This window comes from Pandoraea aquatica, from assembly GCF_902459565.1.
In the GTDB taxonomy this organism is placed as follows: Bacteria; Pseudomonadota; Gammaproteobacteria; order Burkholderiales; family Burkholderiaceae; genus Pandoraea; species Pandoraea aquatica.
Genome location: NZ_CABPSN010000003.1, coordinates 345,486 through 573,122, shown reverse-complemented (window position 1 = coordinate 573,122; position 227,637 = coordinate 345,486). Strand labels below are relative to the sequence as shown.

At 63.3% G+C, this 227,637-nt stretch carries 209 protein-coding genes, 4 tRNA genes and 1 pseudogene (2 of these 214 running past the window's edge); 105 read left to right on the top strand and 109 right to left on the bottom strand.

The window, feature by feature from the left end; genetic code table 11:
- Positions 1-245 carry the 5' end (the start) of an RsmB/NOP family class I SAM-dependent RNA methyltransferase gene (locus tag PAQ31011_RS13410; RefSeq protein ID WP_150576470.1) on the bottom strand. It extends 1,066 nt beyond the left edge of the window, so 245 of the gene's 1,311 nt are visible here — the first part of the coding sequence; its start codon is at positions 243-245; its stop codon lies beyond the left edge, outside the window.
- 197 nt (positions 246-442) lie between these two features.
- Positions 443-1,102, bottom strand: coding sequence for a phosphoribosylglycinamide formyltransferase (purN, locus tag PAQ31011_RS13405; protein WP_150576262.1), 660 nt, complete (start codon positions 1,100-1,102; stop codon positions 443-445).
- Between the two features lie 214 nt (positions 1,103-1,316).
- Here purN and PAQ31011_RS13400 point away from each other — a divergent pair, with 214 nt between their 5' ends.
- The 7 genes from PAQ31011_RS13400 to dut all read left to right on the top strand — a co-directional run bounded on the left by PAQ31011_RS13400 (position 1,317) and on the right by dut (position 10,215).
- Positions 1,317-2,309, top strand: a complete 993-nt coding sequence (locus PAQ31011_RS13400; protein ID WP_150576261.1) for a bifunctional riboflavin kinase/FAD synthetase — start codon at positions 1,317-1,319, stop codon at positions 2,307-2,309.
- Positions 2,310-2,465: 156 nt separating this feature from the next.
- Entirely contained in the window at positions 2,466-5,303 is a 2,838-nt protein-coding gene (ileS, locus tag PAQ31011_RS13395) for an isoleucine--tRNA ligase (RefSeq protein ID WP_150576260.1), read from the top strand.
- Positions 5,303-5,845: a signal peptidase II gene (lspA, locus tag PAQ31011_RS13390; protein ID WP_150576259.1), complete on the top strand. Its 543-nt coding sequence runs from the start codon at positions 5,303-5,305 to the stop codon at positions 5,843-5,845. Before ileS ends, lspA begins: the two co-directional genes overlap by 1 nt.
- A gap of 131 nt (positions 5,846-5,976) precedes the next feature.
- The gene (gene coaBC, locus PAQ31011_RS13385) at positions 5,977-7,188 is read left to right on the top strand and encodes a bifunctional phosphopantothenoylcysteine decarboxylase/phosphopantothenate--cysteine ligase CoaBC (RefSeq protein WP_150576258.1); all 1,212 of its coding nucleotides are present in this window, start codon (positions 5,977-5,979) and stop codon (positions 7,186-7,188) included.
- Positions 7,189-7,425: 237 nt separating this feature from the next.
- Positions 7,426-8,646 carry an MFS transporter gene (locus PAQ31011_RS13380; protein WP_150576257.1) on the top strand — a complete coding sequence of 407 codons (1,221 nt, stop codon included), beginning with the start codon at positions 7,426-7,428 and terminating at the stop codon, positions 8,644-8,646.
- A 16-nt stretch (positions 8,647-8,662) separates the two neighbouring features.
- On the top strand, positions 8,663-9,694 hold the full coding sequence (locus PAQ31011_RS13375) for an LLM class flavin-dependent oxidoreductase (protein WP_150576256.1): 1,032 nt from the start codon (positions 8,663-8,665) through the stop codon (positions 9,692-9,694).
- Positions 9,695-9,768: 74 nt separating this feature from the next.
- A complete protein-coding gene (gene dut / locus PAQ31011_RS13370) occupies positions 9,769-10,215 on the top strand; it encodes a dUTP diphosphatase (RefSeq protein ID WP_150576255.1) in 447 nt (148 codons plus the stop codon).
- A gap of 95 nt (positions 10,216-10,310) precedes the next feature.
- Here the strand turns inward: dut and clpA are convergent, their stop codons facing one another.
- Together clpA and clpS are read right to left on the bottom strand one after the other, a co-directional pair.
- On the bottom strand, positions 10,311-12,608 hold the full coding sequence (clpA, locus tag PAQ31011_RS13365) for an ATP-dependent Clp protease ATP-binding subunit ClpA (protein ID WP_039400867.1): 2,298 nt from the start codon (positions 12,606-12,608) through the stop codon (positions 10,311-10,313).
- The gene (clpS, locus tag PAQ31011_RS13360; protein WP_010807118.1) at positions 12,605-12,919 is read right to left on the bottom strand and encodes an ATP-dependent Clp protease adapter ClpS; all 315 of its coding nucleotides are present in this window, start codon (positions 12,917-12,919) and stop codon (positions 12,605-12,607) included. The genes clpA and clpS overlap by 4 nt, the downstream gene beginning before the upstream one ends.
- Before the next feature lie 440 nt (positions 12,920-13,359).
- Between clpS and cspD the strand changes: the two genes are divergently transcribed.
- Positions 13,360-13,566, top strand: a complete 207-nt coding sequence (cspD, locus tag PAQ31011_RS13355; RefSeq protein ID WP_039400870.1) for a cold shock domain-containing protein CspD — start codon at positions 13,360-13,362, stop codon at positions 13,564-13,566.
- A gap of 612 nt (positions 13,567-14,178) precedes the next feature.
- Here the strand turns inward: cspD and PAQ31011_RS13350 are convergent.
- The 4 genes from PAQ31011_RS13350 to PAQ31011_RS13335 all read right to left on the bottom strand — a co-directional run bounded on the left by PAQ31011_RS13350 (position 14,179) and on the right by PAQ31011_RS13335 (position 17,412).
- Positions 14,179-14,493: a non-heme iron oxygenase ferredoxin subunit gene (locus PAQ31011_RS13350; RefSeq protein ID WP_150576254.1), complete on the bottom strand. Its 315-nt coding sequence runs from the start codon at positions 14,491-14,493 to the stop codon at positions 14,179-14,181.
- A 48-nt stretch (positions 14,494-14,541) separates the two neighbouring features.
- Entirely contained in the window at positions 14,542-15,015 is a 474-nt protein-coding gene (locus PAQ31011_RS13345) for an aromatic-ring-hydroxylating dioxygenase subunit beta (protein WP_150576253.1), read from the bottom strand.
- A 23-nt stretch (positions 15,016-15,038) separates the two neighbouring features.
- Complete coding sequence (locus tag PAQ31011_RS13340) at positions 15,039-16,271, bottom strand: aromatic ring-hydroxylating dioxygenase subunit alpha (protein WP_150576469.1); 1,233 nt, start codon at positions 16,269-16,271, stop codon at positions 15,039-15,041.
- Positions 16,272-16,380: 109 nt separating this feature from the next.
- Positions 16,381-17,412, bottom strand: coding sequence for a 2Fe-2S iron-sulfur cluster-binding protein (locus PAQ31011_RS13335; RefSeq protein ID WP_150576252.1), 1,032 nt, complete (start codon positions 17,410-17,412; stop codon positions 16,381-16,383).
- Positions 17,413-17,611: 199 nt separating this feature from the next.
- Here PAQ31011_RS13335 and PAQ31011_RS13330 point away from each other — a divergent pair, with 199 nt between their 5' ends.
- Positions 17,612-18,550, top strand: a complete 939-nt coding sequence (locus tag PAQ31011_RS13330; RefSeq protein ID WP_150576251.1) for a LysR family transcriptional regulator — start codon at positions 17,612-17,614, stop codon at positions 18,548-18,550.
- A 75-nt stretch (positions 18,551-18,625) separates the two neighbouring features.
- Here the strand turns inward: PAQ31011_RS13330 and PAQ31011_RS13325 are convergent, their stop codons facing one another.
- Both PAQ31011_RS13325 and PAQ31011_RS13320 read right to left on the bottom strand, forming a co-directional pair.
- A complete protein-coding gene (locus PAQ31011_RS13325; RefSeq protein WP_150576250.1) occupies positions 18,626-19,741 on the bottom strand; it encodes a glycosyltransferase family protein in 1,116 nt (371 codons plus the stop codon).
- A gap of 347 nt (positions 19,742-20,088) precedes the next feature.
- Positions 20,089-20,832, bottom strand: a complete 744-nt coding sequence (locus tag PAQ31011_RS13320; protein WP_150576249.1) for an SDR family oxidoreductase — start codon at positions 20,830-20,832, stop codon at positions 20,089-20,091.
- Between the two features lie 108 nt (positions 20,833-20,940).
- On the opposite strand from PAQ31011_RS13320, the gene PAQ31011_RS13315 reads away from it, so the two are divergent.
- Complete coding sequence (locus PAQ31011_RS13315; RefSeq protein WP_150576248.1) at positions 20,941-21,891, top strand: LysR family transcriptional regulator; 951 nt, start codon at positions 20,941-20,943, stop codon at positions 21,889-21,891.
- A gap of 72 nt (positions 21,892-21,963) precedes the next feature.
- On the opposite strand, the gene PAQ31011_RS13310 is transcribed toward PAQ31011_RS13315, so the two are convergent.
- Positions 21,964-22,323, bottom strand: coding sequence for a VOC family protein (locus tag PAQ31011_RS13310; protein ID WP_150576247.1), 360 nt, complete (start codon positions 22,321-22,323; stop codon positions 21,964-21,966).
- A 176-nt stretch (positions 22,324-22,499) separates the two neighbouring features.
- Here PAQ31011_RS13310 and PAQ31011_RS13305 point away from each other — a divergent pair, with 176 nt between their 5' ends.
- Positions 22,500-22,982: a hypothetical protein gene (locus PAQ31011_RS13305; RefSeq protein ID WP_150576246.1), complete on the top strand. Its 483-nt coding sequence runs from the start codon at positions 22,500-22,502 to the stop codon at positions 22,980-22,982.
- A gap of 741 nt (positions 22,983-23,723) precedes the next feature.
- On the opposite strand, the gene icd is transcribed toward PAQ31011_RS13305, so the two are convergent.
- On the bottom strand, positions 23,724-24,977 hold the full coding sequence (gene icd / locus PAQ31011_RS13300) for an NADP-dependent isocitrate dehydrogenase (protein WP_150576245.1): 1,254 nt from the start codon (positions 24,975-24,977) through the stop codon (positions 23,724-23,726).
- 282 nt (positions 24,978-25,259) lie between these two features.
- Here icd and PAQ31011_RS13295 point away from each other — a divergent pair, with 282 nt between their 5' ends.
- The 4 genes from PAQ31011_RS13295 (at position 25,260) to PAQ31011_RS13280 (ending at position 27,163) form a co-directional block, all read left to right on the top strand.
- Positions 25,260-25,850, top strand: coding sequence for a pseudouridine synthase (locus tag PAQ31011_RS13295; protein WP_150576244.1), 591 nt, complete (start codon positions 25,260-25,262; stop codon positions 25,848-25,850).
- A 51-nt stretch (positions 25,851-25,901) separates the two neighbouring features.
- Positions 25,902-26,147: a hypothetical protein gene (locus tag PAQ31011_RS13290; RefSeq protein ID WP_150576243.1), complete on the top strand. Its 246-nt coding sequence runs from the start codon at positions 25,902-25,904 to the stop codon at positions 26,145-26,147.
- A gap of 127 nt (positions 26,148-26,274) precedes the next feature.
- On the top strand, positions 26,275-26,481 hold the full coding sequence (locus PAQ31011_RS13285; RefSeq protein WP_150576242.1) for a hypothetical protein: 207 nt from the start codon (positions 26,275-26,277) through the stop codon (positions 26,479-26,481).
- Between the two features lie 202 nt (positions 26,482-26,683).
- On the top strand, positions 26,684-27,163 hold the full coding sequence (locus PAQ31011_RS13280; protein WP_425495103.1) for a DUF192 domain-containing protein: 480 nt from the start codon (positions 26,684-26,686) through the stop codon (positions 27,161-27,163).
- A 73-nt stretch (positions 27,164-27,236) separates the two neighbouring features.
- On the opposite strand, the gene PAQ31011_RS13275 is transcribed toward PAQ31011_RS13280, so the two are convergent.
- From PAQ31011_RS13275 to xseA, 3 genes are all read right to left on the bottom strand, one after another.
- On the bottom strand, positions 27,237-27,953 hold the full coding sequence (locus PAQ31011_RS13275) for an HD-GYP domain-containing protein (RefSeq protein ID WP_150576241.1): 717 nt from the start codon (positions 27,951-27,953) through the stop codon (positions 27,237-27,239).
- A gap of 371 nt (positions 27,954-28,324) precedes the next feature.
- On the bottom strand, positions 28,325-28,903 hold the full coding sequence (gene sodB, locus PAQ31011_RS13270) for a superoxide dismutase [Fe] (protein ID WP_150576240.1): 579 nt from the start codon (positions 28,901-28,903) through the stop codon (positions 28,325-28,327).
- Between the two features lie 202 nt (positions 28,904-29,105).
- Positions 29,106-30,479 carry an exodeoxyribonuclease VII large subunit gene (xseA, locus tag PAQ31011_RS13265; RefSeq protein ID WP_150576239.1) on the bottom strand — a complete coding sequence of 458 codons (1,374 nt, stop codon included), beginning with the start codon at positions 30,477-30,479 and terminating at the stop codon, positions 29,106-29,108.
- A gap of 447 nt (positions 30,480-30,926) precedes the next feature.
- Here xseA and PAQ31011_RS13260 point away from each other — a divergent pair, with 447 nt between their 5' ends.
- The 8 genes from PAQ31011_RS13260 (at position 30,927) to PAQ31011_RS13225 (ending at position 36,668) form a co-directional block, all read left to right on the top strand.
- Positions 30,927-31,541 (top strand): MotA/TolQ/ExbB proton channel family protein, encoded by a 615-nt coding sequence (locus tag PAQ31011_RS13260; RefSeq protein WP_150576238.1) that lies wholly within the window; start codon positions 30,927-30,929, stop codon positions 31,539-31,541.
- A gap of 15 nt (positions 31,542-31,556) precedes the next feature.
- Positions 31,557-32,018, top strand: a complete 462-nt coding sequence (locus PAQ31011_RS13255) for an ExbD/TolR family protein (protein ID WP_150576237.1) — start codon at positions 31,557-31,559, stop codon at positions 32,016-32,018.
- Entirely contained in the window at positions 32,015-33,091 is a 1,077-nt protein-coding gene (lpxK, locus tag PAQ31011_RS13250) for a tetraacyldisaccharide 4'-kinase (protein WP_246179542.1), read from the top strand. Before PAQ31011_RS13255 ends, lpxK begins: the two co-directional genes overlap by 4 nt.
- The gene (locus PAQ31011_RS13245; protein WP_039400921.1) at positions 33,072-33,278 is read left to right on the top strand and encodes a Trm112 family protein; all 207 of its coding nucleotides are present in this window, start codon (positions 33,072-33,074) and stop codon (positions 33,276-33,278) included. The genes lpxK and PAQ31011_RS13245 overlap by 20 nt, the downstream gene beginning before the upstream one ends.
- A gap of 11 nt (positions 33,279-33,289) precedes the next feature.
- Positions 33,290-34,102 (top strand): 3-deoxy-manno-octulosonate cytidylyltransferase, encoded by an 813-nt coding sequence (gene kdsB, locus PAQ31011_RS13240; protein WP_150576466.1) that lies wholly within the window; start codon positions 33,290-33,292, stop codon positions 34,100-34,102.
- Between the two features lie 262 nt (positions 34,103-34,364).
- Positions 34,365-35,030, top strand: a complete 666-nt coding sequence (gene adk, locus PAQ31011_RS13235; protein WP_150576236.1) for an adenylate kinase — start codon at positions 34,365-34,367, stop codon at positions 35,028-35,030.
- A gap of 183 nt (positions 35,031-35,213) precedes the next feature.
- Entirely contained in the window at positions 35,214-35,972 is a 759-nt protein-coding gene (locus PAQ31011_RS13230; protein WP_150576235.1) for an SDR family NAD(P)-dependent oxidoreductase, read from the top strand.
- A 201-nt stretch (positions 35,973-36,173) separates the two neighbouring features.
- Positions 36,174-36,668 (top strand): Mpo1 family 2-hydroxy fatty acid dioxygenase, encoded by a 495-nt coding sequence (locus PAQ31011_RS13225; protein ID WP_174990102.1) that lies wholly within the window; start codon positions 36,174-36,176, stop codon positions 36,666-36,668.
- Between the two features lie 96 nt (positions 36,669-36,764).
- Here PAQ31011_RS13225 and PAQ31011_RS13220 read toward each other — a convergent pair whose 3' ends face one another.
- Both PAQ31011_RS13220 and murJ read right to left on the bottom strand, forming a co-directional pair.
- On the bottom strand, positions 36,765-37,631 hold the full coding sequence (locus PAQ31011_RS13220) for a SirB1 family protein (protein ID WP_047905754.1): 867 nt from the start codon (positions 37,629-37,631) through the stop codon (positions 36,765-36,767).
- A 41-nt stretch (positions 37,632-37,672) separates the two neighbouring features.
- Complete coding sequence (gene murJ, locus PAQ31011_RS13215; RefSeq protein ID WP_425495107.1) at positions 37,673-39,271, bottom strand: murein biosynthesis integral membrane protein MurJ; 1,599 nt, start codon at positions 39,269-39,271, stop codon at positions 37,673-37,675.
- A 134-nt stretch (positions 39,272-39,405) separates the two neighbouring features.
- On the opposite strand from murJ, the gene rpsT reads away from it, so the two are divergent.
- Positions 39,406-39,678, top strand: a complete 273-nt coding sequence (gene rpsT / locus PAQ31011_RS13210) for a 30S ribosomal protein S20 (RefSeq protein ID WP_010807144.1) — start codon at positions 39,406-39,408, stop codon at positions 39,676-39,678.
- A 307-nt stretch (positions 39,679-39,985) separates the two neighbouring features.
- Here the strand turns inward: rpsT and PAQ31011_RS13205 are convergent, their stop codons facing one another.
- A complete protein-coding gene (locus PAQ31011_RS13205; protein WP_039400937.1) occupies positions 39,986-40,300 on the bottom strand; it encodes a DUF3579 domain-containing protein in 315 nt (104 codons plus the stop codon).
- A 363-nt stretch (positions 40,301-40,663) separates the two neighbouring features.
- Between PAQ31011_RS13205 and argF the strand changes: the two genes are divergently transcribed.
- From argF to PAQ31011_RS13190, 3 genes are all read left to right on the top strand, one after another.
- Positions 40,664-41,590, top strand: a complete 927-nt coding sequence (argF, locus tag PAQ31011_RS13200; protein WP_150576232.1) for an ornithine carbamoyltransferase — start codon at positions 40,664-40,666, stop codon at positions 41,588-41,590.
- A 387-nt stretch (positions 41,591-41,977) separates the two neighbouring features.
- The gene (gene ppnP / locus PAQ31011_RS13195) at positions 41,978-42,301 is read left to right on the top strand and encodes a pyrimidine/purine nucleoside phosphorylase (protein ID WP_039400939.1); all 324 of its coding nucleotides are present in this window, start codon (positions 41,978-41,980) and stop codon (positions 42,299-42,301) included.
- 87 nt (positions 42,302-42,388) lie between these two features.
- On the top strand, positions 42,389-43,753 hold the full coding sequence (locus PAQ31011_RS13190; RefSeq protein ID WP_150576231.1) for a patatin-like phospholipase family protein: 1,365 nt from the start codon (positions 42,389-42,391) through the stop codon (positions 43,751-43,753).
- Here the strand turns inward: PAQ31011_RS13190 and murB are convergent.
- Positions 43,743-44,768, bottom strand: a complete 1,026-nt coding sequence (murB, locus tag PAQ31011_RS13185; RefSeq protein ID WP_150576230.1) for a UDP-N-acetylmuramate dehydrogenase — start codon at positions 44,766-44,768, stop codon at positions 43,743-43,745. The two genes, PAQ31011_RS13190 and murB, sit on opposite strands and share 11 nt — an antisense overlap.
- 201 nt (positions 44,769-44,969) lie before the next feature.
- On the opposite strand from murB, the gene PAQ31011_RS13180 reads away from it, so the two are divergent.
- A complete protein-coding gene (locus tag PAQ31011_RS13180) occupies positions 44,970-45,455 on the top strand; it encodes a YajQ family cyclic di-GMP-binding protein (RefSeq protein WP_150576229.1) in 486 nt (161 codons plus the stop codon).
- A 103-nt stretch (positions 45,456-45,558) separates the two neighbouring features.
- Here PAQ31011_RS13180 and plsY read toward each other — a convergent pair whose 3' ends face one another.
- Positions 45,559-46,167, bottom strand: coding sequence for a glycerol-3-phosphate 1-O-acyltransferase PlsY (gene plsY, locus PAQ31011_RS13175; protein WP_150576228.1), 609 nt, complete (start codon positions 46,165-46,167; stop codon positions 45,559-45,561).
- A gap of 221 nt (positions 46,168-46,388) precedes the next feature.
- Here plsY and PAQ31011_RS13170 point away from each other — a divergent pair, with 221 nt between their 5' ends.
- A complete protein-coding gene (locus tag PAQ31011_RS13170) occupies positions 46,389-47,231 on the top strand; it encodes a LuxR C-terminal-related transcriptional regulator (RefSeq protein WP_217424864.1) in 843 nt (280 codons plus the stop codon).
- A 3-nt stretch (positions 47,232-47,234) separates the two neighbouring features.
- Here the strand turns inward: PAQ31011_RS13170 and PAQ31011_RS13165 are convergent, their stop codons facing one another.
- The 5 genes from PAQ31011_RS13165 to ybaK form a co-directional block, all read right to left on the bottom strand.
- Positions 47,235-48,404, bottom strand: a complete 1,170-nt coding sequence (locus tag PAQ31011_RS13165) for a CfaE/CblD family pilus tip adhesin (protein ID WP_150576227.1) — start codon at positions 48,402-48,404, stop codon at positions 47,235-47,237.
- Complete coding sequence (locus PAQ31011_RS13160) at positions 48,391-51,267, bottom strand: TcfC E-set like domain-containing protein (RefSeq protein WP_150576226.1); 2,877 nt, start codon at positions 51,265-51,267, stop codon at positions 48,391-48,393. Before PAQ31011_RS13160 ends, PAQ31011_RS13165 begins: the two co-directional genes overlap by 14 nt.
- Positions 51,268-51,353: 86 nt before the next feature.
- Positions 51,354-51,863: a CS1 type fimbrial major subunit gene (locus PAQ31011_RS13155; protein ID WP_174990101.1), complete on the bottom strand. Its 510-nt coding sequence runs from the start codon at positions 51,861-51,863 to the stop codon at positions 51,354-51,356.
- A 90-nt stretch (positions 51,864-51,953) separates the two neighbouring features.
- Complete coding sequence (locus tag PAQ31011_RS13150; protein WP_150576224.1) at positions 51,954-52,751, bottom strand: fimbrial protein TcfA; 798 nt, start codon at positions 52,749-52,751, stop codon at positions 51,954-51,956.
- Between the two features lie 162 nt (positions 52,752-52,913).
- Entirely contained in the window at positions 52,914-53,402 is a 489-nt protein-coding gene (ybaK, locus tag PAQ31011_RS13145; RefSeq protein ID WP_150576223.1) for a Cys-tRNA(Pro) deacylase, read from the bottom strand.
- Positions 53,403-53,528: 126 nt separating this feature from the next.
- On the opposite strand from ybaK, the gene PAQ31011_RS13140 reads away from it, so the two are divergent.
- A complete protein-coding gene (locus tag PAQ31011_RS13140; protein ID WP_150576222.1) occupies positions 53,529-55,145 on the top strand; it encodes a class I adenylate-forming enzyme family protein in 1,617 nt (538 codons plus the stop codon).
- A 51-nt stretch (positions 55,146-55,196) separates the two neighbouring features.
- Here PAQ31011_RS13140 and xerD read toward each other — a convergent pair whose 3' ends face one another.
- Positions 55,197-56,192, bottom strand: a complete 996-nt coding sequence (xerD, locus tag PAQ31011_RS13135; protein ID WP_150576221.1) for a site-specific tyrosine recombinase XerD — start codon at positions 56,190-56,192, stop codon at positions 55,197-55,199.
- Positions 56,193-56,194: 2 nt separating this feature from the next.
- Entirely contained in the window at positions 56,195-57,478 is a 1,284-nt protein-coding gene (gene queG, locus PAQ31011_RS13130; RefSeq protein WP_150576220.1) for a tRNA epoxyqueuosine(34) reductase QueG, read from the bottom strand.
- Positions 57,479-57,486: 8 nt separating this feature from the next.
- On the opposite strand from queG, the gene tsaE reads away from it, so the two are divergent.
- The gene (gene tsaE / locus PAQ31011_RS13125; protein WP_150576219.1) at positions 57,487-58,020 is read left to right on the top strand and encodes a tRNA (adenosine(37)-N6)-threonylcarbamoyltransferase complex ATPase subunit type 1 TsaE; all 534 of its coding nucleotides are present in this window, start codon (positions 57,487-57,489) and stop codon (positions 58,018-58,020) included.
- The gene (locus tag PAQ31011_RS13120) at positions 58,002-59,486 is read left to right on the top strand and encodes an N-acetylmuramoyl-L-alanine amidase (protein WP_150576218.1); all 1,485 of its coding nucleotides are present in this window, start codon (positions 58,002-58,004) and stop codon (positions 59,484-59,486) included. Before tsaE ends, PAQ31011_RS13120 begins: the two co-directional genes overlap by 19 nt.
- A 127-nt stretch (positions 59,487-59,613) precedes the next feature.
- Here the strand turns inward: PAQ31011_RS13120 and PAQ31011_RS13115 are convergent, their stop codons facing one another.
- On the bottom strand, positions 59,614-60,285 hold the full coding sequence (locus PAQ31011_RS13115; protein ID WP_150576217.1) for a VTT domain-containing protein: 672 nt from the start codon (positions 60,283-60,285) through the stop codon (positions 59,614-59,616).
- 217 nt (positions 60,286-60,502) lie between these two features.
- Here PAQ31011_RS13115 and mutL point away from each other — a divergent pair, with 217 nt between their 5' ends.
- From mutL to PAQ31011_RS13070, 9 genes are all read left to right on the top strand, one after another.
- Positions 60,503-62,593, top strand: a complete 2,091-nt coding sequence (gene mutL / locus PAQ31011_RS13110) for a DNA mismatch repair endonuclease MutL (protein ID WP_174990100.1) — start codon at positions 60,503-60,505, stop codon at positions 62,591-62,593.
- A gap of 7 nt (positions 62,594-62,600) precedes the next feature.
- Positions 62,601-63,542 carry a tRNA (adenosine(37)-N6)-dimethylallyltransferase MiaA gene (miaA, locus tag PAQ31011_RS13105; RefSeq protein ID WP_150576216.1) on the top strand — a complete coding sequence of 314 codons (942 nt, stop codon included), beginning with the start codon at positions 62,601-62,603 and terminating at the stop codon, positions 63,540-63,542.
- Positions 63,543-63,793: 251 nt separating this feature from the next.
- Positions 63,794-64,654: an ABC transporter permease gene (locus PAQ31011_RS13100; protein ID WP_425495106.1), complete on the top strand. Its 861-nt coding sequence runs from the start codon at positions 63,794-63,796 to the stop codon at positions 64,652-64,654.
- A 1-nt stretch (position 64,655) separates the two neighbouring features.
- Entirely contained in the window at positions 64,656-65,708 is a 1,053-nt protein-coding gene (locus tag PAQ31011_RS13095) for an ABC transporter ATP-binding protein (RefSeq protein WP_150576214.1), read from the top strand.
- Positions 65,709-65,801: 93 nt separating this feature from the next.
- A complete protein-coding gene (locus tag PAQ31011_RS13090) occupies positions 65,802-66,866 on the top strand; it encodes an extracellular solute-binding protein (protein ID WP_150576213.1) in 1,065 nt (354 codons plus the stop codon).
- Positions 66,863-67,813, top strand: a complete 951-nt coding sequence (locus tag PAQ31011_RS13085) for an ABC transporter permease (RefSeq protein WP_246179541.1) — start codon at positions 66,863-66,865, stop codon at positions 67,811-67,813. The genes PAQ31011_RS13090 and PAQ31011_RS13085 overlap by 4 nt, the downstream gene beginning before the upstream one ends.
- Positions 67,814-67,901: 88 nt before the next feature.
- Positions 67,902-69,098: a M24 family metallopeptidase gene (locus PAQ31011_RS13080; protein WP_150576212.1), complete on the top strand. Its 1,197-nt coding sequence runs from the start codon at positions 67,902-67,904 to the stop codon at positions 69,096-69,098.
- 62 nt (positions 69,099-69,160) lie between these two features.
- Positions 69,161-70,402, top strand: a complete 1,242-nt coding sequence (locus tag PAQ31011_RS13075; RefSeq protein WP_150576211.1) for a metal-dependent hydrolase family protein — start codon at positions 69,161-69,163, stop codon at positions 70,400-70,402.
- A gap of 117 nt (positions 70,403-70,519) precedes the next feature.
- Positions 70,520-71,434, top strand: coding sequence for a LysR substrate-binding domain-containing protein (locus PAQ31011_RS13070; protein WP_150576210.1), 915 nt, complete (start codon positions 70,520-70,522; stop codon positions 71,432-71,434).
- A 24-nt stretch (positions 71,435-71,458) separates the two neighbouring features.
- Here PAQ31011_RS13070 and PAQ31011_RS13065 read toward each other — a convergent pair whose 3' ends face one another.
- Positions 71,459-72,340 (bottom strand): LysR family transcriptional regulator, encoded by an 882-nt coding sequence (locus tag PAQ31011_RS13065; protein WP_150576209.1) that lies wholly within the window; start codon positions 72,338-72,340, stop codon positions 71,459-71,461.
- Positions 72,341-72,536: 196 nt separating this feature from the next.
- On the opposite strand from PAQ31011_RS13065, the gene PAQ31011_RS13060 reads away from it, so the two are divergent.
- The gene (locus tag PAQ31011_RS13060; protein ID WP_246179539.1) at positions 72,537-74,126 is read left to right on the top strand and encodes an MFS transporter; all 1,590 of its coding nucleotides are present in this window, start codon (positions 72,537-72,539) and stop codon (positions 74,124-74,126) included.
- A 119-nt stretch (positions 74,127-74,245) separates the two neighbouring features.
- On the opposite strand, the gene purM is transcribed toward PAQ31011_RS13060, so the two are convergent.
- Positions 74,246-75,292 (bottom strand): phosphoribosylformylglycinamidine cyclo-ligase, encoded by a 1,047-nt coding sequence (gene purM / locus PAQ31011_RS13055; protein ID WP_150576208.1) that lies wholly within the window; start codon positions 75,290-75,292, stop codon positions 74,246-74,248.
- A gap of 146 nt (positions 75,293-75,438) precedes the next feature.
- Here purM and hda point away from each other — a divergent pair, with 146 nt between their 5' ends.
- The 6 genes from hda to panB all read left to right on the top strand — a co-directional run bounded on the left by hda (position 75,439) and on the right by panB (position 80,549).
- Positions 75,439-76,149 carry a DnaA regulatory inactivator Hda gene (gene hda / locus PAQ31011_RS13050; RefSeq protein ID WP_046292998.1) on the top strand — a complete coding sequence of 237 codons (711 nt, stop codon included), beginning with the start codon at positions 75,439-75,441 and terminating at the stop codon, positions 76,147-76,149.
- 142 nt (positions 76,150-76,291) lie between these two features.
- On the top strand, positions 76,292-76,972 hold the full coding sequence (locus PAQ31011_RS13045) for a histidinol-phosphatase (protein ID WP_150576207.1): 681 nt from the start codon (positions 76,292-76,294) through the stop codon (positions 76,970-76,972).
- Positions 76,969-78,480 carry a polynucleotide adenylyltransferase PcnB gene (pcnB, locus tag PAQ31011_RS13040; RefSeq protein ID WP_150576206.1) on the top strand — a complete coding sequence of 504 codons (1,512 nt, stop codon included), beginning with the start codon at positions 76,969-76,971 and terminating at the stop codon, positions 78,478-78,480. The genes PAQ31011_RS13045 and pcnB overlap by 4 nt, the downstream gene beginning before the upstream one ends.
- Positions 78,480-78,992, top strand: coding sequence for a 2-amino-4-hydroxy-6-hydroxymethyldihydropteridine diphosphokinase (folK, locus tag PAQ31011_RS13035; RefSeq protein WP_150576205.1), 513 nt, complete (start codon positions 78,480-78,482; stop codon positions 78,990-78,992). Before pcnB ends, folK begins: the two co-directional genes overlap by 1 nt.
- Entirely contained in the window at positions 78,989-79,645 is a 657-nt protein-coding gene (locus tag PAQ31011_RS13030) for a deoxynucleoside kinase (protein WP_174990099.1), read from the top strand. The genes folK and PAQ31011_RS13030 overlap by 4 nt, the downstream gene beginning before the upstream one ends.
- An 85-nt stretch (positions 79,646-79,730) precedes the next feature.
- Positions 79,731-80,549 (top strand): 3-methyl-2-oxobutanoate hydroxymethyltransferase, encoded by an 819-nt coding sequence (gene panB / locus PAQ31011_RS13025; protein ID WP_150576204.1) that lies wholly within the window; start codon positions 79,731-79,733, stop codon positions 80,547-80,549.
- A gap of 62 nt (positions 80,550-80,611) precedes the next feature.
- Here panB and PAQ31011_RS13020 read toward each other — a convergent pair whose 3' ends face one another.
- Together PAQ31011_RS13020 and PAQ31011_RS13015 are read right to left on the bottom strand one after the other, a co-directional pair.
- Entirely contained in the window at positions 80,612-81,979 is a 1,368-nt protein-coding gene (locus tag PAQ31011_RS13020; RefSeq protein WP_150576203.1) for a sensor histidine kinase, read from the bottom strand.
- Positions 81,976-82,638, bottom strand: coding sequence for a response regulator transcription factor (locus PAQ31011_RS13015; protein WP_150576202.1), 663 nt, complete (start codon positions 82,636-82,638; stop codon positions 81,976-81,978). The genes PAQ31011_RS13020 and PAQ31011_RS13015 overlap by 4 nt, the downstream gene beginning before the upstream one ends.
- A gap of 194 nt (positions 82,639-82,832) precedes the next feature.
- Here PAQ31011_RS13015 and PAQ31011_RS13010 point away from each other — a divergent pair, with 194 nt between their 5' ends.
- From PAQ31011_RS13010 to PAQ31011_RS13000, 3 genes are all read left to right on the top strand, one after another.
- On the top strand, positions 82,833-83,633 hold the full coding sequence (locus tag PAQ31011_RS13010) for an ABC transporter ATP-binding protein (protein WP_150576201.1): 801 nt from the start codon (positions 82,833-82,835) through the stop codon (positions 83,631-83,633).
- An 11-nt stretch (positions 83,634-83,644) separates the two neighbouring features.
- Positions 83,645-84,553 carry an ABC transporter permease gene (locus PAQ31011_RS13005; RefSeq protein ID WP_150576200.1) on the top strand — a complete coding sequence of 303 codons (909 nt, stop codon included), beginning with the start codon at positions 83,645-83,647 and terminating at the stop codon, positions 84,551-84,553.
- Between the two features lie 88 nt (positions 84,554-84,641).
- Entirely contained in the window at positions 84,642-85,670 is a 1,029-nt protein-coding gene (locus tag PAQ31011_RS13000) for an ABC transporter substrate-binding protein (RefSeq protein ID WP_150576199.1), read from the top strand.
- Between the two features lie 47 nt (positions 85,671-85,717).
- Here the strand turns inward: PAQ31011_RS13000 and PAQ31011_RS12995 are convergent, their stop codons facing one another.
- The 5 genes from PAQ31011_RS12995 to grpE all read right to left on the bottom strand — a co-directional run bounded on the left by PAQ31011_RS12995 (position 85,718) and on the right by grpE (position 92,068).
- The gene (locus PAQ31011_RS12995; protein WP_174990098.1) at positions 85,718-87,646 is read right to left on the bottom strand and encodes a chorismate-binding protein; all 1,929 of its coding nucleotides are present in this window, start codon (positions 87,644-87,646) and stop codon (positions 85,718-85,720) included.
- A 4-nt stretch (positions 87,647-87,650) separates the two neighbouring features.
- Positions 87,651-88,793, bottom strand: coding sequence for a molecular chaperone DnaJ (dnaJ, locus tag PAQ31011_RS12990; protein WP_039401022.1), 1,143 nt, complete (start codon positions 88,791-88,793; stop codon positions 87,651-87,653).
- Between the two features lie 127 nt (positions 88,794-88,920).
- Entirely contained in the window at positions 88,921-90,846 is a 1,926-nt protein-coding gene (dnaK, locus tag PAQ31011_RS12985) for a molecular chaperone DnaK (protein ID WP_150576198.1), read from the bottom strand.
- Positions 90,847-90,942: 96 nt separating this feature from the next.
- Positions 90,943-91,371, bottom strand: coding sequence for a thioredoxin family protein (locus tag PAQ31011_RS12980; protein ID WP_150576197.1), 429 nt, complete (start codon positions 91,369-91,371; stop codon positions 90,943-90,945).
- A gap of 151 nt (positions 91,372-91,522) precedes the next feature.
- A complete protein-coding gene (gene grpE, locus PAQ31011_RS12975; RefSeq protein WP_150576196.1) occupies positions 91,523-92,068 on the bottom strand; it encodes a nucleotide exchange factor GrpE in 546 nt (181 codons plus the stop codon).
- Positions 92,069-92,380: 312 nt separating this feature from the next.
- Between grpE and PAQ31011_RS12970 the strand changes: the two genes are divergently transcribed.
- Positions 92,381-92,575 (top strand): hypothetical protein, encoded by a 195-nt coding sequence (locus PAQ31011_RS12970; RefSeq protein ID WP_267919884.1) that lies wholly within the window; start codon positions 92,381-92,383, stop codon positions 92,573-92,575.
- A 190-nt stretch (positions 92,576-92,765) separates the two neighbouring features.
- On the opposite strand, the gene PAQ31011_RS12965 is transcribed toward PAQ31011_RS12970, so the two are convergent.
- The 4 genes and pseudogenes from PAQ31011_RS12965 to hrcA all read right to left on the bottom strand — a co-directional run bounded on the left by PAQ31011_RS12965 (position 92,766) and on the right by hrcA (position 98,360).
- The gene (locus PAQ31011_RS12965) at positions 92,766-93,167 is read right to left on the bottom strand and encodes an RNA-binding S4 domain-containing protein (RefSeq protein WP_150576195.1); all 402 of its coding nucleotides are present in this window, start codon (positions 93,165-93,167) and stop codon (positions 92,766-92,768) included.
- 167 nt (positions 93,168-93,334) lie between these two features.
- Positions 93,335-94,384: pseudogene (hemH, locus tag PAQ31011_RS12960) on the bottom strand (ferrochelatase); the annotation flags it as partial.
- A 145-nt stretch (positions 94,385-94,529) separates the two neighbouring features.
- Positions 94,530-97,073, bottom strand: coding sequence for a collagen-like triple helix repeat-containing protein (locus PAQ31011_RS12955; protein ID WP_174990097.1), 2,544 nt, complete (start codon positions 97,071-97,073; stop codon positions 94,530-94,532).
- 258 nt (positions 97,074-97,331) lie between these two features.
- A complete protein-coding gene (hrcA, locus tag PAQ31011_RS12950) occupies positions 97,332-98,360 on the bottom strand; it encodes a heat-inducible transcriptional repressor HrcA (RefSeq protein ID WP_150576193.1) in 1,029 nt (342 codons plus the stop codon).
- Positions 98,361-98,455: 95 nt separating this feature from the next.
- Here hrcA and PAQ31011_RS12945 point away from each other — a divergent pair, with 95 nt between their 5' ends.
- Positions 98,456-99,400 carry an NAD kinase gene (locus PAQ31011_RS12945; RefSeq protein ID WP_052652600.1) on the top strand — a complete coding sequence of 315 codons (945 nt, stop codon included), beginning with the start codon at positions 98,456-98,458 and terminating at the stop codon, positions 99,398-99,400.
- A 23-nt stretch (positions 99,401-99,423) separates the two neighbouring features.
- Positions 99,424-101,088 carry a DNA repair protein RecN gene (gene recN, locus PAQ31011_RS12940; protein WP_150576192.1) on the top strand — a complete coding sequence of 555 codons (1,665 nt, stop codon included), beginning with the start codon at positions 99,424-99,426 and terminating at the stop codon, positions 101,086-101,088.
- Between the two features lie 123 nt (positions 101,089-101,211).
- On the opposite strand, the gene glnE is transcribed toward recN, so the two are convergent.
- Positions 101,212-104,076 carry a bifunctional [glutamate--ammonia ligase]-adenylyl-L-tyrosine phosphorylase/[glutamate--ammonia-ligase] adenylyltransferase gene (gene glnE / locus PAQ31011_RS12935; protein WP_150576191.1) on the bottom strand — a complete coding sequence of 955 codons (2,865 nt, stop codon included), beginning with the start codon at positions 104,074-104,076 and terminating at the stop codon, positions 101,212-101,214.
- A gap of 173 nt (positions 104,077-104,249) precedes the next feature.
- On the opposite strand from glnE, the gene PAQ31011_RS12930 reads away from it, so the two are divergent.
- From PAQ31011_RS12930 to aroG, 4 genes are all read left to right on the top strand, one after another.
- Positions 104,250-108,728: a YhdP family phospholipid transporter gene (locus tag PAQ31011_RS12930; protein ID WP_150576190.1), complete on the top strand. Its 4,479-nt coding sequence runs from the start codon at positions 104,250-104,252 to the stop codon at positions 108,726-108,728.
- 62 nt (positions 108,729-108,790) lie between these two features.
- Complete coding sequence (locus PAQ31011_RS12925) at positions 108,791-109,657, top strand: carbon-nitrogen hydrolase family protein (RefSeq protein WP_150576189.1); 867 nt, start codon at positions 108,791-108,793, stop codon at positions 109,655-109,657.
- Between the two features lie 104 nt (positions 109,658-109,761).
- Positions 109,762-111,222 carry a metalloprotease TldD gene (tldD, locus tag PAQ31011_RS12920; RefSeq protein WP_150576188.1) on the top strand — a complete coding sequence of 487 codons (1,461 nt, stop codon included), beginning with the start codon at positions 109,762-109,764 and terminating at the stop codon, positions 111,220-111,222.
- 432 nt (positions 111,223-111,654) lie between these two features.
- On the top strand, positions 111,655-112,728 hold the full coding sequence (aroG, locus tag PAQ31011_RS12915; protein ID WP_150576187.1) for a 3-deoxy-7-phosphoheptulonate synthase AroG: 1,074 nt from the start codon (positions 111,655-111,657) through the stop codon (positions 112,726-112,728).
- A 108-nt stretch (positions 112,729-112,836) separates the two neighbouring features.
- On the opposite strand, the gene PAQ31011_RS12910 is transcribed toward aroG, so the two are convergent.
- Positions 112,837-113,400 (bottom strand): cob(I)yrinic acid a,c-diamide adenosyltransferase, encoded by a 564-nt coding sequence (locus PAQ31011_RS12910; protein WP_150576186.1) that lies wholly within the window; start codon positions 113,398-113,400, stop codon positions 112,837-112,839.
- A gap of 307 nt (positions 113,401-113,707) precedes the next feature.
- Here PAQ31011_RS12910 and PAQ31011_RS12905 point away from each other — a divergent pair, with 307 nt between their 5' ends.
- The 4 genes from PAQ31011_RS12905 to glcE are packed head-to-tail and all read left to right on the top strand — an operon-like array spanning position 113,708 to position 118,634.
- On the top strand, positions 113,708-115,129 hold the full coding sequence (locus PAQ31011_RS12905; RefSeq protein ID WP_150576185.1) for an FAD-binding oxidoreductase: 1,422 nt from the start codon (positions 113,708-113,710) through the stop codon (positions 115,127-115,129).
- Between the two features lie 7 nt (positions 115,130-115,136).
- On the top strand, positions 115,137-116,681 hold the full coding sequence (locus PAQ31011_RS12900; protein WP_246179538.1) for an FAD-linked oxidase C-terminal domain-containing protein: 1,545 nt from the start codon (positions 115,137-115,139) through the stop codon (positions 116,679-116,681).
- A 1-nt stretch (position 116,682) separates the two neighbouring features.
- Positions 116,683-117,552: an ion transporter gene (locus tag PAQ31011_RS12895; RefSeq protein WP_150576184.1), complete on the top strand. Its 870-nt coding sequence runs from the start codon at positions 116,683-116,685 to the stop codon at positions 117,550-117,552.
- Complete coding sequence (glcE, locus tag PAQ31011_RS12890; protein ID WP_150576183.1) at positions 117,552-118,634, top strand: glycolate oxidase subunit GlcE; 1,083 nt, start codon at positions 117,552-117,554, stop codon at positions 118,632-118,634. The genes PAQ31011_RS12895 and glcE overlap by 1 nt, the downstream gene beginning before the upstream one ends.
- Before the next feature lie 22 nt (positions 118,635-118,656).
- Here glcE and PAQ31011_RS12885 read toward each other — a convergent pair whose 3' ends face one another.
- Positions 118,657-120,147 carry an aminotransferase-like domain-containing protein gene (locus PAQ31011_RS12885; protein ID WP_150576458.1) on the bottom strand — a complete coding sequence of 497 codons (1,491 nt, stop codon included), beginning with the start codon at positions 120,145-120,147 and terminating at the stop codon, positions 118,657-118,659.
- A gap of 269 nt (positions 120,148-120,416) precedes the next feature.
- On the opposite strand from PAQ31011_RS12885, the gene PAQ31011_RS12880 reads away from it, so the two are divergent.
- Positions 120,417-120,779 (top strand): hypothetical protein, encoded by a 363-nt coding sequence (locus PAQ31011_RS12880; RefSeq protein WP_150576182.1) that lies wholly within the window; start codon positions 120,417-120,419, stop codon positions 120,777-120,779.
- A gap of 101 nt (positions 120,780-120,880) precedes the next feature.
- On the opposite strand, the gene PAQ31011_RS12875 is transcribed toward PAQ31011_RS12880, so the two are convergent.
- A complete protein-coding gene (locus tag PAQ31011_RS12875; RefSeq protein WP_150576181.1) occupies positions 120,881-121,378 on the bottom strand; it encodes a glutathione peroxidase in 498 nt (165 codons plus the stop codon).
- A gap of 209 nt (positions 121,379-121,587) precedes the next feature.
- Here PAQ31011_RS12875 and PAQ31011_RS12870 point away from each other — a divergent pair, with 209 nt between their 5' ends.
- Together PAQ31011_RS12870 and proC are read left to right on the top strand one after the other, a co-directional pair.
- Entirely contained in the window at positions 121,588-122,301 is a 714-nt protein-coding gene (locus PAQ31011_RS12870) for a YggS family pyridoxal phosphate-dependent enzyme (protein ID WP_150576180.1), read from the top strand.
- Between the two features lie 63 nt (positions 122,302-122,364).
- Entirely contained in the window at positions 122,365-123,177 is an 813-nt protein-coding gene (gene proC / locus PAQ31011_RS12865) for a pyrroline-5-carboxylate reductase (RefSeq protein ID WP_046293025.1), read from the top strand.
- A gap of 117 nt (positions 123,178-123,294) precedes the next feature.
- Here the strand turns inward: proC and ubiA are convergent, their stop codons facing one another.
- From ubiA to PAQ31011_RS12835, 6 genes are all read right to left on the bottom strand, one after another.
- Positions 123,295-124,167 carry a 4-hydroxybenzoate octaprenyltransferase gene (gene ubiA / locus PAQ31011_RS12860; protein WP_150576179.1) on the bottom strand — a complete coding sequence of 291 codons (873 nt, stop codon included), beginning with the start codon at positions 124,165-124,167 and terminating at the stop codon, positions 123,295-123,297.
- Positions 124,168-124,262: 95 nt separating this feature from the next.
- Complete coding sequence (locus PAQ31011_RS12855; RefSeq protein ID WP_174990096.1) at positions 124,263-125,657, bottom strand: 4Fe-4S binding protein; 1,395 nt, start codon at positions 125,655-125,657, stop codon at positions 124,263-124,265.
- A 155-nt stretch (positions 125,658-125,812) separates the two neighbouring features.
- Positions 125,813-126,652 carry an FTR1 family iron permease gene (locus PAQ31011_RS12850; protein WP_150576178.1) on the bottom strand — a complete coding sequence of 280 codons (840 nt, stop codon included), beginning with the start codon at positions 126,650-126,652 and terminating at the stop codon, positions 125,813-125,815.
- A gap of 66 nt (positions 126,653-126,718) precedes the next feature.
- Complete coding sequence (locus PAQ31011_RS12845; RefSeq protein WP_150576456.1) at positions 126,719-127,042, bottom strand: cupredoxin domain-containing protein; 324 nt, start codon at positions 127,040-127,042, stop codon at positions 126,719-126,721.
- Between the two features lie 96 nt (positions 127,043-127,138).
- Positions 127,139-127,762, bottom strand: a complete 624-nt coding sequence (locus tag PAQ31011_RS12840) for an iron transporter (RefSeq protein WP_046293028.1) — start codon at positions 127,760-127,762, stop codon at positions 127,139-127,141.
- A 277-nt stretch (positions 127,763-128,039) separates the two neighbouring features.
- Positions 128,040-128,501 carry an Lrp/AsnC family transcriptional regulator gene (locus PAQ31011_RS12835; protein ID WP_039401071.1) on the bottom strand — a complete coding sequence of 154 codons (462 nt, stop codon included), beginning with the start codon at positions 128,499-128,501 and terminating at the stop codon, positions 128,040-128,042.
- A 470-nt stretch (positions 128,502-128,971) separates the two neighbouring features.
- On the opposite strand from PAQ31011_RS12835, the gene PAQ31011_RS12830 reads away from it, so the two are divergent.
- The 5 genes from PAQ31011_RS12830 to PAQ31011_RS12810 all read left to right on the top strand — a co-directional run bounded on the left by PAQ31011_RS12830 (position 128,972) and on the right by PAQ31011_RS12810 (position 132,695).
- Positions 128,972-129,775, top strand: a complete 804-nt coding sequence (locus PAQ31011_RS12830; RefSeq protein ID WP_150576177.1) for an amino acid ABC transporter permease — start codon at positions 128,972-128,974, stop codon at positions 129,773-129,775.
- Positions 129,772-130,425 carry an amino acid ABC transporter permease gene (locus tag PAQ31011_RS12825; protein WP_046293029.1) on the top strand — a complete coding sequence of 218 codons (654 nt, stop codon included), beginning with the start codon at positions 129,772-129,774 and terminating at the stop codon, positions 130,423-130,425. Before PAQ31011_RS12830 ends, PAQ31011_RS12825 begins: the two co-directional genes overlap by 4 nt.
- The gene (locus PAQ31011_RS12820) at positions 130,409-131,137 is read left to right on the top strand and encodes an amino acid ABC transporter ATP-binding protein (protein WP_039401080.1); all 729 of its coding nucleotides are present in this window, start codon (positions 130,409-130,411) and stop codon (positions 131,135-131,137) included. The genes PAQ31011_RS12825 and PAQ31011_RS12820 overlap by 17 nt, the downstream gene beginning before the upstream one ends.
- A gap of 64 nt (positions 131,138-131,201) precedes the next feature.
- Positions 131,202-131,999 (top strand): transporter substrate-binding domain-containing protein, encoded by a 798-nt coding sequence (locus tag PAQ31011_RS12815; RefSeq protein WP_150576176.1) that lies wholly within the window; start codon positions 131,202-131,204, stop codon positions 131,997-131,999.
- 276 nt (positions 132,000-132,275) lie between these two features.
- Complete coding sequence (locus PAQ31011_RS12810; protein WP_343031672.1) at positions 132,276-132,695, top strand: c-type cytochrome; 420 nt, start codon at positions 132,276-132,278, stop codon at positions 132,693-132,695.
- Between the two features lie 20 nt (positions 132,696-132,715).
- Here the strand turns inward: PAQ31011_RS12810 and PAQ31011_RS12805 are convergent, their stop codons facing one another.
- Together PAQ31011_RS12805 and PAQ31011_RS12800 are read right to left on the bottom strand one after the other, a co-directional pair.
- Positions 132,716-134,218 carry a SulP family inorganic anion transporter gene (locus PAQ31011_RS12805; RefSeq protein ID WP_150576175.1) on the bottom strand — a complete coding sequence of 501 codons (1,503 nt, stop codon included), beginning with the start codon at positions 134,216-134,218 and terminating at the stop codon, positions 132,716-132,718.
- 528 nt (positions 134,219-134,746) lie between these two features.
- Positions 134,747-135,334, bottom strand: coding sequence for a superoxide dismutase (locus tag PAQ31011_RS12800; protein ID WP_425495105.1), 588 nt, complete (start codon positions 135,332-135,334; stop codon positions 134,747-134,749).
- 426 nt (positions 135,335-135,760) lie between these two features.
- Here PAQ31011_RS12800 and PAQ31011_RS12795 point away from each other — a divergent pair, with 426 nt between their 5' ends.
- Positions 135,761-136,672, top strand: a complete 912-nt coding sequence (locus PAQ31011_RS12795) for an alpha/beta fold hydrolase (RefSeq protein ID WP_150576173.1) — start codon at positions 135,761-135,763, stop codon at positions 136,670-136,672.
- Positions 136,673-136,835: 163 nt separating this feature from the next.
- Complete coding sequence (locus PAQ31011_RS12790; protein WP_150576172.1) at positions 136,836-137,690, top strand: EamA family transporter; 855 nt, start codon at positions 136,836-136,838, stop codon at positions 137,688-137,690.
- Positions 137,691-137,706: 16 nt separating this feature from the next.
- Here PAQ31011_RS12790 and PAQ31011_RS12785 read toward each other — a convergent pair whose 3' ends face one another.
- The gene (locus PAQ31011_RS12785; protein WP_217424863.1) at positions 137,707-138,261 is read right to left on the bottom strand and encodes an Lrp/AsnC family transcriptional regulator; all 555 of its coding nucleotides are present in this window, start codon (positions 138,259-138,261) and stop codon (positions 137,707-137,709) included.
- Positions 138,262-138,609: 348 nt separating this feature from the next.
- On the opposite strand from PAQ31011_RS12785, the gene PAQ31011_RS12780 reads away from it, so the two are divergent.
- The gene (locus PAQ31011_RS12780) at positions 138,610-139,245 is read left to right on the top strand and encodes a hypothetical protein (RefSeq protein WP_246179537.1); all 636 of its coding nucleotides are present in this window, start codon (positions 138,610-138,612) and stop codon (positions 139,243-139,245) included.
- An 84-nt stretch (positions 139,246-139,329) separates the two neighbouring features.
- Here the strand turns inward: PAQ31011_RS12780 and PAQ31011_RS12775 are convergent, their stop codons facing one another.
- The 3 genes from PAQ31011_RS12775 to PAQ31011_RS12760 all read right to left on the bottom strand — a co-directional run bounded on the left by PAQ31011_RS12775 (position 139,330) and on the right by PAQ31011_RS12760 (position 142,575).
- The gene (locus PAQ31011_RS12775) at positions 139,330-140,394 is read right to left on the bottom strand and encodes a cation diffusion facilitator family transporter (protein WP_150576170.1); all 1,065 of its coding nucleotides are present in this window, start codon (positions 140,392-140,394) and stop codon (positions 139,330-139,332) included.
- A 710-nt stretch (positions 140,395-141,104) separates the two neighbouring features.
- Positions 141,105-141,506: a hypothetical protein gene (locus PAQ31011_RS12765; RefSeq protein WP_246179536.1), complete on the bottom strand. Its 402-nt coding sequence runs from the start codon at positions 141,504-141,506 to the stop codon at positions 141,105-141,107.
- A 148-nt stretch (positions 141,507-141,654) separates the two neighbouring features.
- Positions 141,655-142,575 carry a LysR family transcriptional regulator gene (locus tag PAQ31011_RS12760; protein ID WP_150576168.1) on the bottom strand — a complete coding sequence of 307 codons (921 nt, stop codon included), beginning with the start codon at positions 142,573-142,575 and terminating at the stop codon, positions 141,655-141,657.
- A 159-nt stretch (positions 142,576-142,734) separates the two neighbouring features.
- On the opposite strand from PAQ31011_RS12760, the gene PAQ31011_RS12755 reads away from it, so the two are divergent.
- Positions 142,735-143,499 carry an SDR family NAD(P)-dependent oxidoreductase gene (locus PAQ31011_RS12755; protein WP_150576167.1) on the top strand — a complete coding sequence of 255 codons (765 nt, stop codon included), beginning with the start codon at positions 142,735-142,737 and terminating at the stop codon, positions 143,497-143,499.
- A 103-nt stretch (positions 143,500-143,602) separates the two neighbouring features.
- Here PAQ31011_RS12755 and PAQ31011_RS12750 read toward each other — a convergent pair.
- Positions 143,603-143,687: transfer RNA gene (locus PAQ31011_RS12750), tRNA-Leu, on the bottom strand.
- A gap of 92 nt (positions 143,688-143,779) precedes the next feature.
- Between PAQ31011_RS12750 and PAQ31011_RS12745 the strand changes: the two genes are divergently transcribed.
- The 6 genes from PAQ31011_RS12745 to PAQ31011_RS12720 all read left to right on the top strand — a co-directional run bounded on the left by PAQ31011_RS12745 (position 143,780) and on the right by PAQ31011_RS12720 (position 148,892).
- Complete coding sequence (locus PAQ31011_RS12745; RefSeq protein WP_150576166.1) at positions 143,780-144,004, top strand: hypothetical protein; 225 nt, start codon at positions 143,780-143,782, stop codon at positions 144,002-144,004.
- On the top strand, positions 144,001-144,648 hold the full coding sequence (locus tag PAQ31011_RS12740; protein ID WP_246179535.1) for a chromate transporter: 648 nt from the start codon (positions 144,001-144,003) through the stop codon (positions 144,646-144,648). Before PAQ31011_RS12745 ends, PAQ31011_RS12740 begins: the two co-directional genes overlap by 4 nt.
- A 5-nt stretch (positions 144,649-144,653) precedes the next feature.
- The gene (locus PAQ31011_RS12735) at positions 144,654-145,178 is read left to right on the top strand and encodes a chromate transporter (protein WP_246179534.1); all 525 of its coding nucleotides are present in this window, start codon (positions 144,654-144,656) and stop codon (positions 145,176-145,178) included.
- Between the two features lie 180 nt (positions 145,179-145,358).
- Positions 145,359-146,723, top strand: coding sequence for an ergothioneine biosynthesis protein EgtB (egtB, locus tag PAQ31011_RS12730; RefSeq protein WP_150576164.1), 1,365 nt, complete (start codon positions 145,359-145,361; stop codon positions 146,721-146,723).
- Entirely contained in the window at positions 146,723-147,871 is a 1,149-nt protein-coding gene (gene egtD / locus PAQ31011_RS12725) for an L-histidine N(alpha)-methyltransferase (protein ID WP_246179533.1), read from the top strand. The genes egtB and egtD overlap by 1 nt, the downstream gene beginning before the upstream one ends.
- Positions 147,872-148,064: 193 nt before the next feature.
- Positions 148,065-148,892, top strand: coding sequence for a DUF4088 family protein (locus PAQ31011_RS12720; RefSeq protein WP_150576163.1), 828 nt, complete (start codon positions 148,065-148,067; stop codon positions 148,890-148,892).
- Positions 148,893-148,927: 35 nt separating this feature from the next.
- On the opposite strand, the gene PAQ31011_RS12715 is transcribed toward PAQ31011_RS12720, so the two are convergent.
- The 3 genes from PAQ31011_RS12715 to PAQ31011_RS12705 all read right to left on the bottom strand — a co-directional run bounded on the left by PAQ31011_RS12715 (position 148,928) and on the right by PAQ31011_RS12705 (position 151,201).
- On the bottom strand, positions 148,928-149,842 hold the full coding sequence (locus tag PAQ31011_RS12715) for a DMT family transporter (RefSeq protein ID WP_246179532.1): 915 nt from the start codon (positions 149,840-149,842) through the stop codon (positions 148,928-148,930).
- Between the two features lie 106 nt (positions 149,843-149,948).
- On the bottom strand, positions 149,949-150,941 hold the full coding sequence (locus tag PAQ31011_RS12710) for a hypothetical protein (protein ID WP_150576162.1): 993 nt from the start codon (positions 150,939-150,941) through the stop codon (positions 149,949-149,951).
- Positions 150,938-151,201 carry a hypothetical protein gene (locus PAQ31011_RS12705; protein ID WP_150576161.1) on the bottom strand — a complete coding sequence of 88 codons (264 nt, stop codon included), beginning with the start codon at positions 151,199-151,201 and terminating at the stop codon, positions 150,938-150,940. Before PAQ31011_RS12705 ends, PAQ31011_RS12710 begins: the two co-directional genes overlap by 4 nt.
- Before the next feature lie 454 nt (positions 151,202-151,655).
- Between PAQ31011_RS12705 and PAQ31011_RS12700 the strand changes: the two genes are divergently transcribed.
- Entirely contained in the window at positions 151,656-152,132 is a 477-nt protein-coding gene (locus tag PAQ31011_RS12700; protein WP_150576160.1) for a nitrate reductase associated protein, read from the top strand.
- A gap of 46 nt (positions 152,133-152,178) precedes the next feature.
- Here the strand turns inward: PAQ31011_RS12700 and garD are convergent, their stop codons facing one another.
- Positions 152,179-153,765, bottom strand: a complete 1,587-nt coding sequence (gene garD, locus PAQ31011_RS12695) for a galactarate dehydratase (protein ID WP_150576159.1) — start codon at positions 153,763-153,765, stop codon at positions 152,179-152,181.
- A 379-nt stretch (positions 153,766-154,144) separates the two neighbouring features.
- Between garD and kdgD the strand changes: the two genes are divergently transcribed.
- Together kdgD and PAQ31011_RS12685 are read left to right on the top strand one after the other, a co-directional pair.
- Positions 154,145-155,056 (top strand): 5-dehydro-4-deoxyglucarate dehydratase, encoded by a 912-nt coding sequence (gene kdgD / locus PAQ31011_RS12690; RefSeq protein WP_150576158.1) that lies wholly within the window; start codon positions 154,145-154,147, stop codon positions 155,054-155,056.
- A gap of 10 nt (positions 155,057-155,066) precedes the next feature.
- Positions 155,067-156,641 carry an aldehyde dehydrogenase (NADP(+)) gene (locus PAQ31011_RS12685; protein WP_150576157.1) on the top strand — a complete coding sequence of 525 codons (1,575 nt, stop codon included), beginning with the start codon at positions 155,067-155,069 and terminating at the stop codon, positions 156,639-156,641.
- Positions 156,642-156,734: 93 nt separating this feature from the next.
- On the opposite strand, the gene PAQ31011_RS12680 is transcribed toward PAQ31011_RS12685, so the two are convergent.
- The 3 genes from PAQ31011_RS12680 to PAQ31011_RS12670 all read right to left on the bottom strand — a co-directional run bounded on the left by PAQ31011_RS12680 (position 156,735) and on the right by PAQ31011_RS12670 (position 158,884).
- Complete coding sequence (locus PAQ31011_RS12680) at positions 156,735-157,733, bottom strand: anti-sigma factor family protein (RefSeq protein ID WP_150576156.1); 999 nt, start codon at positions 157,731-157,733, stop codon at positions 156,735-156,737.
- Positions 157,733-158,305, bottom strand: a complete 573-nt coding sequence (locus PAQ31011_RS12675) for an RNA polymerase sigma factor (RefSeq protein ID WP_150576155.1) — start codon at positions 158,303-158,305, stop codon at positions 157,733-157,735. Before PAQ31011_RS12675 ends, PAQ31011_RS12680 begins: the two co-directional genes overlap by 1 nt.
- 186 nt (positions 158,306-158,491) lie before the next feature.
- Positions 158,492-158,884 carry a COG4315 family predicted lipoprotein gene (locus PAQ31011_RS12670; RefSeq protein ID WP_150576154.1) on the bottom strand — a complete coding sequence of 131 codons (393 nt, stop codon included), beginning with the start codon at positions 158,882-158,884 and terminating at the stop codon, positions 158,492-158,494.
- A gap of 414 nt (positions 158,885-159,298) precedes the next feature.
- Between PAQ31011_RS12670 and PAQ31011_RS12665 the strand changes: the two genes are divergently transcribed.
- Entirely contained in the window at positions 159,299-160,969 is a 1,671-nt protein-coding gene (locus tag PAQ31011_RS12665) for a methyl-accepting chemotaxis protein (RefSeq protein ID WP_246179530.1), read from the top strand.
- Here the strand turns inward: PAQ31011_RS12665 and PAQ31011_RS12660 are convergent.
- The 4 genes from PAQ31011_RS12660 to PAQ31011_RS12645 are packed head-to-tail and all read right to left on the bottom strand — an operon-like array spanning position 160,944 to position 165,058.
- Complete coding sequence (locus PAQ31011_RS12660) at positions 160,944-161,843, bottom strand: ABC transporter permease (protein WP_150576450.1); 900 nt, start codon at positions 161,841-161,843, stop codon at positions 160,944-160,946. The two genes, PAQ31011_RS12665 and PAQ31011_RS12660, sit on opposite strands and share 26 nt — an antisense overlap.
- A 53-nt stretch (positions 161,844-161,896) precedes the next feature.
- The gene (locus tag PAQ31011_RS12655) at positions 161,897-162,781 is read right to left on the bottom strand and encodes an ABC transporter permease (RefSeq protein ID WP_150576152.1); all 885 of its coding nucleotides are present in this window, start codon (positions 162,779-162,781) and stop codon (positions 161,897-161,899) included.
- A complete protein-coding gene (locus tag PAQ31011_RS12650; RefSeq protein ID WP_150576151.1) occupies positions 162,778-163,872 on the bottom strand; it encodes an ABC transporter ATP-binding protein in 1,095 nt (364 codons plus the stop codon). The genes PAQ31011_RS12655 and PAQ31011_RS12650 overlap by 4 nt, the downstream gene beginning before the upstream one ends.
- Positions 163,873-163,882: 10 nt before the next feature.
- On the bottom strand, positions 163,883-165,058 hold the full coding sequence (locus PAQ31011_RS12645) for an ABC transporter substrate-binding protein (RefSeq protein ID WP_150576150.1): 1,176 nt from the start codon (positions 165,056-165,058) through the stop codon (positions 163,883-163,885).
- A 307-nt stretch (positions 165,059-165,365) separates the two neighbouring features.
- Here PAQ31011_RS12645 and PAQ31011_RS12640 point away from each other — a divergent pair, with 307 nt between their 5' ends.
- The 3 genes from PAQ31011_RS12640 (at position 165,366) to PAQ31011_RS12630 (ending at position 168,949) form a co-directional block, all read left to right on the top strand.
- Positions 165,366-166,640 carry a glucarate dehydratase family protein gene (locus PAQ31011_RS12640; protein ID WP_150576149.1) on the top strand — a complete coding sequence of 425 codons (1,275 nt, stop codon included), beginning with the start codon at positions 165,366-165,368 and terminating at the stop codon, positions 166,638-166,640.
- Positions 166,641-166,774: 134 nt separating this feature from the next.
- Complete coding sequence (locus PAQ31011_RS12635; RefSeq protein ID WP_281350003.1) at positions 166,775-167,947, top strand: porin; 1,173 nt, start codon at positions 166,775-166,777, stop codon at positions 167,945-167,947.
- Positions 167,948-168,202: 255 nt separating this feature from the next.
- On the top strand, positions 168,203-168,949 hold the full coding sequence (locus PAQ31011_RS12630) for a FadR/GntR family transcriptional regulator (protein WP_039404139.1): 747 nt from the start codon (positions 168,203-168,205) through the stop codon (positions 168,947-168,949).
- Between the two features lie 31 nt (positions 168,950-168,980).
- Here PAQ31011_RS12630 and PAQ31011_RS12625 read toward each other — a convergent pair whose 3' ends face one another.
- Positions 168,981-169,655, bottom strand: coding sequence for a pyridoxamine 5'-phosphate oxidase family protein (locus PAQ31011_RS12625; protein ID WP_150576148.1), 675 nt, complete (start codon positions 169,653-169,655; stop codon positions 168,981-168,983).
- A gap of 92 nt (positions 169,656-169,747) precedes the next feature.
- Here PAQ31011_RS12625 and PAQ31011_RS12620 point away from each other — a divergent pair, with 92 nt between their 5' ends.
- Complete coding sequence (locus PAQ31011_RS12620; protein WP_343031671.1) at positions 169,748-170,593, top strand: AraC family transcriptional regulator; 846 nt, start codon at positions 169,748-169,750, stop codon at positions 170,591-170,593.
- A 130-nt stretch (positions 170,594-170,723) separates the two neighbouring features.
- A complete protein-coding gene (locus PAQ31011_RS12615) occupies positions 170,724-171,680 on the top strand; it encodes an alpha/beta hydrolase family protein (protein WP_246179529.1) in 957 nt (318 codons plus the stop codon).
- Positions 171,681-171,683: 3 nt separating this feature from the next.
- Here PAQ31011_RS12615 and PAQ31011_RS12610 read toward each other — a convergent pair whose 3' ends face one another.
- The gene (locus tag PAQ31011_RS12610) at positions 171,684-172,652 is read right to left on the bottom strand and encodes a GlxA family transcriptional regulator (RefSeq protein WP_150576147.1); all 969 of its coding nucleotides are present in this window, start codon (positions 172,650-172,652) and stop codon (positions 171,684-171,686) included.
- Positions 172,653-172,752: 100 nt separating this feature from the next.
- Here PAQ31011_RS12610 and PAQ31011_RS12605 point away from each other — a divergent pair, with 100 nt between their 5' ends.
- Positions 172,753-173,178, top strand: a complete 426-nt coding sequence (locus tag PAQ31011_RS12605; RefSeq protein ID WP_150576146.1) for an MAPEG family protein — start codon at positions 172,753-172,755, stop codon at positions 173,176-173,178.
- Positions 173,179-173,211: 33 nt separating this feature from the next.
- Complete coding sequence (locus PAQ31011_RS12600) at positions 173,212-173,901, top strand: GNAT family N-acetyltransferase (RefSeq protein ID WP_150576145.1); 690 nt, start codon at positions 173,212-173,214, stop codon at positions 173,899-173,901.
- Between the two features lie 63 nt (positions 173,902-173,964).
- Here PAQ31011_RS12600 and PAQ31011_RS12595 read toward each other — a convergent pair whose 3' ends face one another.
- A complete protein-coding gene (locus tag PAQ31011_RS12595; protein ID WP_150576144.1) occupies positions 173,965-174,537 on the bottom strand; it encodes an HD domain-containing protein in 573 nt (190 codons plus the stop codon).
- Between the two features lie 131 nt (positions 174,538-174,668).
- Positions 174,669-175,544 carry a LysR substrate-binding domain-containing protein gene (locus PAQ31011_RS12590; RefSeq protein WP_150576143.1) on the bottom strand — a complete coding sequence of 292 codons (876 nt, stop codon included), beginning with the start codon at positions 175,542-175,544 and terminating at the stop codon, positions 174,669-174,671.
- A gap of 166 nt (positions 175,545-175,710) precedes the next feature.
- Here PAQ31011_RS12590 and PAQ31011_RS12585 point away from each other — a divergent pair, with 166 nt between their 5' ends.
- A complete protein-coding gene (locus PAQ31011_RS12585; protein WP_150576142.1) occupies positions 175,711-176,229 on the top strand; it encodes a lipocalin-like domain-containing protein in 519 nt (172 codons plus the stop codon).
- A 20-nt stretch (positions 176,230-176,249) separates the two neighbouring features.
- Here the strand turns inward: PAQ31011_RS12585 and PAQ31011_RS12580 are convergent, their stop codons facing one another.
- The 3 genes from PAQ31011_RS12580 to PAQ31011_RS12570 form a co-directional block, all read right to left on the bottom strand.
- On the bottom strand, positions 176,250-180,674 hold the full coding sequence (locus tag PAQ31011_RS12580; protein WP_150576141.1) for a type I polyketide synthase: 4,425 nt from the start codon (positions 180,672-180,674) through the stop codon (positions 176,250-176,252).
- Positions 180,675-180,974: 300 nt separating this feature from the next.
- Positions 180,975-181,628 carry a glutathione S-transferase family protein gene (locus PAQ31011_RS12575; protein ID WP_150576140.1) on the bottom strand — a complete coding sequence of 218 codons (654 nt, stop codon included), beginning with the start codon at positions 181,626-181,628 and terminating at the stop codon, positions 180,975-180,977.
- Between the two features lie 111 nt (positions 181,629-181,739).
- Positions 181,740-182,117 (bottom strand): hypothetical protein, encoded by a 378-nt coding sequence (locus PAQ31011_RS12570; RefSeq protein ID WP_150576446.1) that lies wholly within the window; start codon positions 182,115-182,117, stop codon positions 181,740-181,742.
- 252 nt (positions 182,118-182,369) lie between these two features.
- On the opposite strand from PAQ31011_RS12570, the gene PAQ31011_RS12565 reads away from it, so the two are divergent.
- Positions 182,370-183,155 carry a helix-turn-helix domain-containing protein gene (locus PAQ31011_RS12565; protein ID WP_150576139.1) on the top strand — a complete coding sequence of 262 codons (786 nt, stop codon included), beginning with the start codon at positions 182,370-182,372 and terminating at the stop codon, positions 183,153-183,155.
- Positions 183,156-183,209: 54 nt separating this feature from the next.
- On the opposite strand, the gene PAQ31011_RS12560 is transcribed toward PAQ31011_RS12565, so the two are convergent.
- The 4 genes from PAQ31011_RS12560 to pgsA form a co-directional block, all read right to left on the bottom strand.
- A tRNA-Cys gene (locus tag PAQ31011_RS12560) sits at positions 183,210-183,283 on the bottom strand.
- A gap of 116 nt (positions 183,284-183,399) precedes the next feature.
- Positions 183,400-183,475, bottom strand: a tRNA-Gly gene (locus PAQ31011_RS12555).
- Positions 183,476-183,523: 48 nt separating this feature from the next.
- Positions 183,524-183,599, bottom strand: a tRNA-Gly gene (locus PAQ31011_RS12550).
- A 188-nt stretch (positions 183,600-183,787) separates the two neighbouring features.
- Positions 183,788-184,381, bottom strand: a complete 594-nt coding sequence (pgsA, locus tag PAQ31011_RS12545; RefSeq protein ID WP_046289661.1) for a CDP-diacylglycerol--glycerol-3-phosphate 3-phosphatidyltransferase — start codon at positions 184,379-184,381, stop codon at positions 183,788-183,790.
- A gap of 172 nt (positions 184,382-184,553) precedes the next feature.
- Between pgsA and kch the strand changes: the two genes are divergently transcribed.
- A complete protein-coding gene (gene kch / locus PAQ31011_RS12540) occupies positions 184,554-185,804 on the top strand; it encodes a voltage-gated potassium channel protein (protein WP_246179528.1) in 1,251 nt (416 codons plus the stop codon).
- Positions 185,805-185,879: 75 nt separating this feature from the next.
- On the opposite strand, the gene uvrC is transcribed toward kch, so the two are convergent.
- Positions 185,880-188,051: an excinuclease ABC subunit UvrC gene (uvrC, locus tag PAQ31011_RS12535; RefSeq protein WP_150576444.1), complete on the bottom strand. Its 2,172-nt coding sequence runs from the start codon at positions 188,049-188,051 to the stop codon at positions 185,880-185,882.
- Between the two features lie 368 nt (positions 188,052-188,419).
- On the opposite strand from uvrC, the gene earP reads away from it, so the two are divergent.
- Both earP and efp read left to right on the top strand, forming a co-directional pair.
- On the top strand, positions 188,420-189,682 hold the full coding sequence (earP, locus tag PAQ31011_RS12530; RefSeq protein WP_150576138.1) for an elongation factor P maturation arginine rhamnosyltransferase EarP: 1,263 nt from the start codon (positions 188,420-188,422) through the stop codon (positions 189,680-189,682).
- A 138-nt stretch (positions 189,683-189,820) separates the two neighbouring features.
- Positions 189,821-190,378, top strand: a complete 558-nt coding sequence (efp, locus tag PAQ31011_RS12525; protein WP_150576137.1) for an elongation factor P — start codon at positions 189,821-189,823, stop codon at positions 190,376-190,378.
- Between the two features lie 196 nt (positions 190,379-190,574).
- Here efp and nagZ read toward each other — a convergent pair whose 3' ends face one another.
- The 21 genes from nagZ to PAQ31011_RS12420 all read right to left on the bottom strand — a co-directional run bounded on the left by nagZ (position 190,575) and on the right by PAQ31011_RS12420 (position 210,367).
- Positions 190,575-191,609, bottom strand: a complete 1,035-nt coding sequence (gene nagZ, locus PAQ31011_RS12520) for a beta-N-acetylhexosaminidase (protein ID WP_150576136.1) — start codon at positions 191,607-191,609, stop codon at positions 190,575-190,577.
- Positions 191,606-192,133, bottom strand: a complete 528-nt coding sequence (gene acpS, locus PAQ31011_RS12515; RefSeq protein WP_281350002.1) for a holo-ACP synthase — start codon at positions 192,131-192,133, stop codon at positions 191,606-191,608. The genes nagZ and acpS overlap by 4 nt, the downstream gene beginning before the upstream one ends.
- Before the next feature lie 73 nt (positions 192,134-192,206).
- The gene (gene pdxJ, locus PAQ31011_RS12510; protein ID WP_150576135.1) at positions 192,207-192,968 is read right to left on the bottom strand and encodes a pyridoxine 5'-phosphate synthase; all 762 of its coding nucleotides are present in this window, start codon (positions 192,966-192,968) and stop codon (positions 192,207-192,209) included.
- Positions 192,965-193,975, bottom strand: a complete 1,011-nt coding sequence (recO, locus tag PAQ31011_RS12505; protein ID WP_246179527.1) for a DNA repair protein RecO — start codon at positions 193,973-193,975, stop codon at positions 192,965-192,967. Before recO ends, pdxJ begins: the two co-directional genes overlap by 4 nt.
- Positions 193,962-194,855, bottom strand: coding sequence for a GTPase Era (era, locus tag PAQ31011_RS12500; protein ID WP_039401209.1), 894 nt, complete (start codon positions 194,853-194,855; stop codon positions 193,962-193,964). The genes recO and era overlap by 14 nt, the downstream gene beginning before the upstream one ends.
- A 57-nt stretch (positions 194,856-194,912) precedes the next feature.
- Positions 194,913-195,986, bottom strand: a complete 1,074-nt coding sequence (gene rnc, locus PAQ31011_RS12495) for a ribonuclease III (RefSeq protein WP_150576134.1) — start codon at positions 195,984-195,986, stop codon at positions 194,913-194,915.
- A 275-nt stretch (positions 195,987-196,261) separates the two neighbouring features.
- The gene (lepB, locus tag PAQ31011_RS12490; protein WP_150576133.1) at positions 196,262-197,176 is read right to left on the bottom strand and encodes a signal peptidase I; all 915 of its coding nucleotides are present in this window, start codon (positions 197,174-197,176) and stop codon (positions 196,262-196,264) included.
- Positions 197,177-197,194: 18 nt separating this feature from the next.
- On the bottom strand, positions 197,195-199,000 hold the full coding sequence (lepA, locus tag PAQ31011_RS12485; RefSeq protein WP_150576132.1) for a translation elongation factor 4: 1,806 nt from the start codon (positions 198,998-199,000) through the stop codon (positions 197,195-197,197).
- 209 nt (positions 199,001-199,209) lie between these two features.
- Positions 199,210-199,455, bottom strand: coding sequence for a glutaredoxin family protein (locus PAQ31011_RS12480; protein ID WP_150576131.1), 246 nt, complete (start codon positions 199,453-199,455; stop codon positions 199,210-199,212).
- A gap of 8 nt (positions 199,456-199,463) precedes the next feature.
- A complete protein-coding gene (locus tag PAQ31011_RS12475) occupies positions 199,464-200,975 on the bottom strand; it encodes a DegQ family serine endoprotease (protein ID WP_150576130.1) in 1,512 nt (503 codons plus the stop codon).
- Positions 200,976-201,103: 128 nt separating this feature from the next.
- A complete protein-coding gene (locus PAQ31011_RS12470; RefSeq protein ID WP_039401223.1) occupies positions 201,104-202,159 on the bottom strand; it encodes a MucB/RseB C-terminal domain-containing protein in 1,056 nt (351 codons plus the stop codon).
- Positions 202,160-202,849 (bottom strand): sigma-E factor negative regulatory protein, encoded by a 690-nt coding sequence (locus PAQ31011_RS12465; protein ID WP_150576129.1) that lies wholly within the window; start codon positions 202,847-202,849, stop codon positions 202,160-202,162.
- Positions 202,850-202,887: 38 nt separating this feature from the next.
- The gene (gene rpoE / locus PAQ31011_RS12460) at positions 202,888-203,487 is read right to left on the bottom strand and encodes an RNA polymerase sigma factor RpoE (protein ID WP_010805230.1); all 600 of its coding nucleotides are present in this window, start codon (positions 203,485-203,487) and stop codon (positions 202,888-202,890) included.
- Positions 203,488-203,653: 166 nt separating this feature from the next.
- A complete protein-coding gene (gene fabF / locus PAQ31011_RS12455; RefSeq protein WP_150576128.1) occupies positions 203,654-204,892 on the bottom strand; it encodes a beta-ketoacyl-ACP synthase II in 1,239 nt (412 codons plus the stop codon).
- Between the two features lie 142 nt (positions 204,893-205,034).
- Positions 205,035-205,274 carry an acyl carrier protein gene (gene acpP, locus PAQ31011_RS12450; protein ID WP_150576127.1) on the bottom strand — a complete coding sequence of 80 codons (240 nt, stop codon included), beginning with the start codon at positions 205,272-205,274 and terminating at the stop codon, positions 205,035-205,037.
- 136 nt (positions 205,275-205,410) lie between these two features.
- The gene (gene fabG / locus PAQ31011_RS12445) at positions 205,411-206,160 is read right to left on the bottom strand and encodes a 3-oxoacyl-ACP reductase FabG (protein WP_039401231.1); all 750 of its coding nucleotides are present in this window, start codon (positions 206,158-206,160) and stop codon (positions 205,411-205,413) included.
- A 24-nt stretch (positions 206,161-206,184) separates the two neighbouring features.
- Positions 206,185-207,114, bottom strand: a complete 930-nt coding sequence (gene fabD / locus PAQ31011_RS12440) for an ACP S-malonyltransferase (protein WP_150576126.1) — start codon at positions 207,112-207,114, stop codon at positions 206,185-206,187.
- Between the two features lie 148 nt (positions 207,115-207,262).
- On the bottom strand, positions 207,263-208,249 hold the full coding sequence (locus PAQ31011_RS12435) for a beta-ketoacyl-ACP synthase III (protein WP_150576125.1): 987 nt from the start codon (positions 208,247-208,249) through the stop codon (positions 207,263-207,265).
- A gap of 36 nt (positions 208,250-208,285) precedes the next feature.
- Positions 208,286-209,338 (bottom strand): phosphate acyltransferase PlsX, encoded by a 1,053-nt coding sequence (gene plsX, locus PAQ31011_RS12430; RefSeq protein WP_052253356.1) that lies wholly within the window; start codon positions 209,336-209,338, stop codon positions 208,286-208,288.
- Positions 209,339-209,456: 118 nt separating this feature from the next.
- On the bottom strand, positions 209,457-209,636 hold the full coding sequence (gene rpmF, locus PAQ31011_RS12425) for a 50S ribosomal protein L32 (protein ID WP_023594409.1): 180 nt from the start codon (positions 209,634-209,636) through the stop codon (positions 209,457-209,459).
- Positions 209,637-209,764: 128 nt separating this feature from the next.
- Positions 209,765-210,367 carry a YceD family protein gene (locus PAQ31011_RS12420; RefSeq protein ID WP_150576124.1) on the bottom strand — a complete coding sequence of 201 codons (603 nt, stop codon included), beginning with the start codon at positions 210,365-210,367 and terminating at the stop codon, positions 209,765-209,767.
- A 176-nt stretch (positions 210,368-210,543) separates the two neighbouring features.
- On the opposite strand from PAQ31011_RS12420, the gene PAQ31011_RS12415 reads away from it, so the two are divergent.
- Positions 210,544-211,170: a Maf-like protein gene (locus PAQ31011_RS12415; protein ID WP_150576123.1), complete on the top strand. Its 627-nt coding sequence runs from the start codon at positions 210,544-210,546 to the stop codon at positions 211,168-211,170.
- Entirely contained in the window at positions 211,167-211,883 is a 717-nt protein-coding gene (locus tag PAQ31011_RS12410; RefSeq protein WP_150576122.1) for an SAM-dependent methyltransferase, read from the top strand. Before PAQ31011_RS12415 ends, PAQ31011_RS12410 begins: the two co-directional genes overlap by 4 nt.
- A 116-nt stretch (positions 211,884-211,999) precedes the next feature.
- Here PAQ31011_RS12410 and PAQ31011_RS12405 read toward each other — a convergent pair whose 3' ends face one another.
- The 4 genes from PAQ31011_RS12405 to PAQ31011_RS12390 all read right to left on the bottom strand — a co-directional run bounded on the left by PAQ31011_RS12405 (position 212,000) and on the right by PAQ31011_RS12390 (position 215,225).
- A complete protein-coding gene (locus PAQ31011_RS12405) occupies positions 212,000-213,052 on the bottom strand; it encodes a S49 family peptidase (RefSeq protein ID WP_150576121.1) in 1,053 nt (350 codons plus the stop codon).
- Positions 213,053-213,152: 100 nt separating this feature from the next.
- Positions 213,153-213,551 carry a Rieske (2Fe-2S) protein gene (locus tag PAQ31011_RS12400; protein ID WP_150576441.1) on the bottom strand — a complete coding sequence of 133 codons (399 nt, stop codon included), beginning with the start codon at positions 213,549-213,551 and terminating at the stop codon, positions 213,153-213,155.
- A gap of 20 nt (positions 213,552-213,571) precedes the next feature.
- The gene (locus PAQ31011_RS12395; RefSeq protein ID WP_150576120.1) at positions 213,572-214,234 is read right to left on the bottom strand and encodes an HAD-IA family hydrolase; all 663 of its coding nucleotides are present in this window, start codon (positions 214,232-214,234) and stop codon (positions 213,572-213,574) included.
- Positions 214,221-215,225, bottom strand: coding sequence for an RluA family pseudouridine synthase (locus PAQ31011_RS12390; RefSeq protein ID WP_150576440.1), 1,005 nt, complete (start codon positions 215,223-215,225; stop codon positions 214,221-214,223). The genes PAQ31011_RS12395 and PAQ31011_RS12390 overlap by 14 nt, the downstream gene beginning before the upstream one ends.
- Before the next feature lie 619 nt (positions 215,226-215,844).
- On the opposite strand from PAQ31011_RS12390, the gene PAQ31011_RS12385 reads away from it, so the two are divergent.
- The 7 genes from PAQ31011_RS12385 (at position 215,845) to PAQ31011_RS12355 (ending at position 224,595) form a co-directional block, all read left to right on the top strand.
- On the top strand, positions 215,845-219,153 hold the full coding sequence (locus PAQ31011_RS12385; RefSeq protein WP_150576119.1) for an Rne/Rng family ribonuclease: 3,309 nt from the start codon (positions 215,845-215,847) through the stop codon (positions 219,151-219,153).
- 363 nt (positions 219,154-219,516) lie between these two features.
- Positions 219,517-220,644 (top strand): GTP 3',8-cyclase MoaA, encoded by a 1,128-nt coding sequence (moaA, locus tag PAQ31011_RS12380; protein ID WP_150576118.1) that lies wholly within the window; start codon positions 219,517-219,519, stop codon positions 220,642-220,644.
- A 234-nt stretch (positions 220,645-220,878) separates the two neighbouring features.
- Positions 220,879-221,637, top strand: coding sequence for a hypothetical protein (locus PAQ31011_RS12375; RefSeq protein ID WP_150576117.1), 759 nt, complete (start codon positions 220,879-220,881; stop codon positions 221,635-221,637).
- Between the two features lie 22 nt (positions 221,638-221,659).
- Complete coding sequence (gene mobA, locus PAQ31011_RS12370) at positions 221,660-222,310, top strand: molybdenum cofactor guanylyltransferase MobA (RefSeq protein WP_150576116.1); 651 nt, start codon at positions 221,660-221,662, stop codon at positions 222,308-222,310.
- An 87-nt stretch (positions 222,311-222,397) separates the two neighbouring features.
- Positions 222,398-223,681, top strand: coding sequence for a molybdopterin molybdotransferase MoeA (moeA, locus tag PAQ31011_RS12365; RefSeq protein ID WP_150576115.1), 1,284 nt, complete (start codon positions 222,398-222,400; stop codon positions 223,679-223,681).
- A 134-nt stretch (positions 223,682-223,815) separates the two neighbouring features.
- Positions 223,816-224,100, top strand: coding sequence for a hypothetical protein (locus PAQ31011_RS12360; RefSeq protein ID WP_039401268.1), 285 nt, complete (start codon positions 223,816-223,818; stop codon positions 224,098-224,100).
- 3 nt (positions 224,101-224,103) lie between these two features.
- A complete protein-coding gene (locus PAQ31011_RS12355) occupies positions 224,104-224,595 on the top strand; it encodes a GNAT family N-acetyltransferase (protein ID WP_150576114.1) in 492 nt (163 codons plus the stop codon).
- Between the two features lie 88 nt (positions 224,596-224,683).
- On the opposite strand, the gene PAQ31011_RS12350 is transcribed toward PAQ31011_RS12355, so the two are convergent.
- The 3 genes in view from PAQ31011_RS12350 to PAQ31011_RS12340 are tightly spaced (at most 59 nt apart) and all read right to left on the bottom strand, a layout consistent with a single transcriptional unit that may run on beyond the window.
- Positions 224,684-226,147 carry a DNA recombination protein RmuC gene (locus PAQ31011_RS12350; protein ID WP_150576113.1) on the bottom strand — a complete coding sequence of 488 codons (1,464 nt, stop codon included), beginning with the start codon at positions 226,145-226,147 and terminating at the stop codon, positions 224,684-224,686.
- Positions 226,148-226,205: 58 nt separating this feature from the next.
- A complete protein-coding gene (locus PAQ31011_RS12345) occupies positions 226,206-227,198 on the bottom strand; it encodes a 2-hydroxyacid dehydrogenase (protein WP_174990117.1) in 993 nt (330 codons plus the stop codon).
- A 59-nt stretch (positions 227,199-227,257) separates the two neighbouring features.
- Positions 227,258-227,637: the 3' end of a sodium:proton antiporter gene (locus PAQ31011_RS12340; protein WP_150576111.1), read on the bottom strand. It continues 1,039 nt past the right edge of the window; only the last 380 of its 1,419 coding nucleotides appear in the window; its start codon lies beyond the right edge, outside the window; its stop codon occupies positions 227,258-227,260.

Here is a 227,637-nt window from a genome sequence, read left to right as displayed (position 1 = left end):
AGCAGCGCCAGACGGCGCTCCTGCGAGCCCGTGCCGCTCACGGCGTGCTGACCGAATTCGAGCTTGCGGCGCAGGATGGCGAAGACCGTCTCCGCCAGCACACCGCGCTCGCGGTGGCCCAGCTTGTCGTTGGCACGGAAGTAGGTGCTGACCAACGTGTCGGCCGGGCCGGTGAACGTCAGCACGCTGCCAAGCAGGCGCTGCGTGTGTTCGAACAGTGCCGGGGGCAGACGCTCGCCGCGCATGCCGGTGCCACCGACCGGGGCGTCCGGACGGCGCTCGTAGCGCGTGCGGTCGTACTTGTCGGGACGGACGTAGCGCTCCTGGCGCTCGCCATGGCCACCACTGCCGCCCTTGGACGACTGACGGTTATCGGAGGAACGGCCGCCAGAGCGGTGACCGGATGAATTGGCGCCATCGCGGCGCTGGGTCGGGCGGGTGCTCATGCGTCCTCACCAAAAAGCCATTGCGAATCTTGCGAATCGGGGGTGCCGTCGGCACGTGGAGTCAGCGTCACGCGGCCATCCGCGATGACCAGACGGTCCTCCACGAACCAGCGCACGGCGCGCGGGTAAATGATGTGCTCTAGGGGCAGAATGCGCTCTGCCAGTGTCTCGGGCGTGTCGCCGTCGCGCACAGGCAAGGCGGTTTGCAGCACGTACGGGCCGTGATCCAGCTCGGCCGTCACGAAATGCACCGTTGCGCCGACGATCTTGCAACCGGCTTCCAGTGCACGGGCGTGCGTTTGCAGCCCCGGGAACGCCGGCAGCAGCGACGGATGGATGTTGAGGAGGCGCCCGGCGTAGTGGCCGGTGAATGCCGGCGTGAGAATGCGCATGAACCCGGCGAGCACGACCAGATCGGGCTGGTGACGGTCGATCTCGGCGGCCAGCTCGGCGTCGAAATCTTCACGGGTCTTGCCGAGACTCGGGACCACGGCCGTGGGAATGCCGTTTTCCTGGGCAAATGCCAGGCCTTCGGCGTCGGGACGATTGGCGATGATGGCGGCCACGCGGGCCGGCCAGCCTTCTGCGGTACAGGCCCGGACGATGGCCTGCATGTTGCTGCCTCGTCCGGAAATCAGGATGACAATGTTCTTCATCGCCGGATTTTATCATTGGCGCGGCGCACCAGACAGCGCGATCCGCGCCGCGATGGCCCCGAAGCGTTTATAATTCAACGTTCTGCGGCGCCGCAATGTCGGTTCGAGCGCCCTGTGTCGACCGGTTGTCCCCGGGCGCGACAGGCCGCCAGACCTTCCCAGCCACGCCGCGCGGCTATTTCATCACTCAACGTCCTGTAGACGCTTCTTTATCGTGCGAGTCTTCCGGGGTCTACCCAACGCGCAAAGCAAAGCGCCCTGCGTGCTGACGATCGGCAATTTCGACGGCGTGCATCTGGGCCACCAGGCACTGCTCGCGCGCGTGCGCGCGGCGGCGGCTGCGCGCGGCTTGCCGGTGTGCGTGATGACGTTCGAGCCGCATCCTCGCGAATACTTCATGCCCGACCGGGCACCGGCCCGCATCTCCAATCTGCGCGACAAGTTCGAAGCGCTGCGCTCGCACGGCGTCGACCGTCTCGTGGTGGAACACTTCAACGCGCATTTCGCCGGACAGTCGCCCGAAGACTTCGTGCGCAACATCATCGTCGACGGCCTGCACACGCGCTGGCTGCTGGTGGGCGACGATTTCCGCTTCGGCGCGAAGCGCGCGGGCGACATCGAATATCTGCGTGACGCCGGCCGCCGCTTCGACTTCGTCGTCCAGCAAATGCCGACCATCGCACACGACGGCGTGCGCATTTCCAGCTCGGAAGTGCGTGCGGCGCTCGCCGACGGCAACTTCGAGCGCGCGCACGCGCTGCTAGGCCGTCCGTATGCGATCACCGGTCACGTCGTGCACGGCATGAAGCTCGGCCGCAAACTCGGCTTCCCGACGCTCAATCTGCGCATCGCGCACAAGCACCCGGCCCTCTCGGGCATCTTCGTCGTTCAGGTGCACGGTCTGGCGGACAAACCGCTGCCCGCCGTGGCAAGCCTGGGCCTGCGCCCGACCGTGGACGATTCCGGTCGCGTGCTGCTCGAAGTGCATCTGCTCGACTTCGTGGGCGATTGCTACGGCAAGCTGGTGCGCGTGGAATTTTTGCAGAAACTGCGTGACGAAGCGAAATTCGACGGACTGGCCGAACTCGAAGCCGCCATCGCGCAGGACACGCGCGAGGCCCGTGCCTATTTCGCCCATGCACTCGACGCCAATGGCCCGAGCGCACGACGCGACTTCGCCACCACGGCGACCGACCGAATTAGTTGATCTTCGCCCGCGTGCGCCGGCGCTCAGCGTCTCGCGCGCGGCCCGCTGCCGCCTCTGGCATTTGCCCGGGCGTTGCCCTTCTGGCCCACAAGGCCTCCGCAACGCCACCGGCGCGAGCGCCCCACACCGATTCCAAAATTCGATAGCGTTGCATCCATGAGCGAAAAGAAAGCCCCGAGCAAATACCCCGTCAACCTGCTGGACACGCCGTTCCCGATGCGTGGCGACCTGCCCAAGCGCGAGCCGCTGTGGGTCAAGCAATGGCAGGAAAAGAAGATCTACGACAAGATCCGCAAAGCCAGCAAAGGCCGCCCGAAGTTCATCCTGCACGACGGCCCGCCGTATGCGAACGGCGACATCCACATCGGTCACGCGGTCAACAAGATCCTCAAGGACATGATCGTCAAGGCGCGCAGCCTCGCAGGCTTCGACGCCGCCTACGTGCCGGGCTGGGACTGCCACGGCATGCCCATCGAAATCCAGATCGAAAAGCAGTTCGGCAAGCATCTGCCGGTGCGCGAAGTGCAGGAAAAGGCGCGCGCCTACGCTGCGGTGCAGATTGAGCGCCAGAAGGCCGACTTCGAGCGTCTGGGTGTGCTGGGCGACTGGGACAATCCGTACAAGACCATGAACTTCTCGAACGAAGCCGGTGAGCTTCGTGCGCTCGCGAAGATCCTGGAGAACGGCTATGTGTATCGCGGCCTGAAGCCGGTGAACTGGTGCTTCGATTGCGGCTCGGCGCTGGCCGAAGCGGAAGTCGAGTACAAGGACAAGACCGATCTGGCCATCGACGTCGGCTTCGCCTTCGCCGAACCGGAAAAGGTCGCCAAGGCCTTCGGTCTGCCGAAGCTGCCGCGCGAAGACGGGTTCATCGTCATCTGGACGACGACCCCGTGGACCATCCCGTCGAACCAGGCGCTCAACGTTCATCCGGAAGTCGAGTACGCGCTCGTCTCGACCGAACGCGGCCTGCTGATCCTCGCGACCGATCGCGTGGAAGACTGCCTGAAGACGTACGGCCTGCATGGCGAGATCATCGCCCGCACGAAGGGTGAAGCGCTCTCGCTGATCCGCTTCCGTCACCCGCTCTCCACGGCCGACGAAGGCTACGACCGCACCTCGCCGATCTACCTCGGCGACTACGTGACGACCGACACCGGTACCGGTATCGTCCACTCGGCCCCGGCCTACGGCGTGGAAGACTTCGTGTCGTGCAAGGCGCACGACATGCCGGACTCGGAAATCCGTATGCCGGTGCTGGGCGACGGCCGCTATCAGGACAGCCTGCCGCTGTTCGGCGGTCAGTCGATCTGGGACGCCAACCCGCAGATCGTCGACGCGCTACGCGACGCGGGCACGCTGTTCCACTCGTTCAAGTACACGCACAGCTACATGCACTGCTGGCGTCACAAGTCGCCGATCATCTATCGCGCGACGAACCAGTGGTTTGCCGGTATGGACGTGAAGCCGGTCGACGGCGCACCGGGCAACGGCCGGACGCTGCGCGAGATCGCGCTCGCCGGGATCGAAGCGACGGAGTTCTTCCCGTCGTGGGGCAAGCAACGCCTGCACAACATGATCGCGCACCGCCCGGACTGGACGCTCTCGCGTCAGCGCCAATGGGGCGTGCCGATGGCGTTCTTCGTCCACAAGGAAACCGGTGCGCTGCACCCGCGCACGCCCGAGCTGCTCGAAGCTGTGGCCAAGCGTGTGGAAACCGAAGGCATCGAAGCCTGGCAGACGCTCGACCCGGTCGAACTGCTCGGCGACGAGGCCAACGATTACGTGAAGAACCGCGACACGCTCGACGTGTGGTTCGACTCGGGCACCACGCACTGGCACGTGCTGCGCGGCTCGCATGCGCATGAACTGGGCTTCCCGGCCGACCTGTATCTGGAAGGCTCGGACCAGCACCGCGGCTGGTTCCACTCGTCGCTGCTGACCGCCTCGATGCTCGACGGCCGCCCACCCTACAAGGCGCTGCTCACGCACGGCTTCACCGTCGACGGTCAGGGCCGCAAGATGTCGAAGTCGATCGGCAACACCATCGTGCCGCAGGAAGTGGCCGACAAGCTCGGCGCGGAAATCATCCGTCTGTGGGTGGCCTCGACCGATTACTCGGGCGAGCTGTCGATCTCCGACGAGATCCTTAAGCGCGTGACCGAAGGCTATCGTCGCATCCGCAACACGCTGCGCTTCCTGCTCGCGAACCTGGCCGACTACGACCACGCGAAGCACACGATGCCGGCGGATCAGTGGCTGGAAATCGACCGTTACGCCGTGGCGCTGGCGCAATCGCTGCAAACCGAAGTGCTCGGCCACTACGATCGTTACGAGTTCCACCCGGTCGTGTCCAAGCTCCAGACGTTCTGTTCCGAAGACCTCGGCGGCTTCTACCTCGACATCCTCAAGGATCGTCTGTACACGAGCGCACCGGACGCCCCGGCACGCCGCGCCGCGCAGAACGCGCTGTATCACATCACGCACGGTCTGCTGAAGCTGATGGCCCCGTTCCTGTCGTTCACGGCGGAAGAAGCGTGGCAGGTGTTCCAGCCGGGCAACGACACGATCTTCACGGAGACGTACTACGCCTATCCGGAAGTCGCGGAAGGCACGCGTCTGCTCGAGAAGTGGCATCTGCTGCGCACGGTGCGCGGCGACGTCACCAAGGCACTCGAAGAAGCCCGTGCCGCCGAGCAGATCGGCTCGTCGCTGCAAGCCGAAGTGGACGTGCGCGTCTCGGGCCGCAAGTACGACGTGCTGGCCAGCCTCGGCGACGACCTGCGTTTCGTGCTGATCACGTCGGCCGCGAAGGTCTCGCAAGTCGCCTCCGAAGCGGAGGAAGGCGTGGTCGTCACGCCGTCGACGCATCAGAAGTGCGAGCGCTGCTGGCACTATCGTGAAGACGTGGGCGCAGATGCGGCTCACCCGACCCTTTGCGGACGTTGCGTGTCGAATCTCTTCGGCAGCGGCGAACACCGGAGCGCGGCATAATGGCAAGCAAAGCAGGCGCCCGTACGGGCGCGAAGCGTGGCGGTAGCAGCAATGCACGTAGCGGCGCGTCCCTCGGACTGGCGCCGTGGCTGGGCATCGCGGTCATTGCGATCCTGATCGATCAGGTCACCAAGCTCACGATTCTGAAGACGTTCCAGTACGGCGAATTCCGCCCGCTGACCTCGTTCTTCAATCTCGTGCTGGTGTACAACAAGGGCGCAGCGTTCAACTTCCTGGCGGCTGCCGGTGGCTGGCAACGCTGGTTCTTCACGCTGCTCGGCATCGTGGCGGCCACGGTGATCGTGGTGTTGCTCAAGCGTCATAACGGTCAGAAGATGTTCTGCCTGTCGCTGTCGCTGATTCTCGGCGGTGCGCTCGGCAACGTGATCGATCGGGTGGTCTATGGCCATGTGATCGACTTTCTGGACTTTCACGTCGGCGGCTGGCACTGGCCGGCGTTCAACGTGGCCGATTCGGCCATTTGCGTGGGCGCAGTGCTGCTGGTGATCGACGAGTTGCGACGCGTGCGGCGCGGCAAATAACGCAACGCAGCCGCAGCGATCTGCGGCACGATGCGTCCACGGCGTGTAGCCGTTGCGACGAATCGGTAAGCAGCAAACACCGTCGCGGCGCCCTGGAGGCGCCGCGCGGCACTTTGGAGGAGGCATTTCCTATGAAACGTGGTGAACTGGCTGGCAAGACCATCGTGCTCGGCCTGACGGGCGGCATCGCCTGCTACAAGTCGGCAGAACTCACGCGGCTGCTCATCAAGGCAGGTGCCACGGTACAGGTCGTGATGACCGAAGCCGCCACGCAATTCATCACCCCGCTCACGATGCAGGCGCTCTCGGGCCGCCCGGTGTTCACCAGTCAGTGGGACAACCGCGTCGACAACAACATGGCGCACATCGACCTCTCGCGTGAGGCCGACGCCATTCTCATCGCCCCCGCCTCCACCGACTTCCTCGCCAAGCTCGCGCACGGCATGGCCGACGATCTGCTCTCCACGTTGTGTGTGGCGCGCGATTGCCCGCTGCTGGTCGCACCCGCGATGAACCGTCAGATGTGGGCCAATCCGGCCACGCAACGCAACGCGGCGACGCTACGCGGCGACGGCATCGAGATTCTCGGCCCGGGCAGCGGCGATCAGGCCTGCGGCGAAATCGGCGACGGGCGCATGCTCGAACCGGAAGACCTGTATGAAGCGCTTGCAGGCTTCTTCCAGCCGAAGCGTCTGGCGGGACGTCGCGTACTCATCACCGCCGGTCCGACCTTCGAGCCGATCGATCCGGTGCGCGGACTCACGAACCGCTCCAGCGGCAAGATGGGTTTCGCCCTCGCGCGCGCCGCCGCACAGGCGGGTGCCGACGTGCATCTCGTGGCCGGGCCGACCGCGCTCGCGACGCCCTACGGCGTGACCCGCAGCAACGTCCAGACCGCGCAACAGATGTACGACGCCGTGATGGCCGACGTTTCGCGTAACGACATCTTCATCGCGGTCGCCGCCGTGGCCGACTGGCGCGTTCGCGACGTAGCGCACGACAAGATCAAGAAGACAGGCGACGCCGACGTCCCGACGCTCGAATTCGTCCAGAACCCGGACATTCTCGCCGCCGTGGCGCAACTGCCGAAGCCGCCGTTTTGTGTGGGCTTCGCCGCCGAGTCCGGCGATCTCGAAAAGCACGGTGCGCAAAAGCGTCAGCGCAAACAGGTGCCGCTGCTTGTGGGCAATCTCGGCCCGGCCACGTTCGGGCAGGACGACAACGAAGTCATTCTGTTCGACGAAGCGGGCCAGAAGCGTCTGCCGCGCGCCGACAAACAAGCGCTCGCGCGCAGCCTGATCATCGAAATCGCCGCACGGCTGCCGTCGCGCACGCCCGGCTGACGGGCTGAACGGCCTGATGGCCATGGCGATCCGCTCGCGCGCCGACGCCCGTCGCCGCAGCGGCCCTCGCCGCAATACCCCTACCGCCAGTCCGTCTGTCATTGTCGTTGTCCGGCGACGCTGACAGACTGGCAGGCGCGGTGGCAGTCGGCGACGACCAGCAAACGCATCACACGCCCCACGACCTGCCGCCATCAGTACCCGGGCCTTCGGCCCATCGCAGAAGATATCAACCAGATGACGCAACCTCCTACGCCCTCGCGGCCAGCCGTCAGTGTCTACGGGACATTGAGCATGCTCGCCGCGATCATGTTCTTCGGCTTCATGACCATCGGCATGCCGCTGCCCGTGCTGCCGGTGTACGTCCACGAAACGCTGGGCTTCGGCTCGTTCGTGGTCGGGGTGACGATCGGTATCCAGTCGGTCGTCACGCTACTGCTGCGCTCCTATGCCGGACGCACCGTCGACACGCGCGGTCCGCGCAACGCCGTGCTGACCGGCCTGTGCGGCTGCGCGGCGGCCGGTGTGCTGTACCTCGTCGCCTCGATGGTGCCGAACCCGTCGCTGGCGCTCGGCGTGCTGCTGGCGGGACGCGTCGTGCTCGGCTTCGGCGAAAGTCTGCTGCTCACGGGCGGCATGTCGTGGGGCATCGGCCTGCTCGGCGCGACGCACGCGAGCAAGGCGATTTCGTGGCAAGGCGTGTCGATGTACACCGCGCTCGCCGTGGGGGCACCGTTCGGTGCGTATTTGCTGCAAGCCGCAGGCTTCACCGTCGTTTCGCTGGTCAACATCGGCCTGCCGGCCGTGGCGTTCGCTATCGCGCTGCGTCTGCCTGCGGCGGCGCCGGTCGGTGGTACCCGTCTGTCGTTCTTCAAGGTGGTCGGGCTGGTGTGGCGTCCGGGTCTCGCGATGACGCTGGGCAGCATCGGCTACGCCGTCATCGCTGCCTTCATCACCCTGTTCTACGCGAGCCACGGCTGGTCGGGTGCGGCGTTCGCGCTCACGCTCTACAGCGGCACGTTCATCGCGATGCGGATTCTGCTCTCGCATGCAGTCGACCGCTTTGGCGGACGCCGCGTCGCCATGTGCTCGCTCGTCTTCAGCGCCATCGGTCAGTTCCTGCTGTGGGGCGCAGTCAATCCGCATATGGCGCTCGCCGGCGCAGCGCTCACCGGAATGGGTTTCTCGCTGGTGTTTCCGGCGCTGGGCGTGGAGGCATTGCGTTCCGTGCCGCCGCAGAACCGGGGCGCGGCACTGGCCGCGTACTCGGCGTTCTTCGATCTCGCGCTCGGTCTGATCGGACCGATGGCCGGTCTCGTCGCCAACTTCTTTGGCTACGCCTCGATCTTCCTTTGCGGTGCCGTTGGCGGCATCGTCGCGATTGTGATGATTGCGCGCCTGCCGCATGCAGGCCTCGGGGCCGCCCCGGTGGATTCGTCCGCCAGCAGCGGTCACTGATCGGAGCGACCCACCCATGACGCAACCCGCTGCACGTATCAAACTCTCGGTGCTCGATCAGACACCGGTCATTCACGGCCATAGCGTGGTGGACGCCATCGCCGCGACCGTCGAACTGGCGCAAGCCGCCGACGACCTCGGCTACACGCGCTACTGGTGCGCAGAACACCACGGACTGCGCGGTGTGGCCAACCCCGCGCCGGAAGTCATGATCGCCCGGCTGGCGAGCGTGACGAAGCGTCTGCGCGTGGGCTCGGGCGGCGTGATGCTGCCCTACTACAGCCCGTTCAAGCTGGCCGAGCAATTTCTGATGCTCGAAGCGCTGTTTCCGAATCGCATCGACCTGGGCGTCGGCCGCGCCCCCGGCGGCGACATGCGCACCGCACGCGCCGTCGCCAAGGGGCCGTACGACGCGGGCGAGCATTTCCCGCAACAAGTCGCCGAACTGGCGGGACTCTTCGGTGACACGCTCGCCGACGACCATCCGTACCGTGGCGTGCTCCTGCAACCGGCGGTGGAAACACGCCCTGAGTTGTGGGTGCTAGGCTCCAGCGAATTCGGCGGACTGCTCGCTGCGCAACTCGGCCTGCGCTACTGCTTCGCACACTTCATCAATGCGCATTACGGCCATCGTGTGACGCAGGCTTATCGCGAGCGGTTTACACCGGGGCAACTCGACAAACCCTACTGCTCAGTCGCGTTGTTCGTCATCTGCGCCGACACGGATGCAGAAGCCGAGGCGCTCGAAGCGGGCGTGGATCTGCGTCGGGTGCAGATGGCGTACGGCATGAACGAGCCGATCCCCAGCCTCGATCAGGGTGCGCAGGCCAAGCCGCAATACCGGGAGCGGGAACTGTCCGTGATCGCCCGGGAGAAGCCGCGTAGTATCATCGGCACCCCGGAGCGCGTGACCGAACGTGTGCTGGAATTGCAAGAGCAGTTCGAAGCGGACGAAATCACCGTACTGACGGTCGCCGGCAGCTACCGCGCCCGTCTGCGTTCGCATGAACTGCTGGCGCAGGCGTTTTCGCTGCGTGCCGACGACTGATGTGGCCTGACGAGCTGCACCATCCACATCCTGAAAATTTTTGATTCACTCGCCTTAACTCAACGCCATACGCCATGAAACTCGACGTCAAGATCCTCGACGAACGCCTGCGCACGCAGTTGCCCGCTTATGCCACACCGGGCAGCGCCGGCCTCGATTTGCGTGCGTGCCTCGACGCACCGATGACCATCGCGCCGGGACAGACGGTGCTCGTGCCGACGGGTCTGGCCGTCCACCTCGCCGATCCGGGCTACGCCGCCCTGATTCTGCCGCGCTCCGGCCTCGGCCATAAGCACGGCATCGTGCTGGGCAATCTGGTCGGTCTGATCGACTCGGACTATCAGGGCCAGTTGATGGTCTCGACGTGGAATCGCGGCAACGAGCCGTTCGTGCTGAACCCGTTCGAGCGTCTGGCACAACTGGTGATCGTGCCGGTCGTGCAGGCCGAGTTCAACATCGTCGACGAATTCCCGGAAAGCGATCGCGGCGCCGGCGGCTTCGGCAGTACCGGCAAGCAGTAACGACGCTGTAACTCGCTCGCTCCTCACACGGGCGACGCATAAAAGAAAAGCGCCGCATTTCGCGGCGCTTTTTCTTTGCAACAGTATCGAATCGATTACTCGACTTCGGCCGCTTCCGGCTGAGCCTTGGTGTTGCCGTCTTCCGGGAAAGACAGTTGCACCTGATCGTTCTCGTCGAGATCGACGGTCACGCGGCCCCCGCTGGTCAGACGCCCGAACAGCAGTTCGTCCGCCAGCGCACGACGGATCGTGTCCTGAATCAGACGCTGCATCGGCCGTGCGCCCATGAGCGGATCGAAGCCCTTCTTCGACAGATACGCACGCAGCTTGTCGGTAAAGACAACCTCGACCTTCTTCTCATGCAGCTGGTCTTCGAGCTGGATGAGGAACTTGTCGACCACGCGCAGGATGATCTGCTCGTCGAGCGGCTTGAAGCTGATGATCGAGTCGAGGCGGTTGCGGAACTCCGGCGTGAACATGCGCTTGATGTCGGCCATCTCGTCGCCGGCCTGACGCTCGTTCGTAAAGCCGATGCTCGCACGGTTGATCGTCTCGGCCCCCGCGTTCGTCGTCATGATGATGATGACGTTGCGGAAGTCGGCCTTGCGACCGTTGTTGTCCGTCAGCGTGCCGTGGTCCATGACCTGAAGCAGCACGTTGAAGATGTCCGGATGCGCCTTCTCGATTTCGTCGAGCAACAGCACGCAATGCGGCTTCTTCGTGACGGCTTCCGTCAGCAAACCACCCTGATCGAAGCCCACGTATCCCGGCGGCGCGCCAATCAGACGGCTCACCGCATGGCGCTCCATGTACTCCGACATATCGAAGCGGATCAACTCGATGCCCAGCGTGAACGCGAGTTGCTTGGCGACTTCGGTCTTGCCGACACCGGTCGGGCCCGAGAACAGGAACGCGCCGATCGGCTTGTCCGTCTTGCCCAGCCCGGCGCGCGACATCTTGATCGCTGCCGACAGCGCATCGATGGCCGGGTCTTGCCCGAACACCACGCTCTTCAGATCACGATCGAGCGTCTGAAGCTTGCCACGGTCGTCTGCCGACACGCTTTGCGCCGGAATCCGTGCAATCTTCGAGACGATTTCCTCGATCTCGCCCTTGCCGATGGTCTTCTTCTGCTTCGACTTCGGCAGGATCCGCTGCGCAGCGCCCGCTTCGTCGATCACGTCGATGGCCTTGTCCGGCAGGTGACGGTCGGTAATGAATTTGGCCGACAACTCAGCCGCGGCCGACAGTGCGCTCGACGAATACTTCACGCCGTGGTGCTCTTCGAAACGCGACTTCAGGCCGCGCAGAATCTGCACCGTCTGCTCGACGGTCGGCTCGTTCACGTCGATCTTCTGGAAGCGACGCGACAGTGCTGCGTCCTTTTCGAAGATGCCGCGATACTCGGTAAAGGTCGTCGCACCGATGCACTTGAGCTGGCCCGAGGAGAGCGCCGGCTTGAGCAGGTTCGAAGCGTCCAGCGTGCCGCCCGACGCAGCACCTGCGCCGATCAGCGTATGAATTTCGTCGATGAACAGGATCGCGTTGTTGCGCTCCTTGAGTTCCTTGAGCACCGCCTTCAGACGTTGCTCGAAGTCGCCGCGATATTTGGTGCCGGCGAGCAGCGCGCCCATGTCCAGCGAGTAGACGGTGGCGTCCTGCAGAATCTCGGGCACTTCGCCGCGCGTGACGCGCCAGGCGAGGCCTTCGGCAATCGCCGTCTTGCCCACACCGGCCTCACCCACGAGCAGCGGATTGTTCTTGCGACGGCGGCACAGCACCTGCACCACGCGCTCGACTTCCGATTCCCGGCCGATGAGCGGATCGATCTTTCCGTCGCGCGCCATCTGGTTCAGGTTCTGGGTGTACTGAGCGAGCGGGCTTTCCTTGGCGTTGGCGCCTTCTTCCCCTTCGGCACTCCCTTCGCCGGCCTTGGCCGACTCGCCGGACGCGCCGGTCTTGGTAATGCCGTGAGAGATAAAGTTGACGACGTCCAGACGCGTTACGCCCTGCTGTTGCAGGTAGTAGACCGCGTGGGAGTCCTTCTCACCGAAGATGGCGACCAGCACATTCGCGCCCGTGACTTCCTTCTTGCCATTGGAAGTGGACTGAACGTGCATGATGGCGCGTTGAATCACGCGCTGAAAACCGAGCGTGGGCTGTGTGTCGACCTCGTCGCTGCCCGGCACCGTCGGCGTGTTATCTGCGATGAAGTTGCGCAGGTTCTGTCGCAAATCATCGAGATTGGCCGCGCAGGCGCGCAACACTTCGGCTGCAGTCGGGTTATCCAACAGGGCGAGCAACAGGTGCTCGACCGTGATGAATTCGTGTCGTGCCTGGCGCGCTTCCATAAACGCCATGTGCAGGCTGACTTCCAATTCCTGGGCAATCATGCTTCCTCCATCACGCACTGCAGCGGGTGCCCGGACTGCCTTGCATGGCTAACAACTTGCTCAACTTTGGTCGCCGCGACGTCGCGCGTAAAGACCCCACAAACTCCCCTGCCCTCGCGATGAACCTTGAGCATGATCTGCGTGGCAGATTCCCGGTCCTTATTAAAATATTCCTGAATGACCATCACCACGAACTCCATCGGGGTGAAATCGTCGTTCAACAGTACCACCTTGTACATGGACGGCGGCTTGAGCTGTTGCTCTTGCCGCTCCTGTACGGTGTCGTCATGCGTTGTCGGTAAGGTTGCCATACGTGGATTCTAAACAACTCTCGGGTGCAGGAAGCCATCGGAGCCCCAATGCCGCCTGCCGTCCGGTCGTCCACCGGCATGCCAACACTCGTCGATCAGCGCGTGCGTTGTCCAGCAAGGCGCTGCAGCCCCGACCACCGGGGGTGCCACACCCATATGAGTCAGCTTAACCCAAATTTCAAGGGCGTGTCTCCGCACGCCTTATACCCTCCGAGATATAAGGGTAAAACCTGATCGAACGTAACTTCTATCGTTCAAAAAGGGCTTGACACTATTGGTAGTTAGCGAAAACAATCGAACTGGCGCTTTTCCTCTATAAGTGGTTTAAAAGAAAAGATGCCTGGGTGAGCCTAAGAAGCCGCCGCCAGCCGGCGGGTTTTTCAGATGTGCTCGTTGTTGCGGTGATATGTAGTAGTCGTAATTGTTTAGGGGAAGTTTGTATGGCAACCGGTACGGTCAAATGGTTTAACGATGCCAAGGGTTTTGGTTTCATCACGCCGGACGAAGGTGGCGAAGATCTGTTCGCTCACTTCTCGGCGATCCAGATGAATGGATTCAAGACCCTGAAGGAAGGTCAGAAGGTTCAGTTCGAGGTCGTCCAAGGCCCGAAGGGCAAGCAGGCTTCGAACATCACGGCTCCGAACTGAGCCAGGCAGTTCGCAGCATTAGAAACCCGGCTTCGGCCGGGTTTTTTATTGCACCGCACCAATGCATGAGAAACGTTCATATATTTTGGATCCGTTTTTGCATGCAAATCACGCGCAACTTTCCGCTCCACCGATGAATCTTTACGGTATTAAGCTGCGTTTAATCCCTTATAAAACTATATTCATCGCAACATTCCACTCCGTTATTAAAATACTCCTTACCGATCCCGAGTTGCGGAAATCAATTACGCAATTACCTGAATTGACTAAGTAATCCTACGCAGTCACCCGCGCCGTCGATGCACAGAAATGACGCACGTTAAGCGTCGGAAACAAATAGTCTTTTAACGAATTCCAAAGCCCCGCTTGCGCCTAAAGGGCGGTTCATCCGATGGGTCGCCGGGCACATCGTTGAGTTTTTCGAATCGACCGGTTCGCTTCATTGGCACCTCTTGTTCGTGCCTCCGTCTGGGGCCGACAGATGCCCGCCAGCGCCCGCCAACCAAGGCGGTACGCGTCCCGCAAATGCCACGGGCCGCCCGGTAGGCAGCCCGTTTGGACACTTTCCCCTAAAGTCGCCCCGTCCCGCGAAGCGACCGGGTATCGGGGAGGTCACCCCAGATCGACGAAGACCTTTCCGGCCTCTATGCGGATCGGGTAGGTTCTGACCGCTTCGGTCAGCGGCGCGCACATCGCGGCGCCCGTACGTACGTCGAATTTTCCCTGATGCAACGGGCACTCGATCTCATGCCCTTCGAGGAAACCGTCGCACAGCCGCGCATTGCCGTGTGTGCACACGTTGTCCGTGGCGAACACGTCGCCGTCCACGCCATACAGCGCGATGTCCCGTCCGCCGACGACCACGCCGACGACATCGTCCTCGGGAATCGCGTCGCGCGACGCCGCCTCAATCCAGTTGCCGCTCATGATGTCCTCTTGTCTGTCTTGTCAGTCCTACCAGTCCTGCCCGTCGCGTCAGATCGGGTAAATGAGCGAGTTGGGAATCATCTCGCTGTCGAAAATGCATTGCCGCGACGCGAACTTCCAGCCGTCGTCCGTGCGTTTCACAATGTCCAGATACCGCCCGACCGACAGGATGTCCGTGAGCTGGTCGGGCTTGGTGCGAAACACGGCATAGTTCGCCTCGACGTGCAGCGTGTTGGCGTCCTGCGCACGAATCGAGGGCAGCCCGATCACGTGACGCTGGTAGTACGGGTCGTGAAACAGCGTGTCGCGAATGCCGTAGATGCGGTCGCGCAGCATGCCCTTGCTCTCGAACGAGAGCGTGGCGAGCGGCAGGCCCATGTCGAAGTTCTCGCGCGGCTGAATGCGATAGACGCATTCGTCCAGAAAGAACTCGGGCCAGGCGTCCCACTGCTGTGCATCGAGCGCCGCCGCGTAGGCCGCGTTGAGTTCGACCACGGCCTGAAACGTTGCAAAATCCACCATCGAATCGTCTCCCCAGATATCGTTCAGACGCCCATCACGCGACGCCAGTAGGCGTACATGCCGCGAATCAGCGTTTCCGTGACCATGTGCTCGGTGTTTTCCACGCCCGTGCCGCCCAACTCGGCCAGCACGCGGTGCCACGGCTTTTGTGCGAACCCCTCCTGCGAGCACTCGATGGCCTCGCCGTCGTCGGCGGACACGAAGCCCGCCGGGCCGAACAGATTGGCCTGACGCAAACGCCGCTGGGTCATTTCCTCGGTGTCGTCTTCAAACCCGAAGTGCGTCCACACAAAGTCGAACGCGTTGTGGCCACGCGGCTGGATATGGCGCGTGGATACCGAATTGACCTGTTGCTGAAGGATGACGCTGGGAAACAGCGTCATGAGGACCGCTGTCGGCCCCTTCCACCAGTCTTCCTGAACGATGTCGAGAAAGCGCATGTCGTTGAGTGCCATCGATTCCTTGAAGCTCGACACCCCCGACGTCACCTCGCCGCCCCCGCCCTGTCCGCGCGTGGAAACCATCGCTGCGTGGCGTCCATGCGCATCCATCACCAGCCGCGACTTGTTGTCGGCGCGCCAGAGACCGAACGTGACGAACCACGTATGCAGCAACCCCGGGTGATACGGATCCTTGATGTTCTCCTGCATCAGCTTCCAGTTACCCGGGATGCGTTGCTTGTTGTAGCCGAGAATTTTGAGCTTGCGTCCGTCGAACAACCGGTCGAAGTACGCGCAGATGTCCGGCCCCAGGAAGTCCTCGAGCGATTCGACGTCGTGATCGAACGACGCGAAGATCACCCCGCCGCGCGTGGCGACCTTCAGTTTCGTGAGTCCGTGATCCTCCGGCCGGAAATCCTTCGGCATACCGCCGTTGACCTTGCCGTCCTGCTTCACGCCACGCCGGAACGGCACACCTTGCAGGTTGCCCTTCAGGTCGTAGTTCCACTGGTGGTACGGGCAGTGGAAGTCGGTGCGGTTGCCGCGCTTCTCCCGGCAGAACTTCATGCCTCGATGCGCACATACGTTTTCAACCACATTGATTTCGCCGCTGGCGTCGCGCGTCACGATGACGGAGCGCTCACCGATCGCCGTGCGCTTGAAGTCGCCCGGATTCGGCACCTCGGCTTCCAGTCCGACGTAGTTCCAGTGCTGGCGGTAAAAACACTGCTCCAGTTCTCGACGGTGCAGTTGCTCGTCCGTGTAGACACGAAACGGGATGCGGCTGGAGCCCTCGGCAGGCCAGATATTCGGGATTTCCGACGTGTGCCCGGCGGCATCATGATCGGCACAGGGCGCCGGATCGAATCCGGTCTGGGGTGTTGTCGTCACGTTCGTCTCCTGAGGGATGCGGGGAAAGCGGTAATCACGCGGCCTTCGCGTAAAACGCGTCGGCGTAGATGTGTGCGCTGTCGATGCCACGCTGGCGAAGCAGACGCGTCGCGGCGTCGACCATCGGCGGAGCACCGCACAGATAGGCGCGCCAGCCGACAAGGGATTCGGGGGCGGCGAAATCGACGGCAAGGGCGTCGGTCACGTGGCCGGTGCGGTATTGCGGCTCGGCCCTCTCGTGCTCGCCAGGCACAGACGAGGCGGCCACCGTCGTCACGACGTGCAAGCGGATGCCGTCGTGATGCGCGGCAAGTTCGCGCAACCACGCGAGCCCATAAACGTCCTCGGCAGAACGCGCGCCGACATAGATCTCGATGGGGTTGGTCATGCCTCTGGCCAACGCACCGCGCACGATCGACAGCACGGGCGCAAGACCGGTGCCACCCGCGACACAGAGCATCGGGCCATCGTGGCGCGTCCGCAGATACGACGTGCCCAATGGGCCAGACACGCGCACGGCGTCGCCCACTTTCAGTTGCTCGTCGACGTAACCGGTGACAGCGCCGCCGGGCACACGGCGGATGTGGAATTCGAGCGTGTCGTCTGCGTCGAGCCCGGCCATCGAATACGGACGGATGTGCGCCGGCGTGAATTGCAGCGTGGCGTATTGTCCCGGCGAGAAACTGAGCGGCTTGGATGGCTTGAGCACCAGCCGCTTGATGTCGTGAGTCAGCGACTCGATGGCCAGCACGGTCGCCTTAAGGATTTTCGCGGGATGCACCACGACCTCGTCCAGCGCCGGTAACTCAATCTCGCAATCGCCGTGGAGGGTCGACTGGCAGGCGAGTACGTAGCGCTCGTCTGGTTGCCCTTCGTCGTGATGACGATACTCAACGCCCTGCGCTTCACGCACGTCCCCCGACACCACACGGCAACGGCATGTCCCGCAACGGCCTGACAGGCAGCTGTACGACACAGGAATGTTGCGATCGGTCAGGACTTTGAGAAGGTTGTCGCCCGGGGCGACGTCGAGTCGCTCGCCGAGCGGCTGCACGTGAACTTGCATGGGGATTGTCTCCGTTCTGACGGTGCCTTCCGGGCATCGCCGATGGCGTTAAAACGCCGTTTGCAAGAAGCATCGCGCAACGAACGATATAAACCAATAGAATCTCGTTTATATGCCCTATAAATTTCAGTGATTTTGCTTGCGTCGGCGTCTCGCGCCTGAAGAGGCCGATGGACTGCGGACTCGCTATGGATTCGCTATGGACTTGCATGCCGTCGATCTGAACCTGCTGGTCGTCTTCCAGCACCTCTACAACGCACGACGCGTATCTCGCGTCGCCGAAGCCCTCGGCGTGACGCAACCGGCCGTCAGCAATTCGCTCGCGCGCCTGCGCAAGTTGTTCAACGACGAGCTTTTCATCCGTACATCGCGCGGCATGTTGCCCACGCCGATGGCCACCGAGCTGGCCGAACCCGTGGCGGCGGCCCTCGACGCACTGCACGGCGTGTTCAACCGACAACTGGCGTTCGATCCGGCCACGAGCCAACGCGCGTTTCAGATTGCAATGACGGATATCGGCGAGGTGCATTTCCTGCCGAAGCTGATGCACGCATTAGGCGAGCGCGCGCCGGGCATTACGATCAGCACCGTGCGCAATACAGCGGTGAACCTGCGCGAGGAGATGGCGGCGGGTCAGGTGGACCTTGCCGTCGGGCATCTGCCGGATCTGTCGGCGGAGTTCTTTCAGCGGCGTCTGTTCCGGCAGAAGTACGTGTGCATGTTTCGCCCCGGGCATCCGCTCGATCGCGTGACGACGTCTGCACGTTCGAAGAAGACGCCGATGGCACGCATGACGCGCGAAGACTTCGAACGCGCCGAGCAAGTGATGGTGGTAGCAGCAGGCACCGGCCACGGTCAGGTCGACGAGTTCATGGCGCGCGCGCACGTACAACGCAACATACGGTTGCGCGTACCCCACTTCGTCGCACTGGCCGACATCCTCCATGCCACGGATCTCATCGCCACCGTGACCGAGAAGTTCGCACAACGCAGCGCCCAGCATTTCGGATTGCGTTACGTCGACCATCCCCTCGACATTCCCGACGTGCAGATCAATCTGTTCTGGCACGCCCGGTATCACCGCGAGCCGGCGAGTCAGTGGATGCGCACGCTGCTGTTCGAATTGTTCTCGGAGTGATGGCGGGATTCAGGGGAAAGGCGACGGCGCATCAGGGCGAAGCCACGTCGCGTCGAAGTCGTCGAGCGCCGCCGCTCAGCGCCCGTGCCACGTCTCCCATAGGCCGCGCCAGAACGCATTGGCATTTCGACGTGCCCGCCAGCGCAGGTTCGGCAATGCGACGCCGAGCCATTGATCCGCGTCGTCGATACGGCGCTCGCCGAAGCGCCCGGGGGCTTCGAACAGGTCTAGATAGGCCTGACGGTAGTGCCTGACCAGGGTGGCGTCGTGATAATACGTTTCCATCCATTTGCGCGACGCCGCGCCGATCTCCGCGCGCAATGCCGCGTTCGTCAGCAACTCCACCAGCGGGGCTTCGGCCGCTTCGAGCGGCACGTCGACCCAGGGCAAATCGCACGCGCCCGTGAGACGCCGCAGTTGCGATTGCACGCGATTATCGAGATGCCCCAGCGTGGGTTTGCCTTGCGATAGCGCTTCGAGCCCGGAGAGGTGATAGTTGCCCGTCACGCATTCGTCGAGCGCGATCGCGGCACGCTGCTTGAGCCGCAGACACTCGTCGTGCGGCGTGCCGGTGATCAGCCGGACCTCACACAACCCGCGGCGTTCGAGCTTTCGCAACAGACGCAACGTCTGCGGCGCACCTTTCGTCTCCCAGCGCTTGCGCCAGCCGGACGAGCGTCCGCTTGGCGAGAACACAACCACCGGACGTCCCGTCTCGCCCGCACACTCGGGATGTGGCAGATAGCGGGCGTCGTCGAGCGGCACGATGTTGGGTACGACGCGAGCGAAGGGATAGAAGCGCTCCGGCCCCTGTGCGATCACGAGTTGGGGAAGCGGGTCGTTGACGATACGCTCGCGCATCGCGGCGTCGTCGCGAGACCAGAGTTCGGGCGCGGAGTGAAACTGACGGATCAGTTTCTTCTGGCCGAAACGCGTGAGCAGATCCGGGCCGAACGTCGCATCCATCGGAAAAATCTGATGGATGTGAATGACGTCCGCCTCGGCAATGACATCGAGCGCCTCCTCCCGCTGACACTGCCAGTCGAGATCGACCGCGAACGTGCGCGACGCATACGCCGCAGCGTTGTAGACAACATGCCGCGCTGCGATGTCGGTGTGACGGTTCAGTGCCGCGACGATATTGCCCGGACTGCCCGCCACCGGCGTGTGGGAGAGGTGAACGACCTTCATGCGCGCAGTCTAGATCGACGTCCTGCGCGTGAGTTTACGGGGGACGGCGCGCCAGCTTACGCGGCGTTACGGCGGTAATACGTCGAGGTCGACACTCCAACGATGTCCGACCTCCGAGTGACATTCGCCGAAGCCCGCGGTGACGCGGGGTTCGGTGCGGTTCGCCCTCGGGACATCAGCTCACCGACGCCCCTGCGACCACCTCCGAAGCCCCGAAGTCCGTTGCATTTCTTACGCTTACAAAGCCACACCGGGAGACGTGAAAATCCGACGTCTCCCAGTTGGCGTGCCTCACGTGCGCCGATCTTCAGGCACCCTCAAGCACACTCAAGCACCTTCAAGCACCTTCAAGCATTAAAGCCGCCATCGATGGTCAGGCTCGCGCCCGTCACGAAACCGGCGTCTTCGCTGGCGACATATGCCACCATCGCCGCGATTTCCGCCGGGTGCGCGTGACGCTTGATCGCCATCACGTCGTGCATGCTGCCGGCATGATCGCCAGCGGCCGGGTTCATGTCAGTGTTCGTCGGTCCCGGCTGTACGTTGTTGACGGTAATCCCACGCGGACCGAGGTCACGCGCCATACCCTTCACGAGACCGACGAGTGCCGACTTGCTCATCGCGTACGTGGCGAAACCAGGGAACGGAATGCGCTCGGCATTGCACGAGCCGATGTTGATGATGCGGCCGCCGTCACCCATGTGCGCGAGTGCTGCCTTCGACGCGACGAAAACGGCACGCACGTTGATGTTGAGCATGCGATCGAACTCGTCGAGCGCCAAGTCGGCAATGTTGCCCGTCGAGAAGACACCGGCGTTATTCACCAGAATGTCGATCTTGCCGAGTTGTCGCGCCGCCTCGTTCACCGCACGCGTGAGCGCTTCGGGGTTAGCGACGTCTGCCTGCAAGGCAATCGCCCGGCCGCCGGCTGCCTGGATACGGGCGGCCAGCACTTCGGCAGCCTCCTTCGAGCCGTGATACGTAAAGGCGACCGCAGCGCCGTCGTCGGCGAGTCGCTGCACCACGGCCGCGCCGATACCACGCGAGCCACCCGTCACAAATGCCACTTTGCCTTGAAAGTTTGTTGCCATGATGTTGCTCCACTGGGTTAGGAAGTGAACGCAGTATCGGCTTCGAATTACCTTCAAACTAGACCATAATGCCTATCATCACTTTCAACTCGATGGAACAGGTGAGAGATGGATGCGCTGCATCTGATCGAATCGTTTGTACTGAGCGCCCGCGCGGGCAGCTTTTCGGCGGCCGCCCGTCGGCTGGGCATAACGCCCGCCGCCGTCAGCAAAAACGTGGCGCGACTTGAGGCGCAACTTGGCCTGCGACTGTTTCATCGCAGCACCCGCAGTCTGACGCTGACAGCGGGCGGCGAACGATTCCTGCTCGATGTCGACAGCCCGTTCGCCGCCCTGACCGACGCGTTTTCACGTGCGGCCGAGCGCGAGAGTGCACCGTCGGGAACGCTCAAAGTGAGCGTGGCGCACTCGTTCGGGCGTGAGTATCTCGTGCCGATGCTCGGCGACTTTCTCGCCCGCTATCCGGACATCGTGCCCGACTGGCGCTTCGACAATCGCAGCGTGGACGTTGTCGGCGAAGGATTCGATGCCGCTATCGGCGGTGGCATCGAACTGACGCCGGGCGTCATCGCGCGGCGTCTCGCGCCGACCTATGCCGTGATGTGTGCGTCGGCCACCTATATGGCGGGACGCAAGGCGCCGACGCACCCGTCCGAGCTGAGCGCATTCGACGCGGTGATCCGGCGCTCCGGCATGACGGGACGTTTGCGCGCGTGGGACTTGCGCAATGTCGAGGGTGAGCGCGTCACCGTCGAAGCCCGAACGCGGATGATCTTCGACGATCCCGAGGCGATGGCGCATGCCGTTGCGCTGGGCTATGGCGTGGCGCTATTGCCCATGCCGCACGCCGCGCCGATGCTCGCGGACGGCCGTCTTCAGCGTTTGCTGCCCGGATGGTTCGACGAGTACGGCGGCGTGTCCATCTACTACTCGAACAAGAAGCTGCTGCCGTTGCGCACACGCGTGTTTGTCGATCACGTCGCGCAAGCGTTCGAAGCACAACAACTCGCAGCGCGCTTCGACTGGCGATGGACCGGGATGGCGGGAAAGTCAAAGTGAAGCGGTGATGACGTGCGCCGTGAGCGACATCAACGCGCTATGCGTCCGGCCCCCTCGTGATGCGAGCGCCAATCAGCGATGCGCGAGGATGTTGAGCAGACGACCGAGCGGATCGCGAACATAGAAACGTCGCACGCCCCAGGGTTCGTCGGCAGGGCCGTATTCGACGGCGACGTCTGCCGCGCGCATACGGGCAAGCGCCTCGTCGACGTCATCCACTTCGATGGAAAGGTCCGGCACCGGCGTGCCGTTGCCGCCTTCGGTAGCGACGCTCATCTGCACGGACATCTTCGACGCATTGCCGTACGTCGCAATCCAGCCGTGGTCCATCAGCAAATCGAGCCCCAGCAGTTCGCCGTAAAAGCGCTGCGCCGCTTGCAGCGCCTGTGGCGACGGTGCGGCGAGATTCGCAACAATGCGGTTGACCTTCATCTTCGTCCTCTCGGGGATAGTGCGGATAACAACGTTAAAAGCGTAGCACGCGACCTAGGATTGACCGCACCTTGCGTTGTCGTCTTTCGTGCACTGTAATGAAAGCGTCTGCCGACGCGGTTTTCGGGGAGGAGAACACCCCTGCGCCGGCTGCCACGGGGGGTGGGAGATCCGTCATGGACACCACCGGAAGGGCATTGGGTGCGTCGTATGCGCGGCCTATGGTGCACTTACCGCACTGGCTGTGGAAAGCCGTGTGGGTGACGTGCGCACTCGGCGCGAGCGCGGCGAGCGCCGAACCACCGGATTCGACATTTCCGCCGCCGACGCAGGAAGTGGAAGCCGCGGTCGGTCAGAAGATCATGATTTGGGAGCAGACGAACCACAGCGTACTGTGCCGCGACCTTGGCTCGCCGACCTTCGAACTCGATTCACGCCCCACGCTCGGCGAGGTTGCCCCTGAGTGGATCAGCTATACGGTCCCGAAAGGTCAGCGATGCGAGGACATGAAGTTCTCGGGCATGATCGTCTGGTATCAGGCCGGTGGCGTGCCAGGCACCGACGTCGTGACATGGCGCGTCGGTTTCCCGCGAGAGTTCGGCAGCCACACCCCCAACACAGGCGACCACCTCGTCACGACGCGCATCGTCATACGGTGACGCGGCGGCCCTCTTCGGGATTATTCGGATTTCCCAGGCGATTTGCGACGAACCGCTTGCGCTCGACGTATTGGGACGAAATAGAATTTCTTCCGTGCCCCCCGCGCTGTACTCGTCCACAAAACTCGATGATCCGACTCCCTTCCGAAACCCGAAAGAAACTCCGGCACGTTACCAACTTTGCGCTAATCGGTGCCACGCTGACAGGCGTCGTCATTGGCCGTACGAATCTTCCCTACGATCCGCGCGACATCGTCGGTCTCGTGACCGCGGCACTCGCCGCGATCTGGATCTTCCGCCGACGGTGACACGATATGTGGCAGGACTTTCAATTCGATGCCAATTGGGTCGATTGCGGTGCCGCGATCAGTGGGGTTTCGTACGTCGCATGGCAAATGTGGCGAACCCGGCAAAAGCGCGGTCGCAGGCCCCTCGCGATATCCCATGACTTCGCCTTTGGCGTTGCATTCTTCCCTCAATGGCTACTGCTGATCTGCGTGACGTCGTCGACGATCGTTGATGGGCTCGCAAACGCGAGCCGCATCAGTCTGTGCGTCGCCGGAAGCTACGCGCTGGGGGCGATGTGGGACGCACAATTTACGGGCCGGCATGATCACGATAGAAGCCGCCGTTAGCTGCGTGTCCTACCCCAGCCCTCATTACGCAAAAAACCCCGACGCGAGTCACTTTGTCGGGGTTTGTGTGAGGCAATGTGGCGCAACGTGCGCCACGATGGCGTCGTCACATGTTCTCGATCATCACGTCGCCGAAACCGGAGCACGACACCTGCGTCGCACCCTCCATCAGACGCGCAAAGTCGTACGTCACCTTCTTCGACAGAATCGATTTTTCCATCGACGCGATGATGCGATCCGCAGCCTCCGTCCAGCCCATATGACGCAGCATCATCTCCGCCGACAGAATCTCCGAGCCCGGATTCACGTAGTCCTTGCCCGCGTACTTCGGCGCAGTGCCGTGCGTCGCTTCGAACATCGCCACCGAATCGGACAGGTTTGCACCCGGCGCGATACCGATGCCACCGACCTGTGCGGCGAGCGCATCGGAAACGTAATCGCCATTCAGGTTCAGCGTCGCAATCACGTCGTACTCGGCGGGACGCAGCAGAATCTGTTGCAGGAAGGCGTCAGCAATCGAATCCTTGATGGTGATCTCCTTGCCCGTCTTCGGATTCTTCACCTTGCACCACGGACCACCGTCAATCTCCGTCGCCGCAAACTCCTTCTTCGCCAGTTCGTAGCCCCAGTCGCGGAACGCGCCTTCGGTGAACTTCATGATGTTGCCCTTGTGCACGAGCGTCACCGTGTCGCGGTTATTGTCGATGGCGTACTGAATCGCCTTGCGCACAAGACGCTCGGTGCCTTCGCGCGACACCGGTTTCACGCCAATACCCGACGTCTCCGGAAAGCGAATCTTGCTCACGCCCATCTCGTTCTGCAAGAACGCGATCAACTTCTTCGCGCCCGCCGATTCGGCTTCCCACTCGATGCCCGCATAGATGTCTTCCGAGTTCTCGCGGAAGATCACCATGTTGATCTTCTCCGGTTGACGCACCGGCGACGGCACACCCTTGAAGTACTGCACCGGACGCAAACACACGTACAGATCGAGTTGCTGGCGCAGCGCCACGTTGAGCGAGCGAATGCCGCCACCGACCGGCGTCGTCAACGGCCCCTTGATCGACACGACGTAGTCCTTCACAACCTGAAGCGTTTCGTCGGGCAGCCACACGTCCGGACCATAGATACGCGTCGACTTCTCGCCCGCGTAGATCTCCATCCAGCTGATCTTGCGCTTGCCGCCATAGGCCTTTTCCACCGCGGCGTCGACGACCTTGAGCATCACCGGCGTAATGTCCACGCCCGTGCCGTCACCTTCGATGTACGGGATGATCGGATTGTCCGGCACGTTCAGGGAGAAATCCTTGTTGACCGTGATCTTCTCGCCTGCGGGGACCTTGATGTGCTGATACGACATGGTGGGGCTCCAATTGGATGGATCGGAATGCATGCATCAGATGGCTTGCGTCGGACCGCATGAGCAGCCGATGAGCGGCCGGTACGTGCGCACCACGAAACTGCATTGTGGTGGATACGTGGTCGCCCCTGCGCAGCGCTGCCTTATTTTAGTCATAGCGCTTCGAAATGCGTGTGACACAAATCAAGTCTTATATAAGACATAAGAGTGACGTTTTCGATTATGCATTAACATGTCGCCGCTGACCAGCTTCCTCGGCCATCCCCCTCGCCATCACCCGGTATGACACTTCTCGCACTCAATAAGCCCTTCGGTACGATCTGCCAGTTTTCGCCGCATCCGACACGCCCGACGCTCGCCGAGTGCATCGATCTCCCGGACGTTTATCCGGCAGGTCGTCTCGACGCCGACAGCGAAGGCTTGCTGCTACTTACCGACGACGGCCGCTTGCAGGCGCGCATTGCCGAGCCGGAGCGAAAGCTGCCCAAGACGTATTGGGCACAGGTCGAAGGGGCGTACGACGAAGCGGCCGTAGCCCGTCTTCGTGGCGGACTCGACCTGGGCGACTTCGTCACGCTACCGTGCGAGGCGCGCGAAATCCCCGAGCCTGCGCATCTCTGGGCGCGCAATCCGCCGATCCGCTACCGCGCCAGCATTCCGACGCACTGGCTCGAAATCAAACTCGTCGAAGGCAAGAATCGTCAGGTCAGACGCATGACGGCGGCCGTCGGCAAACCGACGCTTCGGCTCGTGCGCGTCGCCATCGGCCCCGTCGACGTCTTTTCGTTGAACCTCGCACCTGGTCAGTGGTGCGAACTGCCGCAACAAATACTTACACTTTCCGGTCAACGCAGCCGTCGTCCATCTCGTTGAGGGAACAGGTGCGCAACATACGCACCACTACCGAAACGAGGAAACCACATCATGAACAAACTGCTGCTCGCACTGACCGCCGGCCTGATCGTGTCCGGTGCCGCGATGGCCCAACAATCGGCGCCTGCGACGGCGCCTGTCGCTCCGGCGGCACCCGCAGCAGCAGCGCCTGCTACGGCCGCTCCGATGGCGGACCACGCCACGCCAGCGAAGAAGACCACCAAGCACAAAAAGCATCACCACAAGAAGCACGCCAAGAAGCCGATGAGCCAACCGCCGGTCGGTAACAAGCCGTAATACTTGTCGTCGAAAAAATCCGCGTGCGGGTTGTCAACCGATGTTCCGACGGGACGTTAAAGGAGATGACTCACTTCGCGGGTCAACGAGTACACCACCCAAACATCGAGCTCCAACGAGGAATCTCATGAAAAAACTGATCGCTGCCCTGGTCGCTGGCCTGTTCGCAACGGGCGTGTTCGCCCAAGCTGCTGCTCCGGCTGCTGCCGACACGGCTGCTCCGGCTGCTGCTAGCAAGCCGGCTGCCAAGAAGAAGGCACACAAGAAGTCGTCGCACAAGAAGTCGGCCAAGAAGGCTGCTGCTGCTGAAGCTCCGGCCGCTGCAAGCAAGTAAGTACCGCGTCGCGCAGCACGCCTGCGCAACGGACGGTAACAAGCAGGTTGCTCGTGCAACCTGCTTTTTTTTCGTCCGGCAGATACAATGATCCGCTATTCTTCCCAGGCAAATTCGCTGCATTCCGACGAAATTGCTGCGGAAAATCGACTGTCGTCCGACCGTATTCTTGACGTCCCCCCGATCTTCTCAGGAGTCTTTTGTGATCCGGATTTCGCGTCAACTGGCCGCGCTCGCCGCCAGCGCCACGTTCACCAGCATCGCAGCCGTCATGGCACTCGCGCCGGCCAGCGCCGCTGCACAAATCAAGCAGCCCGGCGATTTCCCGACCGTGCAACTCTCAGCCGGCATGTATCTCATCAAGGCCGAAGTTGCCGCGAACGAGCAGGACCGCGAACAAGGTCTGATGTATCGCAAAGCCATGGCCGACAATGCTGGCATGCTCTTCGTGTTCGAACAGAGCGCCGGGCACTGCTTCTGGATGAAGAACACCGACCTGCCGCTGTCCATCGCGTTTCTTGCTGATGACGGCACGATCGTGAACATCGAAGACATGGCACCGCAAACGGAAGACAACCATTGCCCCCGTGCTGCTGTGCGATACGCACTTGAGATGAACAAGGGCTGGTTCGCCAAGAAGAACATCAAGGCAGGTTCGAAGATCTCCGGCTTGCCGCGCTGATCGTTATACGACCTCCCTCTCCTGCTGCGCCGTCGTCCACCGGCGCATCCTTCCTGCGGCACGCGAGCGGTAGCTAATGCGCGCCGCTCGATATTTCCAGCGCCGCGCTGAGCGATTGCTCGAGAAATCGATCCAGCAACCACGGATCGAAGTGACGTCCACGCTCGGCGAGCATCGCGCCGACGATCTGCGCCGGACTTAACGCCGCGCGATACGGACGATGGCTGGCGAGTGCATCGAAAACGTCGACCAGTGCCACAATGCGTCCGGCCAACGGAATGCGGTTGCCGGAAAGCCCGTAGGGATAGCCGGTGCCGTCATAACGTTCGTGATGCGTGCGTGCCACCGTGGCCGCCAACTCGCATGCCGCACCGCCGATGGCAGTCAGCATCTCGGCCCCCAACTGCGGATGCATACGCATCGTCAAGATCTCATCGGGCGACAACCTGCCCGGCTTCTCCAGTATCGAATTCGGAATGCAAAGCTTGCCGGTGTCGTGCAGCGCCGCCGCGAGCCCCAGCGCCTGTGCCTTGATGGCGGACATCCCTAACGATTGTGCGAATCGCCATGCCAGCGCGCCAACGCGCCACATGTGTGTGGCCGTCCCACCGCGCTTGTACTCGGCCAGCCGAAAGAGCGTCCAGGCGGCGGGGGGCAGGCTGCGCATCAGTTGCGGGTCGGCAAGCCAGAACCGCGGCAGTGTGTCTTCGGAGGCGTCGACACGTCGGGTGTCGAACGAGAGATGCGCAATGGCCGTGGTGGCCTCGCGCGATGGCGCAGGGTCTGGCATACGTTGTCCGTTCGGATTGAAGGATTCACTCTAACGAGGTGCCCGCGTACGAACGTTGACGTCGATCAAACACAGCGCGAAAGCTTGCAATCCGGCGACTGTTGAAAACGAAGGGCGTCATCCGCGAGGAAACGGAATTCACCGGCACAGCATCGCAAAAAGCGCGATAGCGACGTGAGATGTTTTGAGGCGGGAAGGTATTGCAGCAGCGATGCGGCAAACGATGGGCCGAAATCGTGCGTTGATGTCGCGAGTAGCGTGTTGAGTTTTGCCGGCGACGCCAGACGCTCGGGTTGGGCGTCTGACGTGCCCTTCAGTGAAGGCTCACTGAAGTCGACTCTATGTCGGCCGGCAAATTCCGGGAGCGTCGATTACGCGAAGTTCTTCGCGGCGAATTCCCAGTTGACGAGGTTCCAGAATGCCTCGACGAACTTCGGACGGGCATTGCGGTAGTCGATGTAGTAGGCGTGTTCCCACACGTCGATCGTGATCAGCGGCTTGTCGGCGCCGGTCAGCGGCGTGGCAGCGTTGCTGGTGTTCACGATGTCGACCGAACCGTCGGCCTTCTTCACGAGCCACGTCCAGCCCGAACCGAAGTTGCCCACGGCCGACTTCGAGAACGTTTCCTTGAAGGCGTCGAACGAGCCGAACTTGGCGTTGATGGCGTCAGCCAGCGCGCCGGTCGGAGCACCACCGCCCTTCGGCGACAGCGTGTTCCAGAAGAAGGTGTGGTTCCACACCTGTGCTGCGTTGTTGAACACGCCGCCCGACGACTTCTTGATGATGTCTTCGAGGCTGGCGTTTTCGAATTCGGTGCCCTTGATCAGGTTGTTCAAGTTGGTCACATAGGCTTGATGGTGCTTGCCGTAGTGATACTCCATCGTTTCCTTGGAGATGGTCGGCGCCAGTGCATCGATGGCGTACGGCAGTTCAGGGAGCTTGTGTTCCATGGCAATTGTCCTTTGTGCTCTGAGGGGAACCCGATTTTGCGTTATCCGGAGCCATCGATTCTAGGGCAGATGCGAAAACCCCGCAAACCCAACGGGTACTTGGTTTGCCGCACTCTGCCTTATCAATGTGACGATTGTTTGCCGATCCCGGCTAATCGACGCACGATGCCTGCGATTCGCCAGCTTTGCCGAACCGTGCCGACTAAAAAGTATCGTCTAGCCTGACCTGTACGTCACCAATGCCCACGTCCGCCGCCCCGTCCGCCAGATGCATGGTCACTTGCTGGCCACGCTGAAGTTTCCTGGGGTCCCGCAGCGGCTGCCCCTTCGCATCCAGCACTGCGGCATAACCGCGTTGCAGCGTGCGGCGCGGGTTGAGCAGTTCAAGTTGCGCGGTGGCATCGGTCAGACGTTGTGCAGAACGCTCGGCACGGCGCGACATGGCCGTCTGAAGACGTTGTTCGAGCAATGCCACGCGCTCATGTTGCGACGCGACATCCGGCACCGCCCGCGCGTGACGCAGCCGCAGCATCTCGAATCGGCTGCGACGTTGGGCCAGCGGGCGTTCGAGCGCGTGTCGCATGCGATCGGCCAGGTGCGCCAGTTCCCCGCGCTGGCGCGCCAGACGCTCGCGCGGTGAGACCATTGAGCGCGACAGGCTGTCGAGTTGCTGGGCGCGCTGCTCCAGTGTGCGGCGCATGGCACGGCTCAGACGCTGACGCTCCCGGTCGACCTCGCGCAGGCACTCGTCTCGCGCCGCCGAGATCAACTCGGCCGCCGCCGTCGGCGTGGGCGCACGCACGTCCGCCACGAAGTCGGCAATCGTGAAATCGGTTTCGTGCCCGACGCCGGAGACCACCGGCAGTTCGCTGCGCGCGATCGCGTGCGCCAGCACTTCTTCGTTGAATGCCCAGAGATCCTCGATAGACCCGCCGCCCCGGCACAACAGCAGGGTATCGACTTCGCGCCGCGCATTGGCCGTGTCGAGCGCTGCCGCGAGCTTTGTGGCGGCGTCCGCGCCCTGTACCGGCGCGGGATAGATGACAACGCTCACATGCGGGGCGCGACGCGCGAGCGTTGTGAGCACGTCACGTAACGCGGCCGCCTGCAACGACGTCACAACGCCCACGCGACGGGCATAACGCGGCAATTCACGCTTGCGCCCGGCATCGAACAGCCCGGCAGCAGCGAGTTTTTCCTTCAGCCGCAGGAAGGCCTCATAGAGATTGCCCTGCCCCGCGCGCCGGATCGCCTCGACGTTGAGTTGCACCTCGCCGCGCGGCACATACATGGAGAGCAAGGCGCGAACCTCGACGCGATCGCCCTCTTTCGGTGAGAAATCCGCGTGCTGCGCGCGACCGCGGAACATCACGCAACGCATTTGCGCCTGTGCGTCCTTGATCGAGAAATACCAATGGCCGCTGGCGGCGCGCGTGAAGTTCGAAATCTCGCCGCTGACCCATGCCAGCGGGAAACTCCGCTCCAGCACGCCGGCAACGGCTTTGTTCAAATCCGAAACACTAAGTACGCGATCCGCACCACCAGTGGGCCGGGCGTCATCGAAAGATAGGTTCATGCGTGTGCGCTGACGAAAAACTGTCCACAGGCCCGCTAATTTAAGGGTTTTCGCGCCGGTATGCCCGACAATTCCTACACGCCGGGTGCAAACCCTTGATTTACCGGGCTTTCCGGGGGGCTTCCACGGCGTAAAAAGGCATGTTTGCGTGGCACACAGCAAGATATATCTTCAGAGGCCGACATGTACACATAGTTATCCACAGGCTGACGGTGAAATCTTGGGATTTGCGAGATTGCGGAGGTGTTCATTTCTGAAACAGCTCATTGCCCACTTTTTCATCACGAACTAAAAAGTTCCACCGCGTCAAAGAGTTGCTGAGAGTATCCAAAGGTTGTCCACATCCTTGTGCTCGTCAGGTGTGGAAAACGGTGCTTGCCCATCCCCCCCCTGCACGCTACAGTTCGGACTCGTTTGCCCATCCCCCGCAACAAGCAAGAGGTCTCTTTGTTCGCCGTCATCCAGGCCGCCGGCTGGCCCATCTGGCCACTTCTCATCGCTTCCGTCATTGCCCTCGCCCTGATCGTCGAGCGCGCCCTGTCGCTTCGCCGCACACGCGTGCTGCCGACCGGTGTGCTCGAAAACGCGATCACGCTCGCGCGCCGCGGCGCGGCCAAGCAGGACGCCACCGAAGCACTGGCGCGCGGCTCCATGCTGGGTCGCGTGCTCGCAACCGGCGTGCGCTACGTCGCCCACAATCCGCAGGGCCCGCGCGAAGGCGCGAAAGAGGCACTGGAGGAAACGGGGCGTGCCGTCGCTCATGAACTGGAGCGCTTTCTGCCCGCGCTGGGCACCATCGCCTCGGTCGCACCGCTCATGGGCCTGTTCGGCACGGTGGTCGGCATGATCGAAATCTTCGGTGCGCAGGACGCAACGGGCACCGATCCGGCCCAACTGGCGCACGGCATCTCCGTCGCGCTTTACAACACCGGCTTCGGGCTGATGATCGCGATTCCGGCGATGATTTTCTATCGCTACTACCGCACCCGCGTCGACGCCTTTCTCGTCGAACTCGAAACGCAAGCGGTCCATTTTCTCGATGCCACGCTGCCGCGGCACTGATTCGAGAGACATGCGATGAATTTCCGTCGAGGTCTCTCCACGCGCGACGAACCGGAGATCAATCTGATCCCGCTCATCGACGTGCTGCTCGTCATTTTGATCTTTCTGATGGTCACGACGACCTACACGCGCTACACCGCGCTGAAGGTCAATCTGCCCACGGCGGACGCGGAAAAGGCGGTCGTGCCGCCGCGTCAGATCGTCGTTTCGGTCGGTGCCGACGGCAGTTATGCGATCGACCGGCATGCGCTGGCGCAACGTGACGTTGCCGGCCTGACGGCCGCGCTGCGTCAGGCGGCCGGCCCTGCCAATACCGGTGCCGAGCCACCGGTCATCATCATCAACGCCGACGCAAAGAGCGCGCATCAATCCGTCATCAATGTGATGGAAGCGGCACGCGAAGCAGGGTTGTCGCGTCTGACCTTCGCCGCCCGTTCGACGACGGCGCACGGCGCGCCTGCGCAACCGTCCCGATGACACGACAAACACCGCGACAGCCGGACACCGCGCAGGGTGCGCGCGCTCGCGCCATCGTACCGCGCCTGTCGGGCTCGCTGGTCCATTGGGTCACGGCGCAGTGGCAACGCCGGGGGCTCGCCGCCTGGCTGCTGTGGCCGCTTTCGTGGGTCTTCGGCGGCATTGCCGCATGGCGACGCATGCGTTTTCGCCGTGGCTGGAAAACATCGACGCGGCTGCCGGTCCCGGTGGTGGTCGTCGGCAATCTTACGGTGGGCGGCACGGGCAAGACCCCGACCGTCATCGCGTTGGTCGGCGCGTTGCGTGAACACGGCTATACGCCCGGTGTGCTTTCGCGCGGCTACGGGGCGAAGCTGACACGGCCGACGGCAGTCGTGCAGACGGCACGTCCGGAAGACGTTGGCGACGAACCGCTGCTGATCGCGAAACGGACCGGCGCGCCCGTGTGGGTCTGGCCATCGCGCGTGGAAGGCGGTCGGGCGCTGCTTGCGGCGCATCCTGAATGCGACGTCATCGTCTGTGACGACGGTCTTCAGCATTACGCCCTGGCACGCGACGTCGAAATCGCGGTCTTCGATCACCGCCTCGGTGGCAACGGTTTTCTGCTACCGGCGGGGCCGCTGCGCGAACCGTTGTCGCGCCAACGGGACGCGAACCTCATCAACGATCCGTATGGTCGAACGCTGCCGGAGTGGCCCCACACGTGGCGTCTGACGCTGACGTTGGGCAATGCGTGGTGCGTCAGCCAGCCGTCGCTCACGCGCGCGTTGTCCCACTTCGCGGGTAAGCGCGTGCTGGCCGCCGCCGGCATCGGTGCGCCGGAGCGGTTCTTCGCGGCATTGCGCGCAGCGGGGTTGCAGATCGAGACGCTGGCGTTGCCCGATCATTACGACTTTGCGACGAATCCGTTCGACGGCGTGGCCGCGGACGCCATCCTGATCACCGAAAAGGATGCAGTAAAATGCGTCACCTGGTCCGACCCGCGTGTGTGGGCCGTACCTGCCGAGGCAGCGCTCGATGCGCGCCTCGTATCACTGGTAGTGGAGAAATTGCGTGGACAACCGACTGTTTGAGATTCTCGTCTGCCCGTTGTGCAAGGGCCCGCTGGAGCTGGATAAAAAAGCCCAGGAGCTGATTTGCCATGCAGACAAGCTCGCTTATCCGATTCGTGACGGCATTCCCGTCATGCTGGCCGACGAAGCGCGTCAGTCCGTCGAAGGCACGCCCGTTCCGATGAACGACGACAAGTCTGCATCGTGAGCGAAACGACATTGCGTACCGGCGCACCGAGCGGCACTGCCGCCACGGTCACCACCGACTTCGTCGCCGTGGTGCCTGCGCGCCTGGCGTCGACGCGCCTGCCCAACAAGCCGCTCGCCGATATCGGTGGCAAACCGATGGTCGTGCGTGTCGCCGAACGAGCACGCGAATCGGGGGCACGTCAGATTGTCGTGGCGACCGACGCACAGAGCGTTGTCGATGCGGTATCCGCCCACGGATTCGACGTCGTGCTGACGCGCGCAGATCATCCGACGGGCACCGACCGTCTGGCCGAGGTCGCCGTAGCGCAGGGCTGGCCGGACGACACCATTGTCGTCAATGTTCAGGGCGACGAGCCGCTGATCGATCCGCGTCTGGTGCACGCCGTCGCCGCCCATCTGGCCGAACACCCCGAATGTGCGCTGTCGACAGCAGCACATCCGATTACCGACAACGCAGAGATCTTTTCGCCGAACGTCGTCAAGGTCGTGCTCGATGCACACGGCCGCGCGCTCTATTTCTCACGTGCGCCGATTCCGTGGTCGCGTGACGCCTGGTCCGCCGGACTCGCGAGCGTCGCCACGCTGCCCGCCGCCACCACGCCGGTGTTTCGTCACATTGGCCTGTACGCCTATCGCGCCAAGTTCCTGCGCAGCTACCCGAGTTTGCCGCAGGCACCCATCGAGACGGCTGAATCGCTCGAGCAATTGCGTGCGCTTTGGCATGGCGAGCGCATTGCCGTACTCGTGACGGACGATGCCCCGCTGCCGGGCGTCGACACGGCCGAAGACCTCGAACGCGTGCGCGCATTGCTGAAAAACTGACGTCGAAGCGCGTCCCGGAAATCGCATCGGCGCGACACCGGGCCGTCTGCAAAACGCCGCCGGGCGGGCATGACGTGGCATAATCGCTCTGATTCTCGCGAGCAGACCTCCCGGTCGCGCGCGTCGCGCACTGCCGGGCGCGACGTCTGCGCGCAGCGCGGTTCGCCGGTCCACAGGACCCGCAACCGCCGCAGAGCACCGGAGACGCACCTGCCTGCCGCACGCACAGCATTCACAAATCACAAACTTTCAGGAGTCATCGATGCGTCTGATTTTGTTGGGGGCACCCGGGGCCGGCAAAGGCACCCAAGCCACTTTCATCAAAGAAAAATTCGGCATCCCGCAAATCTCGACCGGCGACATGCTGCGCGCCGCGATCAAGGAAGGCACGCAACTCGGCCTCGAAGCCAAGCGCTTCATGGATGCAGGCGATCTGGTGCCGGACGGCGTCATCATCGGCATGGTCAAGGAACGTCTGACGGCCGACGATTGCAAGAACGGTTATCTGTTCGACGGTTTCCCGCGCACCATCGCGCAAGCGGAAGCCATGAAGGAAGCCGGTGTCGCCATCGACTTCGTCCTCGAAATCGACGTGCCGTTCGATGAAATCATCACCCGCATGAGCGGTCGTCGTACGCACCCGGCATCGGGCCGTACGTACCACGTCAAGTTCAATCCGCCGAAGGTCGAAGGCGTCGACGACGTGACCGGCGAACCGCTCGTCCAACGCGACGACGACAAGGAAGAAACGGTCAAGAAGCGCCTCGCAGTGTATGAGTCGCAAACCAAGCCGCTGGTCGCCTACTATTCGGACTGGGCCAAGCACGGCAGCCCGGGCGCGATCGTCGAAGCACCGCAGTACCGCAAGATCTCGGGCCAGGGCAGCGTGGATGAAATCCGCGCGCGCGCGTTCGACGCACTGAAGTAAGGCGACCGGGACAATCGGTCGATGCCGCCCCGCGATTCCGTGTTGTTCACAACGCGCGCGGTCCGGCAGACGGTAGTACCGGGGGTTACGGGGGCTGTGGAGGTTGTGCCCCGTCAGTGACGCCACAAAAAGAAGGCGGCCAGTTCATACTGCGCCGCCTTTTTTGCCAATGGAGGATGACGCATGGAAATTCAGGGCAATGTGTTTCTGATCACCGGTGGCGCCTCAGGGCTCGGCGCGGCAGCTGCGCGTTGGCTGGCAGGTCTTGGCGCGAAGGTCGTACTCGCCGATGTGAATGTCGACGAAGGCGAAGCGCTCGCCGAGAAGCTCGGGGGCAAGTTCGTGAAATGCGACGTCACCCGGGAAGACGACGGCAAGGCCGCCGTAGCCGCCGCACAGGTCCTCGGCACGTTGCGCGGGCTCGTCAACTGCGCGGGCATCGCCATCGGCAGCAAAACCGTCGGACGTGACGGCCCCCATCCCCTCGACGCCTTTGCGCGCGTCATTCAGATCAATCTGATCGGTACTTTCAACATGATTCGGCTCGCGGCCACCGCCATGAGTCAGGGCGAACCGAACGGCGAAGGCGAGCGCGGCGTGATCGTCAATACGGCGTCGGTCGCCGCTTACGACGGCCAGATGGGACAAGCCGCCTACGCAGCGTCGAAAGGCGGCGTAGCCAGCCTGACGCTGCCGGTAGCACGAGATCTCTCGCGCAGCGGCATTCGCGTGATGACCATCGCGCCAGGCATTTTCGAAACGCCGATGATGCTCGCCATGCCCGCCGAAGTGCAGGCGTCGCTCGGTCAGATGGTGCCGTTTCCGCCGCGACTGGGCCGACCTGCCGAATACGCGATGCTGGTCGAACAGATCGTGCGCAACCCGATGCTGAACGGCGAAGTGATTCGTCTGGACGGCGCGATTCGCATGCAGCCGAAATAACGCGTCAGCGGTCGAACAAACGTAGGAAATGGTACGAACGGCGCGCTGCGGACACTTTGTCGCAGCGCACAAAAATGTGGTTCGAACTGTGACTACAATGGAATGCCGGACGCAGATTGCGGTCGGCTCAAGACGCCGGTTCTCATGCTCCAGCCGGTGCTCAGATGTTCTCCCCGTCGTCCCCCGAGGCAGGAGGCTGGCATGAAATCACTGGCGCAACAGATGTCGTTCTATCAGCGCTATCACCGCAGTCCCAAGAACCGTCTCACGCATTTCTTCGGCGTTCCCATGATCATCCTCGCGGTGATGCAGGCGTTCTCGTGGGTGCCGCTCGGCCCCAGCGGCCTGAACGCGACGCACGTGATCGTGCTGGTCCTGCTGATGTATTACTTCCTGCTCGATGTCCCGCTCGCGCTTGCCATGACGGCATTCTTCGCCGTACTGCTGGCGGTTACGCAACATCTGGCGAAACTGCCATGGCCGTGGGCGCTGGCCGTCTTCGGCGTGCTGTTCATCGGTGGCTGGATCGTGCAACTGATCGGCCACCATTACGAAGGCCGCAAGCCCGCCTTGCTCGATAACGTCTTCCAGATCTTTATCGCCCCGATGTTCCTCATGGCCGAAGTGTTCTTCCATTTCGGGTACAAACCGGGGCTCAAGCGCGAAGTGCAGGAATTATCGATGCAGTCTGTGTAGCAAGAGGACTTGCACGGGGCGACGCCCGACGTCAAAACGCCAGCCGGTGAATGCGGCTGGCGTTTTTTATGGGTGACGAACGCTATGGCGCGAAGCTTACCCGTGACTGCCCGGACGGCGGCTCAGATCATCGAGCACCTGGCGAATCGCATCGGCGTCGTCCGCCTCGGGACGCTTGCTCAGATACAACTCAAGGTCGTCCTGTGCAGGACGCACCAGCCCCAGACGCGCATACGCCAGTCCGCGATCCCGCTTCTCGATGGGCTGGTCGGGTAGCACGAGCACCATACGCTCCTGCACCGCCAGCAGCCGCTCCCACCGCTCGTTCTGCGTATAGATAGCCCGCAGATTGCGAAGCATGCGCGCCAGAATCTCACGCGGCGTCGCCGGCTCCAGGAACGGGTGCAGCAACGCCCACAACGCCAATTCCTGAATCGGCTCGGCGCTTTCGTCGCGATAGTGCTTCAGATACGGCTCGACCATTTCGAGCAGACGTTGCGGCGAAAGGGAATTGCCCGAAATGGGATCGATGACGACATCGCCGGCGGGCACCGCGAGGCGCAACAGGAAGTGCCCCGGGAACGAGAGCCCCCGCAACGGCAGCCCGATTTGATGACCGATCTCCATGCACAGCACGGCGAGCGAAATCGGAATGCCGCGACGTCGATCCAGCACCACATGCAGGTGGCTGTTATCCGGATCGTAATAGTCGTTCTGATTGACGGTGAAACCGAGTTCGCGGAAGAAGAAATGATCGAGCAGTTGCAGCTTTTGCAACGGCCCCGCGTCCGGCGGCAGACGCTTGGCCAGACGTGCGGCCAGCGCATCGATCTGCGTGAGCGTGTCCTGCACGTCGAGATCGGGATAGACGTCCTGCGCGATGGCAATGGCCGCTTCGGTCAACGGCAGGCCGTCGTCGGACGCAACCAGCGCAGCAAAATACTCCAGAATTCGATTCGCCATGCGGTATCCGTGAGTTCCGCCACGCACCGCCCGTCAGTGGATCAGGAACGGGTGCGCCGACGGAAGAACGAGAAGTTGAAACCCATGAGGAATAATGCCCCGAAATACACCACGGCGCATAGCACCAAACTCGCGCCAAGCAAGGCAATGCGCGCCAGCGGCCGCGCCCCCAGGGCCACCCAGTCGAAGCTCTGCGTGAACCACAGCAGCACGCCCGCCAGGATCAGACACGCCGCCAGCAACTGGACGAAGAACAGACGCCACCCTGCCGCCGGCCGGTAGATCCCGCGCTTATAGAGTCCGGCGAAAAGCAACGCGGCGTTCATGCACGCGCCGACGCCGATCGACAGCGACAGCCCGGCGTGGGCGAACCAGCGCACAAAAAGGATGTTCGAGAGCTGCGTGGCAATCAGTACCACGATGGCAATCTTCACCGGCGTCTTGATGTCCTGCTTGGCGTAGAAGCCCGGCGCGAGAATCTTGATGAGGATCAGTCCGACCAGGCCGACACCGTAGGCGGTGAGCGCATGCGCCGTCATCACGACGTCGGTCGCGTCGAAGCGCCCGTACTGATACAGGGTCGCCGTGAGCGGCTCGGCGTAGACGAACAGGCCGACCGCGCTGGGCATTGCCAGCAGGAATGTCAGACGCAGCCCCCAGTCCAGCAACGCGGAATACTCGGCGGGGTCGTCGTCCGCATGCGCGCGCGCCAGACTCGGCAGCAAGATCGTGCCCAGCGCCACCCCCAGCAGTGCTGTCGGAAACTCCATCAAACGGTCCGCGTAGGCCAGCCACGACACACTGCCCTGCGCCAGTCGCGACGCAATGTTCGTATTGATGATCAGGCTGACCTGCGCGACCGACACGGCGAGCGTTGCCGGCACCATCTTCGCGAGCACCCGCTTGACGCCGGCGTTACGAAGCGCCGCCGCGATATTGAGCGTGATCCGGGGCAGCATGCCGATGCGGGCGAGCGCCGGGAGCTGGATGACCAGTTGCAACACACCGCCCACGATCACGGCGTAGGCAAGTGCATAGACGGGGGTCTCCAGATGCGGTGCCACCCACAGCGAGGCCACGATCGAGCTGACGTTGAGCAGCACCGGTGCAAACGCGGGCATCGAGAACTGACGCCATGTATTGAGCACCCCTGCGGCGAGCGTCGTGATCGAGATCAGGGTGATATAGGGGAACATCACGCGCGTCATGAAGACGGCGGCGTCGAACGTGCCGTTTTCTCGCGACAGGCCCGTCGCCACGGCGTAGACAACGCCGGACGCACCGAGCACCCCGGCAATCGTGATGGACAGGAGCACCCAGAAAAGCACCGTCGTGACGGAATCGACGAGCGTTTTCGTCTCTTCTTCGCTACGTTGCGATTTGAATTCGGCCAGAATTGGGACGAATGCCTGCGAAAACGCCCCTTCAGCAGACAGGCGGCGCAGCAGATTGGGAATACGGAACGCCACGTTGTAGGCATCGGTCATGGGACCAGCGCCAAACATGCGGGCGATAAGAATTTCACGAATCAGGCCGGTGATGCGCGAAAGCATCGTAAAACCGCTGACCGTAGCGAGAGCTTTGAGCAAATTCATGTTGCGCGTATTATACGCACAGCATTGCAGCAAAGAAGTTGCAATTTCCGTTGGGCTTCGGCTATAATCGTCGGTTTCGAAGTCAATGGATTGCTTCCTGGCCACCGTGTCTCCCAGGGAGCGGAGCCAAACTGCACAGAAGCCGCATTAGGCGGAGCAATTCAAGGAATTCACTGAACATGGCAAATACCGCACAAGCACGCAAGCGCGCGCGTCAAACCGTTAAGATCAACGCCCACAACTCGGCGCTGCGTTCGCGTCTGCGCACGGCTGTGAAGGCTGTTCGCAAGGCAATCGCCACCGGCGACCAAGCTGCTGCCAAGGAAGTGCTGCGCACTTCGGCAAAGACGATCGACATCATCGCTGACAAGAAGATCGTTCACAAGAACACCGCTGCTCGCCAAAAGAGCCGCCTGTCGGCCGCCATCAAGGCGATGTCGGCTGCTGCCTAAGCTGGGTATCCCGCTTAGCTGCAAAGCACTACAAGTTGCTTGCCGGTTCCGACTACGGTCGGGACACTAAAAAGCCCGCTTCATGCGGGCTTTTTTCTATTCCGCATCCCCCTCCCCCCCTCTCATCCCCCGCCTTCATTTCCGCCTCGTTACGTCATACAAAACGCGCAATGCTGCCGAGCGCTTTGAGCGCCACGGGAACGACCGGAAAGGGGAATGTGCCGGAACGGCGGAGATGTGACGAAGCGACGGTGAGTAGGGCCGAAGGCCCGGCACTCACGTCTGGCCGACAACGGCCAAGGGGGATTTATTTGACGTCGGGAACGAAGCAGGCTTCCGTCATTTGCAACCCGTTGTCACGCGCAAAACTCATCACGAAATCGAACATTCTCGGCTCGATATCGCGCAGTCGCTCATCGACAACGACGCACTTGACGTCGCCCACCATCGTCGGACGCACATAGGGGGAGTACTGCATGTATGCGTTCGGGCCAGAATTGCTTCGGCCGCAGAACGACACGGCGCCGCACAGACGCTCCGCCCAGTCACTCGGACGAAACTTCTTGCCATCCAGAGTCAGCCCCTGAATGAAATACTCGCGCGCGGAAACCTGGTCGGTCATATCGCTCAATCACCTCAAAAAACACCTGGCCAGCCGTACGCGGGTAGCGTGGCCGACAGAGCCAGTATTATATCTTATATAAGACTGGAACCTGTCCCCCACCATTGCTGCGGATGTTTTTTTCGGTCTTGCCAGCCGTTTTTGGCTGTGCAGCAGCGGGCTCGATCATACGCTTTTCGTGTGACGGCTAGACGATTTGGTAGACTAGGGTCTGTTCCCCCAAAAGCAAGCAACCGGTAGAACACCTTCACGAGCCTGACCGGGGGACAGGCCTCAAGGCTTGTTCGTCGTGCCGAACGCGTTCGAGTTCCCAGCAAATCTGCGATGAACGCACGCGGGATCGGCCTCCAGCAGAACATCCAAATGACCACCGCCAAACCCATCAAGCATTACCTTCAGTTTTCGGATCTGACGCTCGACGAGTATGACTACGTGCTCGAGCGCACCCGCATCCTCAAGAAGAAATTCAAAAACTACGAGACTTACCACCCGCTGCACGACCGCACGCTGGCGATGATCTTCGAGAAGAGCTCGACCCGCACGCGTCTGTCGTTCGAAGCCGGTATTCACCAGTTGGGCGGTCACGCCGTGTTCCTGAACACGCGCGACACGCAGCTCGGTCGCGGCGAGCCGATCGAAGACGCCGCCCAGGTGATCTCGCGCATGACCGACATCATCATGATCCGCACGTTCGGTCAGGAGATCATCGAACGCTTCGCCCAGCATTCGCGTGTGCCGGTCATCAACGGCCTGACCAACGAATACCACCCGTGTCAGGTGCTGGCGGACATCTTCACGTACTACGAGCATCGCGGCCCGATCAAGGGCAAGACGGTCACGTGGATCGGCGACGCCAACAACATGTCCTACACGTGGATTCAGGCCGCCGAGATCTTCGGCTTCCAGTTCAATATCTCGACACCGCCGGGCTACCGCCTCGATCAGGCCATGGTCGCCGAGTCGAGCCGCCCGTTCGTGCGTGAGTTCGACGATCCGCGCGCCGCCTGCGAAGGCGCCGACCTGGTGTCGACGGACGTCTGGACGAGCATGGGTTACGAAGCGGAAAACGAGGCTCGCAAGGCCGCGTTCGCTCAATGGTGCGTGAACGCCGATCTGATGCAGCGCGCCAAGCCCGACGCCCTCTTCATGCACTGCCTGCCCGCCCACCGTGGCGAAGAAGTGTCGGCGGATGTCATCGACGGTGCACAGAGCGTCGTGTGGGACGAAGCCGAGAACCGTCTGCACGTGCAGAAGGCGCTCATGGAGTTCCTGATGCTCGGCCGCGTCTGACGCCTCCCGCGTACACAACGCATCGAATGCAGGTCAGCCGGGGCACCCTGCCCGGCCACACCGCCCGGACTGGCGCAATGCCGTCCGGGCGGTTTTCGTTACCCCACCGCGATTAACGTTCCGCTATCATCGCTGACGCGCGCCGTCAGCCATTCCTGTGACGTCGCGCGCTTCATCCCGGTACGACACCGTGTGACCCGCCCATCAGCGCCTTTCGGAATTTGCACCGACGCGCACCATATCAGTGCAAATTCGTTGTGCATTGCACAAATTGCAGCCGGGTGGACGCTCGAAACGTGCTAGCATGAATTCACGCCTGGCCCTGACCGGCCCGGCATATTGACTCCCCATCGCGGCATTCGCTCGCATTCGACACAGCATTCGGTCATGACGCAAATTGCAACTCAGTTCGACAACGTTTCCGTAATCAAGCGCGCCAACACGTACTTCGACGGCAAGTGCGTTTCGCACACCGTCCTGTTCCCGGACGGCACGCGCAAGACGCTGGGTGTGATTTTCCCGGCCACGCTCCAGTTCGGTACCGATGCGCCTGAGATCATGGAAGTCACGGGCGGCCGCTGCCGCATCCGTCTGGCAGGTCAGACCGAGTGGCAAGAGTACGCTGCCGGTCAGGAGTTCTCCGTGCCGGGCAATAGCAAGTTCGATATCGAGGTCGTGGAGACACTCGATTACGTTTGCCATTACGGCTAACCGTCCGGCCAGCATCGCGACGGCGCGGGATCTCCCGCGTCATCGCCCTCTCGGCCGGTTCAGCGCGGCCCGGCGCCGCTTCCCACTATGTCGCGACTGCCTCCCGAATCGGCCGACCACGCTGCCGGCCAAGCGTCCGATGTGCCTGAATCGTCTGACGCGCACGCTCCCCTCACCCTCGCTTCGCGTCTCTCGACGTCCGATACGTCCGATACCTCCGATACGTCTCCTGTGATGTCGGCAGATGCCGCAGACGCATTACACACGCCGCCCGACACCTCGGACCACAACCCGGATCTCGAGCCGACCGACGTCCCGCTGCTGCCTCCTGACGGCCACCGCGCCAGCGCGAAAGCGAAGGCCTCCCGCGCACGACGCAATAACGGCGGGCGCAAAGGCATCGACCTCGGCCTGCAAGGTGGCGGCGCGCACGGCGCGTACACGTGGGGCGTGCTCGACAAGCTGCTGGAAGACGGACGTCTGGAATTCGAAGGCATCAGCGGCGCGTCCGCAGGCACCATGAACGCCGTGGTGCTGGCGCATGGCCTGCTCGATCGCCCCAACGTCGATCCGCGCGAGAAGGCCCGTGAGGCGCTGCACAGCTTCTGGTTGGGCGTTTCGCAAGCCGGCTCGTCGGCCACCGCGTGGGCACAAACGGTCTTTAGCTGGCTCAACGGGCGTCCGACCGAGTATCCCGTCTGGCACGACTGGATGCAGAGCATGCAGCAATGGATGATGCCGTTCGCGCAACCACCGGCCGAGATCAATCCGTTGCGCACCGTGCTCGAAGCGCAGGTCGATTTCGAGCGTCTGCGCGAGAGCACCGCAACGCATCTGTTCGTCTCCGCGACGAACATCCGCACCGGCAACATCCGCATCTTCCGAACGCACGAGATCACGCTCGATGTGGCGATGGCGTCCGCCTGTCTGCCGTGGCTGTTCAAACCAGTGAAGATCGACGAGGACTTTTACTGGGACGGCGGCTATCTCGGCAACCCGCCGCTCTACCCCTTCTATTACGAGACGCTCACGAGCGACATCCTGATCGTGCACATCAACCCGATCGAGCGCAAAGAGAAGCCGGTGCTGCCGGGACAGATCATGAACCGCGTGAACGAGATCACGTTCAACGCGTCGCTACAACGCGAATTCCGGGCGATCTCGTTTGTGCACAAGCTACTCGACGAAGGATGGCTGAAGCCGGAGTTTCGCGATCGGCTGAAGTACCCGCTGATCCACTCGATTCGCGCCGACAAGGAGCTTTACGACTTGTCCTCATCGACGAAATTCGTCACGGACTGGCACTTCCTCACGACGCTGCGGGACCGGGGCCGCGAAGCTGCGGAGCGCTGGCTGGCAGCGCATTTCGACGACGTCGGCGTGCGCTCCACGGTGGATCTGAAGCGCGATTATCTGCAACGTCTGCCGGACGCCACCGCCATCAAAGCATGAGCGGTTCGGGGTCGAGCGCGATGCCGAAGCGTTCCTGAACGCTGGCCTGCACGGCGCGGGCGAGCGCCACGATATCGGCCCCCGTGGCACCTCCGCGATTGACGAGCACCAGCGCCTGACGCTCGTGCACGCCCGCGTTTCCAAGCGTCTTGCCGCGCCAGCCGCACTGGTCGATCAGCCAGCCGGCCGCGACCTTCCACGTGCCGTCGGGCTGCGCATAACCCACCGCCTGCGGGAAACGCGCACGAAGCGTCTCGAACGTGGTCGCGTTCACGACCGGATTCTTGAAGAAGCTTCCGGCGTTGCCGAGTTGCGCGGGATCGGGCAGCTTGCGACGTCGAATGTCGACGACCGCATCGAAGATCTGGCGCGCGTCGGGTTGGACGATGCCGGCGTCGGCGAGCGTGCGTGACACATCGGCGTACCCCGTCACCGCTTGCCAGGGCTGCGGCAGGCGCAGCGTCACGGCCACGATGATGTAGCGGCCCGGTTCGCGCTTGAACAACGAATCCCGATAGCCGAAAGCGCAATCGTCGCGCGAGAGCGTGACGAACGCCCCGGTCGTCGTATCGAGCGCACGCACTTCATGGAAGCGCTCGGCGAGTTCCAGCCCGTAGGCCCCGATGTTCTGGATCGGCGCTGCGCCCAGTGTGCCGGGAATCAGCGCCAGGTTCTCCAGGCCAGGACAGTCTTGCGAGAGCGTCCAGTCGACGAAATCGTGCCAGACTTCGCCTGCGCCGCCGCGCACATAGCGAGCGGACGGATCTGCGGGATTGTCCGGGAGACGTTCGCGCCCGCGAATCGCCATGCGCAGCACCACGCCGTCGAAGTCGCGCGTGAGCACGAGGTTGCTGCCGCCGCCGAGCACGAGACGCGGCAGTCCGGCCAGTTCGGGCAGGGCGAGCGCGTCGAGCAGCGCCGCTTCGCTGTCGATGGTCACGACGTAGCGGGCGGTGGCGGGCAGACCGAAGGTGTTGAATTCGCGCAGGCTGACGTCGCGTTGCAACTGAAGCATGGAATATGGGCAGGCCAGTGGGTGTCGCCGTGCCGGACAGCGTCCTGAGGAGGACGCGGGACCGGCGGCTGAATTACAATGTCGGGCGAAAGAATTTTGCGCATCATTATACCGACGGTGCCGTCCGCACCGAGCGCGCCGGACTTACACGGCACGCCCTGCGTGCCATTTCACGAACCCTTAGGAATTCAGGAGAGCCAGATGCCATCGTTTGACGTGGTTAGCGAAGCCAACATGGTAGAGGTCAAGAACGCCATCGAGCAGGCCAACAAGGAAATCTCGACGCGCTTCGACTTCAAGGGATCGGACTCGCGCGTCGAGCACAAAGAGCAGGAACTCACGCTCTTCGCCGACGACAACTTCAAGCTCGATCAGGTCACGCAGGTGCTCATCGCCAAGATGGCCAAGCGTAACGTCGACGTGCGTTTTCTCGACTACGGCAAGGTCGATAAAGTCAGCGGCGACAAGGTCAAGCAGGTGGTGAAGGTCAAGAAGGGCGTCGAAGGCGACCTGGCCAAGAAGATCGTGCGCATCATCAAGGACAGCAAGATGAAGGTGCAGGCGAGCATTCAGGGCGACAGCGTTCGCATTGCCGGTGCCAAGCGCGACGACCTGCAAAGCGCCATGGCGCTGCTGCGCAAGGATGTCACCGACACGCCGCTCGACTTCAACAACTTCCGCGACTAAGCATCACCGCGTTGGTTGCAGACACAAAAAACCCGCAGACTCGCTGCGGGTTTTTTATTGGGCGGACGGAGGACGATGAACGGTAGATTCGTCGCCCTGAGCCTCACTTCGGCTTCTTCTGCCCGATACGGCTTTCCTTGCCTGCGATCAGCTTGCCGATGTTCGCGCGATGGCGATAGATCAGCAGGATCGCCATGACGATCACCGCCGGCGAGTACGGCCCGAAGCCGAACATGAAGACGTAGTAGAGCGGCGCAAACACGGCCGCCACCAGCGCGGCAAGCGACGAATAGCGGAAGAAGATCGCGATGATGAGCCACGTCGCCATCACGGCCAGCCCCAGAATCGGGCTGATGGCGAAAAGCACCCCCGCAGCCGTCGCCACGCCCTTGCCACCGGCGAAGCGCAGGAAAATCGGGTACAGATGGCCCAGGAACACGGCGAGCGCCACGGCCGCAAGTCCGAAGTCGCCCACGCCCCACGCATCCGCAAAGCGTTCCGCCAGATAAACCGCCAGCCAGCCCTTGAGCGCGTCGCCGATCAACGTCAGCACGGCGGCCTTCTTATTGCCCGAACGCAGCACGTTCGTGGCGCCCGGATTACCCGAGCCGTAACTGCGCGGGTCCGCGAGGCCCATCGTGCGGCTGACGATCACCGCAAACGGCACCGAGCCGATCAGATACGCGAGAACGATAAAAACCAGTGTGGCCATGAACTTCTGACGTGAGGAAGATTTGTAATGGCCGCCATTCTACTTGAGACGCCGGGCCTCCCCATTCTGGCAAACACGGGGTTGCGCACTCGCCGCGACGCTTTGGGAATTTACGTCAAGTGCGTACCGACAACGCAGATTGAGGAACCGTGATCGACGTGTACCGGTCTTTTGGGCGTGCGCCTCTTGCGATGTGGCGCGTCAGGAGAACGATTTGAACAATGACAAGCATCCGCGTCGTCATCGCTGATCATCAACCGGCCGTCGTTGCCGGACTGGTCTGCGAACTGGGAAAACACCCCTCATTGGAAGTCCTCGGCACCGCGCGCAGCGTCGCGGGCGTCATCGACATGCTGACGACGACGCCGTGCGACGTGCTCGTGACCGACGCCACCCTGTCCGGCGACCGTCATGGCGAGGATGCATGGCTCATCGAGTCGCTGCACCGGTCCTTCCCCGATGTCCGGATTCTCGCGCTCACGGCCATGAACAGCCCACTGGTGATCCGGCGGATGACCGATCTCGGCATCGCCTCGACCCTTTGCAAGTCGCGCGATATCGACGAGGTCGTGGCCGCCATCCATTCCCTTCATCACGGACCGCCTCACATGCCTTATTTCCCCGTCTACGCGACCGGCGCAACGCACGCCGACGAAGCCCCACAGCGCGACGCCCAGGTGCCGCGTCTGGCGGCAATTCGCACTGCCTTGCTCGCCCCCGCCACCGCACCGCAAACCACATCGACGGCGGTCTCGACGAAGCCCCGAGCGACCTTGCTGAGTCAACGCGAGTCGCAAGTGCTTCGGCTCTATGTATCGGGGATGTCGATCACCGCCATCGCAGCTCAACTGCATCGTACGAAGCAGACGGTGAGCGCACAGAAGCACAATGCCATGCGAAAACTGGGCATCGAAAGCGACGCGCAACTGTATCTGTTTGCGCTGCAAACCGGCCTGCCTGACGACCCGACGCCGCGCGCACCACGGTCGTCCGCGACGAACACACGCGCTATCCCGACGCACCTGCCATCGTCTCTCTCGGCTGCCAGCAACGGCAAAGCCTGAGGCTCACACCTTCGCCGCATCGACAAACATCTCGATCCTGAGCTGGCCCTCGTAACCTCCGGCATCCTTGTCGCGTTCGATGAACGGCACGACTTCGAAGGTGAGCGTGGCGGGCGAACAGGCAACCGGCATCGGAATGCCAGGCAAGCGAACGATTCGGATCGGCGACTGTGCCACCGGCGGGAACACGCTGGCACCCGCGTCGCCAACCGTCAGCCACTGGTGTGTCCCCCCGTGCACCAGCCCCACTCGATAATGAATCCGGTGCTCCGGCAAATTGCCGAGCGTGCCTCGCAACACCATCAGCCCGTATCCCGGTGGCCTTTCCGGGAACGTATCGCGCAGGTCGGTCGCCCGTACGCGCAGCGCGCCTGCCGAGTTGGACCCGAAACCGTCGTAGAAGCACATATCGACGGATCGTCCGCCATAAACAATCGGCTGAAATCCGGGACCGGGGCGCTTGCGCAGATCCATCGAAACGCGCGGGGCCGTGTTCGATAGCGTCGGGAAGTAGATCTGCGCGTTCCCGTTGTCCGTCACATTGAGTTCGATGTCGTAGCTGTGGACGGCACTGGACGTACCCATATTCAGCTCGCGAACGTCGAATTCGAAACGACCACGCCAGATACCGCCGACGGGGATCTTCTGTAACTCCGCGCGTGGGATCGTCAATGTGTATCGCGCAACGTCGTAAGGCTGCCCGCCACAGTTGCCAAAATTCCGGTTGGAATTGAAAGCCATCATCCGGTGAGTACAACCCGAGCCCGTGACCGTGATGACCTTAACCGCCGTGACTCGCAAGTCCGTGGTGAGTTTCGATCGTTGCTCGGTAAAGCGCAGTGAGACCTGCGTACCCTGCGACCCACCGAGATCGGCCGGTACTGTCGGGCATGCACCCAACGTCGTATCGACAGTGGAACGACACAAGAACGACGTGCGTGATGCGCGAACCTCGCCTGGTGAGAAATGCGCCGACAACTGCGGACGAAACAGCCAGCCGTTCGGGGCAGACGCTCGATCGAAGCGCAGCGATACATTCTCGTGATGGTCCACGGGCACCCGCTGTGCCATCGCGGACGGCACCAGACAGACCGCACCGATCCACCCGACCACGCATCTCGCCCACGCCATGACACCGATACGGCCAGTCTTGCACTGCTCAACGTCCCTCATCGCCCCACCTCCCTATGTCCCTTGCCGTTGCCGCGTGCTGATCCGCCTGCTCCTTCGCGTCGCTCAGCAGTCGCTGTACGTGTGCCTGCGCCTGAAGCGATGCGGGCAGCGCGTGTTGCGTGACGATGTTGCAGGGCGTCACACCGTTCAGATGAATGACGTCGCGCCGCTCTACTACGGTGAGGTTGCAGCGCATCGGTTGGCCGCGATCGAGTAGGTAGAGTTCCGTCAGCGGACGCGGCGACTCGATCAGGAATTCACCCCGGTCGTCGAGCGGTGGGGCAGACACGCTGAGTACCCGTGCGTTGGCGAGTGACAGACCGTCCGGACCCCGTGCCTGGCCGACGTAGGTGTAGCTGCGACCGGCCGTCACGCGATGCACCTTCATGCGCCCCGGCGTCAGAAAGTAGTCGCGCACGCCGGCACCTCGCAGCAACCCCACCGAATAATCCGTGACGTCCTGACGGGCCTCGAAGACCTCTCCTTGCTGCGCCCGATATCCGCCGATGGGGGAGAGCGCCGCCGCACCGAAATCGACCGTCAGCGGACGCCCGCCCACTTGCAACGTCGCCGCCGCACCGTGCATTGCCCTCTCATGGTCGTCATGGTCGTCGTGGGCGTCATGTGCCTCATGTGCGTTGTCGGCCTCGACAATCAGTCCGACCCCTGCTGGCGGGTCGCCCGCGAGCATCGCCGGGCCGAACCACAGCCGGTCGCGCGTTGCGGCGATGCTCGACGCATAACCGCCAGTGAACGAGCCACGGTCACTCCCCGCATCAGCGCCCCGGAAGCTTCGCGACAGCATCGCGTGAACATCGCCGTAGCGCCCCTCTATCGCGCCCCGCACGTGAGCCGACGCCATGCTCGCCTCGTCCCCCGTCAGACCGACGGTCAGCTCACGCCGGGAGGTGTCGTCCCACATCCATGAGTGCTGCGCGTGAATCGCAGCGCGCATGCGACGGTCGTCGTAACGATCGGAGCGCACGTCAACGCTCACGCTGGAGAACGTCGCCCCATTGCGTCCCGGTGCGGCAGGCCGCTGTGCACTCAACGACACATTGACGAACGTGCCGGTATCGGGACGCCCCTCGTTGGCGTGGCGTCGGTGATATCCGCCCACGCGCGAATTGATCGCGAGCTTTTTCCACCGGAACGAGCGGCTCAGTGTGACCTGAAGCGTTCTCGACACGCCGCTTCGGGTTGTATTGCGCGGCCAGACGTCGTCGTACTGCGGCGAAGAAAAATCTACATGACGACGCCCGTAGTTCTGGCTTTGGCTATAGCCCGCACTGCCCTGCCATCGCCCCAGTGGCATAGACACGTAAGCGTTGATCGAGTCATAGCAGCCGATCTGTATATCGCTGCGCGTTGCGGCATGCACGCCGCCGCGACAACTCGCGTCGCGCATCTGATAGCGATACAAGCTCAGGCCGATGCCGTTGGACAACGAGATCGATTGGGTCGTACCCCGCGCCCCGTCTGTGCCGAACAGCACCGACGTCGCCGCCGTCAATTGGCCGAAAGAGAACGCGCGTTGCCAGTTGATCTGCGATTCGTTGTATAGCCGGGACGGCAACCAGACCAGCCCCGAGGTGAACGTCATCCCGAACGGGAGCGACTTCCGCACGCCTGACTGCACGGTAGGTCGCGCCCGGCCTTCGTCGACGTCGGATTGGCGACGATTCACCGTACGTCCCGTTTGCAAAAACCATTGCACGTCGTCACCGGTGCCTTCGCCGCCCACCTTCGTGAACGGTTCGGTTTCGGTACGCACCAGCGTGTCACCCTCGAAGATGCGCAGCGACACCAGATACGCGCCCTCGGGGAAGTAGCGCGTATCGAACGACTGCACGCCTGCCTGAAAGTAGGCGCTGCCGAGTAATTCGTTGCCGCGATAGGCATCCACACGCGCATCGCGGGTGAGCAGCACCGTCAGCGGCGATCCCTGCGCTCGGCTCGCGTCGTTGACATACGCCTGAGACGTACCCACGCGCACCCCGTCGAAGCGACCGACCGGCAGCAGCGTAAATCCGAAGCTACCGCCCTGCGCGCTGTACAGATTGCGCTGATCCATACGCCCTGCCTGCACGTAATGCGCCGCCCCGACATCGTGCCGGTAGTAAAGGCTGTCGATAAGCGCCTGCGTGCTGCCCGACGGCTCTGCGCTCGACGCCACTGCAGGCTCACGGCGGCCGCTGTGACTCGTATGCACAAGTGACCAGGTGAAGCCCGCGTAGCTCGCCGGTGAGACGCCCAGCGCCCCGTTCCCCAATACGGTCAAATTGCGATAGCGGTCCGTCGTCGACACATTCACGATCTGCGTGTGTATCAGCGCCGGTTCGCTGCCCGGCGAATTCGTATGATGCGAAGGTCCGGCCGCGCTCTGTGAAGGCAGCCAAGCCTTCGCGAGAAAGAGTTCGAGCGCGCCCTGACTCTCATCGAAGATGACGTCGACCGACTCGGTTTCGAGATACCGGCAACGGGCATCGACGCCAGGGCTCTCGCCCGTGCTACCGCTCATGTTCCCGCTTGTGCAGGCAAGATGACCGTTACGCACCATGGGACGGGCCAGTGCGTCGACCAGCGGGATCGGCGTCCCGGTGTTCGCCTCCGTCCCGAGGCGGTCATGGATGGCGCGCGCCACCGCTTCGGGGGTCTCGAGACGCACATCGTCCGGTCGCACGAACACGGGGAACACGCCCAGTGAGGTACCTAACAGTCGGATGTCGAGATGCTCGACCTGACCGGCGGCAATGTCCTCGAATCCGGGCGGGACTTTCGGCAGCGTACTGGCCATCGCGGGACTGCCTGCGGCCAATAACCACGGTAAGCCCGCGAGATAGCGAATACGCCCCTTAGGCATGATGAACAGCGAACGGCGAAGACTCGCCCGCTGGCGGTCCTCGCGCGTTGTGCTTGGCGCGGAAGTTTGATTAACGGAGCGCGAACTCACTCAGCCGCAGAAGCGACGATCAGCATTTCCAGACGTCCCACGTAACGGCCGGCCGTCGGCGGGTTTGCGCCTGCTGCGCGTCCCGCGACGGAAAGCGGAAGCGTCCTCGATTCACCGGTCGCACTGCCCGTCCAGGTCTCTGCAGCCGTCAGTCGTGTATTCGTCGTGGTGATCGTGCGGCCGTCGAGCCGCACCGTCAGCGGGATGGGGGCCACGGAGGCATTCGTGACATGGACCAGTGTCGACGCGGCGCCCAGGCGGACGTCAACGTTCTGCGTCGGGTCGTTCGTGTAGAGACGCGTCTGAATCGTCTCGGACATGACATCGCCCGTCGCCGCGTTATAGGCCATATCGAGACTCTGCGGCATCGGGCTGCCGTTCGCCTGCTGCACCGACAGCGTCGGGTCGATGGTCGCCGTCAGATCGATCACGACTTCTGCGGCATTGGCGGCGGCCATCGGGACGATCACCGCGCTCAGGGCGACAAAATGCTTCAACATATTCATTGCTGAAATTTCCTTGCTTGGAGGGGGGAGGAAAATCACTTCCGGGTGGCCCCGGAGTTTGCTGAGGCTCTGCGGCCTCATGGCATCGGTCTACGGCGCGAGAGGCAAGTCCACGACCTGCGCATCCGCTTCGCCATCGACCAGATACTGGATACGCACCGGCGCGTGGCGCAGGGCGTCGGGAATCGGCTGTGTCTGCCCGGGATAGACGCTACGTCCAACGTCCAGCCAGTCGCACTCGCGCCCGGCCTCACCTTCGCAACGTCCGATGGCGCGCACGTGCGCCCGGACGTTGCCGGTATTTCGCACGCTCAGGTTGTCTTCGCTGCGCGCCAGTCCCGGCGCAGCCTTCTCGGGTGCCACGCGAACCAGCGCGCCCCAGACGAAGCTCACCTGCACGTCGTGCGTGAGGTCGCTGTCGCTCGCCGCATCGGCGTCCCGTACACCCTCGGGTGCGGCAACGGGCCGGAAGTAGACGCGATACGCGGTCTCGACAGTGGGCCGTCCGAGCGAGACCACGCGCACGAGTCTTGTCGCGCCGCCTGCCAGCACGAATTTCGCGGGCGACGCGACAAGGCCGGTGCCCTCCAGGAGGCTGACCGGGACTTCGTGTTCGGCATCGGTGGCTGGATCGACGATGCGCTTGACGCTCACGTCGACGTATTGGGTTTGTGGCGACTGAGACGTGACGCGAATGACGCTGACTTGCCCCTTGCCGCCTGCGACGCCTGTGATAACGCTGGCAATCGGTGAAATGGTGACGTTGGCATGCACCGGCATCGACGCCGACAACGCGAGCGCGAATGCGGCGATCAGCGCTGCGCCAGCACTACACCGACTAGGCTGAGCGTCGATTTCCCGTCTTGCATCACCGCTTGTCTCGTCCATCGCCTCGTCTCCGTCCGATTCATGACGTCATCGTAGGGACGAGCGCAAACGAGCAAAATCTGACAAGTCAGATTTTGCTCAATGGTGTGGTTATGGTTGATTTCTTAAAACCGCGGCCTGCGTAGTGATGTAACGCGCGCGACCGCGAGGCAGACGCAATGCTTAGTCGACGAGCGCCGCGTTGACGAGCGTGGGTGCGAGCACGCGCACGATTTCGGAGGGCGCCATCGAGACGAGATAGCCGCGACGTCCGCCATTGATGTAAATCTCCGGCAGTTCGAGAATCGACGCTTCCATGAAGATCGGCATGCGCTTGCGTGTGCCGAACGGACTCGTGCCACCTACCAGAAAACCGGAGTGACGGTTGGCGACTTCCGGCTTGCAGGTCTCGATGCGCTTGCGCCCGGCCTGACGGGCCAGCGCCTTGGTCGACACCTGACGGTCGCCATGCATGAGCACGACCAGCGGGTTGGCGTCTTCGTCTTCCATGATCAGCGTCTTGACGACGGCGTGCTCAGGCACCCCCAACGCTTCCGACGAAACACGCGTGCCGCCGTGCTCCTGGTACTCGTAGAAGTGGTTCTGAAACGCGACCTTGGCTTCGCGGAGCTGTTTGGTCGCAGGAGTTTCAGCGGTGGCCTTGGATTTCATATCGTAGAAGTTGCAGTCGGTTCTCGGATCGCGTCGCAGGCGTTCGGGCACGCGCGCAGCGGGACCTCTAGGGTTCGTTAATTACGGATTGTAAGCAATCGCTTCATCGGGCATTACAATGCCGCCATGCCTGCCTCACATTTATCGCCCTTGCTTTCCTTGCCGACCGACGCCGACGTGACGTCTTCGGCCTCGTCCTTGACTTCGTTCCTTGCCGGCCTGCCGGCGCGCATCGACAGCCTGCCGGCGCGAATCGCCGCGCAAACGCCGTCACGCATCGCGCTGATCGACGACTTCGGCCGGATGACGTACGGCGAACTGACGCACGCCGTGAGCACGTGTGCAACGCGCTTGCGCGAGCATGGTGTCCGGGGTGGCGATCGCGTGATGATCGTCGGCGAGAACGGCATTGCGTATGTGGTGCTGCTGCTCGCGGCCGCCTCGCTCGATGCGTGGCCGCTGCTCTGCAACGCCCGCCTTTCCCCGGCGGAGCTGCGAGTGATCCGCGACCACGCCCAGCCGCGCTGCGCGATCTATACCGTCGACGCCTCTCCCGACGCCGCCGCGCACGCGCGCACCGATGCGGCGAAAGTGGTCTGGACCGAACTGGCGCTGGGCGCACTGGCGGTGTCGGACGTCGATCCCGCGAGCATGGCCGAGCCGGTGCAAAGCGATCCGTCCGACCAATGCGCGGCGCTGATTTACACGACGGGCACGACCGGTGCGCCCAAGGGCGTGCGGTTGTCGCATCGCAATCTGATGTTCATTGCGGCCGTGTCGAGCACATTGCGACGCGTCGGCGCGGACGACATCGCCTATGGCGTGCTGCCGCTCTCGCACGTCTACGGATTGACTTCCGTGTGTCTCGGCACGTTGTACGCCGGCGGCACGTTGCGTCTCGCCGCGCGCTTCACGCCCGAGGCGGTGCTGGACTCGCTCGCGCACGACGGGCTGACGATTCTGCAAGGCGTGCCCGCCATGCATGCACGTCTGATGGCGTATGTCGCGACGCAAGGTGCGACGCTGGTTGCGCCGCGTCTGCGCTTCGTCTATTCCGGTGGGTCGCCGCTCGACGCCGCGCTCAAGGCGCGCGTCGAAGCGTTCTACGGTCTGCCCATCCACAACGGCTACGGCCTGACCGAAAGCAGCCCGACCGTCTCCCAGACATTGCTGGATGCGCCGCGCGAGGACTGCTCCGTCGGCCCCGTCATTCCGGGCGTCGCGGTGCGTATCGTGGGGCTCGACGGCAAGGATGTGACCGAGGGCGACGTCGGCGAACTGTGGGTGCACGGACCGAACGTGATGCTCGGCTACTATCGCGCGCCGGAACTGACGGCCGCGACCGTCACGGAAGACGGCTGGCTGCGCACCGGCGACCTCGCGCGTCGCGCGGCAGACGGAGCGTTGTTCCTCGCCGGACGCGCCAAAGAACTCATCATCCACTCGGGCTTCAACGTCTACCCGATCGAAGTCGAGCAAGCACTGGCGAGCCATCCCGACGTACTTCAGGTCGCCGTACTCGGGCGACCAGCTGGCGCGGACGATGCGGACGATGGCAACGAGCAGGTCGTCGCGTTTGTGGAGGCGCGTCCGGGGCACGAGATCGACGTCGAAGCGCTCGCCGGCTGGGCCGCACAGCGGCTCGCGCCGTACAAACGTCCCGGGCAGATTCGGGTGCTCGACGCCCTGCCCGCCGCATCGACCGGCAAGGTGCTCAAGCACAAGCTCAAGGCGATGCTCTGATGCTGTACGTCCCGATTCGCGACAGTAAGGTCGACAGTAAGGTCGCGACCGTCAGCCGCGCGGGTGATGCTGCGCGTGCAGCGACTTGAGACGCTCGCGCGCGACGTGCGTGTAGATCTGTGTGGTAGAGATGTCGGCGTGCCCGAGCAGCAACTGCACCACGCGCAGATCTGCGCCGTGATTGATCAGGTGCGTGGCGAACGCATGGCGCAGCGTGTGCGGTGAGAGCGGCGCGCGAATGTCGGCTTGCAGCGCGTATCGCTTGATCAGATACCAGAACGCCTGACGCGTCATGCCCTCGCCGCGTTGCGTCACGAACAGCGTGTCGCATGCGCGTCCGGCGAGCAACACACCGCGACTCTCTGCAAGATACCGAGTGAGCCAGCCGTTGGCCTCTTCGCCGAACGGCACCAGCCGCTCCTTTGCGCCCTTACCGAAAATCCGCAGCACCCCTTCGTTCAGTCCCACTTCGATGGTCTTGAGCGCGACCAGCTCCGACACGCGCAAGCCGCTCGCATACATCAGCTCCAGCATGGCGCGGTCGCGCAAACCGAGCGGCTGCGTGAGATCCGGCGCGCCGAGCAGCGCTTCGACCTGCGCTTCCGACAAGGTCGACGGCAGACGCTGCGCCCGCTTGGCCGATGCAATGCGCAAGCACGGATCCTGCTGCACGAGGTGCTCGCGCAGCGCCCACTGATAAAAACGCTTGAAGACGGACAGACGTCGGTTCACGCTACTCGCCAGGCTCTCGCGACGCCACGCGAGATAGGCCGAGAGCGCCGCCTCGTCCACGGTGTCGAGGGACATTGCGGGCAGGTTGTCGTGCGGGGGGGCGTGCGATTCTTCCGCGCCGTCTGCATGCGCGGTTTTCGCTTCGTCCGCGAGCCACTCTGCGAACAGCCGTAGATCGCGACGATAGGCGTCGAGCGTGTTGCGCGACAGGCCGTCTTCGAGCCAGATCGTGTCGCAGAACTGGTCGATCAGAGACGTGCTGCGCGTGAGCATCGGCTCGGAAATCGGCTCGGAAACTTGCGTGCGCTCGGACATACTCAAACCGAAACTCCTTCCTGGGCAAGCGCCCACTCGACGTGTTCGCGCACCAGCGCGGAGGGGTGATCGCGACGCGCGAGCAAGGCGTCGCGCATGGGGATGCGGGCGTCGGCATCGAGAGTCTCACGCAGCGCATTGCCGAGGCCGACGGCGAGATTGCGCAGCCATCGCTCGTGCCCGATGCGACGAATCGGACTCCCCGCGAGCCGGTCCATGAATTCCGTTTCGGTCCATGCAAACAGCTCGACGAGCGAGGCGCTGTCGAGCTTGTTGCGCGGTGCGAAATCGGGCAGCGGCGACGGCTGCGCGAACTTGTTCCACGGACAGTAGAGCTGGCAGTCGTCGCAGCCGTAAATGCGGTTGCCCATCTTGGCGCGCAACGGCTCGGGGATCGCGCCCTTGTGTTCGATCGTCAGATACGACACGCACAGACGTGCATCGACGCGAAACGCTTCGGTGATCGCGCCCGTCGGGCAAACGTCGAGGCAGCGGCGGCATTGGCCGCAGTGCTCGCCGCGATCCATGCCGGGATTTGCGCTTGCGCTGTCGTCCTCATGCGCATTGTCTGCATCCTCGACGTCGACCGGCAACGGGACGTCGACGAAAATTTCACCGAGGAAGAACAGCGAGCCCGCGTCGCGCGAGAGCAACAACGTGTGTTTGCCGCGCCAGCCGAGCCCCGCCTTCTGCGCGAGCTCGACTTCCAGCACCGGCGCGGAATCGGTGAACGCGCGATAACCGAACGGCCCGATGGCCTGCGTGATGCGATCCGCCAGTTGTTGCAAACGATTGCGCACCACCTTGTGATAGTCGCGCCCTCGGGCATAGAGCGACACGACAGCCTCGCCGGGCATCTCAGTGCGCGCCATTTCGCGCTTGCGCCACTGCGCGAGGTCGGTGTCGCTGGGAAGGTAATTCATCCGGGCGCTGATCACACGCACCGTGCCGGGGACCAGCTCGGCGGGCCGTGCACGCTTCATGCCGTGGGCGGCCATGTAGTCCATATCGCCATGACAGCCGTCGTCGAGCCACTGCTGCAGACCCGCCTCGGCATGCGAGAGGTCGATGTCCGTGATGCCCACGTGACCGAAGCCCAGCTCACGCGCCCACCCTCTGATTTGCACCGCAAGCGCAGCCAACCCTTTCGAATCGAGGGTCGAAGCGGGGGCCAACGGCGTCGCAATGTCGCGCGAGGGCGACACTTCCTTTGCATTCGGAGGTGCCGATGGCTCGACTTGTGCGGCGGTAGCGGGGAAAATCACGGAAGCTTTCATCGACTCCATTTTACGCAATGCCCGCCATGCCCGACTCCTCTGCGCCGCCTCCGCTGGGCGAACGCATCTTCGCGCTGCCGGACGAAGCCGCCACCGAGGCCTTCGCCGCGGCATTCGCACGCGCGGTGGTTGCGCGCATGGCGCATACCGACGCCGCGCACGCGGGCCTGCATGTGCAGCTCTCGGGCGACCTCGGCGCGGGAAAAACCACCTTCGTGCGAGCGCTGTTGCGCGCGCTGGGCCACACCGGACGCGTCAAAAGTCCCACCTACGCGCTGTGTGAACCATACAACATCGACACACCACAAGGCGTGTTGCCGGTCTATCATTTCGATCTGTACCGCTTTGCCGATCCGGCCGAATGGCATGACACGGGCTTTCGCGAGCATTTTGCAGGCGATGCCCTTTGCCTGGTCGAGTGGCCGGAAAAAGCCGAAGGACTCCTTGGCACCCCTGATTTGCGCCTTTGGCTGGAACCAGTTGGCGACGCCCGCCGTCTCACGACGAGCGCCTATACGCCGGCCGGTCTTGCTTGCCTGAACTCATGCTGATCAAACGCTTCGCCCGTACCGACGACGCCTCATCGCCCAACGCCGGCCGCCGCCGCGCCTTGCGCGCAGGCGCTTCGACCCTGATTCTCGCCCTCACCGGCCCCCGCTTCGCGTTCGCTAACGCCATCGTGGCGGTGCGCGTCTGGCCGGCGAGAGACTACACACGTGTCACGCTGGAGACCGACAACCCGGTCAAATTCCAGCAGCAGCTGATGGAAAGTCCGAACCGCTTCGTCATCGATCTCGACGAAGTGGATCTGAGTCCGGCGCTGCGCGACCTCGTTGCCAAAATCCAGCCGAACGATCCGCAGATCGCCCAGGTGCGCGTGGGGCAGTTCAAGCCCGGCGTCGTGCGCATGGTGTTCGATCTGAAGGCGGGCGTGAAGCCACAGTCGTTCACGCTGCCGCCGGTGGCGGGGTACAAATACCGCACCGTGTTCGATCTGTACCCGGCCGTCGAGCCCGATCCGCTCATGGAACTGCTCGCGCAAACCGCCAACAAGGCGCAGGCGCTCGCGCAGAATTCGCATCCACCGCAGTCCTCGGGCAACGCCAACACGCCGAGCACGGAAGAGAGCGAAGCGTTCTTCCAGAAGTACGCCCAGCAAGGTCAGTCGCCGCGTCCGGCGCGCCCCGGCCCCACGCCTTCTACGCCATCCACGCCTGCCGCCCCGGACAAGACACCGCCGCTCGCCCAGCGCAACGACGACGACACCGACGATCTGCCTCCGCCGCCGCGCGGTCAGAAGACGGCGCGTCTGCTCACCATCGCCCTCGATCCCGGCCACGGCGGGGAAGACCCGGGCGCGATCGGCAGCAGCGGCACGTATGAAAAGGTCGTGGTGTTGCAGATCGCCAAACGCTTGCGCGACAAGATCAACGCCCAACCGAACATGCGCGCCATGATGACGCGCGACGCCGACTTCTTCGTCCCGCTCGGTGTGCGGGTGCAGAAAGCGCGTCGTGTGGATGCCGATCTCTTCATGTCGATTCACGCCGACGCCTTCACGTCGCCCTCCGCCAACGGCGCTTCCGTGTTCGCACTGTCCGAACGCGGTGCGACGAGTGCGACCGCCCGGCTGCTTGAGAAGACGCAGAACGCTTCGGACCTGATCGGCGGCGTCAACATCAAGACCAACGATCGGACGGTGGCGCACGCGCTGCTCGATATGTCGACCACGGCGCAGATTCGCGACAGCAAGGTGTTCGGCACCGCACTGCTCGCCGAGATCGGCACGGTAGCGGATCGTCTGCACAGCAAAAACGTCGAACAGGCGTCGTTTGCCGTGCTCAAGGCACCGGATATTCCGTCGGTGCTGGTCGAGACGGCCTTCATCAGCAACCCCAAGGAAGAGCAGTATCTGAACGATCCGGCCTATCAGGAACGGCTCGCAAATGCACTGCTCAAGGGGATCCGGACTTACTTCTCGAAGAATCCGCCCATCGCGAAGAACCGCACCGCCTGAGCACGCGAAGCCTCTGCGTCCCAACAAAAAATGGCGCGTCCGAAACCGGACGCGCCATTTTTTTGTACTGACTTTTACTGCATCAGGGAGCAACGGACGCCCGCCCCTCCCCCTCAAATCGACTGGCTTACTTGCTCTGCCCTTGCGCCGTATTGCTACGACGACCGCGCGTGAACAACTTCCACACTGCGCCGAGAGCAATCGGCACGACCGCAGCCGAGATACCGACCAGCACGATCACGTTGAGGTACTGCTTGACCAGCGGCAAGTTGCCGAACAGGTAACCGCCCCCCACGAGCAACACCACCCAGATCGCCGCACCCAGCACGTTATAGAGCTGGAAGCGCGCCCACGGCATGGCCGAGACACCGGCCACGAACGGAGCGAACGTGCGCACGACCGGCACAAAACGCGCCATCACGATGGTCTTGCCGCCGTGGTGTTCGTAGAAGTCGTGCGTCTTGCGCAGCGCGTCGCGATCGAGAAAACGCCAGTTCTTCTCGTATACACGCGGCCCGATCTTCGAGCCGATCCAGTAGTTGAGCGTGTTGCCCGTCACCGCAGCGATGAACAGCAGCACGCCGAGCAGCCACGGATCCATGGCCCCGGTGGCCGCGAAAGCGCCGCCGATGAACAGCAGGGAATCGCCCGGCAGGAACGGGAACAGCACCAGCCCCGTTTCCACGAATACGATCATGAACAGGAACAGGTACACCCAATTTCCGTATTGATCGATAAACACCCCAAGATGTTTGTCGATGTGGAGCACCATCTCCAGCAATTGCACCAAAGTATCCAAGTCGATTCCTCAAGATAAAGGACGCCGGCCCGTCCCTGCGGGCGCGCGACGAGTCGCATCATACCAGCATCCCACAGTCGAATTAGTTGCCAATTAAAGACGAAAAAATGACAAAAATCGGCCCCATGGGTGTGCACCAGAACGCATTACATCACGTGTCACAGACCGAAACGCCGCCCGGCCTATGTCTTTGAGGGCAGCCTTTATAATGGTTCCCATGTCTGCCACCCCGACCCCCGCCCGTGACGCGCACGACCCGGCCGCCGAAGCGTCCGGCAGCGCCGCCCCCGACACGCCCGAACGCCGTCCCGGCCCAATGCCGGCGGGCCTCGCGCCTGCGCGCGCCATTCGCGTGCTACCCGATCAGCTCATCAGCCAGATCGCCGCAGGCGAGGTGGTCGAACGCCCGGCATCCGTCGTCAAGGAACTGCTTGAGAACGCTCTCGACGCCGGTGCCCGTGCGCTCCAGGTCAAGCTCGAAGAAGGCGGCGTGCGCCGCATCGCCATTACCGACGACGGCGGCGGCATGTCCGCTGAACAACTCCCGCTGGCGCTGACCCGCCACGCGACGAGCAAGATTCGCACGCTAGACGAGCTAGAGTCGGTCCTGACGCTCGGATTCCGGGGAGAAGCACTGGCTTCCATCGCCTCGGTCGCGCAGCTCACACTCTCCAGCCGTCAGATCGATGCCCCGCACGCGACCGCCATCGACGGCAACACCGGAGCACTCACCCCGGCGGCAGGTCCGGTCGGCACGACGGTCGACGTGCGCGACCTGTACTTCAACACCCCCGCGCGTCGCAAATTCCTGAAGACCGAGCAAACCGAGTTCGGTCATTGCATGGACGTGATCCGCCGCAGCGCCCTCGCGCGCCCGGACGTCGGTTTCTCGATCCTGCACAACAACCGGGCCGTGGAGCACTGGAACGCCTCGGACGCCGCCACGCGCGTCTCGCGCGTGCTGGGCAACGACTTCGCCGACGCGCATCTCGCGCTGGACGAAGGCGCGGCGGAACTGCGTCTCTCAGGCTTCGTCGGCCTGCCCACCGCCAGCCGTGGTCGCGCCGACCAGCAATTCTTCTTCGTGAACGGCCGCTTCGTGCGCGACAAGCTACTCACGCACGCCGTGCGCGCCGCCTATGAAGACGTGCTGCACGGCGACCGCTACCCGGCGTATGTGCTGTACTTCGAACTGCCGCCGCAGCTGGTGGACGTCAACGTTCACCCGTCGAAGATCGAAGTGCGTTTTCGCGATGCACGCAGCGTCCACCAGTTCGTGTTCCACGCGGTACAACGTGCGCTCGCGCGCGCAGCCGGCAGTGGCGGCGCGACGCATTCGGCACATCTGACGGAAGGTGGCGGTCTTGCTGCCGGTCCGGGTACGGCAGGTGGCTTGAGCGGTGGCCTCGGCGGCGGATTCGGCGCACGTCCGGCCGGCGGTTTCGGCACACCGGGCGGTAGCAGCTGGAACGCGCGGGCGCAGCAAGGCTCGCTCGCAGTCCCTCAACCGATGTCCGTCTACGACAATCTTTTCGGGCGCACAGCGCCGCCGGCGGCGCGTCCGTACGGTCAGCCGGGGGTGACGGATGCACCGTCGCCCGCTTACGGGACTTCAGGTGGCTGGGGGACGACGGACGGTGCAGCACTCACCGGTGGCCTTGCCGACGCGCTGTCGGCCTCCGGCGGCAACACGTCCGCCGACGCCGCGGCCGCCATGCAACTCGAACAGCCGCTGGGCTTCGCACTCGGCCAGTTGCACGGCATCTACATCCTCGCGCAAAACGCCTACGGTCTCGTGCTGGTCGATATGCACGCTGCCCACGAGCGCATTCTGTACGAGCGCTTCAAGCAGGCGCTGGTCGAGCGCAGCGTGCCCGTGCAGCCGCTTCTGATCCCGGTGACGTTCTTCGCCGACCCAGTGGAAATCGGCACGACGGAAGAGCATCAGGAGACGCTGACGGCGCTGGGCTTCGACCTCGCCGCCATGTCCCCGACGACGCTCGCTGTGCGCGCCATCCCCGCCCTGCTCGACGGTGCCGACGCACAGGCACTCGCCCGTGCGGTGCTGGCCGATCTGCGTCAGTACGGCGGTTCGCGCGTGCTCACCGAGCGTCAGCACGAGTTGCTGGGCACGCTCGCCTGCCACACGGCGGTGCGCGCGAACCGGCGTCTCACGCACGAAGAAATGAACGCGTTGCTGCGTCAGATGGAAGCGACCGAGCGTGCCGACCAGTGCAATCACGGACGTCCCACCTGGTACCAGCTCACGCTCGGCGACCTCGACAAATTGTTCATGCGCGGACGTTGAGCGGTTCATGAAGGCAAACACCCCGATCGTCTGCTTGCTGGGCCCGACGGCTTCCGGCAAAACCGCCGCCGCACTTGCGCTCGCGCAGGACACTCCGCTGGAAATCATCAGCGTCGATTCCGCACTCGTCTATCGCGAGATGGACATCGGCACGGCCAAGCCCAGCGCCGACGAACTCGCGGCCGTGCCGCATCACCTGATCGACATCATCGATCCGCGCGATGCTTACTCGGCCGCGCAATTCCGCGAAGACACGCTGCGTCTCGTCGACGAGATCGCCGCACGCGGACGTCGCCCGTTGCTCGTCGGCGGCACGATGCTGTACTACAAAGCGCTCACGCAAGGCCTCTCGCCGTTGCCGTCGGCAGATGCCGATGTGCGCGCCAAACTCGATGAAGACGCCGCGCGCGACGGCTGGCCTGCGATGCATGCACGGCTCGCGAGCGTCGACCCGGTGACGGCCGCACGTCTCGCGCCGAACGACGCGCAACGCGTGCAACGCGCGCTGGAAATCTTCGAGTTGTCCGGCAAACCGATGTCGCAGTGGCTCGCAGAGCAGACACCCGACACGACCTCGCCGCACACGTTCATGCCGGTGGCGTTGGAGCCGAGCGACCGCTCGGTGCTACACGCGCGCATCGCGGAGCGTTTCCGGTTGATGCTCGCGGCAGGCTTCGTCGAAGAAGTCGAGCGCTTGCGCGCGCGCGGCGACCTCGATCCGGGTCTGCCGTCGATGCGTTGCGTCGGCTACCGTCAGGTGTGGGAATACCTCGACGGCGAGACCGACTACGACACCATGCGCGACAAGGGCGTCTTCGCCACGCGTCAGTTGTGCAAACGTCAGCTCACGTGGCTGCGCTCGATGCCCGAGCGTCACATCGTCGACTGCACCGCTGCCGACGCACCGAAACGCGCCCTCGCTACCGTACGCACCCTCTGGGGCGACTGAACGCCGCCTCCCTGACGCTTCGCTGGCCGTCGCCGCGAAGCGTATCTCCCGCCTGCTCAGCCCCCGCGTTCCGCCGTCCGAACCTCGCCTCCCTCGCCCGTCGAATCGCTCCGCCGTATCCGTTGAAACCCTGACAGCTTTCCGGTTTGCATGTCGATTTTGATATGCTAATTTGCATATCAACGTTTCGAGCAATGCAAATTTGCATCGAATCCACGATACCGGGAAGGGTGCCAATGACGCAGACTTCGATGGAGCCGAGTGGGGTGACAGGCGATGTGCTGAGACTGCCGGCAGGCAGCCCGAGGCGCGTGCCGATCGCCAAATGGGCGGTGCGTGCAGGGATCGCGTTGATCTACCTGTTCATGTTGAGCCCGCTGATTTTCGTCGTCTGGCTGAGCTTCTTCAAAGACGCGATCATCACGTTTCCGCCGAGCGGCTATACCTTGTCGTGGTACGTCAATGCGTGGCGCAACGCCGCGTTCGCCAACGGTTTCCTGCTCTCCCTGCAACTCGCTGCGTGCGCGGCCATCGGCGGCGTCATCCTCGGCGTGGCCGCCTCACTCGCCCTCGCCCGCTATCGCTTCCCCGGGCGTCGCACGCTCGGCAACGTGCTGCTGCTGCCGCTCGTCGTGCCGGGCATCGTCGCGGGCATCGCCACTTATCTGTTCTACCTGCGCGCTGAAAATGCGCTCGACATGGACATCGTCGGCACGTTCGGCGGTCTCGTGATCGCCCACATCTGTCTGACCATTCCGTGGACGATGCGCCTCGTGGGTGCCAGCCTCGCGCAGATCGACGGCACCATCGAAGAAGCCGCGCGCAACCTCGGCGCAGGCCCGTGGCGCACGCTCTGGCGCGTGACGCTACCGATGCTGCGCCCCGCCATCGTCGCGGCCGTGCTGTTCAGCTTCATCGTGTCGTTCGAGAACCTCGAACTCACCTTGCCGCTCGTGGGGCCGGGCAAGACCACGCTGCCCATCGCGATCATGCAGTACCTCGAATTCAACCTCGATCCGACGATTGCCGCCGTGTCTGCGGCGCAGATCGTGCTGCTCGGCATCGTCATGCTGATCACCGATCGCTTCGTCAAACTCAGCCAGGTGATCTGACATGGCCAACGTTTCGCTTCGCTCGCTGCGCAAGCAGTACGGTAACGCCGCTGCCGTAGCAGACTTCTCACTCGACATCGAAGAAGGCGAACTCGTCGCCTTCCTCGGCCCCAGCGGCTGCGGCAAGACCACCACGCTGCGCATGGTGGCGGGCTTCGTCGAGCCGACGGCCGGCGAAATATGGATAGGCGGGAAAGAGGTGTCGCGTCTGCCACCACACCGTCGCAATACCGGCATGGTGTTTCAGCGCTACGCCCTGTTCCCGCACATGACGGTCGCCGAGAACGTGGCGTTCGGGCTGGAGATGCGACGTGTCTCCGCCGCCGAGCGCGCCACACGCATTCGCGAGGCGCTCGACATGGTGCGTCTCACGTCGCTCGCCGACCGCTATCCGCGTCAGCTCTCCGGCGGTCAGCAGCAGCGTGTGGCCATCGCCCGCGCGCTCGCGATTCGCCCCGACGTCTTCCTGCTCGACGAACCGCTCTCGAACCTCGACGCGAAGCTGCGCACCGAAGTGCGCGAAGAAATCCGCGCGCTGCAACGTCGCCTCGGCCTCACGACGATCTTCGTCACCCACGATCAGGAAGAAGCGCTTGCGATTGCCGACCGTCTGGCCGTGATGCACGACGGCTGCGTGCAGCAGATCGGCACGGCCGACGCGCTCTACGAACGCCCCGCGAATCCTTTCGTCGCCAACTTCCTCGGCAAGATGAACTTCCTCGCCGGACAGATGGATGCAGGCCAGTTCGTCACCGCAAAAGGCGAGCGTCTTGCGCTCGCAGGCGCGACACCCGACGCGAAGACGCTGGGCATCCGCCCCGAACGCCTGCGCCTGACCGACGCCCCGGCGCAACACGAAACGGCCCTGCCCGTCACCGTCGACCAGACGATCTATCTCGGCTCGACGCTGGAGCTGCGGCTGAAGAGCCCGCAAGGCGAAATGCTCGTAGCGCATGTGCCGAACACGGCGCGCGACGACGCCCGTCTTTACGCTCCCGGCAGCACGCTCAAGGCGTGCTTCGCGAGCACCGACTGCCTGTTTTTCAACGCCTGATTTTCGATAACGAAAGCCCTCGTTCCACACACTCCACGCACGCTTCGACCCATGCCAAGGCCCTCGATGGCCGACGTTTAGAAGGATGACGACATGACGCACGCCCTGAACCGCCGCACGTTCCTGAAGACCGCTTCCGGTCTGGTGATCGCCCCCGCGCTCGGACTCGATGCCCTCTCGGCGCACGCCGCCGAGGCGTGTCCGAACGTGGTCGTCGGCACCTGGGGCGGCGACTATCTGAACCTGCTCGAACAGAACATCGGCAAGCCGATCATCGAAGCCGCCGGCGGCAAGGTGACGTACGACTCCGCCGATCAGGTCGGACGCATGACGAAGCTGCGCGCCGAGAAGGCGTCGCGTCGCGGCTCGCTCGACGTTGCGTGTCTCGCCGACCTCGACATGTACGACATCAATCGCTCGGGCATCCTCGAGACCGTCGACGCGAAGCTCGTGCCGAATCTGGCGAACACCCTCGAAGCACTGCGTCGTCCGTACTCGATCCCGCACATCTTCAGCGCGATGGTGATCGTCTACAACCCGGAAAAGCTCGGCACGAAGCCCGATTCGTTCACCGCCGCGCTCGATCCGAAGCTCAAGGGCAAGGTCGGCTTCTCCGACATTCTCTACAACTTCAACGTGGTGAGCAGTTCGCTCGCGGCCGGTCACAAAGACGGCGATATGGCCGGTGGCGTGCAGTTCCTGCGCGAGTTACGCAAGACCCAGCAGCCCAAGGTCTACCCGTCGAACGAAGCGGTAGCCTCCGCGCTCAAGAGCGGCGACATCTGGTTCACGTGTATGTGGAAGGCGCGCGCGCTTCAGTGGAAGAAGGCAGGTGTGCCCATCGAGTACGTGGTGCCGAAGGAAGGTGCGGTGCCGGTGACGTTCGAAGCCGCCGTGCCGAAGAACTCGCAATCCAAGCCGTGCGGCTTCAACTATCTGAACGCGATGCTCGACCCGCGTGCGCAGATCGGTTTTGCCGAAACGATGGGCTACGCGCCGACCGTGAAGAACGCGAACCTGCCGCCCTCGCTGCAACAAAGCGTGGGCTTCACGAGCGCCGAACTCGACCGCATGGTGAAGCTCGACTATGCCCGCTTCACCGCCGACAAGCCCGCACTGCTCGACTTCTGGAACAAGGAATTCAAGGTGGGGCTGTGAACGTCGCCAACACGCCAGACGCACAGAACGCCACCATGACGTCGCCCCGCTCGTCCACCGAAGCCTCTCGGGCCGCCACCGCACGCGCGGTGCGCGGCGCGTTCACCGGCGGCTCGCTCGCGGCACCGGCCACGCTCGTCGTGCTGCTGGTGATCGTGCTGCCGGGCCTGCAACTGGTGCGCTACAGCTTTAACCGGTTCGACCCCGTCGACATGATGCAGGCCGCGCTCACCGGCGCGAACTACATCAAGTTCTTCACCGATCCGTACTACCTGTCGGTGTTGTGGACGACGATCAAGGTCGCGTCGCTGTGCACGGTGCTCGCGCTCGTCTTCGGCTTCCCCGTCGCGTATGTGCTCGCGCGCACGCAAAGCCGGTTCAAGAGCCTGCTCGTCATGTTGCTGGTGTTCCCGTTGCTGGTGGGTAATGTGGTGCGCGCAGCGGGCTGGATGGTGATGCTCGGCAACGCCGGTTTCGTCAACTCGCTGCTCGTGTCGCTGGGCATCGTGCCGCAGCCGATTCGTCTGCTGTACACGCCGTTCGCGGTCGTCATCGGCACCACGGCGGTCGTGCTGCCCTACATGATTCTCACGTTGCAGAGTGTGCTCGAAGGCATGGACTTCTCCGTCGAAGAGGCCGCGCGTAATCTCGGCGCGACCTTCCGGCAGACGCTCACTCGCGTGATCCTCCCGATGGCCGCACCGGGCATCGCGGCAGGCACGATGCTCGTTTTCATTCTGTGCATGAACGCCTACGCCACGCCTGTACTGCTGGGCGGCACCGGCATCACGATGATGACGCCGTCGATCTACGACCAGATCGCCAAGGCGAACAACTGGCCGTTCGGCGCGGTGCTGTCCATCGTCTCGATGGTCGTCACATTCGCACTCGCCATCGCCTCTCACTGGGTCATTCAGCGCCGTTACGCGAAGACGATGATGACCTGACTTCTCGCATGCGCGCCGGCACCGCTTGCCCTGCCTCGCGCGCATGTCTCTGACACTTCGCCTCTCGTTTGCAGACAAGGATTTCCCCATGCCGACTCTCTCCGATGCCACACGTCAGTACCGTCGCGGGCTGATGAACGATCTGATGGACCGTACGCGTGTCGATGCGCTCGTGTTCACCGCCGCCGACTTCTTCCAGTGGGCCACCAACTTTCACGTCGACGTGCAAACGTGGGAGCGCCCCATCGCCGTCTGCGTGCCACGTAACGGCGAACCGTTTGCCGTGATGAACGAACTGTCCACGCATCATCTGATGATGGCGCGTGAGCGTCATCACCTGTGGCTCGATCTGGAACGTGTCACGCTCTACGCCGAGCATCCGCGCGTCACGCAACGTCAGCCGCTGCTCGCCGAAGTGCCTGCGCTCATCGCGGACACGCTGCGCGCCGCAGGGCTCGCCGGGTCGCGCATCGGGGTGGATGCCGCGGGCGGGCCGCTCGCACGTGCCGGGGCGATGCTGCCCGACGCGAAGTTCGTGCCGATGCTCGCGGAAATGCGCGGTCTGCGCTGGGTCAAGCACGACGAGGAAATCGCCATCATGCGCGCAGCCTCCGAGTTGGCGGACTGGGTGCAGGACCGGTATCGCGAGAACATTCGTCCCGGGCGTCTGGTGCAGGAACTCGACTACTCGATGGCCGCGCTGATGGTCACGGAAGGTGCGAAGCGCTTCCCTGGCGAGAACCTCGAAGTGATGCGTTGCTGGACGCTCTCCGGCCCCGCGTCTGCTTCGCCACACGGCGACGGCGCTTCTTGCGGCGCACGCATCAGCGAAGGCGACGGCATGGTGAACATCGTGATCCCGCGTCTGAACGGCCTCGTCATCGAAAACGAACGCACGTGGTTCTGCGGCAAACCGTCGAGCGAACAGGCGCGCTTCTACGAAGTCGCGCGTGCAGCGAACGAAGCGGCGGTCGGGGCGGCTATCACCGGCAAGCCGGTGTCCGGCATCGATGCGGCTGCGCAGGCCGTCATCGAGAAAGCCGGTTGCGGCGAGTACATCCGCCATCGCACCGGTCACGGCATGGGCATCATCGGTCACGAATATCCGGACGACATGGCGTTCAACCACCGCCCCCTGCTCGCGAACGAAGTGTATTCGGCTGAGCCAGGCATCTACGTCTACGGACTGGGCGGGTTCCGTCTGGACGACTCGGTTGTCACCGGCGACACGCCAATCATGCTCACCCAGACACCGCGCACGCTCGCACACGCGACCATCGATTGAAAGCGGAACGCGGGCGCGGCTTACGAGCCGTCCGCATAAAACAACATCCCGGAGGAGAAGTCATGGAGTCGATTCTGCTGTCGAACTGCGCGCTGCTGGACCCCGTCAAGGGCGAGCTTCGCGAAGATCACGCTGTGCTGATTGAAAACGGACGCATCAAGGAAGTCTCGGACAAACCGATTCGGGCGACGTCGGCGCGCGAGATCGACGCGCACGGCCGCACCGTCATGCCGGGTCTCATCGATCTGCACGTGCACGTACACGCCACGCAACTCAATCTCTCGGCGCAGGCGCATCTGCCGAACGTGCTCGTCACGCTCAAATCGGTACCGATTCTGCAAGGCATGTTGCGACGGGGTTTCACCACCGTGCGCGATGCGGGTGGTGCAGGTCACGCCATCAAGCATGCAGTCGAGAGTGGGTTGGCCGAAGGTCCGCGCCTGTTCGTATCGGGTCGCGCCATCAGCCAGACCGGCGGACACGGTGACGGACGTCCGCGCACGGATTACATCGGCACTGATGGCCCTTGCCCGTGCTGCGTGCGCGTCGGCGCGCTCTCACGTGTGGCCGACGGCGTGGACGAAGTGCGCCGCGCCGTGCGCGAAGAACTGCAAATGGGTGCCGACCAGATCAAGATCATGGCGTCGGGCGGCGTGGCGTCGCCGACCGATCCCGTCGGGGCATGGGGCTATTCGGAAGACGAAATCCGCGCCATTGTCGCGGAGGCACGCGGGCGCGGCACCTATGTGCTCGCGCATGCCTACACGGCGGCGGCCATCGAACGTGCCGTGCGTTGCGGTGTGCGCACCATCGAGCACGGCAACCTTGTCGATACCCCGACCGCACGCTTCATGGCAGAGCAAGGCGCGTTTGCCGTACCTACGCTCGTGACCTACGACGCGCTCGCCAACGAAGGCAAGTCGCTCGGCCTGCCGGACGACAGCGTCGCGAAGATTGCCGACGTGCACGCGGCCGGTCTGCGCTCGCTGGAGATCTTCCGCGAAGCCGGTGTGAAGATGGGTTACGGCTCGGACCTGCTCGGCGAGTCGCAGCGTTTGCAAAGCGACGAGTTCCGTCTGCGCGCCGAAGTGCTGTCGCCGGCGGAGATTCTGCGCAGTGCGACGGTCGTCGGCGCGGAGGTGCTCGGACAGTCGGGACAACTGGGCGAGATCGTGCCCGGTGCGCATGCCGATGTGCTGATCGTCGACGGTAACCCGCTCGCGTCGCTCGACTGCCTGCTCGGTCAGGGGGAGCGAATTCCGATGGTGATGAAGGGCGGTAAAATCCACGCTTTCGCGCTGTAAGGCAGGGGCTGCACCGGATGGGGAGGCGACGCGCTTCAGGGGTTCGCGCGTCGTCGCTCACGCCTGAGTCTGCGGCCTGACACGTCTGCCCACACGCCAACCTTCCGTGGAGAATCGATGGATTTCCGGCACATCGACGCCTTTCGGGCGCTGATGCTCACGCGCACGACCACCAAAGCGGCACAGGTGCTCGGCACGTCGCAGTCTGCGGTGAGCCGTCTCGTCGCCGATCTCGAACGCTCGACACGTCTGACGCTGTTCGACCGTGCGCGGGGCCGTCTCGAGCCGACGGCGGAAGCGTTCGCCCTGTTCGAAGAAGTCGAGCGCCGTTATGCGGGTCTCGACAACATCCGCGAGTTCGCGCTGAATCTGCGCAACCCCGACCGGGCCGTGATTCGTGTCGGGTCGGTCGTCTCGTTCGGGCTAGGATTCTCCGCGCGTGTGATGGCGGGCTACCGCGCGTTGTATCCGAGCGTGCAACTGGCGTTGACGACGGGGGCGTCAGACCTGATTCGCGATCAGGTCGTCACACATCAACTGGCGCTGGGACTGGTGACCGACACCATCGACGTGGCCGCGACCGACGCCGTCTCCTTTGCCAAACTCGACGCGATTTGCGCGTTGCCTGCGGGTCATGCGCTCGCACGCAAGAAGGTGATTCGTCTGGCCGATCTGAAGGGCCAGCCGATTCTCTCGTACGAGCCGACGGACATGATTCGCTGGGGCATGGATCAACTCTTCGCCGACGGCCATCTGCACGAGCAGGTCGTGGCCACGGCGCGCTATTCGATCAACATCGGCACGATGGTCAAGGAGAACGTCGGTATCGGATTGCTGCACCCGGTGTCGGCCTACGACTTCCTCGATTCCGATCTCGTATTGCGACGCTTCGAGCCGTCGATGCCCTTTCACACCCTGCGCATTACGCCGCGCGCCGCCGCGCCGAGCGCTCAGCTGGACGATCTTGTGCGAGTGATGGAAACGACACTGGATGATGTGATGGCGGCGGTGGAAGCGCGGATGAAGCGGTGATGCTTCGCCGCCCGCGAGCGATGCTCACAGCATCCGGTCGCACATGAAGTCGACGAACACGCGCAGCTTCGGCGAGAGATGCCGGCTCGACGGCCAGAGCATCCAGAACTGCCCTGGGTTCGCCAGGTGCTCACCAAGGAACGACTGAAGTTGTCCGGTAGCAAGCGCGTCGCGCGCAAGGAAGTCGGGCACGTACGCAATGCCTAGCCCGTGCGTCGTCGCGCTTAGCAACGCCTCCATGTTGTTGCATGTGAGGCTCGTGGGTAGCTTCGGTTCGTTCGTCACCTCTGCCGCAAAGGCCCACGGTTGTAATTTCCCCGACGTCGGAAAGCGAAAGCGGATGCATGCGTGCGTCGCCAGATCGGCGGGCGATTGCGGCGTGCCCCGCTTCGCGAGATAGCGTGGCGATGCGCACAACAAGAACCGAAACGGTCCGACCTTTCGCGACATGAGCGTTGAGTCGGGCAGGTCGCCGCTGCGAATCACCACATCCAGGCCGCTTTCGATCAGGTCGACGATACGGTCGTCGAAATTCAGATCAAGTTCGATGTCCGGATACTTTTCGGCGAAGGCAGGTAACAGCGGCATTACGAAGCGATATGCCGTGACCGGCAGCCCGATGCGCAATTTGCCTCGCGGCGTTTGCGACACCCGCGAGAGCATGGCGCGCGCGTCGGCCAGCTCATCGAGTACGCGACGGCAGCGCTCAAAGTACATCTGACCGGCCTCGGTGAGATTCACGCGTCGCGTGCTGCGCTGAAAGAGCCGTACGCCGAGCGTCGTTTCGAGTCTCGCGATTTGCTTGCCGATGGCCGATGCCGACACGCCCGTTGCGCGCCCCGCTGCCACGAAACTCAAGGTCTCGGCCGCCCGTACGAAAGCCGTAATTTCCGCCAGATTGTCCATCGTCGCTTACCTCTCACTCGCGGACCGCGCGCCGTCGGTCGTCCGGCAGTGTCACGTGTCACTGCCCCATCAATTACGGAATTTTATTCCTTAATCTTTGAACTCATCGCCTGTTTATTCTCGATTGACGATTCCCTAGCATGTATGACGTGACGTCGGCCGACGTTCCTCTTTCGTCTGCGACGCGTCGATTCGTATGGATTCGCGTCTTCTTCAGGATCTGTTCATGTCGATCACGACTTCTCGAGGCTCACCGCAAACGGACGCCTCGCTGCGCCGCCGGTTGCTGGGTTTGTTTTCCGTCTGCATCGCGGCGTTGTTGCTGCCGATGAGTTTTTCCGGCGGCGCCGTCGCCACCCCCGCCATCGGTGCGGCGCTGCACGGCAGTGCGGTGGAGATGCGCTGGATCACCAGTGCATTCATGCTGGCGTTCGGCGGCTGCCTGATGGCCGCCGGGGCATGCGCCGACGCGTTCGGCCGCAAACGTGTTTTCTTGCTGGGCGTGGGCGCATTGCTGCTGATCTCGCTTGGGCTAATGCTGGCGCGCTCCGCGCTTGCCGTCGACTGGCTTCGTGCGCTGCAAGGCATGGCGGGTGCGGCGACGCTCGCCGGTGGAGGAGCGTCGCTCGCGCAAGACTTCGACGGTCACGCCCGCGCCCGCGCTTACGGCCTCTTGGGGACGACCTTCGGTGTCGGCCTGGCGTTTGGCCCCCTACTTGCCGGCGCGTTGATTGCGCGCTTCGGATGGCAAGGCGTATTCGGTGCGACGGCCGCCGTCTCCGCGCTGGCGCTCGTCGTCGGTGCGCAGTGCGTGCGTGAGTCGCGAGATCCGGCGGCCACCGGCCTCGACTGGCCCGGCACGCTGACGTTCACCGGTGCCCTCGCCTGCTTCACTTACGGTGTGATTCAGGCACCGGCGCTCGGGGCAACGGCACCGGAGGTCATCGGTACGCTCGTGTTGGCGTTGTTGCTGGCGATCGCGTTCGTCATCGTCGAACGACGTGTCGCGCATCCGATGCTCGACCTGACATTGTTTCGTTACGTACGCTTCATCGGCGTGCAGATGCTGCCGATTGCCACGTGCCTTTGCTACATCGTGCTGCTCGTATTGCTGCCACTGCGCTTCATCGGCGTGCACGGCGACAGTGAGATCGTGGCGGGGCTGAAGATGGTGGCGCTGTCGTTGCCGATGCTTGTCGTGCCGTTCGTCGCGACGCAACTCGCCCGACGTATTCCTGCTGGCGTGCTGTGCAGTGCCGGACTCGTGATCGCAGCGGCGGGCTTGCTCTGGCTTGCGCGTTGCAACGGCATGCAGGACACAAGCGTATTGAGTCCATCGCTTTGGCCCATGCTCGTGATCGGCACCGGCAGCGCGATACCGTGGGGACTGATGGATGGCTTGTCGGTCAGTGTCGTGCCGACGGAACGTGCAGGCATGGCCATGGGCATCTTCAACACGACGCGTGTGGCGAGCGAAGGTCTTGCGCTCGCGCTCGTGGGCGGGGTGCTAATCGCGCTGATTGGCACGCACTTGCCTGACGTGCACGGCGCTGTGGTGCCCAACATCGCCCGTGAGGCGGTCAACCGCATCGTGGCGGGCGATCTTCATGGTGCGGCGGCAAGCGTCCCTGTGTGGAGCGAAGCGGTATTGCGTGACGCCTACGAACAAGCGTTGTCCGCCTTGCTCGACCGCCTCGCCATGGCGACGATCTTGTGTGCAATCGTTGTGTTTTTCTGTCTCGGAGAAACGCGCAGACGGGTGGCGGCGCAAGAGACAGCGTGCTGACATCGTCGAAGCGGCGACGGCGAACACTGCCCGAGCGCAGTCGATGACAACCCGCTGCCCAAAAACAAAAAGCCCGCCGTATCTCCGGCGGGCTTTGTGCATTCCTGACGACGAATGTCTTACGACACGATCGTTTGCGCTTCGCCTTCCTTGCGCTCGCGGATCGTGCCCAGACGGTAGACCGTCTCGCCCGAGGCTTCGAGGTGCTTGACCGCAGCGTCCGCGTCGGCCGCCGACACGATCACCGCCATGCCGATACCGCAGTTGAACACGCGGTGCATTTCGGCATCGGCCACCTTGCCGTGCTCCTGCAGCCACTGGAACAGCGGCGGGAGCGTCCAGGCGTCCTGCTTGATGTCGGCCGTGAGGTGATCCTGCAACACGCGCGGGATGTTCTCGACGATGCCACCACCCGTGATGTGGGCCATACCCTTGACCGTCAGCGTTTCCATCAGCGCCAGCAGCGGCTTGACGTAAATACGCGTCGGCGCCATCAGCACGTCGCGCAGCGGCTGGCCGTGGAAGTCTGCGTCCAGATCCGGCTTGGCGACTTCGATGATCTTGCGAACCAGCGAGTAACCGTTCGAATGCGCACCCGACGAGGCCAGACCCAACACCACGTCGCCCGGGACGATCGACTTGCCGTCGATGATCTTGCTCTTTTCGACCGCACCGACCGCGAAACCGGCCAGATCGTACTCGCCGTCCGGGTACATGCTCGGCATTTCCGCCGTCTCACCGCCGATCAGCGCGCAACCGGACAGCTCGCAACCCTGGGCGATGCCCTTGACGACCGTCGCGGCTGTAGCCACGTCCAGCTTGCCGCAGGCGAAGTAGTCCAGGAAGAACAGCGGCTCGGCACCCTGCACCAGAATGTCGTTCACGCTCATGGCGACCAGATCCTGGCCGACCGTGTCGTGCTTGTTCAGCGTGAAGGCCAGCTTGAGCTTGGTGCCCACGCCGTCGGTCCCCGAAACGAGCACCGGCTCCTTGTAGCGCTTGGGCACTTCGAACAGTGCGCCAAAGCCGCCGATGCCGCCCAGCACGCCGTCGCGCAGGGTTTTCTTGGCAAACGGCTTGATCGCTTCGACCAATGCGTCGCCCGCTTCGATGTCGACGCCAGCGTCGCGATAGGAAAGGCCGGAAGTTTCGTTAGGGTGTGACATGACGGGAATGCATCAAGGTTCGGTAAAATGCGATTTTACCCGATGCGCGTGACCTTTCGGCACGCAAAGCGGATATCGGACGCCAGGAATACCCGGCGTGCCCCGTAAACCGTACTCTGCCGGCCTTTAGCCGGCTTTCTTCGTTCGTGATTCAGCAACTGTATCTCGACCTCGGCACCCCGCCGCCCGCGACGTTCGACAATTTTATTGTCGGGCCCAACCGCGAGGCGGCGCAGACGCTTGCCGACCTTCCCGCCGAACTCTCGTCGGGCACGGCGCGCGACCGCGGCATCTACCTCTGGGGAGCTGTCGGGTCCGGCCGCACCCATCTGATGGAAGCCCTGTGCCACGCCATGGGGCCGAGCGCGCGCTATCTGCGCCCCAACAGCCCACTGGCCGCCTTCACGTTCGACGACGCCAGCACGGTCTACTGCGTGGACGACAGCGACAATCTCTCGCCCACACAACAAATCGCCGCCTTCAATCTGTTCAACGAAACTCGCGCCCGTCCGCATTGCGCGTTCGTGGCCGCCGGCTCGCAGCCGCCGGTCGACATGCCGCTGCGCGAAGACCTGCGCACCCGCCTCGGCTGGGGCCTCGTATTTCACATTGTGGGATTGGATGACGACGGCAAGAAGCAGGCGCTGCAAAACGCTGCACGCGAGCGGGGTTTACAACTGGCGGCCGACGTCCCGGCCTATCTGCTCACCCACTTCGAGCGCGATATGTCGAGCCTGATGGCCCTGCTCGACCGGCTCGACCGGTTTTCGATGGAGCAAAAACGGGCGGTGACGCTGCCGTTGCTGCGCCAGATGCTCACCCATACCGACCCGGCACCGCCGGACGGCAAACCCTGAGCGGTGGCCGATCGGACACATCACCGGATACATCACATGAGGTACCTCTCGGTAACATTCGACACGCGTTCCACGCAGGTGCCAGCCCCCTCAATCACCGAACGACATTAGACGGCCCTTCGCTTCAGGTAAAATTCGCGCAATGACCAATTTAGCTCTCTTCGATCTCGATCACACCCTGCTGCCGACCGACAGCGACAAGGAATGGGGCCGTTTCCTCGTGCGCCAGGGCGCGGTCGAGCGCGACTCGTACGCGCAGGCCAACGAGGCCTTCTATCAAGACTACCGTGCAGGCCGGCTCGACATGCCGGCCTATCTGCGTTTCTGCCTCGCGCCGCTCGCACGCTATCCGCGTGACCAGCTCGACGCCTGGCATGCGCAATACATGGAAGAGTCGATCCTGCCGCATGTGCGTCCCGAAGCGCTCGAACTGCTCGACATGCACCGCAAGGCGGGCGACCTGTGCGCCATCGTGACGGCGACGAACACGTTCGTCACCCGTCCCATCGCCAAGGCTTTCGGTGTCGACCACCTGATCGGTACCGAACCGGCGACCGTCTGCGATGACCCGAACGCGCGTTACACCGGCGAGTACGTGGGCACGCCGAGCTTCCGCGAAGGCAAGATCACCCGCACCGAAGCGTGGCTCGCCAGCCTCGGCAAGACCTGGGGCGACTTCAACCACGCCTTTTTCTATAGCGATTCCGCCAACGACGTCCCCCTGATGGAGAAGGTGAACCATCCGGTGGCAACGAACCCCGATGAGGCGCTGCGCGAAATCGCACTGGCGCGTCGCTGGCCCATTCTCGAGTTGTTCCAGTGATCCGCAAATTCATCAAGAAGCTGCTCGGTAAAGACGGCCAGACCGAAGGCGGCGCAAATAGTCTGCCGCCCGGCACGCCGGTCGTCATTCCCGTCTCCGTGCACGGCATCGATCCGACCCTGCTGTCGAAGAACGCCGTGCGCGTGACCGACACACTGCAACAAGCCGGATTCAAGGCCTTTGTCGTCGGCGGCGCGGTGCGCGATCTGCTGCTCGGCATCGCCCCCAAGGACTTCGACGTCGCCACGAGCGCCACGCCCGAACAGGTCCAGCGCCTGTTCCGCCGCGCGCGCATCATCGGCCGCCGCTTCCAGATCGTTCACGTGCAATTCGGACAGGAGATCATCGAGACCTCTACGTTCCGGGCGTTGGTCGAGGCGGTGGATAGCGAGCAGATCGGTGCGCGTCGTCCGAAAAAAGGCGAACTCGACCGCAAGACGCACGTCACCGACGAATCGGGTCGCGTGCTGCGTGACAACGTGTGGGGCGAGCAGGACGAAGACGCCGCCCGGCGCGATTTCACCGTCAACGCCATGTACTACGACCCGGCGACGCAGACGGTGCACGACTATCACCGCGGTTTCGAAGACATTCAGAAGCGCGTACTGCGCATGATCGGCGATCCGGCCACGCGTTATCGCGAAGACCCGGTGCGTATGCTGCGCGTGGTGCGCTTCGCGGCCAAGCTCGGTTTCAAGATCGACGCAGCCACCGCCGAACCGATTCCGCACCTCGCGCCGCTGATCGACAACGTGCCTGCGGCGCGTCTGTTCGACGAAATGCTCAAGCTGCTGCTCTCGGGTCACGCGTGGGCGTGTGTGCAGCAACTGCGCTCGCAGGGCCTGCATCACGGTCTGCTGCCGTTGCTCGACGTGGTACTCGAACAGCCGCTCGGCGAGAAGTTCGTCACGCTCGCGCTCGCCAATACCGATGCACGCATTCGTGCAGGCAAGCCGGTGTCGCCGGGCTTCCTGTTCGCGGCGCTGCTGTGGCATCTGGTGCTTGAGAAGTGGCAGGCCTATCAAAGCGCCGGAGAGTATCCGATTCCGGCGCTGCATCTCGCCATGGACGACGTGCTCGACGCGCAAACCGGCAAGCTGGCTATCCAGCGCCGTTTCGTCGCCGACATGAAGGAAATCTGGGGCTTGCAGGTGCGTCTGGACAAGCGCGTTGGCCGTACGCCGTTGCGTCTGCTCGAACATCCGCGCCTGCGTGCCGGTTACGACTTTCTGTTGCTGCGTTGCGAGTCGGGTGAAGTCCCGGCCGAAGCGGGTCAATGGTGGACGGACTTCCTCGAAGGCGACTCGGTCAAGCGTGACGAACTGCTGTCGCAAGGTAGCGGTTCCTCGGGTTCGACACCGGCCGCGAAGCGTCGCCGTCGTCGTCGCAAGCCCTCGGGCGGACGTGGCGGTGAAGGCGGCGAAGGGGGTGGCGGTAGTGAGAACGCTACCAGCGAGAATCATGGCAAGCGGGTATCATCGCGACAGCATGGTTCCGAAGGTGCTTAATGACTGTTGCCTATATCGGGCTCGGCGCGAATCTCGGCGACGCCCGCCAAGCGATTAAGGACGCCATCGTCTGCCTGGCGCAGCAGATCGGCGTCACGATCATCGGCAAATCCGACCTGTATCGCACCGCCCCCATCGAGTCGAGCGGCGACGACTATCTCAACTGCGCTGTCGCCGTCGAGACGAGTCTGAGCGCCCGCCAGCTCCTCGCCCTGTGCCTGAAGATCGAGTTGCATTTTGGACGTGAGCGGCCGTACAAAAACGCGCCGCGCACGCTCGATCTCGATCTGCTGGTCTACGGCGACGAACGCATTACTGAGCCCGATCTGATCGTGCCGCACCCGCGTCTCGCGTTGCGTGCCTTTGTGTTGCATCCGCTCGCGGATATCGCCCCCGAACTCGACATTCCCGGCGTGGGACGCGTGAGCGCCCTGTTGCCCGACGTTGCCGATCAGCGCATCGAACGCGTGGCCCAAGGCTGCTGCCCGACCAAGCGGGTTTGCACATCATGAGATCGCCGGTGCTCGGGCGATTTCGCTATCTCGCCGTCGAAGGTCCGATCGGGGTTGGCAAGACGTCGCTCGCGCAGCGTCTGGCCGACGCAGCCGGTGCGGACCTGATGCTCGAACAACCGGCGCTCAACCCCTTTCTCGAACGTTTCTATCGCGACAGCGCGCGTTATGCGTTGCCCGCGCAGTTGTCGTTCTGTCTGCAACGTGTGGATGAAGCGACGGAGATTGCACGTCGCGAGATCGACGGCAAGCCGATCTTCACCGACTTCCTGCCGGAGAAGGACGGCCTGTTCGCGCGTCTCACGCTGTCTGCCGACGAGCTGGAGCTGTACCGCAAGCTCGTTGCGCACATCGAGCATCCGCACCGTGCACCGGACCTCGTGATCCATCTGCAAGCCAGTCCTGAAACGCTGTTCTCGCGCATTCAGAAGCGTGCGATTCCGATGGAACAGCAGATTCCGGACACCTATCTGCGCGCGCTGTGCGACATCTACGGCGAATTCTTCTATCATTACGCCGCTGCGCCGGTGTTGACAGTCGACACAGAACAATTCGACCCGGCGCACGACGACAGCGACTTCGCCCTGCTGGTCGAACGTATCGATCAGATGCGCGGGCGCAAGGAAGTCTTCGTCAAGGGCGCTCGCCTCTGACGGCGGACCCTCCCGCCTGCCGCTGCCTCCATGGCGCACCTGTCGCATCGGTGCTGCCCGCGAACCCTCCTGAACCGAGGCTGACATGAGTTATCTGCAAGAATCCAACCGCAAGGCCGTGACCGTTCCCGGACTTGCCCAGATGCGCGCACGTGGCGAGAAGATCGCCATGCTCACCGCTTATGACGCAAGCTTCGCCGCGCTGCTGGACCGCGTGGGCGTGGACGCCATTCTGATCGGCGACTCGCTGGGCAACGTGATTCAGGGCCAGCGCACGACGCTGCCCGTCACGCTGCGCGACATCTGCTATCACACGGAATGTGTGGCGCGTAGCGTCGAGAAGGCGCTCGTGCTGGCCGATCTGCCCTTCGGCACGTTCGGTACGAAGGAGCAGGCGTATCAGAGCGCCGTCGCCGTCATGCAAGCGGGCGCGCAGATGGTGAAGATCGAAGGCGGTGCGTGGCTCGCGGAGACGGTGCGTTTTCTGGTCGAGCGCAGCATTCCGGTGTGCGCCCACCTGGGCCTGACGCCGCAGTCGGTGCACGCGTTCGGCGGCTTCAAGGTGCAAGGTCGCGAAGACGCGGCGCAGGTGCAATTGCTTGAAGACGCACGCGCGTTGCAAGCGGCCGGCGCTCAACTCGTCGTGCTCGAAGCGATTCCCGCAGCGCTTGCCTCGCGCGTAACGCCGGAAGTACCGACGATGCCCACCATCGGCATTGGAGCCGGTGTCGACTGCGACGGTCAGGTGCTCGTGCTTCAGGACATGCTCGGCGTGTTCCCCGGCAAGTCGCCGAAGTTCTCGAAGAACTTCATGGACGGCCAGCCGAGCATCGCGGCAGCGATCGAAGCTTACGTGCAAGCCGTGAAGCACAGCACGTTCCCGACGTTGGAACATAGCTTCTGAGATCGGACGCAGGCAACGTCCGCGAGGACGAGAAAAAGCGGCTCAGCGATGAGCCGCTTTTTTTATGCTGCGACCGGCAAGGTCAGCACAACAGCAAAGCCTTCACCCTCCACACGTTCGAAGCTCATGTGCCCGCCGTGGGCATGCACGACCTCCGAGACCATCGCTAGCCCGAGGCTCGCGCCTTCGCGTCCGTCGGCGCGCGAGGAGAACGGGGTACGTACGCGTTGCCATTCCTGCTCGGGGATGCCCGCCCCGTCGTCGAAGAATCGCAAGCGCCACTGATCGCCGACACGTGTCACGTCCACATGAAGACGATGCGGTGCACCGTAAGCCACTGCATTGACCAGCACGTTCTTGATCGCTTCGCGCAAGCTCAACTCGTCGCCGACGATCATGCACGGCTCGTCCGGCGCATTCAGTGCCACGTCGATATCGCGTGTGGCGTACGACAGCGTCTCGCGCATCCCCGTCTGCAAAAGCTCATTCAGATCGACAGGGGTCGGTGCAACGCTCTCCGCCCGATGCTGCACCATCGCGTGATTAATCAGTTGATGGATGAGTCCTCCTAGCCCGCGCGCCTGCTTCTGAATGCGTGCGATGTGCGTCTGACGCGCAGTCTCATCCTGCGTCTGCGTCAACATTTCCGCTTGCGCCGTGAGCGCAGTCACCGGTGTTCGCAGTTGATGCGCAGCGTCGCCGATCACGCGTCGCATCAACGCACGCGACGTCGCCAGCCGCTGCATGAAGTCGTTGATCGCGCCGACGAGCGCCAGCGTCTCCGCAGGCACCGTCACGGCGAGTGGTGCGAGGTCGTTCGGATCGCGCACGCGTATCGCCCCTTCGATTTGCTTGAGCGGTGCGAGCGCCTGACGCAGCGTCCACAACGCGGCGAGCATCGTCAGCACGCCGGTCGCAATCGTGATGAGCAACGTGTTGTCGGCCAGCCCGCGCGTGAAGCGTTCGCGCGCATTCTGCGTGTGCGCGAGCGCGACCACCGCCCACGGATGGGGTGACGTCACGGGCATGCGCCGTCCCACGATGGCAATGCGAATCGGCATTTCCTGATACGTGCCGTCGACCACGATGGGACCGTCGGCCAGCTTGTCCCACGGAATCGGCGGACGGAATTCGGAATCGCCCGCCACAGAGCGGCCGTTCGGGTCGAGCACGGTGTAGAAGATCTGATCGCCGGGGGCGAGCGCGGAAAAGGCCGCAAGCGGCACATCGACGTTCACTTCGCCGTTCTGGTACCAGGTGTTCTCCGCGACCTGCAAAGCACTGCCGAGCAACCAGCGGTCGTAGGCCCGGTCGACGGCGGAGCGCGTCGAGAACCAGATGCCCAGCAGCACCGCGACGACGGCGAACGCCAGCACCGCGCCCATGCGGATGACAAGGCGCAGATAAAGAGACCGGCCGGGAACGATCATGACAGCACGAGTTGGTAGCCCAGCCCGCGCAATGTGCGAATCTGGAATTGCGCGCTCGCCAGCTTCTTGCGCAAACGGGCGACGTATTGCTCGATGGCGTTCGCGTTCGGCGCGGGCTCGTCGCCATACAGACGGTCCATCAATTCGTCCTTGCCGAAAATACGCCCCGGTCGTCCGGCAAGGATTTCCAGCAGCGTGACTTCACGACGTGTGAGTTCGATGGGCTGGCCGTCTACTTCGACGCCACGACTCTTGCGATCGAGCGTGAGATTGGCGCAGGTCAGGCGATTGGTTGCGTCCTGCCCGGTACGACGCATCAACGCGCGCACACGCGCTTCCAGCTCGCGAAAATCGAAGGGCTTGGTGAGGTAATCGTCGGCACCGAGATCGAGCGCACGCACGCGCTCTTCGATTTCGGCACATGCGGTCAGCATCAGCACGCGCGTGGACAAACCGCGCTCGCGCACCCGCTTGAGCAATTCGAATCCGTCGACGTGCGGCAGCATGACGTCGAGGATCAGCAGGTCGTAATCGTCGCCGATGCGGCCGGCGGCAACCGCCCCGTCCGTCTCGCAATCGAGCGCGTGGCCGAGCCGGCGCAATTGCGTGGCGATCGCTTCGGCGACATCGGCGGTGTCTTCCACCAGCATGATGCGCATGGTCTTCTCGTCTCCTTCCTTCTTGAGGCTTTTGTCTTCTGAGCGCGATTGTCTCGGAAATCCCGGTGGGCGACCTCAGTGTTTCCCCTGAATTCGGGCCGTGGCACGGCGCAATGTCAGGTTCGCTACAGCTTCGCTACTTAGTATCGAGCCGACTACAAAAAAGCACTATCGCATTCTTCAGGAGACACGCAATGCACAACGCCCCCCATGCGGGCGCTGCGGGAACGACTTCGCCCGCAGTGCCGCCATTGCTCGAAATCGACGGCGTCACCCTTCAGTACAAGACCGACGACTATCTCGTCACCGCCGCTCAGCAAGTGAGCTTCAACGTGTACCCGGGCGACCGCTTCGTGCTGCTCGGCCCGTCCGGCTGCGGTAAATCGACGTTGCTCAAGGCCATCGGCGGTTACCTGCCGCCGGTCCATGGCGAAATCCGCCTCAAGGGGCGCACGATCACCGAACCCGGCCCGGACCGCATGATGGTCTTTCAGGAGTTCGATCAGTTGCTGCCGTGGAAGACCGTGCGCCAGAACGTGGAGTTTGCGCTCACGGCCAGCGGCCGTCTCAAAGGACGTGACGCCGCCGAGCGCGCTGCGCACTACATCGAGAAAGTCGGTCTGGCGAAGTTTATCGACAGCTATCCGCACACGCTCTCCGGCGGCATGAAGCAGCGTGTGTCCATCGCGCGCGGCATGGCAATGGAGCCGGACGTCCTGCTCATGGACGAGCCGTTCGCCGCCCTCGACGCCCTCACCCGTCGCAAGATGCAGGACGAACTGCTGCGCCTGTGGGATGACACGCGCTTCACCGTGCTGTTCGTCACGCACGGCATCGACGAAGCGATTCGCATCGGCACGCGCATTTTGCTGCTCTCGCCGCATCCGGGTCAGGTCAAGGCAGAACTCAACAGCATTGCGCCCGAACAACTCGGCACGGCGCACCAGAGCGAGCTTGAGACCCGCATCGATCAACTGCTGTTCGCGACCCATTGAGGATGACGGCCATGAATGCTATCCCTTCGCAATCCGCCACGTCGGCATCCCCTACCCCGATCGAACCCGTCTATCGTCCGGAGTTCGTGCTCGAACCCGTACAGGCCGAACTGTCGTCGATCCAGCGACCGCTCTCCACCTTCGAGACGCTCTATCGCCTGAGCTGGCTGCGCAAGACCGTGATTCTGTGCGTGCTCGCCATCATCTGGGAAATCTACGGACGCTGGCTCGACAACGCCCTGCTGTTCCCGAGCTTCACCGACACGGTCGCCGCGTTCGCGAGCGGTTTGACGAGCGGCGTGTTGCTGCTGCGCGCCGTCGTCTCGCTCAAGACGCTGCTGATCGGCTACGGCATCGGGATCGCACTCGCTGCCGTGCTCACCACCGTCGCCATCAGCTCGAAGATCGGTAACGATCTGCTGGAAACGCTCACCGCGATGTTCAACCCGCTACCCGCCATCGCCTTGCTGCCGCTGGCGCTGATCTGGTTCGGACTCGGCAATGGCAGCGTGATCTTCGTGCTCGTGCACTCGGTGCTGTGGGCCGTGGCGCTCAACACGCACAGTGGGTTCCGGGGCGTGTCGAAAACGCTGCGCATGGTGGGCCAGAACTACGGTCTGAAGCGCTTCGCGCTGGTGCAGCACGTGCTGATCCCGGCGGCATTCCCGAGCATTCTCACGGGCCTGAAAGTGGGCTGGGCGTTCGCATGGCGCACGCTGATCGCCGCCGAACTCGTGTTCGGCGTGTCGTCGGGCTCGGGTGGCCTCGGCTGGTACATCTTCGAGAACCGCAACTCGCTGGAGACGGCCAACGTCTTCGCCGGGCTGTTCTTCGTGATCCTGATCGGGCTGGCCGTCGAGAACCTGCTGTTCGCCCGTATCGAGAAGCGCACGTTGCATCGCTGGGGTATGCAGCACTGACACTCGGAGCGGACCGGATTTTCGGCCTGCTCCGATTGACGCCCTTTTTCATGGGCATGAATAATTCGAACAACACGGAGACAACATCATGAACCGACGCAATTTCGCCCGCTGGGCGAGCGCACTCACGCTCGCCGCGACGACCGCCCTATCCACCCTCGGCAACGTGGCGCACGCCGAAGCGAGCACCGTCCGTCTGTCGCATGGTTACGGCATTCTGTATCTGCCGCTGATGGTCATGCGCGATCAGCATCTCGTGGAGAAACACGCGAAGGCGCTGGGGCTGGGCGACGTGAAGACGACCTGGACCATTCTCGACGGCGGCAACGTGATCAACGACGCGATGCTCGCGGGCAATCTCGATGTCGCAGGCACGGGCGCACCGGGTTTCGTCACGCTCTGGTCGAAGGCGCACGGCATTCCGCGCTCGGAGGTGATCGGTCTGTCCGCGCTGTCGACCGGGCCGCTGTGGCTCAATACGAACAATCCGAACATCAAGTCGCTCAAGGACTTCACGTCGAAGGACAAGATCGCGATTCCGGGGATCAAGACGTCGCTGTCTGCCGTGTTGCTGCAAATGGCCGTGGCCAAGACGTTCGGTATCGAGAACTACGCGAAGCTCGACCCGCAGACGGTCAGCCTGAGTCATCCGGAAGCCGTGAGCGCCTTGCTCTCGGGCAAGACGGAGATCACGGCGCACTTCACCTCGCCGCCGTTCTCGTATCAGGAACTGAAGGATCCGCGCATCAAGCGCGTGCTGAATTCGACGGACGTGCTGGGTAACATCACCATCGACGTCGTGTTCGCGCCGAAGCAGTTCACTGTCCAGAATCCGAAGCTGGTACAGGCCATTCTGGCGGCACAGGAAGAAGCTGCGGCGTACATCGCCAAGGATCACGTGGGCGCGGCGCAGACGTTCCTTCGCGTGTCCAAGATCAACCTGCCGCAAGCGGAGATCGAGCAGATGCTGGCTGACCCCGGTCTGCAATTCACGACCACGCCGAACGGGCTGATGCAGTACGTCGAGTTCATGAGCCGCGCGGGCACGATCAAGACGCGTCCGGCGAAGTGGAGCGATCTGTTCGTGCCGCAGATGGCAGCGCGTCAGGGAAGCTGAGGAAGTGAGGTGTAGCGGCGCGTCGTTGGCGCTGACGCGCCGCTACATCAGGCAGCGGTCGTGGCCACGATCGTCGCCGGCAGTGCACCGCGTAGTGCATTGCATACGACGACGGCCTGCGCCGAGCGCAGGTCGTCACGCGTAATGACAGCTTCGACAGCGGCCCACGACGGGTCGTCCAGCAGCACGCTGCGCATCACGCCGGGTAGCACACCGGAGGACAACGGCGGCGTCATCCAGATGCCGTTGCGCTTGACGAACACCGTGCTGCGCCCGCCTTCCGTCAACTCACCCCGGTCGTTGAAGAACAGCACGTCGAACGCGCCTTGCGCTTCAGCCGCTTTCCAGGCCGCGTCGTAGCGCGCGCGCACCGTGGTCTTGTGACGTAGGAACAGGTCGTCCGCGCGCGTCGCCTGAGAGGCATCGGCCAACAGCACTTTCACCGCATCGCCGAGCAGCGGTGTGAGCACACCGTGCGTGATCGCCGCCGTGCCGTTATGCGACAACGCGAGGCGTACGCGATGGATGTCGTCTTCGGTCAGAGTTGCGACCACCGCATCGAGTTGCCCACGCAACGCCGCTTCGTCGAACGTGAAGCCGAAGTAGTGGGCCGACTTCTGCAAGCGCGACAGATGCCGCGCGAGATGGGCGACACCGGAGGCGCGCGTCGCCTGCATCGTCTCGAAGAGTTCGAAGCCGGGATCGAGCGCGCTCAGGAAGCGCGCCTTCAGGCGGCACTCGTCACGCTCTTCCTCCGCCTTGCTGTCCAGCACGATACCCGCGCCGACGCCCAGACGACCGCGACGCATGCCGTTCGCGCCCGGTGCATCGAGTTCGAGCGTGCGAATCGTGACCGACATACAGAAGTCGCCCAGCGCCTGCGGATCGTCGCTGCGCGCGTCGAGCCAGCCAATGGCACCGGTGTAAAGACCGCGCGGCGACGTCTCGAGCTCACCGATCAGCTGCATCGTCCGGTGCTTCGGCGCGCCCGTGATCGAGCCGCAGGGGAACAAGGCACGCAGCACGTCGGCCATCGAAGTGGTGTCCGGCAACGTTGCGGTGACGGTCGACGTCATTTGCAGAACGCTGGCGAAGCGCGTCACTTCGAACAGCTTCGGGACTTTGACCGAACCGGGCGTCGCGAGACGCCCGAGATCGTTGCGCAGCAAGTCCACGATCATCAGGTTCTCGGCGCGGTTCTTTTCGTCGGCGGCGAGCGCGGCGCTGCGTTGTGCGTCGAGGGCCGCATCGCCACACGCGGGTGCCGTCCCCTTCATCGGACGCGCCTCCACCTGACCGCGCGAATGACGCAGGAACAACTCCGGTGACAACGAAAGGATCGCGCGACCGGCAACGCCTCGCGCGCCGGGCAGCATCACGAGTGCGCCGTACGGTACCGGCTGACGCGCGCGCAAGCGGCGATACAACGCGACCGGCGAGCCGAACGCGTCGAAATTCAGACGGTACGTGTAGTTGATCTGATAGCACTCGCCTTGTGCGAGCCATTCGTGGATACGGGCGATGGCGTCGTCGAAGGCGGCGTCGCTCACGTCGTTCTGCAACGCGGCGATGCCTGCCACGCCGGGGGTGGCGGGCGCGCTTTCCGTGTTGTCGTGCGGTGCGTCGGGATCGCCGCCGGCGTCCACCCACTCCTGACGCGCCAGCCACGCCTGCGTCTGCGCGGCGTCAAGGCGCTGCAACTCGGAGAACAACAGGGCACGGAACTGACCCGGCGCACGGCGCGTCGCGACCGTATGTACGCCACCGAGGCGCACACCGAATTCGTAGTCGGCCAGCAGCACGGCGTGCAGACCTTGACGCGTGGCGTCTTCCACTTCGCGGAGCGCGTCGGAAAGCACAACGGGCTCGTCGCAAGTTACCTCGCGTACGAGCCCGGTGTACAGACGCGCCCCACCGGCCGGATCCGCACTGTCGTCCAACAGCGCGAACGCGGCCAAAGGCGCTTCCTTTTGCATAGAATTACTCGAAGAACTGCTTGACGCGGTCGAACCAGCCCTTCGACTGCGGGCTGTGGCGTGCACCGCCTTCCTTGAGCGAAGCATCGAAGTCGCGCAGCATCTGCTTCTGCGCATCGTTGAGCTTGACCGGCGTTTCCACCTGCACGTGAACGTACAGATCGCCCGGATAGCTCGCGCGCAGTCCCTTGATGCCCTTGCCGCGCAGTCGGAACGTCTTGCCCGTCTGCGTGCCTTCGGGCACTTCGAAGGTGGCCTTGCCGTGCAACGTCGGTGCGTCGATATCGCCGCCGAGCGCCGCCGTCGCGAATGAAATCGGCATCTGGCAGTGCAGATCGTCGCCATCGCGCTCGAACACGTTGTGCGCCTTGATGTGGATTTCCACATACAGGTCGCCCGCCGGCCCGCCATTCACACCCGGTTCGCCGTTGCCGGACGAACGAATGCGCATGCCGTCTTCGATACCCGCCGGGATCTTGATCTCCAGCGTCTTGGTCTTCTTGATCTTGCCCGAGCCGTGGCAGTTGGTGCAGGGCTCAGGAATGTACGAGCCCGTGCCGTGGCACTTCGGGCAGGTCTGCTGAACGCTGAAGAAACCCTGCGACATGCGCACCGAACCCGCCCCGTTACACGTCGGGCAGGTCTCGGGCTTCGTGCCCGGCTTCGCGCCGTTGCCGTGGCAGATCTCGCACTCGTCCCAGCTCGGCACGCGAATCTGCGTGTCGAAACCGTTTGCGGCCTGCTCCAGCGTGATCTCCATGTTGTAGCGCAGATCGGCACCGCGATACACCTGCGGACCGCCACGGCCACCGCGACCACCGGGGCCGCCCTGACCGAAGATGTCGCCGAAGATGTCGCCGAACGCGTCTGCGAAACCGCCGAAGCCCTGCCCGCCTGCACCACCGAAGCCGCCCATGCTCGGGTCGACGCCCGCGTGACCGTACTGGTCATACGCCGCGCGCTTCTCCGGCTCGGAGAGCATTTCGTAGGCCTCTTTGACCTCTTTGAACTTGTCTTCGGCGTCCTTGCTGTCCGGATTGCGGTCCGGGTGGTACTTCATCGCCAGCTTGCGATACGCCTTCTTGATCTCTTCGTCCGAGGCGTTCTTGGCGACGCCAAGGACTTCGTAGTAATCACGTTTGGCCATAACTCTTTCCAATGTTGGCGCATGTCGCCATCAGGCAAAAAGCCGGGTCGACATTCCCCTTGCGGAGAACCTCGATACCCGGCCCACACGCGGCGCACCTGTCGATGCCCCGCGCGCCATGCACGCTTTACTTCTTGTCGTTGACTTCCTTCACTTCGGCGTCGACGACGTTGTCGTCATGCGGCTTGCCCTGCTCGGCACCTGCGGCACCCGCAGCACCGGCTTGCGCCTGCATGTCGGCATACATCTTCTCGCCGAGCTTCTGGCTTGCCGTACCCAGCGCTTCGACCTTGGCATCGATGTCGGCCTTGTCCGAACCGCGCAGCGATTCTTCCAGTGCCGTGATCGCCGATTCGATGGCTTCCTTCTCCGAAGCTTCGATCTTGTCGCCGTACTCGGTCAGCGCCTTGCGGGTGCTGTGCACCAGCGCGTCGCCCTGGTTACGGGAATCGGCCAGCTCGCGTGCCTTCTTGTCTTCTTCGGCGTTGAGCTCGGCGTCCTTCACCATTTGCTCGATCTCAGCGTCCGACAGGCCCGAGTTCGCCTTGATGACGATCTTGTTTTCCTTGCCGGTGGCCTTGTCCTTCGCGCCGACGTGCAGAATACCGTTGGCATCGATGTCGAAGGTCACTTCGATCTGCGGCGTGCCGCGTGCTGCCGGCGGAATGCCTTCGAGGTTGAACTCGCCCAGCGACTTGTTGCCGGCGGCCATCTCGCGCTCACCCTGATACACCTTGATCGTCACGGCCGGCTGGTTGTCGTCCGCCGTCGAGAACACTTGCGAGTGCTTCGTCGGGATCGTGGTGTTCTTCGTGATCATCTTCGTCATCACGCCGCCCAGCGTTTCGATACCGAGCGAGAGCGGGGTGACGTCGAGCAGCAGCACGTCCTTACGGTCGCCCGACAGCACCGAGCCCTGAATCGAGGCACCTGCGGCCACGGCTTCGTCCGGGTTCACGTCCTTGCGCGGGTCCTTGCCGAAGAACTCCTTCACCTTCTCCTGCACCTTCGGCATACGCGTCATACCGCCGACCAGAATCACGTCGTCGATGTCGCTGACCTTGACGCCGGCATCCTTGATCGCCGTGCGGCACGGTTCGATCGTACGCGTGATCAGCTCTTCGACCAGTGCTTCGAGCTTGGCGCGCGTGATCTTCAGGTTCAAGTGCTTCGGACCCGAGGCATCGGCCGTGATGTACGGCAGGTTGATTTCGGTCTGCTGGCTCGACGACAGTTCGATCTTGGCCTTTTCAGCCGCTTCCTTCAGGCGTTGCAGCGCGAGCACGTCCTTCGACAGATCGACGCCTTGTTCCTTCTTGAACTCGCCGATGATGTAGTCGATGATGCGCTGGTCGAAGTCTTCGCCACCCAGGAACGTGTCGCCGTTGGTCGACAGCACTTCGAACTGGTGTTCACCGTCCACATCCGCGATTTCGATGATCGAGATGTCGAACGTGCCGCCACCCAGGTCATACACCGCGATCTTGCGGTCGCCGCCTTCCTTCTTGTCCAGACCGAAAGCCAGTGCGGCAGCGGTCGGCTCGTTGATGATGCGCTTGACTTCCAGACCGGCGATGCGGCCTGCGTCCTTGGTGGCCTGGCGCTGGCTGTCGTTGAAGTAGGCCGGCACCGTGATCACGGCTTCCGTGACCGGCTCGCCCAGGTAGTCCTCGGCGGTCTTCTTCATCTTGCGCAGCACTTCGGCGGAAATCTGCGGCGGGGCCAGCTTTTCGTTGCGTGCCTCAACCCAGGCGTCGCCGTTGTCGGCCTTGACGATCTTGTAGGGCATCAGCGCGATGTCCTTCTGCACTTCTTTTTCTTCGAAGCGGCGGCCGATCAGGCGCTTGACCGCGTACAGCGTGTTCTTCGGGTTGGTCACAGCCTGGCGCTTGGCCGGCGCACCGACCAGGATCTCGCCATCGTCCATGTAGGCGATGATCGACGGCGTGGTGCGAGCACCTTCCGCGTTTTCGATGATCTTGACCTGATTTCCTTCCATGACGGCCACGCACGAGTTCGTGGTGCCCAAGTCGATACCGATGATTTTGCCCATTTAAATTTCTCCTAGCGTCCTTTGCGTCTTTCCGTCGGGCGTGTCGCCCATTCAATTCATTCATCTGCACGGGATATGGGTGCAGCCGGGAACATTTCAAGACCCTTCTTGCAGCCCGGTTTTGCCCCCCGCCGCCGCGATTTTCTCGCGTGCGGCGGCCACCGCCAGCCGGAACTGGGGCAGGCCCTGCCAGCCGGTCGCCCGGCCCAGCTTCTTCCCTTGATGGAAGAAGAAAAACGTCGGCACCCCATGCAGCGCGAAACGGCGGCCCAGCGCCATATCGGCGTACACGTTGGCGTGAAACCAGCGCAGCCCGAGGGCTTCGATGGCCTCGCGCTGCGCGAGCATGGTCTTCTTGGCGACTTCGCAGTTGAAACAATCGACGCCCCAGAAGAACACCACGGCGAGGTCGTCCCCCGCCGTGCGTAACCCTTCGTCGAACGTCGCGGCGCTCAGCTCGTGCATCGAGAACGCCTCGAACGCCGTGCCGTCCACCCCTTTCATGCCCGGAAGATCGCCTGCCATGATGGTAAGCCTATGAATCGGTGCCTTGGCACCGGCAGCGCCGCCACACCCGGCGTCGTTGCCCGCGCCCGATCATTCAGGCCGACAGCCTGCGACAAACCTTCCCATGATGGAAGCATTTTGTTGCCTACCGTGGCCGGATGACCTGGAATTACTTGCCTGCTGCGACCGTCACCAATGCCGGACGCAGCACGCGGTCGGCAATCAGGTAACCCTTTTGCAGCACGGCCACGACCGTGTTCGGCTCTTGCTCGGCCGGCACCATCGAGATGGCCTGATGCTGATGCGGATCGAACTTCGCGCCGGCCGGGTCGATGACCGACACCTTGCTGCGCTCCAGCGCCGACACGAGTTGACGCAGCGTCAGGGCCACGCCCTCTTGCAGCTTGGCGACGTCGCCGCTCTTGTCGGCGGCAGCGGCTTCCAGGCTGTCGATGACCGGCAGGAGGTTCTCGGCGAAGCTTTCGACGGCGAACTTACGTGCCTTCGACACTTCTTCTTCCGCACGGCGGCGAATGTTTTCCATCTCGGCGCGGGCGCGCAGCGCCTCGTCGCGCATGGCCGCCGCTTCTGCCTGAGCCGCCTGCAGTTGCGCCTCGACCGAGGGCAGCGCGTCGTTCGCGCCCGCAGCGTCGGTCGGGGCCGCTTCGGCCTGGGACGGAATCGGCTGGTCGGGGGTGTTTTGCTGTTCAGTCATGAGTTGAGTCGTCAAAAGGTTCTTGCAGCGCACCACGACGATGCGCCGCCGGTTCAAATCCCTTTGGATAGTAGGGGCGTTCACACCGATTTCAAGAGCGGGCGGGCATTCTGTGCGCCAGATCGGTGCGCGCCGCGTGCCGGCAAATATCCGGTTACACGCGTTACGAGTCCTCTATTGTATCGGCCGTTGCTGCGACCTAACATGAATAACGGTCCGACGAATGGATGTGCCTATCCGATTGACCATTCGGCGGACCCGGCCGCTCACCGGACACCCCCCGTCCGGTGAAGTGTTCTCAAGGAGCGCATCATGAAGCTGCCACTGGCTGTTGTCTTCATCCTTGCGTTGGTGACGACGGTAACGATTACGATTTGCCTGTCCGGCGCAGTCACCCGGCGCGACACCGAGTACGGTGGCGTGCGGGCGGTGCTGCATCACTATGTGGAAGTGCCGGGCCTGACGGGGCATTCGTCGAACTCGAATACCGGAATCCCAACACGCTGATCGCCCCCGGGGTGCACGATCCTTTGCAGTCGTGCGCGGTGCCGTTCCCCGGGCGGTTCCGTCCGAGTCGCCAGAGTCGACCAAGGCGGAACACCTGATTCACGCTCCACCCCCTGCCCGCCGCTGCGCACTTTGCCAGCGGCGGCGTTCATTCAGGCGTTGAAATGGTTGCGAGACGGGGTGGACGACCCTACTCGCCAACGCCACCGAGACGGCGGCGGTCGCGCTTGGTCGGACGTCCGTGCATCTGCGCCGCCGGTTCCTGGAACAGACGCCGGCGCTCGCTCTCGTCGGCACGCGCCTGAACGCTCGCTTCGGTCTCTTCGTACAGCGACTGGGCGACCGGTGCCGAGCCGCGCACCTCGGCAATCGCTTTGACCCTCACTTCCCAGCGCGTACTGCCGTTGTCGACCGACACGACATCGCCGGGACGCACATCGCGCGCCGGTTTCACGCGAGCTTCGTTGCACAGCACGCGACCACGGTCGACCGCCTGCGTGGCGAGCGAGCGCGTCTTGAAGAAGCGCGCGGCCCACAGCCATTTGTCGATCCGCGTGGCGGCGTGCGGGGAATCGTCTACCTTGACCGTCACGACCGTGCTCCCGCTTCTCCGTGTGCGCCTTCGGACGACGAAGCGGCCTGCGTCTGCATCTGCGCCTGCGCTGCGGCGGCCGCCGCGGCACTGGCTTCCTCGAACGCGGCCACGGCCGCCACCTGACGCTGACGCGTCGACGCCACCGCAGCCGCCGATGCATCGGCTTCGCCCTGCGGCGAGAGCACCGGCCAGCCTTGCAGATGACGCGCCGCGATCTCGCCCAGCGCCGTAATCCAGGCGCTCGCCCCATTCAGGCAGGGAATGAAGTGGAACGACTTGCCGCCCGCCGTCAGGTAAGCGTGACGTCCTTCCATATTGATTTCTTCGAGCGTCTCGAGACAGTCGGACGTGAACCCCGGGCAGAACACGTCGACGCGCGGCGTGCCGCCACGGCCGAGTTCTTCCAGCGTCGGCGCAGTGTACGGCTGGAGCCATTCCGCCTTGCCGAAACGCGACTGGAACGTGAGGCGGCACGTCGTTTCGTCCAGACCGAGGGCCGCGGCGAGCAGACGCGCCGTCTTCACACACTGATCGTGATACGGGTCGCCGAGGTCGAGCGTGCGGCGCGGCACGCCGTGGAAGCTCAACAGCAGCCGCTCGCCAGCGGCGAAGTCAGGGCGGCCGTGTAGCTGCCAATACCCTTCGACTTGCTGACGCAGTGCCTCGATGTAGGCAGGATGATCGTGATAGTCGCGCACCGTGCGCACGTCGGGCTGATTGCGCAGACGGCCGAGCACGCGGAACACGGCGTCGCTCGCGGTGGCGGTGGTGCTGCTCGAATACTGCGGATAGAGCGGCAGCACGAGAATCCGCTCGACGCCGTTCTGGCGCAACGCACGAATGCGCTCGGGGATCGACGGATTGCCGTAACGCATCGCGTAATCGACCACGACGTCATAGTCGTTCGCGTGCAGCAGCGCGCGCAGGGCGTTCGTCTGATGCTCGGTGTTGACCTTGAGCGGCGAGCCGTCACGGGTCCAGACCGTCGCATATTTTTGCGCCGACTGACGTGAGCGGAAGGGCAAAATCACCAGCCGCAGCAACGGTTGCCACACCAGCGACGGGATTTCCACGACGCGCGGGTCCGACAGGAACTCGCGCAGGTATCGGCGTACGGCCGCAGGACGCGGCTCGTCGGGCGTACCGAGGTTGATCAGCAGTACGGCGGTCTTGCCGGACTGGCCATGCGAAATAGGTTCGGGATCGAAGCGCATGGAACGTACTTTACCGCAAACACGGCGCGCATCCGGCGTCCGTTATGCCTGTCGATACTGACGGAATGCGCCCTCCGTCGGCCAGTCCACGGCCAGACGGAGGGCGATCAGCGTCATCTGTGCAAGCAAGCCATCAGGCGAACGATCAACCGTGCCGATGCTCGTCGTCGTGAGCCGGACGATGCGCGGCACTCGGATGTTCCTCATGCGCCGGGGCCCGTGCGCCCTCCGGTTTGCCCTCACGCTGCGTGGGCTGCGGGTGCGGCTGCGCCTGAGGACGCTCCGGCTGGGGCTGCGGACGCGGCGCGGGCTGCGCATGCTCGACTTGCGGTTGCGGACGCGGCGGCACGCGCTCGACTTGCGGCTGAGGCTGCGGACGTTGCTGCGGCTGGGCCTGCTGCGGCTCCGGACGGGGCTGCGCGCGCTCCACCTGTGGCTGCGGCCTCGGCTGCTGGAACTGCTGCTGCTCAGGACGCGGCTGCGTCTGCCATTGCTGCGGACGGCGGGCTGGCTCGGCCGCCTCCGGTTGTTGCTGTTGACGTTGCGGTGCGGGCGTCGCTTGTCCGCCCCGCGCTTCCGGCTGTGCGGTGGGGGTCTGCGGCGCTTGCGGTGATTGGCGACGCATTTGCATCTCGCGCTGCGCGGCGTCATGTCCCGGCTGTGGGACCGCTTGCGGCGCTTCGCCGCGTGCCGACGGCTGCCCCTGCCCCGCGCCACCGCCATTCACACCCGGCGGATGCGGCACCCCGGAGGGCGTAGGCTGACGCTCGCCCGGTTGGGATTGCACCGTCGATTGCCCCGGACGATTCTGATAAACGCCGTGCCCCGGATAGCCAGGATTGCCCGGCTCACCCGGAACGCCAGGTGTCCCCGGCACGCCCGGCTGACCTGGCACGCCCGCATGACCCGGTGCCCCCGGCGCGCCGTGCATCGGCGGGACTGCGCCGGTCGCAGGCAAGCCGCCATGGCCCGCCGTCGCCCCTGCGGCACCGGTCGCACCCAGCGCAGGCTGCGCGGGCATCGCACCGTTCGCCCCAATCGGCGCACCGACCGGCCCGTGTGTACTGACGACCGTCACACGGGGCGCGATGCGCGGCTGGCCGTTCGCTCCATTAGGACCGTTAGGACCGTTAGGACCATTCGGACCGCCCGCGCCAAGATTGCGCACCTGCTGCCCGTTCTGACCGAACACCAGCGGCGCACCGCCCGCGTTCGGCACGGCGTGCAACTGGCTCGTCAGCTCACGCGACGGCATGCCACGGGCGACCGGCGCACGGGTTGCCAGCACCTGCCGGTTGAACACGCCCGCAGGCGGCGCACCCGCTGCCGGACGGCTGTTGCCGAACACGCTTTGCTGCACCGGGGCCACGCCCGGCGTATTACCGACGCGCCACGTCTGCGCACCGCGCGGTGCGGCCAGCGCGGTCGGTGCGCCCACGGGGCGCCCCTGCACGAAGGCTTGCGCGGGCATCGTCGACACAGCGCCCCGCACATTGCGGTTCACGTAGACGTTGTTGACGTTGATGTTGTTGGTGACGTTATTGGTGATGTTGGTCGTACGAATGTTCGTCGAACGATTGATGTTCGTGATGTACGACGAACTGGCGTGGTACGCAGGCCGGTACGGGTCATGGGGCCCAAGCGCAAACCACGCGAGCCCCACGCCCCCGGCGGCAAACGACACCCCCCACTGATTGCCACCGCTGCTGCCACTGACCCAGCCGACCAGCGCCGGCGCATACACCGGACGCACCGCCACCGGCCCCGGCACCCAGCACCAGCGGGCATCCACGTAAGCCCAGCGTCCGTAGTGATACGGCGCGAAGCCCCACGGTGCGTCGTCCACCCATGTCCAGCCCCACGGGTCGACCCAGACCCAATGCCCCGTGCGATAAGGTGCCCAGCCCGAGGGCATGTTGGACGGCACCCACACCGCGCCGTAGCTCGGCGTTTCCTGCCACGAGCCGTAGTCGTCCAGACTCTCGAAGCCGGTCATGTCGCGCGGCACGTAACGCGCGGAGACGGAGGCGTCTTCACGCGCGTCGCGCTCGCGCATCCACTGATCGAAGGCGTCGGCCGTGAGCGGGCCGGTCTGCTGCTGCGTCAGGTTCTGACCGACGAAGGCGACCCGCTGCCCTTGCTGAAGCGGGACCGACGCCCCCTGTCCGTACGCCGTGCCCGCGCCGCGCGAGACGCTCACCGTCGTGACGCCGTTCGGATCGACGTCCACACGATACTCACCGGCCTGTTGCGGGACGAACGCCAGATTGGGCGTGTCGATCTCGTACGGTTGATTCGGATCGACGCTGCGCAGGCGCACACCGACGGTGCCCTGCGTTACGTTCAGTTGCACATTCTGGTCGGTGACGGCGGAGAGCGTCAGGCTGGTCGACGCGCCCATGCGCACCGCCGTGCCGCCCACGTGCATCTCTGCACGGCTGTTGCGGTCGACCCAAATGGCGTCGCCCGTGGTGAGCGGACGGTTGCGGTCCGCGTAGCGCCACTCGCTCGTGCCCGCTGGGGCGTAGGTGACGGTGCCGTCGAACTCGGAGAGCCGCGCGACGCGCCCCGGCGGATCGGCGCTCTGCGCCTGTGCCAGTGCCGGCACACCCGCGGCACCCAGAAGCCCAAGCGCCAGCCCGACGCCGAGGGAGCGGACCGTCGTCCGCCAGGAAATCAGGGATTTCATAAACACTCCGGGCCCTTTCGGTGGGCATGCCGTGCGCAGCTTGCAGGCGTTAGCGCTTGACCAGATCAGCCACCTTGTTGTTCTGTCCGAATCCTCCGGCGAGCCCGATGACAACCTCGGACGACCTCGCCGCAAGTGACGCTTCAAGCCTAAGCCTGCCGTGTGTGACAGCGTGTAAAGGAATGCTACGGGGTTGTAACTGGGAGCGGGCGAATGCGCGAACGCGCAGACATGCGGACGTCTGCCGCTCAGTGATGACTAGTGATGACTTAGCGCGTTGGAGAGCAGCTTGGCCGTGATGTCGACGATGGGGATGACGCGCTCGTACGCCATGCGCGTCGGCCCGATCACGCCGAGCGTACCGACGACCTCGCCGTCGACTTCGTACGGGGCCGTGACGACCGTCATCTCCTCGATCGGCACGAGGCTCGATTCGCCACCGATGAAGATCTGCACGCCTTGCGCGCGGCTCGACACGTCGAGCAGTTGCAGCAGACCGGTCTTGGACTCGAACACGTCGAACAGCTTGCGCAGACGCTCCATGTTCGAGGACAGATCCTCCACGCCCAGCAGGTTGCGCTCGCCCGTGATCAGCACGCTCTCACGCGTGGTGTCGGCCATGGCGTCGCTGCCCGCCTGCACGGCGGCTTGCATCAGCGCGCTCATGTCCGAGCGCAGCGCATCGAGTTCGCCACGCAAGTAAGTGCGCACGTCGTCGAAGCTGTGACCGCCGAAGTTGGCGTTCAGGTAGTTCGCCGCTTCAACGAGCTGTGCCGGGGAATAGTCCTTTTCCGTCAGGATGATGCGGTTCTGCACGTCGCCGTCGGGCGTGACGATGATCAGCAGCACGCGCTTATCCGACAGGCGCAGGAATTCGATGTGACGGAAAGTCTGGCTGCGGCGTGGCGTGAGTACCACGCCCGCGAACTGCGACAGATGCGAGAGCACCTGTGCGGCGGAGGCGATCAGTTGTTGCGGGCCGGCCGGTTGCAGACTGGTCTGCACCTGCGTCGCCAACTGGTGCACGGCCTCTTCGAGCGGGCGCACCGACAGCATCGTGTCGACGAACAGACGGTACGCGCGCGGCGTCGGGACACGACCGGCCGACGTATGCGGGCTGGCCACGAAGCCCATCGCCTCGAGATCGGACATCACGTTGCGGATGGTCGCGGGTGACAGGTCCAGGCCCGAGAACCGCGAGAGCGTGCGCGAGCCGACCGGCTGGCCATCTGCGATGTACCGTTCGATCAGGGTTTTGAGAAGCGTTTGCGCACGTTGATCTAGCATGGCAAAAATTGTAACGCGAAACGCGGGGCCTGGTCCCCCTAATTCCGGATGCGTGTTGCCAGGCCAGAGGAACCGTTGCAGGCCGTGCGTTGGCGATGGTTGCTGTCATCGACTTATGGTGTAATGGCGGCATGAAAACTGGGAGCCCCTTCAAGACCGTGGCGCTCGTCGGGAAGTACCATGCCGACGGCGTCGCTGAACCATTGCTCACGCTCGCGGCATGCATCGCCCAGCGTGGGCATCACGTCGTCTTCGAGCGCGACACGGCGCATAACATCGGCGCAGGTGCCGATCCGTACCGCACCCTCGACATCCAGGAAATCGGCACGCAGGCCGACGTGGCCGTCGTGGTCGGCGGCGACGGCACGATGCTCGGCGTCGGACGTCAACTGGCCGCCTCGAAGGTACCGCTCATCGGCGTGAACCACGGCCGCGTCGGATTCATCACCGACATTCCGCTCGACGAAATGCGTCAGGTCGTGCCGGCCATGCTCGAAGGGCACTTCGAAGCCGAACAACGCACCCTGCTGGCCGCCCGCATCGAGCGCGACGGCCAGACGCTCTTCGAGACGCTGGCGTTCAACGACGTGGTCGTGAACCGCTCGGGGATTTCGGGGATGGTGGAGCTGCGCGTCGATGTCGACGGACGCTTCATGTACAAGCAGCGCTCCGACGGCCTGATCGTCGCGACGCCCACGGGTTCGACGGCCTACGCCCTCTCGGCGAGCGGCCCGATCCTGCATCCGCGCCTCGGTGGCGTGGTGCTGGTGCCGATCGCACCGCATGCGTTGTCGAACCGTCCGATCGTGTTGCCGGATTCGAGCGACATCGTCATCACGATCACCGGCGGTCGCGAAGTGGGTGCCAATTTCGATATGCAGTCGTTTGCCGAATTGCGTCAGGGCGACCAGATTCTGGTCGGCCGCTCCCAGCATCAGGTGACATTTCTGCACCCGGTCGGCTACAACTACTACGCGACGTTGCGCCGCAAGCTGCACTGGAACGAGCATATCTCCGACGAAGATACGCCGCAGAACTGACTCCACGCCTCACCCGACATCCCATGCTACGCAGTCTCTCGATTCGCGATTTCGTGATCGTCGATCGTCTCGATCTGGAATTCTCCGCCGGCTTCACCGTGTTTTCGGGGGAGACCGGCGCGGGCAAATCGATTCTGATCGATGCGCTGGCGCTCGCGATGGGCGAGCGCGGCGACACCAGCATGGTGCGCAACGGACAAACGCGCGCCGACATCACGGCTGAATTCGCCGCCGACGCCGAAGCACGCCCCGATCTCGAAGCCTGGTTGCAAGCGCAGGCGCTTACGCTCGAAGAACACGGCGGTGTGCTGCTACGCCGCGTGCTCGACGCCGGTGGTCGCTCACGCGCCTTCATCAACGGCACCCCCGCTACGCTCACGCAAATGCGAGAACTCGGCGAAATGCTCGTCGACATTCACGGCCAGCACGCGCACCAGCAGTTGCTGCGCCCCGACGCGCAACGCCGCCTGCTCGACTCGCATGCCAGCGCAACCGCCCTCGCCGCCGATACCGCCGCCGCCCACAAGGAGTGGCGACGTCTCGTCAAGCGCTGCGAGGAAGCGCACGGGCGCGACCGCGAACTGCAACTGGAGCGCGAACGTCTCGAATGGCAGACGTCCGAACTCGACAAGCTAGGGCCGCAGGAAGGGGAATGGGATGACGTGAGCGCCGAGCATCGCCGGCTCTCGCACGCGGCAAGTCTCATCAACGGTGTGCAAGGCGCGCTCGATGCGCTCGCGGAAGCCGACGGTGCCATCGTCCCGTCGCTCGGTCACGTCGTGCATCAAGTCCGCGAACTCGCGGAGATCGACGCCGCACTGGCCGACACGCTCGCCGCACTGGAACCCGCCGAGATTCAGCTTCGCGAAGCGGTCCATTCGCTCACGCATTACGCGCAACGTATCGATCTCGATCCGGAGCGTCTCGCAGTCGTCGAGCAACGACTCGACGCCCTGCATTCGGCCGCGCGAAAATTCCGTGTGACACCCGAGCAATTGCCCGCCGAGCTGGCGGAGCGTCGCGCGCAGCTGGAAGAGCTGACGGCGTCTGCCGACACGGCCGCGATGCAGGCCGCCGCCGACGCCGCGCAGGCCGAATTTCTCAAGCTCGCGAAAGACCTGTCGAAGGCGCGCGCCCAGGCGGCGGCCTCACTCTCGCGAGAAGTCACCCGGGCGATGCAAGACCTCTCGATGCCTGGCGGACGCTTCGAAGTCGCGCTCACGGCAACGCCCGAGCCGCAGTCGTTCGGGCTGGAGACGGTCGAATTTCTCGTCGCCGGACACCCGGGCGTGCCGACGCGTCCGCTCGCCAAAGTCGCCTCCGGCGGCGAACTCGCGCGCATCAGCCTCGCATTGCAGGTGATCGCCAGCAGCGCGAGTCTCACGCCGACCCTGATCTTCGACGAAGTGGATTCCGGGATTGGCGGCGCAGTGGCCGAAGTGGTCGGTCGCCTGCTGCGGGAATTGGGTCAGGGACGGCAGGTGCTGTGCGTAACCCACCTGCCGCAAGTCGCCGCACTCGGCCATCAGCATCTGCGCGTGAGCAAACGCAGCGACGGCGACACGACGATGAGCGAGATCGAACCTCTGGGACGCACCGAACGCGTCGAGGAAATCGCGCGGATGCTCGGCGGCGTGGAGATTACGGCCACGACGCGCAAGCACGCGCGGGAGATGCTGGCGCTCTGAGCGTCACGGGCTGATCGTCTTCCTCACCCTCGCGAAGCATCAAACAACAACGGGCGGCCAATCATCGGCCGCCCGTTGTCATTTAAGCGTCTTGCGTTAAGTCATGCCCATGATGCCCTTGCGTCAGACCGGTCCCGCGTCCGCGAACACCGAATCCCACAACGCGATCACCGCCTGACGCTCCACTTCGACGTCCGCGCCCGGCACGCGTGCCGCTTCCACGCCGTCCAGCCGCAACTTGTGCTGACGCTTGCGATACAACCGGTACGCGGCGGCCGCGTCGTCCGCGAGCTTGCTATCGATCAGCTCCAGTTGCGCGGCTTCGCGCAGCAAGGCGATGTTGCCCGCATTACGCAGCAGCGCCGGATGTGCGCCCGAGTGCAGCAGCACCAGGTACTGCACGGTGAATTCGATATCCACCATGCCGCCCCGGTCGTGCTTCAGATCGAACAGCTTCGTTGCGTTCGGGTGCCCTTCGAGCACCTTGCGACGCATCGCCACGATCTCCTGCGCCAGCGCCAACGCTTCGCGCGGCGTAGCCAGCACCTGCGCACGGATGTTCTCGAACGTCGCGCCGATGGTCTCGTCGCCCGCACAGAAACGCGCGCGCGTGAGCGCCTGATGCTCCCAGACCCATGCCGTGTTGGCATTGCCTTCGCGGAACTGGTACTGACGGAAACTCTCGATGTTCGTGACCAGCAGGCCCGACAAGCCGTTCGGGCGCAGTCGCAGATCGACGTCGAACAGCATGCCCGCCCCCGTGTGCGTGGTCAGCCACGTCACGAACCGGCGGGCGAGCGCGGCATAAGCGTCCGGCGCGCGGTCGTCGTCATCGTCGTAAAGGAAGATGAGATCGAGGTCCGACGCATAGCCCAGCTCCTTGCCACCCAGCTTGCCGTAGGCGATGACCGAGAAGCGCGGCACTTCGCGATGACGCGTCGCCACGTGCGGCCAGACCGTCGAGATCGTCACGTCGACGATGATGTCCGCCAGTTCCGAGAGACGGTCGCCGATGGCCTCCACCGACAACGTCCCCTGCAAATCGAGCAGCAAAATGCGGAAGACTTCGGCGTGGTGTGCGCGACGCAGAATGTCCATCTGCACTTCGACGTTACCCGCCGCCCCCGCCGCGTTCAGGCTCAGCAGCAGTTGTGTCTTGAACGACGGCCAGTCGAACGGCGCGGCAAGTGCTTCGTCGTCGAGCAGTTCATCGAGCAGTTGCGGATGGCTGATCAGGTAGCCCGCTGCCCAGCGTGACCCGGCGAGTACCTTGACCACACGCTCCAGCGCGCGCGGATATTCGGTCAGCAGCGCGAGATATGAACTGCGACGGCTGATGGTCGAGAGCAGGTCGAGCATGCGGCCGAGCACGGCATCGGGCTCACCGGTACCCGCCGCGCCTTCCACAGCACGTTGCACGAGCTGGTCGAAGCGCCGCCGGCTGGTCTCGCCCAGCGCCTTGTAGCGCGAGGACGTCCACACGGCGCGCAACCGGTCGAGCGCGCCCTCGGCATCGTTGAAACCCAGACGCGTGAGCTGATTGCCGAGGTCGCCCGTCTGCGCTTCGTCGGCCAGACATTCGCTCCACAGTTCCGGCGGGCATTCGCAGTCGCCCGTGCCCGATCCTGAGCCCTTCTGTCCGCCGCCGTTGGCCTTGTCCGCGAAAATCTCGTCGAACTGACCGGCGACGAATTCGCGATGCTCGTCGAGCACCGTCATGAACGTCGCTTCGTCCGGGAAGCCCATGGCGCGCGCCACGGCAAGGCGGTCTTCGCCTGGAGACGGCAGGATATGGGTCTGCGCGTCATCCAGATACTGAATGCGGTGTTCGAGCTTGCGCAGGAAGACGTACGCGTTAGAGAGCTCTTCCGCCACGTTCTGCGCCAGCCACCCGCGTCGGGCGGCCACGCCCAGCACCGCGAGCGTCGGCCGCACGCGCAGCTCCGGCTCCTGTCCGCCGCGAATCAGTTGGAAGACCTGCGCCGAGAATTCCACTTCGCGAATGCCGCCGCGGCCGAGCTTGATGTCGTTGATGCGCGCTGGCTTGGCGCGCGCGCGACGCTCCGCTTCATGGCGAATCTGCTCGTGCAACGCGCGAATCGCGCCGATCACGCCGTAGTCGAGGTAGCGACGGAACACGAACGGCTGCACGAGCGACGTCAGCAATCGCTCGATCCGCTTGCCGGGTTCGCTCGCGACTTCGGACACGAGGCGTCCCTTGATCCACGCATAGCGCTCCCACTCGCGGCCCTGCACGTAGAAATACTCTTCGAGCATCGGCAGACTGCACACCAGCGGACCGGAATCGCCGTTGGGGCGCAGGCGCATGTCCACCCGGAACACGTAGCCGTCCGGGGTGAGTTCCGAAATCAGCCCGATCAGCTTGCGGCCGAGCTTCGTGAAGAACTCGTGATTGGACAGCAGACGCAGGCGACCGGCGGCAGCCGCATCGGCACCGTCCGGCGCGGTGGTGTCGCCATCGTCTTCATAAAGGAAGATGAGATCGATGTCGGACGAGACGTTCAGTTCGCGGCCGCCGAGCTTGCCCATGCCGACGACGCCGAGCGTCTGACGCTCCCCTTCCGCGTTACGCGGCACACCGTGAATGGCTTCGAGCTCGCGCGACAGCACGACAATGCCCGCCTGCACGGCGAACTCGGCGAGCGCCGACATGGCCTCCGTCACTTCGGACAACTCGGCACGGCCATCCAGATCGCGCTGCATCACGGCGCAAAGTGCTTCGACCCGCAGGATGCGCAAGGCGCGTGCCAGCGCGGCTTCGTCTATGCCAGAGACACCGGACGGCTGGTCCGGCGGCGTCAGCAGCGTGCCGGTGATGGCTTCGAAGCGGCGGGCGAGCCAGCGCGCGTCGACAGGGTGCTCGGCGAGCGCCGGCAATGCTTCGGCCAGCGCCGGGCGGGACGCCAGCATGCGCGCGGCATATCGCGAGTAGGACTGAATATCGATCGGGATTTCGGATGAACTCACTGGCGGGGTTCCGGTCTGCAATGAGAATGAAGAGACTTTCGCATGCTTACCCGGGCGCGATGAAACGCCAGATCACACGCGTGTTTCTCCTACGGCCGGGCCATCGGAGGGCCTTGGGCTTGTGTTACAGTCTTTGCCACAGAAACTACCACATTCCCTCGTAGACGCGCAGCATGACCGACCGTAAGCCGCCCGCCTCGCCCACCGCGACCCGGTCCTGGTTCTCGTCACTGCCGCGTGGCTTGCGACTGGGTCTGGAATGGCTGCTGGCGCTCGTCGTCATCGTCTATTTCGGCCTCGGCGCCGTCATCCTCGCGACCCGGTACGTCATCCTTCCCCGAGTGTCCGACTATCGCCCCCAAATCGAGGCCGCGGCTACGCGCGCCATCGGTTTGCCGGTCACGATCGGACGCATCGACGCCGTCTGGCGCGGCTGGCACCCCTACCTCACGCTGGAAGACGTACGGATCACGCCCCCGGCGCAAGCCACCCCGCCCAAGGCGTCGACGATTGCCCGCGTGGTCGCGCCGCTGCATCGGAACAAGGCCGCCAGCGCGCCGGTAGCCTCGGCCGCATCTGGCGCATCTGCCGCATCTGCTGGTGCCGCTTCTGCGGCCACCGCCTCCACGGAAAACCCGCCGGAGAGCTACGCGCCTCCCGGCGCGCCGCCGCCCGTGGAGCCGAGCCTCACCCTGCACCGCCTCGACGCCGTCCTGTCCTGGACCAGCCTGATCCACTTCGACCTGCGTCTGTCGAATCTCACGCTGCACGAACCGGATCTGACCATCGAGCGCCGCGCCGACGGCTCCATCTTCGTCGCTGGCATGCCGGTCACCGGCAGCGGCAAGACGAGCGACACGCAGGGGGCCGACTGGATCATGCGGCAGGCGCGCGTTGTGATCCGCAACGGCACCGTGCGCTGGCGCGACGCCACGCGCGACGTGCCCGAGGTGGTCGTCACGCAGGTCAACGCCATGCTGCGCAATCGCGGCTTCGAACATCGCTTCGGAATGCAGGCCAACCCGCCGCAGGGGATCGTCGCGCCGCTGGATATTCGGGCGCGCTTCACCAATCCGCTGTTCGCCCGCCCCGGCGAAGTCAAGCGCTGGCGCGGCCAGATCTATAGCGAGGTCGGCACGCTCGACCTGTCCGAACTGGCGCGTTACGTCGAACTGCCGGGCAAAGACTCGCGCGGTCGTGTCGCGGGCCGCGCGTGGGTCGAGTTCGACAATGGCGCGATCACCGGCGCGACGCTGCGCGCGGCCGGCGCCAATACGTCGGTGCAACTGGCGGACAACCTCCCGCCGCTGACCTTCGACGCCACGCAAGGCCGTATCGACATCACGCGTATCGGTGCGCAGGCCGACGCAGGCTGGAACCTGCGCGCGCGTGAGCTCACCTTGCAGGCGGCCGGACGTCCGACGCTCGACGTCCCCGACCTGAGCGCCAAATACATCCCCAGCAGCGACGATCAGGGCTTGCAAGTCGCAGTCACCGGTCAGCGCTTCGACATCGGCGCAGCCGTGGCGCTCGTGCCGTCGCTGCCGATCGACGCGCAAACGCGCGACACGCTCGCCAGTTTCCGCCCGCGCGGACGGCTCGCCCGTTTCGACGTCAGCTATCAGGCACCCAAGCCGCACGGGCCGGGCAACTGGCGCGATCTGCCGGGCATCAAGCAACTCCCGCCCGAGCGCGACCGTTACCGTGTCGTCGCCGATTTCGAGAATCTCGGCATCGACAGTGCGCCGAGCCAGCATCCCCCCGCACGGCCGAATTCGCCCAACGCTGGACGTCCCGGCTTTGCGAATCTGAGCGGTCATATCGACGCCGATCAGTCGCGCGGCAGCCTCACGCTCAATTCGAAGAGCGCCACGCTGGACTTCCCCGGCCGCTTCGACCAGCCGCGCCTCGACCTCGATACGCTCACGGCCCGCACGTCGTGGCGCGTGTCGCACTCGGCGACCAAGCGCGACGCCCCGGCGAACGTGCAGGTGCGTGTCGACGCCGTGCATCTGCAAAACGCCGAACTCACGGGCGACGTGAGCGGTACGTGGCAAAACGGCGGCAAGGGCAACGGCATCGTCGATCTGAAGGGCAATATCGTGCGCGCGAACGCCAACGCCGTGCCGCGCTACCTGCCCACCGATATCGGCGCGGGCGTGCGCGACTATCTGCAACGCGCGCTGCTGGCAGGCACCGTGCAGAACGCGCCGTTCGCGGTGCAGGGCGATCTCGAAGACTTCCCTTACGGCAAGGGGGGTGGCAAGTTCCGCATCGACATCCCGCTCGTGGACGTGACGTTCAACCCGTCGCCGCTGCGCCCGGGGCATACGGAAGTCTGGCCCGCGTTCGAGAAGGTGCGCGGCAATCTTCGTTTCGACGCCGATAAGCTCCACATCGCCATCGACAGCGGCTCGGTGTACGGCGTGACACTCACGCAAGTGCAGGGCGACATCAACGATATCGGGCAGGACGACTCCACGCTCACGCTCAAGGGCGATGCGCGCGGACCGGCGGCAGACTTCGTCAAATATCTGAACACCAGCCCTGTGGGCCACTGGATCGGCGACTTCACCGACGAGACGCGCGCGAGCGGCAACACGCAGCTCGCCATGCAGTTGTCGATGCCGCTCGATCACACCGACCGCTCGAAAGTCACCGGCCGCGCCCGCTTCCTGCGCAACGACGTCACGCTCCTGAATGGACTGCCGATGTTCGGTGCCGTCGACGGCGAACTGGCATTCACCGAGCGCGGCATCTCGCTCGACAACCTGCGCGGCACCTTCCTCGGCGGCGATGTGCGCGCGTCGGGCGGCAGCCGCGACGACGGCACCATCGTCCTGAACGTGGGCGGTCAGATGAGCGCACAAGGCCTGCGCGAGAATCGCGAGAACGCCACGCTGGCGCAACTGGCCAAGCGCATGACGGGCAGCACGCCTTATACGGCGACGGTGACGGTGCGTCAGGGCATGACGGATCTGGCGGTGCAGTCCACGCTGGCCGGTCTCGCCGTGAACCTGCCCGCGCCGTTGGGCAAGAGCGCCGAGACGTCGCTGCCGGCGCGCTTCACGATGCGTCCGCAGATGAGTCCAGGCGGACGCCGCACCGACACGCTCGACTTTGCCGTGGGCAGCGTGCAGGGCAACTACGTCCAGCAACGTAGCGGCACGAATGGTACTAATGGTACGAATGGCGCGAATGGCGGACGCGTCGAAGTGCTGCGCGGCGGTATCGGCATCAACCAGCCCGTGCCCGCGCCGCGTGAAGGCGTGCAGGCGAGCGCCCAGTTCGATACGCTCGACGTGGATGCGTGGCGCAGCGTGATCGCGTCGCTCGGCAGCACCGCGGTCACCCCCGGCACACAGGGCACACCGCCCGCCCCTGCGACGACGGCCGCCGCCGCGCGCGACGAATTCGGGGCACTCACGCCGTATCTCCCGACGCGTCTCGCTCTGCATGCGAAGCAGGTTCGCCTGTTGTCGCGTCAGTGGCCCGAACTGGTGGTCGGCGCGCAACGCAACGACCGCGACTGGCAGGTGAGCCTCGCGTCGGAACTCGTCTCCGGATTTGCCGAGTGGCACGCGCCGGACGAGAAGAACCCGTCGGGCGCGATCCGCGCACGTCTGGCGAAACTCGTGATTCCGCGCGAAGACCACGGCAGCGACGTGCTCACGCAAGTGCTCGACGAACCGAGCGACGAATTCCCCGCCATCGACGTCGTCGCCAACGATTTCGTGCTGCGCGACAAGCCGCTCGGCCGTCTGCAACTCAACGCGCACAACGACATCGAAGATGGCGTGCCCGTGTGGCAACTCACCAAGCTGGAGCTGAGCAATAGCGCCGCTACGCTGGACGTGAAGGGCAACTGGCGGACGTCGCGCCGCCGCGCCGCCGTGGCAGCCGCAGCAGGCAAGGACGACGACGACGTGCCGCGCCGCACGGTGCTCGACTTCAATCTCGATGTGAAGGACGCTGGCGGCCTGCTCGACCGTCTGGGCTTGCCCAAGACGCTCAAGGACGGCTCGGGCACCGTCTCCGGTCGCTTCGGCTGGCGCGGCGGCCCCGACGCCATCGACTACCCGACACTGGGCGGGCGTGTGGCGATCGAACTCAAGCGCGGGCAGATCCTGAAGGCCGATCCGGGGCTGGCGAAGCTGCTGGGCATTCTGTCGGTTCAGACGCTCGCCAAGATCCTGACTTTCGACTTCAACAGCGTGATCGGCAGCGGTCTGCCGTTCGACAGCATCAACGGCAACGTCGCGATGCAGGGCGGCGTGGCGAACACCAGCGATCTGACGATCAACGCCAACGCGGCGACCATCAAGATCGACGGCCACACCGACCTCGCACGCGAGACGCAGGACCTGAACGTGCTGGTGCTGCCGAAGATCAACGCGGCGTCGGCGTCGCTGGCGTGGGCGATCATCAACCCGGCGCTGGGCATCGGCTCGTTCTTTGCACAACTGGCGCTGGGCGATCAGCTCTCGCGGACGCTCTCGACGACGTATCACGTCACCGGCTCCTGGGACAATCCGGTCATCGGACAGGCCACCGGCAATAAGAGTAAGATCGATGCATCCCCGGAAACCCGGCCGGAAGCCCGCAACAACGCCTCAGGCGTCGCTTCCCCGGCCGGCATGCGCGGCAACTAAGCCCACCGGGAAGACCGACAGCCACCGAACGACAAAGATCACCGCCCCGACATCAGCGATCCATGACGAGTCCCGATACGAAGTCAACCGCCCAGCCCGCTCCCACTGTCACGTCCACCGCGCCCGTTCGTGTGGCTGCCGCGCAGATGGTGAGCGCGCCCGACGTCGACCGAAACCTGCGTGAAGCGGCCCGTCTGGTGGCCGAGGCCGCAGACGCCGGGGCCGAGCTGGTGCTGCTGCCGGAGTACTTCTGCTACATGGGACAGCGCGACACCGACAAGCTCGCGCTACGCGAAACGCCCGGCAGCGGTCCGATTCAGGACTTTCTGGCGGAAACGGCGCGCCGCTATGGTGTCTGGCTGATCGGTGGCACCCTGCCGCTGGCCGCACCGGAGCCCGAGCGCGTGCTCAACACGACGCTGGTCTTCGCACCGGACGGCGCACCCGCCGCGCGCTACGACAAGATCCACCTGTTCAACTTCGTCAAAGGCGAGGAAGCCTATGACGAAGCCCGCACCATTCGCCCCGGCGACGCCGTACGCACGTTTGAAGCACCGTTTGGGCGTGTGGGCCTGTCGGTCTGCTACGACCTGCGTTTTCCCGAGTTGTACCGGGCGATGGGCGACTGTACGCTCATGGTCGTACCCGCCGCCTTTACCTACACCACGGGCCGCGCGCACTGGGAATTGCTGCTGCGCGCGCGGGCCGTCGAGAACCAGTGCTACGTGCTGGCGTCCGCACAGGGCGGGCACCACGAGAACGGGCGGCGCACCTGGGGGCATTCCATGCTGATCGACCCGTGGGGCGAAATCGTCGCCCAACGCGAAGCGGAAGGCGCTGGCGTGGTCGTGGGCGAGATCGATCCGGCCCGGCTGGCCGGCGTTCGCCAGAGTCTGCCCGCCTGGCGTCACCGCGTGCTGCAGGGCTGACCGATATGTCCCGCACCTGCGCCCCGCGCCGCGTTGATTTCGCCATGTTGACTTCGACGAATTCGCCCTCATCTACCGAATACATTTCCTTGGCCTGACACCGCATGAAAATCATCGACACCGGCATCCAGAACCTGGCCACGGCCCGCGAGCTGCTGCTCACGCCGTACGGCCTCGACGAAAGCCATCTGCAACGCGCGCTCGGCGACATCTTCACGCATCGCGTGGACTACGCCGATCTGTACTTCCAGTACACCCGCAGCGAGGCGTGGAGCCTGGAGGAAGGCATCGTCAAATCGGGTTCGTTCTCGATCGATCAGGGCGTGGGCGTGCGCGCCATCGTGGGCGACCGCACCGCGTTCGCCTACTCGGACGACATCTCCGAGATCGCGCTCAAGGACGCCGCAGCGGCCACGCGCAGCATCGCCACGGCCGGACGCGGGCGCGTGAAGGTCGGCAGCAAGCTGGCCAGCGCCACCGGCCACGGGCTGTATCTGCCGTCCGATCCGCTCGCCTCACTCGACGCCAATGGCAAGGTCGCGCTGCTCGAACGTATCGAGAAGCTCGCCCGTGCGCGCGATCCGCGTGTGTCGCAGGTCATGGCCGGTCTGGCCGGTGAGTACGACGTCGTGCTCGTGGCCCGCAGCGACGGCGTGATCGCCGCCGACGTGCGCCCGCTCGTGCGCGTGTCCGTCACCGTCATCGTCGAATCCAACGGTCGTCGCGAAATCGGTAACAGCGGCGGCGGTGCGCGTCTCGACTACGCCTACTTCACCGACGATCTGCTCGAAAAGTACGTCAAGGAAGCGGTGGACGGCGCCATCGTCAAGCTCGACGCGCGCCCGGCACCGGCCGGCGCGATGACCGTCGTGCTCGGCCCGGGCTGGCCCGGCGTGCTGCTGCACGAAGCCGTCGGCCACGGCCTGGAAGGCGACTTCAACCGTAAGGGCTCGTCGGCGTTTTCAGGCCGTCTGGGCGAGCGCGTGGCGGCCAAGGGCGTCACCGTGGTGGATGACGGCACGCTGTCGAACCGCCGCGGCTCGCTGAACATCGACGACGAAGGCAACCCGACGCAGTGCACCACCCTCATCGAAGACGGCATTCTGAAGGGCTACATGCAGGACAGCCTGAATGCGCGCCTGATGAAGATGCCGGTCACGGGCAACGGCCGTCGCGAGTCGTACGCGGCGCTGCCGATGCCGCGCATGACCAACACGTACATGCTCGGCGGTGACAAAGACCCCGAGGAGATCATCAAGTCGGTCAAGCGCGGGCTGTATGCCGTGAACTTCGGCGGCGGTCAGGTCGACATCACCAACGGCAAGTTCGTGTTCTCGATGTCCGAGGCGTACATGATCGAAGACGGCAAGATCACGTACCCGGTCAAGGGCGCGACGCTCATCGGCAACGGCCCGGAATCGCTCAAGGACGTGACGATGATCGGCAACGACATGGCGCTGGACTCGGGCGTGGGCGTGTGCGGCAAGGAAGGCCAGAGCGTGCCGGTGGGCGTGGGTCAGCCGACGCTGCGCATGGAAAACATGACGGTCGGCGGTACGGCCTGATCGACACAGTTTGCGCACCGCAAAAAATGCGTAAAGCTTAGCAAAGCGCCCGGGTCAAACCGGGCGTTTTCGCATGTTTTCAGAAAAACACGATTTATTGACGCAAATCGCATCACGAAAACACGGAAATTCCGCGCGTTTTCCCGTCGATCAGCGGCTCCATGCGGTTGCAGCGTCATTCGATTAGGCGTATAAAGTTGTTTCTGTGCACGGCAAACCGCCTGCAAAGCAATGTCCAAGACATCCTTCATGACCGCCAATAAGTTTTACTTTTACTTTTTTGCGTATCTCACACCGCTGGCGGATGGAGAGGGACAGTTGCAGCAGTAAGCACCGAACGAATCCTGAAAAACCGCCAGCGAGTCTGGCGGTTTTTTTTTGACCCGAATCCCGAGAAACGAACCGCAGTCCGAACTGCCCAGGAGAAAAAACATGCCTCCCCACAACACCGATGATGTCCGTATTCGCGAACTCAAGGAACTGACGCCCCCGGCGCACCTGATCCGCGAATACCCGTGCTCGGAAAAGAGCGCGGATCTCATCCATCGCTCGCGTGGTGCCATTCATCGCGTGCTGCACGGCATGGAAGACCGTCTGGTCGTCATCATCGGACCGTGTTCGATTCACGACCCGAAGGCTGCGCTGGAATACGCGGCGCGTCTGGTCGAGCAGCGCGAACGTCTGAAGGGCGAGCTGGAAATCGTGATGCGCGTGTACTTCGAGAAGCCGCGCACGACGGTGGGCTGGAAGGGTCTGATCAACGACCCGCACATGGACAACAGCTTCAAGATCAACGACGGTCTGCGTCTGGCGCGCGAACTGCTCGCCCAGATCAACGAGATGGGCCTGCCTGCCGGCACGGAATACCTCGACATGATCAGCCCGCAGTACATCGCCGATCTCGTGTCGTGGGGTGCCATCGGCGCACGCACCACGGAATCGCAGGTGCACCGCGAACTCGCGTCGGGCCTGTCGTGCCCGGTCGGCTTCAAGAACGGCACCGACGGTAACGTGAAGATCGCCGTGGACGCCATCAAGGCTGCATCGCAGCCGCACCATTTCCTGTCGGTGACGAAGGGCGGCCACTCTGCCATCGTATCGACCGCAGGCAATGAAGACTGCCACCTGATTCTGCGCGGCGGCAAAACGCCGAACTACGACGCCGCCAGCGTGCAGACCGCCTGCGACGACATTGCCAAGCAGGGTCTGGCCGCGCGCGTGATGATCGACGCATCGCACGCCAACAGCCAGAAGAACCACGCGAACCAGATCCCGGTGTGCGACGACATCGCCCGTCAGATCGCCGGTGGCGACGACCGCATCATCGGCGTGATGGTCGAGTCGCACCTCGTGGCTGGCCGTCAGGACCATGTGCCGGGCAAGGAACTGACCTACGGTCAGAGCATTACCGACGCCTGCATCAACTGGGAAGACAGCCTGAAGGTGCTCGACACGCTGGCCGACGCCGTGCGCGCCCGCCGCGTGGCACGCGGCGCGGGTAACTGATCGACATCAGTTAGCGACGACGTAAGCAAGCAAAGGGCGGCCGACGCAACATCGGCCGCCCTTTTTGCATCCTGCGCGTGTCGGCAAAGACGCGATTGCCCTACGCTCTTACTCTGCTTCGCCCATCGTGCGGTCGCGCTGCCAGAGCACGTCGCTGCCACCGCCTGCGCGATTGAGCACACGGGCGAGCACGAACATCAGGTCCGACAAGCGATTGACGTATTGACGCGGCGCGGGGGCGACCGTCTCGTCTGCGCCCAGCGCCACCATCGCCCGCTCGGCACGACGCGCCACCGCACGCACCACATGCGCGAGCGCTGCGGCACGCGTGCCGCCCGGCAGAATGAATTCCTTCAGGCTCGGCAGATCGGCGTTGTAATGCGCGAGCCACTCGTCGAGCTTCGCCACCTGAGCGTCCGTCAGCAACGTGTGACGGGGCATGCTCAGTTCGCCGCCGAGATCGAACAGATCGTGCTGAATATCGAGCAGCATGGCCCGCACGTCCTGCGGCAGGTCCTCGCACAGCAACACGCCGATGTGCGAATTGGTCTCATCGATCTCGCCAATGGCGACGATGCGCAGGCTGAACTTGTCGACGCGTGCGCCGTCGCCCAGCCCGGTCTTGCCACCGTCACCGGTACGCGTGACGATCTTGCTCAAACGATTCCCCATCTTCTGACACCTACCCCTTGCGGCACATCTTGCCCGCCGGCCCCTGTTCGGGCACCGGACGACCTGCCTTTTTGATTGAAATTGACCGTCCTGCCATCGCCTGCCTATTTTTCAGGCAATTCCGATGGCGCTGATACACGGCAAGTCCGTATGATATGACGCAAAGTGTGGGGAAAAACGCCGTCACAGCGTAAAATCCCCGCTCATGAGGTGTCAGGGTGTGCACCGCGCGCCCGAGACCCCGCCCGATATGGTGTCCGCCAACGCCCACCGGCGACGGCGGCCCGGAGACCCGAAGGAGAAAGCCGTGAATCATCCCCATCTGCCGTTCGCCGCGAAGCGTCCGTTCCCCGACGCCCTGCTCACCGAGTTGCAAGCCCTGCTGGGCGAGCGCGTGAGCACCAAGGAAGCGCTGCGCGAACATCACGGCCGGGACGAATCGCCGTTTGACCCCATGTTGCCCGATGCCGTCGCCTTCGCACACAGCACGGAAGAGGTCTCGCAGATCGTCAAACTCTGCGCGAAGCACAACGTCCCCATCATCCCCTACGGCGCGGGTTCGTCGCTCGAAGGTCATCTGCTCGCGGTCGAAGGCGGTTTGTCGCTCGATCTGTCGGAGATGAACCAGATCGTCTCGATCAACGCCGAAGACCTGACCGTCACCACGCAGCCCGGCATTTCGCGCAAGGCTTTGAACGAAGCGCTGCGCGACACGGGCCTGTTCTTCCCGATCGATCCGGGCGCAGACGCCAGCATCGGCGGCATGTGTGCCACGCGTGCCTCGGGCACCAACGCTGTGCGCTACGGCACGATGCGCGAGAACGTGCTGGCCCTGACCGTGGTGCTCGCCGACGGCCGCATCATCCACACCGGCACGCGCGCACGCAAGTCGTCGGCCGGCTACGACCTCACGCGCCTGTTCGTCGGCAGCGAAGGCACGCTGGGCATCATCACCGAGGCGACGGTGCGACTGTATCCGCAGCCCGAAGCGGTCTCGGCGGCGATCTGCTCGTTCCCGAGCATGACGGACGCCGTGAACTGCACCATCCAAACGATTCAGTTGGGGGTGCCGGTCGCACGCGTCGAATTCGTCGATGCGCTGGCTGTGCGTGCCATCAACAAGCACTCCAAGCTGGAGCTGCCGGAAACGCAGACGCTCTTCTTCGAATTCCACGGCAGCGAAGCCGGCGTGCAGGAACAGGCGCAGACGGTCGAGGAACTGGCCAAGGACAACGGCGGCACCGGTTTCGAATGGGCCACGCGCACCGAAGACCGTAACCGTCTGTGGAGTGCGCGTCACAGCGCCTACTTCGCGATGCTCCAGCTTCAGCCGGGTAGCCGCGCGGTCACGACCGACGTCTGCGTGCCGATCTCGCGTCTGGCCGAGTGCGTGGGCGAAACGGAAGAAGACCTGAAAGGCTCCTACCTGACGTGCCCGATCGTGGGCCACGTGGGCGACGGTAATTTCCACGTCGCAATTCTCATCGATCCGGACAAACCGGCAGACATCGAAGAAGCCGAGCGCCTGAATCAACGCATTGTCGAGCGCGCCATTCGCATGGGCGGCACCTGCACCGGCGAACATGGCGTCGGCCTGCACAAGATGGGCTTCCTCGTGACGGAACATGGCGAAGACGCCATCGATGTCATGCGCGCGATCAAGACCTCGCTCGATCCGCAGAATCTACTGAATCCGGGCAAGATTTTCCGGTTGCGTGCTGCGGGCTGAGCGCCGCATGAACGCGCCCGTGACCCCGCAAGGCCAGCCCAACCCGTCCGGTGAAACGCCGGCGGGCATCGCGCCTGTCGACGCCGAAGCGCTGGCAGCACGCCAGCGTCAGTTGCTCGACGCGCTCGCCAGAATCCTGCCGCCACATTGCATCCTCCATCGCCGCGAGGACACCACGCCTTACGAGTGCGACGGCCTCGCCGCGTATCGCCGCGTGCCGCTCGCGGTCGTGTTGCCGGAGTCCGAATCGCAGGTGCAGCGCATTTTGCAGGCGTGCCATCAGCTCGGTATTCCGGTGGTGCCGCGCGGCGCAGGCACCAGTCTGTCCGGCGGTGCGATGCCGATCTCTGACGGCCTGGTGCTCTCGCTCGCGAAGTTCAAGAAAATCGTCGAAGTCGATCCGTATGCCCGCACGGCAACGGTGCAGCCGGGCGTTCGTAATCTCGCGATCTCGGAAGCCGCTGCGCCCTACGGGCTGTATTACGCGCCCGATCCGTCGTCGCAGATCGCCTGCACCATCGGCGGCAACGTGGCGGAAAACTCCGGCGGCGTGCACTGCCTGAAGTACGGTCTGACGGTGCATAACGTGCTGCGGGTGCGCGCCATCACCATGTCGGGAGAAGCCATCGAATTCGGCTCGCTCGGCCCCGACGCGCCCGGACTCGATCTGCTCTCGGTCTTCATCGGCAGCGAAGGCATGTTCGGCGTCGTGACCGAGATCACCGTGAAGCTGATACCCAAAGCCCAAACGGCGCAGGTCATCATGGCAAGCTTCGACGACGTGGAAACCGGTGGCAACGCCGTCGCCGCGATCATCGCTGCGGGCATCATTCCTGCTGGCCTGGAGATGATGGACAAGCCGGCCACGCAGGCCGTCGAGGAATTCGTCCACGCGGGGTACGACCTGGATGCCGCCGCGATCCTGCTTTGCGAATCGGACGGCACGCCGGAAGAAGTCACCGAAGAGATCCTGCGCATCTCGCACGTGCTGCGCACTTCGGGCGCGACACGTTTGCAGATTTCGCGCAGCGAGGAAGAACGTCTGCGTTTCTGGTCGGGGCGCAAGAACGCCTTCCCCGCCGCCGGACGCATCTCGCCGGACTATTACTGCATGGACGGCACGATTCCACGCCGCGCGATTGGGACATTACTCAAACGCATCGAAGGTTTGGAACAACAATATGGGTTGCGCTGTATTAACGTCTTTCACGCGGGAGACGGCAATATGCATCCACTCATTCTTTTCAACGGCAACGATCTGGACGAATGGCATCGCGCCGAAGCGTTCGGCTGCGACATTCTCGAGGCGTGCGTCGAACTCGGCGGCACGATCACGGGCGAACACGGCGTGGGCATCGAGAAGATCAACTCGATGTGCGTGCAATTCTCGGCGCAGGAACGCGACGCGTTCTTCGGCGTGAAGCGTGCGTTCGATCCGGTCGGGCTGCTCAATCCGGACAAAGGGATTCCCACGCGCGCGCGCTGTGCCGAATATGGCAAGCAGCACGTGCGCGGTGGTCTGCTGCCGCACCCCGATCTGCCGAGGTTCTGACATGCGTGCGCTGTCGGAGTGGCTGCCGCACGATTGGCGGCAGCGTCTTTACATCATCATTTTCGAAGCCGACACGCGCGAAGGCCGGCTGTTCGACATCGCCCTGCTGATCGCCATCGTGCTGTCGGTGCTTACGGTGGTGGTGTCCAGCGTACCGGCGGTGCAGGCCACGATGCCGCTGCCGATGGCCATTCTCGAATGGTTCTTCACGCTGCTCTTCACGGCCGAATACATTGCGCGACTGCTCAGCGCGCACCGGCCGATGCGCTATGCGCTGTCGTTCTACGGTCTTATCGATCTGCTCGCCATCCTGCCGACCTATCTCGCGATTCTGGTGCCGGAGCTGCATGGGCTGATCGATGTGCGTCTGCTGCGGCTGATGCGCGCCTTCCGGATTCTGAAGCTCACGGCCTACGTGAACGAGGCGGGCGTGCTGAGCATTGCGCTGTACAACGCGCGTCGCAAGATTCTCGTGTTTCTCGGGTTCATCTCGATCATCGTGGTGATCTTCGGCACGCTCATGCACATCATCGAAGGGCCTGAGCACGGCTTTACCAGCATCCCGGTCGGCATCTACTGGGCCATCGTGACATTGACGACGACCGGCTACGGCGACGTCGTGCCCGTCACCGGGCTGGGCAAGGCGATCACCGGCTTCGTGATGCTGCTCGGCTACAGCGTGATCGCGATTCCCACCGGCATTATGGGCGCCGAGATTCACTCGGCCATGCGCCGCAAGACCGTGACCACACGCACCTGCGGTCAGTGCCAGACCGAAGGACACGACCCCGACGCGCGCTTCTGCAAGCATTGCGGCAGCAAACTCGGGCCCTACCAGACCGACTCCACCCCGCCGCCCGAACCGAGCTGATGACCGACACGACCGACACCATCGAGCAATTCCGCGCCGTCATCGAACACGCCACCGCACGCCGCGCACCGCTCCAGCTGCGCGGCGGCGGCACCAAAGCCTGGTACGGCCAGCAGCGCGTGGGGGAAGTGCTCGACACGCGTGCTTACACCGGTATCGTCGCGTACGACCCGGCCGAGCTGGTCATCACCGCACGGTGCGGCACCTCGCTGGCCGAGATCGAGACCGCGCTTGCCGAGCGGAATCAGTTGCTGCCGTTCGAGCCGCCCTACTTCGGACCCGGCGCGACCATTGGCGGGGCGGTCGCCGCCGGACTTGCGGGGCCGCGCCGCAGCGCTGTCGGGTCGGTGCGCGATTTCGTGCTCGGTGCCAAGCTGATGGACGGTCGCGGACACGTGCTGAATTTCGGCGGACAGGTCATGAAGAACGTCGCCGGTTACGACGTCTCACGCATGCTCGCCGGCTCCCTCGGCACACTGGGCCTGATTCTGGAAGTGTCGCTGAAGGTGTTGCCGCAGCCGTTCGCGGAACTCACGCTGCAATTCGAGATGAACGCCATCGACGCAGTGCGCAAGCTCAACGAATGGGGCGGCCAGCCGCTGCCGATTACGGGCAGCGCGTGGCGCAGCGATCTGCTGGTGATTCGTCTGGCGGGGGCATCGGCCGCGATCAAGGCGGCGCGCGTGAAGATGGGGGGTGAGCTGGTCGACGCCATTCACGCCGCCAAGTTCTGGCACGCCATTCGCGAGCAGACCGACAACTTCTTTGCCGATGCCGGGCCGGGACAGGCGTTGTGGCGTCTGGCGGTGCCGTCGACAGCGGAACCGCACCGTCTGCCGGGCAAGCAACTCATCGAGTGGGGCGGCGCGCAGCGCTGGTGGATTACGGACGCCGACGCGCAAATCGTGCGCTCGGCCGCGCGTCAGGATGGCGGACACGCCACGCTGTTCCGCTACGGCGAGCCGGGGGTGAGTGTCTTCACGCCGCTGCCCGCGCCGGTCATGCGTATCCATCGGAATCTGAAAGCCGTGTTCGATCCCGCTGGCATCTTCAATCCGGGACGGATGTACCCGGAGTTCTGACAGGCTCAGTCGTTCGGTCGCATCAGCCGGTGGCGTCCAGCAGTCGAATGACTTCGGACGCCAGCGTACGCACGGCGCGGTCGACGTCGCGCGTGAAGGGTTGTCCGCCGTTGATGCGCAGGAAGTTGTCGTAGCGCGACGAGTTGGAAAAGAGGCTGCCCGGTGCGACGCGAATGCCTTTCGCCAGCGCCGCGTCGAACAACTTTTCGGAACTCACGCTCCCCGGCATTTCCACCCACAGACTCAGGCCGCCGGCGGGTTGCGTCAAACGCGTACCCGCCGGGAAATACGTGGCAATCGCTTCCGCCATCGCCCCGCGGTGCTCGCGCAACTGCACACGCAGGCGTCGCAAATGCCGGTCGAAGCGCGGCGAATCCATGAACTCGCCCATCGCGATCTGTGCCAGCGCTTCGTTCGGACGCGTCTGCGCGTACTTCAGCATCTCCACCCGCCCCTGCCATTTACCGCCCGCGATCCAGCCCAGACGCATGCCGGGCGCGAGCGTCTTGTGCAGCGACGCGCAGTGAATCACGTTGCCCGTCGTGTCCCATGACCGAATCGCGGCGGGAATGTTGCCGTCGTCACCCAGCGACGAGTAAGTGTCGTCTTCGATGATGGCGATACTGTGCGACTCAGCCCACTTCACCAGTTGCGCCTTGTTCGCGTCCGGCATCACGGAACCGAGCGGGTTCTGGAAATGCGGCACGACAATCACGGCTTTGATGTTGTCGTAGGTCTGACTGGCCAGCTCCAGCGCATCGAGCGAAATCCCGGTTTGCGGACTCGTCGGAATTTCCAGCACCCGGATGCCCATGCTCTCCAGCGTCTGCAACAGCGCGTAGTACGTGGGCGATTCGACCGCCACGACGTCACCGGCACTCGCCACGGCACGCAGTGCGAGGTTGATCGCCTCGATACAACCGTGCGTGACGACGATTTCCTCCGGATTGATGTTCATGCGCGCTTCGAGCGCACGACGGGCAATCGCCGAGCGGAAACGCGCTTCGCCGCCGCCTGGCGGCGGGGTGCCGTAGAGCAGCGGGTGATCGCGCAGCGCCCGCATGGTCGCCTGCCGCAGTTCGTTGACCGGATACAGAGACGGCGAGCCGTGCGCAACGGCGAGATTCACTTTGACGTCCGCCTGAAGCCCCCGCGCGAGGATCGACGACACACGCTGATTGATCCCCACGTACTGCATCAGGTCTGGCACCCACGGACGCGGTTCGGCCACCGGCACGACACTGGCTCGCGCGGGCGTGCGCACGAAGTAGCCCGAGCGCGGACGCGCTTCGAGCAGGCCCTGCGCTTCGAGGTGACGACACGTCTGCAACGCCGTCGACAGGCTGATCTGATGACGCTCCATGAGCGCGCGTACGCTGGGCATGCGCGCGCCCGGGGCGAGCGTGCCCGCTTCGATGGCGTGACGATAGTGATCGGCCAACTGGCGGTAGAGCGGCGTGCGCTCTTCGGCGGCGGCAGAAGGCGTCGTCGATTCAGGTGCCGACGCGGGCATCAGGCCGGATTTCGGGGCGACTGACGTCAAAGACATGGCGGGTGTCTCGTCTGAGACAGAGGGGTCGGCGGTGTTTGAGAGGGCGGCGTCCATGCGCAGATGATCCGGCATCGGGCATCACCAGAACAGATACAGATTTGCTGATTTCGGATCGTAACAGATTGCCGCGCGCCCATCTGTTACGGGCGAAACAGCGTGACTGTGTGCCTACCGGGGCCGACGCGTGGCCGATACGCTGTAGTCATCAGATCACTGCACCGGAGTCCATCATGGCCAAGCCCGCTGTTACGCATCAGCCTACCCTGCTCACCGACGTCTCGCTCGCACCCGGCCAGTCGTTTCACGGGTACGTCAGCCAGGGCACGGTGCTCCACGTCGGGCAAGGGCGCGTGGTGCTTACGCCCGCGTCGCGCTGGCTGGCCGCCAGTGCCTGGCGCACCGACATCGCGCTGACGGCCGGTCACGTCTACGTCACGGAAACGGGGGGTTGGATCACGCTCGCGAGCGACGCTGGCGCGCGTATCGCGTGCCGGGAGGAAGTGGCGGCTTCACCGTCCGGCGTTGTGCCGGGACGGCAATCGCCAGGACGTCTCGAACGCCTGTTCTGGCGGTTCGGGCTCCATTTCCGGTAAATCCACGGGAAGCGCGCGGCCATTCGCCAACGAAGGCAGCATCGGCGACCAAACTCCACCCGAGTCGGCGCAACGTCAGCGAAAGTCAGTCGAACGTCGGCTCAGGCCGGCAGCAGTTTCTCGATGTCGGCACGAATCGCTTCGGGCTTTGCGGTCGGTGCATAGCGCGCGATCACGTTGCCCGACGCGTCCACGAGAAACTTGGTGAAATTCCACTTGATCGCCTTCGTCCCGAGCACGCCGCGCTTTTCCTGCGTCAGAAAGTCGTAGAGCGGCGCAGCCTCGGGGCCTTTGACGTCGATCTTGGCAAACATCGGAAAGCTCACATGAAAGCGCAGATCGCAGAAGCTACGGATCGCTTGCGCGTCGCCGGGCTCCTGTTTGCCGAACTGGTTGCACGGGAACGCCAGCACCTCGAAGCCACGCGGGCCGAGTTGCTCGTAGAGCGTCTGAAGGCCCGCGTACTGCGGCGTAAAGCCGCATTCGCTGGCCGTATTCACGATCAGCAGGACCTTGCCGCGATATTGCGACAGGCTCACGGACTCGCCGGCGAGCGTCTGGACGGAAAAATCGTACACGCGCTGCGGTTGGGCGCTCATCGGCGTCTCCCTTTGAATATTGGCACCGCGCAGTCTGCCACAACGCCGGTCCGGCGGGCGTACGGCCCGCCTGCCTCGCGCTTTTGTCGGACGCACGCCACGGGTAGCACCTAGTTATTTGCCCGGTAGCACCTCGGGTGCGTGCACGGCTATAATCGTTCGCTCAACGCCGAATTTGCTGAATCTGCCGAACCCGCCGAACCTGCCTTATGTCGACCATCGCTGCACATCTCGACGACGTCCTTTCCCGGATTTCCCGCGCGACCGCCGATGCCGGACGACCGGCAGGCAGCGTGTGTCTGCTCGCTGTCTCCAAGACGTTCGGCGCGGATGCCGTGCGCGAAGCGGTCATCGCCGGCCAGCGGGCGTTCGGTGAGAACTACGTGCAGGAGGCGCTCGACAAGATCGCGGCGACCGCCAGCGAGCGTGTCGACGGCGAACCGCTGGAATGGCATTTCATCGGGCCGCTGCAAAGCAACAAGACGCGTCCGGTGGCGGAGCATTTCGATTGGGTTCACTCCGTCGACCGGCTTAAGATTGCCGAGCGCCTGAGCGCACAACGCCCGGCGGATCTGCCGCCATTGCAGATCTGTCTTCAGGTCAACATCAGCGGCGAAGCCAGCAAGAGCGGCGTGACGCCCGACGAGGTGCCCGCTGTCGCGCGCGCCATCGCGGCACTGCCGAATCTGACGCTGCGCGGCCTGATGGCGATTCCGGAACCGGAAGACGATCCGTCGCGTCAGCGCGAGCCATTCAAGGCCGTGCGCGAACTCTTCGACGCCCTGCGCGCAGACGGTCTGGCGCTCGACACGCTCTCGATGGGCATGTCAGGCGACCTCGAAGCGGCCGTGGCCGAGGGTGCGACAATGGTGCGCATCGGCACCGCGATTTTCGGCGCACGCGATTACGGCTCACGGGCCTGATCGCGCAGCGCGAACGCAGCAGCAACGTAATACGCAACAACACACGCAACGCAAAGGATGGTTATGAGAATTGCATTCATCGGCGGCGGCAACATGGCCAACGCCCTGATCGGCGGACTCGTCAAGCGCGGCACGGCACCGCGCGACATTCTCGCGATCGACGTCAACGAATCGACTCGCGAGGGTCTCGTCAAGCAACACGGCATCGACACCGCCAGCGCGCCGAACGACCGCCTGCGCGACTTCGACACGCTCGTGCTCGCCGTCAAGCCGCAGGTACTCAAGGATGTCGCACAAGCCCTTCAGCCGCATCTGAACGGTCAGTTAGTCATCAGCATCGCAGCGGGCATCCGCGCGTCCGATCTGGCTCGCTGGCTCGGCGGCCACAACCAGATCGTGCGCTGCATGCCGAACACGCCGGCGCTGATCGGCAAGGGCATCACCGGTCTGATTGCGCTCTCGGGCGTGGATTCGGATCAGCGCAAGCGCGCGGAAAGCGTGCTGAGCGCCGCCGGTGAAATCGTGTGGGTCGACAAGGAAAGCCAGCTCGACGCCGTCACGGCCATCTCCGGCAGCGGCCCGGCCTACGTGTTCTATTTCATCGAAGCACTGGAACAAGCGGCGCACGAACTGGGCTTCACGCCCGAACAGGGCCGTCAGCTCGCCATCGCGACGTTTACGGGTGCGTCGCAACTCGCCGCCGATTCGACCGAGCCGGCGAGCGTGTTGCGTGAGCGCGTGACGTCCAAGGGCGGCACGACCTTCGCGGCACTCACCTCGTTCGAAAACGACGCGATCAAGGCCGCCATCGTGCGCGGCGTGAAGGCCGCCAACGCCCGCGCCAAGGAACTTGGCGACGAACTGGGCGATGCCTGAAGTCAGTTGATCTCGCGCGGGGGACGTTGAGCGCTCTCCCGCGCGAAGATGAAAAAAAGGCGGCGCATCGAGCGCCGCCTTTTTTTGATTGCCTTCGCGTTCTGCGCGTCGGGGGGCTTACCCCTGCGCCGTCAGCAAATAGTGCCCGGCGATACCGGCGAAGACCGCCGCACCGAGCCAGTTGTTGTGACGGAACGCGGCGAAGCAAGGCATGCGCTCGCGGCCGCGAATGAGGAAGTAGTGATAGATGGCGAAGCTAACCGCAACCGCCATGCCCAGCCAGAACGGCCAGCCGAAGCCCAGGTACGCGCCCACGCCAGCCTGAATGCCGAGCGCCCCCACGTAGCAGAGCATGACGGCGGCCACATCGAAGCGTCCGAACGTGATCGCCGACGTCTTGATGCCGATCTTCAGATCGTCGTCGCGATCGACCATCGCATATTCCGTGTCGTAAGCGAGCGACCAGAACACATTCGAGAGCAGCAGCACCCATGCGAGCACCGGTACCTGATCCTGCACGGCGGCAAACGCCATCGGAATGCCGAAACCGAACGCCACACCGAGATAGGCCTGCGGCAAGGCGAAAAAGCGTTTGGTGTACGGGTACGTGCCCGCAACGAACAGGGCCGGAATCGACAGCCACTTGGTCAGGGCGTTGAGCGGCAGGATCAGCAGGAAGCTCACCAGGGCGAGCGTGGCGGCCACGGCCACCGCTTCCCAGGCGCTGATGCGCCCCGACGTAATCGGACGCTCTTTCGTGCGTTTGACGAACTTGTCGAAGTCGCGGTCGGCGTAATCGTTGATGGCGCAACCCGCCGAGCGCATCAGGAACGTGCCGAGCGTGAAGATCACGAGCAGCAGCGGGTCGGGATGCCCGTTCGACGCGATCCACAGTGCGCAGAGCGTCGGCCAGAGCAGCAGCACGGTGCCGATCGGCTTGTCGAGGCGAACGAGTCGGAAATACAGCGGAAGACGTTGAGCGAGCAACATGGGCGGGCGTCACACAGAAAGACTTGTGGCGCTATTGTAGGCCACGGGCCGGAGGCTCGCCAATGTGACGTCCCGGCCCCCGAAAACCCAGCGCGTTACCAGATCCAGAACATCAGCAGCCAGAGCCAGTTGACGAGCGCGAGCGCCGCCACGATACCGGCCATGCCTGCCAGACGCCGCACCATCGACGTCGCATGACGGCCCGTCACGCGCCAGCCCAGCCACAGGCTCCACAACGTGGTCACGGCGAGGATGGTGGCGCGCACGTCGTTTGCCCAGTAGATCGGCAGATGTTCGGCACGCAGCAGACTGACCGTCGTTGCCGACAAGCCGATGAACACGCCCGCACCGGCAATCGGAATCAGCGACTGCACCAGATGATTGAAGCGCGACGTCTGCCACGCGCCCATCGCCCGGTTGGCAATCGCGAAGATCAGCGTGAACGCCAGCCCCAGCACGAGACCGTTACCGAGAATGTAGGTCACGACCATGCCGCCGTCGAGCCAGCTGAAAACGTCGCTCTGTTCGGGGTAATTGGTGAAGACGAACCACGGTGCATTCGTCTCGAACGGCCACATGATGCCGCGGTCGATCAGCCACGTCGCCAGTTCCGTCTTGGTCGCGACGAACCACGGGTTCACCGTCCAGTGGAACGCGCCGATGGCCACACCGAGCAAGCCGAAGTTGACGAGCACGCTGTCCCAGATGCTGTTGTTCTCCGTCGCGCCGTACTTCACGATCTCTTCGCTCGGTGAACGGCCCGTGAGTTCGATGGCGTCGCGATGCCCGGCGCAGCGGCCGCACATGTGGCACTGCGCACCGCCCTTCATATTGCGCAGCGGCACGAGCGGCGCGCAGTTGATCGGGATGATCTTGTGACCCTTGGTGTTGTACGACTGACGCCAGGCGTCTTCGTTGACCTTGAAGTGGAACGGGGCGAGACGCGCCAGCAGCGCAAACACGCCGTTGACCGGGCACAGATACTTGCACCACACGCGCTTGTCGCGTCCGTAGAAGTAACCGATCACCATCGCGCCGATGGTCGAGCCGCCGAGCACCAGCAGCACCGCCTTCGGATACTGGTAGACGCTGACCATCTGGCCGTACAGCGTGGTTCCGGCGAAGGCGACGAACGGCCAGCCGCCCCAGCGCATCCAGCGCGGGATCGCGCGCCCACGGCCGTGTCGGCTTGCGAATTCGGAAAGTGTGCCTTCAGGACACAGAACACCGCACCACACGCGCCCCATCAGCACCATGCTCAGCAGCACGAACGGCCACCAGATGCCCCAGAAGGTGAATTGCGCGAAAACGGTGAGGTTGTTGAGGATGTGCGCCGTCTCGTCAGGCAACGGCATGAGGACAGGCACGCAGATCAGGAACGCATAAACCAGCACGATGACCCACTGCACGCCACGTATCAACTTACCGTGGCGTTGCATCAAGAGGCCCAGTCGGGCCAGTCGGTTCGGGACAGTGATGGCGATGCTCATGCGTAACTCTTGCTCGGGTCTTGCGTCGGGGGATTACCTTTGCGGAATGACGGATCTCATGTGTGGCGTGTCCGTTCAGTCCGTTGCTGCATCAACGTGTACTACGTGCATCACCGGGCGGAATCGCCACCCGGTGCGCACAACCTGCTCACCGCTCAGGCGGGCTTCACCTGCTTGGCCGGCGGCGCGCCTGCCCGTTTGAGCAACACCCACATGAACAGCCAATACACCGCATAGACCAACAGATTCATGCCGGACGGATGCGCACGGTAGCCCGTCAGTGTAGCCACGAGGCTGCCGAACGGGCTGGCGTCATCCAGAATCGCGGAAGTATCCCACAGTTGGTCGACCAACGTCGGCACAAGCTCCAGCGAGATCAGGCGATCAAGGCCCGACTCCAGCAAACCGGCCGCAAGGAACAGCAGCATGATTTCGGTGACGCGGAAGAACAGACGCCACGAAAAGATCTTGCCGCCCAGTTGCAGCAACCAGAACGTGACGAGCGCCAGCGCGAAGCCGATGGCCACGGCGAGCCACATCGACATCGGCACGTTGCCGCCCTGACCGAAGCCCAGGCCGTACAGGAAGATGGCGGTTTCACTGCCTTCGCGGGCGATCGCCAGCGCAACCAGCACTAGCACGCCCCACCATGTGCCCTGATCGTGATTTTTCTGTAACGACGACTCCATGTCGCGCTTGAGCGTTCGCCCATTGCGCTTCATCCAGAAGACCATCTGCACGATCAGCACGCAGGCCACGAGCACCATGGCGGTCTGGAAGTAATCCTGCGCGTCGCCCGAGAGCACTTCGGTGAAGCCAACGAGTGCTGCGCCCAGACCGACCGCTGCGGCGATGCCAAGCACCACACCTGCCCACAGGTAAGGCAGGCCGCGCTTCGCACCGTGATCCGGGTTGGCCAGCCAGGCGTGAAGAATGCCGACGACCAACAATGCCTCGACGCTTTCGCGCCAGACGATGAACATGACCTGACCCATCGTGTGATTCCCTTTGTAATGCGTGTACTACCGTGTGACTGAAACGACGACGTCCCGCTGTCCGGCTTACTTGGCGACGATCACGCCTTGCGCCTGCTGGTGGAAGTCATCGAAAAACTTGTACTCGCCCGGTTGCAACGGGGCGATCACGACGAACGACTGCGCGCCCGGTGCGAGCACCTTTTCCTTGCGCAGTTGCAGACTTTCAAACTCGACGGCATTCGTTCCGGTGTTGTGCACCTCGATCTTGATGCGCTTGCCGGCCGGCACTTCGATACGCGCCGGGTTGAGTTTGCCGTTGTTCATTTCCAGCTTGAAGGTGGGCAGGTCGTCGGCGCGCGCGGTTTGCGCAGCACCCAATCCGAATAAGGTCACCACCACGGCCGCCATCGTGGCCAACAGGCGCGCGATGCGCTGATTCATCCTTCTGCTCCAAATGAAAACAGCGCTGGTCGGCTGACCAACGCTGCATCAGGTTATCCCGGCTTAGTAGCCGCCCTTCTTGCCGATACCCGAGAACGTGAAATCGACCGTCTTCGTGATCGGCTTGAACCACGGACCCACGCCGGTTTCCTTGTCGACGTGACGGCCGAAGCACCACGGGCCCATGCCGCCATGCGCTGCGTGCGCGCCGGCTGCCGGCGTGCCGCCCATCTTGCAACCGAACTCTTGCAGCGTGCCCGGTGCGTTCACGACCATCGTCAGTTGATACTTGCCGATGCCCGTCAGCTTGACGTTATCGCCATAGTGCGGACCGTCGCTCGCGACCATCGGCATCATCAGGCCTTCGACCGCTGCGCCGTCCGGCGTCTTGCCGTCCGCCTTCATCTTCTGAAGCTTGTACGTGATTTCCAGACCCGGAATCCAGTCGCCTTCTGCGTAACCGTTCGGGTTGTTCTTGATCGCGTGAATATCGGCTTCCAGGTGGATGTCCGACTTCGCGGCGTCGCGCATCATGCCGGCCGGCTCCATCGTGATCGGCTGGAGGTACACGGTGTTGATTTCCATACCCGCTGTATTGAGCGGTTTGCCGATCGGGAATTCAGCGGCCTGAGCCATGGTGGCCGCACCGGCAAGCAGCACCGCTGCCACGAGGGATTTCACGCGCATACACACTCCAATGTTTGGTCGAGAAGTTAATGCAAACAATTCTCAATAAGTTTAGCACTATCGCCACACGCCGACAAACCGGCGATGTCAAGGAAACACGAGGGGAAATGGGAATTTTGAGGGTTGCATGAGCCCCGGCGGGGGTGCCCGGCGATTCTTAGCATCCGGTTACGGAAAATTACCTAACGCTCAGTGACGCGCCATGACCACGTCGATCTGCCACGCGGCCGACACCATAACCGTCGATTGTTAGTAAAGAATTAGGGACGGAAGCCGTTCAGGGCAGCACCCCGCCCCGGTCGATCTTGCGGGCAAGCACCACCGACGTCGTGGTCCGGGTCACGCCGTCGATCTCGCCAATGATATCGAGCAAGGCATCGAGCTGATCAGCCGACGCGGCATGCAGCCATGCCACATAGTCGAACTCGCCGCTCACCGAACACAGCAGATGGATCTCGGGCATCTTGTTGAGACGTCGCAGCACATCGCGCCCCGAGCGCGGCTGGACGCTGATGCTCACGCAGGCTTGCAGCCCGCCGCCAATGGCGTCCTGCCCCAAGCGCACCGTGTAACCGGCGATGACGCCTGCCTGCTCCAGCCGCCCGAGCCGGGCAACCACGGTGGTGCGCGCCACGCCGAGACGTCGCGCCAGATTCGCCGTGCTTTCACGGGCATTCACGCGCAGCAGCGCGAGCAGATTGCGGTCGAGTTCGTCGAGGGCCGTCGCGGAGAGCGTCATCGCGCCTCTCTAAAACGGGCGTCAGCGGGCAGCACGAGCGGTTTTCTCTTTGTCATGGACGATCGATCTGCGTTTGCGGCGATGCGAGATTATAGAGCCGTGCCACTGTGCAATGCGGCGACCTTGCCCCGGTGTCCCGCAATGTCGCCCTCCATGTGCACATGAAGAGATACGATGACAAGGGTTTCAGCACGCCCGCCGTCAACCCGACGTTGAGGGCACTTCACGCAACCTGCGATGCCCCGCCACATCGTCGAAAACTGCCTTTAACCCTTGTCCTATCAAGGCAATAGCCAAGGGTATCCCCCCAAGGGATTGCTATTGACAACGCCGATGGGCGATGCGCAAAATCACATCACTTATATGACGACGTACAAGAAAGACCCACCACAGCTGCTGCGGATGTCATAACCGCAACGATGGCTGCCTGGCGCGTCGGCCCCGAACGTCACCGGAGACAGGCGTTTGCCATGCATTTTTCGTTGAATTTCGCCCCGCTGGTTCCTTACTGGCCGGTTTTCCTTGAAGGCGCGTGGCTCACGCTGAAGATGACCGTCTTCTCGGTCGTCATCGGCACCGTGCTGGGCACGCTGGTCGCTTTCGCCAAACGCAGTCGCAACCGTCTGCTCTCGCGTGTGTGCGGCATCTACATCGAGTCGGTCCGCAATACGCCGTTCCTCGTTCAGATCTTCCTGCTGTACTTCGGTCTCGCCAGCATGGGTGTGCACTTGCCGACATTCACGGCATCGGTGCTCGCGATGGTGATCAATATCGGCGCTTATGCGGCCGAGATCATTCGCGCCGGTCTCGAATCGGTGCCGCGCGGTCAGATCGAAGCGGCCGAGTGTCTGGGACTTTCGAAGTGGCGCATTGCGTGGCACGTGATGCTTCAGCCGTCCATCGAGAAGGTGTACCCGTCGCTCACGACCCAGTTCATTCTGATGATGCAGGCGTCGGCCATCGCGTCGCAGATCTCCGCCGAAGAACTCACCGCCGTGGCCAACACGGTGCAGTCGGACACGTTCCGCTCGCTTGAGACTTACATCGTCGTGGCCGCGCTCTATCTGGCGCTGTCGCTGCTCGTGAAGCTCGTGGCGTGGGCCGCCGGCGAATACTTCTTCAAGCGCCGCCGCACGGTGCGACGCGCCGCTGCGCAAACCGCGCAAGCTGCACGTCGTCGCGCCGCCTCGCGCGCAGTAAGTGCAACGGGTGCAACAGCTCAGAACGCCTCCGGCAATACCGCTGGCAACACCGCGCAACGGAGCGCTTCATGATCGGCAATTTCTCACTCACCTATCTCGGGTACATGGTGCAGTCCATCGGCTGGACGCTGGTGCTCTCTGCCCTCGCGTTCGTGCTCGGCATGGCCGGTGGCTTTCTGGTGATGCTCGGACGCATCTCGCCGCGCCGCTGGCTGCGCCTACCCACGCAAGTGTTCATCGAAGCGATTCAGGGCATTCCGCTGCTGATTCTGCTCTTCATCGTCTACTTCGGTTTGTCGGTGTACGGCTTTGAGCTGCCCTCGATCGTGGCCGCTGCCCTCGCGCTGATGGTCTACACGAGCGCTTATCTGGGCGACATCTGGCGCGGTTGCGTCGAAGCCATGCCGCGTGCGCAATGGGAAGCAGCGGAATGCCTGTCGTTCACCCGCTGGCAGACGCTGCGTCTCGTGATCATTCCGCAAGCGGTGCGTCTGTCGCTGCCGCCGACCATCGGCTTTCTGGTGCAGATCATCAAGATGACCTCGCTCGCTTCGGTCATCGGCTTCGTCGAGCTGACCCGCGCCGGACAGATCATCAACAACTCGATTTTCCAGCCCTTCCTCGTGTTCTCGCTGGTGGGGGTGTTTTATTTCGTGCTGTGCTACCCACTCTCCCGCTGGAGCGCATCACTGGAGGACAGGCTCAATGTCGGCAATCGTTAAGGTCAATGAAATTCACAAGCGCTTCGGCGACAACCCGGTGCTCAAGGGCGTGTCGTTCGAAGTGGAGCGCGGTCAGATGGTCGCCATCATCGGCGCCAGCGGCTCGGGCAAAAGTACGGCCTTGCGTTGTATCGACCGTCTGGAAACCATCGACGAAGGCTCCATCGAAGTGTGCGGCATTCGTGTGGAAGATCCGTCCATCGATCTGCATCAGCTGCGTCGCGAAGTCGGCATCGTCTTCCAGAGCTACAACCTGTTTCCGCACCTGAGCGTGCGCGAAAACATCATGCTGGCGCTGCGTCACGTGAAACGCATGGCGCGCAGCGAAGCCGAGGAAGTCGCCAAGCGCGTGCTCGCGCAGGTCGGTCTCTCGGACAAGGCCGACAGCTATCCCGAGCAACTCTCGGGCGGGCAGCAGCAACGCGTGGCGATTGCGCGCTCGCTCGCCATGTCGCCGAAGGTCATGCTGTTCGACGAAGTGACGTCCGCACTCGATCCGCAACTCACGGGCGAAGTGCTGCGCGTGATGGAAGACCTCGCGGCTGACGGCATGACGATGTTGCTCGTCACGCACGAAATGGCGTTCGCCAAGCGCGTGGCCGACCAGATCATCTACATGCATCAGGGCAAGGTCTGGGAAGTCGGCCCGGGCGAGATGCTCGACAACCCGAAGACCCCCGAACTGCGCGCGTTCCTCGCCAACGGTCTGTAACCGTCCGGCCCGCGCCCTGTCCGTCCACATTGCAAGACAACAATCACCCGAAGGAGACCATTGCATGAAACTCAAGACGTTCTTCACCCAGGTCTGCGCCGCCGTTGCGCTTGGCGCGATGGCCCACGCAGCGCTTGCCGATCAGCTCGACGACATCAAGAAGGCGGGCAAGATCCGCGTGGCTATCGCCATGGGAACGCCGTTGTACTCGTTCGCCGACGCCAACCTGAAGCCGGTCGGCTCGGACGTCGAGACGGCTGAGCTGCTCGCGAAAGACCTGGGCGTGAAGCTCGATATCGTGTCCGTGACGAACGCCGCGCGCGTGCCGACGCTGCAAGCGAACCGCGCCGACCTCGTGGTGGCCGACCTGTCGATCACGCCGGAGCGTGCGCAAGTCGTCGACTTCTCGATTCCCTACGCTGTGATCTCGATCATCGTGGGTGGGCCGAAGAGCATGAACATCAAGAGCTATGCCGATCTCGACGGCAAGCGCATTGGACTCACGCGCGCGACCGTCAACGACACGCTGACCACGGCGAACGCCAAGGGCGCGCAGATCGTGCGTTACGAAGACGACGCCACGCTGATCACGTCGATGGTGACGGGTCAGGTCGACATCTTCTCGAGCACGCCGTCGAACCTCGGCGAAATGCAGAAGCGCGCGCCGGCGAAGAACCTCGAACTGAAGTTCGCGCAGAAGGAATTCGATCTGGGCATCGCGCTGAACAAGAACCAGCCCGCGCTGAAGGATTGGGTCAACAACTGGGTCAAGACGAACCTGAAGAACGGCAAGCTCAACGAGATCTACAAGAAGTACCATGGCCGCGACCTGCCGGACAGCGTGACCAAGGGCGGCGCATAAAGAAGGCTATAAAGAAGACGTCTAAGCGCGCTTGTGGGCACGCTTAGACAGCAAGGCCGATAGCGTAAATGAAAGGCCGTCCCTGACATTGCGGGGACGGCCTTTTTACATCTGGCGCTCTGAAATCCGCGACGGGTCGACAACTGATGCTGCGACCTCGCGACACGATGTCGCACCGGCCCCCTTTTGATTCACTGGCCGCGGCTCGCGGAAAGGGGTAAGTTAGCGGCTTGCTTTCGTCACCGCTTTCGTCTTACTTACGCCTCAATCGACCCAATGACTGCGCACGCCTGCCGCCCCGCCCTCTCGTTCTCGTTCACCGCACGCCTGCGCGGCGGTCTCATCGCACTGACCCTGGCCGCCGTCACGGTGCCCGCCATGGCAGCGGGAGATATCGAAGCGGGCAAGGCGTTGTTCGCTTCGCGTTGCGCGTCGTGTCATTCAGTCGGCCCGATTGCAGCCTCGGGCTTCGGCCCGCAGCTCAATGGGCTGGCGACGCGTCGTGCGGGCAGTCTCAACGACTTCGACTACTCGAAGGAGATGAAGCAATCCGGCCTCGTGTGGGACGACAAGACCCTCGCCGCCTTCATCGCTAATCCCGGGAAGACCGTGCCGGGCACCAAGATGCGCTTCTGGGGGATCGGTAACGAACGCAAAGTCGCCGACCTGATCGCATATCTCCACACGTTCAAATGACGCACACGCTGAGCGTCGCGTCAGACCTCGGCGAGACTCACGCCTGCCCGCTCAAGCATGTGCTGATTGCGTGACGATAGATTGACGAACCGCAGGTTCCTGCCAGCCTTCCTATAGCGCTCGCGCAACGTCTCGAACGCCACGATGGCCGAGTGATCGGCCACGTGCAGATGGCGGCAATCGACCATGACGTCATGCACGTCCGACAGCGGCCGGAACAGATCCTGAAAGTTCGCCGTCGACGCGAAGAACAACGTGCCATGCAGGACGTACGTGCGTGCATCGGCACCTTCAACACCGCCCACTCCCTCCACCACTTCGGCGCGAATCTCGCGCGCATGCTGCCAGGCGAAGTTCAGCGCGGCGATCACGATGCCGCACATCACCGCCACCGCCAGATCGGTGAAGACGGTAATGACCGTCACCGCGACGATCACCAGCGCATCGTTGCGCGGCACCTTGCCCAGCACGCGCAGCGATCCCCACGCGAAGGTCTGTTGCGCGACGACGAACATCACCCCGACCAGCGCCGCGAGCGGAATCCGCTCGATCAGCGGCGACAGGAACAACACGAACAGCAAGATCATGATGCCCGCCGTTGCCCCCGAGACACGGGTGCGTCCGCCGGAGCTGAGGTTGATCATCGTCTGCCCGATCATGGCGCAGCCGCCCATCCCCCCGAACATCCCCGAGACGACGTTCGACACACCGAGCGCGAGACATTCGCGATTGGGGCGTCCGCGCGTTTGCGTGATGTCGTCGGTAAGGTTGAACGTCAGCAGCGTCTCCAGCAAGCCCACGATGGCCATCAGCAGTGCGTACGGGAAGACGATGCGAAGCGTCTCCAGCGTGAACGGCACTTGCGGCAGATGCAGCGTCGGAAACGCGCCTGCGATGTGGGCCATGTCGCCAAGCGTGCGTGTCGGCAGGTTCAGCAGTTGGCTGAGCACACCCACACCGACGATGGCCACGAGCGCGGGCGGCACCGCCTTCGTGAGGCGCGGCAGCACGTAGACAATCAACATCGTGAGCGCAACCAGCGCACACATGATCGCAAGCGGCGCGCCGTGCAACCAGACGGTGCCTTGTGGCGTCGCCTGCTTGAAGTGTTCGAGCTGCGCCATGGCGATGATGATCGCGAGTCCGTTCACAAAGCCGATCATCACGGGGTGCGGCACCATGCGAATCAGCTTGCCGAGCCGCAGCAGGCCGAACAGCATCATCAGCAACCCGCCGAGTACCACGGTCGCGAGCAGATACTGCACGCCGTGTTCGACAACGAGTGCGACGATCACCACGGCCATCGAACCGGCCGCGCCGGAGATCATGCCGGGACGTCCACCAAAGATGGCAGTGAGGGCGCAGATGATGAACGCACCGTAAAGGCCCATCAGCGGATTGACTTGTGCAACCAGCGCGAAAGCGATGCACTCAGGCACCAGCGCAAACGCGGTGGTGAGCCCGGCAAGCACGTTACCAGGGAGGTTCGGGAGCCACTGTTCCCGAAGCGATTGAGACTTCATGAATGACGTTGAAGCGGAGATGCAGCGAATTTGCAGCGGAGGCGCATTTTACCAGCCGGACGATTCTCGCCTTGATCGGTACGTCGGACGAAGCCCATGAAGCGCACTTGTATTTATCTCAGTTTCGCCGCAAGGCCGTAACTCGGATACTTCATTCAACGGCTCACGCAACACCGCAACGAGTCGACCCCAAGGAGAAACACCATGCCGATCATCCCGCTGCTCATCGAAGGTTACAGCTACGTTTCCGGTCTGCTCTCGACCATGGGCCCGTTCTTCCACTAAGTCGCCCGTCGAGCGCCATCGCCTCAGCCGTCGCACCCACCACCAACGAAGACTCAAAGGAGAAACACCATGCCGCTGCTGCCCTTGTTCGCCGAAGGCGCGCTGTACCTCGCAGGCCTCGTCTCCGCCGCATCGCCTTTCTGGCAATGACCGCGCGACGGCCAACGCAAATAAAGAAAGCCCTGACACGTCAGGGCTCTCTCTATTTGCGACGGATAAATCGCTAGCGATTGAAAACCGATCTCAAATCCGCGCGTAGTTGGCCGAAGCGAAAGTCCAGTTCAGCTTCTTCGCAATCGTCTCCGCCAGATAGTCGGGACGGCGATTCTGGTAGTCGAGGTAGTACGCGTGCTCCCAGACGTCGACCGTCAGCAGCGGCAGTTGTCCGCTACGCGTGAACGGCGTCTCGGCGTTGCCCGTCTTCACAACCGCCAGCTCGCCCTTGTCGACGACGAGCCATCCCCAGCCGCTACCGAACTGCGACGCACTGACCGACAGCAGTTGCTTCGACAGCGCCTCCGTTGAGCCGAACTTGCCGACGATGGCGCGTGCGAGACGCTCGTCCGGCGACGTTTGCACGGGGCTGAGCGACTTCCAGTAGAAGTTGTGATTCCACGCTTGCGCGGCGTTGTTGAAAACGTCCTCCATATCCTCACGGCCGTGCGACTTCAGGATGAGCTGTTCGAGCGTTGCGGTGGCGAGTGGCGTGTCGGCGAGCAGCTTATGCAGGTTCGTGAAGTACGCCTGATGATGCTTGCCGTAGTGAATGCCGACGGTGCGCGCCGAGATCACGGGCTCCAGTGCGTCCTGCGCGTAGGGCAGATTCGGCAGCGATTGCGGCGACGCGCCCAGATAGGCGAGCAGCGCCGCCTCATCAATCGCCTTGCCTTGCGGCTTGGCAGCCTTCTGCGCAGTCGTCGCAGCGAAACCGAGATTCGACATGACGAGTGCGGCACCGCCGAGCGAACCGCTGGCGAGCATCTGACGGCGTGACAGGAGCGTTTGGGACATGATCATTTCCAGTTCGTTTGGGGGGGTCGAGAGCGCGGTTGCGAGCGCCGTCTCACTCACATAACGCCCGTGAACCGCGACTTATTCCATGCATTGGAAAAGAAACCCTGCGGCAACCCACTGTCGGCGCGGACTTCGCACAATCCAAATAAAGTATGAGAACATCCGCGCCATCCGCATCATCAGCACCACTGGCACTACCCGAACCTGCAGCAGATCGATCCGATCCATCCACGGGAGTCAGAAATGCGAAAGTTGCTGTCGTTTCTGTTGTTGCTTGCGTCCTTCCATGCCCTACCGGCATTCGCCGACAAATTCTCGTTTCCTCCGGATTTCAAACAGCAGACGATCGCCACCAACGGCGCGAAGATCTACGTGCGCGTCGGCGGCCACGGGCCGGCGGTCGTGTTGCTGCATGGGTACGGTGAGACGGGCGACATGTGGGCACCACTAGCTGCGCGGCTGGCGAAGACCCACACCGTCGTCGTGCCCGATCTTCGCGGCATGGGCTTATCCGATCACCCGGCGAACGGCTACGACAAGAAGAACGAAGCCCGAGATATCGCAGGCGTTCTGGATACGCTCAAGATCGGCAAGGTGGATGTCGTCGCACACGACATCGGCAATATGGTGGCGTATGCCTTTGCCGCCGAGCAGCCCGACCGGGTGACGAAACTGGTGCTGATGGACGCGCCGATTCCCGGTGTCGGTCCGTGGGAAGAGATCCTGAAGAATCCGTTGCTTTGGCACTTCCGCTTTGGCGGCCCGGATATGGAGCGTCTCGTGAAAGGACGCGAACGCATCTACCTCGACCGCTTCTGGAACGAGTTTTCGGCAGATCCGAAGCATTTCGATGAAGCGTCGCGTCGGCATTACACGCGCTTCTACGCCCTGCCCGGCGCGATGCATTCCGGCTTCGAGCAATTCCACGCCTTCGATCAGGACGCCATCGACAATAAGGCGTTCCTCGCCAAAGGACCGCTCCCCATGCCGGTGCTCGCCATTGGTGGCGAGAAGTCGTTTGCCACGATGATGGCGACGGTCGCGAGCGCGGCGGCGACCAACGTCAAAGGCGCGGTCATCCCGAATGCCGGGCATTGGCTGATGGAAGAGCAACCGGAAGCGACGATGGCGGCGATTACCGAGTTTCTTCAGTAAGCGCCTTTGCGTTGCATCGCCGATGACTGCACGACACGCATGAGTTTTTGCATCGTCCGACGCTGAAATTCGGTTAAATCACTCGGATACGCAGCACTTGCGAGGCGATAAATCAGGAGAGGAAATTAGAATTTCCTCTCCTTTTTATTTGCGCCAGACGTCGATGTTCAACCACCGGAATGTGCCCTTCGCCGCTGCCTTCGCGGGCATGGTCTCCGTCCAGACGGGCGCTGCGTTCGCCAAGACGCTGTTCCCCCTCGTCGGCAGTGAAGGCGTTGCCGCGCTGCGCCTCGGCCTGTCGTCTCTCGTCCTCCTCGTCGCGCTTAAGCCCTGGCGATTGAATTTCCGCGACGCAGGCATTTCGTGGCGAACGATGCTGACCTACGGCATCACGCTGGCGCTGATGAATCTGCTCATCTATCGCGCGTTCGCGTACATCCCCGTTAGCGTCGCCATCTCCATCGAAGTCATGGGACCATTGATCGCGGCCTTACTGACGTCTCGACGCGCGTCCGACCTCATCTGGATTGCACTGGCCGCGCTCGGTATGGTCGGGCTCGCGATTGGTGACGTCAAAGGCGAAATCGATATTCGTGGTGTCGCGTTTTCGCTGGCGGCCGCCTTGTTCTGGGGGATCTACGTGCTCATTGGGCGCAGAGCGTCGGCCGGTGGCGGGCAATCGGTGGCTGTCGGCATGACGATCGCTGCGGTCATTGCGGTGCCGCTGGGGGTCGCACAGGCGGGCACGGCGCTGATGTCCACACACGTGCTGCTGGTCGGCTTGAGCGTGGCCGTGCTGTCGAGCATGCTGCCGTTTCTGCTCGATATCTATGCGATGCGCCGTTTGCCCGCGCGCGTGTTCGGCGTGCTGCTGAGCGGGTCGCCCGCCGTCAGCGCCGTTGCCGGGTGGCTTGTCCTGAGCGAGACGCTGACGCCGACGCAGTGTGGCGGGATCGCATGCGTCGTCGCGGCATGCGCGGGATGTGCGCTGTTTTCCAGGCCACGAGCCGACGCGTGACCTTCTCCCACTGCCGTCAGATCAGATCGAAGAGCGGAAGCTTCAGGCCGGTCTTCACCTGATCGAGCACGATCAGCGTCCGGTAGGTGAGGATGTCGGGATTGTCGGCGAAGTGCTGACGAACAAGCTGCTCGAAATGCGGAATGTCGCGGGCAATCATGATGATGATGAACGAGACGCCGCCGTTGACGAAGTAGCACTGTTGAATTTCATCGACGTTCCGGAAATAACGCTTCGCCCGATCCATCACCACGCTTCGATCCTCCACCAGCCGCGATTCGATCACGGCCGTCACCGGATTGCCGATCATCGCCGGATTGAGCACGGCGACGTTGTCCCGTATCACGCCCCGTTCCTCCAGCCGGCTGATGCGCCGCTGCACCGAGGCGGTCGAAAGCCCCACCTGCTCCGCGATAGCCGCGTGCGACAGCCGGTTGTTCCTCTGAAGGTGATCGAGAATGTTCAGATCGAACCGGTCGAGATCGGCCTTGTTGGCGACTTTGTCGGCACTTTTGTCGGTTTTGTTTCTCATTTGGCGGGAATTCCCCACTGAGTTGGACGGTGCTCGCAAGCGACCGATGCGCAATTCTACGATGCGCGAAACGCAGTGACAGGCCCCGAGAAGCCTCGCATTTACGACGTCTTGCGAAAATCACACGGCTCATGTTGCACCCCGACAACGTATGTTCAAAGCCAACCAGACTGTCACAGGGGGCGTGCTAGGATCGCGCCACAAAATCAGAACGCCACCTGAAACAGGGGCGCAAGACCACGTCGGGGAATGTAGTGAAGTCTGTCAATCGATCATCGCGGGCATGTCAGCGTATGGCACCGTCGGACGACGGTCGCCGGTAAGCACCTCCCTCCTCGGCGTCTCTCTCACCAACTTTGAAAGTTAAGCAACATGAATTGCAAGGCAATGGCTTTTGCCGTGGCGATGCTCGCATGCGCCTCGCACGCGCAAGCCATCGAGGTGTATGGCGCAGTAGGGACTGAAGGTCTCGGCATCGGCGCCGGTGTCGGTGTGACGAATCACCTTGGGGTGCGCGCCGACGTGAACGGTCTGGCGCTGTCGCATAGCTTCACGGCGGGGCAGGTTCGCTACGACGGCAAAGCACGCTTCGTCCACGGGGGCGTCTACGCCGACTTCTTCCCCGCACCGGCGACGATTCCGTTTCGTCTGACGGCAGGGATGCTGGTCGGAGACGACCATGTCGATCTCGTCGGCCATGCCGTACAAAGCACGTACGTCTATCGGGGTGTCGCATACCCGACCGCCGGTCAGTCGGTGAACGGGCGCATCAAGTTGCCGACCGTTCGACCGTATGTCGGCATCGGTTTCGGTCATAGCCCCATGGCCACGCCGGGCTGGTCGATGTCGTTCGACGCCGGTGTCGCCTACGGCAAGCCGACCGTCGAACTCGACGTCCCGCCGCTCATCACGGCCATCGTCGGACAGGCCACCGTCGACGATCAGCGTCAGCAGCTTCAGGACAAAGCCGACAAGCTCAAGTTTTACCCGATCGTGAAAGTCGGCGTGACGTACAAGTGGTAAGAGGCGTCACGGAAATGGCTGGCTGCAACGCAGGCCCGCGCGCGGCGTAAAGCGCGCTCGGGCCGCAGTCCGGCGTTGTGCCTGTCAGTGCGAGTGGCCGTGATCCTCGTGGGAGGACTTGACGGGCGATAACGCTGATGAGGCTGATGAGGATGACGAGGCTGATGCCCCGTCACAATCCGCACCGCTGTGGCCGTCGGCACATTCCGCGTCTTCGATCTGAATCGTGGCGTGCTCGACGTTGAAGCGTGTCGCCAGACGCTGCTGAACGGCGGCCATGGCGTCACGCGCGCTCACCCCGGCGGCCGGCACCGCGTGCAGCGTGATCATATGGCGCTCGCCGGTGATCGACCACGCGTGAATGTGATGCACGCCCTGCACTTCCACCACGGTCGTCTCCAGATCGGCTTTGATCTCCGTCGGGTTGAGCGAGTCGGGTGTGCCTTCGAGCAGGATATGCGCGGAGGACTTCACGATGCCCCATGCACTTTTCAGAATGATCACGGCGACGAAGATCGACAGCAGCGGATCGATGGGCGTCCATCCCGTGAGGAGAATCACACCCGCCGCGACGATGGCCGCCGCGGACCCCAGCATATCGCCCATCACGTGCAGCCACGCGCCGCGCATGTTGAGGTTTTCGCGATTGCCGCCGTGCAGGACCATGAAGGCGGCAATGTTGGCGAGCAGTCCGGCGAACGCAACGATGAGCATGGTCATGCCGACGACCGGCACCGGCGCGGCGAACCGTCGGATCGCTTCGATCACGATCCATGCCGCGATGACGAAAAGCGCGCAACCGTTCACGAATGCGGCGAGAACTTCGAGACGCTTGTACCCGTAGGTCAGTTGCAACGTCGCGGGACGCTTGCCGTAGTGAATAGCGATCCAGCTGAAGGCGAGCGCTGCGGCGTCGCTGACCATATGCCCGGCGTCGGCCAGCAGCGCGAGCGAGCCTGACAACAACCCGCCGACGACCTCAACGACCATGAAGATCGCAATGATGACGAACGCGATCCCAATCCGCTTCTGATCGGTGACGCCACTGGTGTGGCTATGACCGGCATGACTGTGCCCGGCGTGGCTGTGTGAGTGAGCGTGCCCGTGGTGATGCCCATGATCGTGAGCGTCGTTCGGTGAATGCGACATGGCAGACCTCGCGTCGAGATGTGAGGATTTTAATCCTGAGGCGAGGTAGTTGCATTCGGATTCGCAAAGTGGCCATTACTTCGCGAAGACATTTGCAGAGTTGTCCACGTGAAGTGGGAAGCCGTGATCAACGCACCAATTCGTCAATTGGTCGTGGACTATTTGCCAATATGGGCGTGCCCACGCCGGTGCTCGATCTTGCCACGCGGTCTGAGTCGGTATGTAAACCGAGGGAACCCCCATCGGCATTTCCAGAATGAACTCGCCAAGCGGGCACGTGCAAACCAGTTCCTCTTTCCATTGGGATCGAAAGGTAAAGTCCATAGCCTGTGTTTGAGCGGTCTGGTGTGTATGTCAGTTTGCGTTCGTAGCCGTTCACGACTAGTTGGCGATATGTTCCCGAATCGACGTCCGGTCTTTCGGTTCCCAATATCCCCCGCTTCCATGGTACGTCTCGGCATGCAACCAGAAGGCTTCGCTGCAATGCGTACAAAGAAAGTGGTATTCGACGTAGTCGTCCCACACAGCGCCCTTCGCTAGATCGTCAAAAGTGACAAAAGCGCACGGGGCTTCAGGGGCCGCCTCTACGAGTGTCCTATCTTCAATGTTTGCCGCAACGATTCTCACGACTGTGCGTAGTTCGCGAGCGGACCCGATTGCATAGCGACAACATAGATCCTCACATTGGTCACAAGACATCGACGACCCCGTCAGCAATTTTCGGTTTCGGGTGGGACGAGAGGCCGATGCGCCGTCCATTGGTACCTTTCGACGAGTCTCGATGTCGCAGAGGCAATCTTCTCGCGCCAAAAATCTTCAGCAGCATCAATGCGACGGTCTTCGCGTTTGAGCGCGTCAGGTGCCCAGTATGCTCGGACATCTCCGACGGGAAGATCGTCAGTTGCCAACGCGACGGCATTAAACAGGAGAAACTCGGGTTCGTTTTCCACCTTTGTCCAATGCGCCAACGGACGCATCGCCCGTGCAGTTTCGATAACGCCGAGACGCCCCTCAAGAAAGTCCAGCGCTCTGGCGCGAATCTTTCGGCAGTTCTTGCGCCAAAGGGCTTCGTTTGTGATCCCTGAGGGAATCTGCATCTCTTGGTCTGTCACTTCTGCGCCCTCCATCGATCTGAGACAGAATTTCGTGGCCACGATTATGAGCGTCGTTCGCAGCGCCTGATCAACGACCCTTCAAGATCACGCCGGTCATGTACTGATGCAGATCGCGAGAATTCTGAGCGCGCCTGCCGGAACGTAATCATTCGCGTGGCCAGCGCCACGTCGGTTCACTCAAATGCTCGGCAAAGTAGTCCGACAAGGCGCTGACCTTCGCTGGCCTTGCGCGCGCTGATGGCGTCACGAAGTACAAGCCGCCTTTCGTCAACGACCAGCCGGTGAGAATCGCTTCGAGCCGCCCGTCGCTCAGATATTCGGCGGCGATGAATTCCGGCAACTCGGAGATGGCGAGTCCTTCGAGCAGCATCGGCAGCAGCGCATCGGAATTGGTCACGCGAAGCGGGCCGGCTGGCGTCACCAGTTCTTCATCCCCCGCATCGTTGGTAAAGCGCCAGACGTCGCTGCGCGCGCGATAGGCGTACGACATACAAGGCCGATCCACCAACTCTCGCGGATGCGCCGGTCGACCCTCGCGCTTCAGATACGTCGGCGATGCGACGACGAATTGCGTCACCGCGCACAAGCGCCGCGCGACGAGCGACGAATCCGGCAGCGCGGCAATGCGCAGCGCCGCATCGAATCCATCCGCCACCAGATCGACGGTCGAATCGGCCAGATGCAGGTCGACCTGGACGTCCGGATAGCGCCGGAAGAATTCCGGCAATAGCGGCGCGACCCAGCGCAACCCGAACGACATCGGCACAGCCAGTCGCACCAGCCCGCGAGGCTGCACCGACATCTCACGGGCAGCGCCCTCCGCCGCCTCGGCCTGCCGGTAGATCTCGCCAGCTTTCTCGCACAACGTCCTGCCGAACTCGGTCAGCGCCAGTTGGCGTGACGTGCGATTGAGCAACCTTGCGCCCAAGCGGTCTTCCAGACGCGCGACGCCGCGCGACACGGTGGCGACCGACACCCCCATCTCGCGCGCCGCCGCCGCGAAAGACCCTTCCTCGGCGACCTTGGCGAACATCGCGAGTCCTTCGAAATCAGGCAGCTTCGACACGATCCCTCATCATTTCAAATTTACAACGTTAATTTGCAATTGATTCTATTTCGAAAACACCGGCGCGTCGATATTCTCATCACATCGCAACCGACAACGCGCTGCGAATGCCGGACACCGGCCCAACCAACACACTGAATCGAACGAAGGAGCAACACCATGGCACGCAAACTCGACAACAAGATCGCACTCGTTACCGGCGCAACCAGCGGCATCGGTCTGGCTACGGCACAACGCTTTGCCGCCGAAGGCGCGCACGTTTATCTGACCGGTCGCCGTCAGGCCGAACTCGATGCAGCCGTCGCATCGATCCGTGAAGTCGGCGGCAAGGCTACGGGCCTTCGCGTCGACTCGACGAAGCTGGACGAACTCGACTCGCTGTACAAGCAAATTGGCGAAGCCCACGGTCGTCTCGATGTGCTATTTGCCAACGCTGGCGGCGGCTCGATGCTCGCGCTGGGTGACATCACCGAGGCGCACTACGACGAGACGTTCGACCGCAATGTGAAGGCCGTGCTGTTCACGGTGCAGAAGGCGCTGCCGCTGCTGGCAGACGGTGCGTCGGTGATCCTGACGGGTTCGACGGCTGGCAGCTCGGGTACCGCAGCGTTCAGTGTGTACTCGGCCTCGAAGGCAGCGGTGCGCGCGTTTGCCCGTAGCTGGATTCTTGACCTGAAGTCGCGCCGCATCCGCGTGAACACGATCAGCCCGGGCGCGACCCGCACTCCTGGCCTGCTCGATCTCGCAGGCGACGACGCTGCGCAACGTCAGGGGCTGGCCGACTACCTTGCCGCGCAAATCCCGCTGGGGCGTCTCGGCGAGTCGACGGAAATCGCCAGCGCCGCCCTGTTCCTCGCATCGGACGACGCCAGCTTCGTGAACGGTGCCGAATTGTTCGTCGATGGTGGTCAGCAGCAGGTCTGAAGGGAATAGATTTCGCGGGTGCTTCAATGCACCTGCGAGAGCGACGACGTCACGCAAACTCACAGAGTTTGCGTCGTCAATTTGAGTGGGCTCGAAGCCTTAGTGGTACCGGGGACCGGACTTGAACCGGCAAGCCCGAAGGCGGCGGATTTTAAGTCCGCTATGTTTACCAATTTCATCACCCCGGCAAGGGCACGCATTCTAACATCCCCCACCGAGATACGTCAGTTGGGTATCATGGGGGTATGCACGCACTGTGCGCGTCAACGGAGATCGCCCCATGCTGGAGAATCTCGACCGCATCGCCCTGTCGCTCGACGCCATCGAAACCGCCGCCCGCGACGTCGCCATGCATTCCCCCCAGAACGCGCAAGCCCTCTACACCGCGCTCATGGAAATCCGTAACGCCATCGCACTCGTCGCTCAGGAAGTCGTGCGCCTCGAACACGAACTCCACGGCCCGCTTCAAGGTCACCCCCACCCCTCCGGCAACGGACAATCGTGACATCCCACGCATCCCCGTCATCCGACGCCTCGCATGACGCGTCGTCTGCCCCCAGCTCCACCACCCCCAACCCCACCCAAATCCCCACCTGCTGGGACCTCGCGCTCGCGTTCGGCACCGTCGGCGCAACAGGCTTCGGCGGCGTCCTGCCGTGGGCACGCCGGATGGTCGTCGACCAGCGACGCTGGCTCACCGACCGGGAATTCGCTGAATTGCTCCCGCTCGCGCAACTCCTGCCCGGCCCCAACGTCGCCAATATCGCGACCGTCCTGGGCCGTCGCTTTCGCGGCCCCCGAGGGGCGGCCGCCGCCGTCGCAGGTCTGTACTTCTGCCCGACCATCGTCATCATCCTGATCGGCTTCGCCTACGCCAAGTGGGGACAGACGCCCCTCGTCCAGCTTCTGCTCTCCGGCCTGATGCCTGCCGCAACGGGGCTCGTGATTGCGACGTCGGTTCGGCTACTGACGGGCTTGAAGCGTCACTGGACGACACTCGCATTCGCCGCCGCGACGTTCCTCGGCAGTTTCGTTTTCGGACTGCCGCTGTTACTGGTCCTCGGCGTGCTCGGCCCCTGCGCGATCCTGAGTGCCTATCGGCTTGAGCGGCTCGACAGGCAACGTCGAGAAGGCGACGCTACGCCCTGACCATCATGACCACGCTCATCGATCTGTTCCTGCATGGCTCGCTCTGGTCGCTGCTCGCCGTCGGTGGCACCAACGTCACGCTTGCCGACATCCATCGCTACGCCGTCGACACCCGGCACTGGATTACCGACGCCCAGTTCGTCACTTTCTTCTCGCTCGCGCAGGCCGCGCCCGGCCCCAACGGCATGGCCGTCACCCTGATCGGTCTGCAAGCCGCCGGACTGCCCGGCGCGTTCACGGCCACACTCGCCAAGTGCGCCCCGAGTTCGCTCCTCGCGTATCTGGTGGGCGGATGGGTCGACCGTCACGAGCACTCGCCGTGGGTCCGCGCCGTGCGCGCCGGTCTCGCACCGATCACCGTCGGTCTGCTCGCCGCCAGCAGCGCGCTGCTCGCCCGAGAGGTCGACATCAACGTGGCGCGCGGACTTGTGACGCTCGTCGCGGTCGTCATTACGCTGCGCACCCGCTGGAATCCGCTGTGGCTCATCGCCGCCGGCAGCCTGCTCGGCCTCACCGGCTGGTTGATGTAGGCGTCGTCTGCTACGCCGCTCAGGCTTGCAGGACAGGGCGGCGAGGGAAGACGGCCGCCAGCGTCAACCGTCGTTACGAACCGTCACATAACGGCCCCAAACTGGGGGTACATGACGCCCCGGCAACGGGTCTACAATAGGCAGCACGTTTCACAACACGGTGTGTCCCCGGGTTTTCCTATGACCGTCCCCTGTTGTACGTCGCAAGCCGAGGCGCCCTCAGGCACCTCCCCCAACGTCTCCCCCTCGCGGACCGCTCGCGATGGGCCGTCCGCCAATGCGGCGACGGCCTCGCCGCTCGTGTCACCGGTCACATCGCCCGTCACGTCCCTGCATGCGCGCTTCGACGCGGTGCGTGCCGCGTCCGTCGCCTTCGCGCAAGGTCTGTCGGATGCAGACGCCACCGTGCAGTCGATGCCCGATGCGAGCCCGATCAAGTGGCATCTGGCGCATACCACCTGGTTTTTCGAGACGTTTCTGCTGAGTGAAGCGAAGGTCCTCGAACCCCGTTACCGCCCCTACGATCCCCGCTTCGCCTACCTCTTCAACTCGTATTACGAAGCCGCCGGACCGCGTCATCCGCGGCCGCAGCGCGGGCTGCTCTCGCGCCCCACGCTCGACGAAGTGCTGGCCTATCGCCGCCACGTCGACGCCGCCATGCACGCACTCTTGCAGCAGCCCGATCTCGCGCCCGACACCGTCGCGCTCATCACGCTCGGTCTGCATCACGAAGAGCAGCATCAGGAACTGATGCACACCGATCTGCTGCATCTCTTTGCGCAGAATCCGTTGCGTCCTGCGCATCGCCCGCCGTCCGCAGCGCTTCACGCGAGCGCACCGCTGCAATGGATCGAGCACGACGGCGGACAACACCGCGTCGGGCATCCCGGTGACGACAGCCGCTCGGGCGGCCACTTCGCCTTCGATTGCGAGACGCCCGCGCACGACGTGCTGGTGCGCCCCTTCGCGATAGCGTCGCGCGTGGTGACGAACGGCGAATGGCGCGACTTCATCGAAGACAGCGGCTACCGAATGGCAGGCCTCTGGCTCTCCGATGGATGGGCGACAGTGCAGCGCGAAGGCTGGGGTCATCCGCTTTACTGGGAGTTGCACGACGGCGAATGGCAGTCGATGACGCTCGCCGGCATGCAGCCCGTCGACGACGACGCACCTGTGCAACACGTGAGCTATTTCGAAGCGGACGCCTTCGCGCGCTGGGCGGGCAAGCGTCTGCCGACAGAACAAGAATGGGAAGTGGCGGCGAGCGGCACAAGCAGCACTTCGTCAGGCATGCAACCCACGATGGAGCAACGCTTTGGCCCGGTATGGCAATGGACAGCCAGTCCATACGTCGCGTACCCGGGATTCCGGACGGCATCGGGGGCCGTCGGCGAGTACAACGGCAAGTTCATGTGCGGACAGTTCGTGTTGCGCGGCGGATCGCTCGCCACGCCGCCGGGACACGCACGCGCCACGTACCGTAACTTCTTCTACCCGCATCAGCGCTGGCAGTTCTGCGGCCTGAGGCTCGCGGAGGACCGCTGATGTTGCAAGCTACGCAATCCCAACAAGCCACGGCGTTCGTTTGCCCGTCACTGCCGGAAAACGCCTTTGCCACCGACGTGCTCGCCGGTCTCGGCCACACACCGAAGACGTTGCCCAGCGTCTGGCTATACGACCAGCGCGGCAGCGAACTCTTCGAAGAGATCACGGGCCTCGACGAGTACTACCAGACGCGCACCGAAACTGCCCTGCTCGGCGAGTGCTCGGCGGCCATTGCCGACGTTGTCGGACCGAACGCCGTCGTCGTGGAATTCGGCAGCGGATCGAGCCGTAAGACGCCCTTACTGCTCGACGCCCTCGTGACCCCACGCGCGTATGTCCCCGTCGACATTGCCGACGATTTTCTGGACGACGCCGTCGCCACGCTCGCGCGTCGCTGCCCCGGCATTCCGATGCTGCCGGTGCGCGCCGACTTCACCCGTCCGTTCCACCTCCCGCCGCAGTTGCAGAACACGCAAGGCCCGCGCCTTGGTTTCTTCCCCGGCTCCACGATCGGCAACTTCGCCCCCGGACAGGCGGCCGCCTTCCTCGCGCACGTCGGCAAGATGCTCGGACCGCACCGGCGCATGGTCGTCGGCGTAGACGCGTGCAAGGACCCCGCCGTGCTGCTGCCCGCGTACGACGACGCGCGCGGGGTGACGGCGCAGTTCGATCTGAACGTACTCGTGCGCATCAACCGCGAACTCGACGGCGATCTGCCGCTGGAGGCCTTCCGTCACGAAGCCCGCTTCAACGCAAAGGCCAGCCGCATCGAAATGCATCTCGTCGCACAGCGCGCATTCTCCGCCACCGTCCTCGGCCATCGCTTCGATTTCGCGGCAGGCGAGTCCATCCATACTGAGAACTCCTACAAATATGGACAGACGGAGTTCCGCGCACTGGCGAACTCCGCCGGCTGGGATATCGAGCGTGTCTGGCTCGACGCCCGCTCGCGCTTCGCCGTCTACCTGCTGCGTCCCGCCAACGGCGAGTGCTCCGGTGGCCGCCTTCACAAGGCGTTGAAAGAAAATGCGCCCCGGAGGCTAAAGTTTTTACGCCGTTGTGCCGTTGATGCATGCAGACTCATGCTGCCCGCCATGGACGTAACAAACGTCCAGCGGGACAGCCCATCTCACAGCGCACGGCCATGACCGCAGCGCACCGTTGATACGTATCGCTGCACATGACTTCACGCGCAATGGGGATGCACGTGGCACGGGCTCCGGCGGCTCCGCCTGTGGCCCGCCTCACTCACACGGGCACTCGCACCGACATTCGACCGGCCGACGCGACTTCGCGCGCGTGGGACGGACTCGCCATCGCCGCGACCGGGAGCCGGTCACGATGAGTCGCATCGCCCTTACGCTCTCCGACAGCGCGCTCGCCGACCTGCAAAAGGATTTCGACGCCTTCGTGCGCATCTCCGCGGCCGTCGACCGTCACTTCACGCCGCCGCCCTTCGACGACTTTCTGCGCGCCCGCCTGCTCGACAGCACCGTGCCGCTCACCGAAGCCGCCGTCGCCCAACTACTCGCGGGCGGCCACTACGCGTGGGCCAAACGCACGTTCGACAAGCAGTTCCCGGACGTCGTCTCGATCATCCTGAATCAGGCGCGTCAGCACGGGTTCTATTTCGTCTCGCGCCCGGAATGGTCGCGCGAAGACATGGCGCGTCAGGCGAGCCGCTGGGCCGAAGGCATTGTGAGGGAAGCGAAGGGCGAGGAGCGCATCGTGGAATCGCTCGCCGGTCAGATCGTGACGTCGGCACAGGACCTGCGAACGCTCGAGGCCACGTTGCAGACGCCCGCATGGCGCACTGCGTCGGTGCTGCGCGAACGCGTGTTCGAAGCCAAGCGCGCCGTCGAAACCGCCCGCTCGCTGCAAGCCCGCGAAAAGCTGGGTGAGCTGCGCGCGCTGCTCGATCTCGCCGTCATTTACGGCTCGGTCGGCGCTCAGGAAGCGGATCAGATTCTGGAATATCTGGGCGTGCTGCGTCCCGAATTGTTCAACGACGATCCTGGCGTCTTCGAGCGCATTGCCGCCTGGTTGCGACGCCTGCTCACGCCGAGCGTGCCGCGCCCCGCGCCCGCACCCGACATTCAGGTGCCGACGCTTGGCACCGAAACGTCGCACCAGAGCGCCGACGCCCTGCAAACGCCTGTCACGCGCTAAGCCGTTTCAGGCGCTTCGGGCGCTCTCCAGCAACGTCAGCGGTTAAAGATCAGCGCCACCCCGGCGCTGGCGATCAGCGCGCCCCACCAGGCACCCGCTGCCGGACGCTGCCGGGTGCGAATCCACAGCAGCGGCAACACCATCACCGGCGTGGTCGCCGAGAGCGTCGCGATGACGCCCGTGTTGCCATGCCCCATGCCATACAGCAGCAGCGTCATACCGACGGCCACGCCGACGAATCCGGAGGCCGCCGTGAGCGCCAGCGTGCTCGGCGTGAAGTCCGAGAAGATGCCTCGCCCGCGTCGCGCGGCAAGGATCGTGAGTCCAAGCGCCGACACGCCAACGCGTACCGCCGACGCCCCTACCGGGTCCACGCCCGCCGCCATCACGGGCTTGGCGATAAGCGTCCCGATCGAGTGACACAGCGCCGCCGTCAGTCCGATGGCAACGCCCACACGCACATCGCCACGCACCGATTCCCAGTGGTGTGCGTCCTCGCGACGGCCGCCGAAGGCGATGGCGAGCGCCACCCCTGCCGTCACCAGTGCAACGCCCGCGACCGCTCGCCAACCCAGCGCTTCGCCCAGCCAGAAGTAACCAAGTACGGCCGTCATCGGCGCGTTGGTGGCGAAGACGATGGAGTTGCGTCGTGGCCCGAGACGGCCGAGCGACGTGTAGAGAATCGTGTCGCCCACGAGAATGCCGATCAGCCCCGACGCTGTGAGCCGCAACCACTGCTCCACCGTGAGCGACGGCCAGCCGCGCAACACCGCGAGTGCAAACAGCAGCATCGCGAAGACCAGCAACATGCGGGCGTAGTTGAAGGGGAACGAACCGGCCTGACGGACAGGCGTGATGGCGATCATGCCGCTGCAAGCCCAGCAAAGGGCGGCACCGAGCGCGGCGAGGTAGGCGAGTTGGGTTGTCATGGTCAGGGGGGCGGACGGCATGGAGCCGCAACCGCCCCCGCCGTTGGGACGCCATTATACGAGTGACATGCCCCAATCGGGGGCATGCGTTGCTCGCTGACCTCAGGACTGCACAACCCTTCGCTCGTCAGAGTTCCTCGTCGAGCCGATGCAAGGCGTCGAACATCACCCGGTACGCCGCCGCCACCCCGTACGCGCCACGCAACATCCGCAAACGCGACGTCACGTCGGGCTCGCCCGCATCTTCCACCCATTGCGCGAGCAGCGCCGTGCCACCGCACACGCTCGCGTCATGGCGGGCGTGTGCGCAGACCGCCGCGAAGCCGTCCGCCGCCGACGGATAGCGCTGCGCGAGCGCCTCGAACTGTGCTTCGATCTCGCTGGCGGCGCGCGCCGTCGCGGGGGCCTGGCACAGCGCACAACATCCGACGTAAGCGGGCATATCGCCCGCCGCGCCAATGATGAAGTCGATCAGCGCGTGCGTCGCGTCGAAGGCACCGCTGTCCAGAAACGTGCGCGCCGCCGGGCCGCATCGCAACAGCCCTGCGGCCAACATCGTCGACTGACCGCGCTGCTCCCGGTACTGACGCAGCAGCAGCGGCCGCAGTGCTGTGTCGGTGCAGCGCTCCACCGCAATACGATTGTGGACGTCGGCCCCCGCCGCGCGATGGTAGAGCTGCGCGAGAAACGCCAGCACCTGAATGTCGCTCGACTCGCCTGCGAGGAAGCGCGCCCAGAACGGTGCCGCGAAGATGCCCCGCACCCACGCGTCGCAGATCTGCTCGAAGGCGGGCACGATGTCCCGACTGCCGTGCGGCGTTGCCGGCAACACATGCACCAGCGCTTCGTCGACGAGCGTCGCCAACCACGTCCCGGGCACCGGCACTTGCGCCAGCAACACGCCATGCTTCATGCGTTCGAGCCACAACGCCGTGTCCACGGGGGCCTCGTGCAGCGTGCACGACACTTCATAGGACGACACGGTCACGGCGTCCGGCGCACACGTCCATTGCGCGTGCGGCGAGGCGATCACCCACACCGCGCCGCCCGCCGACGCCGGAGTCTCCCCGCCCGCATCGCGCGGCGCGTATGACACAGCGTGCGTCGCTACGGCGCTCATCGGACGATGGCCCCGAGCAACGTCAGACATTCGGGCGCGATGCTGCGCACCACCTCCACCCGCAGCGGACAACCGCCATCGTCGCCCATGCCCGGCGGCTGTGCGGCCTCGATCAACGCGGAGCGACGGCTCGTTCGCGGTTTGGTGCGTACCGCACTGGCACGGCTCGCGGGCTCTGACACCTCGGGCAACGCCGCTGAGCTGTGCGACGTTGATGCCTTTGGCGACTCCAGCACTACGGGAAGAAATGGGAAAGGCATGGGCGACGCATTAGACGTACGGGACGGCATGTCGGCTCCTATCAGCGGTGAATCGGGAATGGATCGGCAGAACGCCTACCTTAGGAAATCCGGACGGCCTTGGGAAAGAACCGAATCTCTAGGACGCTTCACATGGCAAGTGATGTGAACTGTCCGAAATCGCCGCGCGGCCGCTCACTGACAGCCTTTCCGTGCTACGAGACGTCTCACAAAGCGATGTAATTTTTCAGCGCTCGCCCGAGTGCTTTTGAGAGTTTTCCCAAGAACAATCGGCGCTTTTGGAAAGACAACGCCCGCGAGTGGGGACGCCGAAAGCGGTGCCACATCCGCCATATGCTGCGTATCGATGCGTCGTCATGCCGCATCGTCTGGCATGCACTCCGTCCGCAATCGCCCTCGGGGCGCGAGTACAATCGGCCGCATGCGATACGTCGCCACACGAGGAGTGACAGCCATGCACCTTTACCAGCGTCTGCCGATGTTTGTTTTCGAAATTGAAGCCTGCGAAAACCTCAAATACATCACGATGGCGATTCGCTTCAATCTGGATCGTAACGGCCAGCATCTGTCGCTGGCGGACTGGCAGCGCCTGCCGCAAGAAGCGCGCGAGACGCTCGCGTCGTGCGTGCCAGGTGACGAAGATTTTGCTGCGCGCCTGGACGAGATCGCGCGCGATCATCTCGGGCAGGCCGTCGAGCGCAGTGTCGACGCCGCCCCCACGGCCTGGCAGGACATGAACGCCCTGCCGCCGGGATTGCTCAAGCAGTGCGAGATGGCCGACCTGCTTGCGCCGGACGTCGGCGACTGGGGCACGCTTACGCCGTTTCGCCGCTATGTGCTCACGAAGCTGTCGCGGCGCGACACGCTCAATCACTGCTTCGTGCCGGCCATGCTCGAATTCGGACTCGCGCAAACGCAAGCCGAACTCTGATCCGCACACTCGCACGCTCGCGCACCAACACACCGACGCGCCGGTTTCAGGTCACCGGCGCGGGGTTGAACAGCGTGAGCGCGTTATGCAGTCCCCATCGCTCGGCCCATGTTTTTTCACCGCTGGCGACGGCCAGCATCAGGTGAAACAACTGCCATCCCACGTCTTCGATGGTGGCCTCACCGGTGGCGATGCGTCCGGCATCCACATCCATCAGATCGTGCCAGCGGCGCGCCAGATCCGAGCGCGTCGCCACCTTGATGACGGGCACCTCGGCGAGTCCGTAGGGCGTGCCCCGCCCGGTCGTGAACACGTGCACGTTGATGCCCGCCGCCAGTTGCAGCGTGCCGCAGATGAAATCGCTCGCAGGCGTCGCGGCATAGATCAGCCCGCGCTGGTGTTCGCGGTCGAGTTTCGCGCCCGGGGAAATCACGCCGTGAATCGGCCCGCTGCCCGACTTCACGATCGACCCCATCGCCTTCTCGACGATATTGGACAACCCGCCGCGCTTGTTGCCCGGCGTGGTGTTGGCGCTGCGGTCGACGCGCCCGCGCTCCAGATACGCGTCGTACCACGCCATCTCGCGAATCATCGCTTCGGCCACTTCCGGCGTGGCTGCGCGTGAAGTCAACTGGTCGATGCCGTCGCGCACTTCGGTGACTTCGGAGAACATGACCGTCGCGCCCGCGCGCACGAGCAGGTCGGTCGCAAAGCCCACGGCCGGGTTGGCCGTCACGCCGGAGAACGCGTCGCTACCGCCGCACTGCACACCGACGATCAGCTCCGACGCCGGGACCGTCTCGCGCTGACGCGCGTTAAGCCGCTCAAGATGCGTGCGCGCCATCGTCAGGATCGAATCGATCATCGACAGAAAGCCGACGTGGGCATCGTCCTGAAGGCAGACGGTGTCGGGTTTCCCGTCGGCATCGGTGCTCTCGATGGGAATGCTGCCTGCCGGGAGCAAACGCTCCGGCTGCAACTTCTCGCAGCCGAGACTCACGACCATCACTTCGCCCCCGAAGTTGGGATTGGTGGAGATGTTGCGCAGCGTGCGGATCGGGACGACGGCATCCGGTGCGTCGATGGCCACGCCGCAGCCATACGTATGCTCCAGCGCGACGACGTCGTCGACGTTCGGATACTGCGGCAGCAACGTCTCTTTGATGCGCTTGACGGCGAACTCCACCACGCCCGCCACGCATTGCACCGTGGTCGTGATGGCCAGAATGTTGCGCGTGCCGACCGAGCCGTCGGCATTGCGATAGCCCTTGAACGTGAAGCCGTCGAGCGGCGGTAATTCGGCAGGCACGCGTGTACTGATCGGCAGACGGTCGAGCGACGGCGCTTCGGGCATCGCAAGGTTGCGCTCGTTGACCCAACTGCCTGCGCTCAGATCGCGCGCCGCGTAACCGATCACCACACCGTAGCGAACCACCGCGGCCCCTGCGGCCAGATCGATCAGCGCGACCTTGTGGCCCTGCGGCACGGCGTCGACCAGCGTGAGCCCGTCTGCGAACCGACTGCCCGCGGGCAAGCCTCCGTCATTCACCACGATGGCGACGTTGTCCTCCGCCTGCATCCGAATGTAGCGCGGCGCGTCTTTCCCGCCGGCCGTCTCCTGCGTTGCTGCCATGTCCCTCACCCCTCCCATCTCATCCCGCCAGCCCCGCGTTTCACGACGCTCGCTTTTCTCGATACCTGCGATCTGTCGCGTCACCCGGGCCATGACACAAAAACCACGGGGAGTCGTTGATGTTCGCTCAACCACCCGTCACTTATGTGTCATCATACATCTAGAATCCCGGCAATGCGTGGCTTTACGGGCCTCTGCGCGAATCGGGAAAAACCCTTCCCACGCCTTTTGCGGGTTTATCCCACTGCCATTCGACAGGTCAGCCTCTTGTCCGGTCTCATCACATGTTATACGATGACATATAACTCAGCGCCGAGCGCTGGTTGAGCGCCTTCTTTATTCATCGAATCCGGCCCTTCAGCCGACAGGAACTCTTGAAATGACTGCACCTCAAGAACTCAAGCAAATCGTCTCGGACGGCTTGTTGTCTTTCCCCGTGACCGACTTCGACGCGAACGGCGACTTCAACGCACGCGGCTACGCCGAGCGTCTGGAGTGGCTTGCGCCGTTCGGCGCGACGGCGCTCTTCGCCGCCGGCGGCACGGGCGAATTCTTCTCGCTCACGCCGCAGGATTACAGCGCCGTGATCAAGACGGCCGTCGACACGTGTGCGGGTAAGGTGCCGATTCTCGCGGGCGCTGGCGGCCCGACCCGTCTGGCCATCGAATACGCGAAGGAAGCCGAGCGTCTGGGCGCGAAGGGTGTGCTGCTCATGCCGCACTATCTGACGGAAGCCAGCCTCGACGGCATCGCCGCGCACGTCGAACAGGTCTGCAAGGCCGTGAACATCGGCGTGATCGTCTACAACCGCGCGAACTCGAAGCTCGGCGCGGACCAGCTTGAGCGACTGGCCGAGAACTGCCCGAACCTGATCGGTTTCAAGGACGGCGTGGGCGACATCGAGCGCATGGTGCAGATCCGTCGCCGCATGGGCGATCGCTTCTCGTATCTGGGTGGCCTGCCGACGGCAGAAGTCTACGCAGCAGCCTACCGCGCGCTGGGCGTGCCGGTGTACTCGTCGGCCGTGTTCAACTTCATTCCGAAGACGGCGATGAAGTTCTACCGCGCCGTGTGCAACAACGATCAGGAGACCATCGGCCACCTGCTCGACGTGTTCTTCCTGCCGTATCTGGAGATTCGCAACCGTCGCGCAGGCTACGCCGTGAGCATCGTCAAGGCGGGTGCCAAGCTGGTTGGCCGCGACGCCGGTCCGGTGCGCGCACCGCTGACCGACCTGCTGCCCGACGAACTTGCCGCGCTCGACGCGCTGATCAAGAAGGTCGAAGGCTAAGGGGCCCCGCATGCAGATCACCGGTGAGATGTTGATCGGCCGCGCCGACGTGCGCGGCAGTGCGGGAACGCTCGAAGCGTTCGACCCGTCGCGTGGCGAGCGCCTGACGCCGTCGTTCGGCGCGGGCACCGTGCAGGACGTCGAGCGTGCGTGCGAACTGGCGCGCGCGGCCTTCGATCCGTTCCGCGCGTTGCCGCTGGCGAAGCGTGCCGAGTTTCTGGAGGCCGTCGCGCAAGAGATTCTCGATCTGGGCGACGCCCTCATCGAGCGCGGCCACGCCGAGACCGGCCTGCCCGTCGCGCGTCTGCAAGGCGAGCGCGGCCGCACCGTCGGTCAGTTGCGGATGTTCGCCCGCGTGGTGCGCGACGGACACTTCCTCGACGCCACCATCGACCCCGCCCAACCGGCACGCGAACCGCTGCCGCGCAGCGACCTGCGTCTGGCGAAGATCGGCCTCGGTCCGGTGGCGGTGTTCGGCGCGAGCAACTTCCCGCTGGCGTTCTCGGTGGCAGGTGGCGATACGGCGTCGGCATTCGCCGCTGGCTGCCCGGTGATCGTGAAGGCGCACTCCGCGCACTTGGGGACGTCGGAACTTGTCGCACGCGCCGTGCGCTCGGCCGTGCAGAAGCTCGATCTGCCGGAAGGCGTGTTCTCGCTGCTCGTCGGCGAGCGTGCTGTGGGCGAGGCACTGGTGGCGCATCCCGCGATTGCAGCGGTCGGCTTCACCGGATCGCGTAACGGCGGTCTCGCACTGCAACGCATCGCACAGTCGCGCGCCGTGCCGATCCCCGTGTACGCCGAGATGAGCAGCATCAACCCGGTGTACCTGTTGCCCGAAGCGCTGGCCGCCCGTGGGGGCGCCATCGCGAAGGGCTTCGTCGACTCGCTGACGATGGGTGTCGGTCAGTTCTGCACGAATCCGGGGCTGGTCCTCGGCCTCGCGGGCGACGCGCTCGAACGCTTCTGCCAGACGGCCTCCGATGCGCTCACAGTCAAGGCCGCAGGCACCATGCTCACGCCGGGCATTCATCAGGCGTATGACAAGGGTGTCGCCCGTCTGACCGACGAACCGAACGTGACGCTCGTCGCGCGCGGTCAGGCAGGCGGTGCGTGTCAGGGTCAGGCGGCCCTCTTCCGCACGACGGCCGCCGAGTTCCTCGCGACACCGGCGCTGCACGACGAAATGTTCGGCCCGGCCTCGGTCGTGATCGCCTGCAACACGGTCGACGAAATGATCGCCATCACGGAACGTCTGGAAGGCCAGTTGACGGCCACGCTGCAACTCGACGCGGGCGACACGGCTAATGCGCGCCGCTTGCTCCCGAGTCTGGAGCGTCGCGCCGGACGCATTCTCGCCAACGGTTTCCCGACTGGCGTCGAGGTGTGTCACGCGATGGTGCACGGCGGCCCGTTCCCGGCAACGTCGAACGCGATGTTCACGTCGGTTGGCGCATCGGCCATCGATCGCTTCCTGCGTCCCGTGTGCTATCAGGATCTGCCGGACGCCCTGTTGCCCGAAGCCTTGCAGGAGGGCAATCCGCTCGGTCTGTGGCGACTTCGCGACGGCGCGCTCGCGCAAGCTTGACTAGGATCGCTGTCCCGCAATGACAAACGCCCTCGGATTCGAGGGCGTTTGTTTTCGTGCTTCGTGCGACGTGCGTGTAATGGACGACTGCCGTTATGAAGCCTTATGCGGCGACGTCGTATCAGGCAGCATCAACATGCCGTAAAGCGGCGAGACGGGACCGTCGGCCAGCGCTTTCGCCACCGCTTTGAGATCGGTCGATCCGTGCGCACCGATGAGCGCGTAGCCGATCTGGCCCTTGCGCCACGTCACTACGCCCATCTTGTCGATCTGCTGTTCCGCCACGCTCTGGTCGGGACGTGTATCGCGCACCACACACAGCGCGACAGGATCGCCCGTCGCCGGGAGATACACCATCTGCACCAGCGCACGGTCCTGCCAGCGCAGACGCTGCACGCGCTTGAACGTCAGCCCCTGCGAGCGCAGGTCGGGCACGCTGATGTCGAGCTTGTCGTTCTGATGGATCTCGTTGACGGTGCGCTCGGTGTCGCTGTCATCGACGTGAATCGATGCCACCGTGTCACGCGCATACAACTGCTGGTACTCGGCAGCGGCGCGCACCCACGTCCGGCCCTGTGCCGGCGCTGGCGTGACTGACGCCGTCATGAAGCCCCCCGCACCCGAGCGATTCAGCACGCCCGACATCAGCGGCAGCGTAATCGCCGTCGCCGCCACACCGGCTGCGAAGGCCGCCGCGAGCCACCACGGGCGCACGCGTCGTCCGACAGGCGCATCGTTCGCGGCGGGCACGTTGTGCGTGGCGTCGACACGCACGGGCGTCGCTGACGAGGTCGATTTGACGGGTTCGGACGCGTGCGTGTCTTGCCGAGCGTCGCCGTGCGCCGACGGCGATGCCTGTCGTTGCGCGTGTTCGCGCAGGAGTGCGTCGAGACCGGCGCTCAGACTCTGCGGCACCGGCGGAATCACTTGCGCTGCGAACGTCTCGCGATACGGCAGACGCGAGGCCCGCAACGACGCAACCGCGTCGGCCAGTTCGGGCGACGCGGCAATGGCCGCTTCCACTTCCGCACGCTGCGCCGGGGGCAGCGCGTCGTCCACGTAAGCGAGCAGGCGGATATCGTCTTCGTTCATCACGCGTCCTCCTCACGTGCGCCAGCGGCCGCGCCACCACGAAGGGTGTGCTCGGCCGTGCGGGGTTGCCCCTCGGGGTTACGAAACTGGTCGCCGATGGTACGGCGTGCGCGCGACAGACGGCTCATGACCGTGCCGATGGGCACGTCGAGCACTTCTGCCGCTTCCTGATAACTCATCCCCTCCACCGCCACGAGCAGCAGCACGAGACGCTGCGCTTCGGGCAGACGGTCGACCGCACCGAAGACCTGATGGCAACTGGCCAGTTCTTCGGGCGTGGACGCCTGAAAATCGGGAATCGCATCGACGTCGGCTTCGTCCCACGCCAGACTGCCGCGCGAACGAACGCGCCGCGCGCGGATCTCGTTGATCCACGTCGTATGCACGATGCTGAACATCCAGCTCAACGCCGAGGATCCCGGCTGCCACTGGTGCACGCGCTCCAACGCGTGCACGCAAGCGCGTTGCACAAGATCCTCGGCATCATGACGATCGCCCGTAATGCGCAAGGCGAACGCCCAGAGGCGTGGCAGCAAGCCCGGAAGCAAGCTGGGTAAATCCTGACCGGTCATCGGCGAATTTCCTGGCGGCGGGTGCGTGACAGCCACCCAGTCCGAAGCATCGCCAGCGAGTACCGCTGGCACCTGCCGCGAAATTATACTGAGCCGACGCGACTTTGCATGCGCGCTCCCAGCCCGCCGATATGCCAACACGCTCGATCCCCGTCCGGATGCCGCCAGAATGCCGTCAGCGCCCGCTTAGGGCTTGACAACGTGCCACACGTCCTTGAAGCCGTCGCCCTTCTTGTCGCCGGCGGCCGCATCCTTCGCGAACAGGTACAGCGGCTTGCCCTTGTAGGCCCACTGTTTCATGCCGTCGTCGCGCGTGACGATCGAATAATTGCCCTCGGCCTTCGCACCACCATCGGCCATCACCGGCGGCCAGGCCGTCGCGCATCCGCCGTTGCAAACGCTCTTGCCGCTGCCTGCCACATCGTTGTCAAACGTATAGACGGTGCGGTTCTGCGCGTCGACGAGCATGCCGTCGGCCGTCTTGAGCGGGGCTTCCGCGTGGGCCGCAGCAGCAGCGAACAGACCGGCGGCAGCCACGAGGCTGGTGAGAACAGCGGACATCGATTGACGTTGGTTCATGACTTTGGCTCCTGAGTGAAATGTCGTTGTCGACACTCTCTGAACGTTTCGCGCCGACCCTTTATTCCACACCTTTCTTAAGATATTTATTGCTGCATCGCAGCACGACGGATGGTCCAGGCCGCACCTGATCCCGTGCGGGGTCCGCCTGGCACAACGCATGCTCAAGCGCGTCGCCTCAACGAACCGTTGACCTCTATCGACACCGTGCAGACGGAATAATCGCCGTCTGCCAGACGTTTGCCCGTCGGGCAATGCGCCCACCCGCGCACCGACGCGCTGCGATACACACTCGCGCGCGTCAGGTATAAAAAAGATCAGACCGGACACATTCACATGAACGCCTCATCCAGCGCATCTGCATTCGCCGCTTCGCACGCCGCTCAGCCGACCTCGTTACCCCGACAGCCCCGAATGAGCGTGGCCGCCCGGCTCGGGCTGAGCTTCACCGTCATTCTCGCGATGATGCTCGCGCTGGCCGCGCTCGCCGTGCTGCGCGTGCACGGCATCGAGCGCACGCTCACGAACATCAGCGACAACAACAATGTGAAGCAGCAGTACGCCGTGAACTTTCGCGGCAGCGTGCACGACCGCGCCATCGCCGTGCGCGACATCACGCTGGCCGACGACAGTCATGTCGACGAAATCGTCGCGCTCATCGAGCGTCTGAACGCCGACTATCAGCGCTCTGCCGGACCGATGGACACGCTCTTCGCGCCGTCCAACGCCGACCACGTAAGCGCCGAAGAACGCGACGATCTCGCCGCGATCAAGTCCATCGAAGCGCGCACGCAGCCGATCATTGCGCAGGTGATCACGCTGCGCCGCGCGGGCGACCTCGACGGCGCGCGTCGTCTCGTCCTCGAACAGGCGCGCCCGGCCTTCGTCGACTGGCTCGCGGCCATCAACCGCATGATCGATCTCGAAGACCGCACGAGTCATACGGAGTCGATGGCCGCCGTCGCGAGCGCGCATGGCTTTCAGACGGTGATGCTCGCGCTGGTGCTCGTCGCGCTGACGTGCGGCGCGGTCATGGCGTTTCTGATTACGCGTCAGTTGCGACGCGCGCTCGGCGCAGAGCCGGACGACGTCAAAGCGCTCGCGCTGGCCGTGGACCGTGGCGAGCTGTATCACGAGTTCGACGTCGGACGTGACGCGTCTAATGCATCTAACTCGGCAAACAAAGCGAACCGCGAACACGACACGAGCATCATGGCGTCGCTCGCGGAGATGGCAACGAATCTGCGCCATGCGGTCACGCAAGTGCGCCATGCGTCGCACGATGTCACCGCGATCAGCCACCGCATCGCCGCTGGCAATCGCGACCTTGCTGCGCGCACGGCCGAGCAGGCCAGTTCGCTGGAGCAGACCGCTGCTGCAATGGAAGAGCTGACGTCGACCGTCAGCCAGAACGACGACAACTCGCGCGGCGCCAACGATCTCGCCCACCGCGCCGCCGAGATGGCGGAGCAAGGCGGTGACATGGTCGAGCAAGTGGTCACGACGATGTCGTCGATCGACACATCCTCGCGCAAGATCGTGGACATCATCGCGGTCATCGAAGGCATCGCCTTCCAGACGAACATCCTCGCGCTGAACGCCGCCGTCGAAGCCGCGCGTGCGGGCGAACAGGGCAAGGGGTTCGCGGTGGTCGCCGCAGAAGTGCGCAGCCTCGCCGGACGCAGCTCGGCCGCCGCGAAGGAAGTGAAGCAACTGATCGATGCATCCGTTGCGGAAGTCGCCTCGGGCACGACGCTCGTGCAGAACGCGGGCAACACCATGCGCGAGATCGTCGCGCGCGTGAAGCAGGTCAGCAACGCGATGGACGAAATCAGCGCCGCCAGCCACGAGCAGAAACAGGGGATCGAAGAAGTGAATCGCGCGATTGCGCTGATGGATCAGGTGACGTCGCACAACGCGGCGCTGGTGGAGGATGCGGGCGCGGCCGCGCAGATGTTGCAGCAACAGGCGCAGGCGCTCACGCTGTCGGTCGGCCGCTTCCAGCTGGAAGCGGCCTATGCCAACGGTAGCAACGGTAGCAACAATGCAGACGCTGCGATCACTCGCCCTTCGGCGCTTCCTTGACGCGACTGACCAACTGCGTCGGACTCACGAATTGCAGCGCGATGAGCACCCACAGCAGTGTGATGGCCATGTAGATCATCGCCATGGCATCGATGGACTGTGGGGCTCTCACGCCGGTCGAGAACACCGCGTAGTAGAGCGCAACGACCAGCGTCTGCGTGTCCGGGCCGGCGGTGAAGAACGTCAGCTCGAACATGCCGATGGTGCGCACGAGCACGAGCAGACCCGCCGCGAGAATGCCCGGCACCAGCAACGGCAGCAGCACGTGACGGAAGTACTTCAGCGTGTTCGCACCGAAGATGCGCGCCGCGGCTTCGAGGTTCGGATCGATCTGCTCGATGAACGGCGTCATCACCAGAATCACGAACGGCAGCGACGGCACGAGGTTCGCGAGAATCACCCCCGTGAGCGTGCCGCCCAGCCCGACCTTGTAGAGCACCGTCGCCATCGGAATGCCGTAGGTCACCGGCGGCACCATCAGCGGCAGCAGAAACACCAGCATCGCGAGCTTCTTGCCGGGGAACTGCGCCCGCGCCAACGCATACGCCGCAGGCACGCCCAGCGCAATCGACAACAGTACGACCGCGCCCACGACCTCGACTGTCACCCACAGCACATCGGCGAGTTGAAAATCGCGCCAGGCCTGTGCGTACCAATGCAACGTGAAGCCTTCGGGCAGCGGCGTGCCGAACCAACGCGTCGCGAACGAGTTCATCGTGACGGTGGCGATCATCAGCGCCACATTCACGAGGAAGAAGATCATCGTGCCCCAGACCAGCACGCGCCACAGACGCGAGCCCGGCCCTTCGCGGCGCATCTTGCGCCGGGCTTCGGGTGCGACTGCCGACTGGCTGACGGGTGCCTGCGTTGTCATGAAATCTCCGTTCTGCGCGGCCAGCGTACCGGCCGGATTCTTGTCTGCAACACTCATCCCTTGCCTCCCGTGGTCGGACCGCTATAGAACGCCCGGCGCGCGCCGAGCATGCCCGCCACGATCAGCAACTGCACGAATCCCATCACGATCGCCACGCACGAGGCGAGCGAATAGTCGTAGCTCTCGAACGCGGCTTCGTACGCGGCAATCGACACCACGCGCGTCGCCCCTGCGGGCACGCCGAGCAGCACGGCCGACGGGAACACCGAGAACGCCTGCACGAACGACAGGCACGCGGCCATCGTCAGACCCGGCACCAGCAGCGGCAGATAGATCAGGCGGAATTGCTGCCACGGCCCGGCACCCAACGTACCGGCTGCACGTGCGAGCGTCGGATCGATACCGGTGACGTACGACAGAATCAGCAGGAACGCGAACGGGAAGCCCGAGATCACCAGCGAGATCAGCACGCCCCAGTAGTTGTGCGTGAGACGCACTTCATCGTGATACAGCCCCAACGCGTGCAACGCCTGCGGGAACCAGCCGTTCGGCCCGTAGTAGGTCAGCATGCCGTCGGCGATCAGCACAGTGCCGAGCGTCACGGGAACGACGAGCAGCATCGTCACGAACTTCGACGCCCGTGTGCTCTTGCGCAACGCGAACGCCGCCGGGATCGATGCCCCCACGTTGATCAGCGTCGCCGGCACGGCGAGCTTGAGCGTGATGAGCACCGTCGGCCACAGCGTCGGCTCGGTGAAGAATTTCAGATAGTTCGCGAAAACGCCGCCGCCCTCCATCGGTTGAAACGACAGGAACAGACCGTACGCGAACGGATACACGAACATCGCGATCAGGCACACGAGCGCGGGCGCGACGAGCCAACCGCGCCCGTCGGCACGCGCCGCCGGTGTCATCGACACAGAAGCGGCGGCACTCATGCCCGTTCCCCGGCGTAGACGAGCGTACGGTCGGCCGGCACGCGCAGCGGCACGCGCTCGCCGACGGCGTAATCGCCCGGCAAACGCGCGTACAGCTGACCGAACGGCGACGCCACGCGCAGCAGCGAATCGCGACCGCCGTACTCCACCGTCTCGACCACCACTTCGAAGGCGTTGTCGTTGGCAGCCGGTGCGCGCTCGAAATCGTCCGGACGGATCGCCACCGAAACCTTGCCCTCGACCTTGCCACCGCTGGCCGGCGGCTCCATGAGCACACCGTCGAACGACGCCCCGCCGCACGACACGCGCGCATGCTCGCCCTGCGCCGACGTGATCGACACGTCGAGCACATTGCGATAGCCCATGAAGCGCGCCACGTGCAGATTGCGCGGGCGGCCGTACACGTCGCGCGGCGCACCGATCTGCTGCACCACGCCCTCTTTCATCACGACGATGCGATCAGCCATCGAGAGCGCTTCGTCCTGATCGTGCGTGACGTAAATCGTCGCGCGGTCGAGCTTGCCGTGAATGCGGCGAATTTCGGCGCGCATCTCGATACGCAGCTTCGCGTCGAGGTTCGACAGCGGTTCGTCCATGAGCACAACCGGCGGCTCGATCACGATGGCACGCGCAATCGCGACACGTTGTTGCTGACCGCCCGACAACTGCCCCGGCAACTTGCGTTCGTGCCCGACGAGTTGCACGAGCTGCAAGGCTTCGCGGGCGCGCTTCTCGATCTCGGCGCGCGGCACACCGCGCATCCGAAGACCGAAGCCCACGTTCTCGAGCACGCTCATGTGCGGGAACAGCGCGTAGTTCTGGAACACCATGCCGAAGCCCCGCTTCTCGCTGGGCAGCACGTCGATGCGCTCATCGTCGAGCCAGATCGCGCCGCCCGTGAGCGGCGTGAGTCCGGCAATGCAGTTGAGCGCCGTCGACTTGCCGCAGCCCGAAGGCCCCAGCAGTGCGATGAACTCCCCACGCTCGATGGTCAGGTCGAGGCCGTTCAACGCGGCCACCGACTGACCCTCGGCGTTGGTGAAGCTGCGCGCCACGTGGTCGAGGCGCAGTTGCTGAAAGTTGTGCTTCATGACGCAACCCTTATTTCGACTTCAGCGAACCGATTTCGGCATCCCATTTCTGGAATGCAGCCACCATCGCCGTCGCATCGAGCGGCACGGCGTGCGGGAAATCGGCGATGAGCTTCGCGTATTCCGGACGGCCGTACTTCGCGATCGTTTCCTGGCTCTTCGCAGGTGCGGCGGACAGCGGCACGTCCTTTACCGCCGGGCCCGGATAGAAGTAGCCGTCGTCATACGTGAGCGCCTGCTGAGCAGGTTCGAGCATGAAGTTGATCAGCTTGAGGATCACCTCCATCTTCTCTTTCGCCACACCCTTGGGCACGACCATGTAGTGCGCGTCGTTGACCCACGTGAACTTGTCGAACGATTGAATCTTGAACGTCGCCGGCACGATGCCCAGCGCACGCGGATTGATGTCCCAGCCGGTGACGGTGAGCGTCATGTCGCGGCTGCCTTCACCCAGCTCCTTCATCACCGCCGACGTGCCGCCCGGGTAGTACGGAATGCACGCGTCGAGTTCCTTCAGGAACGCCCACGTCTTGTCCCATCCCTTGACCGGGTCGTGCGGATCTTTGTCGCCGAGCAGATACGGCAGGCCCATCAGGAACGTGCGGCCCGGGCCCGAGTTGGCCGGACGTGCGTAAATCAACTTGCCCGGATTTGCCTTGCACCAGGACAGCAGTTCGGCGGGCGTCTTCGGCGGATTCGTCACCTTGGCCGGGTTGTATTCAACGAGCGGACCCGCAGGCATGAACGTGACGGCCAGGCCGTAGCCCTTCGACAACTCCTGCATCGCGCGCACGTTCGGCGCGTACTTGTCGAGCACGCCCGGCAGCTTCGCGCTGTAGTCGGGCAGCAGGCGTTGCCAGAGGTTTTGCTGGATGCCGGCGGCGAGCGCGTCGGTCCCCGTCAGCACGATATCGATGTCCGAGCGACCCGCGGCCTGCATGGCCTTGATTTTGCCCGGCAGTTGCGGCGCGGGCGCATTGGTGAAGGTGATCTTGGAGACGAGATCCGGGTACTTGTCGCGGAAAGCCTCGAAGCCCTTCTGCGTGAGCGCGAGATTACCGGCCACGTCGACGATGTTCAGTGCAACCGGTGCAGCGGTTGCCGTGCTTGCGAAGCTTCCCAGTACTGCGGCACATGCCACCGCACCGAGCGTGCGTTGCCAGAATCCCCTGCGGCTGAAGCTCATGCTGTCTCCTTTGGTTAAATTTCTCGTAAGTCATCATATGACTGAGATATCCAATTTGCAATTGGGAGACATGCCTAATCACCCCAGAGGTTTCCCTTATAAATCGAGAAATCCTTGTTTTAACAGGCTTTAAACCTCGATTTCATCAGGATGCCGAGCATTTCGTCAGGGATTTCACCGATAGAGACACGGCCAGTGCGTCACCTAAATTACGGCCAGTCATACGATGACGTAAAAGTTACACAAACCGCGAGATAGACGTCGCCACCGCCGCCCCGTTCCCGGTGGAGACCAAGGAAAAGTTGCCGTGAAAATTCAGCGCATCACGATCACCCCGATTGCCTTTCGCGACCCGCCGCTACTCAATGCTGCGGGCATTCACGAACCGTATGCCCTGCGCTCGATCATCGAAATCGAGACGGATAACGGGCACGTCGGACTGGGCGAAACCTATGGCGATGCGCCGGTACTCGCGCTACTCGAAAACGCACGTCCGCTGTTGATCGGCATGGACCCGTTCGACACGAACGGATTGCGCGAGCGGGTCGCCTCGGTCGTGCGTCAGGGTGTTCGCGGCGAGCGCGTGGAATACGAACTCGCGCCGGGCACCGACCCGCGCAAGGACGCCGAGAAGCTCTACTCCGCGTTCGAAGTCCCGTTTCTCGATTTGCAGGCGCGGCATCTGGGGATTCCGCTCGTCGAACTGCTCGGCGGCGCGGTGCGTCAGGAAGTGCAGTACAGCGCGTATCTGTTCTTCAAGTACGCGCAGCACATCGATTCGCCGTACGCGCCGGATAGCTGGGGCGAGACGTTGAACGCCGAGCAGCTCGTCGCTCAAGCGCGCTTCATGATCGACACGTACGGCTTCGGCAGCATCAAGCTCAAGGCCGGGGTGCTGGAACCGGCCGAAGAAGTGAAGTGCCTGAAGGCCCTCAAGCGCGCGTTCCCCGACAAGCCGCTGCGCATCGATCCGAACGGCAACTGGTCGCTGCCCACGGCGATTGCCATGGGGCGCGAGCTGGCCGACGATCTCGAATACTACGAAGACCCCACGCCCACGCTCGAAGGCATGGCGGAGCTGCATCGTGCGACGGGCATGCCGCTCGCCACGAACATGGTCGTCACCGATCTGCGGCAGTTCCGCGAGAACGTGCGCCTGAACGGCGCGCAGATCATCCTCTCCGATCACCACTACTGGGGCGGACTGCGCGACACGCAGCTGCTCGCGCGCATGTGCGAGACGTTCGACATCGGCTTGTCGATGCACTCGAACTCGCACCTCGGCATCAGCCTGATGGCGATGACGCATCTGGCCGCGAGCGTGCCGCGTCTGTCCTACGCCTGCGACACGCACTACCCCTGGCAGGAAGCCGATGAGGAAGTGGTGCGCGGCGGCAAGATCGCGATTCGCAACGGCGCGGTCGCCGTCACGAAGGTGCCCGGACTCGGACTCGAAATCGATCAGGACCAACTGGCGAAGCTCCACGAGCAGTACCTGCGCTGCGGCCTGCGCACGCGCAACGACGCAGTGCAGATGCGCAAGTACCGCCCCGACTGGAGCGGCAAGGCACCGCGTTTTTGAGCGCACTTTTGCGTGTTCATCCACGCCAGCGCCCTCCCGACAGAACACCACGGCAGCACCACCAAAGCAGCACCCGCTTCACACAAAAACGAAGTACGCGAAGTCCAAGAAAACACATCACAAGAGGAGAAGTCGTGAGACATTCGAAACTGTTTGCCGGGCTCGTATTGGCCGGTCTCGCCGCCGGTGCAATGCCGGCGTTCGCACAGTCGAACGTGACGCTGTACGGGATCGTCGACGATGCACTGACCTACAGCAGCAATCAGAACGGCAAGTCGAACACCTATCTGCGCAACGGCAACCTCGCGGGTAGCCGCTGGGGCCTGCGCGGTACGGAAGATCTGGGCGGGGGCACCAGCGCACTCTTCCAGTTGGAAAACGGCTTTGACGTGAACAACGGCGCGTTCAGCTCGTCGGGCGTGATGTTCAACCGTCAGGCATTCGTCGGTGTGAAGAACGCGCAGGCCGGCACGGTCACGATCGGTCGTCAGTACTCGCCGTACTACCTGATGGTCGGCACGATCGGCCCCGTCGCGTATGTGACGGGCGCGACCGGCGCGCACCCGGGCGATATCGACGGCCTCGACACGACCATCCGCATCAACAACTCGGTGACGTACACGTCGCCGGTGCTGTGGGGCGTGACGGCCAGCGTTCAGTACGGCTTCGGCGGTCAAGCCGGTTCGATGGGCAAGGGCAACACGTTCTCCGGTGCGTTGCGCTACGACGGCGGGCCGTTGTCGTTGGCGGCGGGCTACCTGCGCCTGAACAACATCGGCGGCGGCACGACGTGGAACGGTTCGTCCACCGGGGTGCCGGGCACGTCCGCGGTCAATCAGGGCTATGTCACCGCCGACTCGCTGCAACACATTGCGGTGGCCGGTATCTACACGCTCGGCAGCGTGACGCTGGGCGCGAGCTACAGCAACGTGCAGTACAAGCCGGGCGCGGCGTCGCTTTTCCACGACAGCGCGATCTTCAACACGGCGGGCGTGCATGCGTCGTGGATCGTCGCACCGCAGTGGCGTCTGGCGGCGGCGTACAGCTACACGGCTGCTTCGAAGGCGAACGGCATTACCGATGCCGCGACCTACCATCAGGTGTCGCTCGCCCAGGTGTACTCGCTCTCGAAGCGCACGTCGCTGTACGCGCTCGAAGCGTGGCAACACGCCAACGGCAAGTCGATCTCGGCGAACGGCGTGAGCATCATCAACGCCGGTCCGGTGGTGGGCGACTCGCAGAACAGCACGCCGTCGGCGACGAGTTCGCAGTTCGTCGGCATGCTCGGGATTCGCGTCGATTTCTGATGCACGTCCCTAAGGTGTAACGCCGTCCGGGCTGACGCTGTGCGCGTGCCGGACCGGACGACAGCAAGTGTTTGAGAGTGGTCGCGAGAAGTCGCACAAAGCAGTCTTTTCGGCCGCCAGTGCTCGGTAGCGTCTGGGTTGTGGCGTTGGCGGTCGATTCTTATCGGTTGTCGTATGTATGCGACGGTCGATAAGGTAAACTGGGGGCGTTTTTGCTTTTTATCGTCACCCACAATTCCAACCGACGCCATGTCCATGACCAGCCCGTTGCCCGCACGTCCTCGCCGCAAGTCTCGCAGCCTCACGGAGGAGGTGGTGAGTGCCTTGTCCGAGCAGATTCGCGCCGGTACGTTCCGTCCGGGCGACAAGCTGCCGACCGAGTCGGCCATCATGGAAAGTCTGGGCGTGAGCCGTACGGTGGTGCGCGAAGCGATTTCGCGGCTGCAAGCGGCGCAACTGGTGGAGACGCGTCACGGTATCGGCACCTTCGTGCTCGAAGCCCCGCGTGAGAACGCGTTGCAAGTCGACACGAACAGCATTCTGACGATGCTCGACGTGATGGCGATTCTGGAGCTGCGCATCTCGCTCGAAACGGAAGCGGCCGGTCTGGCGGCGAACCGTCGCACGGACGCGCAACTCAAGGCGATGCGTCAGGCGCTGGACGACTTCGAGATGCACGTGCGTCAGCGCACCGGCAATGCCGTGACGGCCGACGTCGCCTTCCACCTGCAAGTGGCGAGCGCGACCGGCAACCGCTATTTCCACGACATCCTCGAACAACTCGGCAACACGATCATTCCGCGCACGCGCGTGAACTCGGCAGCGCTCGCCGACGACGATCAGGTGTCGTATCTCAATCGCGTGAACCGCGAGCACGAAGACATCTACAACGCGATTTCGCGACGCGATCCGGAAGCCGCACGCGCCGCCATGCGCACGCACCTCACGAACAGCCGCGAGCGTCTGCGTCGCGCGCAAGAATCGGCCGGCACACAGAACTAAGCGTCGCCGCACACAGCCAGTTCATCCGTCATCAGTACAGGTCGCCGCGCACCGCGCGGTAGTACCCCGCATCGATCTCGCTGGCGCGGGCAGGGTCCATCCCTGTGAGCGCCGCCTTCATATCCCCCATCGACGGTACGGCCTTGCGGTCGAGTTGCGACTCGGCACGCCAGAGCTTCGCGCGATTGATCGCCTTGCCGCAGTGAAACAGCACCTCGTCGATACTCACGACGATGGCCGTCTTCGGCGTGCGCTCACCTTCCTTCAGTTGCGCGAGCAACACCGGATCGACGGCAATGCGCGCATGACCGTTGATGCGCATGAAGACCTCCAGCCCCGGGAACAGGAACAACATGCCGATGCGGTCGTCTTCGGTCAGATTGCGCAGCGATGCAATGCGGTTATTGCCCGGCCAGTCTGCGAACACAACCGTCTTCTCGTCGAGCACTTTGACGAAGCCCGGTGCGCCGCCGCGCGGTGAGGCGTCGAGGCCTTGCGCATTGCCCGTGGCCACGCAGAAGAACGTCGCGACATCGAGATAGGCCGTATGGAACGGCAACAGGCGCGACATCACGCCTTTGACGATCCCCTCGGATGGCGGGTCGTACAGCGCATCGAGATCAACGTGAGCGGGATCGGTCGACGTCGAGGACGCCAGAGACTGCGCAGCATCAGAGGAACCGGCGGGATAGATTGGCAGCGACATGGCGATGCTCCTTCGAAAACATGCGACGAGCTTATCGCGATGCCCAATGGCGCTGATAGACTATCCAAGCCATTCAATAGCGAAATAACGCCATGGAATTACCCGACCATCTGAAGCCGAAAATGGCGCGCGTGCAGATCATGGACGCGCAAGACCCGCCGCTGATTGCGCTCGTCGGCCGGGAAAGCGTGCCGCGTGTCTCGCAGACGCACCAACACGCGTCCGGACAGTTGCTCGGATTATTCAGCGGCCTGATCTCCGTTCGCACCAATCTCGGCACATGGGTCGTGCCGACGTCGCGTGCCGTCTGGGTGCCCCCGCACTGCCCGCATGCGGCCTTCTCACATGGGCCGTTCAATGGCTGGGCGGTGTATGTGCGTCCGGATCAATGCGCCGGGTTGCCGGATCAGCCACGTGCCATCGAGGTGTCCGGACTGCTGCGCGAGGCCGTGGCGCGTGCTGCACAGTGGCCGCTGGGTGAGCCGGATCGGGCGCAATTGAGCATCATGCAAGTGATACTCGACGAGATCGCCGTCAGCCCCGCCGACGCCTTCCGTCTGCCCATGCCGAGCCACCCTCGCCTGCGGCGCATCGCCACTGCCCTCATCGACGATCCGGCCAACGACCGCTCGCTCGACGCGTGGGCCGACTGGGCCAGCACATCGACGCGCACAGTGAGCCGACGCTTCGTCGAAGAGACCGGGCTGACGTTCACGGTGTGGCGTCAGCGAGCCCGTCTGTTGCGCGGGTTGGAACTGCTCGCAGCTGGACAACCGGTCGGGGCCGTCGCGCTGGACCTCGGGTACGACAACGCCAGTGCCTTCATCGCGTTGTTCAGACGCACCTTCAACACCACCCCCGGGCGCTACTTTGCGACGGATTCGACAGAGATCGTCGATGTGGCGCATGCCGACGACGACGTCGAAACCACCGACTGACGTTGCCCATACAGGCAAACATCCTCAGCCGTTCGAATGAGTGTCGCTGTCACACACCGCGAAGTACGATAGCGTCGGTTTGCACGTCCACCTGGCTCTCATCCGCCCCCCCCACACGGTCGTCTCTCATATGACACGCTTCGCTGCATTCGCGCTCAAGCGCACCGGTTCGCTTTGCGCCACGGCGCTGGCCGCACTCTTCGTCTCGATGCCGACGTCGTTCGCGGCGACGGATGACACCTCAGCACCGCCTGCAAACGCCGCCCCGTCGCAAACGGACCCCAAGCCTGAAATCGTCGGCATCGTCGTGCCCGGGGCGAGCACTTTCGGTGGCGACATCTCCATGCACACGGAAGTCTACAAACCGGCGGGCAACGGCCCGTTCCCCGTGCTGATCTTCGAACACGGACGCGCCGGCGATCCACTCGTTCGCGCCAAACTCGATGCGCCGATTCTCAAAGGTCACGTGCGTTTCTGGCTGGCGCGCGGGTTCGCCATCGTTGCGCCGATCCGCGTCGGCTACGGTCTGACGGGCGGGCCGGATCGGGAGAACTCCGGTTCGTCGTTCAAGAACGGGCAATGTGTGCGACGTCCCGACTTCGAGAAGCTCGCGAAGGTCACGGCCGAAGCGAACCTTGCAGCGTTGAAGTGGGTGCAGGCGCAGCCGTGGGCGGATAAGAATCGCGTGGTGCTCGAAGGCCGTTCGGTCGGTGGCTTCACGACCGTCTCGACAGCGGCCACGAATCCGCCGGGCGTCGTCGGTTACATCAACTTCTCCGGCGGCGCAGGCGGGTCGCCCGAGTTGTCGCCGCAACACAGCTGCGATCCCGAGCAGATGAAGACGGTCTACGGTGAATTCGGCAAGACGACGAAGATCCCGGGGCTCTGGCTGTATGCGCACAACGACCAGTACTGGGGACCGGACGCGCCGAAACAATGGTTCGACGCCTTCGCGGCGTCGGGCAGTCCGGCGAAGTTCGTCCACACGGAAGACATCGCGGGCCACGACGGTCACATGCTGCTCACCTACGGCGGCAAGATGTGGTCGGGTCCGGTGAACGAATTCCTCAAACAGATCGGGTTCTGAGCGTCAGTCGCTGCGAAGCTCCTTCACGGTGCGACCGAGTTTGCGTCTGAGCAGATTGCGCAGCGTGGAGGCATCCGCATAGCCGACCTGCGTCGCGACGGTGTCGAGATCGCAGCCGTTCGACACCAGTTGTCTCGCACGCTGGATGCGCAGGTCCTGAAAGAACGCCAGCGGCGACTTGCCGAGCACCTGCTCCGTGCGACGTTGCAACGTCCGCACATGCACATTTAACGCCTGCGCAGCGCTCTCCAGCGAGAAGCCCTGCGACATGTGCTCGCGCGCCCATCGCTCGAAGCGTTCGACAAGCGGATCGGCATGCGCGAGAAAGTCCGGGATGATGTACTGCGCCTGCGACGAGCGGTTGTCGATCAGCAGGAACCGCGCGACGTGCGACGCCAGCTCGGGACTGGCCTGCCGCACAAACCACAGCGCGAGGTCGAGATGCCCCATCGCTGCACCGGCCGTCACCAGCCCGTTCGACTCCACGACCATTCGCGAATCGCTCAGCTTCACCGTCGGGTATCGCTCACGAAATAGCGGTGCAAGCGACCATGTGGTCGTCGCCTCCTCGCCATCGAGCAAACCGCTGTCGGCCACCACGAACGTGCCGATACAGGCCGCCGCGATGCCGACGCCCTGCTCACGCCAGGTGCGCAGATACGACTTGGCGTCTTGGACGTCGCGTCGCGCCAGCGCGGGCACGAGGATGTCCGGCAGCTTGGCGTTCAGTGCGGGGACGACCACCCAGTCGGGCAACTGGGTCGAATGCTCGACGTCACGCGCCGGTTCGACGGCCATCGTCATCCCCAATGCCGTTTGGATGCGTGACTTCGTGCCGACAACGCTCACGTCGAACGGCAGAACATCGGCCCCGCGCAGCATCGCGAGTTCGTTGGCGGTGCACAGCGTGTCGAGGATCGCCGTGAGGCCGGTATCGAATGCGCCGTCCAGTGCAAAAACGCAAATCTTCATGTCGTAAATGACTCGAATATTGTCATTTGCGACTATATTCCTGTCGTCTCCGGATGTCTAGAATCGCCTCATATTCAACGACTTCCGAGACCGGGACATCATGAAGCTCACCCCAGAACTGTATTACCTGACCCTTGTGGCATTGCTGACGGCCGCCATGTGGATTCCGTACATCCTGGCTGGGATCGTGCTGCGCGGACCGATGCGCGCGATGGCCAACCCGGTGCCGGAAGTCGCCGGGCAGACGTCCGGGGCCGCGACGCCAGCGTGGATGCAACGTGCCAAGCGCGCGCATGCCAACGCGGTGGAAAACCTCGCCGTCTTTGCGCCGCTGGTGTTGATCGCCGCACTGAACGGAATTTCGACGCCCGCCACGGTTTTCGCGGCGAAGCTGTATCTGATCGCACGCATCGTGCATTACGTCGTTTATGTCGCCGGTATTCCGGTCGTGCGCACACTGGCATTTCTTGTGGGTTTCGGTGCGACGGTCTCAATCGCGACGGCGATTCTCGGACACACGGTTTAAATCGACATCAATGCATCAGCAAGGGAAACGATCATGGAACACTCGAATCATTGCCGTCTCGACAATCCAACGTGGCATGCACTGGTGACGAAGCAATCCGCACTCGCGCACGGAACTGAATTGGCACGTCGATACGAAGCCGACGTGGCGCCGTTTGCTGGCGTAGCAAATACGACGCAGGCGGCATTTCATGCGCTGGCTACCCTCATCCCGCAAGGTGGCTTTGTGTTTCTACCGTCGCTGGAAGCATTGCCGCCGATTGACGGCATTCATCACGATCACGTGTTTTCGGTGATTCAAATGGTGGATGCGGGTACTGTCGGCGCGCTTAACGAAGAAGGGGTTGTACAACTCGGCGTGAGCGATGTGCCGGAGATGATCGCGCTGACGGAGCGCACGCGTCCCGGGCCGTTCGGCAAGCGCACGATCGAGATGGGTCACTACATCGGGATTCGTGCCGACGGCGAGTTAATCGCGATGGCGGGCGAGCGCATGCGTCTGGACGGTTACGTGGAAATCAGCGCGGTGTGTGTGGACGAGCGTCACCGCGGCAAATGGCTCGCGGGACGCCTGATGAACATCCATCGTCAACAAATCAAAGCGCGCGGCGATACCCCATTCCTTCACGTGAAGGATGACAACGAAACCGCTATCGCGCTTTACAAGCGCATGGGGTTCGAAACGCGTCAGACGTTTGTGATGAATCGGGTGGCGCTGGCTTGAGCGTTGAGAATCAGGCGGGCGATTCGCTGATTCGTCAGCTTAATCGTCTGCTGGTACATCTGCTTATTCGGTCTTTGTGATGCGGTCCCGCGTCGCATCGTCGATTCGCTCACGCACATCGCGAAGCGGCGATACAGCATCGGTGTACTTGCGTCCGTAATCGAGATTGAACGCGTAATCGAAGTCGGAAGGATTATCACCCTGCGTGTGTTGCAGCATGGTTTCAAGCTTATCCAACGCTTTGACGGCGCGTGCTTCGGGGGTTTTCGCTGCGGCGTATTCGTCCCAGAGCGCGACGATCTTCTCACGCAGTGGCGCATCGAGCGACGCGCAGACTTCCATCAAGTCGTTACGCTCGACGGCGTCCTTATCGATATCGCTATTTTGCTCCGTCGCAGGAACATCCCCATGAAGCGCTTCGCCGAGATCATGGACGAGACAAAGCTCCATGATTTTCAAACGGTCGACGTCGCCCAATTGATCCATGAAAACCGTCGCCATCAGCCCGAGACGCCAGCTGTGTTCGGCCGTGCTCTCGCGACGTCCTGACGACGTATGCGCGCTTCGCAAGACGTCCTTTAAACGCTCGCAGGTTCGCAGGAAATCCAGTCGTCCATCGATCATTGCTGTGTCCATTTCTTACCTCTGACGGCTCTTTTGGGGTAATTGTGCATTCTACGATTCGACGATGGGAGCGACCACGCAGAAATTGTGGTGCGGTGAGGCGCACACGCGTTGCGGCATTGCCCTCCCCCTTTCCCTTTCTATTAAGCGGCGAGATTCGCGCCCGCACACTCCGTCACTACGCGTTTGAGCTGCGCCAACGCGGGTGGCGTGTCGCGATGACCTGCATGCAGGCAGAGGGCGACCGACGGCAGCGGCGGCAGTCCCTCTTTTGCGCCGAGCCGTTTTAACGACGGCGGCAGACCGGCCGCCGTTCTCAACGTGATGCCGAGCCCTGCGGCCACACCCGACCAAAGGCTTTGAAGACTCGCCGTCGTGTAAGCCAGCCGCCACGAAATGCCTGCGGCGTCGAGCGCCTCGATGCCCGCGCGACGGAAGAAGCACGGTGGGTTGTACAGCGCGAGATCCAACGCAAGACCCGGTGTCAGCGTCAGGTCGACGCCGACAGGTCCTATCCATGTCATCGGCAACAAGGCGAGCGGCTCGGCATCGGACCGCCGTTCGTTGCCCATCACCAGCACGAGGTCGAGTTCCCCCCGGTCCAGTCGTTCGAGCAACACGCCGTTGCGCTCGACGGCCACTTCGACACGCACCCCCGGATGCGTCTTCTTGAACTGCCCCAGCGCCGCCGGCAACCACGTCTCAGCGAAGTCGCCCGGCAGACCGAAGCGCACCACGCCCTCGACCGACGCACCCCGAACCGCGCGAACGGCTTCGTCGTTGAGATCGAGGATGCGGTGCGCATAGGAGAGGATCAGTTCGCCCGAGTCGGTCAGCGCCAGGCCCCGCCCTTGTCGTCGAAACAGCGGCTCACCGACCTGCGCTTCGAGCTTGCGCATTTGTTGGCTGACGGCCGACTGAGAGCGTCCAATGCGTTCTGCTGCACGATTCAGACTGCCCAGTTGCTGGGCCACAAGGAATGTCCGCAGGGCATCCATGTCGAGATTCGGGATCGTCATTGTTCAGTTTCTCTGAAGCATTGATCCCGAATTATCGCATTTACTGCATCATTCATCTGGCTATCATCGATGACAGTGCCGGGTCGATCCGCATGTCTCGCGCGACTTGCGCGTGTCCTCCCCGTCCATCCCCCTTAACGCCTTCCGGTCACGGAGACATCCCCTTATGAACGGTCAGACGATGCTTAAACGCGGCATGCTCGGCGCGGTCTTCTCGGTGTGCACCATATTGACGACGGGCTCACACGCAGCGACGCCAACGGTTGCGCCGTCGCTCACGGGCACATGGACATTGGTCGCCGCAGACGTCCAGCATCCGGACGGCTCGCGGGATCGAGATTATGGCGCGGCACCCAAGGGCCTGCTGGTCATCGACGCGAAGGGAAACTACTCACTGCAAATCTTCAAGGCGGAACGGCCCAAATTCGCGTCGGGCGACAAGAGTGCGGGGACGCCCGCCGAGTACAAGGCAGCGGTCATGGGCTCCAGTACTCACACGGGCACGATCAGCATCGACCCGGCCGACGGCACGCTGACGTTCCACATCCAAAACGCCTCTTTCCCCAATTGGGAAGGGGAACAGCAGAAGCGCAATTACGAACTCAAGGGTGGCGAGCTGAGCTACCGAGTGACGCCGCGTCCGAACGGCGATGTGCCGATTTCTGTCTGGCAGCGTGTGGACTGACGGGAGAAATCGGCAAACGATCAAACGAGGGGGTTAGCATCCGTCTTCGGCAAACTGGAATCGTTTCGAAACGAGCTGCATGCTGCCTTAAGCGCGTCAAACAACACACGCGGCAATGGCTGTGAGCAGATCGCGATTCCGGCAGGCGTACGACATGTCCAAACGTAGCGAGCAGAACCAACCGCCAACTTGATTCGCTCGTCGTCGTCGCCAAGACGATAGTGCTCGAAGCGCAGTTCGAGCCCGTCGTCGTGCAACGCCTGAAGCGCCATGACAACTTCGATCCTGTCGAACGGCATGGCCTCACGCAAATGGTTCACGGAAGCCGAACAGCAATGGAACCCCGCTCTGGCGGCAGAAGGATGCGGCATTTCGAGCGAGACTGACCGGAAATACTGCTCGGCGATCTGATCCTGCCAACGGTAGTAGTGAGCGAAGTACACGTTCCCGACCAAATTTCCGCTGGTGAGTGACGTCTCAAAGATCTTCCGGCAGAGTATCGACTCCAACGCGGGGGCCGCGCATGCCACATACGAGGCAGCCGTACGCCATTCAAACGAGGGATATGGCGTGTCGATGGACGGATGTGATTCCAGCCAATCGCGCAAACCGGCAAGACGCGGCGCAAGCCAATCACCATAGAACGCGGGCAGGTTCACCGGCTCTATCACGCCATGGCTCACTATCGTCGTCGATGACGTCGTCATCTTTGCCCGGGCGATCAACGTGCTGTTCCCCGCCGCGTCGATCCGGTGCCACTCGAGATTTTGATCAAGTGTCGAGTCGCCGCGGCCATATCGGCGGGTAAACCAAAATCGGCCCTCTACGAGATCGGTGGTATCCGGTCGTGCAATCGACTCGACGCTGGAATGATTGGTCGCCATGCCGAACACACCGGTATCGAACTTGTCCAGAATCTGCCGCCCGAAATCAACGGCATGCTCCTCTCTAAGCCGTCCCATCCATTCAGCGATCGTTCCCGAACTTAATGTGAGCACAGGTGGCCACGTATCCTTGAACGCCGCACGAAACCGAGTTTTCGTCAGGAAGGTGGGCTGTTGAGATCCTGAATCCCCCGGCCCGGAACTTTGCGCAGATGTTGCACAGGACAAGGCGACTCCAGGCCCCCGACCGGCAGGCTCGCTCTGCATGCCACCACGATTCACGACAAATGCGAACATTTTCTTAGGATGCCGCGTCAACTCGCAGGGCAAAGTGAGGACGCTCACCCCACGCGTCCCGCCCGCGCCTTCGCCGCGGAACATGACGGCATCGCCGGACCGTTGCGTCAGCGTGAGTTGGATAGCCGTCTTGATCGAATCCATATTCAGGTCGTCGAGCGGGCGAGACTCGCGGTCAATAGCCGCCTCGGCAAAACCCGTAATCTGTGCAGACAAGCGCCGAAGGACCGGCCATGCGCAAGCGTCAGCGGCAGACGTCAGCGACTCGGCATCGAATGCGACATCTTTAACTGACGCTTTTTCGGCTTCGCAAGCTGCATCGGAAGTTGCAATCTCGGGCGGCGAAACGATCTGATCACCGGGCAGGCATGACGGCAACGTCGCCTCGGCCAAGCGCTCACAAGGATTCGCGATGAACACGCGACTGCGCGCAGGAATAAACGGTCGGATAACTCGCTCTGCGTGCAACTCGCGCCAAACGATGGGAGAACCCAGGACGTGCAGGTTGGCAAGCGCCCAGTTGATGTCGCGCCAAGTTTCCGATTTGCTCTCCACCGGAAAGCATGGCAAGTCCCGTGTGCCGGGAACGTTACGCGACAAATTCGTGAGAACGTTTCCCGGTCCGACTTCAAGCACGACATCGACATGCCTTGCCAGTGAGTTCAGCGTTTGCACAAAGTCGACGGGACTGACGATCTGGCGAGCGAAATGCTCTTTCAGGTCAACTCGCGGCGATAGTTCCAGACCGTCGATACTCGAAATCAACACGCAGGTCAGCGCGTCACAGTCGCGAGCGATCGGTGCGCACTTGCCTACGGCATCGGCGGCGCGTTCGACAAGCTTCGAGTGAAATGCGTGACTGACAGGCAATCGAACTGCGGCTGTACCGACCGAGACGGCAGCCTTTTCAATGACGTCAATGGCAGCCATCTCCCCCGACACAACCATCTGGCGCTCACTGTTGATATTGGCCAATACGGAATAACCGGACGTTTTTGCCTCGCCGATGAGGCGTTGCGCCTGAAGGCGGGTACATGCGAGGCTGAGCATCGCACCTGCGGCTCCGGTACCTGCCGCCATCTCACGCCCTCGCACAGCGGCCAACTCGACGGCAGTCTGCATGCCGTACGCCCCTGCCGCATGGAACGCGACCAACTCTCCGAGGCTGTGCCCCGCGACGCAGTTGGACCGAATTCCCAATCGTGTCAGCATTTGCAGCCAGATCAGAGACGCCAGCACAATAGACGGTTGCGCCCATTCGGTGCGTTGCAGCGTATTCATGAGCGACTCGCGTTCCGCCTGATGGGGAAACCGGTCCAGCTCCGGGTGCATTGTCTTCAGAATGCTTGGCGCGCCATACCTGGCCGCCCATTGCTCGGCTTGCTCCGCGCTTCGGCGCGCCCAACGATAGCGCTCCATCAGCGCGCTCGCCATGCCCAGTCGTTGGGCACCCTGCCCTGGGAACAACAGGCCGACCCGAGGCGATTCGCTCACGCGTCCGAATGTGAACCCGTGCTCGCGATCCGAGACAGGACTCGCAGAGGAGGCATCGATGAGTGCCGTATCGAGCCGCGCCAGTCTTTCGAACAATTGCTCCGGCGACTCCGAGACGATTGCAGCACGCCATGGGGCTGATAGATCGACATTTCGCGCGCAGTGCGCGGCCAGATCGGAAAGTTCGGCCAGACTGATGCCTTCGACATCTCGCCGAAGGTTCGCCACGCACTGTCTAAGTTCCGTGGAAGACGATGCCGTCAAAGGGAAGACTTCGCTATCTTGCCAACTCGCCATCGCACTGCGATTGTCCAGGTCGCTACGGAGATGCGAGTCCGGCGGGGAAACATAGGATCTAAGCGTAACGTGCACGTTGACGCCGCCAAATCCCATCGCCGAGACACCGGCCCGCAGCACATCGGCTTCGCGAAATGCACGGCCGCGTATCGCTGGGAACAAAGCACGCGCACTGCTGGAAAACGCCTGATGCGGCTCATCGCATCCTGCCGTCGGGGGCAAGACACGTTGATTGACTGCGATCACGCTCTTTATGAATGCACCAATCCCTGCAGCTGCCTTGGTATGACCCACGATGGACTTGAGTGACGTGATGCCACAAACGTGCGCGTCGTCCGACGAAGAAAGGGTCATGCCGAGGGCATTCAATTCAGCCCTATCACCTACGGCAGTGCCGGTACCGTGTCCCTCTACGAAATCAAGCGCTTCCGGTGAAACACGGGCAAAGCGATAGGCGTGCGCCTGCGACAGCTGCTGCCCCCGTGCGCTCGGCGCAGTGATTCCCCCTCGACCATCGGACGACATCCCCCAGCCGTCGAGCACCGCATAGATCTTGTCATGACTCTCAATCGCGTCGCTCAGGCGTTTGAGTCCGACGAAGCCGCTCCCTTCTCCTGGAATAAACCCGTTACCGCGATCGTCATAGACACGCATTTGTGTCGGTGTGAGCGCACCTGCTTTTGCGAATCCGACCAGCTCGAATGGGTCAAGACTGATGTCGACACCCCCTGCGATCACAAAATCGCACTGTCCTGCGCTCAGACAGGTCGCCGCTGCGTGAATTGCCAATAGGGAGGACGAGCAGGCACCGTCTATCGTATAGCAGCCCCCATTGAGGTCTAGATAGTTTGCTATACGCCCGGCAATGGTGTTGGAAAGCCCTCCGGCCAGGGAGTCTTCGTTGGCTTCCGGAAATGAACGCTTGTAAATCTCTTTGAGACGATTTTCGAACGAGAGGGTCGTGTCGGCGTTCCAACCGGCAGACGCCAACGCCTTTCGCACGCAAGACAACACGTACGGCCAACGCAAGCGCAGGTCGTTGGCACGCGTCGTCTCGCCTGTCAGGGTATTACCCACGATCACCCGGGTAGATTCCCGAGGCAATCGCTCGCCGTCCACATAGCCAGCATCCTCAAGCATGCTGATCGCGGTATCGAGCGCCAACCAGTGCGCAATGTCAGTGGACTCGAATGTACTTTTAGGAATGCGGCGCGCCTGCCAATCGAATACATATCCGTCAATTACGGCCGCCTGCCAGGCGTAGGTTTGATCCTCCGCGCTTCGGTCTGAAGAAAAGTAGCCTTGCTTAGAAAGCCGACACGCCGGAATCGGCCTGAACTGCTGTCGCTTGGCAAGAATGTTTTCCCAGAACTCTTTGACCCCTTGCGCGCCGGGATACCGGCATCCGATTCCGACGACGGCGATTTGATCACTCGCTCGCCTCGAATGATTTGACTGAATTCCATGACTCAAAATAAGTACTCCTTATTAATTTACAAGATTTACATTCTCCTGTTGATCGTTTAGTTATGGACGTAGGCTGCCTGCCGAAACAATATTAGGTGACGCTGACGAAGGCAGCGCCGTGCATTTTCCCGAATGAGCCTGGTTCACCCCTTGTCCTCCGCATACCGCTAACGAGCGCCAGATTTGCGATAAAGGAGGCGGGGTAGCCAAGGAGGCGTGCGAAAAAAAAGCCCCGACAAGTCGGGGCTTTTGAGTTTCTGGAAATCGAGGCTGGAATGGGCACAGGCAGCTATGCAATCCGATGGCTCACACGAAGGGCGCAGCAAGCCCTTCCGTCTTCAGCACACGTTGAATCGCGGGTCGTGCGAGCATCCGCTGCAAATACTGGCCGAGCAACGCGCGCTCGCGTGCCGGCTTCGCAAAGCCTCGTGTCCACCGACAGAGCATGAATGCGTACGGATCAAGGATCGAGTATTGGTCACCCAGCAACCAAGGGCCGCCGCTCGACTGAAGTTGTTGCTCCAGCTGTTCCAGCAAAGTGCCAATCTTCGATTCGGCATGCGCCCGTACCTGATCCACACCCGCCACGTTGCCGACGTCCACCCACCGCTCCGGGTAGAAATAAACAATCAATGCCGATTGAAGCGTGTTCGTCAGCCACATGAGCCACTTGTAAAACTCCGCGCGCGCCGGCGTTCCCAGCTTGGGTGCCAACGCACTTTCAGGCGATGTGTCCGCCAGATGCAGGCAGATGGCGGCCGTCTCATACAACACCAGGTCGCCGTCGGCCAACACCGGAATCAATCCGTTGGGATTCAGACGCAGATATTCCGCAGACTTGTGTTCATTGTGATTGCGGTCCACAAGCACCAATTCAAAAGGCCGGCCAATTTCCTCCAGGACCATGTGAGGGGCCATGCTGGCGTTGCTCGGGTAATAAAACAGTTTCTTGTCGGTCATGTCGGTCGTCGATTTCCGATGGCTGGATCAATTCTGACGATAGTAATACCGACTGCCCCCGCCCTTATCGAATAACCTTAAATTCGTGAAGTCGCGGGGGCATCCCCCCCATCAGGCGGATACCTGCCGACGGCGGCGGAGTCCGATGAACGTCAGTTCGGCGAACGACAGCACGGTGACGATCTGGACACCGATAAAGGCCACGCCCAGTCCATTGGGCGCAATCCAGTCCGATGCCAGCAACAAGGCGCAATCGAGTGCCCAGATCACGTTGATAGCGATGACCGCCCACGCTGCGCCAGCAGGTAATACCGTGCGTCGCACCAGCCAGACGAGCGCAGCCCCGTAGACAAGCAGGACAAGGCCCGTGATACGCAGTCCGATGGCGGGCAAGTCCAGCAGCCCTGCCAGTGGCGCTGCGGCGAGTACCTGCAACAGGCCGACGGCACCGCTCACCAGCGCGTCGGCGAGCATCACGCGGGCAAGCATCGAAGCGCGGGACGAAGAATGAAGCGAATGATGCGAGCTGTGGCGCGAAGCCTCAAGCGAAGACTGACGGGATGACATCATGGTGACCTCCATTAGCGTGAGTCCGATCCCGACAACCCGCCCGTGGCAGCGTTGCTCAGGATGACGAGACATCGTGTCTCGCTGGCTATAATCTTCGCGAACGCGCGACGCACCGTCGATTACCTCGGAGGTAATGGCCGCTCACGCGCCAACTGCACCATACTCCGCGTCATGACGACACCTGCTATCGGAACCCTGTTGCGCGACTGGCGTCAGCGTCGACGCATGAGCCAGTTGGATCTCGCGCTGGAAGCCGAGATTTCCACCCGCCATTTGAGCTTTGTGGAGACCGGCCGCGCGCAACCCAGCCGTGACATGCTGCTGCATCTCGCGCAAGCACTCGACATTCCACTGCGCGAGCGCAACGCGCTGCTCGTCGCGGCGGGCTTCGCGCCCCGCTTCGAGGCACGCGCGTTCGACGGTCCCGACATGACCGTCGCTCGCGAGGCCGTCCAACGTGTGCTCGATGGACACGAGCCGTATCCAGCACTGGCCCTCGACCGGCATTGGACGCTGCTCGCGGCAAACCGCGCGGTGATGCCACTGCTCGCCGGCGTCGACCCGTCGTTGCTGAGCGGTGCCGTGAATGTGCTGCGCCTGTCGCTGCACCCCGACGGTCTCGCGCCGCGCATCGCCAATCTGCCGGAATGGCGCGCACATCTGCTGCATCGCCTGCGTCAGCAAATTCACGCGAGCGGCGATGCCACGCTGGGCGAGTTGTACGAGGAATTGAAGGCGTATCCGGTGACGGAGCACGGGCCGGCACCGGCAGTACCGCCGACGGCGAACATCTTCGTGCCGATGCAGTTGCGCACGAACGAGGGACTGCTGTCGTTCTTCAGCACGACCACGGTATTCGGCACGCCCGTCGATGTGACGCTCGCCGAGATGGCGCTCGAAGCGTTCTACCCGGCCGATGAGGCGACCGGGAGGATCATGCGTGCGATGGTGTTGTGATGTCGGCCAGAGCCAGAAAAAGAAAAAGCCCTGACAAGTCAGGGCTTTTGAATTTGGAGGCGGGAGACGGAATCGAACCGACGTAAACGGCTTTGCAGGCCGCTGCATAACCATTTTGCTATCCCGCCGTCGGGATACTCTGCCGCGTTGTAACCACTCGCTGTTGCCATCGAGGGCGCCCGTCGGATCGATCGCCGTGGGCTTTTCGGCAAATAAAAAGGGAAGTCAGGCTTCCCTCTGGATTTGGAGCGGGAGACGAGTCTCGAACTCGCGACCTCAACCTTGGCAAGGTTGCGCTCTACCAACTGAGCTACTCCCGCATGACACCGAACACCAAGGATTAACCACTTAATGTCCAGTGTGAAAACTGGAGCGGGAGACGAGTCTCGAACTCGCGACCTCAACCTTGGCAAGGTTGCGCTCTACCAACTGAGCTACTCCCGCATTGTCATGCGTACTACCAATCCATCGACTTCTAAAAACTTCGCTGCCGGGCTAACGCCGTAGCAGCGAGAAGGAGATTATGTCTAAACGACGATTCAGTGTCAAGCACCTGCACTGAAAATTTGTGAAGTTTTTTCTCCTTCACCGCACAGATCCCGCGCACTTCCCGCATATTCAGAGACTTACGCTCACATCTGTGCGCCGCCACGCTCACGAATCTGCGGCCACGCGCGGCGCAGATAATACAGCATCGACCACAACGTGAGAACTGCCGCCACGTAAATCAGCCACGTGCCCCAGAATCGCGAGTCGAAACGCAACCCGTTCCATGCCACCGTGCCGTTGAACAGCAACAACGGGATCGCCACCATCTGCGCTGCCGTCTTGATCTTGCCCAACTGATGCACCGCCACGCTGCGCGACGCGCCAATCTGCGCCATCCACTCCCGCAGCGCCGAAATCGTGATTTCCCGCCCGATAATGATGAGCGCCACCAGCGCGTTGATCCGGCCCATTTGCAACAGCATCAGCAGCGCCGCCGCCACCATCAGCTTGTCGGCCACGGGATCCAGAAACGCCCCAAATGCCGACGTCTGATTCCAGCGCCGTGCCAGAAACCCGTCAAACCAGTCGGTCAGCGCCGCCAGCACGAACACCGCGCACGCCACCCAGTTCATCTCGACGGACGACAACCACGTCGTCGGCAAATAGTAGACGCCGACCACCAGCGGGATCAGCACGATCCGGAGCCAGGTCAGGAATATGGGGACATTGAAAGGCATGGCAGCATGAGTTCGGCAAACGTCGACACACGGCGCACTCGGCAGCCGTACCAGACCCGCATTGTGCCGTGTCTGCCCCGTAGCGACAAGGCCGCGGCACCGCACACCGGTTGACATGTGCGCTAGTGTGCCCCTATCTTGCTCGCAACATCCCGCCAATAGCGCCGATCTCGTGAAACTGCACTCGCCCCTGACCGCCCTGCGCAGTGCCCTGCACCGACCGCCCTTCCGGTCACTGATCCCCCCGCACGTTCTGATCGCCATACTCGTCGGCATCGACGGTCTGCTGCTCGTCGCCTCCGTCTTGCTGCGCGTGCCCGGGTCACTGCTCATCGACCTCTTCGTGCGCGGCGACCTCTCCGCCCTCGAACATATCGAAGCCACGCACCTGCCCCGGCTGCTGTTCGGGCTGAACGCCATCGAGCGCATCGACTTTTCGCATCTGCCCCGTGCACTTGTCGGCACGGCGCTCGTCGCACTGTCCTGTGGACTCGTGATTCGCGCGCGCACCGCCTGGGCTTTCACACTGGTCATGCTTACGCTGGCCGCCGCCATCAACTTCCATCTCAACATCCGTTTCGACGTCACATTCGTCCTCTCGCTCGTCTGCTTCGGATTGTTGCTCTGGTACTGGCGCGAATTCGACCGGGCCAGCTTCGCCGCCGCCACGCTCTACACGCTGGTGGCCGTGTTCGCGCTGGTGATTTACGCGACGTTCGGCACGATGTATCTGGGCCGCGAATTCAAGCCGAATGTCGGCGATCTCGCCACCGCGTTCTACTTCGCCATCGTCACGATGACGACGGTCGGCTACGGCGATATCGTGCCGGTATCGACCGACGCGCGCCTGTTCACCGCGTCGGTCATCATCTTCGGAATCAGCGTGTTCGCGACGTCGCTCTCCGTCGTCATCGGCCCGCTCGTCGGCGGCAACCTCAAGAAAATTCTCGCGGGGAGATTTACGCACGTGATACGTAAAGACCACTTCATCGTGGCCGGCGCCTCGCCGCTGGCCGTCAACGTCCACCATGAACTCACCAAGCGCGGCTGGCCGGTAACGGTCATCATCGCGAGCGGCGCGGACAATCCTTACCCGGAAGAAGCGGACGTCATGCATGGCGACGCCAGCGACAACACTGTGCTGACCCACGCAGGTATCGAGCACGCCAAAGCCGTTCTCGCATTGCGGGCGGACGATTCCGAAAATGCGTTCATCGTGCTCGCCTCGAAGGAGATCGCGCCGACCGTGCGCACGATCGCCTCAGTGAACGACAGCAAACACCTGAGCAAACTCAAGCGCGTGCAGCCGGATATGATTTTTGCGCCGCCGGTCGTGGGTGGCGAGTTGCTCGCCCGCACGCTCTCCGGGGAAACGGTCGATAACGACACCGTGATGCGGTTGCTGTTTCACGGCGATACGTGAGGACGGGGTGAGCATAGGGTGACGAGGACCGCCGGGGGAAACTGCGGCCCGGCGTCCTTGGTGAACTAACCGAAGTTAGTGAAGCTGGCGATAGATCTGCTCAGCGAGCGTTGTCGAAATGCCCTCGACGCTCGCCAGCTCATCGACGCTCGCGGACACCACGCCTTGCAAGCCGCCGAAGCGCATCAGCAGCCGCTGACGGCGCTTCGCACCAATGCCTTCGATCTCCTCCAGCCGCGACGTCTGACGCGCCTTCGCCCGCTTCGCTCGCATGCCGGTGATCGCGAAGCGGTGCGCCTCGTCACGGATCTGCGCGATCAGCATCAGCACCGCGCTTTCGCGACCGAGTTCGAGCGGCGCACGTCCGTCCGCGAAGATCAGCGTCTCGAGACCCACCTTGCGTCCCTCACCCTTCGCCACACCGACCAGACGACCAATGTCGATCCCCAACTCGACGAACACCTGACGCGCCACCTCCACCTGCCCCTTGCCGCCGTCGATCAGCACCAGTTGCGGGAGATTGGCTTCGACGTCGGCGATATCGGGTGCGGTCGACTCGGTCGTTGCGGTCGCTTCGTTCACGTCACCGTCCGCGACGACGGAGGTGTCGGCCTCGGCGCGCGCGACGTCGGCGGCCACGGATGACGGGTCCGCCGCGTCGCTCACGGTCGCAGCGGCCGCCTCCATCAAACGGCCATACCGACGTGTAAGCACCTGACGCATCGCCGCGTAATCGTCGCCCGGCGTGATGCCCGTAATGTTGTAGCGCCGGTACTCGCTCGTCTGCATCTTGTGATGATGGAACACCACGCACGACGCCTGCGTGGCTTCACCCTGCGTATGGCTGATGTCGAAGCACTCCACGCGCAGCAGCGCGGGATCGTCGATGTCGAGACCGATGGTCTGGATCAGCTCGCTGGTGCGTGCCTGCTGGCTGCCCTGCTCCGTCAGCAAACGTGTGAGCGCAAGTTGCGCGCCTTGCAACGCCATGTCGAGCCATGCGCGTCGCTGGCCCTGCGGTTGCCGCACCATGGCGATACGGCGGCCCGCCTGCTCGGAGAGTGCGCTCAGCAACTCGTCGTTCGGCAACGCATGGCTCACCACCAGCACTGGCGGCACCGACTGGCCGAGATAGTGCTGAGCGACGAACGCCTCGAGCAGACGCGACTCAAGCGACGCGGACGGTGCTTGCGCGACTTGCGTGGACGGCTCGTTGCCGCTCACGTCCGACTTGGCCACAGCATCGTCGGAATCGACCGGATCGACCGGATCATCATCGGACGGCAACGCGGCCAACACTTCGTCTTCCTCGAATTCGTCCGCAATCCCGCCTTCGACACCTCGCTCGACGTGCGCCGGGAAATACGCCTTGTCGCCCAGGTGACGTCCGCCGCGCACCATCGCAAGGTTCACGCAAGCGCGACCGCCTGCGTAAGCCACGGCAAGAATGTCGGCATCGACATCGCCCGCGGTTTCGACGGACTGCTGCTGCAACACGCCGGAGAGCGCCTGCATCTGATTGCGCACGACCGCCGCCTGCTCGAACTGGAGCGCCTCGGCGTAGGCCATCATCTTGTCTTCAAGCGCGCCGAGCACTTCCTTTTGACGTCCGGAGAGGAACGCGGCGGCGTTGTTCACGTCACGTGCGTAGTCCTCATCCTGAATCGCCCCCACGCACGGCGCGCTGCATCGCTCGATCTGATTGAGCAGGCACGGACGCGTGCGATTCGAAAAGACGGAGTCTTCGCAAGTGCGCAGTTGAAAGACCTTCTGCAGAATCTGGATACTCTCGCGCACTGCCCATGCACTCGGGAACGGTCCGAAATACTGACCGCGACGATCCACCGAGCCACGGTAATACGCCATGCGCGGGTACTTGTGCTGCGTGAGCTTGAGGAACGGATACGACTTGTCGTCCCGAAACAGGATGTTGTAGCGCGGATGCAGTGCCTTGATCAGATTGTTTTCAAGGAGCAGCGCTTCGGTCTCGGAACGAGTGACCGTCGTTTCGAGCTTCGCAATGCGCGCGACCATCAACGCAATACGCGGCGACAACTGCGTCTTGTTGAAGTAACTCGATACGCGCTTCTTCAGATTGCGCGCCTTGCCCACGTAAAGAACGTTGCCCGCCGCATCGTAGTAGCGATAGACACCGGGCAGGTTCGGCAACTGCGCGAGCACTTTGCGCGAATCGAACAGCGGCGCGTCGTTGGCGTCGCCCGGATCGCCATCGTCATCCGCCGTCATTGACGGGCCGTCGTTCCCGTTGCGGCGCTGACGTGTCGGCTTCTCTGCTTTTGCGGCTTTGGCAGCTTTGGCAGCTTTCGCCGATTTGGCTGACTTCGCTGGCTTGCCGGATGGCGAAGCCGTTGCCGAAGTCGACGCGTCATCCGACGCCGACAGAACCGACGGCTGTGCGATATCGCCCGCCATCGCCGACGGCGTGGGCTCGGCAGCTTCAGCAGCTTTGGATTTGCGGGACTTACGCGGCGGCGTGACGTCGTGGGCGTCTTCGGTCATGAACTCTGGCGATCGGAGCGTCCCTGGAGTGCCTCGAAAGATACAAGGAGGGACTAAAATCAGGAGTTTAGACCAATCCGCGTCTCGGCTTCTCAATGCCCCTGTCTACTGAATCCCCGACATCCACGGTGGCGTCCTCGTCCGCCGCCACGATCTCCAGTCACCTTCCGCTGGTGCCGCGCTGCGACCTTTTCTGCACCGTTGTCGACAACTTCGGCGACATCGGCGTGTGCTGGCGGCTCGCGCGCCAACTCGTACGCGAACATGGATGGTCAGTACGGCTGTGGGTCGACGATCTTACGAGCTTCCGCTACCTGCGCCCGGACATCGATCCGGCGCTGGCCCGCCAGCGCTGCGACGGGGTGGACGTGCGACGCTGGGACGCCGACTTCGGCCCGATCACGGATGACAGTGCGCCAGGCGACATCGTGATCGAGGGGTTCGCCTGCCACATTCCGGACCGTTATCTCCAGGCGATGCACGCCCGGAAACAGGCGGGCAACGCGCCTGTGTGGATCAATCTGGAGTATCTGAGCGCCGAGCATTGGGTCGACGATTTCCATATGCAGCAGTCGGCTCACCCGCAGTTGGGCCTCATCAAAACGATTTTCATGCCTGGGTTCACCGAACGCTCCGGCGGATTGATCCACGAGCGCGAACTGTTTTCCCGGCGTGACGCATTTCTCGCGTCTCCCGACTTGCGCGACGCCTGGTGGCAACGCACGCTCGGCCTGTCGGCGGCACCGCAGGATGCGCTGATTGTGTCGCTGTTCGCGTATGAGAACGCCGCGTTGCCGGCGTTGCTCACGCAATGGTCGGAAAGCGAGACGCCCGTTGTATGCCTCGTCCCCCAAGGTCGAATCGCCCCGGCCGTCGGCGAATGGCTCGGACGCGACGCGCTCGCTCCACGCGAATCGGCGACACGCGGCGCGCTCACCGGCTACGGTCTGCCGTTCGTCCCGCAGCAAGACTTCGATAGCCTGCTCTGGGCGTGCGATCTGAATTTCGTGCGAGGGGAAGACTCGTTCGTACGCGCGCAATGGGCGGCGAAGCCGTTCGTCTGGCACATCTATCCGCAGGCGGAAAATGCCCATCATGTGAAGCTTGATGCCTTCCTCGAACGGTATCTAGCGGAGTTGCCTCCCGGCGACGCCCTGCTGGGACACGCCGAGCGCGAGGCGCTGCGCACCTTCTGGCACCTTTGGAACGGGTACGCCAGCACCGCGCCGGACTGGGCGGCGCTGGCATCGGCCTTGCCCGCCCTGACACGCCATGCGCAGGCGTGGGCAAACACTCAGGCGCAGCTTCCGGACCTCGCGCGACAGTTGGCAAGCTTCGCGCAAAATCAGGTAAAATAGCTGGTTTTTCAACGCTTTGCTGCTGAACCTGCTGCTCCGAGTCGCCCTTGGCGGACACGGGAATCAAGCGGCGAATCGGCGTATGGAAGCGCTCAACAAGCGGCAAATCGCTTATTTCGTCACAGGATCTCGTTTTTTATGAAAATCGCTCAAGAACTCCGCGTCGGTAACGTCTTCATTCTCGACAATGAGCCGAACGTTGTGCTGCGCACCGAATTCGTCAAGTCGGGCCGCAACTCCAGCATGGTCAAGCTGAAGTGGAAGAAGCTGCTGAAGGAAGGCCGTGGCGAATTCACCTATCGCGCCGACGACAAGTTCGAGACCGTCAACCTCGACAAGAAGGAAGTGAAGTTCTCGTACTTCGCTGACCCGATGTACGTGTTCATGGACGATGAGTACAACCAGTACGAAGTCGAAGCCGAGAACATGGACAACGCCATCAAGTACCTCGAAGCCGACATGCCGTGCGAAGTCGTGTTCTACAACGAAAAGGCTATCTCGGTCGAACTGCCGACGACGCTCGTGCGCGTGGTCGAGTACACGGAACCGGCTGTGAAGGGTGACACCTCGTCGGGCAAGGTTCTGAAGAACGCCAAGATCAACGACCTGCTGGAAGTTCAGGTTCCGCTGTTCGTGAACACCGGCGACAAGATCGAAATCGACACGCGTACCGACGAATACAAGAGCCGCGCCTAAGCGTTGGCTTGCGACCGCAGCGCCTTCTCACGGTTGAGGCGGTGCGGTTCGTCAGGTAACAAAAAAGCGCTCGTCCCTTCGGGGTCGAGCGCTTTTTGTTTGTGCTGATCGATTTGGACCGAGTCGCCCCGGTCGTCAATCGGTGGTCGGAGCCGCCCGCGAGAGGTCCCGCGGATCGCTCCGAATCTGCACAACCTTAGCCGCCGAACGTCTCCGCGATCAGGCGCTTCGCCGCCTGGTACTCCGGCTGTGCGAGCATCTTCTCCCAGCCGTGCACCTTGCCACGACCCAGCAGGTGCTTGATGCGACGCTGCGAGACGGTGTCGGCCACCGGCTTCATTTCGCGCAGCAGGCGGTCAGCCTTTTCCGGACTGTTGCAGATCAGCACCATGTCACAGCCGGCGTCCAGCGCCGCGTGCGCTGCGGTCACAACATCGCCCGCCGCGCTCGCGCCCTGCATCGACAGGTCGTCGCTGAAGATCACGCCGTCGAAACCATATTGACCACGCAGGATGTCCTTGAGCCACTTGGCCGAGAAGCCGGCCGGGTTCGGGTCGACCTGCGGATAGATCACGTGGGCCGGCATCACCGCTGCGAGCGACATGCCAAGCCAGTCGTAAGGTTGCGCATCGACGGACAAAATCTCGTCAAGCGAACGCTCGTCCACGGGAATCTCGTGATGCGAGTCGGCCGCCACAAAACCATGCCCCGGAAAGTGCTTGCCGCAGTTCGCCATCCCTGCGAGCAACAGCCCGTGGTTAAGACTCTTGGCGAGCATAGCCACCACGCGCGGGTCCGCGTCGAACGCACGGTCGCCGATCACGGCAGACGTCCCATAGTCCAGATCCAGCACCGGCGTGAAACTCAGGTCGATGTCGCAAGCACGCAGTTCCGACGCGAGCACGTAGCCTACGGCCGTCGTGACACGCGTTGCCTTGAACACATCCTCATGCCAGAGCTTGCCCAGCTTGCCCATCGCGGGCAGATGGGTGAAGCCGTCGGTACGAAAACGCTGCACGCGTCCGCCTTCATGGTCGACGGCAATCAGAATGTCGTCGCGCACGTCGCGAATCTGCTTCGTGAGCGAGCACAGTTGTGCGCGGTCGTCGAAGTTGCGGGCGAACAGAATGACACCCCCGGTCAACGGGTGATCGATGCGACGGATGTCGTCTTCGCTGAGGGTCAGCCCGACAACGTCCAGCATCACCGGGCCCGGCCTGCGCTTCGTCATTGCGATTTCTCCGATGCAATATTGCCAATGTTGCCTAAATTACGTGACGCGATCGCAAAGGCGACCGCGTATTCCTTTTCGTCTGTGATCGAAATTTCGATCGACAGTTGCCGCTCGGCGAGCCACTGCACCAACTCGCCCGATGCGACCACCACCGGCTTACCCGAGGGCGCATTGAGCGTCTGCACCGCACGCCACGTCATCGGCCAGCGCATTCCGAGACCGATGGCCTTAGAGACGGCTTCCTTCGCGGCGAACCGCGTGCACAGGTAAGCCAGCCCGCGCACCTCGGAGCGCTTCTGACGAGCGTAATAAACCTTGAGTTCCTCAGGCCCGAGCACGCGCTCTACGAATCGGCCTTTCGTGCGCGCCATCACGCCCACGACGCGACTGATTTGCAGGATGTCGGTACCCACGCCGTAGATCGTCGTCGGCCCCTGAGGCGCGATACCGCTGGCGGCCACAGGGGCCGCCGTCGGACTGGCCGACGAAGACGGTGAGGACGAGGGATTCGAATCGCTCATGAGGGCAGTCGTGTCACGGCTTGATGCAGCGATAAAGTGGCTAGGCGCGAACGAGCTGACGGGATACCGCCGCTCAGCCGCGCGCCGCGATGCGGCTCGCGACCATGATGGCCTTCATCTCGCGAACCGCGTTCTCCCAGCCCGCGAAAAGGGCGTGAGCGACGATGGCGTGTCCGATGTTCAGCTCGGAGATACCTTCGATGGCCGCGATGGGCTGCACGTTCTCGTAGTGCAAGCCATGACCGGCATTGACGCGTAGTCCCAGCGACACACCCAGCGCCACCGCACGTTCGATGCGAGCGAACTCGGCTTCGCGCGTGGCTTCGTCATGCGCTTCGGCGTAACGCCCCGTGTGCAGCTCGACGACCGGTGCGCCCATGCGCGCAGCGGCGCGAATCGGTGCCTCGTCCGGGTCGATGAAGAGCGATACACGGCTGCCGGCTTCGCCAAGCTGTTGCGTCGCGGCAGCGATACGGTCGTACAGTCCGACGACGTCCAGCCCGCCTTCGGTCGTCAGCTCCTGACGGCTCTCCGGCACCAGACAGACATCGTGCGGCTTCACGCGGCAGGCGATCGCCAGCATCTCTTCCGTCACCGCACACTCGAGATTCATGCGCGTGATCAGCTTGTCGCGCAGATTCGTCACGTCGTCGTCGCGAATATGACGACGGTCCTCACGCAAGTGCAGCGTAATCACATCCGCGCCCGCCTCTTCGGCCAGCAGCGCTGCCCTGATCGGATCCGGATATTGCGTGCCGCGCGCGTTGCGCACCGTGGCGACGTGATCGATGTTGACCCCGAGGTCGATGGCGTTGCCTTGGAAGAAGAGGCTCATAGTTTTTGCAGGTCGAGCAGGATCTGCCGGGTATTGAGCGGCACGCCGCCCAAATGGTGGTTGAGTAGAAAGCGCATGAGCAACTTGCTTTGCTGCACGGTCTGCGCCCGTGAATAATCGTCTTGCTCCATGTCGAGCAGGGTCTGCCCCGCCACGACCGGCCAGTCCGACGGTTCGTCGCCGCGCGCGGGACGCACGCCCCAGTCGGGGTGGAACACGTAGCGGCGATCCGGCACGACCTTGCCACGCGTTTGCGTGCAACGGTCGAACGCGACCGCATAGCCGGTCTCGCGCAACAACACGCGCTCGAACGCGCGCAGGATCACGCCCGCCGGTTCGCCATGCGCGAGATGATGCAGCGTCGTCAGGTAGTGCTGAAACAGCTTGTCGTGGGGGTCGTCGCGCGCACAGAACTTCACCAGCAGTTCGTTCAGGTAGAAGCCCGAGAGCAACGCGTCGCCCTCCAGGGGACGCAAACCGCCCACCCACTCAGCCTTCGTCAACGTGCGCAGCTCGCCTTTGCCGAGCCACGCGAGCGAGAGCGGCTGAAACGTCTGAAGCACCCCGCGCAAAGCCGAATGCGGACGCTTCGCGCCCTTGGCGACGAGCGCAATACGCCCGTGGTCGCGCGTGAGCACATCGATGATCAGACTGGTTTCGCGGTAGGGATAGCTGTGAAGCACAAAGCCGGGTTGTTCCGTTACCCGGCTTTGTTCGCGCTCGGCCACCCGGGCGGGCGACGGCGCACGGCGCGCGCGCTTGGCTTCGCGCTTGACGGTATCGGTGTTGGCCTCGGCTTGCTGGAACGCTTCCGAGGCATCGTCGTCCGCGGCGCGCGTGCGCGTGCTCTTCGGACGTGCGGGCCGCGCCCCCACCGCTTCCGAAGCGGCGCGCGGGGATCGCGCCGATCGCGTAGCTTGCGTGGCTTGTGATGTGCCGCCCGCCGGCGTTATCGCATCCGGCGCGTCGACATCGTCACGTGAAGTATCCAGCTCACTCGTAGCCATATGCCCGCAGGCCGGCTTCGTTGTCGGCCCAACCGCCCTTCACCTTGATCCACACTTCCAGATACACGGGACCGTCGAAGAGCTTCGCCATATCGAGGCGCGCATCGGTGGAAATCTGCTTGAGCTTCGCACCCTTGTTGCCGATGATCATCGCCTTGTGATTATCGCGATCGACCAGAATCGTCGCGAAAATACGGCGCAGATTTCCTTCGACTTCGAACTTGTCGATGATGACCGTGCTCGTGTACGGCAATTCGTCGCCCGTCCAGCGGAACACCTTTTCGCGCAGGATTTCGGCCGCCATGAAGCGCTCGCTGCGATCGGTCAGATCGTCCTCGCCGTAGATCGGGTCGCCTTCGAGCAGATACGGACGCAGCACACCGAGCAAGCGCTTGATGTCGTCTTCGCGCTTCGCCGACATCGGCACGATTTCACGGAAATCGCGCACTTCGCCCAGCTTGCGCAGGAACGGCAGCATCTCGGCCTTATCGTTGATGCGGTCCAGTTTGTTGACGATCAGCAGCACCGGCGTGTTCTCCGGCAGGAGCTTGAGCACCTTCTCGTCGTCCGGGCCGAAATTGCCCGCTTCGATCACGAACATCACCACGTCGACGCTCGACAGCGTGGACGTTACCGCGCGATTGAGCGAGCGGTTGAGTGCGGTCGCGTGACGTGTCTGGAAACCCGGCGTGTCGACGAAGATGTACTGCGCGTCTTCCGTGGTGTTGATGCCGGTGATGCGATGTCGCGTGGTCTGCGCCTTGCGCGACGTAATGCTGATCTTCTGACCGACGAGGGCGTTGAGCAGCGTCGATTTGCCGACGTTCGGACGCCCGACGATCGCCACGGTACCGCAGCGAAAATCCGTCTTATCGTTCATGGTTGGAAACTCTCTTGAAAGGGGGACAGCAGCGCTTGCTCTCCCCCTGAATAGGACTCAGGCAGCTGCCGGAGGTTGCTTGGCGGCGTCGGCCTTGTCGGCGGGCTTATCGGACGGTTTCTCGGACGGCTTCTCGGACGCTTTGTCGGCAGGCTTGTCGGCGGTCGCCTTGTCCGCAGTCTTGTCTGCGACTTTGTCCCCCCCACCTGCCGCGCGCTCCGTAGGCTTTTCAACCGATGCGGCCGCGTTACGCGGAGCGCCGTTGCTCGACGCGGTCATTGCCGGTGCCGTAGTCGCTCCGGCCGAAGCATCGCGCGCCTCCTTGGGCTCGGCCTGCGACGCCACCGTCAGTTGCCCGGCCTGTCCGGCCTTCTTCGCTTCCGAAGCCGCCGCCTTGGCAGCACGCTTCTTCGCCGCCTTCGCACTCTTCTCGGCCTTCGGCTTCGCGAGTGCGGGCATCTTTTGCACTTCTTCCAGCGCCTTCTTGGCCGCTGCCTGCTCGGCCGCACGACGGCTGGCCCCCGAACCGCCCACCTTGATGTCAAGCTTCGGCACGGTGCACTCGACCTCGAACTGCTGGTTGTGCGCCGCCCCGTGGGTGGCGATCACCGTGTACTGCGGCAGTGCGATCTTGTGGCCTTGCAGGTATTCCTGAAGCAGCGTCTTGGCGTCTTTGCCGAGCGTCTTCGGATCGACATGTTCGAGCACAGGCGTGTACAGGCGCTCGATCACCGCATAGGCCTTCTCGAAACCGCCATCGAGGTACATCGCACCGAACAGCGCTTCGAGGGTGTCGGCCAGAATCGAGGGACGACGGAAACCACCGCTCTTGAGCTCGCCTTCGCCGAGGCGAAGAAAATCGGAAACGCCAAGCGTCTGCGCGATCTCGTACAACGATTGTTGTTTCACGAGATTGGCGCGCACACGTGAGAGGTCGCCTTCGTCGAGCTTGCCGTAGCGACGGAACAGAATCGCTGCGACCGAACAGTTCAGAATGGAATCGCCGAGAAACTCCAACCGCTCATTGTTGGCGGCACTGTGGCTACGGTGCGTCAGTGCTTGGCTAAGCAATTCCGCATCGTGGAAACGATACTGGAGACGTTCTTCCAGTTGATTCAGTGATTGAGACATGGCGCAAGTATAGCGCGACGCTCCCGCCCCGGCGCGGGTCGTCGCCAAGAAACGACGGGCTGGATCGCCATCTGACGGGCTTTTCGGACTGGCGTGAGATCGGTGGATCGGACAATTCCGAGGTCAGGACCGGTCGGTCCCTCCGGCCAACGTCTGCCATCGCACCTTTTATTTCTTATTTAAAAACAATAATGCGGAAATTGACGAAATAACGTCAATTTCCGCATCAATTCAATCCCTGACGGGGAGGTATGCCTCCCGGTGAAGCGACCGACTTACTGGAAGCCGCCCAGACGCTTCAGGTTCGAGAAGTTCATCCAGATGAAGAACGCCCGGCCCACGATGTTCTGCTCGGGCACAAAGCCCCAGTAGCGGCTGTCCGCACTGTTGTCGCGGTTGTCGCCCATCATGAAGTAGTTACCCGGCGGCACCTTGCAGATCACGCCCTGGCTGTTGTACTGGCAGTTCTGCTTGTTCGGGAAGTCGTCGGCGCCCATGATGTACGGCGGCACGTTCGGGTCGTTCAGAATCCGGTTCTTCACACCGCCGACCGTCTCCTCGAACTGCTTGAAGTACGCGATGTGCTCGTCGTCGAAGTAATCCGGCAGCGCGGTTTCCGGCACCGGTTCGCCGTTGATCGTGAGCTTCTTGTTCTGGTAAGCCACCACGTCGCCCGGTACACCGATCACACGCTTGATGTAGTCCATCGACTCATCCTTCGGGTAACGGAACACCACGACATCGCCACGCTTCGGCTCGCCCAGATCGATGATCTTCTTGTTGACCACCGGCAGACGAATGCCGTAATCGAACTTGTTCACAAGGATGAAATCGCCGACGAGCAGCGTCGGGATCATCGAGCCCGACGGGATCTTGAACGGCTCGACCACGAACGAGCGCAGCACGAACACCGCCAGAATCACCGGGAAGAAGCTTGCCGAGTACTCCAGCCACCACGGCTGACGCAGCTTGTCGTCACGCAACTTCGCGCGCGCACTCGCCAGCGCATTGCCTTCCTGCGAACCAGAGCCCTGGATACCGGAGCCCTGCAACGCAAGCTGCTGCTGATCGAATTGCGCCACTGCCGTCTGTGCTGCCCGGCGGCGCGCCGGTTGAAACACCAACTTGTCGGCCACCCAGGCCACCCCGGTCACCAGCACCAGGATCAAAAGAATCAGGGCGAAATTCATGCGGGACCTGTCGCTACGTTATTTGTCTTCGACTTGCAAAATGGCAAGGAACGCTTCCTGGGGAATTTCAACGCTCCCCACCTGCTTCATGCGTTTCTTACCTTCCTTCTGTTTCTCGAGCAGCTTCTTCTTACGCGAGATGTCGCCACCATAGCACTTCGCCAGCACGTTCTTGCGCAGCGCCTTGATGTTCTCACGCGCGATGATGTTCGCACCGATGGCCGCCTGAATCGCCACATCGTACATCTGACGCGGAATGATTTCCCGCATCTTCGACGCGACTTGTGCACCGCGACGACGGCTCTCCGAACGGTGGACGATGATCGACAACGCGTCGACCTTGTCGTTGTTGATCAGCATGTCGACCTTGACCACGTCCGACGCGCGATATTCCTTGAACTCGTAATCCATCGACGCATAACCGCGCGATACCGACTTCAAACGGTCGAAGAAGTCGAGCACGATTTCGGCCATCGGAATCTCATAAATCAGACGCACCTGACGGCCGTGATACTGCATGTCGATCTGCACGCCGCGCTTTTGCTGGCAAAGCGTGACGACCGAGCCGACGTACTCCTGCGGCATGTACAGGTTCACGGTCACGATCGGCTCGCGCACTTCTTCGATACGGCCCGGGTCCGGCATTTTCGCCGGGTTTTCCACCGAGACGATCGTGCCGTCGCGCTCCGTCACCTCATAAATCACGGTCGGTGCCGTGGTGATGAGGTCCATGTCGAATTCGCGCTCCAGACGCTCCTGCACGATTTCCATGTGCAGCAGGCCCAGGAAGCCGCAACGGAAACCGAAGCCCAATGCCTGGGAAACTTCCGGTTCGTATTGCAGCGACGCGTCGTTGAGCTTGAGCTTTTCAAGCGAGTCGCGCAGGGCATCGTACTGGTTGGCTTCGACCGGATAGAGGCCGGCGAACACCTGCGGCTTGACTTCCTTGAAGCCCGGCAGCGGTGCCTCGGCCGGCTTGGTCGTGGTCGTCACAGCGTGGGTGACGGTATCGCCCACCTTCGCCGCGTTCAGTTCCTTGATGCCCGAGATGATGAAGCCCACCTGACCGGCCGACAGCGACGCGAGTTGCTTGGACTTCGGCGTGAACACGCCCACCTGCTCGACCAGATAGCTGGAGCCCGTGGCCATCAGGTGAATCTTTTCCTTCGGCTTGAGCGTGCCGTTGACCACGCGCACCAGCATGACCACGCCGACGTAGCTATCGAACCACGAGTCGATGATCAGGGCCTGCAGCGGCGCATTGGCGTCGCCCTTGGGCGGCGGCACTTTGGCGATCAGCGCTTCGAGCACGTCTTCCACGCCCAGACCGGTCTTGGCCGAACAGCGCACGGCGTCGGTCGCCTCGATACCGATGACGTCCTCGATCTCCTGGATCGCGTTCTCCGGCTCGGCCGACGGCAGGTCGATCTTGTTGAGCACCGGCACGACTTCCACGCCCAGCTCGATGGCGGTGTAGCAGTTCGCGACGGTCTGCGCTTCCACGCCCTGCGAGGCGTCGACGACGAGCAGCGCGCCTTCGCAAGCGGACAGCGAACGGCTCACTTCGTACGAAAAGTCGACGTGTCCCGGCGTGTCGATCAGGTTGAGGTTGTAGACCTTGCCGTCGCGTGCCTTGTATTGCAGCGCGGCAGTCTGTGCCTTGATGGTGATGCCCCGCTCGCGCTCGAGATCCATCGAGTCGAGGACGCGAGATTCCATTTCACGATCGGACAAACCGCCGCTCAGCTGGATGATGCGATCGGCCAGGGTGGATTTCCCGTGGTCGATGTGGGCGATGATCGAAAAATTGCGAATATGGTCCATGAGGCGGGGCTATAGAAAAGTCGGTGCCATCGGATTCGGCTCGGCAGCGACTTTCGAGAGAATCGGCAAACATGACATTTTAGCCGAAAGCGCACCGATTCCGTCCGGAATCGCGCGCATCGAAGCGATATAGCGGGAATAAGCTGGATTCAGTGGAAATGATCGGCAGGTGCTGGTTTCGTTCTGAACGGTCCTGACCGGACGAAGCGTCAGGCCCGGGAGAAAACGGTGGCGACGGCGTCGGCATCGAAACGATATCGGCACAGTTCGCGCTCGCCCAGGGCAAGCACCGGCACGATCTCGTCGTACTTCGCTTCGAGTGCCGGATCGCTGTCGACGTCGATCACCGTGACCGAGAAATCCCACGCCGGACGCATCGCTTCGAGCGCCGCAAGCATGTCATCGCACAGATGACACCACTTGCGGCCGTAGAGCGTGAGCGCCGGCGCGGTCATGGGCTGGCTTACTTGCTGCCCTGCGCACGCGGGCGCAGCGGCACGAACTGCGTCGCATCGCCACGGCGCACCAGGATCGGCACCAGACGCTTCGGATCGAGCGCCTTCACCACATCCTCGAACTGCTTGGCATTGGCGATGTCGGCATCGCCCACTCGCAGAATGATGTCACCCTGCTGGAGCCCGGCACGGCCCGCCGGGCCTTCCGCCAGTTCGACCTGCACGCCGCCACGCAGCTTCAGGTCCTTCTTCTGCGCTTCGGTCAGATCGGAGACGACCAGCCCCAACGCGTTCGGATGCGGCGCTTCGGCACTGCCGCCCTGAGCTTTCGACGCCTTGGGCGTATCCGTATCGGCCTCGGCAATCGTGATCTTCAGATCCTGATTCTTGCCCTTGCGCAGAACTTGCAGCGTTGCGCTCGACCCCGGCTTCGTCTCGCCGACCATACGCGGCAGGTCCGTCGCGTGATCGACCGGACGGCCTTCGAACTTCATGATGATGTCGCCTGGCTGCACGCCCGCCTTCTCGGCCGGGCTGCCCGGCTCGATACTGCGCACCAGCGCGCCCTGAGCACGCGGCAAACCCAGCGAATCGGCCACATCCTTGCTCACTTCGCTGATCGCCACGCCGATACGGCCGCGCACGACCTTGCCCGTCTTCTTGAGCTGATCGACCACGCGCATCACTTCGTCGATCGGAATCGCGAACGAAATGCCCATGAAGCCGCCGGTCTGGCTGTAGATCATCGAGTTGATGCCCACGACCTCGCCACGCATATTGATCAGCGGACCACCCGAGTTGCCCGGGTTCACGGCCACATCCGTCTGGATGAACGGCAGATAATCGCCCGTGTCACGGCCCTTAGCCGACACGATGCCCGCGGTTACCGTATTTTCGAGACCGAACGGCGATCCGATCGCCACCACCCACTCGCCCACGCGCAGCTTGTTCGAGTCGCCGACAGGCACTGTCGGCAGGTCCTTCGCTTCCACCTTGACCACGGCGACGTCGGTACGCTTGTCCGCGCCGACCAGCTTTGCCTTGAACTCGCGCTTGTCGGTCAGGGTGACGTAGATGCTGTCCGCACCATCGACCACGTGTGCGTTCGTCAGAATGTAGCCGTCGTTCGAGACAATGAAGCCCGAACCCACGCCACTGTTCTGCTCTTCATCCGGCTGGGGCTGGCCGCGTTTCGGCGTACCACCCTTCGGGCCCGGCTGCTGCGGCATGGGCACGCCGAAGAAGCGGCGGAACAGCTCGGCCATGTCGTCGTCCATACCGGGCGGCAAACCGCGCTGATTGCGGCTAACGCGCTCGGTCGTCCGAATGTTCACGACGGCCGGGCCGACGCGATCGACGAGCTGAGTGAAATCGGGAAGATTGCTGACAAGCGGTGCGTTCGACGATGTCGATCCGCCGCTCGGTGCCGAGGCCGGCGCAGCAAAAGCGGCGGGGGCTCCCGCCAATTGGGCGGCAATGGCGCCGCCGAGGATGACACGAAGCAGGAGAGTCTTCTTCATTGGAAGATCGTGGTGCGCGAAAGTCTCGGAATCCCTGAGGGCAGTCCGGCACTCAACGCACTGTCGCGTCACGTCTGCCTCGCTGCCCGGACCGCACCGTTACCGGTTGCGGCCCACCCGACAGCCGGTCACTTCGCCGGCTGTTTGTACTCGATGCTGGATGCGAACTGTTGCAGGGTTGCCTGCGGCACTTCGCCGAGCAAGGTCAGCCAGAAGTCACCATAGCGCTTGATGAGGATGTTCGTCGCTCCGGCGCTACCGTGGCCTTCCTTGCGCTCACGCGTGGCCGGCTCGATAAACACCGAAAGTCCGGCCATGCCGTCGGAATATACCACCTGCTGGACTTCCAGCGGTTTGCCGTCAGCCGTCGAGCGCATCGTACGACGCACTTCCCGCACGGCCTTGAATCCCGGTACCTTCTTGTCGACGTCGATGCTCCAGCCAGCGTCCGACAGGCGCGTCGTCGCAATCTGCGGCTTCACGACATGCCAGCCGTGTGTGGCCTGAATCGCGTGGACGATTCGCGCCTTCTCGCTCGGCACGCCGATCGAGATTTGCGAGAACGCCGCCTGCTCCAGCAGATGACCCTCGGCATCGAGCGTCTGCGCGCGCAGCAACAAACCGGTGTTGCGATCGGCCCACAAGCGATAACCGAAACGGTAATCGTCTTTCGGCGTGAGCTCGATCACCATGCAATCGAAGCCTGCCATCCGTTCGTTCGGCAGCAGCTTCGGGGCGTAGTAGTCGAGCACGTCGCGATTGGGCGTCGCGAGCAATGCGGGGAACGAGTCCTTGCTCTCGCGCTTTTCCTGGAAGACGGTCTTCTGCTCGGGAATCAGCGTGTAGACATCTTCGTTCTGACGAAGAATGCGACGCTGACGTCCGTCGAGCGTCTCCAGTTCTTCGTACTCGTTACCCTTCTCGGCGAAGTGACTGATCTTCGACGAACGCATGGTCGAACCACGCTGATACACGAAGGTGCCGATGTAGTTTTGCGTTTGCGCCGCACGGTGGATCTTGTTGAGCCACGCACTGACTTCGCGTTTCTCGACCAGTGGGTCGGTGGACGCGGAGGCCTGCGCCCACGCCTGCGTTTGCAGGGTGCTCGCCAGCAGGAATGCAAACAAGAAGAAAGTGCGCCCGAAGGGCGCACGCGGCAAGGATTCGATACTCAGGCGCTGCATTTATTCGTCCGCTTGCGCCGAGGCTCGCATGTAAGGGGAAACGCTCTGACCGATCGGGGCCGGCGCATATTGCTGGTGAGCCGCGAGATACTGGTCGAGACGCGCATCGCGCAGCACGATCACATCGTTCGGCGCACCCGCACCGTTGGCGGCCACAGCGGCTTGCGGCTGCTGCGACAGCGCCACACGCGTGAGGCTGGAACCGCTCGCAGCCGGCGCAGCGGTCTGAGCGAGCACCTGCGGTTGCGCGCCACCTGCCGGATGATCCTGCAGACGCGGCACCACGACCCACGACAACGCAGCGACTGCAGCGGCGGCAGCGGCCGTCGGCAGGACGCGACGAACGCGCAGGAAAGGATTGATTCGCGTGACACGCGAGCCGCCGGCTTTTGCGCCCGCCGCTGTCGCTGCCTGAGCGTCGGCCAGTGCGGCCGGCGCGAGCAGGTGCGGCTCGGCTTCGAGACGCGCGGCGAAGGAGGCCATAAAGGCAGACTCCGAACGCGGCAGCGTCAGTTCATCGGAACGCAATGCGTCCCCGATCAGATGGTAGTCGTCCCACAGAGGCCGGCCCGAGGCGTCAGCCTCGTCCAGCAGGGCGGCCAGTTCGTCCGGATCGAATTCCCCGTCCATCAACGCGGAAATCCGCTCGGCTTGCAGCCCCCGCTGCGTTTGCACCGTCGCTGATCCCATGATATCCCCCAACGAAAATAACTTCCCCGGCGGCGCGCTCACCAGCGCTTACCGTCAGGCGTGTCCAGCAGCGGCCTGAGCCGGCTGGCAATCGCTTCACGCGCCCGGAAAATTCGCGAACGGACCGTTCCGATCGGGCACCCCATGGCTTCGGCGATCTCTTCGTAGCTCAACCCTTCGATTTCTCGCAGGGTAATTGCCGTCCGAAGTTCATCGGGCAAAGCCTCCATCGCTGTGTTGACCGTTTGAGCAATCTGCTTGCTCATCAGCATCGACTCAGGCGTGTTGATATCCCTTAGTTGATCGGCCTCGGCAAAAGTTTCAGCTTCTTCAGCGTTCGCTTCAGTCGAAGTCGGTGCACGACGTCCCTGGGTCGCCAGGTGGTTTTTCGCCGTGTTGACAGCAATACGATACAACCAGGTATAGAACGCCGACTCGCCGCGAAACTGCGGCAAGGCGCGGTAGGCCTTGATAAAGGCCTCCTGCGTCACATCCTCGACCTCGGCGGCGTCGCGCACGAGCCGCGATACGAGGCGGATGATCTTGCGGTGATATTTCGCGACCAACAGCTCGAAGGCGGCTTTGTCGCCTTTCTGCACGCGCTCAACGAGCGCTTGGTCGATTTCTCGTTCACTCACCTGATTTGGATCCGTATTTTCTCTGGCTGCCGGGCCCGAACGGGCCCAATTGCACCGTGGCAGCACTGGCCACCACGGCTGGAAGTGTCTTTGACGCCGCACGCCCGGGCACACTCACCGGAGCGTGGGTCAGCGGGACGGGACGCCTGCGGGGCGTCCCGCGAACTTAGACTCGCTGGAAGACCAGCGTGCCGTTAGTCCCGCCAAATCCGAAAGAGTTCTTCAACGCGACATCAATTTTCATGTCACGGGCCGTATTTGCGCAGTAGTCGAGGTCGCAAGCCGGATCCTGATTGAAGATATTGATCGTCGGCGGCGATTTCTGATGATGAACGGCCAGCACGGTGAACACCGATTCCAGGCCGCCTGCACCGCCCAGCAAGTGGCCGGTCATCGACTTGGTCGAATTCACCACGACGCGCTTGGCCGCATCGCCCATCAGACGCTTAACCGCGACCGTCTCGGCGATATCGCCCAACGGCGTCGACGTGCCGTGCGCATTCACATAGTTGACCGAGTCGGCGTTCAGGCCGGCATCGCGCAGCGCGTTCGTCATGGCACGCAGTGCGCCGTCACCGTCTTCGCACGGTGCGGTCATGTGATACGCGTCGGCGCTCATGCCGAAACCCGTGAGTTCGGCGTAGATCTTGGCACCGCGCGCCTTGGCGTGCTCGTACTCTTCGACCATCATCACGCCAGCGCCTTCGCCCAGCACGAAGCCGTCGCGATCCTTGTCCCACGGACGGCTGGCCGTCGCCGGGTCGTCGTTACGTGTGGACAGTGCGGTCATCGCAGCGAAACCGCCAATACCCAGCGGCGACACCGTCGATTCGGCACCACCGGCGAGCACGGCATCCGCATCGCCGTACTGAATCATGCGTGCAGCCTGGCCGATACAGTGCAGACCGGTCGTGCAAGCCGTGACGATGGCAAGGTTCGGGCCCTTCAGGCCGTACTTGATCGACAGATGACCGGAGATCATATTGATGATCGAACCCGGCACGAAGAAGGGAGAGATCTTGCGCGGACCACCCTTGATCAGGTCGTCGTGCGTATCCTCGATCATCGGCAGACCACCGATCCCGGAGCCAACGAGGACACCGATGCGTTCTGCGTTCTCTGCGGTGATTTGCAGGCCGCTATCCTCAAACGCCTGAATGCCGGCTGCCAGACCGTAATGGATAAACGTATCCATACGGCGAGCTTCCTTGGTCGACAGATACTTCTCTGTCTCGAAGTTTTTGACTTCGCCTGCGAAGCGAACTTTGAACTCGCTCGCATCGAACTTCGTGATGTTGGCGATGCCCGAACGGCCCGCGACCAGATTTTCCCAACCTTCGGCAACAGTGTTGCCGACCGGCGAGATCAGGCCCAGACCGGTAATGACGACGCGACGACGACTCACGATACTCCCCTTCTTCTGCTGGGTCATACAAAACAAAAGCCACAGAGGCGACAAGGTCCGACCCTGCGCTCCCTGCGGCTGACAGGCATGCCCGACGCCAGGAGCCGGTCGGCATCCCGGCCAATCAGGCTATCCGTACGAATTACGCCTTCTTCTGCGACGAGGCGAAATCGATAGCTTGTTGCACGGTGGTGATCTTTTCTGCTTCTTCGTCCGGGATCTCGATCTCGAACTCTTCTTCCAAGGCCATCACCAGCTCAACCGTATCGAGCGAGTCAGCGCCGAGATCGTTCACGAAGCTGGATTCGTTCTTAATGTCGGCTTCCGCGACGCCAAGTTGTTCGGCGACGATCTTCTTGACGCGGCTCTCGATGTTATCCATTCAAACCCTCCGGGGTAGTTAGTTCAGACAAGTGCGCGCATTTTAACAGGTTTGCCAAGCAAAGTTAGCATGCGCCAAATAATGTTCAATGTCGCGCAAAATCATGGAATTTCACCACAATCTGCGCACATCTTCCTTAATTCATGAACATGCCACCGTTCACGTGAAGCGTAGTGCCGGTAATGTAACCGGCCTGCGGAGACGCGAGGAACGCCACCGCATTGGCGATATCTTCCGGCGCGCCCAGACGGCCCAGCGGAATGCGCGCTTTGAGCGCTTCGTGCTGCGCTTCGCCCAGTGCCTTGGTCATATCGGTGTCGATAAAACCAGGGGCCACACAGTTGACCGTGATGTTTCGGCTGCCGATCTCGGCGGCCAGCGAACGCGACATACCCGACACACCGGCCTTCGCAGCAGCGTAGTTGGCCTGCCCCGGGTTGCCCGCAGAGCCGACCACCGACGTCACATTGATGATCCGGCCGCTACGCGCCTTCATCATCGGCTTAATGACAGCGCGCGACAGACGGAAGATCGCCTTGAGGTTCGTGTCGATCACGTCGTCCCACTCATCGTCCTTCATCCGCATCGCGAGGTTATCGCGGGTGATGCCAGCGTTATTGACGAGGATGTCGAGCTTGCCGTGTTGTTTGAGGATGTCGTCCAGCGCTGCGGCCACGCCTTCGGCGTCGGTCACATTCAGGACAATGCCCTTGCCCGCGACACCGGCTTCTGCGAAATAGGCATCGATGCCTTGCGCACCGGCTTCGCTGGTGGCGGTGCCTACGACCGTCGCCCCCTGGCGAGCCAGTTCGAGGGCGATGGCACGACCGATGCCGCGCGAAGCGCCGGTCACCAGCGCCACGAGGTTTTCGAGTTGCTTGCTCATGAAAGAATTACCCTTGCCTATGGCTTACGAGAGTTGGGCGCGCACATCGGCCAGCGAGGCCGGATCGGTGACCGCCAAACCCGTGAGATTGCCGTCGATGCGCTTGGTCAGGCCGGTGAGCACCTTGCCCGGACCGCACTCGACCACTTGCGTCACGCCTTGCGCGGCGAGCCACTTGACCGATTCGACCCAGCGCACCGGCGCGGCCGCCTGACGCACCAACGCGTCCTTGATGCGAGCGACGTCGGTTTCGACGGCCACATCTACGTTATTGACGAGCGGGACCTGCGGCGAGTTAAACGTCACGCTAGCCAGATACTCTCGCAGACGATCCGACGCAGGCTTGAGCAGCGACGAATGGAACGGCGCGGACACCGGCAGCACGAGCGCGCGCTTGGCACCTGCGGCCTTGGCCAGCTCGCAAGCCTTTTCCACACCCGCCTTGGCGCCAGCGATCACGACTTGTGCCGGCGCATTGAAGTTGACGGCCTCGACCACGCCCGCCGCCGATGCTTCGGCGCAGACGGTGCGAACGGTGTCGTCGTCCAGACCGAGAATCGCGGCCATACCGCCTTGACCGACCGGCACGGCTTCCTGCATGGCCTGCGCGCGAAAACGCACGAGCGGCACGGCGTCCTTGAATGCGATGACGCCAGCGGCGACCAGTGCCGTGTATTCACCGAGGCTATGGCCTGCGACGAAAGCCGGCGTTGCGCCACCTTCAGCCAGCCACGCGCGGTACATCGCGTAGGCAGCGGTGAGCATCACCGGCTGTGTGTTGGTCGTGAGGTTGAGTTCTTCGGCGGGGCCGGCGGCGATCAGCTTGGCGATGTCCTGCCCGAGGGCGTCCGAAGCTTCGGCAAGCGTTTCGCGCACGACGGCGTTGTCCGCAAAAGCGTCGAGCATGCCCACCGATTGGGATCCTTGTCCCGGGAAAACGAAAGCGAATGTCATAGCGGCTGGTTTTACAGTCAGATTCGGAAAACATGGCGGCGTATCTTAGCGCGCCGCAACGACGCGCAAGAGAGCGTTCCCACGCGCACCGCCGATGCCGCACCTCACAAAGCGCAGCGGGTTCGCGTGGCGCTACGGCGCCGTGACGTTACATGCGGAACAGCACCGCGCCCCACGTAAAGCCGCCACCGACGCCTTCGATCATGACGTTCTGGCCGGCTTTGATACGACCGTCGCGAACGGCGACGTCGAGTGCGAGCGGAATCGATGCAGCGGAAGTATTGCCGTGCTGGTCGACGGTCACGACCATTTTCTCTTCGGCGCCCAGCTTGCGGGCCGTGCTCGTCATGATGCGAAGATTGGCCTGATGCGGAATCAGCCAGTCGATCGCCGACGCTTCCAGCCCAGCCTTCTCGAGGGCCTCGTGAGCCACCTTCTCGAGTACCTTGACGGCCAGCTTGAACACCGCCTGACCATCCATATAAAGGAATGCTTCACCCTGCACCGCACCACCGCTCACATTGCCAGGCACGCAGAGGATGTTCGAATGGCTGCCGTCCGCGTGCAGTGCGCTCGAAAGAATGCCCGGCTCGCTGGACGCTTGCAGCACGACCGCACCCGCGCCGTCGCCAAACAGCACGCACGTCGTACGGTCATTGAAATCGAGAATGCGCGAGAACGTTTCCGCACCGATCACAAGCACGTTGCGGTAAGCGCCCGAGCGGATAAAGTTGTCGGCCGTCGCCATCGCGTAAGCGAAGCCCGAGCAAACGGCCTGAATGTCGAACGCGGCGCAACCGTTGGTGATGCCGAGCTTCGTCTGCACGAGGCAGGCCGTACTCGGGAACACGAAATCGGGTGTGGACGTGGCCACCATGATCAGGTCGATCTGGTCGGCGTTCAGTCCTGCCATGTCGAGCGCACGCTTGGCGGCTTCCACCGCCATATCGCTGCTCGTCTGGTCGGGCGCGGCGAAATGACGCGCCTGAATACCGGTACGGGCGACGATCCACTCGTCACTCGTCTCGATGCCTCGGGTGGCAAGCTCTTCTGCCAACTGCTGATTGGTCACGCGTCGTGCCGGCAGGTAGCTGCCGGTGCCGACGACACGGGAATAAATCGCGGACTGGGTCATCTTATGGTCGGTTAGCGCACCGGGGCGGGACCGGCTTCAGAGCGCCGGAATGGCGCTCACCGGCTTGTTGTCCTGGAGCTGGGTCTGATTCTCTTGCATGGCGTGCGACAGACGGTCAAGCACACCGTTGCGAACTGCATCATAGCCGCGTTTGATGGCCCATTCAAACGAGTAGGCATCGGCGGAACCGTGGCTCTTGATGACGAGCGCACGCAACCCGAGCAACGCAGCACCGTTGTAACGGCGATGATCGACGCGGTTCTTGAAGCGAGTGAGAATCGGCAGTGCGATGACGGCAATCACCTTCGTCCACCATGTACGGGTGAACTCTTCGCGGATCATGTCGCCAAGCATCTGTGCCAGGCCTTCGGAGGTTTTGAGCGCAACGTTGCCGACGAAACCATCGCAGACGACGATATCGGTCGTGCCGCGATAAATGTCGTTGCCTTCCACGTTGCCGTAGAAATTCAGCGTGGAGCCGCGCAGCAGCTCGCCCGCCTGCTTGATGACGTCGTTGCCTTTGATGACTTCTTCGCCAATGTTGAGCAGGCCGATCGACGGACGTTCCTTGCCATCGACCGCCGCGACGAGCGCGTGGCCCATTTCGGCGAATTGCAGCAGGTGAGTCGGTTCGCAGTCGACGTTGGCGCCCAGATCGAGCATCGTCGTGTAGCCGCCCTTCTCGTTCGGCAGCACCGTGGCAATCGCCGGGCGCTCGATACCGGGCAGCGTCTTGAGGACGTAACGCGAGACGGCCATCAGCGCGCCGGTATTCCCGGCGGACACGCAGGCCTGCGCGCGCGCTTCCTTGACCAGATTGAGCGCCACGCGCATCGAAGAGTCTTTCTTCTTGCGCAGCGCGGTCTCGACCGAGTCGTCCATGGCGACGACTTCACTCGCATTGACGACGGACAGGCGCGGGTGATCCGTCACACGAAGCTTCGCGAGCTGCGCGTTGATGATCTCCTGCTGCCCGACCAGCACAAGTTCGACATCGTCGGTGGATTGCACGAAGCGAACCGCAGCCGGCACCGTCACCGATGGGCCGTGGTCTCCGCCCATACAATCGATCGTCAGGGTGACTGTCATGTCGACGTGATTGGCTTGCGGTACAGGTAACAAAAAAAGCGGCAGGATGAGTGCCGCTTTTGCCACATCGGACGATCAAACAGCGCCATGATGGGCGCGTATCGCCTTGAGGGCCGAATTAGTCGTTCTTGGTCTTGATGACCTTGCGACCACGGTAGAAACCGTTCGGCGAGATGTGGTGACGCAGGTGCGTCTCACCCGACGTCGGTTCGACGGCGGTCGACGGTGCGGTCAGGAAATCGTGCGAACGGTGCATGCCGCGCTTCGACGGCGACTTCTTGTTCTGTTGAACGGCCATGATAACTCCTCAAAATATCGCGAAATTTTAACACAGTTCGAGCGCCGCCCTACGGTGTCGGCCTGTCGGCCCGACCTGTGCGACTAACGCAAACATGTTCTTTGGTGAGCCGGAAATCCGGCCGCACATTACTTTCCGTCCTTGTCCGGCGAGCGCTTGAGCGCTGCCAGCGCCGCGAACGGAGACGGCTTATCCTCTTCTTCGGGCTCCGGAGCCGGCTCTGCCAACCCGTCGCTTCCGGTGGCCAGACTATCGTGAACACTCGGACAAACCTCATGCTTCGGGACGATAGGCAAAGCCAACAGCAATTCTTCTTCGATCAGCTCGCGCAAATCGAAATGTTTGGAGCCGACCAGCGCTTCGAGTTCGTCTTCGTCGAGAGGACGCGCTTCTGCCGCAGCTTCGTCAGGCACGATCTCGAACGTCGTTTCCGAGTCGAGCGACTCCTGGTACGGCGTGAGGCAACGCTGGCATTCGAGCCACATCGGGCCTTCGACCGTGAGCGTCAGAAACTGCTTGACGGTGGGCTTGCCATCCGCACGCAGCACGGGCTTCTCCGCCCCTTCCGCACGCCAGTGAAACACGCCCTGAGCATGTCCCGATGCCGAGACTTCGGCCGGCACTTCGGTTACCATGCGCGGCAATGCCGCAAGCTGCACGTCACCTTCCGCCACCCGGCCGGTACGCGCGAATTCGAACAGATCGACGATATATTCGTTCATCACGCTCATCCTTGCCTTGGCGCATCTGACCGCATTTCATGCCCCCTGCCACCCGCAGCGCCTTGATTCGACGCCACTTTCAGGCGTTGGAACCGGTACCGCGCAGGCTGGCGAGACCGAGCGCCAGATTGCAAAAGCCGTGAATTCTAAATAGTTTTTCGTTTCTCGTCAAACACTTAAACCCGATGACCGCACAGCCCCTGCCATCGCTGATCCTGGCCTCCGGATCACGCTATCGCCGCGAACTGCTTGAGCGCCTGCGCCTGCCGTTCTCGGTTGATGTCCCGGACATCGATGAGACGCCCACCACCGGCGAAACACCGCACGACACCTCGCTGCGACTGGCCCGCCAGAAGGCGCAAGCCGTCGCGGCCCGCCACCCCGGTGCCGTCATCATCGGCTCCGATCAGGTCGCAACCTTCGAAGGCCGGCAGATCGGCAAGCCCGGCAATTTCGAGAACGCCATGGCGCAACTGCGCGGCATGCGCGGCAAAGTGGTCGAGTTCCACTCCGCCCTGTGCGTCTACGACGCCCGTAACGGCGAGAGCCAAGCCAAAGACGTCGTAACGCGGGTGAAGTTCCGCGATCTGCCCGATAACGTGCTGGCGGCTTACCTTCACGCAGAAACGCCTTATGACTGCGCAGGCAGCGCCAAATCCGAAGGGCTCGGCATCATGTTGCTCGAAACTATCGAAAACGACGACCCGACGGCGCTCATCGGCCTCCCGCTGATTGCCCTCACGACCATGCTGATGCATGCCGGCATCGCCCTGCCCGGCCCCGGCGTTGCACAGCAAGGGAGCGCAGCATGAGCGGCACGCTGTATCTGATTCCCAACACACTCGGCACGAACACCCGGGGCGGGCTGCCGGCGGTGCTGCCCGAAGAGGTCCGCACAGTAACCGCCGGACTGAAATACTTCGTCGGCGAACAGGCCAAAAGCACGCGCGCGTTTCTGAAACTGGTGGGCGTCGGCACGCCGATCCAGGAAATCGATATCCGTGAGCTGAACGTCAATACGCCCGATGCCGCCATCGACGCCCTGCTCGCACCGATTCTGGCAGGCGCAGATGGCGGCCTCGTGTCGGAGGCCGGCTGCCCGGCTGTAGCCGATCCGGGGGCGCTGCTGGTACGTCGCGCCCATGAAAAGGGCGTGCGGGTGGTGCCATTCGTCGGCCCCAGCTCGATTCTTCTCGCCCTGATGGCCAGCGGACTTAACGGCCAAAGCTTCGCCTTTCACGGCTATTTGCCGACGGATGCGGGCGAGCGCACCAAGCGTCTGCGTGAGCTCGAACAACGCTCGCGCAAGGAAAAGCAGACGCAGATCTTCATCGAGACGCCCTACCGCAACAAAGCGATGCTCGACGCCCTACTGCAAAGCTGCGACGCCTCCACGCTGCTTTGCGTGGCCGTCGATGTCACGCAAGATGCAGAGCAAATCGTGACGCACCGGGTCAAAGGATGGCCGCATGCCAGCGTCGATCTGCACAAACGCCCTGCGATTTTTCTGTTTTTGGCGCAATAACGCGATAACCGGACGGAAATAAGAAAACCCCACGGAAATCCGGCTTCCGTGGGGTTTTTCGTTCTTGCCGTTGTGCCACCCAGGGATAGACGGCTCAGCCTAACGTTAAGTAACGGTTACTTCATCGTCAGCGCGGTGCCCATGAGCATCGTCTTCATCGCCGCCGCGCCCACTGCCGCACCAAAGCGCCGCGCCATGCGTTCAGGCAGGTTTTCCTTAACGGTGTAGTCGACCAGATCGGGGGCCTTGAGCACATCGCGCGCCACGGAGTCGACCGTGCCGAGACCGTCGGCCAACCCCAGTTCGACGGAACGCTGGCCCGTCCAGAACAGGCCGCTGAACAGATCCGGATCATCCTTCAGACGGTCGCCACGGCCCTTTTTGACCGCCGTGATGAACTGTTGATGGACCTGTTCGAGCATGTCCAGCGCGTACGTCTTCTGCTGATCGGTCTGCGGAGAGAACGGATCGAGGAAGCCCTTGTTTCGCCCCGCCGTCAGCAGACGGCGCTCCACGCCCAGCTTATCCATCAAGCCGGTGAAGCCGAAGCCGTCCATCAACACGCCGATGGAGCCGACGATGCTCGCCTTGTCGACGTAAATCTTGTCGGCGGCGGCCGCCACGTAATAGCCGCCGGAGGCGCACATCTCCTCGACCACGACATAAATCGGCTTCTTCGGGTATTTCGCACGCAAACGGGCAATGTCGTCGTAGATCATGCCCGCTTGCACCGGACTACCGCCCGGGCTGTTGATGCGCAGGATCACACCGGCAGCCGATTTGTCTTCGAACGCCGATTCCAGTGCAGCGTTGATCTTCTGCGCGCTCGCCTGACCGTCTGCAGCAAGTTCCCCGCTCAGCGTGACAAGCGCAGTGTGCTTACCGGTGGTCGATCCGACCGAGGTCGAACTCCCGCCATCGAAGTCGAAGACCGACCACACGACAAACGCAATGACCGCCAGGATCAGCAGACGGAAGAATATCTTCCAGCGTCGCGCGGCACGTTGTTCGCGAATGCCAGCCATCAAGACCTTTTCCAGCATTTCGCGCTCCCACGGCTTGACCTCATGGGAATCGCGGCCCGCACCGGACGCCTGTGGCGAACGCCCACCGGGCGGCGTGAAACCGGGTTCGGAGCGCGGTGAATCAGGCGGCAAGGAGTCGGCCATACGTTATCCAGAGACTTGGGTGAAAGACGAGACAGGCGAGACAGACATTGGACCGCTCAGCAACGTTTGAAGCAACTTAGCACCAGATGCGAATGTTTTGTCAGGACGTTGACGTTTCAGGTGCCGCAATACCGGCCTCCGGCCACCAGACGACGGTCGTCGACGCGCCCGGCTCGTTCGATGCGGCGGGCTGTTCCTCGACGCGCAACGGCTGCAATGCCCCGCCACGGCACGGTCCGCCCACGCAAAGCCCGGTATCGGGTTCGTACGTCGCACCATGCGTTGCGCACATCAAGTATAAGCCGCCCGCCTCGAAGAACTGCCCCTCGGACCAGTCCAGCTCCATCGGCACGTGGGCGCACTGATTGAGATAGCCGTAGACCCGCCCGTCGTAACGAATCACGAATGCCGGCGTCGGCCGGCCGCCGACGAGCACCTCGAAGCGAACCCCGAGCCCGCCGTCTTCCAGCGCATTGCCCGCGCAGATCGGTAGCGGCATCGTGGGAAGTGCAACGTCGCTCACACGCGCTCCAGCAGCCACTCGCGCAGCTCGGCCACGCTACTGGCACAGTACGCCGGTTCGAGTGCGGCCAGTTGATCCAGCGGATGCGCGCCACCGTAGGCCACGCCCACGCCCGCCGCGCCGGCGCTGCGCGCCATCTGCAAATCGTGCGTGGTGTCGCCGATCATGACGGTACGGCGCAGATCCTGACCGAGCTCGCGCGTCAGCTCTTGCAACATGGCCGGGTGCGGCTTCGAGAATGTCTCATCGGCGCAACGGGTCGCGTCGAACATTCGCATCAGACCGGCGGACTCGAGCGCCCGGTTCAGTCCGACCCGCGACTTGCCCGTCGCCACGGCGAGGAAACGCCCGCGCGAGCGCAACTCGTCGAGCAACTCACGAACGCCCGGGAACAGCACCGTCTCCTTGTCACCTATCAAATAGTGAAAGCGATAGCGCTCCGACAGGCGCGGATAGTGTGCTGGATCGAGCGAGGGGACGGCCATTTGCAGCGCGTCGCGCAACCCGAGGCCAATGACGTGGCTCGCCAGCTCGTCCGTCGGCACCGGCAGGCCGAGATCTCGGCAAGCCGCCTGGATGCAACGGGTAATCGTGGGCGTCGAGTCCATCAACGTCCCGTCCCAGTCGAACACGACCAGGTCAAATTCAGAGCTTGGCATCAGCGGTGGTGGTTCGAAGTTGATTCAGGAATTGCTCACATTCTGGCGGCAACGCCGCTTCCAACGCAATCGGCGTGTCCAGCACGGGGTGCGTGAACTTCAGCCGGTAAGCATGCAGGAACATCCGCTTGATACCGGGGCGGACGCCGGGCCGCGCCAGATTCTTGTTCAGCGTGAAGTCGCCGTATTTGTCGTCGCCGACGATAGGCGTGCCGCAATGCGCCAGGTGAACTCGAATCTGATGGGTGCGCCCCGTCTTCAGTTCCGCTTCGAGCAACGTATAGGGCGGCAACGATTCCACCATGCGAAATACAGTGTGCGATGCCTGCCCGTCTTCCTGCACCCGCACCCGGCGTTCGCCCTCGGCGGTGACATATTTATATAGCGGTGCCTTGACCGCACGCTTCGGGTCGCGCCATTCGCCCGTGACACAGGCGAGATAGCGCTTGTCCATCCGGTTGTGACGGATCTGCTCGTGCATGCCGACCAGCGCCGCACGCTTTTTCGCGAGCAACAGGATGCCGGAGGTCTCGCGATCCAGGCGGTGCACCAGCTCCAGGAATTTCAGATGCGGCAGCGCCTGACGCAATTGCTCGATCACCCCGAACGACACCCCGCTGCCGCCATGCACGGCCACGCCGGCCGGCTTATCGATGGCCATGAGGTAGTCGTCTTCGAACAGGACAGGGAAGGTGGCGGCCGGGACATGGGCCTTGGCCTCGGGGTCGGGCGTGGCCATCCGGACCGGCGGAATGCGGACGATATCGCCAATGACAAGTCGATAGGCTGCGTCTACTCGCCCTTTGTTTACGCGGACTTCCCCGCTACGCAGAATGCGATAGACGTGGCTTTTCGGTACCCCTTTGCACTCACGCAACAGGAAATTATCGATACGTTGGCCGGCCGAGCCGTCGTCGACTTCGACGAGACGAACCTGCGGTGCGGACGCCGGCGCAACCATTTTCTGCCGACTTTTGCCTAACTCATTCATTATGAATATAATTTGTCCGACAGAGATGGCGGTAGCGGGAATCATGCCAAATCCCCACCTCTGTCGGTGCATACCCCAAAACGGTATTTTACTTGCACCCCGGGCAGGCTGCTCGTCCGGTGACCCTGGAGCAGCGAGCGCACGCACGTCACGCAGCGACGGCAGGAAGTGGGCCCATAGGCCGCTTCGGTCGAGCGCGTGTGACGCGGATAGAGTTGGTGGTTATAGAATTTTTTGGCGATCAGCCCGGGCTCCATTGTCCGAGCTGATCGCTTTGTGAATATCGTTCGCGCAAAAAGTCGAAGTGAGGCGCCGTCACAAGAAGAATAAGTGTCGGCAGGCGCCCCGAGAAAACGCTGATGAAGTTTCTCGTCCAGTTTCTATTGGTATGGACTGCAAGCCCGAAGTGATCCGCGCCGAGCCGGTGTTTTCCGGTGGCCCGGCGGATCCGGGTGAGCGCGAAAACGTATTCCTGGCGCCATAGCGTCCGTCGGCCTCATCGCCCGGACCCCCCGGCAATTCTTCCACTCCCGGCTCGAACCTCGCGTGTTGGATAACTCGAGTGATACGTGCCCGACGCACTGCGCATTGGCAACTGCGGCGGGTGGGAGTCGTTTTCATGAAACGCATGTTGTTTAACGCCACGCAGCAGGAAGAACTGCGCGTGGCAATCGTCGATGGGCAAAAACTCATCGACATCGATATCGAGACGGCCGGACGCGAACAGCGTAAAGGCAATATCTACAAGGGTGTCATCACCCGTATCGAACCCTCTCTCGAAGCCTGCTTCGTCAACTACGGCGAAGGCCGCCACGGCTTCCTGCCGTTCAAGGAAGTCGCCCGCGCGTACTTCCGCGAAGGTGCCGATGTGCGCAATGCGCGCATTCAGGACGCCCTCTCCGAAGGCCAGGAACTCATCGTTCAGGTCGAAAAGGAAGAGCGCGGCAACAAGGGCGCAGCCCTCACGACGTTCATTTCCCTGGCTGGCCGCTATCTGGTGCTGATGCCGAACAACCCGCGTGGCGGTGGTGTTTCGCGTCGTATCGAAGGCGAAGACCGTCAGGAACTGCGCGAGACGATGGGTCAGCTCGAACTGCCGGAAGGCATGAGCATCATCGCCCGCACCGCAGGCATCGGCCGCTCGGCCGAAGAACTGCAGTGGGACCTGAACTACCTGCTGCAACTCTGGCACGCTGTCGAAGGCGCTGCTGCGAACATCGAACTGCCGCGCGACTCGGCCCTGATCTATCTCGAATCGAGCCTGGTCATCCGCGCCATCCGCGACTACTTCCAGCCGGATATCGGTGAAATCCTCATCGATACGGAAGAAATCTCCGAACAAGCACGCAACTTCATGCAGGTGGTCATGCCCGATCACCTCAATCGCGTGAAGCAGTACCGCGACGACGTGCCGCTGTTCTCCCGTTTCCAGATCGAACACCAGATCGAGACGGCTTACTCGCGTCAGGTACCGCTGCCCTCGGGCGGCGCGATCGTGATCGATCACACCGAAGCACTCGTCTCCATCGACGTGAACTCGGCACGCGCCACCAAGGGCGCCGACATCGAAGAAACCGCCCTGCGCACCAACCTGGAAGCCGCAGACGAAGTCGCGCGCCAGTTGCGTCTGCGCGACCTCGGCGGTCTGATCGTGATCGACTTCATCGACATGGAGTCGGCCAAGAGCCAGCGTGAAGTCGAACAACGTGTGAAGGATGCGCTCAAGCACGACCGTGCACGCGTCCAGATGGGCAAGATCTCGCGTTTCGGCCTGATGGAGCTGTCGCGTCAGCGTCTGCGTCCGTCGCTGTCGGAAGGCACGCACGTGACCTGCCCGCGCTGCAACGGCACCGGCCACATCCGCGATGCCGAATCGTCGGCACTGCAAGTCCTGCGCATCATCCAGGAAGAGGCGATGAAGGAGCACACGGCAGCGATCCACTGCCAGGTGCCGGTCGAAGTCTCGGCGTTCCTGCTCAACGAAAAGCGTCAGGAAATCAACAAGATCGAAGCGCGCTTCAAGGTTGGCGTGCTGTTGATCCCGAACAAGCATCTCGAAACGCCGCATTACAAGCTGGAGCGCCTGCGCTTCGACGATCCGCGCCTGGATGCCCCGAAGGCCAGCTACGCGCTCGCCGAAGAGGCTGCACGCTCGCTGGAAGAAGATCCGGCCGGCTACAGCAAGAAGAAGGAAGATGCGCGTCCGCGTCAGGAAGCTGCTGTCAAGGGCATCACGCCCGAGCAGCCGGCACCGGCCGCACAACCGCGTCCGGAACCTGTCAAGGCGACCGCACCGGCCGCAGCCGCACCGGCAACCGGTGGTTTCTTCGGTTTCATCAAGCGCCTGTTCGGTATGGGTGCCGCCGCACCCGCACCGGTCAAGGCCGAAGAGCCGGCCAAGCCGACGGCTCGTCCGCCGCGCGAGCGCCATGAGCGTCCGCATCAGCAGAACCGCAATCGCCGTGGCAATGCCCGCGACGAGAACAAGGCGGGCAAGGACAACGCCGGCCAGCCGGCACGCGAAGGTCGTGAGGGTCGTGGCACGCGTCCGGAACGCGCAGAACGTGCGGACCGTGGTGAGCGCAATGAACGTAACGACCGTGGCGATCGCAACGAACGCAACGAGCGCGGCGACCGTAATGAGCGTCAGGAACGTCAGGAAGGCCGCGACAAGCGCGAGCGCGACGACGTCCAGCGCCAGCCGGCGCAAGACGTGCGTGCCGAGGAAGGTCGTGAGCCGCGTGAAGGCCGTGAGGGCCGCGAACGTGGCAGCCGTCGTGAACGTGGCGAGCGTCGTGACCGTCGTCAGGCCGAAGGCGCTGAAGGCCAGCAAGCCATTGCGCAACGCGCCGCACCGATTGCTCCGCTGAACGCCGAGCAGGAAGAACTGGATCAGGATCGTCTGACGGCTCAGGTCGAAGGCGCACCGCAAACGGGCGAAGAAGGCGAACAAGGCGGTGAAGAACGTCGCCGCAGCCGTCGTCGCGGTCGTCGTGGTGGCCGTCGTGAGCGCGAAGCCGGTGAATCGCAACTGAACGCCGACGGTGAACAAGTCGAAGGCGAAGCCCTGGAAGCGGTCGAAGGCACGCATGCACCGGTGCTGACGGACGAATCCGCCGAGAACGCAGCGACGGATGCACTGGTCCGTGCTACGACGCCGGCCATTCCGGCACCGGCAGCCATTGCACCGGTCGCTCACGCAGAACCGACGCCGGCACGTGCCGCGCCGGTCGAAGCCCCGGCACCGGTCGCTACGGTGACGGAAGCCGCCCCGGCCGCAACGCCGGAAGTGCCGTCGAAGTCGATTTCGGAACCGATTTCGGAACCTGTCACGCAGGCACCGACGATCGCGCCGGTCGCACCGGTCAACGTCGCACCGCTGCCGGCCGCTGAAGTGGCTGCCGCGCCGGTCGTGCCGCCGGTCAGCGCACCGCTGCCGGTCGCCACGCCTGCCCCGGCTCAGCCGACGGTTCCCGCCGCAGCCCTGACGGAGATTGCCGCCACGGCAGCCGCGTCGAGCGCCCCGGCAGAAGCCGCACCGGCCCCGGTCGCCGAATCGGTTCAGCCGACGACGCCCCCGGCACCGGTCCAGATGGTCGAAACCGCCAAGCCGGTGGAAGTCGCGCCGGCAGCCCCTGTGGCACCGGTCGTGATGGAAGCCGCGGCTGCTGTGACGGAAGTCGTGACGCAGAAGGCTGCCCCGGTGGCGGTTGCCCCGACGCTGGAACGCGGCGCACTGGAATCGACGCTGCAAAGCGTGGGTCTGGTCTGGGTCCATACGGATGCCGACAAGCACCGTGCCGCCAAGGAAGCCGCGGCACAGGTTGCACCGGCACCGCACGTGCCGCGTGAGCGCCGCCCGTCCACGCCGCTCAACAGCGGTCCGATGGAGCAGGTAGAAACGCACTCGACGAACCACACGGCTTGATCGAGTGACCGGGCAGCGCAAGACGTCGATCTCACGTGACGTCTGGGCGGAGGCACCTCACGGTGCACTTGTCCGCCCGACGGACCTGAAATCCGCGTGATGCCAGAAAAAAGGAGGCTTCGGCCTCCTTTTTTCATGGCTGCGCCCTTGGGACGCTCTCGCCCTTTGCAACCCCGCGTTGTCCCGACTTGTGCTCGTTTCGCCGTGCCCGTATCTTCTGCCTTAGTACGAGTTTGACGTCTCACAACGAAGGCCTCGGTACCGATATCCGATACCCCGGTCGCTAACGTCGGCTGAATTGGGCCGACTTCGGCGGCCATCAGGCCAATTCGTTAGAATGGAGACGCAAGCTAAGGCCCCACCATGACTGAAACGATCATCCGACTCACCGATCTGCGTAGCGACACGCGTTATGCGACGCATGCGCCGCAGATGCCCGCACAAGTGCGCGCTGCCACCGGCCATCTCGAAGATGCGCTGGCACGGCCGCTGCACGATCTGCGGATCTCGGTGACGGATCGTTGCAACTTCCGTTGCGTCTACTGCATGCCGAAGGACGTGTTCGACAAGGACTACGCCTTCCTGCCGCAATCTTCCCTGCTGTCTTTCGAAGAAATCGAGCGCGCTGCGCGCCTGTTCGTGGAACATGGCGTGGAAAAGCTGCGTCTGACCGGCGGCGAGCCGCTGCTGCGCAAGCACATCGAGCGTCTGATCGAGATGCTGGCGCGCCTGCGCACGCCATCGGGCAAACCGATCGACATCACGCTCACGACGAATGGCTCGTTGCTGGCGCGTCGTGCGCAGTCGCTCAAGGACGCCGGATTGACCCGCGTGACGGTCAGTCTCGACAGCCTCGACGACACGATTTTCCGGCAGATGAACGACGTCGACTTTCCGGTCGCCAAGGTACTCGAAGGCATCGCAGAGGCGCAGCACGTCGGTCTCGGCCCGGTCAAAGTCAACATGGTCGTCAAACGGGGCACCAACGACTCCGAAATCGTGCCGATGGCGCGACATTTCCACGGCAGCGGTGTCGTACTGCGCTTCATCGAATACATGGATGTCGGCACGTCCAACGGCTGGCGCATGGATGAAGTGATGCCGTCCGCCGACGTCATCGCCCGACTGAACGACGCCCTGCCGGTCGAACCGCTCGAAGCCAACTATGCAGGCGAGACCGCGCAGCGCTGGCAATATCGCGACGGCGGTGGGGAAGTCGGTGTCATTTCCTCGGTCACCCGCGCATTTTGCGGCACTTGTTCGCGTGCCCGCCTGTCTACGGAAGGCAAGTTGTACCTGTGCCTGTTCGCCAGTTCGGGTTACGACTTGCGTACGCTGCTGCGTAACGGCGCAAGCGACGCGCAGATTTCGACCGTCATCGGCGACATCTGGCACAAGCGCACCGACCGCTACTCAGCCTTGCGCACGGCGGCCACCGGCCTGCCGGAAGACGCACCACCGAAAGTGGAGATGTCCTACATCGGCGGATAACCGCTCTGGCCTATGGCCTTGCCGCCGTGCGGTTCGTCTGCACTGCTTTCGACGCTGCTATCGATTTACCGAATTCCTTCTCGACTCATGATTTCTGTTGCCCCGGACGCCAGTCGCGTCCGAGACTCTTCGCCTTCTCTTCTCAGTGTTTCCCGACGTGACGCCCTGAACACGGCCCGTGCACGCCTGCATTTCCCGTCGCGCCTCATCGCCATCGGCCTGAGTGCTCTGACGATGCTCGTCACGGCCTTCACGCCGGCGCTCGCCCATGCAGATTGCGACCCGTCCGATCGCAACATTGCCAACCATGTCATGACGTACACCGGTCAGCTCGGCGAACGCAATCCGCTGCGACTGGTGTTTCGCGCGACCTCCGGCGGCAAGCTCGACGGGCGGTACGCCAATGCGTCCTCGCAAAGCGACACGGCACTCACCGGCAAGCTGGAGAACAAGTCGCACCTGCATCTGACCGAATTCGACGCCGGCGGCATGCCGCGCGCCACCTTCGAAGGCGAATTCGCCGCAGCGGACGACGTCAATCGCCAGCGCGGTGCATCGTCGTCGTGCGAGGTGATTTCCGGTCAATGGAAGGACCTGCGCAGCGGCCGCACGGTGCCGTTCGATCTGTCGCTTTCCAGCATCCAGAGCGGGAAGATCGACCACTTGTACGGCGTGGCCGGCGTGAACGACGACGAAACCATCAATCGCGCGGCGACGCAGTTCCGCAAGGGTGTGCTCGACGACCGGCGCGATGTCGTCGCACAATCGATCCGTTACCCGTTGCATGTGTCGTTGCGTGGCAAAACGATCATTCTTCGGAACCCGAAGTCATTGCTTGCACGCTATAACGAGATATTCACCGATGGTTACGTACGGACCATCGGCGCGGCCGTGCCTCGCCTGATGTTCGCTCGCGATCAGGGGGTGATGCTCGGCGACGGCGCCGTCTGGTTCGACGCGGCCGGACGTGTCATCGCTCTGAACCGCTCCTGACGCCTGCCATCCACCTTTCCCCATGACGAACACGCCCATCCGCCGCAGCGACATCACCGGATTGATCCTGGCGGGCGGGCGCGGTCAGCGCATGGGCGGGCGTGACAAGGGTCTCCAGCCCTTCGCCGGACGGCCTCTGGTCGAGCATGCGATGGCTCGCCTGCGTCCGCAGGTTGGCGCATTGCTCGTCAGCGCAAACCGGAATCGCGATGCCTATGAGGCACTCGGCACCGACCTTGTGGACGGCGTGATCAGCGACGAGATCCAGGATTTTGCCGGCCCTCTCGCGGGCATGCTGGCCGGACTGCGCGCGGCATGTACGGACTATGTCCTCACCGCACCGTGCGACTCCCCTTACCTTCCCGACGATCTGGGCGAACGGCTTTGCGCCGCGCTGAACGCGATGCCGGAAGCCGACATGCCCGGCACGCCTGACAACCCGCGCCCGTTGGCTGCCTATGCCGCAACCGCTCAGGGGCCGCATCCGGTATTCGCGCTTGTGCACCGCTCACTGGCCGACGATCTGGCCGCGACGCTGGCGGCCGGGGAACACCGTGTGCGAGCGTGGTTGGCGCGCCACAAGGCCGTACAAGTTAACTTCGGTGACGAGCGTCCGTTTTACAATGTCAACACGCTGGACGACCTCCTTACCGATTCGCCGCGCGCGCCCTGAAGTATTGGGTGCCGACGCAGCCCGATCCGTCGCCACCGCTTTTACGGGATTCATGCCGGGTACGTGCCGGATGACGACGCCAAACCGATGACAACACTTGACGAAGCCCTGGCCGGCTTGCCGGACTACGACCCTAACCACATGACGGTCGAAGCGGCGCGCGCCATCATTGCGCGCACCGCGAGTCCCGTATCCGCCATCGAGCAGGTCACTGTGCGCAGCGCACTGGGCCGCGTGCTCGGTCGCGATGTCGTATCGCCGCTCGACGTCCCCGCGTTCGAAAACGCTGCGATGGACGGCTATGCATTCGCCGGCAGCGCACTGGCCGCTGGCGGTGAAGTCCGTCTGCGTGTCGCCGGCCGCTCGTTTGCAGGTCATCCGTTCGACGGTGTGACGGCCGCAGGCGAATGCGTGCGCATCATGACCGGCGCGCTGCTGCCCGCCGGTTGCGACACCGTCATCCCCCAGGAACAGGTACAACGCGAAGGCGACACCGAAATCGTCACCTTCGACGCAGCCGCTGTCGCGCCCGGCCGTCACGTGCGTCATGTCGGGGAAGATCTGGCCGCAGGCCATACTGCCCTGCATGCCGGCAAGCGACTGCGACCGGCGGCGCTCGGCTTGCTGGCGTCGCTGGGCATTGCGGAAGTCCCCGTGCGCCGACGCATTCGCGTCGCCTTCTTCTCGACCGGCGACGAACTCCGCTCGGTCGGCGAACCGCTGGCACCGGGTAATCTGTACGACAGCAATCGCTATACGCTCTTCGGCATGCTGCAACGATTGGGTGTCGAAGTGCTGGATCTGGGGGTCGTACGCGACGACCCTCAAGCCATCGAAGACACCTTGCGCACCGCGTGCCGCGAGGCCGACGCCGTCATTACCTCAGGCGGTGTGTCCGTGGGCGAAGCCGATTTCACGCGCGAAATGATGACGCGTCTGGGCAACGTCGTGTTCTGGAAGATGGCGATGCGCCCGGGCCGTCCGTTTGCTTTCGGCGAACTGGAAAGCGAGGGCAAACGTGCCCTGCTGTTCGGCCTGCCGGGCAACCCGGCTGCGGTGATGGCGTCGTTCTACCATCTGGTGCGCGACGGCCTGTTCGTGCTCATGGGCGCCGAGCCGCAAGTCACGCCGTGCCTGCCCGTCCCCACGTCCAACGCCATCGCCAAGCGCCCGGGGCGCACCGAGTTTCTGCGCGGCATCCTCGCTGCGGATGCTCAGGGTCGCTGGCAAGTCACCGTTGCCGACGCGCAAAGCGCGGGCATCCTGCGCACGATGAGCGAAGCGAACTGCTTCGTCTCGCTGGGCACCGAACGTGGCGACGTCGCCGCCGGAGAGCTGGTCGACGTCATCGCATTCGACGGTCTGGTGTAACGACAAACCCGACACTCAGGTCAGCACAAGCGCAATCGAATTCCACCCAAAAAGCGAAGCAACGCAATAACGAAATATCGCTGACGTCGGCGCTTCGACGATGCCAGCACCACACAAACCGAAAGCACACGGCAATGACAACGAAAAAACAGATCACGTACATCAGTCCCGGCCAGACGGCCAAAGCGCTGGTGCTGGTCTACCTCACCTTCAGCATTCCGCTGGTTCTGCTCGCCTTCCTGGCGGCGTTCATCCGCTACGGCGAACTGCCGGGCCTCGCGATCATTTCCGCGCTGGTACTCAACGCCATCGTCGGCTTCGTGCTGCTCTGGATCGCCTGCCATCTGTACAACTGGGTGGCGGTGAAGTTCGGCGGCATCGAGATCGCGCTGAGCGACGCGCCGGAAGAAGAGTACTAACCGATGTCCCTGACCCTGCGCGCTGCGACCGCCGACGACGTCGGCGCAATCCACGGCCTGATGCGAGAGTTGGCTGTCTTCGAAAAGTTGCTCGATATCTTCGAGGCAACGCCTGAGAGCGTGCACGAGGCGCTGTTCGGTGCGACGCCCGCCGCCGAGTGCCTGATGGCCGAGTGGGATGGCGTGCCGGTCGGCTACGCCATCTACTTCCACAACTTCTCGACGTTCCTCGCCCGCCGGGGGCTGTATCTGGAAGACGTCTACGTGCAGCCGACGATGCGCGGCCGGGGCGTGGGACAAGCGGTCTTGCGTCAGCTTGCGCGCATCGCCATCGAGCGCAATTGCGGACGCTTCGAATGGACCGTGCTCGACTGGAATCAACCGGCCATCGACTTCTACGAGGCGCAGGGCGCAACGGTCCTGCCCGACTGGCGCGTCGTCCGCATGACGGGCGACGCCCTCACACAATTTGCCGAAGGTCGAAAAGCGGTCTGAACCTGACGTGTATTGAAGCGTCCTGAATAAAAAAGCGCCCTGAGAATTCAGGGCGCTTTGCATTTGGCGAGACCGTCGAGCAGACCGATCAGTCTTCTTCGTCCGGTTCCATCTCGACGCCCAGCAGCTCGACAGCCTGCTCGCCGGGCAGTGCTTCGACGGCCTTGAGCTGACGCGCCATCGCCCGGGTACGGACTTCCGCCTTGTCGATGGAACGCGTCACGGTTTCCAACTGCGACTTGGTTCTGGCGAGCACATCGCCGAACTTGGTGAACTCAGTCTTCACCGCACCCAGCACCTGCCAGACTTCGCTGGAACGTCGTTCGATAGCCAACGTGCGGAAACCCATCTGAAGACTGTTGAGCAACGCCGTCAGGGTCGTCGGTCCTGCCACCGTCACGCGATATTCGCGTTGCAGCAGATCAGAGAGTCCCGGACGTCGCAGCACTTCGGCATACAGCCCTTCCGTCGGCAGGAACAGCAGGGCGAAATCGGTCGTATGCGGCGGTGCCAGATACTTGTCTGCAATCGTCTTCGCTTCCAGACGAATACGCGTTTCCAGCGCCTTCGACGCCTCTTCGACCGCGACCGGATCGGCGCGCTCCTGCGCATCGAGCAGACGCTCGTAGTCCTCGCGCGGGAACTTGGCATCGATCGGCAGCCAGACCGGCTTGTTGCTGTCGCCACTCTGCCCCGGCAAGGCGATCGCAAATTCCACACGTTCGGTACTGCCCGGACGTGTCGCCACGTTCTTCGCGTACTGCTCGGGCGTGAGCAACTGTTCGAGCAGCGCCTGCAACTGCACTTCGCCCCAGATGCCGCGCGTCTTCACGTTGGTCAGCACGCGCTTGAGATCGCCCACGCCTGCAGCGAGCGTCTGCATTTCACCAAGCCCGCGATGCACCTGTTCCAGACGATCCGACACCAGCTTGAACGACTCGCCGAGACGCTGTTCGAGGGTGGCATGCAGCTTCTCGTCGACCGTGCGACGCATTTCTTCGAGCTTTGCCGCATTGTTGACTTCGATGTCCTTGAGCTTCTGCTCAAGCGTGGCACGCACTTCGGCCAGACGTCGCTCGTTGCCTTCGGACAGTTGCGTGAGTTGCTGATGTTGCGCTTCGCCGAAGCGACGCAGCGTCGACGTCTGCTCTTCGCGCATCTGCTGGCCATTGAGCACCAGACTCTGACGAATCGCTTCCAACTGTGCGGCGTTGGACTCGGTGAGCTTCGCAAGCTGCTGCGCGAAGCCGTCGATTTGATTGTTCTGCACCGTGGCGACGCTCGTCATCTGCGCTGCGAGCGTTTGCTGGAACTGTGCCATTTGTGCGCTCTGCTCACCACGACCCGCGCGTGCCGTTTCGGCGAACTCCTGACGCAGCCCGCGTTCGCTGCGGTCCGCCGCGTGCAGCAGATCGTCACGCACGTTGGTGAGCGAGTCGTTGAGCGTCGCGCGCAACGACGCATCGCCGCCGCGCTGCCAGACCTTCACCGCAATCGCGATCATCACCAACAAATTCAGCGCCGCCAGCGCTACCAACACCATCTCGACCATCGCGTTGCGACTCCCGTTGACTCTTTCTCTAACTCGCCCACTTCACCGCCGACGTGGCTTACGACTTACGCGCCGCCGGATTGAGCAGGCAAGGCGGCTTGCCTGCTGCCGCCCCGAAGCCCAGCGCCGCAATCAGATTGTCGGCTGCCAGACTTGCCATACCCCGGCGTGTCGCGGCCGACGCGCTTGCGATGTGCGGCGTCAGCACGACATTCGACACCTTCAGCAAATCGGGATGCACCTTCGGCTCACCTTCGAACACGTCGAGACCCGCCGCGGCGATCTGCTTCTTCGCCAGCGCCGCCGCGAGCGCAGCATCGTCGACGATGCCGCCACGTGCCAGATTCACGAGCGTGGCCGTCGGCTTCATCAGTGCCAACTCTGCGGCACCGATGGTGTGATGCGTCGCGCTCGAATACGGCAAGACGAGAATGACGTGATCGGCCGTGCGCAGCAGCGTGTCCTTGTCGACATAGCTCGCCTTGCATGCGGCTTCCGTCGCGGCATCGAGACGCGAGCGATTGTGATACACCACCCGCATGTTGAAGCCCATGGCACGACGCGCAATCGCCTGACCGATGCGCCCCATGCCGACGATACCCAGCGTGCTGCCATGCACGTCGGCGCCCAGGAACATGTCGTAAGCCCACTTGTCCCAGTGCCCCTCACGTAACCAGCGCTCGGACTCTGTCACGCGACGCGCCGTCGCCATCAGCAACGCCCAACCGAAATCGGCGGTCGTCTCGTTGAGCACATCGGGGGTGTTCGTCGCCATGACGCCTGCGGCCGTCATCGCTTCGATATCGAAGTTGTTGTAGCCCACGGCCATGTTGGCCACCACACGCAGATTCGGCGCACTGGCAAGGACCGACGCATCAATGCGTTCGCTCGCCGTGGTGATCGCACCGGCCTTGTCGGCCAGACGCGCACGCAGCTCATCGCTCGAAAACACCGTGTCGGCATCGTTACGCTCGACGTCGAAGTACTGCGCCAGACGCTCGATCACGTCCGGGAAAATGGCTCGGGCTACCAGGATCTTCGGTTTCACCAGTTGTCTCGCAAAGGTTGGCCGCGTGGCTGCTTAGGCCATATTGCGGTGTAAATCGCGGCTCAGAAGAATATCAGGGTCATCACAACGAACAGCGGCAGCAGAATCGCGCCCGACCACAGCATATAGCCAAAGAAGCTCGGCATGCGAATGCCGCGTTGCTCTGCAATGGCCTTCACCATGAAGTTCGGGGCGTTACCGATATAGGTATTCGCGCCCATGAACACGGCACCTGCCGAGATCGCCGCCAGCGTCGCCGCACCGGTCGTCATCAGCGACGCCGCGTCGCCGCCCGCCGTATTGAAGAACACCAGATACGTCGGCGCATTATCCAGGAACGACGACAACAGCCCCGTCGCCCAGAAGTACATGACGTTATCGGGCGCACCGCCCGGCCCCGTCACGAGACGAATCACCCAGCCCAGCGCACCGGCTTCGCCCG

Excerpts from the sequence above, each read along its gene's own strand:
- purN (WP_150576262.1), bottom strand. The coding sequence starts at position 1,102 with ATGAAGAACATTGTCATCCTGATTTCCGGACGAGGCAGCAACATGCAG.
- ileS (WP_150576260.1), top strand. The coding sequence starts at position 2,466 with ATGAGCGAAAAGAAAGCCCCGAGCAAATACCCCGTCAACCTGCTGGAC.
- lspA (WP_150576259.1), top strand. The coding sequence starts at position 5,303 with ATGGCAAGCAAAGCAGGCGCCCGTACGGGCGCGAAGCGTGGCGGTAGC.
- coaBC (WP_150576258.1), top strand. The coding sequence starts at position 5,977 with ATGAAACGTGGTGAACTGGCTGGCAAGACCATCGTGCTCGGCCTGACG.
- PAQ31011_RS13380 (WP_150576257.1), top strand. The coding sequence starts at position 7,426 with ATGACGCAACCTCCTACGCCCTCGCGGCCAGCCGTCAGTGTCTACGGG.
- PAQ31011_RS13375 (WP_150576256.1), top strand. The coding sequence starts at position 8,663 with ATGACGCAACCCGCTGCACGTATCAAACTCTCGGTGCTCGATCAGACA.
- dut (WP_150576255.1), top strand. The coding sequence starts at position 9,769 with ATGAAACTCGACGTCAAGATCCTCGACGAACGCCTGCGCACGCAGTTG.
- clpA (WP_039400867.1), bottom strand. The coding sequence starts at position 12,608 with ATGATTGCCCAGGAATTGGAAGTCAGCCTGCACATGGCGTTTATGGAA.
- clpS (WP_010807118.1), bottom strand. The coding sequence starts at position 12,919 with ATGGCAACCTTACCGACAACGCATGACGACACCGTACAGGAGCGGCAA.
- cspD (WP_039400870.1), top strand. The coding sequence starts at position 13,360 with ATGGCAACCGGTACGGTCAAATGGTTTAACGATGCCAAGGGTTTTGGT.
- PAQ31011_RS13350 (WP_150576254.1), bottom strand. The coding sequence starts at position 14,493 with ATGAGCGGCAACTGGATTGAGGCGGCGTCGCGCGACGCGATTCCCGAG.
- PAQ31011_RS13345 (WP_150576253.1), bottom strand. The coding sequence starts at position 15,015 with ATGGTGGATTTTGCAACGTTTCAGGCCGTGGTCGAACTCAACGCGGCC.
- PAQ31011_RS13335 (WP_150576252.1), bottom strand. The coding sequence starts at position 17,412 with ATGCAAGTTCACGTGCAGCCGCTCGGCGAGCGACTCGACGTCGCCCCG.
- PAQ31011_RS13330 (WP_150576251.1), top strand. The coding sequence starts at position 17,612 with ATGGACTTGCATGCCGTCGATCTGAACCTGCTGGTCGTCTTCCAGCAC.
- PAQ31011_RS13325 (WP_150576250.1), bottom strand. The coding sequence starts at position 19,741 with ATGAAGGTCGTTCACCTCTCCCACACGCCGGTGGCGGGCAGTCCGGGC.
- PAQ31011_RS13320 (WP_150576249.1), bottom strand. The coding sequence starts at position 20,832 with ATGGCAACAAACTTTCAAGGCAAAGTGGCATTTGTGACGGGTGGCTCG.
- PAQ31011_RS13315 (WP_150576248.1), top strand. The coding sequence starts at position 20,941 with ATGGATGCGCTGCATCTGATCGAATCGTTTGTACTGAGCGCCCGCGCG.
- PAQ31011_RS13310 (WP_150576247.1), bottom strand. The coding sequence starts at position 22,323 with ATGAAGGTCAACCGCATTGTTGCGAATCTCGCCGCACCGTCGCCACAG.
- PAQ31011_RS13305 (WP_150576246.1), top strand. The coding sequence starts at position 22,500 with ATGGACACCACCGGAAGGGCATTGGGTGCGTCGTATGCGCGGCCTATG.
- icd (WP_150576245.1), bottom strand. The coding sequence starts at position 24,977 with ATGTCGTATCAGCACATCAAGGTCCCCGCAGGCGAGAAGATCACGGTC.
- PAQ31011_RS13295 (WP_150576244.1), top strand. The coding sequence starts at position 25,260 with ATGACACTTCTCGCACTCAATAAGCCCTTCGGTACGATCTGCCAGTTT.
- PAQ31011_RS13290 (WP_150576243.1), top strand. The coding sequence starts at position 25,902 with ATGAACAAACTGCTGCTCGCACTGACCGCCGGCCTGATCGTGTCCGGT.
- PAQ31011_RS13285 (WP_150576242.1), top strand. The coding sequence starts at position 26,275 with ATGAAAAAACTGATCGCTGCCCTGGTCGCTGGCCTGTTCGCAACGGGC.
- PAQ31011_RS13275 (WP_150576241.1), bottom strand. The coding sequence starts at position 27,953 with ATGCCAGACCCTGCGCCATCGCGCGAGGCCACCACGGCCATTGCGCAT.
- sodB (WP_150576240.1), bottom strand. The coding sequence starts at position 28,903 with ATGGAACACAAGCTCCCTGAACTGCCGTACGCCATCGATGCACTGGCG.
- xseA (WP_150576239.1), bottom strand. The coding sequence starts at position 30,479 with ATGAACCTATCTTTCGATGACGCCCGGCCCACTGGTGGTGCGGATCGC.
- PAQ31011_RS13255 (WP_150576237.1), top strand. The coding sequence starts at position 31,557 with ATGAATTTCCGTCGAGGTCTCTCCACGCGCGACGAACCGGAGATCAAT.
- lpxK (WP_246179542.1), top strand. The coding sequence starts at position 32,015 with ATGACACGACAAACACCGCGACAGCCGGACACCGCGCAGGGTGCGCGC.
- adk (WP_150576236.1), top strand. The coding sequence starts at position 34,365 with ATGCGTCTGATTTTGTTGGGGGCACCCGGGGCCGGCAAAGGCACCCAA.
- PAQ31011_RS13230 (WP_150576235.1), top strand. The coding sequence starts at position 35,214 with ATGGAAATTCAGGGCAATGTGTTTCTGATCACCGGTGGCGCCTCAGGG.
- PAQ31011_RS13225 (WP_174990102.1), top strand. The coding sequence starts at position 36,174 with ATGAAATCACTGGCGCAACAGATGTCGTTCTATCAGCGCTATCACCGC.
- PAQ31011_RS13220 (WP_047905754.1), bottom strand. The coding sequence starts at position 37,631 with ATGGCGAATCGAATTCTGGAGTATTTTGCTGCGCTGGTTGCGTCCGAC.
- rpsT (WP_010807144.1), top strand. The coding sequence starts at position 39,406 with ATGGCAAATACCGCACAAGCACGCAAGCGCGCGCGTCAAACCGTTAAG.
- PAQ31011_RS13205 (WP_039400937.1), bottom strand. The coding sequence starts at position 40,300 with ATGACCGACCAGGTTTCCGCGCGCGAGTATTTCATTCAGGGGCTGACT.
- argF (WP_150576232.1), top strand. The coding sequence starts at position 40,664 with ATGACCACCGCCAAACCCATCAAGCATTACCTTCAGTTTTCGGATCTG.
- ppnP (WP_039400939.1), top strand. The coding sequence starts at position 41,978 with ATGACGCAAATTGCAACTCAGTTCGACAACGTTTCCGTAATCAAGCGC.
- PAQ31011_RS13190 (WP_150576231.1), top strand. The coding sequence starts at position 42,389 with ATGTCGCGACTGCCTCCCGAATCGGCCGACCACGCTGCCGGCCAAGCG.
- murB (WP_150576230.1), bottom strand. The coding sequence starts at position 44,768 with ATGCTTCAGTTGCAACGCGACGTCAGCCTGCGCGAATTCAACACCTTC.
- PAQ31011_RS13180 (WP_150576229.1), top strand. The coding sequence starts at position 44,970 with ATGCCATCGTTTGACGTGGTTAGCGAAGCCAACATGGTAGAGGTCAAG.
- plsY (WP_150576228.1), bottom strand. The coding sequence starts at position 46,167 with ATGGCCACACTGGTTTTTATCGTTCTCGCGTATCTGATCGGCTCGGTG.
- PAQ31011_RS13170 (WP_217424864.1), top strand. The coding sequence starts at position 46,389 with ATGACAAGCATCCGCGTCGTCATCGCTGATCATCAACCGGCCGTCGTT.
- PAQ31011_RS13165 (WP_150576227.1), bottom strand. The coding sequence starts at position 48,404 with ATGAGGGACGTTGAGCAGTGCAAGACTGGCCGTATCGGTGTCATGGCG.
- PAQ31011_RS13160 (WP_150576226.1), bottom strand. The coding sequence starts at position 51,267 with ATGCCTAAGGGGCGTATTCGCTATCTCGCGGGCTTACCGTGGTTATTG.
- PAQ31011_RS13155 (WP_174990101.1), bottom strand. The coding sequence starts at position 51,863 with ATGAATATGTTGAAGCATTTTGTCGCCCTGAGCGCGGTGATCGTCCCG.
- PAQ31011_RS13150 (WP_150576224.1), bottom strand. The coding sequence starts at position 52,751 with ATGGACGAGACAAGCGGTGATGCAAGACGGGAAATCGACGCTCAGCCT.
- ybaK (WP_150576223.1), bottom strand. The coding sequence starts at position 53,402 with ATGAAATCCAAGGCCACCGCTGAAACTCCTGCGACCAAACAGCTCCGC.
- PAQ31011_RS13140 (WP_150576222.1), top strand. The coding sequence starts at position 53,529 with ATGCCTGCCTCACATTTATCGCCCTTGCTTTCCTTGCCGACCGACGCC.
- xerD (WP_150576221.1), bottom strand. The coding sequence starts at position 56,192 with ATGTCCGAGCGCACGCAAGTTTCCGAGCCGATTTCCGAGCCGATGCTC.
- queG (WP_150576220.1), bottom strand. The coding sequence starts at position 57,478 with ATGGAGTCGATGAAAGCTTCCGTGATTTTCCCCGCTACCGCCGCACAA.
- tsaE (WP_150576219.1), top strand. The coding sequence starts at position 57,487 with ATGCCCGCCATGCCCGACTCCTCTGCGCCGCCTCCGCTGGGCGAACGC.
- mutL (WP_174990100.1), top strand. The coding sequence starts at position 60,503 with ATGTCTGCCACCCCGACCCCCGCCCGTGACGCGCACGACCCGGCCGCC.
- miaA (WP_150576216.1), top strand. The coding sequence starts at position 62,601 with ATGAAGGCAAACACCCCGATCGTCTGCTTGCTGGGCCCGACGGCTTCC.
- PAQ31011_RS13100 (WP_425495106.1), top strand. The coding sequence starts at position 63,794 with ATGGAGCCGAGTGGGGTGACAGGCGATGTGCTGAGACTGCCGGCAGGC.
- PAQ31011_RS13095 (WP_150576214.1), top strand. The coding sequence starts at position 64,656 with ATGGCCAACGTTTCGCTTCGCTCGCTGCGCAAGCAGTACGGTAACGCC.
- PAQ31011_RS13090 (WP_150576213.1), top strand. The coding sequence starts at position 65,802 with ATGACGCACGCCCTGAACCGCCGCACGTTCCTGAAGACCGCTTCCGGT.
- PAQ31011_RS13080 (WP_150576212.1), top strand. The coding sequence starts at position 67,902 with ATGCCGACTCTCTCCGATGCCACACGTCAGTACCGTCGCGGGCTGATG.
- PAQ31011_RS13075 (WP_150576211.1), top strand. The coding sequence starts at position 69,161 with ATGGAGTCGATTCTGCTGTCGAACTGCGCGCTGCTGGACCCCGTCAAG.
- PAQ31011_RS13070 (WP_150576210.1), top strand. The coding sequence starts at position 70,520 with ATGGATTTCCGGCACATCGACGCCTTTCGGGCGCTGATGCTCACGCGC.
- PAQ31011_RS13065 (WP_150576209.1), bottom strand. The coding sequence starts at position 72,340 with ATGGACAATCTGGCGGAAATTACGGCTTTCGTACGGGCGGCCGAGACC.
- PAQ31011_RS13060 (WP_246179539.1), top strand. The coding sequence starts at position 72,537 with ATGGATTCGCGTCTTCTTCAGGATCTGTTCATGTCGATCACGACTTCT.
- purM (WP_150576208.1), bottom strand. The coding sequence starts at position 75,292 with ATGTCACACCCTAACGAAACTTCCGGCCTTTCCTATCGCGACGCTGGC.
- PAQ31011_RS13045 (WP_150576207.1), top strand. The coding sequence starts at position 76,292 with ATGACCAATTTAGCTCTCTTCGATCTCGATCACACCCTGCTGCCGACC.
- folK (WP_150576205.1), top strand. The coding sequence starts at position 78,480 with ATGACTGTTGCCTATATCGGGCTCGGCGCGAATCTCGGCGACGCCCGC.
- PAQ31011_RS13030 (WP_174990099.1), top strand. The coding sequence starts at position 78,989 with ATGAGATCGCCGGTGCTCGGGCGATTTCGCTATCTCGCCGTCGAAGGT.
- panB (WP_150576204.1), top strand. The coding sequence starts at position 79,731 with ATGAGTTATCTGCAAGAATCCAACCGCAAGGCCGTGACCGTTCCCGGA.
- PAQ31011_RS13020 (WP_150576203.1), bottom strand. The coding sequence starts at position 81,979 with ATGATCGTTCCCGGCCGGTCTCTTTATCTGCGCCTTGTCATCCGCATG.
- PAQ31011_RS13015 (WP_150576202.1), bottom strand. The coding sequence starts at position 82,638 with ATGCGCATCATGCTGGTGGAAGACACCGCCGATGTCGCCGAAGCGATC.
- PAQ31011_RS13010 (WP_150576201.1), top strand. The coding sequence starts at position 82,833 with ATGCACAACGCCCCCCATGCGGGCGCTGCGGGAACGACTTCGCCCGCA.
- PAQ31011_RS13005 (WP_150576200.1), top strand. The coding sequence starts at position 83,645 with ATGAATGCTATCCCTTCGCAATCCGCCACGTCGGCATCCCCTACCCCG.
- PAQ31011_RS13000 (WP_150576199.1), top strand. The coding sequence starts at position 84,642 with ATGAACCGACGCAATTTCGCCCGCTGGGCGAGCGCACTCACGCTCGCC.
- PAQ31011_RS12995 (WP_174990098.1), bottom strand. The coding sequence starts at position 87,646 with ATGCAAAAGGAAGCGCCTTTGGCCGCGTTCGCGCTGTTGGACGACAGT.
- dnaJ (WP_039401022.1), bottom strand. The coding sequence starts at position 88,793 with ATGGCCAAACGTGATTACTACGAAGTCCTTGGCGTCGCCAAGAACGCC.
- dnaK (WP_150576198.1), bottom strand. The coding sequence starts at position 90,846 with ATGGGCAAAATCATCGGTATCGACTTGGGCACCACGAACTCGTGCGTG.
- PAQ31011_RS12980 (WP_150576197.1), bottom strand. The coding sequence starts at position 91,371 with ATGGCAGGCGATCTTCCGGGCATGAAAGGGGTGGACGGCACGGCGTTC.
- grpE (WP_150576196.1), bottom strand. The coding sequence starts at position 92,068 with ATGACTGAACAGCAAAACACCCCCGACCAGCCGATTCCGTCCCAGGCC.
- PAQ31011_RS12970 (WP_267919884.1), top strand. The coding sequence starts at position 92,381 with ATGAAGCTGCCACTGGCTGTTGTCTTCATCCTTGCGTTGGTGACGACG.
- PAQ31011_RS12955 (WP_174990097.1), bottom strand. The coding sequence starts at position 97,073 with ATGAAATCCCTGATTTCCTGGCGGACGACGGTCCGCTCCCTCGGCGTC.
- hrcA (WP_150576193.1), bottom strand. The coding sequence starts at position 98,360 with ATGCTAGATCAACGTGCGCAAACGCTTCTCAAAACCCTGATCGAACGG.
- PAQ31011_RS12945 (WP_052652600.1), top strand. The coding sequence starts at position 98,456 with ATGGTTGCTGTCATCGACTTATGGTGTAATGGCGGCATGAAAACTGGG.
- recN (WP_150576192.1), top strand. The coding sequence starts at position 99,424 with ATGCTACGCAGTCTCTCGATTCGCGATTTCGTGATCGTCGATCGTCTC.
- PAQ31011_RS12930 (WP_150576190.1), top strand. The coding sequence starts at position 104,250 with ATGACCGACCGTAAGCCGCCCGCCTCGCCCACCGCGACCCGGTCCTGG.
- PAQ31011_RS12925 (WP_150576189.1), top strand. The coding sequence starts at position 108,791 with ATGACGAGTCCCGATACGAAGTCAACCGCCCAGCCCGCTCCCACTGTC.
- tldD (WP_150576188.1), top strand. The coding sequence starts at position 109,762 with ATGAAAATCATCGACACCGGCATCCAGAACCTGGCCACGGCCCGCGAG.
- aroG (WP_150576187.1), top strand. The coding sequence starts at position 111,655 with ATGCCTCCCCACAACACCGATGATGTCCGTATTCGCGAACTCAAGGAA.
- PAQ31011_RS12910 (WP_150576186.1), bottom strand. The coding sequence starts at position 113,400 with ATGGGGAATCGTTTGAGCAAGATCGTCACGCGTACCGGTGACGGTGGC.
- PAQ31011_RS12900 (WP_246179538.1), top strand. The coding sequence starts at position 115,137 with ATGAACGCGCCCGTGACCCCGCAAGGCCAGCCCAACCCGTCCGGTGAA.
- PAQ31011_RS12895 (WP_150576184.1), top strand. The coding sequence starts at position 116,683 with ATGCGTGCGCTGTCGGAGTGGCTGCCGCACGATTGGCGGCAGCGTCTT.
- glcE (WP_150576183.1), top strand. The coding sequence starts at position 117,552 with ATGACCGACACGACCGACACCATCGAGCAATTCCGCGCCGTCATCGAA.
- PAQ31011_RS12885 (WP_150576458.1), bottom strand. The coding sequence starts at position 120,147 with ATGCCCGCGTCGGCACCTGAATCGACGACGCCTTCTGCCGCCGCCGAA.
- PAQ31011_RS12880 (WP_150576182.1), top strand. The coding sequence starts at position 120,417 with ATGGCCAAGCCCGCTGTTACGCATCAGCCTACCCTGCTCACCGACGTC.
- PAQ31011_RS12875 (WP_150576181.1), bottom strand. The coding sequence starts at position 121,378 with ATGAGCGCCCAACCGCAGCGCGTGTACGATTTTTCCGTCCAGACGCTC.
- PAQ31011_RS12870 (WP_150576180.1), top strand. The coding sequence starts at position 121,588 with ATGTCGACCATCGCTGCACATCTCGACGACGTCCTTTCCCGGATTTCC.
- proC (WP_046293025.1), top strand. The coding sequence starts at position 122,365 with ATGAGAATTGCATTCATCGGCGGCGGCAACATGGCCAACGCCCTGATC.
- ubiA (WP_150576179.1), bottom strand. The coding sequence starts at position 124,167 with ATGTTGCTCGCTCAACGTCTTCCGCTGTATTTCCGACTCGTTCGCCTC.
- PAQ31011_RS12855 (WP_174990096.1), bottom strand. The coding sequence starts at position 125,657 with ATGAGCATCGCCATCACTGTCCCGAACCGACTGGCCCGACTGGGCCTC.
- PAQ31011_RS12850 (WP_150576178.1), bottom strand. The coding sequence starts at position 126,652 with ATGGGTCAGGTCATGTTCATCGTCTGGCGCGAAAGCGTCGAGGCATTG.
- PAQ31011_RS12845 (WP_150576456.1), bottom strand. The coding sequence starts at position 127,042 with ATGGCGGCCGTGGTGGTGACCTTATTCGGATTGGGTGCTGCGCAAACC.
- PAQ31011_RS12840 (WP_046293028.1), bottom strand. The coding sequence starts at position 127,762 with ATGCGCGTGAAATCCCTCGTGGCAGCGGTGCTGCTTGCCGGTGCGGCC.
- PAQ31011_RS12835 (WP_039401071.1), bottom strand. The coding sequence starts at position 128,501 with ATGACGCTCTCCGCGACGGCCCTCGACGAACTCGACCGCAATCTGCTC.
- PAQ31011_RS12830 (WP_150576177.1), top strand. The coding sequence starts at position 128,972 with ATGCATTTTTCGTTGAATTTCGCCCCGCTGGTTCCTTACTGGCCGGTT.
- PAQ31011_RS12825 (WP_046293029.1), top strand. The coding sequence starts at position 129,772 with ATGATCGGCAATTTCTCACTCACCTATCTCGGGTACATGGTGCAGTCC.
- PAQ31011_RS12820 (WP_039401080.1), top strand. The coding sequence starts at position 130,409 with ATGTCGGCAATCGTTAAGGTCAATGAAATTCACAAGCGCTTCGGCGAC.
- PAQ31011_RS12815 (WP_150576176.1), top strand. The coding sequence starts at position 131,202 with ATGAAACTCAAGACGTTCTTCACCCAGGTCTGCGCCGCCGTTGCGCTT.
- PAQ31011_RS12810 (WP_343031672.1), top strand. The coding sequence starts at position 132,276 with ATGACTGCGCACGCCTGCCGCCCCGCCCTCTCGTTCTCGTTCACCGCA.
- PAQ31011_RS12805 (WP_150576175.1), bottom strand. The coding sequence starts at position 134,218 with ATGAAGTCTCAATCGCTTCGGGAACAGTGGCTCCCGAACCTCCCTGGT.
- PAQ31011_RS12795 (WP_150576173.1), top strand. The coding sequence starts at position 135,761 with ATGCGAAAGTTGCTGTCGTTTCTGTTGTTGCTTGCGTCCTTCCATGCC.
- PAQ31011_RS12790 (WP_150576172.1), top strand. The coding sequence starts at position 136,836 with ATGTTCAACCACCGGAATGTGCCCTTCGCCGCTGCCTTCGCGGGCATG.
- PAQ31011_RS12780 (WP_246179537.1), top strand. The coding sequence starts at position 138,610 with ATGGCTTTTGCCGTGGCGATGCTCGCATGCGCCTCGCACGCGCAAGCC.
- PAQ31011_RS12775 (WP_150576170.1), bottom strand. The coding sequence starts at position 140,394 with ATGTCGCATTCACCGAACGACGCTCACGATCATGGGCATCACCACGGG.
- PAQ31011_RS12755 (WP_150576167.1), top strand. The coding sequence starts at position 142,735 with ATGGCACGCAAACTCGACAACAAGATCGCACTCGTTACCGGCGCAACC.
- PAQ31011_RS12745 (WP_150576166.1), top strand. The coding sequence starts at position 143,780 with ATGCTGGAGAATCTCGACCGCATCGCCCTGTCGCTCGACGCCATCGAA.
- PAQ31011_RS12735 (WP_246179534.1), top strand. The coding sequence starts at position 144,654 with ATGACCACGCTCATCGATCTGTTCCTGCATGGCTCGCTCTGGTCGCTG.
- egtB (WP_150576164.1), top strand. The coding sequence starts at position 145,359 with ATGACCGTCCCCTGTTGTACGTCGCAAGCCGAGGCGCCCTCAGGCACC.
- egtD (WP_246179533.1), top strand. The coding sequence starts at position 146,723 with ATGTTGCAAGCTACGCAATCCCAACAAGCCACGGCGTTCGTTTGCCCG.
- PAQ31011_RS12720 (WP_150576163.1), top strand. The coding sequence starts at position 148,065 with ATGAGTCGCATCGCCCTTACGCTCTCCGACAGCGCGCTCGCCGACCTG.
- PAQ31011_RS12715 (WP_246179532.1), bottom strand. The coding sequence starts at position 149,842 with ATGCCGTCCGCCCCCCTGACCATGACAACCCAACTCGCCTACCTCGCC.
- PAQ31011_RS12710 (WP_150576162.1), bottom strand. The coding sequence starts at position 150,941 with ATGAGCGCCGTAGCGACGCACGCTGTGTCATACGCGCCGCGCGATGCG.
- PAQ31011_RS12705 (WP_150576161.1), bottom strand. The coding sequence starts at position 151,201 with ATGCCTTTCCCATTTCTTCCCGTAGTGCTGGAGTCGCCAAAGGCATCA.
- PAQ31011_RS12700 (WP_150576160.1), top strand. The coding sequence starts at position 151,656 with ATGCACCTTTACCAGCGTCTGCCGATGTTTGTTTTCGAAATTGAAGCC.
- garD (WP_150576159.1), bottom strand. The coding sequence starts at position 153,765 with ATGGCAGCAACGCAGGAGACGGCCGGCGGGAAAGACGCGCCGCGCTAC.
- kdgD (WP_150576158.1), top strand. The coding sequence starts at position 154,145 with ATGACTGCACCTCAAGAACTCAAGCAAATCGTCTCGGACGGCTTGTTG.
- PAQ31011_RS12685 (WP_150576157.1), top strand. The coding sequence starts at position 155,067 with ATGCAGATCACCGGTGAGATGTTGATCGGCCGCGCCGACGTGCGCGGC.
- PAQ31011_RS12680 (WP_150576156.1), bottom strand. The coding sequence starts at position 157,733 with ATGAACGAAGACGATATCCGCCTGCTCGCTTACGTGGACGACGCGCTG.
- PAQ31011_RS12675 (WP_150576155.1), bottom strand. The coding sequence starts at position 158,305 with ATGACCGGTCAGGATTTACCCAGCTTGCTTCCGGGCTTGCTGCCACGC.
- PAQ31011_RS12670 (WP_150576154.1), bottom strand. The coding sequence starts at position 158,884 with ATGAACCAACGTCAATCGATGTCCGCTGTTCTCACCAGCCTCGTGGCT.
- PAQ31011_RS12665 (WP_246179530.1), top strand. The coding sequence starts at position 159,299 with ATGAGCGTGGCCGCCCGGCTCGGGCTGAGCTTCACCGTCATTCTCGCG.
- PAQ31011_RS12660 (WP_150576450.1), bottom strand. The coding sequence starts at position 161,843 with ATGACAACGCAGGCACCCGTCAGCCAGTCGGCAGTCGCACCCGAAGCC.
- PAQ31011_RS12655 (WP_150576152.1), bottom strand. The coding sequence starts at position 162,781 with ATGAGTGCCGCCGCTTCTGTGTCGATGACACCGGCGGCGCGTGCCGAC.
- PAQ31011_RS12650 (WP_150576151.1), bottom strand. The coding sequence starts at position 163,872 with ATGAAGCACAACTTTCAGCAACTGCGCCTCGACCACGTGGCGCGCAGC.
- PAQ31011_RS12645 (WP_150576150.1), bottom strand. The coding sequence starts at position 165,058 with ATGAGCTTCAGCCGCAGGGGATTCTGGCAACGCACGCTCGGTGCGGTG.
- PAQ31011_RS12630 (WP_039404139.1), top strand. The coding sequence starts at position 168,203 with ATGACCAGCCCGTTGCCCGCACGTCCTCGCCGCAAGTCTCGCAGCCTC.
- PAQ31011_RS12625 (WP_150576148.1), bottom strand. The coding sequence starts at position 169,655 with ATGTCGCTGCCAATCTATCCCGCCGGTTCCTCTGATGCTGCGCAGTCT.
- PAQ31011_RS12620 (WP_343031671.1), top strand. The coding sequence starts at position 169,748 with ATGGAATTACCCGACCATCTGAAGCCGAAAATGGCGCGCGTGCAGATC.
- PAQ31011_RS12615 (WP_246179529.1), top strand. The coding sequence starts at position 170,724 with ATGACACGCTTCGCTGCATTCGCGCTCAAGCGCACCGGTTCGCTTTGC.
- PAQ31011_RS12610 (WP_150576147.1), bottom strand. The coding sequence starts at position 172,652 with ATGAAGATTTGCGTTTTTGCACTGGACGGCGCATTCGATACCGGCCTC.
- PAQ31011_RS12605 (WP_150576146.1), top strand. The coding sequence starts at position 172,753 with ATGAAGCTCACCCCAGAACTGTATTACCTGACCCTTGTGGCATTGCTG.
- PAQ31011_RS12600 (WP_150576145.1), top strand. The coding sequence starts at position 173,212 with ATGGAACACTCGAATCATTGCCGTCTCGACAATCCAACGTGGCATGCA.
- PAQ31011_RS12595 (WP_150576144.1), bottom strand. The coding sequence starts at position 174,537 with ATGGACACAGCAATGATCGATGGACGACTGGATTTCCTGCGAACCTGC.
- PAQ31011_RS12590 (WP_150576143.1), bottom strand. The coding sequence starts at position 175,544 with ATGACGATCCCGAATCTCGACATGGATGCCCTGCGGACATTCCTTGTG.
- PAQ31011_RS12585 (WP_150576142.1), top strand. The coding sequence starts at position 175,711 with ATGAACGGTCAGACGATGCTTAAACGCGGCATGCTCGGCGCGGTCTTC.
- PAQ31011_RS12575 (WP_150576140.1), bottom strand. The coding sequence starts at position 181,628 with ATGACCGACAAGAAACTGTTTTATTACCCGAGCAACGCCAGCATGGCC.
- PAQ31011_RS12570 (WP_150576446.1), bottom strand. The coding sequence starts at position 182,117 with ATGCTTGCCCGCGTGATGCTCGCCGACGCGCTGGTGAGCGGTGCCGTC.
- PAQ31011_RS12565 (WP_150576139.1), top strand. The coding sequence starts at position 182,370 with ATGACGACACCTGCTATCGGAACCCTGTTGCGCGACTGGCGTCAGCGT.
- pgsA (WP_046289661.1), bottom strand. The coding sequence starts at position 184,381 with ATGCCTTTCAATGTCCCCATATTCCTGACCTGGCTCCGGATCGTGCTG.
- uvrC (WP_150576444.1), bottom strand. The coding sequence starts at position 188,051 with ATGACGGCGGATGACGATGGCGATCCGGGCGACGCCAACGACGCGCCG.
- earP (WP_150576138.1), top strand. The coding sequence starts at position 188,420 with ATGCCCCTGTCTACTGAATCCCCGACATCCACGGTGGCGTCCTCGTCC.
- efp (WP_150576137.1), top strand. The coding sequence starts at position 189,821 with ATGAAAATCGCTCAAGAACTCCGCGTCGGTAACGTCTTCATTCTCGAC.
- nagZ (WP_150576136.1), bottom strand. The coding sequence starts at position 191,609 with ATGACGAAGCGCAGGCCGGGCCCGGTGATGCTGGACGTTGTCGGGCTG.
- acpS (WP_281350002.1), bottom strand. The coding sequence starts at position 192,133 with ATGAGCGATTCGAATCCCTCGTCCTCACCGTCTTCGTCGGCCAGTCCG.
- pdxJ (WP_150576135.1), bottom strand. The coding sequence starts at position 192,968 with ATGAGCCTCTTCTTCCAAGGCAACGCCATCGACCTCGGGGTCAACATC.
- recO (WP_246179527.1), bottom strand. The coding sequence starts at position 193,975 with ATGGCTACGAGTGAGCTGGATACTTCACGTGACGATGTCGACGCGCCG.
- era (WP_039401209.1), bottom strand. The coding sequence starts at position 194,855 with ATGAACGATAAGACGGATTTTCGCTGCGGTACCGTGGCGATCGTCGGG.
- rnc (WP_150576134.1), bottom strand. The coding sequence starts at position 195,986 with ATGTCTCAATCACTGAATCAACTGGAAGAACGTCTCCAGTATCGTTTC.
- lepB (WP_150576133.1), bottom strand. The coding sequence starts at position 197,176 with ATGAATTTCGCCCTGATTCTTTTGATCCTGGTGCTGGTGACCGGGGTG.
- lepA (WP_150576132.1), bottom strand. The coding sequence starts at position 199,000 with ATGGACCATATTCGCAATTTTTCGATCATCGCCCACATCGACCACGGG.
- PAQ31011_RS12480 (WP_150576131.1), bottom strand. The coding sequence starts at position 199,455 with ATGACCGCGCCGGCGCTCACGCTCTACGGCCGCAAGTGGTGTCATCTG.
- PAQ31011_RS12475 (WP_150576130.1), bottom strand. The coding sequence starts at position 200,975 with ATGAAGAAGACTCTCCTGCTTCGTGTCATCCTCGGCGGCGCCATTGCC.
- PAQ31011_RS12470 (WP_039401223.1), bottom strand. The coding sequence starts at position 202,159 with ATGCAGCGCCTGAGTATCGAATCCTTGCCGCGTGCGCCCTTCGGGCGC.
- PAQ31011_RS12465 (WP_150576129.1), bottom strand. The coding sequence starts at position 202,849 with ATGGGATCAGCGACGGTGCAAACGCAGCGGGGGCTGCAAGCCGAGCGG.
- acpP (WP_150576127.1), bottom strand. The coding sequence starts at position 205,274 with ATGGATAACATCGAGAGCCGCGTCAAGAAGATCGTCGCCGAACAACTT.
- fabG (WP_039401231.1), bottom strand. The coding sequence starts at position 206,160 with ATGAGCAAGCAACTCGAAAACCTCGTGGCGCTGGTGACCGGCGCTTCG.
- fabD (WP_150576126.1), bottom strand. The coding sequence starts at position 207,114 with ATGACATTCGCTTTCGTTTTCCCGGGACAAGGATCCCAATCGGTGGGC.
- PAQ31011_RS12435 (WP_150576125.1), bottom strand. The coding sequence starts at position 208,249 with ATGACCCAGTCCGCGATTTATTCCCGTGTCGTCGGCACCGGCAGCTAC.
- plsX (WP_052253356.1), bottom strand. The coding sequence starts at position 209,338 with ATGACAGTCACCCTGACGATCGATTGTATGGGCGGAGACCACGGCCCA.
- rpmF (WP_023594409.1), bottom strand. The coding sequence starts at position 209,636 with ATGGCCGTTCAACAGAACAAGAAGTCGCCGTCGAAGCGCGGCATGCAC.
- PAQ31011_RS12420 (WP_150576124.1), bottom strand. The coding sequence starts at position 210,367 with ATGAGCGTGATGAACGAATATATCGTCGATCTGTTCGAATTCGCGCGT.
- PAQ31011_RS12415 (WP_150576123.1), top strand. The coding sequence starts at position 210,544 with ATGACCGCACAGCCCCTGCCATCGCTGATCCTGGCCTCCGGATCACGC.
- PAQ31011_RS12410 (WP_150576122.1), top strand. The coding sequence starts at position 211,167 with ATGAGCGGCACGCTGTATCTGATTCCCAACACACTCGGCACGAACACC.
- PAQ31011_RS12405 (WP_150576121.1), bottom strand. The coding sequence starts at position 213,052 with ATGGCCGACTCCTTGCCGCCTGATTCACCGCGCTCCGAACCCGGTTTC.
- PAQ31011_RS12400 (WP_150576441.1), bottom strand. The coding sequence starts at position 213,551 with ATGCCGCTACCGATCTGCGCGGGCAATGCGCTGGAAGACGGCGGGCTC.
- PAQ31011_RS12395 (WP_150576120.1), bottom strand. The coding sequence starts at position 214,234 with ATGCCAAGCTCTGAATTTGACCTGGTCGTGTTCGACTGGGACGGGACG.
- PAQ31011_RS12390 (WP_150576440.1), bottom strand. The coding sequence starts at position 215,225 with ATGAATGAGTTAGGCAAAAGTCGGCAGAAAATGGTTGCGCCGGCGTCC.
- PAQ31011_RS12385 (WP_150576119.1), top strand. The coding sequence starts at position 215,845 with ATGAAACGCATGTTGTTTAACGCCACGCAGCAGGAAGAACTGCGCGTG.
- moaA (WP_150576118.1), top strand. The coding sequence starts at position 219,517 with ATGACTGAAACGATCATCCGACTCACCGATCTGCGTAGCGACACGCGT.
- PAQ31011_RS12375 (WP_150576117.1), top strand. The coding sequence starts at position 220,879 with ATGCTCGTCACGGCCTTCACGCCGGCGCTCGCCCATGCAGATTGCGAC.
- mobA (WP_150576116.1), top strand. The coding sequence starts at position 221,660 with ATGACGAACACGCCCATCCGCCGCAGCGACATCACCGGATTGATCCTG.
- moeA (WP_150576115.1), top strand. The coding sequence starts at position 222,398 with ATGACAACACTTGACGAAGCCCTGGCCGGCTTGCCGGACTACGACCCT.
- PAQ31011_RS12360 (WP_039401268.1), top strand. The coding sequence starts at position 223,816 with ATGACAACGAAAAAACAGATCACGTACATCAGTCCCGGCCAGACGGCC.
- PAQ31011_RS12355 (WP_150576114.1), top strand. The coding sequence starts at position 224,104 with ATGTCCCTGACCCTGCGCGCTGCGACCGCCGACGACGTCGGCGCAATC.
- PAQ31011_RS12350 (WP_150576113.1), bottom strand. The coding sequence starts at position 226,147 with ATGGTCGAGATGGTGTTGGTAGCGCTGGCGGCGCTGAATTTGTTGGTG.